Annotated in this window: 216 protein-coding genes and 10 pseudogenes (2 of these 226 cut by a window edge); 102 read left to right on the forward strand and 124 right to left on the reverse strand. The window is 59.1% G+C overall.

The features are described from left to right. Window positions 1-46, forward strand: partial view of a cysteine--tRNA ligase gene (gene cysS, locus QMK51_RS10300; protein ID WP_320393959.1) — the end only. It extends 1,337 nt beyond the left edge of the window; the window shows 46 of its 1,383 coding nt (coding positions 1,338-1,383); the start codon falls outside the window, past its left edge; the stop codon is at window positions 44-46. Between the two features lie 177 nt (window positions 47-223). On the opposite strand, the gene QMK51_RS10305 is transcribed toward cysS, so the two are convergent. Beyond that, window positions 224-2,074: a sigma-54-dependent Fis family transcriptional regulator gene (locus QMK51_RS10305; protein WP_320393960.1), complete on the reverse strand. Its 1,851-nt coding sequence runs from the start codon at window positions 2,072-2,074 to the stop codon at window positions 224-226. Window positions 2,075-2,412: 338 nt separating this feature from the next. On the opposite strand from QMK51_RS10305, the gene QMK51_RS10310 reads away from it, so the two are divergent. From QMK51_RS10310 to QMK51_RS10335, 6 genes are read left to right on the forward strand one after another with little or no spacing between them, the layout of a single operon-like run. Continuing rightward, window positions 2,413-3,507, forward strand: coding sequence for an ABC transporter ATP-binding protein (locus tag QMK51_RS10310; RefSeq protein WP_018925486.1), 1,095 nt, complete (start codon window positions 2,413-2,415; stop codon window positions 3,505-3,507). Next, the gene (locus QMK51_RS10315) at window positions 3,507-4,604 is read left to right on the forward strand and encodes an ABC transporter ATP-binding protein (RefSeq protein ID WP_320393961.1); all 1,098 of its coding nucleotides are present in this window, start codon (window positions 3,507-3,509) and stop codon (window positions 4,602-4,604) included. The genes QMK51_RS10310 and QMK51_RS10315 overlap by 1 nt, the downstream gene beginning before the upstream one ends. Then, window positions 4,601-5,467 (forward strand): sugar ABC transporter permease, encoded by an 867-nt coding sequence (locus QMK51_RS10320; RefSeq protein ID WP_320393962.1) that lies wholly within the window; start codon window positions 4,601-4,603, stop codon window positions 5,465-5,467. Before QMK51_RS10315 ends, QMK51_RS10320 begins: the two co-directional genes overlap by 4 nt. Window positions 5,468-5,475: 8 nt before the next feature. Next, entirely contained in the window at window positions 5,476-6,276 is an 801-nt protein-coding gene (locus QMK51_RS10325) for a carbohydrate ABC transporter permease (protein WP_018925489.1), read from the forward strand. A 10-nt stretch (window positions 6,277-6,286) separates the two neighbouring features. Continuing rightward, window positions 6,287-6,559, forward strand: a complete 273-nt coding sequence (locus tag QMK51_RS10330; protein ID WP_052967033.1) for a DUF2160 domain-containing protein — start codon at window positions 6,287-6,289, stop codon at window positions 6,557-6,559. A 47-nt stretch (window positions 6,560-6,606) separates the two neighbouring features. Then, entirely contained in the window at window positions 6,607-8,349 is a 1,743-nt protein-coding gene (locus tag QMK51_RS10335) for an extracellular solute-binding protein (RefSeq protein WP_007940906.1), read from the forward strand. A gap of 330 nt (window positions 8,350-8,679) precedes the next feature. Here QMK51_RS10335 and QMK51_RS10340 read toward each other — a convergent pair whose 3' ends face one another. Beyond that, window positions 8,680-10,089, reverse strand: coding sequence for a heavy metal sensor histidine kinase (locus tag QMK51_RS10340; RefSeq protein ID WP_320393963.1), 1,410 nt, complete (start codon window positions 10,087-10,089; stop codon window positions 8,680-8,682). Then, on the reverse strand, window positions 10,086-10,760 hold the full coding sequence (locus QMK51_RS10345; protein ID WP_320393964.1) for a heavy metal response regulator transcription factor: 675 nt from the start codon (window positions 10,758-10,760) through the stop codon (window positions 10,086-10,088). The genes QMK51_RS10340 and QMK51_RS10345 overlap by 4 nt, the downstream gene beginning before the upstream one ends. Before the next feature lie 480 nt (window positions 10,761-11,240). On the opposite strand from QMK51_RS10345, the gene QMK51_RS10350 reads away from it, so the two are divergent. The 8 genes from QMK51_RS10350 to QMK51_RS10385 all read left to right on the forward strand — a co-directional run bounded on the left by QMK51_RS10350 (window position 11,241) and on the right by QMK51_RS10385 (window position 19,715). Next, window positions 11,241-12,521, forward strand: a complete 1,281-nt coding sequence (locus tag QMK51_RS10350) for a TolC family protein (protein WP_320393965.1) — start codon at window positions 11,241-11,243, stop codon at window positions 12,519-12,521. A gap of 49 nt (window positions 12,522-12,570) precedes the next feature. Beyond that, the gene (locus tag QMK51_RS10355; protein ID WP_320393966.1) at window positions 12,571-13,776 is read left to right on the forward strand and encodes an efflux RND transporter periplasmic adaptor subunit; all 1,206 of its coding nucleotides are present in this window, start codon (window positions 12,571-12,573) and stop codon (window positions 13,774-13,776) included. A gap of 52 nt (window positions 13,777-13,828) precedes the next feature. Then, window positions 13,829-16,981, forward strand: coding sequence for a CusA/CzcA family heavy metal efflux RND transporter (locus tag QMK51_RS10360; protein WP_320393967.1), 3,153 nt, complete (start codon window positions 13,829-13,831; stop codon window positions 16,979-16,981). Window positions 16,982-17,181: 200 nt separating this feature from the next. Then, entirely contained in the window at window positions 17,182-17,382 is a 201-nt protein-coding gene (locus QMK51_RS10365) for a co-regulatory protein PtrA N-terminal domain-containing protein (protein WP_320393968.1), read from the forward strand. A 79-nt stretch (window positions 17,383-17,461) separates the two neighbouring features. Continuing rightward, a complete protein-coding gene (locus tag QMK51_RS10370; RefSeq protein WP_320393969.1) occupies window positions 17,462-17,794 on the forward strand; it encodes a DUF2790 domain-containing protein in 333 nt (110 codons plus the stop codon). Window positions 17,795-18,266: 472 nt separating this feature from the next. Beyond that, window positions 18,267-18,647, forward strand: a complete 381-nt coding sequence (locus tag QMK51_RS10375) for a DUF6124 family protein (RefSeq protein ID WP_320393970.1) — start codon at window positions 18,267-18,269, stop codon at window positions 18,645-18,647. A gap of 295 nt (window positions 18,648-18,942) precedes the next feature. Next, window positions 18,943-19,236, forward strand: coding sequence for a DUF1778 domain-containing protein (locus QMK51_RS10380; protein WP_223489909.1), 294 nt, complete (start codon window positions 18,943-18,945; stop codon window positions 19,234-19,236). Continuing rightward, complete coding sequence (locus QMK51_RS10385; RefSeq protein WP_320393971.1) at window positions 19,194-19,715, forward strand: hypothetical protein; 522 nt, start codon at window positions 19,194-19,196, stop codon at window positions 19,713-19,715. The genes QMK51_RS10380 and QMK51_RS10385 overlap by 43 nt, the downstream gene beginning before the upstream one ends. Before the next feature lie 195 nt (window positions 19,716-19,910). On the opposite strand, the gene QMK51_RS10390 is transcribed toward QMK51_RS10385, so the two are convergent. The 3 genes from QMK51_RS10390 to QMK51_RS10400 form a co-directional block, all read right to left on the reverse strand. Then, a complete protein-coding gene (locus QMK51_RS10390; RefSeq protein WP_320393972.1) occupies window positions 19,911-21,236 on the reverse strand; it encodes an OprD family porin in 1,326 nt (441 codons plus the stop codon). 177 nt (window positions 21,237-21,413) lie between these two features. After that, window positions 21,414-21,728: a helix-turn-helix domain-containing protein gene (locus tag QMK51_RS10395; RefSeq protein ID WP_223489915.1), complete on the reverse strand. Its 315-nt coding sequence runs from the start codon at window positions 21,726-21,728 to the stop codon at window positions 21,414-21,416. After that, window positions 21,718-22,068, reverse strand: coding sequence for a type II toxin-antitoxin system RelE/ParE family toxin (locus QMK51_RS10400; RefSeq protein WP_223490197.1), 351 nt, complete (start codon window positions 22,066-22,068; stop codon window positions 21,718-21,720). The genes QMK51_RS10395 and QMK51_RS10400 overlap by 11 nt, the downstream gene beginning before the upstream one ends. A 374-nt stretch (window positions 22,069-22,442) precedes the next feature. On the opposite strand from QMK51_RS10400, the gene QMK51_RS10405 reads away from it, so the two are divergent. Then, entirely contained in the window at window positions 22,443-22,907 is a 465-nt protein-coding gene (locus QMK51_RS10405; protein ID WP_223489917.1) for a GNAT family N-acetyltransferase, read from the forward strand. 317 nt (window positions 22,908-23,224) lie between these two features. On the opposite strand, the gene QMK51_RS10410 is transcribed toward QMK51_RS10405, so the two are convergent. The 23 genes from QMK51_RS10410 to QMK51_RS10520 form a co-directional block, all read right to left on the reverse strand. Then, window positions 23,225-23,512: a type II toxin-antitoxin system prevent-host-death family antitoxin gene (locus tag QMK51_RS10410; RefSeq protein ID WP_320393973.1), complete on the reverse strand. Its 288-nt coding sequence runs from the start codon at window positions 23,510-23,512 to the stop codon at window positions 23,225-23,227. A gap of 170 nt (window positions 23,513-23,682) precedes the next feature. After that, window positions 23,683-25,146: an NADH-quinone oxidoreductase subunit NuoN gene (gene nuoN, locus QMK51_RS10415; protein WP_223489919.1), complete on the reverse strand. Its 1,464-nt coding sequence runs from the start codon at window positions 25,144-25,146 to the stop codon at window positions 23,683-23,685. A gap of 7 nt (window positions 25,147-25,153) precedes the next feature. Next, window positions 25,154-26,686, reverse strand: coding sequence for an NADH-quinone oxidoreductase subunit M (gene nuoM / locus QMK51_RS10420; RefSeq protein ID WP_320393974.1), 1,533 nt, complete (start codon window positions 26,684-26,686; stop codon window positions 25,154-25,156). A gap of 39 nt (window positions 26,687-26,725) precedes the next feature. After that, a complete protein-coding gene (gene nuoL / locus QMK51_RS10425; protein WP_320393975.1) occupies window positions 26,726-28,579 on the reverse strand; it encodes an NADH-quinone oxidoreductase subunit L in 1,854 nt (617 codons plus the stop codon). Beyond that, complete coding sequence (gene nuoK, locus QMK51_RS10430; RefSeq protein WP_007940879.1) at window positions 28,576-28,884, reverse strand: NADH-quinone oxidoreductase subunit NuoK; 309 nt, start codon at window positions 28,882-28,884, stop codon at window positions 28,576-28,578. Before nuoK ends, nuoL begins: the two co-directional genes overlap by 4 nt. 2 nt (window positions 28,885-28,886) lie before the next feature. Further along, window positions 28,887-29,390 (reverse strand): NADH-quinone oxidoreductase subunit J, encoded by a 504-nt coding sequence (gene nuoJ / locus QMK51_RS10435; protein WP_258700030.1) that lies wholly within the window; start codon window positions 29,388-29,390, stop codon window positions 28,887-28,889. Window positions 29,391-29,399: 9 nt separating this feature from the next. Continuing rightward, window positions 29,400-29,945, reverse strand: a complete 546-nt coding sequence (gene nuoI / locus QMK51_RS10440) for an NADH-quinone oxidoreductase subunit NuoI (protein ID WP_218570730.1) — start codon at window positions 29,943-29,945, stop codon at window positions 29,400-29,402. Between the two features lie 12 nt (window positions 29,946-29,957). Next, entirely contained in the window at window positions 29,958-30,965 is a 1,008-nt protein-coding gene (gene nuoH / locus QMK51_RS10445; protein ID WP_008146046.1) for an NADH-quinone oxidoreductase subunit NuoH, read from the reverse strand. Next, window positions 30,962-33,676, reverse strand: a complete 2,715-nt coding sequence (gene nuoG, locus QMK51_RS10450; protein ID WP_320393976.1) for an NADH-quinone oxidoreductase subunit NuoG — start codon at window positions 33,674-33,676, stop codon at window positions 30,962-30,964. Before nuoG ends, nuoH begins: the two co-directional genes overlap by 4 nt. Window positions 33,677-33,814: 138 nt before the next feature. Further along, window positions 33,815-35,170: an NADH-quinone oxidoreductase subunit NuoF gene (nuoF, locus tag QMK51_RS10455; RefSeq protein ID WP_320393977.1), complete on the reverse strand. Its 1,356-nt coding sequence runs from the start codon at window positions 35,168-35,170 to the stop codon at window positions 33,815-33,817. Beyond that, window positions 35,167-35,664: an NADH-quinone oxidoreductase subunit NuoE gene (nuoE, locus tag QMK51_RS10460; RefSeq protein WP_007970445.1), complete on the reverse strand. Its 498-nt coding sequence runs from the start codon at window positions 35,662-35,664 to the stop codon at window positions 35,167-35,169. The genes nuoF and nuoE overlap by 4 nt, the downstream gene beginning before the upstream one ends. Before the next feature lie 2 nt (window positions 35,665-35,666). Beyond that, window positions 35,667-37,451, reverse strand: coding sequence for an NADH-quinone oxidoreductase subunit C/D (gene nuoC / locus QMK51_RS10465; protein WP_320393978.1), 1,785 nt, complete (start codon window positions 37,449-37,451; stop codon window positions 35,667-35,669). A gap of 72 nt (window positions 37,452-37,523) precedes the next feature. After that, a complete protein-coding gene (locus QMK51_RS10470) occupies window positions 37,524-38,198 on the reverse strand; it encodes a NuoB/complex I 20 kDa subunit family protein (RefSeq protein ID WP_008014893.1) in 675 nt (224 codons plus the stop codon). Between the two features lie 10 nt (window positions 38,199-38,208). Further along, entirely contained in the window at window positions 38,209-38,622 is a 414-nt protein-coding gene (locus QMK51_RS10475; RefSeq protein WP_007905050.1) for an NADH-quinone oxidoreductase subunit A, read from the reverse strand. A 546-nt stretch (window positions 38,623-39,168) separates the two neighbouring features. After that, window positions 39,169-40,494: an isocitrate lyase gene (aceA, locus tag QMK51_RS10480; RefSeq protein ID WP_258700034.1), complete on the reverse strand. Its 1,326-nt coding sequence runs from the start codon at window positions 40,492-40,494 to the stop codon at window positions 39,169-39,171. 511 nt (window positions 40,495-41,005) lie between these two features. Further along, the gene (locus tag QMK51_RS10485) at window positions 41,006-41,767 is read right to left on the reverse strand and encodes a secretin N-terminal domain-containing protein (protein ID WP_320393979.1); all 762 of its coding nucleotides are present in this window, start codon (window positions 41,765-41,767) and stop codon (window positions 41,006-41,008) included. A 234-nt stretch (window positions 41,768-42,001) separates the two neighbouring features. Continuing rightward, a complete protein-coding gene (locus tag QMK51_RS10490; RefSeq protein ID WP_258700036.1) occupies window positions 42,002-42,427 on the reverse strand; it encodes a GNAT family N-acetyltransferase in 426 nt (141 codons plus the stop codon). Further along, window positions 42,420-43,589, reverse strand: coding sequence for a cupin domain-containing protein (locus QMK51_RS10495; protein ID WP_320393980.1), 1,170 nt, complete (start codon window positions 43,587-43,589; stop codon window positions 42,420-42,422). Before QMK51_RS10495 ends, QMK51_RS10490 begins: the two co-directional genes overlap by 8 nt. A gap of 86 nt (window positions 43,590-43,675) precedes the next feature. Further along, entirely contained in the window at window positions 43,676-45,046 is a 1,371-nt protein-coding gene (gene purB / locus QMK51_RS10500; protein WP_007940861.1) for an adenylosuccinate lyase, read from the reverse strand. A 127-nt stretch (window positions 45,047-45,173) separates the two neighbouring features. Continuing rightward, window positions 45,174-45,797: a high frequency lysogenization protein HflD gene (hflD, locus tag QMK51_RS10505; RefSeq protein WP_258700038.1), complete on the reverse strand. Its 624-nt coding sequence runs from the start codon at window positions 45,795-45,797 to the stop codon at window positions 45,174-45,176. After that, window positions 45,794-46,927 carry a tRNA 2-thiouridine(34) synthase MnmA gene (gene mnmA, locus QMK51_RS10510; RefSeq protein WP_008014884.1) on the reverse strand — a complete coding sequence of 378 codons (1,134 nt, stop codon included), beginning with the start codon at window positions 46,925-46,927 and terminating at the stop codon, window positions 45,794-45,796. The genes hflD and mnmA overlap by 4 nt, the downstream gene beginning before the upstream one ends. Before the next feature lie 59 nt (window positions 46,928-46,986). Beyond that, window positions 46,987-47,433 (reverse strand): NUDIX hydrolase, encoded by a 447-nt coding sequence (locus tag QMK51_RS10515; RefSeq protein ID WP_258700039.1) that lies wholly within the window; start codon window positions 47,431-47,433, stop codon window positions 46,987-46,989. A gap of 217 nt (window positions 47,434-47,650) precedes the next feature. Next, window positions 47,651-49,876, reverse strand: a complete 2,226-nt coding sequence (locus QMK51_RS10520; RefSeq protein ID WP_320393981.1) for an NADP-dependent isocitrate dehydrogenase — start codon at window positions 49,874-49,876, stop codon at window positions 47,651-47,653. 494 nt (window positions 49,877-50,370) lie between these two features. Here QMK51_RS10520 and icd point away from each other — a divergent pair, with 494 nt between their 5' ends. After that, window positions 50,371-51,627: an NADP-dependent isocitrate dehydrogenase gene (gene icd / locus QMK51_RS10525; protein WP_007905029.1), complete on the forward strand. Its 1,257-nt coding sequence runs from the start codon at window positions 50,371-50,373 to the stop codon at window positions 51,625-51,627. Window positions 51,628-51,720: 93 nt separating this feature from the next. Here the strand turns inward: icd and cspD are convergent, their stop codons facing one another. Continuing rightward, entirely contained in the window at window positions 51,721-52,011 is a 291-nt protein-coding gene (cspD, locus tag QMK51_RS10530; protein ID WP_258700041.1) for a cold shock domain-containing protein CspD, read from the reverse strand. Between the two features lie 225 nt (window positions 52,012-52,236). On the opposite strand from cspD, the gene clpS reads away from it, so the two are divergent. Together clpS and clpA are read left to right on the forward strand one after the other, a co-directional pair. Then, the gene (gene clpS, locus QMK51_RS10535; protein ID WP_015094394.1) at window positions 52,237-52,599 is read left to right on the forward strand and encodes an ATP-dependent Clp protease adapter ClpS; all 363 of its coding nucleotides are present in this window, start codon (window positions 52,237-52,239) and stop codon (window positions 52,597-52,599) included. Between the two features lie 30 nt (window positions 52,600-52,629). Then, entirely contained in the window at window positions 52,630-54,900 is a 2,271-nt protein-coding gene (clpA, locus tag QMK51_RS10540; protein WP_258700042.1) for an ATP-dependent Clp protease ATP-binding subunit ClpA, read from the forward strand. 256 nt (window positions 54,901-55,156) lie between these two features. Here the strand turns inward: clpA and infA are convergent, their stop codons facing one another. The 4 genes from infA to trxB form a co-directional block, all read right to left on the reverse strand. Further along, the gene (infA, locus tag QMK51_RS10545; protein ID WP_002553999.1) at window positions 55,157-55,375 is read right to left on the reverse strand and encodes a translation initiation factor IF-1; all 219 of its coding nucleotides are present in this window, start codon (window positions 55,373-55,375) and stop codon (window positions 55,157-55,159) included. A gap of 100 nt (window positions 55,376-55,475) precedes the next feature. Then, a complete protein-coding gene (locus tag QMK51_RS10550) occupies window positions 55,476-56,183 on the reverse strand; it encodes an arginyltransferase (protein WP_258700043.1) in 708 nt (235 codons plus the stop codon). 88 nt (window positions 56,184-56,271) lie between these two features. After that, window positions 56,272-56,952 carry a leucyl/phenylalanyl-tRNA--protein transferase gene (aat, locus tag QMK51_RS10555; protein ID WP_320393982.1) on the reverse strand — a complete coding sequence of 227 codons (681 nt, stop codon included), beginning with the start codon at window positions 56,950-56,952 and terminating at the stop codon, window positions 56,272-56,274. Window positions 56,953-57,020: 68 nt separating this feature from the next. After that, the gene (gene trxB / locus QMK51_RS10560; protein ID WP_258700045.1) at window positions 57,021-57,980 is read right to left on the reverse strand and encodes a thioredoxin-disulfide reductase; all 960 of its coding nucleotides are present in this window, start codon (window positions 57,978-57,980) and stop codon (window positions 57,021-57,023) included. A gap of 306 nt (window positions 57,981-58,286) precedes the next feature. On the opposite strand from trxB, the gene QMK51_RS10565 reads away from it, so the two are divergent. The 6 genes from QMK51_RS10565 to cysG all read left to right on the forward strand — a co-directional run bounded on the left by QMK51_RS10565 (window position 58,287) and on the right by cysG (window position 65,947). After that, window positions 58,287-60,692, forward strand: a complete 2,406-nt coding sequence (locus tag QMK51_RS10565; protein ID WP_026345733.1) for a DNA translocase FtsK — start codon at window positions 58,287-58,289, stop codon at window positions 60,690-60,692. Window positions 60,693-60,759: 67 nt separating this feature from the next. After that, a complete protein-coding gene (gene lolA, locus QMK51_RS10570; protein ID WP_007904916.1) occupies window positions 60,760-61,383 on the forward strand; it encodes an outer membrane lipoprotein chaperone LolA in 624 nt (207 codons plus the stop codon). Between the two features lie 176 nt (window positions 61,384-61,559). Further along, on the forward strand, window positions 61,560-62,882 hold the full coding sequence (locus QMK51_RS10575; RefSeq protein ID WP_258700700.1) for a replication-associated recombination protein A: 1,323 nt from the start codon (window positions 61,560-61,562) through the stop codon (window positions 62,880-62,882). Beyond that, window positions 62,882-63,256, forward strand: a complete 375-nt coding sequence (gene crcB, locus QMK51_RS10580; protein ID WP_007941127.1) for a fluoride efflux transporter CrcB — start codon at window positions 62,882-62,884, stop codon at window positions 63,254-63,256. Before QMK51_RS10575 ends, crcB begins: the two co-directional genes overlap by 1 nt. Window positions 63,257-63,271: 15 nt before the next feature. Next, the gene (gene serS / locus QMK51_RS10585) at window positions 63,272-64,552 is read left to right on the forward strand and encodes a serine--tRNA ligase (protein ID WP_320393983.1); all 1,281 of its coding nucleotides are present in this window, start codon (window positions 63,272-63,274) and stop codon (window positions 64,550-64,552) included. After that, window positions 64,553-65,947 carry a siroheme synthase CysG gene (gene cysG / locus QMK51_RS10590; protein ID WP_320393984.1) on the forward strand — a complete coding sequence of 465 codons (1,395 nt, stop codon included), beginning with the start codon at window positions 64,553-64,555 and terminating at the stop codon, window positions 65,945-65,947. A gap of 134 nt (window positions 65,948-66,081) precedes the next feature. Here cysG and QMK51_RS10595 read toward each other — a convergent pair whose 3' ends face one another. The 9 genes and pseudogenes from QMK51_RS10595 to QMK51_RS10635 all read right to left on the reverse strand — a co-directional run bounded on the left by QMK51_RS10595 (window position 66,082) and on the right by QMK51_RS10635 (window position 70,506). Continuing rightward, complete coding sequence (locus tag QMK51_RS10595; protein ID WP_320393985.1) at window positions 66,082-67,080, reverse strand: glutathione S-transferase family protein; 999 nt, start codon at window positions 67,078-67,080, stop codon at window positions 66,082-66,084. 90 nt (window positions 67,081-67,170) lie between these two features. Further along, entirely contained in the window at window positions 67,171-68,172 is a 1,002-nt protein-coding gene (locus tag QMK51_RS10600; protein ID WP_320393986.1) for a glycosyl transferase family protein, read from the reverse strand. Continuing rightward, on the reverse strand, window positions 68,169-68,504 hold the full coding sequence (locus tag QMK51_RS10605) for a TusE/DsrC/DsvC family sulfur relay protein (RefSeq protein ID WP_320393987.1): 336 nt from the start codon (window positions 68,502-68,504) through the stop codon (window positions 68,169-68,171). The genes QMK51_RS10600 and QMK51_RS10605 overlap by 4 nt, the downstream gene beginning before the upstream one ends. Next, window positions 68,501-68,794, reverse strand: coding sequence for a sulfurtransferase complex subunit TusB (gene tusB, locus QMK51_RS10610; RefSeq protein ID WP_258700051.1), 294 nt, complete (start codon window positions 68,792-68,794; stop codon window positions 68,501-68,503). The genes QMK51_RS10605 and tusB overlap by 4 nt, the downstream gene beginning before the upstream one ends. Further along, a complete protein-coding gene (gene tusC, locus QMK51_RS10615) occupies window positions 68,794-69,156 on the reverse strand; it encodes a sulfurtransferase complex subunit TusC (RefSeq protein WP_320393988.1) in 363 nt (120 codons plus the stop codon). The genes tusB and tusC overlap by 1 nt, the downstream gene beginning before the upstream one ends. 1 nt (window position 69,157) lies before the next feature. Next, window positions 69,158-69,550 (reverse strand): sulfurtransferase complex subunit TusD, encoded by a 393-nt coding sequence (tusD, locus tag QMK51_RS10620; RefSeq protein WP_026286366.1) that lies wholly within the window; start codon window positions 69,548-69,550, stop codon window positions 69,158-69,160. A gap of 222 nt (window positions 69,551-69,772) precedes the next feature. After that, window positions 69,773-69,886, reverse strand: a pseudogene (locus QMK51_RS10625) (DUF1275 domain-containing protein); the annotation flags it as partial. Between the two features lie 22 nt (window positions 69,887-69,908). After that, complete coding sequence (locus QMK51_RS10630; RefSeq protein WP_258700053.1) at window positions 69,909-70,238, reverse strand: DUF6388 family protein; 330 nt, start codon at window positions 70,236-70,238, stop codon at window positions 69,909-69,911. Window positions 70,239-70,257: 19 nt separating this feature from the next. Further along, window positions 70,258-70,506: a hypothetical protein gene (locus QMK51_RS10635; protein ID WP_320393989.1), complete on the reverse strand. Its 249-nt coding sequence runs from the start codon at window positions 70,504-70,506 to the stop codon at window positions 70,258-70,260. 162 nt (window positions 70,507-70,668) lie between these two features. On the opposite strand from QMK51_RS10635, the gene QMK51_RS10640 reads away from it, so the two are divergent. Continuing rightward, window positions 70,669-71,019: a hypothetical protein gene (locus tag QMK51_RS10640; protein ID WP_007941140.1), complete on the forward strand. Its 351-nt coding sequence runs from the start codon at window positions 70,669-70,671 to the stop codon at window positions 71,017-71,019. 36 nt (window positions 71,020-71,055) lie between these two features. Here the strand turns inward: QMK51_RS10640 and QMK51_RS10645 are convergent, their stop codons facing one another. Further along, window positions 71,056-71,484: a GNAT family N-acetyltransferase gene (locus QMK51_RS10645; RefSeq protein WP_258700056.1), complete on the reverse strand. Its 429-nt coding sequence runs from the start codon at window positions 71,482-71,484 to the stop codon at window positions 71,056-71,058. A gap of 129 nt (window positions 71,485-71,613) precedes the next feature. Here QMK51_RS10645 and QMK51_RS10650 point away from each other — a divergent pair, with 129 nt between their 5' ends. The 3 genes from QMK51_RS10650 to QMK51_RS10660 all read left to right on the forward strand — a co-directional run bounded on the left by QMK51_RS10650 (window position 71,614) and on the right by QMK51_RS10660 (window position 73,693). After that, a complete protein-coding gene (locus tag QMK51_RS10650) occupies window positions 71,614-72,207 on the forward strand; it encodes an NUDIX domain-containing protein (protein WP_320393990.1) in 594 nt (197 codons plus the stop codon). 122 nt (window positions 72,208-72,329) lie between these two features. Then, on the forward strand, window positions 72,330-72,869 hold the full coding sequence (locus QMK51_RS10655; protein ID WP_258700058.1) for a kinase inhibitor: 540 nt from the start codon (window positions 72,330-72,332) through the stop codon (window positions 72,867-72,869). Between the two features lie 5 nt (window positions 72,870-72,874). Further along, window positions 72,875-73,693: a helix-turn-helix transcriptional regulator gene (locus tag QMK51_RS10660; protein WP_320393991.1), complete on the forward strand. Its 819-nt coding sequence runs from the start codon at window positions 72,875-72,877 to the stop codon at window positions 73,691-73,693. 201 nt (window positions 73,694-73,894) lie between these two features. Here the strand turns inward: QMK51_RS10660 and QMK51_RS10665 are convergent, their stop codons facing one another. Beyond that, entirely contained in the window at window positions 73,895-74,617 is a 723-nt protein-coding gene (locus tag QMK51_RS10665) for a pirin family protein (RefSeq protein WP_320393992.1), read from the reverse strand. A gap of 323 nt (window positions 74,618-74,940) precedes the next feature. On the opposite strand from QMK51_RS10665, the gene QMK51_RS10670 reads away from it, so the two are divergent. Both QMK51_RS10670 and QMK51_RS10675 read left to right on the forward strand, forming a co-directional pair. Further along, on the forward strand, window positions 74,941-75,891 hold the full coding sequence (locus QMK51_RS10670; protein ID WP_258700061.1) for a GlxA family transcriptional regulator: 951 nt from the start codon (window positions 74,941-74,943) through the stop codon (window positions 75,889-75,891). A 186-nt stretch (window positions 75,892-76,077) separates the two neighbouring features. Then, the gene (locus tag QMK51_RS10675; protein WP_320393993.1) at window positions 76,078-77,556 is read left to right on the forward strand and encodes an ATP-binding protein; all 1,479 of its coding nucleotides are present in this window, start codon (window positions 76,078-76,080) and stop codon (window positions 77,554-77,556) included. On the opposite strand, the gene QMK51_RS10680 is transcribed toward QMK51_RS10675, so the two are convergent. Continuing rightward, entirely contained in the window at window positions 77,521-80,325 is a 2,805-nt protein-coding gene (locus tag QMK51_RS10680; RefSeq protein ID WP_258700063.1) for an ATP-binding protein, read from the reverse strand. The two genes, QMK51_RS10675 and QMK51_RS10680, sit on opposite strands and share 36 nt — an antisense overlap. Window positions 80,326-80,668: 343 nt before the next feature. Between QMK51_RS10680 and QMK51_RS10685 the strand changes: the two genes are divergently transcribed. Next, window positions 80,669-81,244: a flavodoxin family protein gene (locus QMK51_RS10685; RefSeq protein WP_258700064.1), complete on the forward strand. Its 576-nt coding sequence runs from the start codon at window positions 80,669-80,671 to the stop codon at window positions 81,242-81,244. A gap of 33 nt (window positions 81,245-81,277) precedes the next feature. Then, the gene (locus tag QMK51_RS10690) at window positions 81,278-82,102 is read left to right on the forward strand and encodes an alpha/beta hydrolase (protein WP_320393994.1); all 825 of its coding nucleotides are present in this window, start codon (window positions 81,278-81,280) and stop codon (window positions 82,100-82,102) included. Window positions 82,103-82,135: 33 nt separating this feature from the next. On the opposite strand, the gene QMK51_RS10695 is transcribed toward QMK51_RS10690, so the two are convergent. Beyond that, window positions 82,136-82,600, reverse strand: coding sequence for an AraC family transcriptional regulator (locus QMK51_RS10695; protein WP_320393995.1), 465 nt, complete (start codon window positions 82,598-82,600; stop codon window positions 82,136-82,138). A gap of 237 nt (window positions 82,601-82,837) precedes the next feature. Between QMK51_RS10695 and QMK51_RS10700 the strand changes: the two genes are divergently transcribed. The 6 genes from QMK51_RS10700 (at window position 82,838) to ycaC (ending at window position 88,556) form a co-directional block, all read left to right on the forward strand. Continuing rightward, a complete protein-coding gene (locus tag QMK51_RS10700; protein ID WP_320393996.1) occupies window positions 82,838-83,761 on the forward strand; it encodes a LysR family transcriptional regulator in 924 nt (307 codons plus the stop codon). Window positions 83,762-84,298: 537 nt separating this feature from the next. After that, a complete protein-coding gene (locus QMK51_RS10705; RefSeq protein ID WP_320393997.1) occupies window positions 84,299-84,667 on the forward strand; it encodes a DUF6124 family protein in 369 nt (122 codons plus the stop codon). A gap of 273 nt (window positions 84,668-84,940) precedes the next feature. Next, the gene (locus QMK51_RS10710; protein WP_320393998.1) at window positions 84,941-85,357 is read left to right on the forward strand and encodes a DoxX family protein; all 417 of its coding nucleotides are present in this window, start codon (window positions 84,941-84,943) and stop codon (window positions 85,355-85,357) included. Then, window positions 85,350-85,976, forward strand: coding sequence for an antibiotic biosynthesis monooxygenase (locus tag QMK51_RS10715; protein ID WP_258700070.1), 627 nt, complete (start codon window positions 85,350-85,352; stop codon window positions 85,974-85,976). The genes QMK51_RS10710 and QMK51_RS10715 overlap by 8 nt, the downstream gene beginning before the upstream one ends. Window positions 85,977-86,021: 45 nt before the next feature. Further along, window positions 86,022-87,860, forward strand: a complete 1,839-nt coding sequence (locus tag QMK51_RS10720) for an amidohydrolase (protein ID WP_320393999.1) — start codon at window positions 86,022-86,024, stop codon at window positions 87,858-87,860. Window positions 87,861-87,929: 69 nt separating this feature from the next. After that, entirely contained in the window at window positions 87,930-88,556 is a 627-nt protein-coding gene (ycaC, locus tag QMK51_RS10725; RefSeq protein WP_008073343.1) for an isochorismate family cysteine hydrolase YcaC, read from the forward strand. 342 nt (window positions 88,557-88,898) lie between these two features. Here the strand turns inward: ycaC and QMK51_RS10730 are convergent, their stop codons facing one another. Continuing rightward, complete coding sequence (locus tag QMK51_RS10730) at window positions 88,899-89,915, reverse strand: alpha/beta hydrolase (protein ID WP_320394000.1); 1,017 nt, start codon at window positions 89,913-89,915, stop codon at window positions 88,899-88,901. 162 nt (window positions 89,916-90,077) lie between these two features. Between QMK51_RS10730 and QMK51_RS10735 the strand changes: the two genes are divergently transcribed. Further along, window positions 90,078-90,962, forward strand: coding sequence for a LysR family transcriptional regulator (locus tag QMK51_RS10735; protein WP_320394001.1), 885 nt, complete (start codon window positions 90,078-90,080; stop codon window positions 90,960-90,962). Between the two features lie 114 nt (window positions 90,963-91,076). Beyond that, window positions 91,077-91,895 carry a class I SAM-dependent methyltransferase gene (locus QMK51_RS10740; protein WP_320394002.1) on the forward strand — a complete coding sequence of 273 codons (819 nt, stop codon included), beginning with the start codon at window positions 91,077-91,079 and terminating at the stop codon, window positions 91,893-91,895. 13 nt (window positions 91,896-91,908) lie between these two features. On the opposite strand, the gene QMK51_RS10745 is transcribed toward QMK51_RS10740, so the two are convergent. Genes QMK51_RS10745 through QMK51_RS10820 form a run of 16 tightly spaced genes read right to left on the reverse strand, consistent with a single transcriptional unit; the run spans window position 91,909 to window position 109,926 of the window. Further along, the gene (locus QMK51_RS10745) at window positions 91,909-92,598 is read right to left on the reverse strand and encodes an N-acetyltransferase (RefSeq protein ID WP_258700075.1); all 690 of its coding nucleotides are present in this window, start codon (window positions 92,596-92,598) and stop codon (window positions 91,909-91,911) included. Between the two features lie 57 nt (window positions 92,599-92,655). After that, entirely contained in the window at window positions 92,656-93,468 is an 813-nt protein-coding gene (locus tag QMK51_RS10750) for a ChbG/HpnK family deacetylase (RefSeq protein WP_320394003.1), read from the reverse strand. Continuing rightward, a complete protein-coding gene (locus QMK51_RS10755; protein WP_320394004.1) occupies window positions 93,440-94,663 on the reverse strand; it encodes a GNAT family N-acetyltransferase in 1,224 nt (407 codons plus the stop codon). The genes QMK51_RS10750 and QMK51_RS10755 overlap by 29 nt, the downstream gene beginning before the upstream one ends. Window positions 94,664-94,694: 31 nt before the next feature. After that, a complete protein-coding gene (locus tag QMK51_RS10760; protein ID WP_320394005.1) occupies window positions 94,695-96,614 on the reverse strand; it encodes a hypothetical protein in 1,920 nt (639 codons plus the stop codon). After that, window positions 96,611-97,915, reverse strand: coding sequence for an oligosaccharide flippase family protein (locus QMK51_RS10765; RefSeq protein ID WP_320394006.1), 1,305 nt, complete (start codon window positions 97,913-97,915; stop codon window positions 96,611-96,613). Before QMK51_RS10765 ends, QMK51_RS10760 begins: the two co-directional genes overlap by 4 nt. Continuing rightward, window positions 97,912-98,913: a polysaccharide deacetylase family protein gene (locus QMK51_RS10770; protein WP_320394007.1), complete on the reverse strand. Its 1,002-nt coding sequence runs from the start codon at window positions 98,911-98,913 to the stop codon at window positions 97,912-97,914. Before QMK51_RS10770 ends, QMK51_RS10765 begins: the two co-directional genes overlap by 4 nt. Before the next feature lie 12 nt (window positions 98,914-98,925). Then, the gene (locus QMK51_RS10775; RefSeq protein ID WP_320394008.1) at window positions 98,926-100,062 is read right to left on the reverse strand and encodes a glycosyltransferase; all 1,137 of its coding nucleotides are present in this window, start codon (window positions 100,060-100,062) and stop codon (window positions 98,926-98,928) included. Next, window positions 100,055-101,023, reverse strand: a complete 969-nt coding sequence (locus tag QMK51_RS10780; protein WP_320394009.1) for a glycosyltransferase — start codon at window positions 101,021-101,023, stop codon at window positions 100,055-100,057. The genes QMK51_RS10775 and QMK51_RS10780 overlap by 8 nt, the downstream gene beginning before the upstream one ends. Beyond that, entirely contained in the window at window positions 101,020-102,387 is a 1,368-nt protein-coding gene (locus tag QMK51_RS10785; protein WP_320394010.1) for an O-antigen ligase family protein, read from the reverse strand. Before QMK51_RS10785 ends, QMK51_RS10780 begins: the two co-directional genes overlap by 4 nt. Further along, a complete protein-coding gene (locus QMK51_RS10790) occupies window positions 102,384-103,439 on the reverse strand; it encodes a glycosyltransferase family 4 protein (RefSeq protein WP_320394499.1) in 1,056 nt (351 codons plus the stop codon). Before QMK51_RS10790 ends, QMK51_RS10785 begins: the two co-directional genes overlap by 4 nt. Before the next feature lie 32 nt (window positions 103,440-103,471). Next, complete coding sequence (locus QMK51_RS10795; RefSeq protein ID WP_320394011.1) at window positions 103,472-105,067, reverse strand: GumC family protein; 1,596 nt, start codon at window positions 105,065-105,067, stop codon at window positions 103,472-103,474. Between the two features lie 17 nt (window positions 105,068-105,084). Continuing rightward, the gene (locus QMK51_RS10800) at window positions 105,085-106,107 is read right to left on the reverse strand and encodes a polysaccharide biosynthesis/export family protein (RefSeq protein ID WP_320394012.1); all 1,023 of its coding nucleotides are present in this window, start codon (window positions 106,105-106,107) and stop codon (window positions 105,085-105,087) included. A 23-nt stretch (window positions 106,108-106,130) separates the two neighbouring features. Beyond that, window positions 106,131-106,775, reverse strand: coding sequence for a CpsD/CapB family tyrosine-protein kinase (locus QMK51_RS10805; protein WP_320394013.1), 645 nt, complete (start codon window positions 106,773-106,775; stop codon window positions 106,131-106,133). Next, window positions 106,776-107,522, reverse strand: coding sequence for a sugar transferase (locus QMK51_RS10810; protein WP_320394014.1), 747 nt, complete (start codon window positions 107,520-107,522; stop codon window positions 106,776-106,778). Next, on the reverse strand, window positions 107,519-108,577 hold the full coding sequence (locus tag QMK51_RS10815) for an NAD-dependent epimerase (protein ID WP_320394015.1): 1,059 nt from the start codon (window positions 108,575-108,577) through the stop codon (window positions 107,519-107,521). The genes QMK51_RS10810 and QMK51_RS10815 overlap by 4 nt, the downstream gene beginning before the upstream one ends. Further along, window positions 108,574-109,926: a UDP-glucose/GDP-mannose dehydrogenase family protein gene (locus tag QMK51_RS10820; protein WP_320394016.1), complete on the reverse strand. Its 1,353-nt coding sequence runs from the start codon at window positions 109,924-109,926 to the stop codon at window positions 108,574-108,576. The genes QMK51_RS10815 and QMK51_RS10820 overlap by 4 nt, the downstream gene beginning before the upstream one ends. 397 nt (window positions 109,927-110,323) lie before the next feature. Between QMK51_RS10820 and QMK51_RS10825 the strand changes: the two genes are divergently transcribed. The 4 genes from QMK51_RS10825 to QMK51_RS10840 all read left to right on the forward strand — a co-directional run bounded on the left by QMK51_RS10825 (window position 110,324) and on the right by QMK51_RS10840 (window position 116,404). Beyond that, complete coding sequence (locus tag QMK51_RS10825) at window positions 110,324-112,021, forward strand: sulfatase-like hydrolase/transferase (RefSeq protein ID WP_320394017.1); 1,698 nt, start codon at window positions 110,324-110,326, stop codon at window positions 112,019-112,021. Between the two features lie 181 nt (window positions 112,022-112,202). Then, window positions 112,203-112,871 (forward strand): ABC transporter ATP-binding protein, encoded by a 669-nt coding sequence (locus tag QMK51_RS10830; protein ID WP_258700091.1) that lies wholly within the window; start codon window positions 112,203-112,205, stop codon window positions 112,869-112,871. 1 nt (window position 112,872) lies between these two features. Then, a complete protein-coding gene (locus QMK51_RS10835) occupies window positions 112,873-115,344 on the forward strand; it encodes an ABC transporter permease (RefSeq protein WP_320394500.1) in 2,472 nt (823 codons plus the stop codon). Continuing rightward, complete coding sequence (locus tag QMK51_RS10840) at window positions 115,334-116,404, forward strand: lipocalin-like domain-containing protein (protein WP_320394018.1); 1,071 nt, start codon at window positions 115,334-115,336, stop codon at window positions 116,402-116,404. The genes QMK51_RS10835 and QMK51_RS10840 overlap by 11 nt, the downstream gene beginning before the upstream one ends. Before the next feature lie 532 nt (window positions 116,405-116,936). On the opposite strand, the gene QMK51_RS10845 is transcribed toward QMK51_RS10840, so the two are convergent. From QMK51_RS10845 to QMK51_RS10885, 9 genes and pseudogenes are all read right to left on the reverse strand, one after another. Continuing rightward, the gene (locus tag QMK51_RS10845) at window positions 116,937-118,805 is read right to left on the reverse strand and encodes an ATP-binding protein (protein ID WP_320394019.1); all 1,869 of its coding nucleotides are present in this window, start codon (window positions 118,803-118,805) and stop codon (window positions 116,937-116,939) included. A 299-nt stretch (window positions 118,806-119,104) separates the two neighbouring features. After that, window positions 119,105-119,359, reverse strand: coding sequence for a hypothetical protein (locus tag QMK51_RS10850; RefSeq protein WP_320394501.1), 255 nt, complete (start codon window positions 119,357-119,359; stop codon window positions 119,105-119,107). Window positions 119,360-119,544: 185 nt separating this feature from the next. Next, a complete protein-coding gene (locus QMK51_RS10855; protein WP_320394020.1) occupies window positions 119,545-119,847 on the reverse strand; it encodes a hypothetical protein in 303 nt (100 codons plus the stop codon). A gap of 52 nt (window positions 119,848-119,899) precedes the next feature. Further along, on the reverse strand, window positions 119,900-120,898 hold the full coding sequence (locus tag QMK51_RS10860; RefSeq protein WP_413817533.1) for a hypothetical protein: 999 nt from the start codon (window positions 120,896-120,898) through the stop codon (window positions 119,900-119,902). Window positions 120,899-121,031: 133 nt separating this feature from the next. Then, window positions 121,032-121,637, reverse strand: coding sequence for a hypothetical protein (locus tag QMK51_RS10865; protein ID WP_320394022.1), 606 nt, complete (start codon window positions 121,635-121,637; stop codon window positions 121,032-121,034). Window positions 121,638-121,941: 304 nt separating this feature from the next. After that, complete coding sequence (locus tag QMK51_RS10870; RefSeq protein ID WP_320394023.1) at window positions 121,942-122,310, reverse strand: hypothetical protein; 369 nt, start codon at window positions 122,308-122,310, stop codon at window positions 121,942-121,944. Between the two features lie 2 nt (window positions 122,311-122,312). Then, window positions 122,313-122,702, reverse strand: coding sequence for a hypothetical protein (locus tag QMK51_RS10875; protein WP_320394024.1), 390 nt, complete (start codon window positions 122,700-122,702; stop codon window positions 122,313-122,315). Window positions 122,703-122,776: 74 nt separating this feature from the next. Continuing rightward, window positions 122,777-122,962: pseudogene (locus tag QMK51_RS10880) on the reverse strand (hypothetical protein); the annotation flags it as partial. 196 nt (window positions 122,963-123,158) lie between these two features. Then, window positions 123,159-123,950, reverse strand: a complete 792-nt coding sequence (locus QMK51_RS10885) for a hypothetical protein (RefSeq protein WP_320394026.1) — start codon at window positions 123,948-123,950, stop codon at window positions 123,159-123,161. Between the two features lie 213 nt (window positions 123,951-124,163). Between QMK51_RS10885 and QMK51_RS10890 the strand changes: the two are divergent. Then, window positions 124,164-125,342, forward strand: a pseudogene (locus QMK51_RS10890) (IS4 family transposase); the annotation flags it as partial. Window positions 125,343-125,366: 24 nt separating this feature from the next. Here QMK51_RS10890 and QMK51_RS10895 read toward each other — a convergent pair. The 3 genes and pseudogenes from QMK51_RS10895 to tssI (QMK51_RS10905) form a co-directional block, all read right to left on the reverse strand. After that, window positions 125,367-125,687, reverse strand: a complete 321-nt coding sequence (locus QMK51_RS10895) for a toxin VasX (protein ID WP_320394027.1) — start codon at window positions 125,685-125,687, stop codon at window positions 125,367-125,369. After that, window positions 125,684-126,583, reverse strand: a complete 900-nt coding sequence (locus tag QMK51_RS10900) for a DUF4123 domain-containing protein (RefSeq protein WP_320394028.1) — start codon at window positions 126,581-126,583, stop codon at window positions 125,684-125,686. The genes QMK51_RS10895 and QMK51_RS10900 overlap by 4 nt, the downstream gene beginning before the upstream one ends. Further along, window positions 126,576-127,823, reverse strand: a pseudogene (tssI, locus tag QMK51_RS10905) (type VI secretion system tip protein TssI/VgrG); the annotation flags it as partial. The pseudogene tssI (QMK51_RS10905) and the gene QMK51_RS10900, both read right to left, overlap by 8 nt. A gap of 98 nt (window positions 127,824-127,921) precedes the next feature. Here tssI (QMK51_RS10905) and QMK51_RS10910 point away from each other — a divergent pair. Continuing rightward, a complete protein-coding gene (locus QMK51_RS10910; protein ID WP_320394029.1) occupies window positions 127,922-128,914 on the forward strand; it encodes a formylglycine-generating enzyme family protein in 993 nt (330 codons plus the stop codon). Window positions 128,915-128,955: 41 nt separating this feature from the next. On the opposite strand, the gene QMK51_RS10915 is transcribed toward QMK51_RS10910, so the two are convergent. From QMK51_RS10915 to QMK51_RS10955, 9 genes are all read right to left on the reverse strand, one after another. Then, a complete protein-coding gene (locus QMK51_RS10915; protein ID WP_320394030.1) occupies window positions 128,956-131,463 on the reverse strand; it encodes a LysM domain-containing protein in 2,508 nt (835 codons plus the stop codon). A gap of 19 nt (window positions 131,464-131,482) precedes the next feature. Continuing rightward, complete coding sequence (locus tag QMK51_RS10920; RefSeq protein ID WP_320394031.1) at window positions 131,483-132,316, reverse strand: DUF4123 domain-containing protein; 834 nt, start codon at window positions 132,314-132,316, stop codon at window positions 131,483-131,485. Next, the gene (gene tssI, locus QMK51_RS10925; RefSeq protein WP_320394032.1) at window positions 132,313-134,388 is read right to left on the reverse strand and encodes a type VI secretion system tip protein TssI/VgrG; all 2,076 of its coding nucleotides are present in this window, start codon (window positions 134,386-134,388) and stop codon (window positions 132,313-132,315) included. Before tssI (QMK51_RS10925) ends, QMK51_RS10920 begins: the two co-directional genes overlap by 4 nt. A 131-nt stretch (window positions 134,389-134,519) precedes the next feature. Continuing rightward, the gene (locus QMK51_RS10930; protein ID WP_007900657.1) at window positions 134,520-135,035 is read right to left on the reverse strand and encodes an Hcp family type VI secretion system effector; all 516 of its coding nucleotides are present in this window, start codon (window positions 135,033-135,035) and stop codon (window positions 134,520-134,522) included. Window positions 135,036-135,588: 553 nt separating this feature from the next. Further along, on the reverse strand, window positions 135,589-136,980 hold the full coding sequence (locus tag QMK51_RS10935; protein ID WP_320394033.1) for a VOC family protein: 1,392 nt from the start codon (window positions 136,978-136,980) through the stop codon (window positions 135,589-135,591). Between the two features lie 128 nt (window positions 136,981-137,108). Next, on the reverse strand, window positions 137,109-138,326 hold the full coding sequence (gene glcF / locus QMK51_RS10940; protein ID WP_320394034.1) for a glycolate oxidase subunit GlcF: 1,218 nt from the start codon (window positions 138,324-138,326) through the stop codon (window positions 137,109-137,111). Window positions 138,327-138,339: 13 nt separating this feature from the next. After that, window positions 138,340-139,389, reverse strand: a complete 1,050-nt coding sequence (gene glcE / locus QMK51_RS10945) for a glycolate oxidase subunit GlcE (protein ID WP_320394035.1) — start codon at window positions 139,387-139,389, stop codon at window positions 138,340-138,342. Continuing rightward, a complete protein-coding gene (gene glcD / locus QMK51_RS10950) occupies window positions 139,389-140,888 on the reverse strand; it encodes a glycolate oxidase subunit GlcD (RefSeq protein WP_320394036.1) in 1,500 nt (499 codons plus the stop codon). The genes glcE and glcD overlap by 1 nt, the downstream gene beginning before the upstream one ends. Before the next feature lie 203 nt (window positions 140,889-141,091). Beyond that, a complete protein-coding gene (locus tag QMK51_RS10955; protein WP_320394037.1) occupies window positions 141,092-142,018 on the reverse strand; it encodes an alpha/beta fold hydrolase in 927 nt (308 codons plus the stop codon). A gap of 244 nt (window positions 142,019-142,262) precedes the next feature. Between QMK51_RS10955 and QMK51_RS10960 the strand changes: the two are divergent. Both QMK51_RS10960 and QMK51_RS10965 read left to right on the forward strand, forming a co-directional pair. Beyond that, window positions 142,263-143,086 (forward strand): annotated as a pseudogene (locus QMK51_RS10960) (MASE2 domain-containing protein). A gap of 206 nt (window positions 143,087-143,292) precedes the next feature. Beyond that, the gene (locus QMK51_RS10965; RefSeq protein ID WP_320394038.1) at window positions 143,293-144,531 is read left to right on the forward strand and encodes a M20/M25/M40 family metallo-hydrolase; all 1,239 of its coding nucleotides are present in this window, start codon (window positions 143,293-143,295) and stop codon (window positions 144,529-144,531) included. 167 nt (window positions 144,532-144,698) lie between these two features. On the opposite strand, the pseudogene QMK51_RS10970 reads toward QMK51_RS10965, so the two are convergent. Next, window positions 144,699-144,833 (reverse strand): annotated as a pseudogene (locus QMK51_RS10970) (glutathione S-transferase); the annotation flags it as partial. A gap of 141 nt (window positions 144,834-144,974) precedes the next feature. Next, window positions 144,975-145,895: a MurR/RpiR family transcriptional regulator gene (locus QMK51_RS10975; RefSeq protein ID WP_258700117.1), complete on the reverse strand. Its 921-nt coding sequence runs from the start codon at window positions 145,893-145,895 to the stop codon at window positions 144,975-144,977. A 311-nt stretch (window positions 145,896-146,206) separates the two neighbouring features. Here QMK51_RS10975 and QMK51_RS10980 point away from each other — a divergent pair, with 311 nt between their 5' ends. The 14 genes from QMK51_RS10980 (at window position 146,207) to QMK51_RS11045 (ending at window position 164,432) form a co-directional block, all read left to right on the forward strand. Further along, a complete protein-coding gene (locus QMK51_RS10980) occupies window positions 146,207-148,144 on the forward strand; it encodes a bifunctional 5-dehydro-2-deoxygluconokinase/5-dehydro-2-deoxyphosphogluconate aldolase (RefSeq protein ID WP_320394039.1) in 1,938 nt (645 codons plus the stop codon). A 168-nt stretch (window positions 148,145-148,312) separates the two neighbouring features. Beyond that, window positions 148,313-149,206 (forward strand): myo-inosose-2 dehydratase, encoded by an 894-nt coding sequence (iolE, locus tag QMK51_RS10985; protein ID WP_320394040.1) that lies wholly within the window; start codon window positions 148,313-148,315, stop codon window positions 149,204-149,206. After that, window positions 149,203-150,012, forward strand: a complete 810-nt coding sequence (gene iolB / locus QMK51_RS10990; protein WP_320394041.1) for a 5-deoxy-glucuronate isomerase — start codon at window positions 149,203-149,205, stop codon at window positions 150,010-150,012. The genes iolE and iolB overlap by 4 nt, the downstream gene beginning before the upstream one ends. Window positions 150,013-150,056: 44 nt before the next feature. Continuing rightward, the gene (locus QMK51_RS10995) at window positions 150,057-151,559 is read left to right on the forward strand and encodes a CoA-acylating methylmalonate-semialdehyde dehydrogenase (protein WP_320394042.1); all 1,503 of its coding nucleotides are present in this window, start codon (window positions 150,057-150,059) and stop codon (window positions 151,557-151,559) included. 25 nt (window positions 151,560-151,584) lie between these two features. Continuing rightward, the gene (locus QMK51_RS11000; RefSeq protein ID WP_320394043.1) at window positions 151,585-152,406 is read left to right on the forward strand and encodes a TIM barrel protein; all 822 of its coding nucleotides are present in this window, start codon (window positions 151,585-151,587) and stop codon (window positions 152,404-152,406) included. A 147-nt stretch (window positions 152,407-152,553) separates the two neighbouring features. After that, window positions 152,554-154,485 carry a 3D-(3,5/4)-trihydroxycyclohexane-1,2-dione acylhydrolase (decyclizing) gene (gene iolD, locus QMK51_RS11005; RefSeq protein ID WP_320394044.1) on the forward strand — a complete coding sequence of 644 codons (1,932 nt, stop codon included), beginning with the start codon at window positions 152,554-152,556 and terminating at the stop codon, window positions 154,483-154,485. Between the two features lie 31 nt (window positions 154,486-154,516). Then, window positions 154,517-155,542, forward strand: a complete 1,026-nt coding sequence (locus QMK51_RS11010; protein ID WP_320394045.1) for a Gfo/Idh/MocA family oxidoreductase — start codon at window positions 154,517-154,519, stop codon at window positions 155,540-155,542. 153 nt (window positions 155,543-155,695) lie between these two features. Beyond that, window positions 155,696-156,556 (forward strand): sugar phosphate isomerase/epimerase, encoded by an 861-nt coding sequence (locus tag QMK51_RS11015; protein WP_320394046.1) that lies wholly within the window; start codon window positions 155,696-155,698, stop codon window positions 156,554-156,556. A 137-nt stretch (window positions 156,557-156,693) separates the two neighbouring features. Next, on the forward strand, window positions 156,694-157,746 hold the full coding sequence (locus QMK51_RS11020; RefSeq protein WP_320394047.1) for a Gfo/Idh/MocA family oxidoreductase: 1,053 nt from the start codon (window positions 156,694-156,696) through the stop codon (window positions 157,744-157,746). A gap of 367 nt (window positions 157,747-158,113) precedes the next feature. Beyond that, window positions 158,114-159,040 (forward strand): sugar ABC transporter substrate-binding protein, encoded by a 927-nt coding sequence (locus QMK51_RS11025; RefSeq protein ID WP_320394048.1) that lies wholly within the window; start codon window positions 158,114-158,116, stop codon window positions 159,038-159,040. A 70-nt stretch (window positions 159,041-159,110) separates the two neighbouring features. Next, window positions 159,111-160,676, forward strand: a complete 1,566-nt coding sequence (locus QMK51_RS11030) for a sugar ABC transporter ATP-binding protein (protein ID WP_258700128.1) — start codon at window positions 159,111-159,113, stop codon at window positions 160,674-160,676. 178 nt (window positions 160,677-160,854) lie between these two features. Then, window positions 160,855-161,877 (forward strand): ABC transporter permease, encoded by a 1,023-nt coding sequence (locus tag QMK51_RS11035; protein WP_320394050.1) that lies wholly within the window; start codon window positions 160,855-160,857, stop codon window positions 161,875-161,877. A 327-nt stretch (window positions 161,878-162,204) separates the two neighbouring features. After that, window positions 162,205-162,609, forward strand: coding sequence for a TraR/DksA family transcriptional regulator (locus QMK51_RS11040; protein WP_007907888.1), 405 nt, complete (start codon window positions 162,205-162,207; stop codon window positions 162,607-162,609). A 599-nt stretch (window positions 162,610-163,208) separates the two neighbouring features. After that, the gene (locus QMK51_RS11045; RefSeq protein ID WP_413817534.1) at window positions 163,209-164,432 is read left to right on the forward strand and encodes a methyl-accepting chemotaxis protein; all 1,224 of its coding nucleotides are present in this window, start codon (window positions 163,209-163,211) and stop codon (window positions 164,430-164,432) included. An 8-nt stretch (window positions 164,433-164,440) separates the two neighbouring features. Here QMK51_RS11045 and QMK51_RS11050 read toward each other — a convergent pair whose 3' ends face one another. Next, window positions 164,441-164,680 carry a DUF2789 domain-containing protein gene (locus QMK51_RS11050; protein ID WP_258700130.1) on the reverse strand — a complete coding sequence of 80 codons (240 nt, stop codon included), beginning with the start codon at window positions 164,678-164,680 and terminating at the stop codon, window positions 164,441-164,443. A 331-nt stretch (window positions 164,681-165,011) separates the two neighbouring features. Between QMK51_RS11050 and QMK51_RS11055 the strand changes: the two genes are divergently transcribed. Continuing rightward, window positions 165,012-165,644, forward strand: coding sequence for a hypothetical protein (locus tag QMK51_RS11055; protein ID WP_320394052.1), 633 nt, complete (start codon window positions 165,012-165,014; stop codon window positions 165,642-165,644). Next, on the forward strand, window positions 165,637-166,215 hold the full coding sequence (locus QMK51_RS11060; RefSeq protein ID WP_258700132.1) for a hypothetical protein: 579 nt from the start codon (window positions 165,637-165,639) through the stop codon (window positions 166,213-166,215). The genes QMK51_RS11055 and QMK51_RS11060 overlap by 8 nt, the downstream gene beginning before the upstream one ends. A 91-nt stretch (window positions 166,216-166,306) precedes the next feature. Here QMK51_RS11060 and QMK51_RS11065 read toward each other — a convergent pair whose 3' ends face one another. Beyond that, window positions 166,307-166,537 (reverse strand): hypothetical protein, encoded by a 231-nt coding sequence (locus QMK51_RS11065; RefSeq protein ID WP_320394053.1) that lies wholly within the window; start codon window positions 166,535-166,537, stop codon window positions 166,307-166,309. 159 nt (window positions 166,538-166,696) lie between these two features. Beyond that, window positions 166,697-166,945, reverse strand: coding sequence for a hypothetical protein (locus QMK51_RS11070; protein ID WP_258700134.1), 249 nt, complete (start codon window positions 166,943-166,945; stop codon window positions 166,697-166,699). A gap of 409 nt (window positions 166,946-167,354) precedes the next feature. Here QMK51_RS11070 and QMK51_RS11075 point away from each other — a divergent pair, with 409 nt between their 5' ends. The 4 genes from QMK51_RS11075 (at window position 167,355) to QMK51_RS11090 (ending at window position 169,751) form a co-directional block, all read left to right on the forward strand. After that, window positions 167,355-167,825, forward strand: a complete 471-nt coding sequence (locus tag QMK51_RS11075; protein WP_008035847.1) for a hypothetical protein — start codon at window positions 167,355-167,357, stop codon at window positions 167,823-167,825. After that, a complete protein-coding gene (locus QMK51_RS11080) occupies window positions 167,825-168,028 on the forward strand; it encodes a hypothetical protein (RefSeq protein ID WP_258700135.1) in 204 nt (67 codons plus the stop codon). Before QMK51_RS11075 ends, QMK51_RS11080 begins: the two co-directional genes overlap by 1 nt. A 119-nt stretch (window positions 168,029-168,147) precedes the next feature. Further along, a complete protein-coding gene (locus tag QMK51_RS11085; protein WP_320394055.1) occupies window positions 168,148-169,164 on the forward strand; it encodes an ABC transporter substrate-binding protein in 1,017 nt (338 codons plus the stop codon). Between the two features lie 149 nt (window positions 169,165-169,313). Beyond that, entirely contained in the window at window positions 169,314-169,751 is a 438-nt protein-coding gene (locus QMK51_RS11090; RefSeq protein ID WP_320394056.1) for a DUF3995 domain-containing protein, read from the forward strand. Window positions 169,752-169,876: 125 nt separating this feature from the next. On the opposite strand, the gene QMK51_RS11095 is transcribed toward QMK51_RS11090, so the two are convergent. The 7 genes from QMK51_RS11095 to QMK51_RS11125 all read right to left on the reverse strand — a co-directional run bounded on the left by QMK51_RS11095 (window position 169,877) and on the right by QMK51_RS11125 (window position 177,224). Next, a complete protein-coding gene (locus tag QMK51_RS11095; RefSeq protein ID WP_258700138.1) occupies window positions 169,877-170,239 on the reverse strand; it encodes a Na+/H+ antiporter subunit G in 363 nt (120 codons plus the stop codon). Further along, on the reverse strand, window positions 170,236-170,514 hold the full coding sequence (locus QMK51_RS11100; RefSeq protein WP_237881723.1) for a K+/H+ antiporter subunit F: 279 nt from the start codon (window positions 170,512-170,514) through the stop codon (window positions 170,236-170,238). The genes QMK51_RS11095 and QMK51_RS11100 overlap by 4 nt, the downstream gene beginning before the upstream one ends. Beyond that, window positions 170,511-170,999, reverse strand: a complete 489-nt coding sequence (locus QMK51_RS11105; RefSeq protein ID WP_258700139.1) for a Na+/H+ antiporter subunit E — start codon at window positions 170,997-170,999, stop codon at window positions 170,511-170,513. The genes QMK51_RS11100 and QMK51_RS11105 overlap by 4 nt, the downstream gene beginning before the upstream one ends. Then, a complete protein-coding gene (locus QMK51_RS11110) occupies window positions 170,996-172,681 on the reverse strand; it encodes a monovalent cation/H+ antiporter subunit D (protein ID WP_320394057.1) in 1,686 nt (561 codons plus the stop codon). The genes QMK51_RS11105 and QMK51_RS11110 overlap by 4 nt, the downstream gene beginning before the upstream one ends. Continuing rightward, window positions 172,678-173,022, reverse strand: coding sequence for a Na+/H+ antiporter subunit C (locus QMK51_RS11115; protein WP_007935994.1), 345 nt, complete (start codon window positions 173,020-173,022; stop codon window positions 172,678-172,680). The genes QMK51_RS11110 and QMK51_RS11115 overlap by 4 nt, the downstream gene beginning before the upstream one ends. Then, complete coding sequence (locus tag QMK51_RS11120; RefSeq protein ID WP_320394058.1) at window positions 173,022-175,952, reverse strand: monovalent cation/H+ antiporter subunit A; 2,931 nt, start codon at window positions 175,950-175,952, stop codon at window positions 173,022-173,024. Before QMK51_RS11120 ends, QMK51_RS11115 begins: the two co-directional genes overlap by 1 nt. Window positions 175,953-176,198: 246 nt before the next feature. Beyond that, window positions 176,199-177,224 carry a DMT family transporter gene (locus QMK51_RS11125; protein ID WP_320394059.1) on the reverse strand — a complete coding sequence of 342 codons (1,026 nt, stop codon included), beginning with the start codon at window positions 177,222-177,224 and terminating at the stop codon, window positions 176,199-176,201. Between QMK51_RS11125 and QMK51_RS11130 the strand changes: the two genes are divergently transcribed. From QMK51_RS11130 to QMK51_RS11140, 3 genes are all read left to right on the forward strand, one after another. After that, on the forward strand, window positions 177,219-177,782 hold the full coding sequence (locus QMK51_RS11130; protein ID WP_258700143.1) for a helix-turn-helix domain-containing protein: 564 nt from the start codon (window positions 177,219-177,221) through the stop codon (window positions 177,780-177,782). The genes QMK51_RS11125 and QMK51_RS11130 overlap by 6 nt on opposite strands. A 155-nt stretch (window positions 177,783-177,937) precedes the next feature. Beyond that, on the forward strand, window positions 177,938-179,140 hold the full coding sequence (locus QMK51_RS11135; RefSeq protein ID WP_320394060.1) for an SfnB family sulfur acquisition oxidoreductase: 1,203 nt from the start codon (window positions 177,938-177,940) through the stop codon (window positions 179,138-179,140). 10 nt (window positions 179,141-179,150) lie between these two features. After that, window positions 179,151-179,612: an acyl-CoA dehydrogenase gene (locus QMK51_RS11140; protein WP_320394061.1), complete on the forward strand. Its 462-nt coding sequence runs from the start codon at window positions 179,151-179,153 to the stop codon at window positions 179,610-179,612. On the opposite strand, the pseudogene QMK51_RS11145 reads toward QMK51_RS11140, so the two are convergent. After that, window positions 179,581-179,787: pseudogene (locus QMK51_RS11145) on the reverse strand (hypothetical protein); the annotation flags it as partial. The gene QMK51_RS11140 and the pseudogene QMK51_RS11145 overlap by 32 nt on opposite strands. A 51-nt stretch (window positions 179,788-179,838) precedes the next feature. On the opposite strand from QMK51_RS11145, the pseudogene QMK51_RS11150 reads away from it, so the two are divergent. From QMK51_RS11150 to QMK51_RS11160, 3 genes and pseudogenes are all read left to right on the forward strand, one after another. Next, a pseudogene (locus QMK51_RS11150) lies at window positions 179,839-180,147 on the forward strand (acyl-CoA synthetase); the annotation flags it as partial. 132 nt (window positions 180,148-180,279) lie between these two features. Then, window positions 180,280-181,707 carry an FAD/NAD(P)-binding protein gene (locus QMK51_RS11155; protein WP_320394062.1) on the forward strand — a complete coding sequence of 476 codons (1,428 nt, stop codon included), beginning with the start codon at window positions 180,280-180,282 and terminating at the stop codon, window positions 181,705-181,707. A gap of 429 nt (window positions 181,708-182,136) precedes the next feature. After that, on the forward strand, window positions 182,137-182,496 hold the full coding sequence (locus QMK51_RS11160) for a DUF6124 family protein (RefSeq protein WP_320394063.1): 360 nt from the start codon (window positions 182,137-182,139) through the stop codon (window positions 182,494-182,496). Window positions 182,497-182,732: 236 nt separating this feature from the next. On the opposite strand, the gene ppnN is transcribed toward QMK51_RS11160, so the two are convergent. Then, window positions 182,733-184,106, reverse strand: a complete 1,374-nt coding sequence (gene ppnN, locus QMK51_RS11165) for a nucleotide 5'-monophosphate nucleosidase PpnN (protein ID WP_258700148.1) — start codon at window positions 184,104-184,106, stop codon at window positions 182,733-182,735. A gap of 227 nt (window positions 184,107-184,333) precedes the next feature. Here ppnN and QMK51_RS11170 point away from each other — a divergent pair, with 227 nt between their 5' ends. Both QMK51_RS11170 and QMK51_RS11175 read left to right on the forward strand, forming a co-directional pair. Beyond that, on the forward strand, window positions 184,334-184,861 hold the full coding sequence (locus tag QMK51_RS11170; RefSeq protein WP_320394064.1) for a DUF3087 family protein: 528 nt from the start codon (window positions 184,334-184,336) through the stop codon (window positions 184,859-184,861). 150 nt (window positions 184,862-185,011) lie between these two features. Beyond that, window positions 185,012-186,589 (forward strand): sensor domain-containing diguanylate cyclase, encoded by a 1,578-nt coding sequence (locus QMK51_RS11175; protein ID WP_320394065.1) that lies wholly within the window; start codon window positions 185,012-185,014, stop codon window positions 186,587-186,589. A gap of 15 nt (window positions 186,590-186,604) precedes the next feature. On the opposite strand, the gene QMK51_RS11180 is transcribed toward QMK51_RS11175, so the two are convergent. Continuing rightward, window positions 186,605-186,991, reverse strand: a complete 387-nt coding sequence (locus QMK51_RS11180; protein WP_258700151.1) for a DUF2784 domain-containing protein — start codon at window positions 186,989-186,991, stop codon at window positions 186,605-186,607. A 60-nt stretch (window positions 186,992-187,051) separates the two neighbouring features. Next, entirely contained in the window at window positions 187,052-187,927 is an 876-nt protein-coding gene (dapA, locus tag QMK51_RS11185) for a 4-hydroxy-tetrahydrodipicolinate synthase (protein WP_320394066.1), read from the reverse strand. Between the two features lie 417 nt (window positions 187,928-188,344). Here dapA and QMK51_RS11190 point away from each other — a divergent pair, with 417 nt between their 5' ends. From QMK51_RS11190 to QMK51_RS11210, 5 genes are all read left to right on the forward strand, one after another. After that, window positions 188,345-189,043, forward strand: coding sequence for an AzlC family ABC transporter permease (locus tag QMK51_RS11190; RefSeq protein ID WP_258700153.1), 699 nt, complete (start codon window positions 188,345-188,347; stop codon window positions 189,041-189,043). Next, complete coding sequence (locus QMK51_RS11195; protein ID WP_162830927.1) at window positions 189,043-189,354, forward strand: AzlD domain-containing protein; 312 nt, start codon at window positions 189,043-189,045, stop codon at window positions 189,352-189,354. Before QMK51_RS11190 ends, QMK51_RS11195 begins: the two co-directional genes overlap by 1 nt. 67 nt (window positions 189,355-189,421) lie before the next feature. After that, on the forward strand, window positions 189,422-189,580 hold the full coding sequence (locus QMK51_RS11200; RefSeq protein ID WP_258700154.1) for a hypothetical protein: 159 nt from the start codon (window positions 189,422-189,424) through the stop codon (window positions 189,578-189,580). A gap of 344 nt (window positions 189,581-189,924) precedes the next feature. Continuing rightward, complete coding sequence (locus QMK51_RS11205) at window positions 189,925-190,824, forward strand: polysaccharide deacetylase family protein (protein ID WP_320394067.1); 900 nt, start codon at window positions 189,925-189,927, stop codon at window positions 190,822-190,824. Between the two features lie 128 nt (window positions 190,825-190,952). Further along, window positions 190,953-191,204 (forward strand): DUF1652 domain-containing protein, encoded by a 252-nt coding sequence (locus tag QMK51_RS11210; protein ID WP_320394068.1) that lies wholly within the window; start codon window positions 190,953-190,955, stop codon window positions 191,202-191,204. On the opposite strand, the gene QMK51_RS11215 is transcribed toward QMK51_RS11210, so the two are convergent. After that, on the reverse strand, window positions 191,201-192,097 hold the full coding sequence (locus tag QMK51_RS11215) for a LysR family transcriptional regulator (protein ID WP_320394069.1): 897 nt from the start codon (window positions 192,095-192,097) through the stop codon (window positions 191,201-191,203). The genes QMK51_RS11210 and QMK51_RS11215 overlap by 4 nt on opposite strands. A 127-nt stretch (window positions 192,098-192,224) precedes the next feature. Here QMK51_RS11215 and QMK51_RS11220 point away from each other — a divergent pair, with 127 nt between their 5' ends. The 9 genes from QMK51_RS11220 (at window position 192,225) to QMK51_RS11260 (ending at window position 200,109) form a co-directional block, all read left to right on the forward strand. Continuing rightward, window positions 192,225-193,373, forward strand: coding sequence for a muconate cycloisomerase family protein (locus tag QMK51_RS11220; RefSeq protein WP_320394502.1), 1,149 nt, complete (start codon window positions 192,225-192,227; stop codon window positions 193,371-193,373). Window positions 193,374-193,383: 10 nt separating this feature from the next. Beyond that, on the forward strand, window positions 193,384-193,674 hold the full coding sequence (gene catC, locus QMK51_RS11225) for a muconolactone Delta-isomerase (RefSeq protein ID WP_258700158.1): 291 nt from the start codon (window positions 193,384-193,386) through the stop codon (window positions 193,672-193,674). A gap of 51 nt (window positions 193,675-193,725) precedes the next feature. Beyond that, on the forward strand, window positions 193,726-194,655 hold the full coding sequence (gene catA / locus QMK51_RS11230) for a catechol 1,2-dioxygenase (RefSeq protein WP_258700159.1): 930 nt from the start codon (window positions 193,726-193,728) through the stop codon (window positions 194,653-194,655). Between the two features lie 192 nt (window positions 194,656-194,847). Beyond that, window positions 194,848-195,807, forward strand: coding sequence for an AraC family transcriptional regulator (locus QMK51_RS11235; protein ID WP_320394070.1), 960 nt, complete (start codon window positions 194,848-194,850; stop codon window positions 195,805-195,807). 255 nt (window positions 195,808-196,062) lie between these two features. Next, complete coding sequence (gene benA, locus QMK51_RS11240; protein WP_320394071.1) at window positions 196,063-197,427, forward strand: benzoate 1,2-dioxygenase large subunit; 1,365 nt, start codon at window positions 196,063-196,065, stop codon at window positions 197,425-197,427. Then, the gene (benB, locus tag QMK51_RS11245; RefSeq protein ID WP_320394072.1) at window positions 197,424-197,912 is read left to right on the forward strand and encodes a benzoate 1,2-dioxygenase small subunit; all 489 of its coding nucleotides are present in this window, start codon (window positions 197,424-197,426) and stop codon (window positions 197,910-197,912) included. Before benA ends, benB begins: the two co-directional genes overlap by 4 nt. A 10-nt stretch (window positions 197,913-197,922) precedes the next feature. Then, a complete protein-coding gene (gene benC, locus QMK51_RS11250; RefSeq protein ID WP_320394073.1) occupies window positions 197,923-198,936 on the forward strand; it encodes a benzoate 1,2-dioxygenase electron transfer component BenC in 1,014 nt (337 codons plus the stop codon). 206 nt (window positions 198,937-199,142) lie between these two features. Next, on the forward strand, window positions 199,143-199,916 hold the full coding sequence (locus QMK51_RS11255) for a 1,6-dihydroxycyclohexa-2,4-diene-1-carboxylate dehydrogenase (RefSeq protein ID WP_320394074.1): 774 nt from the start codon (window positions 199,143-199,145) through the stop codon (window positions 199,914-199,916). A gap of 43 nt (window positions 199,917-199,959) precedes the next feature. After that, on the forward strand, window positions 199,960-200,109 hold the full coding sequence (locus QMK51_RS11260) for a hypothetical protein (RefSeq protein WP_320394593.1): 150 nt from the start codon (window positions 199,960-199,962) through the stop codon (window positions 200,107-200,109). Here QMK51_RS11260 and QMK51_RS11265 read toward each other — a convergent pair. Then, window positions 200,094-200,456 carry an NUDIX hydrolase gene (locus QMK51_RS11265; protein ID WP_258700163.1) on the reverse strand — a complete coding sequence of 121 codons (363 nt, stop codon included), beginning with the start codon at window positions 200,454-200,456 and terminating at the stop codon, window positions 200,094-200,096. The two genes, QMK51_RS11260 and QMK51_RS11265, sit on opposite strands and share 16 nt — an antisense overlap. Window positions 200,457-200,677: 221 nt before the next feature. On the opposite strand from QMK51_RS11265, the gene QMK51_RS11270 reads away from it, so the two are divergent. After that, the gene (locus QMK51_RS11270; protein ID WP_258700164.1) at window positions 200,678-200,881 is read left to right on the forward strand and encodes a DUF2188 domain-containing protein; all 204 of its coding nucleotides are present in this window, start codon (window positions 200,678-200,680) and stop codon (window positions 200,879-200,881) included. Window positions 200,882-200,958: 77 nt separating this feature from the next. Here QMK51_RS11270 and osmE read toward each other — a convergent pair whose 3' ends face one another. Together osmE and QMK51_RS11280 are read right to left on the reverse strand one after the other, a co-directional pair. After that, the gene (osmE, locus tag QMK51_RS11275; protein WP_320394075.1) at window positions 200,959-201,318 is read right to left on the reverse strand and encodes an osmotically-inducible lipoprotein OsmE; all 360 of its coding nucleotides are present in this window, start codon (window positions 201,316-201,318) and stop codon (window positions 200,959-200,961) included. A gap of 11 nt (window positions 201,319-201,329) precedes the next feature. After that, the gene (locus QMK51_RS11280) at window positions 201,330-201,569 is read right to left on the reverse strand and encodes a hypothetical protein (protein WP_320394076.1); all 240 of its coding nucleotides are present in this window, start codon (window positions 201,567-201,569) and stop codon (window positions 201,330-201,332) included. Between the two features lie 91 nt (window positions 201,570-201,660). Between QMK51_RS11280 and QMK51_RS11285 the strand changes: the two genes are divergently transcribed. The 3 genes from QMK51_RS11285 (at window position 201,661) to QMK51_RS11295 (ending at window position 203,821) form a co-directional block, all read left to right on the forward strand. Then, a complete protein-coding gene (locus QMK51_RS11285; protein ID WP_320394077.1) occupies window positions 201,661-202,887 on the forward strand; it encodes an RtcB family protein in 1,227 nt (408 codons plus the stop codon). A 100-nt stretch (window positions 202,888-202,987) separates the two neighbouring features. Continuing rightward, a complete protein-coding gene (locus QMK51_RS11290) occupies window positions 202,988-203,224 on the forward strand; it encodes a hypothetical protein (protein ID WP_320394078.1) in 237 nt (78 codons plus the stop codon). Between the two features lie 261 nt (window positions 203,225-203,485). Continuing rightward, window positions 203,486-203,821, forward strand: a complete 336-nt coding sequence (locus QMK51_RS11295) for a hypothetical protein (RefSeq protein WP_258700710.1) — start codon at window positions 203,486-203,488, stop codon at window positions 203,819-203,821. Between the two features lie 236 nt (window positions 203,822-204,057). On the opposite strand, the gene QMK51_RS11300 is transcribed toward QMK51_RS11295, so the two are convergent. Continuing rightward, entirely contained in the window at window positions 204,058-204,252 is a 195-nt protein-coding gene (locus tag QMK51_RS11300; RefSeq protein WP_258700168.1) for a hypothetical protein, read from the reverse strand. 188 nt (window positions 204,253-204,440) lie between these two features. Here QMK51_RS11300 and QMK51_RS11305 point away from each other — a divergent pair, with 188 nt between their 5' ends. The 3 genes from QMK51_RS11305 to QMK51_RS11315 all read left to right on the forward strand — a co-directional run bounded on the left by QMK51_RS11305 (window position 204,441) and on the right by QMK51_RS11315 (window position 205,663). Continuing rightward, the gene (locus tag QMK51_RS11305; protein ID WP_258700169.1) at window positions 204,441-204,635 is read left to right on the forward strand and encodes a hypothetical protein; all 195 of its coding nucleotides are present in this window, start codon (window positions 204,441-204,443) and stop codon (window positions 204,633-204,635) included. Between the two features lie 154 nt (window positions 204,636-204,789). Next, window positions 204,790-205,095, forward strand: a complete 306-nt coding sequence (locus tag QMK51_RS11310; protein ID WP_258700170.1) for a hypothetical protein — start codon at window positions 204,790-204,792, stop codon at window positions 205,093-205,095. A 313-nt stretch (window positions 205,096-205,408) separates the two neighbouring features. After that, window positions 205,409-205,663 carry a hypothetical protein gene (locus QMK51_RS11315; RefSeq protein WP_320394079.1) on the forward strand — a complete coding sequence of 85 codons (255 nt, stop codon included), beginning with the start codon at window positions 205,409-205,411 and terminating at the stop codon, window positions 205,661-205,663. A gap of 207 nt (window positions 205,664-205,870) precedes the next feature. On the opposite strand, the gene QMK51_RS11320 is transcribed toward QMK51_RS11315, so the two are convergent. Beyond that, complete coding sequence (locus tag QMK51_RS11320; protein ID WP_320394080.1) at window positions 205,871-206,284, reverse strand: CBS domain-containing protein; 414 nt, start codon at window positions 206,282-206,284, stop codon at window positions 205,871-205,873. 173 nt (window positions 206,285-206,457) lie between these two features. On the opposite strand from QMK51_RS11320, the pseudogene QMK51_RS11325 reads away from it, so the two are divergent. Next, window positions 206,458-206,604, forward strand: a pseudogene (locus QMK51_RS11325) (hypothetical protein); the annotation flags it as partial. 106 nt (window positions 206,605-206,710) lie between these two features. Here the strand turns inward: QMK51_RS11325 and QMK51_RS11330 are convergent. Further along, a complete protein-coding gene (locus QMK51_RS11330; protein ID WP_320394081.1) occupies window positions 206,711-206,974 on the reverse strand; it encodes a hypothetical protein in 264 nt (87 codons plus the stop codon). A gap of 168 nt (window positions 206,975-207,142) precedes the next feature. On the opposite strand from QMK51_RS11330, the gene QMK51_RS11335 reads away from it, so the two are divergent. Further along, entirely contained in the window at window positions 207,143-207,484 is a 342-nt protein-coding gene (locus QMK51_RS11335) for a hypothetical protein (protein WP_320394082.1), read from the forward strand. 86 nt (window positions 207,485-207,570) lie between these two features. On the opposite strand, the gene QMK51_RS11340 is transcribed toward QMK51_RS11335, so the two are convergent. The 12 genes and pseudogenes from QMK51_RS11340 to QMK51_RS11395 form a co-directional block, all read right to left on the reverse strand. Further along, window positions 207,571-207,771, reverse strand: a complete 201-nt coding sequence (locus QMK51_RS11340; protein ID WP_320394083.1) for a hypothetical protein — start codon at window positions 207,769-207,771, stop codon at window positions 207,571-207,573. A gap of 210 nt (window positions 207,772-207,981) precedes the next feature. Continuing rightward, on the reverse strand, window positions 207,982-208,164 hold the full coding sequence (locus tag QMK51_RS11345) for a hypothetical protein (protein ID WP_320394084.1): 183 nt from the start codon (window positions 208,162-208,164) through the stop codon (window positions 207,982-207,984). Window positions 208,165-208,432: 268 nt separating this feature from the next. Continuing rightward, window positions 208,433-208,813, reverse strand: a complete 381-nt coding sequence (locus QMK51_RS11350; RefSeq protein ID WP_258700177.1) for a hypothetical protein — start codon at window positions 208,811-208,813, stop codon at window positions 208,433-208,435. A 521-nt stretch (window positions 208,814-209,334) separates the two neighbouring features. Further along, a pseudogene (locus QMK51_RS11355) lies at window positions 209,335-209,700 on the reverse strand (polysaccharide lyase family 7 protein); the annotation flags it as partial. Window positions 209,701-209,853: 153 nt separating this feature from the next. Then, window positions 209,854-210,537: an SOS response-associated peptidase family protein gene (locus QMK51_RS11360; protein ID WP_320394086.1), complete on the reverse strand. Its 684-nt coding sequence runs from the start codon at window positions 210,535-210,537 to the stop codon at window positions 209,854-209,856. A gap of 109 nt (window positions 210,538-210,646) precedes the next feature. After that, window positions 210,647-213,667 carry an EAL domain-containing protein gene (locus QMK51_RS11365; protein WP_320394087.1) on the reverse strand — a complete coding sequence of 1,007 codons (3,021 nt, stop codon included), beginning with the start codon at window positions 213,665-213,667 and terminating at the stop codon, window positions 210,647-210,649. Further along, complete coding sequence (locus QMK51_RS11370; protein WP_320394503.1) at window positions 213,655-214,674, reverse strand: substrate-binding domain-containing protein; 1,020 nt, start codon at window positions 214,672-214,674, stop codon at window positions 213,655-213,657. The genes QMK51_RS11365 and QMK51_RS11370 overlap by 13 nt, the downstream gene beginning before the upstream one ends. 552 nt (window positions 214,675-215,226) lie before the next feature. Then, window positions 215,227-215,403: a hypothetical protein gene (locus QMK51_RS11375; RefSeq protein WP_320394088.1), complete on the reverse strand. Its 177-nt coding sequence runs from the start codon at window positions 215,401-215,403 to the stop codon at window positions 215,227-215,229. Continuing rightward, entirely contained in the window at window positions 215,400-216,398 is a 999-nt protein-coding gene (locus QMK51_RS11380; protein ID WP_320394089.1) for an NADP-dependent oxidoreductase, read from the reverse strand. The genes QMK51_RS11375 and QMK51_RS11380 overlap by 4 nt, the downstream gene beginning before the upstream one ends. A gap of 68 nt (window positions 216,399-216,466) precedes the next feature. Beyond that, a complete protein-coding gene (locus tag QMK51_RS11385) occupies window positions 216,467-217,336 on the reverse strand; it encodes an alpha/beta hydrolase (RefSeq protein ID WP_320394090.1) in 870 nt (289 codons plus the stop codon). Between the two features lie 84 nt (window positions 217,337-217,420). Then, the gene (locus QMK51_RS11390) at window positions 217,421-218,209 is read right to left on the reverse strand and encodes an SDR family oxidoreductase (RefSeq protein WP_320394091.1); all 789 of its coding nucleotides are present in this window, start codon (window positions 218,207-218,209) and stop codon (window positions 217,421-217,423) included. Between the two features lie 54 nt (window positions 218,210-218,263). After that, window positions 218,264-219,364 (reverse strand): alkene reductase, encoded by a 1,101-nt coding sequence (locus tag QMK51_RS11395; RefSeq protein WP_320394092.1) that lies wholly within the window; start codon window positions 219,362-219,364, stop codon window positions 218,264-218,266. A 149-nt stretch (window positions 219,365-219,513) separates the two neighbouring features. Between QMK51_RS11395 and QMK51_RS11400 the strand changes: the two genes are divergently transcribed. After that, on the forward strand, window positions 219,514-220,101 hold the full coding sequence (locus tag QMK51_RS11400; RefSeq protein WP_258700185.1) for a TetR/AcrR family transcriptional regulator: 588 nt from the start codon (window positions 219,514-219,516) through the stop codon (window positions 220,099-220,101). A gap of 187 nt (window positions 220,102-220,288) precedes the next feature. Here the strand turns inward: QMK51_RS11400 and QMK51_RS11405 are convergent, their stop codons facing one another. The 4 genes from QMK51_RS11405 to QMK51_RS11420 all read right to left on the reverse strand — a co-directional run bounded on the left by QMK51_RS11405 (window position 220,289) and on the right by QMK51_RS11420 (window position 225,675). Next, window positions 220,289-222,244 carry a RiPP maturation radical SAM C-methyltransferase gene (locus QMK51_RS11405; RefSeq protein WP_320394093.1) on the reverse strand — a complete coding sequence of 652 codons (1,956 nt, stop codon included), beginning with the start codon at window positions 222,242-222,244 and terminating at the stop codon, window positions 220,289-220,291. A 79-nt stretch (window positions 222,245-222,323) separates the two neighbouring features. Beyond that, entirely contained in the window at window positions 222,324-222,959 is a 636-nt protein-coding gene (locus QMK51_RS11410) for a hypothetical protein (RefSeq protein ID WP_320394094.1), read from the reverse strand. 237 nt (window positions 222,960-223,196) lie between these two features. Then, complete coding sequence (locus QMK51_RS11415; RefSeq protein ID WP_320394095.1) at window positions 223,197-223,850, reverse strand: hypothetical protein; 654 nt, start codon at window positions 223,848-223,850, stop codon at window positions 223,197-223,199. 34 nt (window positions 223,851-223,884) lie between these two features. Next, entirely contained in the window at window positions 223,885-225,675 is a 1,791-nt protein-coding gene (locus QMK51_RS11420; protein ID WP_320394096.1) for an ABC transporter ATP-binding protein, read from the reverse strand. A 68-nt stretch (window positions 225,676-225,743) separates the two neighbouring features. On the opposite strand from QMK51_RS11420, the gene QMK51_RS11425 reads away from it, so the two are divergent. Continuing rightward, window positions 225,744-226,169, forward strand: the start of a protein-coding gene (locus QMK51_RS11425) for a pentapeptide repeat-containing protein (protein WP_320394097.1). Its footprint extends 525 nt past the window's final position; the window shows 426 of its 951 coding nt (coding positions 1-426); its start codon is at window positions 225,744-225,746; its stop codon lies beyond the right edge, outside the window.

Here is a 226,169-nt window from a genome sequence, read left to right on the forward strand (position 1 = left end):
GCTGGAAGACGGCAAGGGCGGCACGACCTGGCGATTGGCTGACTGATTGCTGCGTTCGCTACGCCTTTCACAAAAACGAAAACCCGCCTTGTGCGGGTTTTTGTTTGCCCCACTGATCGTTCCCATGCTCTGCGTGGGAATGCAGCCTGGGACGCTCCGCGTCCCTTCCAGAGCCGAACGCGGAGCGTCCGTTGAGGCATTCCCACGCGGAGCGTGGGAACGATCAGTCGCCTGACTGGCGCAATCGCTTGTAAAGGGTGTTGCGACTAACCCCGAGCCTGCGCGCCAAATGGGAAATATTGCCTCCCGCCGCCTGCAACTGCCGATTCAATTCCTCGGCATCATTGAGGTCGACGGTTATCGGCTCTGGCGAATCCACCGGCTCCATCTCCAGATCGACAAAAAAATCATCCGGTAAATGCTCCGGCCGCACGGGTTGTTCCTCGGCCATGGCCAGTGCCACCTGCATCACACTGCTCACCTGACGTAAATTCCCCGGCCATGGATGACGACTGAACAGCTCCATCACTTCGGGGCTCAACCCAGCCCACTGCGATGGTTCACGATGCTGTTCCCACAAGCGCTTGAACAGCGCCTGCTTGTCGCTGCGCTCCCTGAGTGGCGGCAGCTCCAGGGTCAAGCCACCGATGCGGTAATAAAGATCTTCACGAAACCGCCCCAGCTGAACCTGCTCGCGCAACGAGCGGTTGGTCGCTGAAATGATCCGAATGTCCACCGGGAACAACTCGCTGCTGCCCACCGGTTGCACGCAGCGCTCCTGTAATACCCGCAGCAACCGGGCCTGGGTCGGCAGCGGCATGTCGCCGATTTCATCGAGGAACAGCGTGCCCTTGTCGGCCTTGCGGATCAGCCCGATGCTGCCTTTCTGGTTGGCGCCGGTGAACGCGCCTTTCTCGTAGCCAAACAGCTCGGATTCTACCAATTCGGCGGGGATCGCTGCACAATTGACGGCAATGAACGGCTGTTTGCTGCGCGAACTGGCCTGGTGCAGGGCTTTGACGAAGACTTCCTTGCCGACCCCGGTTTCACCGTGGATCAGCAGGGGGATGTCTTTCTCCAGCAAGCGTTCGGCCTGACGCACGGCCTTTTCTACGCGGCTGTCGCCGAAGTGCAGGGTGTTGAGGCTAATCGCGTTCGATGCGGCGACGTTCGGCTCGGTACTTTTGGGCTCAGCAAACACCCTGGGCTGAATCGATGCCTGCTTCGGTCGCTTCAACAAACACTGAAAACGATTACGCCCGGATGTCTGCAAGGCGAACGGCAATCCATCGGGTTGATTGATCAATTCCAGCAGTGACACCTTGAACAGACTCTCGACACTCACCCGCGACAGGCTGATGCCCAACAGATTGTCGGCCCGACGGTTGGCCGACAGCACCTGACCGGTCTCGTCGAAGATCAGCAACCCGGCCCATTGGCTGTCGAGGTTGTTCAGCCCGGTGTTGAAGGTCAGCTGGAAATGCTGGCCGTGGAACAGGTTGAGGATCAGCCGGTTTTCCACGGTCTGGCTCATCATCTTGACCATGCCCAAGGTGTGGGAGGGCGGCAGATAGCTGTCACTGGATACGTCCAGTACCGCGATCACCTTGCGCTCGGCATCGAAAATCGGCGCGGCGGAACCGGTCATGAAGCGGTTGGCCTTGAGAAAATGTTCATCGTGCTCAATGTGCACTGCCTGTTCGCAGGCCAGTGCGGTGCCGATCGCATTGGTACCGCTGCAATGTTCCATCCAGCTGGCGCCCGCGCTGAAACCACGGGTCAGGCTCGGCTCGATAAACCGCTGGGTGCCCCACGACGTCAGGACCTGGCCCTGATTGTCGGCGAGCATGATCAGGCAGTTGGAGTTGCTGAGGATGTTCTCGTAATACGGCAGGACTTCCTGATGAGTGGTCTGCACCAGTGAGTGCTGGCTTTCCAGTAACTGGGCGATGCCATCGGCCGGCAGCTGATCGAACGCCGGCGCGCTCTGATGATTGAGCCCGAACGCGCGGCAACGGGACCAGGAGTCCTGGATGAGGGTGTCGTGGGAGAGCGGCAGGGCAGGTGCGGCCATGGCATTCAGCCTCTGAAACAGCATTTTTATTGTTGTTATGAGATTCCATGTGGGAGCGGGCTTGCTCGCGAATGCGGACTGTCAAACACCAATAATGTGTCTGACAGCCCGCATTCGCGAGCAAGCCCGCTCCCACAGAGTGTTGTTCACTATTGTTCATTGTCAACCGGTGGATTGTTCAATTGTTCAGTCACGGTTGTTCATTTCTGTTCAGCAACGAAAGCGGTTTTACCACTGTTTTTAAGATTTTCGAGCTGCATCAAAGGCTTGCAGTTTCTGGCACGAAAGTCGCTCTATAGCTTCGGTCGCTTGACTCCAAATAATAAAAAGGCCGAGCCATGTCACTAATCCTGGAGCACGTCAGCCGCACCATCGAGGGCCAGACCTGGATCGACGATGCGTGCCTTAATTTCGAACCCGGATCCTTCAACGTTTTGTTGGGTCGCACGCTGTCCGGCAAAACCAGCCTCATGCGCCTGATGGCAGGTCTGGACAAGCCTGACAGCGGCCGCATCCTGATGAACGGTGTCGACGTTACCCAACGCCCAGTGCGTTTGCGCAACGTGTCGATGGTGTATCAGCAGTTCATCAATTACCCGACCATGACGGTGTTCGAGAACATCGCCTCGCCGCTGCGTCAGGGCGGCGTTGCCAATGAACTGATCCAGAGCAAAGTGCTGGAAACCGCGAAGATGCTGCGCATCGAGAAGTTCCTCCAGCGCCATCCTTTGGAACTCTCCGGCGGCCAGCAACAACGCACGGCGATGGCCCGGGCGCTGGTCAAGGACGCTGAGCTGATTCTGTTCGACGAGCCGCTGGTCAACCTCGACTACAAGCTGCGCGAAGAGTTGCGTCAGGAAATGCGCGAGCTGTTCAAGGCCCGCAACACCATCGCGATTTACGCCACCACTGAACCCAACGAAGCCCTGGCGCTGGGTGGCACCACCACGATTCTTCACGAAGGTCGGGTGATTCAGAGCGGCAAGTCCTCCGAGGTCTATCACCAGCCGCAAACCGTGCTGGCGGCGGAGCTGTTCTCCGAGCCGCCGATCAACCTGATGCCGGGGCGCATCGCCGGCAATGAAGTGAGCTTCGCCAATTTCGTGCACTTCCCGTTGAACGTCGATCTACGTCCGGTGGGCGAGGGCGAGTTCCGTTTTGGCGTGCGCCCCAGCCATATCTCGCTGGTGCCGAGCAACGATGACGATCTGGAACTGGCGGTGACCGTCGAGGTGGCCGAGATCAGCGGCTCGGAAACCTTCCTGCACGTGCGCAACGAGTATTTCCTGCTGGTGCTGCATTTGCCGGGTGTTCATGAGTACGACGTCGACGCGCCGATTCGCATCTATATCCCGACCCATAAACTGTTTGTGTTCGATATGCAGGGGCGGCTGGTTCAGGCGCCCGGTCGCCGCATTGCGAGGGTTGCCTGATGGCCGAAATCCGTTTGCAGAGCCTTGCCCACAGCTATACCCCTACGCCGACCGGCCCTGAGGATTACGCGATTCGCGAAATGGACCACGTCTGGGAGCAGGGCGGCGCTTATGCGCTGCTCGGCCCCTCGGGGTGCGGCAAGTCGACCTTGCTCAACATCATTTCCGGGTTGCTCAGCCCGTCCCAGGGCCAAGTGCTGTTCGACAGCAAAGTGGTCAACGAACTGACCCCGGAAAAGCGCAATATCGCCCAGGTTTTCCAGTTTCCGGTGGTCTACGACACCATGACGGTGTTCGATAACCTGGCCTTCCCGTTGCGCAATCAGGGCATGGCGGAAGCGAAAATCTTCAGCAAGGTGCATGAAATCGCCGAAGTCCTCGACCTTCAGGCGTTGTTGCACAAGAAGGCGCGCAACCTCACCGCCGATGAAAAACAGAAAGTCTCCATGGGCCGTGGGCTGGTGCGCGATGACGTGTCGGCGATCCTCTTCGATGAACCGCTGACGGTGATCGACCCGCATCTGAAATGGAAGCTGCGACGCAAGCTCAAGCAGATCCACGAGCAGTTCAACATCACCATGGTCTACGTCACCCACGATCAGCTCGAAGCTTCGACCTTCGCTGACAAGATCGCGGTGATGTATGGCGGGCAAATCGTGCAGTTCGGTACACCACGGGAATTGTTCGAGCGGCCGAGCCACACCTTTGTCGGCTACTTCATCGGCAGCCCGGGGATGAACCTTATCGAGGTCCAGCCGCAAGCCGGCGGTGTCGGTTTCGCCGGGACCCACTTGCCGTTGTCCGATGCGATGCAGAAACGAATCGCCGACACCGAATGGAAATCTCTGAAGGTTGGCATCCGTCCGGAGTTCGTCCATGTGTGGGAAGAGGCCTTTGATGACGCGATGCAGGCCCAGGTCGTACACGTCGAAGACCTGGGCACCTACAAAATCATGACACTTAACCTTGATGGCGCGCCGCTGAAAGTACGCTTGGCCGAAGACAAACCGGTGCCCGAAGGCACGGCGTACATCAGTTTTCCGGCCCAGTGGCTGATGGTCTATGCCGATGATTACTTGCTGGAGGTGCTGCCATGAACAAGGTGCAGAACAACAAGGCCTGGTGGCTGGTGCTGCCGGTGTTCCTGCTGGTGGCATTCAGTGCGGTGATCCCGATGATGACCGTGGTCAACTATTCGGTACAGGACATCTTCGACCAGTCCAGCCGCTACTTCGTCGGCGCCGATTGGTACAAGCAGGTGCTACTCGATCCACGGTTGCATGACTCATTGCTGCGCCAGTTCATCTACTCCGGCTGCGTGTTGCTGATCGAAATCCCGCTGGGCATCGCCATCGCCCTGACCATGCCGATCAAGGGCCGATGGTCGTCGCTGGTGTTGATCGTTCTGGCGATTCCGCTGCTGATCCCGTGGAACGTGGTCGGCACCATCTGGCAGATCTTCGGCCGCGCGGACATTGGTCTGCTCGGCGCCAGCCTCAAGGCCATGGGCCTGAACTATAACTATGCATCCAACACCATGGACGCCTGGGTCACGGTGTTGGTGATGGATGTCTGGCACTGGACCTCGCTGGTGGCGCTGTTGTGTTTCTCCGGGCTGCGGGCGATTCCGGACGTGTACTACCAGGCCGCACGGATCGATCGGGCGTCGGCCTGGGCGGTGTTCCGACACATCCAGTTGCCCAAGCTCAAGAGCGTGTTGCTGATCGCCGTGATGCTGCGGTTCATGGACAGTTTCATGATCTACACCGAGCCGTTCGTGCTGACCGGTGGCGGTCCGGGCAATGCCACGACTTTCTTGAGTCAGACCTTGACCCAAATGGCCGTAGGGCAATTCGACCTTGGCCCGGCGGCGGCTTTCTCGCTGGTGTACTTCCTGATCATCCTGTTGGTGTCGTGGCTGTTCTACACCGCCATGACTCACTCTGACGCCAATCGGTGAGGCCCGCCATGAGCAAGAGAAAGCTTATTCCACTGCTGGTCTACATCCTGTTCCTGCTGGTGCCGATCTACTGGCTGTTGAACATGTCCTTCAAGAGCAACACCGAAATCCTCGGCGGCCTGACACTGTTTCCCCAGGATTTCACCTTCGCCAACTACAAGGTGATCTTCACCGACCCGAGCTGGTACACCGGTTACCTCAACTCGGCGTACTACGTCAGCATGAACACGATCATTTCCCTGACCGTGGCGTTGCCGGCGGCCTATGCGTTTTCGCGTTACCGCTTTCTCGGCGACAAGCACCTGTTCTTCTGGTTGCTGACCAACCGCATGGCACCGCCGGCGGTGTTCCTGCTGCCGTTCTTCCAGCTGTACTCCTCGATCGGGCTGTTCGACACGCACATCGCGGTGGCATTGGCTCATTGCCTGTTCAACGTTCCGTTGGCGGTGTGGATTCTCGAAGGTTTCATGTCCGGGGTGCCGAAGGAAATCGACGAAACCGCCTACATCGATGGCTACAGCTTTCCCAAGTTCTTCGTGAAGATTTTTGTCCCCTTGATCGGCTCCGGGATCGGTGTCACGGCGTTTTTCTGCTTCATGTTTTCCTGGGTCGAACTGTTGCTGGCGCGAACCCTGACTTCGGTGAACGCCAAACCCATCGCCGCGGTGATGACCCGCACGGTCTCGGCGTCCGGCATCGACTGGGGCGTGCTGGCGGCTGCGGGGGTATTGACCATCCTGCCGGGCATGCTGGTGATCTGGTTCGTTCGCAACCACGTGGCCAAGGGCTTTGCCCTGGGCCGGGTATGAGGAACTGATGATGGAATGGATGAGTTGGACTGGCCCCACGGCGGCGTTCTTCAGCGTCATTGCCTTGATCCTCGCGGGTATGACGACCTGGGAGTTGCGTTCGCCGAGTGTTCCTCGGCGTGGTTTTCTGCCGATTGCCACCACCCGTGGCGATCGGCTGTTTATCGGTCTTCTCGGCAGCGCCTACCTGCATTTGCTGGTAATCGGCGTCACCGACTGGAGCATCTGGGTAGCGTTCGCGTTGTCCCTGGTGTGGCTGTTGGCTGTGATGCGTTGGGGCTAGTCGAATCGCTCGGCAATGTTGCTCCGAAAATCAAACAGGAGGTCTCTATGTTCGACAAAAACAATAAGCTGCGACATAGCATTTCATTGGCAGCCATGCTGGCACTCAGCGGTTTGAGCGCATCGGCCTGGGCTGATGCCTACGAAGACGCTGCGAAAAAGTGGATCGGCGGCGAATTCAAACCGTCCACCTTGACGGCCGATCAGCAACTCGCGGAATTGAAATGGTTCATCAAGGCGGCCGAGCCGTTTCGCGGGATGGACATCAAGGTTGTCTCGGAAACCCTGACCACCCATGAATACGAGTCCAAGGTGCTGGCCAAGGCCTTCACCGAGATCACCGGGATCAAAGTCACCCACGACCTGCTGCAAGAAGGCGATGTGGTGGAAAAACTGCAGACCGTGATGCAGTCGGACAAGAGCATCTATGACGGCTGGGTCAACGACTCGGACCTGATCGGTACGCATTTCCGTTACGGCAAGACCGAAGCCATTACCGACCTGATGGCCAATGAAGGTAAAAACTTCACCTCGCCAACCCTCGACATCAAGGACTTCATCGGCACCTCCTTCACCACCGCGCCCGATGGCAAGCTCTATCAATTGCCTGATCAACAGTTCGCCAACCTCTACTGGTTCCGCGCCGACTGGTTCGAGCGCCCGGAGCTGAAAGCCAAGTTCAAGGAAAAGTATGGCTATGAACTGGGCGTGCCGGTGAACTGGTCTGCCTATGAAGACATCGCCAAATTCTTCAGCGAAGACGTCAAGGAAATCGACGGCAAGCGGGTCTACGGGCACATGGACTACGGCAAGAAAGACCCGTCTCTGGGCTGGCGCTTTACCGATGCCTGGTTCTCCATGGCCGGCGGCGGTGACAAGGGCTTGCCCAACGGTTTGCCGGTGGATGAGTGGGGCATTCGTGTCGAAGACTGCCATCCGGTCGGCTCCAGCGTGACCCGCGGAGGCGATACCAACGGCCCGGCAGCGGTTTTTGCCACCACCAAATACGTCGACTGGCTGAAGAAGTACGCGCCACCGGAAGCGGCGGGCATGACCTTCTCCGAATCTGGCCCGGTGCCGTCCCAAGGCAACATCGCCCAGCAAATTTTCTGGTACACCGCGTTCACCGCCGACATGACCAAACCGGGCCTGCCGGTGGTGAACGCCGACGGTACGCCGAAGTGGCGCATGGCGCCGTCGCCGAGAGGGCCGTACTGGGAAGAGGGGATGAAGCTGGGGTATCAGGACGTGGGTTCCTGGACTTTCATGAAATCCACACCTGAGAAACAGAAGCTCGCAGCCTGGCTGTACGCGCAGTTCGTGACCTCGAAAACCGTGTCGCTGAAGAAAACCATCGTCGGCCTGACGCCGATCCGCGAGTCGGACATCAACTCTCAAGCCATGACCGACCTGGCGCCGAAGCTGGGTGGCCTGGTCGAGTTCTATCGCAGCCCGGCGCGGGTGCAATGGACACCGACCGGCACCAACGTGCCGGACTATCCGCGTCTGGCGCAGTTGTGGTGGAGCCACATCGCTGAAGCCGCCAGCGGCGAGAAAACCCCGCAACAAGCGCTCGATGGTCTGGCCAAGGATCAGGACGCGATCATGACCCGTCTGGAACGCTCCAAGGCCCAGGCCACTTGCGCGCCGAAAATGAACCCGGAGCGCGACGCGCAATACTGGTTCGACCAACCGGGCGCACCGAAGCCGAAACTGGCCAACGAGAAGCCCAAGGGTGAAACCGTGAGCTACAACGAACTGCTGAAATCGTGGGCGGATGCGCGTAAGTAAAAGCTGAACCGTGAAAGGCGAACGGCACCGCGAGGTGCCGTTTTCTTTGGTGTTTTTTTGCCGCCAATCGCGAGCAGGCTCGCTCCCACAAGGGGCTCGGTTGTTCGCAATATATGTGAACACCAGTGAAACCTGTGGGAGCGAGCCTGCTCGCGATGGCGGACTGACATTCAAAACAATGTCGACTGACCCGACGCCTTCGCGGGCAAGCCACGCTCCCACAAGGGGCTCGGTTGTTCGCAAGGTTTGTGAACACCGGTGAAACCTGTGGGAGCTGGGCTTGCCCGCGAAGAGGCCGGCCCTGACGGTGCAGATCTGAAGCCTGACACCTCAGCGCGCCACCCCTTCAACCGCAGGAAACCCCAACCTGAACACCGTCATCGTACCCGGCAAGCTCTTCACCTCAGCCACCCCCTGATGCAGGCTCATGATCGAGCGCACGATGGCCAGGCCCAGTCCGGTGCTGCCTTGCGAGCGGGACCGGCTGCTGTCGACCCGGTAAAAGCGGTCGAACAGGTGCGGCAGATGCTGCGCTTCGATCCCCATGCCGGGGTTGCTGACCAGCAGCGAGACCTGTGTCGCCCCTTGTTCAATCAGCAGTGAAACCGTTTGCCCGGCCGGGCAGTGGCGCAGGGCGTTGGACAGCAGGTTGGAGATCGCCCGTTGAATCATCAAGCGGTCGCCCAGCACCCGAGCGCTACCGACCACGATCAGATCGATCTGCTTATCCTGAGCCGACAGGGAAAACAGATCGGCGACTTTCAGCGCTTCATCCTCCAGTGCAATCGACTCGAAAGGCGTAAGCGCCGACGGGTGACTGACCTGGGCCAGAAACAGCATGTCCGAGACAATTCGCGCGACGCGCTCCAGCTCTTCAGTGCAGGACACCAACACGTTTTTGTATTCCTCGGCCGTGCGCTCCCGGGACAGTATCACCTGCGCCTTGCCCATCAAGTTGTTGATCGGCGTGCGCAGTTCGTGGGCCAGATCGTCGGAGAACTGCGACAGCTGCTGCACGCCGCTGTCGAGGCGGTGCAGCATGAAGTTGATGCCTTGTGCCAGTTCACTGAGTTCCTGAGGCATGTTCACCACCGACAGCCGATGGTCGAGGTCTTGCGTCGAAACCATCGCCGCCACCTTGCGAAACTCGCGCATCGGCGCCAGACCGCGCTGCACCGCCGCCCAGGCACTGAGACCGATGAAGATCAGCAGCAACGGTAGCGCAATCAATGTCGAGCGCAGATAAGCATTGAGCAGCGCCTGATCGTGGGCATTGTCCATCGATAGCAGCACCGGGACGCTGGTGCCGTCCTTGATGCGGATCAGTCGGGAGGCGGTGAGGAATTTTGCGTCCTGAGCGTCGGTGCTGACGGAGTAGGCCAACTGATCGGTCACCGACCGGACCGCTTTGATTTGTTGGCGCGGATCGGCCATGCCTGAGCCGGATTTGAGCAGCGGCGTGCGCCAGTTGGTCCGGTCGTAAATGGTCAGGGTGAGGTTGTCGTGCCCCATGACTTGATCGAGCAAGATATGCGGTTTCGCACTGATTTCGCCGGTATCGGTGTACAGCGACAGGCTGTGTTCAACCTGCTCCATTTTCCTTTGCAGACTGTCTCTGGATAACGCGTTCAGCTCATGGGTCAGGGCGAAATACGCGAGAATCGCCAAGAACACCACCAGCAGCGCCCCGAGAATACTGACCGTCAGACCTAGCCGCAGCGACAGGCTGGCAGGCTTCATTCCCGTGCCTCCAGCACATAGCCGACACCGCGCAGGGTATGGATCAATTTATTGTCGAACGGGTCGTCGATTTTTGCCCGCAGACGGCGGATCGAGACTTCGACCACGTTGGTGTCGCAATCGAAGTTCATGTCCCACACCAGCGAGATGATCTGGGTGCGGGTCAGCACTTCGCCAGACTGGCGCATCAGCAGGTGCAGCAGGGCGAACTCCTTGGTGGTCAGGTCGATGCGCTGTTCGCCACGGAACGCGCGATGGCGTCCGGGATCGAGTTCCAGATCGGCGACTTTGAGCACCTGCGGCACCGGAGTGTTCTCGCTGCGACGCATCAGGGTGCGCACCCGCGCCAGCAATTCCGGAAACTCGAACGGCTTGACCAGATAATCGTCGGCACCCAGGTCAAGGCCACGGATCTTGTCCGCCAAACGACCCCGTGCAGTCAGCATCATCACCCGGGTGGAGTGGGTGCGACGCAGTTGTTCCAGCACGCCCCAGCCGTCCAGCTCCGGCAGATTGACGTCCAGTATCACCAGGTCATACACCTGCTGTCGGGCCAGGTGCAGTCCATCGGCGCCGGTGGCCGCGTGGTCAACGATATAACCACTTTCCGTCAATCCCTGATGTAAGTATTCGGCAGTTTTAAACTCGTCCTCGACGACAAGAATTCGCATGATCAGTCACCCTGTTTATTCAATGGGTATTTAATTAAGGTGGCCGGGAAAGTTGTTGTTTTTGTAGGGGCTTCCGGACGTGTTTCAGTAACAGCTAATTGTTTGATTTTCTGTTTTTCTACAGAAAGATCTCTATCTGAAGGCGTGCACGATAAAGTCTGTAGTGGCTACAGAGTCAACTGAAGAGCTTGATTTTTAGCCTTTAAATTCGTTCTCTGCGACGGCATGTCGCACCGGATGAAGCGGAAAGTTCATCTGCCTCATGGGAATTGAATTCAGACAAGTGCTGTTCGACGGATAACGATAGGGCATTTGTTTCTATGTATTGCTATATCGGATTTTGCACTTTTCATGCTAAAGCAAAACAACTTGTCGTGACCGTGGATAACGAATTTGTAATGTTCCAGTCACCTTGTCGATAAGTTCAAAACCCTACCGTGGCGGCATCGAATTTTCTTGATTTAGAAAGGAAGTATCCAATTGCCCGGTTTAAGAGAACTGACGGCGCGATCACGCCTGAAAAAAACAGGAGCGGTGGTCACGGCCGGCTGCCTTTTGTTGCTGGCCGGCCCCGGTTTGGCGGCGGTTTCGTCCGGCTCGACGCTGACGCTGGATCAGGCCCTGCAAACGGCGTTTGCTGGCAACCCTGACTTGGCAGCCGCCCAGTGGGAAATCGGCATTGCCCAAGGGGATCGGCAGCAAGCCGGTTTGATCCCCAACCCCGAACTGTCGTGGGAGGCCGAAGACACCCGGCGCGATTCGCGAACCACAACGGTGCTGATCAGCCAGCCAATTGAGCTGGGCGGCAAACGCGGCGCACGTATCGACGTCGCGAGCCGCGCGCAGGATGCGGCCGGGATCGAACTGGAGCGCAAGCGCAACGCTCTGCGCGCTGATGTGATTCAAGCGTTCTCCGGCGCACAGACCGCGCAGCAGCGGTTGCAGTTGTCGCGTCAGTCGCTGCAACTGGCCGAGCACGGTTTGCGGGTGGCGCAGGGGCGTATCGAGGCGGGCAAATCGTCGCCGGTCGAAGGCACGCGGGCGCAGGTGCAATTGTCGCAAGTGCGTCTGGAACTGAGCCGCGCCGAGCGCGACCAGGCCAATGCCTACCAGCAACTGGCGCAGGTCATGGGCGCCCCGTTGCCGATGTCGGTCAATGTGCAGACGGCCGCGCAAGGCATGTCCAGCGTGCCGCCAGCGACCCGGTTGCTTGAGCGTCTGAATGAGACCGCCGAGTTGCGACTGGCCAAATTGCAGATCGATCAGCGCGAAGCCTCATTGGGTCTGGAGAAGGCCCAGCGGATTCCCGATCTGACCGTGAGTGTCGGCAGCCAGTACAGCGAACTGGAGCGCGAGGGGGTGAACGTGGTCGGGTTGTCGATGCCGATTCCGCTGTTCAACCGCAATCAGGGCAACGTGCTGGCGGCAGCGCGGCGCGCCGATCAGACGCGTGATCTGCGCAACGCCACCGAGCTGCGTTTGCGCACGGACATCCAGACCACCCTTGAGCAATGGCAGACCGCCAACGGCGAAGTCAACGCGTTCAACCAGACCATTCTGCCCGCCGCGCAGAGTGCGGTCGACACTGCCACGCGCGGTTTCGAAATGGGCAAGTTCGGCTTCCTCGACGTGCTCGACGCCCAGCGCACCCTGATCAGCGCCCGCACGCAGTACATCCAGGCCGTTTCTGAAGCAACGGACGCGCGGGTGCGCATCGAACGCATTTTTGGCGATCTCGGTGCGTTTGCAGTCAGCCCCTGAATTTCATCTTTTAGATCACTGCGCGATGGCCTGACGCAGAGGAGTTTCCATGGATAAAAAACTGATCGTTGTCGCGGTGGCGACGTTGGCACTGGGCATGGGTATCGGTTCGACGTGGACGGGCAACTCACCCATTGACGTCCACGCCGATGAAGCGGCGGAGCATGCCGATCATGCCGAAGAGGGCGCCGCAGCCGACGGTGAGCACGCCGAAGGTGAGGGCGAAGAGGGACACCTGACACTGAGCGTCGAGCAAATCGCCTCGGCAGGCATTCAACTGGCCGAAGCGCGGTCGCAAAGCATCAGCCTCGGCCTGCCGTTCCCCGGCGAAGTGCGTTTCGACGAAGACCACACCGCCCACGTCGTGCCGCGAGTGCCAGGGGTGGTCGAGTCGGTGTCGGTCAATCTCGGGCAGACGGTGAAGAAGGGCCAATTGCTGGCGGTGATTGCCAGTCAGCAGATTTCTGATCAGCGCAGCGAGCAGGCTGCCGCGCTACGGCGTCTGGCATTGGCGCGCACCACGTATGAGCGCGAGAAGCAGTTATGGCAGGACAAGATTTCCGCCGAACAGGATTTCCTCCAGGCCCGACAGGCGTTGGAAGAAGCCGAAATCGCCCTGAACAATGCCCGGCAAAAAATCAGCGTACTCAGCGGCAGCATGGTCGCCAGCGGCGGCAATCGTTATGAGCTGCGCGCACCGTTCGACGGCGTGGTGGTGGAAAAACACCTGACGCCGGGGGAAGTGGTCGACGAAGCCACGAGTGCTTTCACGCTCTCGGATCTGTCCCGGGTCTGGGTGACTTTCGGCGTTTCGCCCAAGGATCTGACCAAGGTGCAGGTGGGCAAACCAGTCACCGTCAGCGCCCCGGAATTGAATGCCGAAGTCGCCGGCACCGTGGCCTACGTCGGCAGTTTGCTCGGTGAACAGACGCGCACCGCCACCGTTCGCGTCACCCTGGACAACCCGCAAGGCTCGTGGCGCCCCGGACTGTTCGTCACCGCGCTGGTGGCGACCGACAGCCGCCAGGCCAAAGTCGCCGTGCCCGAAGCCGCCATCCAGACCGTCGAGGACAAACCCACGGTGTTCGTGCGCACCGACGACGGCTTCAAGGCGCAAGTGGTGGAGCTGGGCAGTCGCGCGGCCGGTCAGGTGGAAGTCACTCAGGGCCTGGAACCCGGCGTACAAGTCGCCGCGGCCGGCAGCTTCGTTCTCAAATCGGAACTGGGTAAAGCCTCGGCTGAACACTCTCATTAAAGACGCTCACTGAAGACTCCCACTGATCCGCCCCCTCGACGAGAAGGTTCTCATGTTCGAACGCCTGATCCAGTTTGCCATCGAGCAGCGCATCATTGTGCTGCTCGCCGTTTTGCTCATGGCCGGCCTCGGCATCGCCAGTTATCAAAAACTGCCGATCGACGCCGTGCCCGACATCACCAACGTCCAGGTGCAAATCAACACCGGTGCCGCCGGGTTTTCGCCGCTGGAAACCGAGCAACGCATCACCTTCCCGATTGAAACCGCCATGGCCGGTTTGCCGGCGCTGGAGCAGACCCGTTCGCTGTCGCGTTCGGGGCTGTCGCAGGTCACGGTGATCTTCAAGGACGGCACCGATCTGTTCTTCGCCCGGCAACTGGTCAACGAGCGCTTGCAGATTGCCAAGGAGCAATTGCCCGAAGGCACCGAAGCGGTGATGGGGCCGATTTCCACGGGGCTTGGCGAGATTTTCCTGTGGACGGTGGAAGCCAGGGAAGGGGCGCTCAAGGACGACGGCTCGGCCTACACACCGACCGATTTGCGGGTGATTCAGGACTGGATCATCAAGCCGCAATTGCGCAACGTCCCCGGTGTGGCCGAGATCAACACCATCGGCGGTTTCGCCAAGGAATACCAGATCGCCCCCGACCCGAAACGGCTGGCGGCTTACAAACTGACCCTCACCGATCTGGTCACGGCGCTGGAACGCAACAACGCCAACGTCGGCGCCGGTTACCTGGAGCGCAACGGCGAGCAGCTGCTGATTCGTGCGCCCGGGCAGGTGGCGAGTACCGAGGACATCGCCAATATCGTGATGGCCAACGTCGACGGCACGCCGATCCGGGTCAAGAACGTCGCGACCGTGGACATCGGCCGCGAACTGCGTACCGGTGCCGCTACCGAAAACGGTCGCGAAGTGGTGCTCGGCACCGTGTTCATGCTGATCGGTGAAAACAGTCGCACTGTCTCTCAGGCAGTGGCCAGCAAGCTTGAGCAGATCAATCGCTCGCTGCCTGAAGGCGTGATCGCCGTCCCGGTGTATGACCGCACGCACCTGGTGGACAAAGCCATCGCCACGGTGAAAAAGAACCTGGTGGAAGGCGCGATTCTGGTGATCGCGATTCTGTTCCTGTTCTTAGGCAACATCCGCGCCGCGCTGATCACCGCGATGGTCATCCCGTTGTCGATGCTGTTCACCTTCACCGGCATGTTCAGTAACAAGGTCAGCGCCAACCTGATGAGCCTCGGTGCCCTCGACTTCGGGATCATCGTCGACGGCGCCGTGGTGATCGTCGAAAACACCCTGCGGCGGCTGGCCCATGCGCAGCACCATCACGGGCGTTTGCTGAGCCGCTCCGAGCGTTTCCACGAAGTGTTTGCAGCGGCCAAAGAGGCACGCCGACCGCTGATCTTTGGCCAGTTGATCATCATGGTCGTGTACCTGCCGATCTTCGCCCTGAACGGTGTCGAAGGGAAAATGTTCCACCCGATGGCTTTCACCGTCGTGATCGCGCTGCTGGGCGCCATGCTCTTGTCCGTCACCTTTGTCCCGGCAGCCATCGCGCTGTTCGTCACCGGCAAAGTCAAAGAAGAGGAAGGGGTGGTCATGCGCGGCGCGCGGCGGGCCTATGCGCCGGCGCTGGCCTGGGTGATGTCTCATCGCGCCGTGGCGGTGGGCGCGGCGCTGGGCGTGATTGTGCTCAGCGGCGTACTGACCAGCCGCATGGGCAGCGAGTTTGTGCCGAGCCTCAGCGAAGGTGATTTTGCCCTGCAAGCCTTGCGCGTGCCGGGCACCAGCCTCACGCAATCGGTCGATATGCAGCAGCGTCTGGAAACCCTGATCCTGGGCAAAGTGCCGGAAGTCGAGCGCGTGTTCGCCCGCACCGGCACCGCCGAAATCGCCTCCGACCCGATGCCGCCGAACATCTCCGACAGCTACGTGATGCTCAAGCCGAAAGAGCAGTGGCCGGACCCGGGCAAGTCTCGCCAGACCCTGATGGCCGAACTGCAACAAGCCGCTGCGACGCTGCCGGGCAGCAACTATGAATTGTCCCAGCCGATCCAGTTGCGCTTCAACGAGCTGATCTCCGGCGTGCGCAGCGACGTGGCGGTCAAGGTGTTCGGCGATGACATGGACGTGCTCAACGCTACGGCTGCGAAAATTGCCGCTGCCATGCAAAAGGTCAATGGCGCGTCCGAGGTCAAAGTCGAACAAACCACCGGCCTGCCGGTGCTGACCATCAACATCGACCGCGACAAGGCTGCGCGATACGGGCTCAACGTCGGCGATGTGCAAGACACCATTGCGGTGGCGGTCGGCGGGCGCAAAGCCGGGACGCTGTATGAAGGAGACCGGCGTTTCGACATGGTGGTGCGTTTGTCCGATGTCATGCGCAAGGACATCGAAGGTCTGTCGGTGTTGCTGATTCCGGTGCCGGCACCGCTCAATGGGGCTGCCGATCAGATTGGTTTCATCGCCCTCAAGGAAGTCGCCAGCCTCGATCTGGTGCTGGGCCCGAATCAGGTCAGCCGTGAAAACGGCAAGCGCCTGGTGATTGTCAGCGCCAACGTTCGCGGTCGTGACATCGGTTCGTTCGTTAAAGAAGCGGGCGAGGTGATCGAGCGCGATGTTCAGGTTCCAGCCGGTTACTGGACCCGTTGGGGCGGGCAGTTCGAGCAGTTGCAATCGGCGGCCAAACGCTTGCAGATTGTGGTGCCGGTCGCGTTGCTGTTGGTGTTTGGGCTGCTGTTCATGATGTTCAACAACCTTAAGGACGGTTTGCTGGTGTTCACCGGGATTCCGTTTGCGTTGACGGGTGGCGTCATGGCGTTGTGGTTGCGGGACATTCCGTTGTCGATTTCGGCGGGTGTCGGATTTATTGCGCTGTCGGGGGTGGCGGTGCTCAACGGTCTGGTGATGATTGCGTTCATCCGCAACCTGCGGGAGGAGGGGCGCTCCCTTGGCGACGCGATCAATGAAGGCGCGCTGACGCGGCTACGACCGGTGTTGATGACGGCGCTGGTGGCGTCCCTGGGCTTCATTCCCATGGCGTTGGCGACGGGCACTGGCGCCGAGGTGCAACGTCCGCTGGCGACGGTGGTGATTGGCGGGATTCTGTCATCGACCATTCTGACGCTGCTGATATTGCCGGTGCTGTATCAGTTGGCGCATTGGCGTGATGAGGACGCAACGTCCGCTAACTAGTTGTTCCCTGTGGGAGCGAGCCTGCTCGCGATGGCGCAAGTCCATTCAACATCAATGTTGACTGACCCACCGCTATCGCGAGCAGGCTCGCTCCCACAGGTTTTTGTGCCAGATAACGGATATGTAATTTGCGCGCCACCGTCACGAAAGGTTCGGATTGTTACCTTGATCCCGTTAGTTAATTAAACGAGGAATCAAACATGAAATTTGCACAACTGAGTGCCTTTGCAGTGGCGTTGGTGATGTCTTCTCTGGTCATGGCTGAAGGCGGCGGCGACAGAACTTTCGAGAAAATGATGGCGGCCAATGACCGCTCCGTGGAGCTGTTTGTTGCCAAGGAACAGGCACGTGATCCCGTCGTCGTGAATGAAAAGAAAAACGACAAGACCAAAGACTTGTAAACGTGTCGCACTTGAACGAGCCCGTCATCGATTGCCGATGCTGGGCTTTTTTTTGAGCCCGGATTTGTAGGTATTGGATATGAAAGTTGTTAAGTGGATGGCGTTCGTCGGCGTGATGGCGATGTCGTTGAATGCGCTGGCAGAAGGCGGCGGTGACAGGACGTTTGAGAGGGCGTTCAGTGCCAACGCCAAAGCCATGGAGCAGTACGCTGCCAGCCAGGGTAAACCCGCGCCGGTGGTGAAAGACTACGCATACGGAATGAAGCTGGACGTGGTCAAAGTGGTGAGCGTTGTGCGGCCGCAAGATGCTTGCACCGCAGTACCCACCGCCATGACCTACGAAGATTCTCAGGGCCAACTCAACACCATCAAATACACAGTGGCAGGCGATTGCCGCAAACGCGGCGGCTGACACTGCTTTCCTTTCTGCCAATGGGCAACTGATGTCGGATCCCCTGTAGGAGCTGCCGAAGGCTGCGATCTTTTGATCTTGATCTTGAAAAGCAAAATCAAAAGATCGCAGCCTTCGGCAGCTCCTACGCGTGTGTATTTCAATTCGGGATGTTTAACGGATATGGCGCAAGTGCAGAAGCTTCCCACAATGTTTTCAGGTTGTCCGTCGGACGTCCGGTCTCTAGCCTGTGTTCGTCGCTGCCAATTCAGCGACCGGGATTGGAAACCCCGAGTAGAACTGAGCGCACAAGCGCCTTTCATAACGTATCCTTGCGCACTTCCAATGTGTGCACTCCGTTATGGCGGCTGTGCGCGGGAGACCTTCGGGTCAACCGGGTTCTCCGTTCCCCGGGTTTCCAACCTGCGTACAGCTGCCACCCCTTCGTTCGGAAACCGAATGGGTCAGCTCCACCGTTAGACGGAGATACAGCATGAAAAAACCAACACCAAATCCTCCCGAAACAGAAGCCGCTGCGGACGCCGACTCAACGTCCCCCGACACCACCATCAACTCCAAAAAACTCGACGAAGCTGCCGAGCGTGCGCTCGATTACTACCTGAACCCTACCGCCCACGTCATGGCCACGCCCTACACCCCCAACCAGATGTATTTCGCCAATCCCAAAGCCGACACCGAATCCCTGCTGGCTAATGCCAGCGAGTCATTGTCCTCGGCCACGGTCATGCTCGGTGACGTCGCCGCGCTGCTGGAAGGCACCCACCGCAAGACTTTGCTGGGTATTGCACAAGTGGTGATGTTGGGCGAACTGGCGGTGAATCAGGCGTTGGATAACGTTGAGGTGACTGCCTAGGTGTTGAGCAATGTGGCGAGAGTTTTGTTTCTCGCCACATTTAGATGAGCGTCGACCGTATATCAGAAAGCTACACGCGTATATGCATTAGCTATACGGTCGGTATAGAATCGATTCCGACGCCGCCTTCATGGCTTCACACCTAAAACGTTAGATCTCACGTTTAGCAGCATGGCCCAAGTCTCTCCGGGCCACTCAAGGAGTCAAAAAAATGAAAAGCAAATACATGCTGATGTGCTAATGCCATAAGGAGGCTCCGGCTCCAACATCACCTACCCAGATGGGAAACAGAACAATGTCCACCACAGCTGAAAGCGTTGAAAAATCCAAACCCGTTCCAATCAACATGAGAGCGGACGAAAAGAAACGTAACCTGATCGATCTGGCAGCTGCCATGTCCGGTCGTGATCGCACAAGCTTTATCCTGGAAGCAGCGTGTCAAAAAGCTGAAGAAGTGATTCTGGATAAACGATTGTTCCTTCTCGACGACGTTGCATTTGACGCATTCGAACAGGCTATTGAAGCCAACCCGGCCCGAGGTAACGAATGCCTGCACCAACTGCTCGCACGTCCAAAGCGGTGGAGCTGACCACACCCGAAAGACTTAACGATCATCACGAGCTTGATGACTTCGATTCGGGTGAAGTGTCCATCGATCAATACCTGCAAAAGAAGGCACGAAAGGCGCAAGCCGCTAAACAGGCGGTTGTTTATGTCAGCTGCCGCAAAGCCACGTCGATCGTGATGGCTTATTACACTCTGTCGAGCGGTTCAGTCGCTCGTGCCAACGTCATGCCGAAAAGTCATCAACGCAATTCACCAAGCGTCCATCCAGTGACGCTACTAGGGCGTATGGGAGTAACACGCGAAGCTCAGGGTGAGGGTTTCGCCATCGACTTGCTGCAGGATGCGATTGAGCGAGCCATCAACGCATCCCAATCTATCGGCTCGAGCGCAATCATCGTCCACCCACTTAACGACCGCCTGTCAAATTTCTACATTAAGTACGCGGGATTTATTCCGTGCCCAGGCATTTCCCCTATTACCCTGATGCTGCCGCTGCGCTAGCACTCGATGTTGTCGCAATAGCGGGTTGATTATGCCGAGAGTGCAGCATGGGTACTGAGTCAGGTCGCGATCTACGGTAGCTTGCAGCTGGCAATCCTAGGGCATAAAAAAGGCGCCCCGAAGGACGCCAAAAGAATTCACCTCTTACCAAAGGAGCAAGGAGCTTCTAAAGGTGAATTTGCATTAACCGTGAAGTCAGAGAATCGCCAGCGGATACTCGACAATTACCCGCACTTCTTCCAGATCCGACTCAAATGCCGTGGCGCGGGTTGTGGCTTGGCGCAGGCGCAGAGACATGTCTTTCAGCGAGCCGCTCTGCACCACGTATTTGACTTCGATGTCGCGCTCCCAGCGCTTTTGGTCAGTCAGCGGGTTGCCGTCGGCATCGCGACGCATGTACACGGCATTGGCATTGGAATAGTCGGCGTCGGTGCCCCGGGCGTAACGGGTCATGAACGACAACCCCGGAACGCCATAGGTCGTCATGTCGAGGTCGTAGCGCACCATCCACGAACGTTCCTTGGGCGAGTTGAAGTCGCTGTACTGGATGGAGTTGTCGAGGAAGATCGAATCGGACTGGCGCAGGTAATCGAAGTCATCGTTGCCGTTGTTGCGCTGGTGCGACAGGGCGACGGAATGGGCACCGAGTTTCACGCCGACGCGGCCGCTCCAGATGTTGTTGTCGAATTCGCCGAGCAACTTTTTGCCTTCGTCGACAGCCTTGTAATAGCTAAGGCCGCCAAACAGTGACAGGTCATCCGACAGTGGGTAAGTCCACGCGGTGCCAGCGTAGTACTGATTCCAGGCATCCTTGAGACGGCTGGAATACAGGCTGAAACTGAGGTTCTTGTTCAGCGAGTAGTCACCGCCCAAATAACCGATCCACGGCGAATTGACCGGGCCGGCATAGAAGGTCGCGAAGTTTTCGCGCATGTCGCTGGACACCGGTTGGCTCATCGCATGCAGTCGACCGCCCTGGACCGACAGACCCTCGATGCTGGTGTTGGTCGCCGTGACGCCACGGAAGCTTTCCGGCAACAAACGGGAGTCACCCGCCGCCACGACCGGGTTGGCGGGGAACACATCGCCAACCTTGATCACCGTATCAAAGGCGCGCACCTTGGCGGCGCCACCGACCTTGGTGTATTCGTCCCGAGCCTCGCCGTCACTGTTAACCGGCAGCACATCAAACGAACTACGGCCACCGTTGCGACCGTCACCGGTGTCGAGCTTCAAGCCGATCATCGCAAATGCATCGACACCAACCCCGACGGTGCCTTGGGTGAAACCGGATTCGAACTTGCTGATGACCGCGTGGGCCCAGGTTTCGGAATAACCGTTGCCGGTGGGACTGGACTGGCCGTTGCGGTGATCACGATTGAAGTAGAAGTTGCGGTTGAGCACCGTCAGGCTACTGCCCTCGATAAACCCCTCGGCTTTATCTTCCGCCAACACCATGGACGGCCCGGAGCCGACAACCACCGCTAAAGCGGCCATCGACATTTTTGTATTGTTAACCATCAATCACTCCTTGGGTTCGGCAGAACGGGAACGTGCTTCGGCGTAGGGTTTTATTGTTCGGCGGGCAAGGGCCCGCCGGCATGGTCGCCGGGTGACATCGTTGCAAGCTGCGGATAACGCCAAGGTGATGGGGGAATTACAATTTCGTCATGTGGGTGGAATGACAACCCTGCACGTTCAGGTCAGCGCTGCGAGTTGTTCGATTGTTTGCGGAAAGCGTTCAACCAAGCGGATCAGTGTCGTGGCTTGGGCATTTGGTGTTGCCCGTCCCTGTTCCCAGTTTTCGAGGGTTCGGGTGTTGGTGCGTAGATACATGGCGAACACCGACCGGGAAAGATTGAGCTGTTGACGGATGGCTACCACTTCCTCGGCAGTGATGGGTACCAGTTCCGGCAGCTTGACCTTGTGGGTCCGCAGCGTGACCTTGCCTTGGCGCTCGTCAGCCAAGGCTTCGAGGCCTTCCATCAGTTCGGAAAAAATGTCACGTTTCATAGTGGGTTCTCGTGTTGATTTCTCTATCCAGCGTTTGTCTGAAAAGTTTTTTCTGGTCAGGCGACAGGTCTTCTTGCTCGTTTTTGCTATACACGGTGAACAGCCAGAATTGATCGAAACCTGACCACCAGTAATAAATCACCCTAAGCCCGCTACGCTTGCCTTTACCGCGACGTTGATCGAAAAAGCGGATTTTTCGCAGCCCGCCCGTGCCTTCAATGAGATCGCCCGCTTCGGGGTTTTTTAGCAGCTCCAACTGAAAGCTGCGAAACAGATCGTCATCCAGATAGTCATCGCGGTGTTTCTGAAACGCAGGTAATTCGATAAAAAGAGCATCCATGTTCTGTACGTCACCTGCGTATAGTGTTGTCTTGATAATCGAATAGGTCAAGGCATCGAAGCCATCCTTTTCGTCCCCCGTTTTCAAGGTAGACCCCGATCGTAAAAACGCCTGTAGGACGAAGCGACCAGTCTGGTGAGAATTTTCGAGTAATGCTGGGGGAGGGGGACTTCGCAATTGACTCATCGGTTCATCCACAGCACTATCTGTCGATGAATGATCTACGCCGAATGAACATGATGTGTTCCTCTATGACCGCTTCCGGCGGGCCATAAGGTCATACGTGCTTGGCATTTGACGTGTTACCCAAAGCCCCGCCAGAGATGGACGGGGCTTTTTGATTCTCCGTCTGCACATGGCTGATGGAGAGTGAAATGTTCGAAATTAGAAAAGCTACCCAAAGCGACGCACAGACTGCATTCGACATACGGTTGCTAGCCATCCGACATCAATGCATCGGTGCCTATACCGAGAAGCAAATGCTGACTTGGACATCGGGGTCAGCTGAGGACGGTTACTGCGCGCTCATGGAAAAGTATTTCTATCTGGGGTGCGTTCAGAGTGAGCCAGTGGCGACAGGCATGCTGGATCTGGAGAACCGCGAAATCGGTGCAATCTTTATACATCCTGACTTTATGCAACGAGGTTTGGGCAAGCGCGTCGTGGGCTTTCTCGAAGATCTGGCGCGGGATCTTGGCTTGGCGGAAGTCCGCCTGGATGCGACTTTGAATGCCGCCGACTTTTATCGACGCTGTGGTTACATTGGGGAGGAACCTGCGGTTTACCATTCCCCCTCCGGTCTTCAACTGGCCTGCGTTCCTATGGTGAAGAAACTGTGAAGGTTTCGGAAGCGGCCTGAGAAACACCGCATAATTCGGCGCCTGAAAGCTCCGATCTCAAAACGCAAAACGGCACCCGAAACGTGCCGTTCTCATTTGTGCCTGTTCCATTGCTATCGCGAGCAGGCTCGCTCCCACAGTTGATTTCCGTCTATCGCATAGTGTGTGTCCGCAGCTGATTCGATGTGGGAGATTCTATGTTGCAGGGCAACCCTGCGACTTCAGGCTGGTTGGTATTCACTCTGATTTTTCATCAGGGCAATGCCACACGGCAGTGTTCCGGGCAAGGGTCACCAATGTCTGAGCTTCGAAACGCCTCATTCTTGAGTGCCTTCAAAAGCATTGAGCAAGTCGTCCGGTAGTGAGGCGTCATAGTCTTCGGGAAGCACCAGTTTGCCTTTCATCGCACCGATACGCTGGCCGCAGGGTTTTCCCGCCGGAACCAGACGCGCAAGAGCCCGACCATGTTTGGCAATCGTGATGATCTGCCCGGCGGCTGCGTCGTCGACGAGTTTGGACAGATTTTTTTTTGCTTCGGCCAACGGAACGACGATGCCACGGTTCATTGTTCTTTCTCGCGTTGATTTATCTATCCAGCCAGTCATTCAAGATAGAGCCAAGTGCGCAGTGCTGGATGTAGGACGGAACGGACATTCCCGCGCGAACTTTCGGGGATTGCAGAAGGGAGGGAAGGGCAGCAGTAACAAATCCCACAAACGCAAAAACGGCACCCGAAGGTGCCGTTTCTGTTTTCTACCGAGTGTCGCTTAAGCGATCAACCCGCCAACCCCGATTGCTGAACCAGGTTCAGCAGCGGCTGTGGATACAGGCCAAGGAAGAACGCCAGTACGGCAATCGCCAGCAGCATCACACCGCCTGCACGTTGTTCCCAGTGCAGTTGCGCATCGTGGCGACGCAGGTTCGGTTCGATCAGGTACAGGGTGACCATCACGCGCAGGTAGTAGAAGACGCCGATGGCGCTACCCAGCACCAGGGAACCGACCAGCCACCATTGGTGCGACTCGACGCCGGTGGCGATGATGTAGAACTTGCCGATGAATCCCGCGGTCAGCGGGATACCGGCCAGGGACAGCATCATCACGGTCAGGACGGCGGTCAGGTACGGACGGCGCCAGAACAGGCCGCGGTATTCGTACAGGGCATCCGCGTCACGGCCGTTGTATGGCGAGGACATCAGGGTGATCACACCGAACGCGCCGAGGCTGGTGATCACGTAGGTGACCAGGTACACGCCGATGGCTTCCACGGCCAGGCCTTTGCTCGCCACCAGGGCGATCAGCAGGTAGCCGAAGTGAGCGATGGACGAGTAACCCAGCAGACGCTTGAGGTTGCTTTGGGTCAGTGCCAGCAGGTTACCGAACAGGATCGACGCGATGGCGATGATGGTCAGCACGTCGCTCAGCACGCCGCTGCTCGCCGCTGGCGAGATCTGGAACAGACGCACCATCACCGCGAACACAGCGACTTTCGATGCGGTGGCCAGGAACGCCGCCACCGGAGCCGGAGCCCCTTCATAAACGTCCGGGGTCCAGAGGTGGAACGGCACCAGCGACAGTTTGAACGCCAGGCCGATCAGCATCATGCCCAGGCCCATTTGAGCCAGCGAACTTGGCAGGCCGGTAGCCGCCAGGGCCTGGCCGATACCGACGAAGCTCAGGCTGCCGGAGTCGGCGTAGAGCAGGGCCATGCCGAACAACAGGAACGCGGAACCGGCGGCCGACAGCACCATGTACTTGATACCGGCTTCCAGCGAACGCTTGTTGAAGAAGGCATACGCCACCAGACCGTAGACCGGTACCGAGAGCAGTTCCAGACCGACGAACAACCCGGCCAGGTGCTGCGCGCTGACCAGTACCAGGCCACCGGCGGCGGCCATCAGGATCAGCAGGTAAAGTTCTTCACGGTTGCCCGGGTAACCCGAACCGCCGTCGCCGAGGTAGGCGTGGGCGAGGGTGACACAAGCGAGGGTGGCGACCAGGATCAGCGCCATGTACAAGCAAGCGAACGTGTCGATCTGCAGCAGTGGAGTCACGGCCAGCGGCGCGACTTTCAGGGCTGGCAGGATCGACAGCAACGCCAGGTTCAGACCCGCCACGGAAATCAGGAAGGTCTGCGAGTGGTTGCGGCGCCAGGCGATTGCCAGCATCACCACGATGATCGTGGCGCTGGTGATCAACAACGGCGCAAGCGCGATAAAGTGTTGAGTCGTGAATTCCATAGCGCTCTTACCGGGCCGAAGCGAGTTGAGTGAAGGCGGTGCCGAGCCACTGCTGCACGCCATGCATCGTCGCGGCAGAGGTATCGAGGAACGGTTGCGGGTACACGCCGATGTAGAGCAGCAGCGCCGCAAGCCCAACCACCATGATCAGTTCGCGACCGTCCATGCCATGCAACACCGCGTCCGATTTGGACGGGCCGAAGTAGGCACGGTGGATCATGATCAGCGAGTAGACCGAACCGAACACCAGGCCGGACGTGGCGATCACGGTGACCCATGGCGCGCTGGCGAAGGTGCCGATCAGGATCAGGAATTCACCGACAAAGTTACCGGTCGCCGGCAAGCCCAGCGACGCCGCCGCGAAGAACAGGCTGAGGGCCGGCAGGTAGGCAATCTTCGACCACAGGCCACCCATTTCACGCATATCGCGGGTGTGGGTGCGCTCGTACAGCTGACCGGAGAGGATAAAGAGTGCCGCGGCCGACAGACCGTGAGCCAGCATCTGCATGACCGCGCCCTGCAGCGCCAGTTGGCTGCCGGAGTAAATGCCGATCAGCACGAAGCCCATGTGGGAAACGGACGAGAAGGCAATCAGACGCTTGATGTCGGTTTGCGCGAAGGCCAGGAACGCACCGTAGAAGATCCCGATCAGACCCAGGGTCATGGCGAACGGCGCGAACTCGGCCGAGGCATTCGGGAACAGCGGCAGGGCGAAACGCAGCAGGCCATACGCGGCGGTCTTCAGCAAGATACCGGCCAGGTCCACGGAACCCGCGGTCGGTGCCTGGGCGTGAGCGTCAGGCAACCAGGAGTGGAACGGCACCACCGGCAGCTTGACCGCGAAGGCGATGAAGAAGCCGAGCATCAGGATGTACTCGGTGGTCATCGACATCTTGGTTTTCAACAGGTCGGCGTAGTTGAACGTGATCACGCCAGTGCTGTTGAAGTTGACCAGGACCAGACCCAGGATCGCCACCAACATGATCAGGCCGGAAGCCTGAGTGAAGATGAAGAACTTGGTCGCCGCGTAGATCCGGGTTTTCTTGCCGTCCGAAGAACTGTGACCCCAGAGCGCGATGAGGAAGTACATCGGCACCAGCATCATTTCCCAGAAGAAGAAGAACATGAACAGGTCGAGGGCGAGGAACACGCCGACGACACCGCCCAGGATCCACATCAGGTTCAAGTGGAAGAAGCCCACGTGACGCTGGATCTCTTTCCACGAGCAGAGTACCGAGAGGACACCCAGCAGACCGGTCAGCATGATCATCAACAGCGACAGGCCGTCGAGGGCCAGGTGCACGTTGATGCCGAAGCGCTGGATCCAGACGTGCTTGAACTCAAGCGCCCAGGTCGGGTCGGCGCCAGGCGCCGGAGCAAATGAATAATTACCGTTGGCCCACAGCCAGAGGCCGAGGGAGAGCAACAGGGACATGGTGATCAGCGCAATCCAGCGGGGGAGGGTGGCGCCGAAGCGCTCACCCATCCAGCACAGCAGGCCGCCGATGAAGGGGATCAGGATTAGCCAGGGCAAAATCATGACGGGCTCGTTTCCTTTCGCAAGTTCGCAAGGTTCATATCAGACCGCTACCAGCACGACGGCGCCGATTACCAGCACGGCACCAGCAGCCATCGAGGCGGCATACCAACGCAGTTGACCGGTCTCGGTGCGGCTCAGGGCGGTGTGACCGCCTTTGGCCATACGCGGGATCAGACCGATGGTCTGGTCGAGCGGGTCTTTGCGCAGAATGTGGCTGATCGCAAGGTATGGCTTGACGAACAGTTTGTCGTAGATCCAGTCGAAGCCCCAAGCAGCGAACCACCAGGCCGAAAGGAAGCGGCCGACGCCGCTGTTGGCGATGGCCGTGACGAAGCGACGCTTGCCGAGGAACAGCAGCGCGGCCAGCAGGATACCGGACAGGGCGATGGCGCCCGACGCGATTTCCAGACTGTGCTTGGCTTCACCGCCGGCATGGCCGACGCTTTCCGGCAGTACACCGTGCAGCGGCGGAACGATCATCGCGCCGACGAACGTCGACAGTACGATCAGCACCGACAGTGGCAACCAGTGAGCGATACCGTGACCGGCGTGTGCTTCGGTCTTCGCTTCACCGTGGAACGTGATGAAGATCAGGCGGAAGGTGTACAGCGAGGTCATGAACGCGCCGACCAGACCTGCATAAAGCAGACCCTGGTTGCCGCTGGCGAACGCTTCCCAGAGGATTTCATCCTTGGAGTAGAAGCCCGCGGTCACCAGAGGCAAGGCCGCCAGGGCCGCGCCGCCGACGATGAAGCTGGCATACGCCAGTGGCAGTTTCTTCCACAGACCGCCCATCTTGAAGATGTTCTGCTCGTGATGGCAGGCAACGATCACCGCGCCGGACGCAAGGAACAGCAGTGCCTTGAAGAAGGCGTGGGTCATCAGGTGGAAGATCGCGCCATCCCAGGCACCTACGCCCAGCGCCAGGAACATGTAGCCGATCTGGCTCATGGTCGAATAGGCGAGGATACGTTTGATGTCGGTCTGCACCAGTGCGGCAAAACCTGCCAGCACCAGCGTCACGCCGCCCACAACACCCACCAGGTGCAGGATATCCGGCGCCAACGCAAACAGGCCGTGGGTACGGGCGATCAGGTAGACACCGGCGGTCACCATGGTCGCGGCGTGGATCAGTGCCGAAACCGGAGTCGGGCCGGCCATCGCATCCGCCAGCCAGGTTTGCAGCGGCAGTTGCGCGGATTTACCGACAGCGCCGCCCAGCAGCATCAGGGTCGCCAGAACGATCCAGAAGTCGCCGGCCTTGAAGTGCTCAGGCGCCTTGATCAGCAGTTCCTGAATGTTCAGCGTGCCCAACTGTTGGAACAGGATGAACAGGCCGATGGCCATGAACACGTCGCCGACGCGGGTCACGATGAAGGCTTTGAGTGCCGCGTTACCGTTGTTGCGGTTGCTGTAGTAGAAACCGATCAACAGGTATGAACACAGGCCCACGCCTTCCCAGCCGAAGTACACGAACAGCAGGTTATCGGCCAGGACCAGGAACAGCATGCTGGCGATAAACAGGTTGGTGTAGGCGAAGAAGCGCGAGTAACCGGCTTCACCGCGCATGTACCAGGACGCGAACAGGTGGATCAGGAAGCCCACGCCCACGACCACGCCGAGCATGGTCACGGACAGGCCGTCCAGGTAGAGGGTGAAGGTCGGCGTAAAGCCTTCCACCGCCATCCATTGCCACAGCATCTGGGTGTAGTGACCACCCTCGGGTGGCGCAACGTTGAACTGCCAGATCACATAGGCCGCGACGATCGCCGACAGGCCAATGGAACCGACGCCGATCAGCGCCGAGAGGTTTTCCGAGAGGCGTCCCCGGGAGAACGCCAGCAGCACAAAACCGATCAGGGGGAACAGGAAAGTCAGATAGAGAAGGTTCATCCGCGCATCTCGCTGGCAGCGTCGATATCGAGAGTGTGGAAGCGGCGATACAGCTGCAACAGAATCGCCAGGCCGATACTGGCCTCGGCGGCTGCCAGGCTGATCACCAGGATGAACATGATCTGTCCATCCGGCTGCGCCCAGCGGCTACCGGCAACGATGAACGCCAGTGCGGAGGCATTCATCATGACCTCCAGGCTCATCAGCACGAAGAGAATGTTGCGCCGGACCATCAGGCCGACCAGACCGAGGCAGAACAGGATGCCGGCGACCGCCAGACCATGCTCCAAAGGGATAGCAGGCATCGTCATTGCTCCTTGGCTTCGTTGCGGCCCAAGTGGAATGCCGTGACGGCTGCGGCGAGCAGCAGCATCGAGGCGAGTTCGACCACCAGCAGGTAAGGACCGAACAGGCTGATGCCCACGGCCTTGGCGTCTACGGTGGTGTGGCCGAGGGCCTGACCGCTGGAGTGGTTGAACAGCACATACAGCAGTTCAGCCAGCAGCAGGGCGCCGAGTGCGACCGGGCCCAGCCAGATACCGGGCTTGAGCCAGACGCGCTCTTGCTGAACCGAGGCCGGGCCCAGGTTCAGCATCATCACCACGAACACGAACAGCACCATGATGGCGCCAGCGTAGGCGATCACTTCCAGTACACCGGCAAACGGTGCGCCAAGGGCGAAGAACGTCATGGCCACGGCGATCAGCGAAATGATCAGGTAGAGCAGGGCGTGCACGGGGTTGGTGTTGGTGATCACGCGAAGCGTGGACACAACAGCGATACCCGATGCGAAATAGAAAGCGAATTCCATCTTTCTTCCTTAAGGCAGCAAGCTCTTCACGTTGATCGGTTCGGCTTCATTCTGCGCGGAGCCTTTCGGCTTCCCGGCAATCGCCATACCTGCAACACGATAGAAGTTGTAATCAGGGTTTTTGCCGGGGCCGGAGATCAGCAGATCTTCTTTCTCGTAAACCAGGTCCTGACGTTTGAACTCGGCCATTTCGAAATCCGGTGTCAGCTGGATCGCGGTGGTCGGGCAGGCTTCCTCGCAGAGGCCACAGAAAATGCAGCGCGAGAAGTTGATGCGGAAAAATTCCGGGTACCAGCGACCGTCTTCTGTTTCGGCTTTCTGCAGCGAGATGCAACCCACCGGGCACGCCACGGCGCACAGGTTGCAGGCTACACAACGCTCTTCGCCGTCGGGGTCGCGGGTCAGGACGATACGGCCACGGAAGCGCGGCGGCAGGTACACGGCTTCTTCCGGGTACTGCAGCGTGTCGCGCTTGCGGAAGGCGTGGCCGAAAATCATCACCAGGCTGCGAAGCTGGGTGAAGAAGCCATGCACGATGTCAAAAATGTACTTCATGATTCTCTATCCTCACTGAGCCGCGACGGCGGGCGTGTTGAGCAACACGATCGCAGCGGTCACCAGCATGTTGACGAGGGTCAGCGGCAGGCAGAACTTCCAGCTGAAGTCCATCACTTGGTCATACCGTGGGCGCGGAATCGAGGCGCGCAGCAGGATGAAGAACATGATGAAGAACGCGGTTTTCAGTGCGAACCAGATGAACGGGATCTGCGGCAGAATGCCGAACGGACCGTGCCAGCCACCGAAGAACAAGGTCACCAGCAGCGCCGAAATCAACACGATGCCGATGTACTCGCCGACGAAGAACATGCCCCATTTCATACCGGCGTATTCAATGTGGTAACCGTCGGCCAGTTCCTGTTCCGCTTCCGGCTGGTCGAACGGGTGACGGTGAGTCACGGCAACGCCAGCGATGAAGAAGGTCAGGAAGCCGAAGATCTGCGGAATGACGAACCACAGGTTCTGCGCCTGGTACTCAACGATGTCGCGCATGTTGAATGAGCCGACCTGGATCACGATGCCCATCAGCGACAGGCCCATGAACACTTCGTACGACACGGTTTGTGCCGAGGCCCGCAAGCTGCCCAACAGGGCGAACTTGTTGTTACTCGACCAGCCGGCGAACAGCACCGCGTAGACCGACAGGCCGGCCATGGCGAAGAAGAACAGGATGCCGATGTTGATATCCGCCACACCCCAGGTCGGGGTGATCGGGATGATTGCGAAGGCAATCAGCAAGGCGCTCATGGCCACGACCGGCGCCAACGTGAAGATCACTTTGTCGGCGAACGGCGGGGTCCAGTCTTCCTTGAAGAACATCTTGATCATGTCGGCCGCAATCTGGAACGCGCCGAACGGGCCGACGCGGTTCGGACCGTAACGGTCCTGCCAGAGGGCGAGCAGACGACGCTCGACCCAGCTCAGCAGCGCGCCGCAGACCACTACGGCGAGCAGAATCACGATGGCCTTGAGGACCGCGATGATCACGTCAATCACTTCAGGCGTGAACCAGGTCATTGAGCTGCCTCCTGCAGACCGTCAACGGATTTGCCAAAGATCGCCGGCGGAATGCCGGCGATACCGGCCGGCAATGCGACCAGACCGGCACCCAGCTCTTCGTTGATGCGCAGCGGCAGACGCAGGGTCTGGCCGGCCACGTTCAGGCTCAGCAGGGCACCGTCATTGACGCCCAGGCGATCGGCTTCGGACTTGGCCAGCGACACGTAGGCGGCTGGAATGCGTTCTTGAACCGGTGCGGCTTTGGAAGAGTTCTCTTCGCTGCCGAACAGGTGGAAGAACGGCACGACCTGCCAGGTGCCCGGAGCCGGGTTGAACGCACGCGGAACACTGGCGAACCAGTTCAGCGAATCACCGGTGCTTTCGATCAGGCGAGTGCCCGGGTCGCCCGCGCGGATGTGACCACCGACTTCGTCCTGGAACTTGTTCCAGGCTTGCGGCGAGTTCCAGCCCGGAGACCAGGCGAATGGCACTTGCTGACGCGGTTCGACCGAGCCCGAGTAACCTTCCATGGAGAACGAGAACGCGGTGTCGTTGTCTTGGGAAGTACGCGGTTCATGCACGCTGATGTCGGCGCGCATGGCGGTACGACCGGAGTAACGCAGCGGTTCACGCGCCAGTTTCAGGCCTTTGATGCGGAACGCGGCGGACGGTGCGGCATCGACGATACGCGCCAGTTGCGGTTTGCTCGCAGCAACGGCAGCGGTGACGTGGTCCAGTTGGGTCCAGTCGATCGGCTGGTTCAGCAAGGTCGAACGCAGGGCATGCAGCCAACGCCAGCCTTCGTGAACCAGGATGCTTGCGTCGAGGTAAGTCGGGTCGAAGACCTGGAAGAAGCGCTGGGCGCGGCCTTCCTGGCTGACCAGCGTACCGTCGCCTTCAGCGAAGCTGGCCGCTGGCAACACCAGGTGCGCGCGATCGCTGGTGGCGGTTTTCTGATGGTCCGCCACGATCACCACTTTGGCGGCGTTCAGGGCCGCATCGACACGGGCTTTGTCGGTGCGGGTGTACAGATCGTTTTCCAGCACGACGATGGCGTCAGCTTTACCGTCGATCACCGCTTGCAGCGCAGCGTCTACCGACTCGCCACCGAGCATGGCCAGGCCGAGGCTGTTGGCCTCTGGTACGATCAGGCTGATGGAGCCGTTCTTCTCGCGCAGCTTCAGGGCTTTTGCAATGTTTGCAGCAGCCTCAATCAATGCCTTGGAACCCAGCGAGGTGCCGGCAATGATCAGCGGACGCTTGGCAGCGAGCAGGGCGTCGGCAATGCGCTTGGCCAGTTCGAGGGCTTCGGCATCCAGGCCTTCAACCGCAGGAGCGCTGGCGTCGAGGGCGTGAGCCACGGCGAAACCGATGCGGGCCAGGTCGTCTGGCGCTGCGTGAACGCATTCTTCAGCGATGTCGTCGAGCTTGGTTTCAGCCAGGCTGGCGATGAACAGCGGGTTCAGTTCGTGCTGGCCGATGTTCTTCACCGCAGCATCGAGCCACGGCTGAACGCGCATGGCGTCGGCCATGTCTTCGGCCTTGCCCTTGACCGATTGACGCAGGGCCAGGGCCATGCGCGCAGCGGTCTGGGTCAGGTCTTCGCCGAGGACGAAAATCGCATCGTGGTCTTCGATGTCGCGCATGTTCGGGATCGGCAGCGGGCTGTCTTTGAGCACCTGCACCACCAGACGAATGCGCTCAAGTTCAGCGGCTTCGATGCCGGAGTAGAAGTGCTCGGCGCCGACCAGTTCCAGCAACGCGTAGTTGCTTTCGAGGCTGGCGCGCGGCGAACCGATACCGACGATGTTGCGACCGCGCAGCAGGTCAGCGGCTTTATCCAGTGCTTCGTCGAGGCCCAGCTTGGCGCCGCCCGCCAGCAGTGGCTGACGCGGGCGGTCTTCGCGGTTGACATAGCCATAGCCGAAACGGCCACGGTCGCACAGGAAGTACTGGTTCACCGAACCGTTGAAACGGTTTTCGATGCGACGCAGTTCGCCGTAACGCTCGCCCGGGGAAATGTTGCAACCGCTGGAGCAGCCATGGCAGATGCTCGGCGAGAACTGCATGTCCCACTTGCGGTTGTAGCGCTCGGAGTGAGTCTTGTCGGTGAACACACCGGTCGGGCAGACCTCGGTGAGGTTGCCGGAGAACTCGCTTTCGAGGGTGCCGTCTTCAACGCGACCGAAGTACACGTTGTCGTGGGCGCCGAATACGCCGAGGTCGGTGCCTCCGGCGTAATCTTTATAGAAGCGCACGCAACGATAGCAGGCGATGCAGCGGTTCATTTCGTGGGAAATGAACGGGCCCAGTTGCTGGTTCTGGTGAGTACGCTTGGTGAAGCGATAACGGCGCTCGTTGTGGCCGGTCATCACGGTCATGTCTTGCAGGTGGCAGTGACCGCCTTCCTCACAGACCGGGCAGTCGTGCGGGTGGTTGGTCATCAGCCATTCAACAACACTGGCGCGGAAGGCCTTGGATTCTTCATCTTCGATGGAGATCCAGGTGCCATCGGTTGCAGGGGTCATGCAGGACATGACGATGCGACCACGGGTGTCGTTTTCGTCGGTGTACTGCTTGACCGCGCACTGGCGGCAAGCGCCAACGCTGCCAAGGGCTGGGTGCCAGCAGAAATAAGGGATATCGAGGCCTAGCGACAGACATGCCTGTAACAGGTTGTCTGCCCCATCGACTTCGAGCTCTTTGCCGTCTACGTGGATAGTGGCCATGGTTCAAAGTTCTTCGTTGGCCCGGTGTCAGCGGGCGTGGCTAATGGAATCTTGTTATCCGTCCGAATCCAAACAGCCTCGAAAGGCGTCATCGGACGAAAAGGCGAAGGGCACGGACCCTTCGCCTTTTTTAAGCGTTTACGCGCCGACTACGATCGGCTTTGCCAGAGGCGGGACGACGGCGCTGGTGGGCGCGATGCCGGCTTCGAACTCTGGACGGAAGTATTTGATGGCGCTGCCCAACGGCTCCACGGCACCCGGTGCGTGAGCACAGAAGGTCTTGCCCGGGCCGAGGAAGCCGACCAGACCCAGCAGGGTCTCGATATCGCCGGCTTGCCCGTCACCGTTCTCGATGGCGCGCAGCAGCTTGACGCTCCACGGCAGACCGTCACGGCACGGGGTGCAGAAACCGCACGACTCACGGGCGAAGAACTCTTCCATGTTGCGCAGCAAGGACACCATGTTGACGCTGTCGTCCACCGCCATGGCCAGGCCGGTACCCATACGGGTGCCTACTTTGGCGATGCCGCCGGCATACATTTGTGCGTCCAGGTGTTCCGGCAGCAGGAAACCGGTACCGGCGCCGCCTGGCTGCCAGCACTTGAGCTTGTAACCGTCGCGCATGCCGCCAGCGTAGTCTTCGAACAACTCACGACCGGTGACGCCGAACGGCAGTTCCCACAGGCCCGGGTTCTTGACCTTGCCGGAGAAGCCCATGAGCTTGGTGCCCATGTCTTCACTGCCTTCACGGGCCAACGATTTGTACCAGTCCACGCCGTCGGCAATGATTGCCGGCACGTTGCACAGGGTTTCAACGTTGTTCACGCAGGTCGGCTTGCCCCACACGCCAACAGCGGCAGGGAAGGGCGGCTTGGAGCGCGGGTTGGCGCGGCGGCCTTCGAGGGAGTTGATCAGTGCGGTTTCTTCACCGCAGATGTAACGCCCGGCGCCAGTGTGGACGAACAGCTCGAAATCGAAACCGCTGCCCAGGATGTTCTTGCCCAAAAGGCCTGCTGCCTTGGCTTCTTCCACGGCACGGTTGAGGTGCTTGGCGGCGGTGGTGTACTCGCCACGCAGGAAGATGTAGCCACGGTAGGTTTTCAGCGCGCGAGCACTGATCAGCATGCCTTCGATCAGCAGATGGGGCAGTTGCTCCATCAGCATGCGGTCTTTCCAGGTGTTCGGTTCCATCTCGTCCGCATTGCACAGCAGGTAGCGGATGTTGATGGATTCGTCCTTGGGCATCAGGCCCCACTTCACGCCCGTGGGGAAGCCTGCACCGCCACGGCCCTTGAGGCCGGAGTCTTTCACGGTCTGGACGATGTCGTCCTGAGCCATGTCGGCGAAGGCCTTGCGCGCAGCGGCGTAACCGTTCTTGGCCTGGTACTCGTCGAGCCATACGGCTTCGCCGTCGTCACGCAGACGCCAGGTGAGCGGGTGAGTCTCGGCCGAACGCTTGATGCGGTTGGCAGGGCCGAAGGAAGTCAGGGTCATACGTAGCCCTCGAGCAATTTGGCAACGCCGGCAGGCTGCACATCACCGAACGTGTCGTCGTCGATCATCAGCGCCGGCGCCTTGTCGCAGTTGCCGAGGCAGCAGACCGGCAGCAGGGTGAAACGACCGTCGGCGGTGGTCTGACCCAGGCCGATGCCCAGCTTGCTCTGGATTTCGCTGACCACGGATTCGTGACCACCGATGTAGCAGACCATGCTGTCGCAAACGCGAATGATGTGACGGCCCACTGGCTGACGGAAGATCTGGCTATAGAACGTCGCCACCCCTTCAACGTCGCTGGCCGGGATGCCGAGGATTTCGCCGATGGCGTAGAGCGCGCCGTCAGGCACCCAGCCACGTTCCTTCTGGACGATCTTCAGGGCTTCGATCGACGCCGCGCGCGGGTCTTCGTAGTGATGCAGCTCGTGCTCGATGGCCGAGCGCTCGGTTTCGCTCAGGGCGAAACGGTCTGTCTGGATAAGCGTGCTGTTCATGCTTAGCGGTCCACGTCGGCCATAACGAAATCGATACTACCCAGGTACGCGATCAAGTCCGCGACCATGCTGCCTTTGATCACCGAAGGGATCTGCTGCAGGTGCGGGAAGCTTGGGGTGCGAATCCGGGTGCGGTAGCTCATGGTGCCGCCATCGCTCGTCAGGTAATAACTGTTGATGCCCTTGGTCGCTTCGATCATCTGGAAGGATTCGTTGGCCGGCATGACCGGGCCCCACGAAACTTGCAGGAAGTGTGTGATCAGGGTCTCGATGTGTTGCAGGGTGCGCTCTTTCGGCGGCGGCGTGGTCAGCGGGTGATCCGCCTTGTACGGGCCTTCCGGCATGTTGCGCATGCACTGCTCGATGATCTTGATGCTCTGGCGCATTTCTTCGACGCGCACGATGCAACGGTCGTAGGCATCGCCATTGGCCGCCAGCGGGACTTCGAATTCGAAGTTCTCGTAGCCGGAGTAGGGGCGAGCTTTACGCAGGTCGAAATCGCAACCGGTCGAACGCAGACCGGCACCGGTAACGCCCCATTCCAGGGCTTCCTTGGTGTTGTAGGCGGCGACGCCGATGGTGCGACCACGCAGGATGCTGTTGTCCAGTGCGGCTTTCTGGTATTCGTCCAGACGCTTTGGCATCCACTCGACGAAATCCTTGACCAGTTTTTCCCAGCCGCGTGGCAGGTCGTGGGCGACGCCACCGATGCGGTACCAGGCCGGGTGCAGACGGAAACCGGTGATGGCTTCGATCACCGTGTACGCCTTCTGACGGTCGGTGAAGGTGAAGAATACCGGGGTCATGGCGCCGACGTCCTGGATATAAGTCCCCAGGAACAGCAGGTGGCTGGTGATCCGGAAGAACTCGGCCATCATGATGCGGATGACGTCGACCTTTTCGGGCACCTTGATGCCGGCCAGCTTCTCGACCGAGAGCACGTACGGCAGGTTGTTCATCACGCCGCCGAGGTAGTCGATACGGTCGGTGTACGGAATGAAGCTGTGCCAGGACTGACGCTCGGCCATCTTCTCGGCACCACGGTGGTGGTAACCGACGTCCGGCACGCAGTCGACGATTTCTTCGCCGTCCAGCTGCAGAATGATACGGAACGCACCGTGGGCCGAAGGGTGGTTCGGACCCAGGTTGAGGAACATGTAGTCCTCGTTCGGCCCGGAACGTTTCATGCCCCAGTCTTCAGGCTTGAAGCGCGCGGCTTCCTCCTCAAGCTGTTGCTTGGCCAGGGTCAGGCTGAACGGGTCGAACTCGGTGGCGCGGGCCGGGAAGTCCTTGCGCAACGGGTGACCTTCCCAGGTCGGCGGCATCATGATGCGGGTCAGGTGCGGGTGACCGGCAAAGTGGATGCCGTACATGTCCCACACTTCACGCTCGTACCAGTTGGCGTTCGGCCAGATGCTGGTGACGCTCGGCAGGTTGAGGTCGCTCTCGGACAAGGCGACCTTGATCATTACGTCACTATTACGTTCGATCGACATCAAGTGATAGAACACAGTGAAGTCGGCGCCGCTTGGCAGCCCTTGACGCTTGGTGCGCAGACGCTCGTCCACGCCGTGCAGGTCATAGAGCATGACGTACGGCTTGGGCAGGTTGCGCAGGAAGGTCAGGACTTCGACGAGTTTGGCGCGGGCAACCCAAAGCACCGGCATGCCGGTGCGGGTCGGCTGGGCGGTGAACGCCTCGGGGCCAAAACGGTTGTTCAGTTCGACGACCACATCCTGGTCGTCTGCCTTATAAGGCGGGATGTACAGAGCACTGCCTGTAGTCATGGTTATTTATCGCTTTCGGTCAACGTAAAGAATGAAGCCAGTTTCTCGTTTCTTTGTAAGAACAGATCTGGATCAGACTTCGTCGGGGCTGCGCAGGTTGGTTACCTGAATACGCTGTTCGCGGCGCTGTTCCTTTTGCGAAGGCATCTCGGCGCGGTAAACGCCTTGATCGCCAACGACCCAGGAAAGTGGGCGACGCTCCTGGCCAATCGACTCCTGCAACAGCATCAAGCCTTGCAGAAAAGCTTCAGGGCGGGGTGGGCAGCCAGGCACGTAGACGTCCACGGGCAGGAACTTGTCCACCCCTTGAACGACGGAGTAGATGTCGTACATGCCACCGGAGTTGGCGCACGAACCCATGGAGATGACCCATTTAGGCTCGAGCATTTGCTCGTAGAGACGCTGAATGATCGGCGCCATCTTGATGAAGCAGGTACCGGCGATAACCATGAAATCCGCCTGACGCGGCGATGCCCGGATCACCTCGGCGCCAAAGCGCGCGATGTCGTGGGGCGCCGTGAAGGCGGTGGTCATTTCCACGTAGCAGCACGAAAGACCGAAGTTATACGGCCACAGGGAGTTCTTGCGCCCCCAGTTGATCGTGCCGTTGAGCACGTCTTCGAGCTTGCCCATGAAAATGTTTTTGTGGACTTGATCTTCTAACGGATCGGAAACGGTTTCCCGTTTGCCAATCGGATACTGCTCGTTAGGAGCATCGGGGTCGATCCTGGTGAGATTGTATTGCATTGCCAAAGCCTCATTGTTTCAGCTTCGCTTGCCGCTTACGACGAGCTTCCGGAGCCCAGTCAAGGGCGCCCACTCGGAATAGGTAGACAAGACCTGCCAACAGAATTGCTATGAAAACGAGAGCTTCGACGAATCCGGTCCAGCCGCTTTCGCGGACGGACACAGACCAGGCAAAGAGAAAGAGGGCTTCGATATCGAAGATCACGAAGAGCATCGCGACCAGATAGAATTTGGCTGAGAGCCGCAAGCGGGCGCCACCGGTAGGTAGCATGCCGGACTCGAACGGTTCGTTTTTGCTGCGGCCCCAGGCTTTTGACCCGAGGAGGCTGGAGACGCCGAGCATGAAGGCGCAAAGGCCGCCGACACCCAGAAGGAAAATGGCAAAGCCCCAGTTGTGGGCCATGAGTCCGGTCGCTTCGGGCATGCTGGTAATCCTTAACAGAGAGCAAAGGTCTCTGAGCTTGATAAAGAAATAAGGCAGTGACGATATGTCGCAGCAATCAATCCCGCTGATTTTATGGCTAAACACCCTGCAAGTAAAATTCCTATAGCGAAATTATTTATTGGAATAAGGACATGGCGCACCTCCAAAGCCCTGTAGCCCATGCGGTTCGGGCATTAGCGGGGGTTTTGTCAAATATGTTCTGTAGGGAATGTAACGAACATAGTTGCCTCTAAATGATAATCAATATTATCTGATGTGATTTTCAAACTGTTTAGCGGGTAGCGGTTCGGGAAGTTGTCTTATATGCGCGTTACTGCAAGTAGCGCACGGGGTGGTTTTACCCTCTTTTCCTGATCGCGAAACTGCTCTGGATCAGCGTTTTTCCTTGGCTCGCCACCGAACCCTGTGGTTTTTTGTGATATTGCAGGCAAAAAAACGCCCCGAACCAGTCGGGGCGTCAGATGGGCGGCTTTGCGGTTAGCTTTTTATTCGGTCCGCAAGGGCCGTTTGCTCATGTACAGCCAATCAGTGGAACTGTTCTTCTTCGGTCGAACCGGTCAGCGCGGTCACCGAGGACGAGCCACCTTGAATCACGGTGGTCATGTCGTCGAAGTAGCCGGTGCCCACTTCCTGCTGGTGAGCCACGAAGGTGTAACCCTTGGCAGCGTCAGCGAACTCTTGCTCTTGCAGCTTCACGTAGGCCGTCATGTCGTTGCGGGCATAGTCGTGCGCCAGGTTGAACATGCTGTGCCACATGTTGTGAATGCCGGCCAGGGTGATGAACTGATGCTTGTAGCCCATGGCGGACAGTTCGCGCTGGAACTTGGCGATGGTCGCGTCGTCCAGGTTTTTCTTCCAGTTGAAGGAAGGCGAGCAGTTGTACGACAGCAGTTGGTCCGGGTATTCCTTTTTGATCGCTTCCGCGAAGCGACGTGCTTCATCCAGATCCGGCTTGGCGGTTTCGCACCAGATCAGGTCGGCGTACGGCGCGTAAGCCAGGCCGCGAGCGATGGCTTGGTCGAGGCCGGCGCGCACTTTGTAGAAGCCTTCCTGGGTACGTTCGCCAGTCACGAACGGCTGGTCGTACGGGTCGCAATCGGAAGTCAGCAAATCAGCCGCGTTAGCGTCGGTACGAGCCAGGATGATGGTCGGCGTACCGGCGACGTCAGCTGCCAGACGGGCAGCGGTCAGCTTCTGTACGGCTTCCTGGGTCGGAACCAGTACTTTGCCGCCCATGTGGCCGCATTTTTTCACGGAGGCCAGTTGGTCTTCGAAGTGAACGCCGGCGGCGCCTGCTTCGATCATGCTCTTCATCAGCTCGTAAGCGTTCAGTACGCCACCGAAACCGGCTTCAGCGTCAGCCACGATCGGTGCGAAGTAGTCGATGTAACCTTCGTCGCCCGGGTTCTTGCCGGCTTTCCACTGGATCTGGTCGGCACGACGGAACGAGTTGTTGATGCGCTTGACCACGGTTGGAACCGAATCCACCGGGTACAGCGACTGGTCCGGGTACATCGACTCGGCGGAGTTGTTGTCCGCAGCCACTTGCCAGCCCGACAGGTAGATCGCCTGGATGCCGGCCTTGACTTGTTGCACAGCCTGGCCGCCGGTCAGGGCGCCCATGCAGTTGACGAAATCTTTCTCAGGGCGGAAGGACGGTTTGGCACCCTGGGTGACCAGGTTCCAAAGCTTCTCGGCGCCCATTTTTGCAAAGGTGTGCTCAGGTTGAACCGAGCCACGCAGACGGACGACGTCAGCAGCGGAGTAATTGCGTGTCACGCCTTTCCAGCGCGGGTTTTCAGCCCAATCTTTTTCGAGGGCTGCAATTTGCTGTTCGCGTGTCAGTGCCATGGAGATAAACCTCGTCGCGTCTTTAATCGAAAGTGGTTCTGGGTGGACAACTCCTGCGTGCCAAGTACGCAATTCAAAGGGCGTACAAGGCTGCTCGCTGACCAGAAGCTTAGGTGGTCAAGCCGGGTTCGGCGGGGAAGACGACGGGATGAACGATGGGCTCGAGGGGAAAGTGAGCAGGTAAGGGCGAACTGGCGAGCGCATTCGGGCGTCGTGGGCCTTGGTGCGAACTTCAGTGTGGTGCCGGGTTACCTAATTACGCTTCCGTCCCTCGGGACAACTTCGTTCCAGTCGGCAACCTCGTCAAACACACCTTGTGGGCGGTACAGACACGAATCGGCTCGCGGGGTAGGGTGCGAACGGCGATTCGAAAGCCCTTGCCAGGGCCTCTGATTAGCGGGAGCGAGGCCATCATGCCTTTGCTTTTTTGGCTCGTCAAACGTTTTGTAGTGCTTTTTTTAAGGCACTACATCTTTGGTCTAATACGACTAATCAGTCAGTTTCTGGTGCTTTAGTCCAACGTATCGACTTTCACCCGCAGAGTCATGTCATCCCGGCCCTGAGTCGAGTAGCTGCGGGTCAGGCCCTGTTTGTCGGCCTGAGTCTGGCGATTCACGCCGGCCAGGGTGATCCATTCGCCCAGTCGGCCGCTGACTGTTGTGTCGGTACTTTGCACGTTCACTACATCGGGACGTTCCTGGCTCATCCGGTCATGGTTAGTACTGATCGCCAGATGAACGATGTTTCCGGTGACGCTGGCGGTGACGTAGAAGCCTTGGGTGACATTGCGGTATTCGGTCTGGCTGCGCAGGTCGCCATAACTGTCGGTCTGGGTGCTGGTGAGCGGCACGCTTTGGCCGACCTGGATCAGCGCCGGTGCGCCTTCGCTGGCCTGAACCTGCTGGATGCCGCCGTCGCGGCTGTCGGTGCTGCGGTTGATGATGCGAGTCTGACTCGGTGCGGTGCCGTTCACCGAGTAGCCCTGATCGCCCTGAAAGTTGTTTTCGTTGGTATCTACGGTGATTAACAGGCGTTTGGGCGCGGTGTCCAGTTGTGCGAGGAAGGCCTTGAGTTCGTCGATCTTGCCGGGTTCGGCATTGACGATCAGTTGGTTGCCATAGGCGCTGACTTTGCCGTCCTTGCCGATGAAGTTTTGCGCCACCGGCAGCAGGTCGGCGCTGGTGCGGTAGTTCAGGGGCACGATCTCGGTGGCGGCCATGACCGTAAAACTGCAGGTCAACAGCAGCGTGGTGAGCAGGGTGCGTAGGGACATATCCGTTATCTCCGCAATCAAAGGTTTGATATTGCCAGTTTGTCGGCCCGGCGTGGTGCGAGTTGAATCACAGACAGCAAAACGCCCCGGCATCCGAGAATGCCGGGGCGTGATCATTCCCACGCTCCGCGTGGGAATGCAGCCTGTGACGCTCCGCGTCACTGCCGCGAGGGGACGCGGAGCGTCCCAAGAGGCATTCCCACGCGGAGCGTGGGAACGATCAGTTACAGGGTCTCAGGCCGAGTGACGCACCATGTCCACATGCGGAATCCCGGCTTCCAGGAATTCCTCACTGACCATGCTAAAGCCCAATCGCTCATAGAACGCCGTGGCCTGCACTTGCGCACTCAGCATCTGCTGCTTCAGCCCGCGCTTCTCGGCTTCACCGATCACCGCTTGCATCAGCGCATCGCCAACCTTCAAACCGCGCCAGTCTTTCAGCACCGACACCCGGCCGATGTGACCATCGGGCAGCAGGCGGGCGGTGCCGATCGGAAAGTCGCCTTCGAGTGCGAGGAAATGCACCGCGCCCTCGTCATCGGCATCCCATTCCAGTTCGGGCGGAACGGATTGCTCGGCGACGAATACCGCTTCACGAATGCGCCGGATCTCGGCGTTATCCTTTTGCCAGTCTGCGACACGAACGTGAATTTTATTCATCAGCGAACCCCAGGCTTCCCTGTTTGATCAGTTCACACAGCAGGCCGCGACCGTCTTCATCGCTCAGCCAGTCGCCGAGATTGTCGACGTGCAGCGCATCGGCGGCGCAGATCATTTTCAGCAGCTCGCGCAACTTGCCCGGCAGATAACGGCTCTGGCCGCTGGCGAACAGCAACAGGTCGTCGTCGACCTCCGACCAGGCCAGACGCGCGCTCGGGTTGCGGATCAGCACCGCGCCTTGCTCGAGGCTGGCGAGCAGGTCGTCTTCTTCGATCTCTTCCGGGCCAACCACCAGTTCCGGGTAGCGCGGCTCGGTCATGAACTGGCCGAACCAGGTCAGCAGCAGGCGCTCGTCGCTCATGTGCTCGGCCAGCAGGCTTTTCAGGCGATCGAGGGCGTCGTGCTGGATCTGATGAGGATCAACCGCCGGCAGGGTGTCGGCGTCGGTGTAACGCTCTTCGTCCGACAGGAACTGGCTGAGGAAGTCGGTGAAGTGGGTCAGCACTTCAGCGGCGCTCGGGGCGCGGAAGCCGACCGAGTAGGTCATGCAATCATCGACAGCCACACCGCAGTGAGCCAGGCGCGGCGGCAGGTAGAGCATGTCGCCCGGTTCCAGCACCCACTCATCGGTGGCTTCGAAATCGGCGAGGATGCGCAGATCGGCGTGTTGCAGCAGCGGGCTCTCGGAGTCGCACATCTGGCCGATTTTCCAGTTGCGCTTGCCGTGGCCTTGCAGCAGGAACACGTCGTAGTTATCGAAGTGCGGACCGACGCTGCCACCCGGGGCGGCAAAGCTGATCATCACGTCGTCGACGCGCCAGCTCGGCAGGAAACGGAAGTTTTCCAGCAGTTCGGCAACTTCCGGCACGAATTGGTCGACGGCTTGCACCAGCAAGGTCCATTCGCGTTCTGGCAGTTTGCTGAATTCGTCTTCGGCGAACGGGCCACGGCGCAATTCCCAAGGGCGCTCGCCGTGTTCGATCACCAGGCGCGATTCGACTTCTTCTTCCAGCGCCAGGCCGGCCAGCTCGTCGGCGTCGATCGGGCTTTCGAAATCAGGAATCGCCTGACGGATCAGCAGTGGTTTTTTCTGCCAGTAGTCGCGCAGGAATTCCCGTGCCGTGATGCCGCCCAGAAGTTGAAGAGGAGTATCAGGATTCATGTGTAACCTATTGAAAATAAGCACTTTTCAGACGGGAATAAAAACGCCCGGCGCTGCCGGGCGTCTCAAACGGGTAAAGCGGTCGATCAGATGCGTTTGGCTTGCGCCACAGCGTTGCCGATGTAGTTGGCCGGGGTGAGCAGTTTCAGCTCGGCCTTGGCGGCAGCTGGCATGTCCAGGCCGTCGATGAAGGTTTGCAACGCTTCAGGGCTGATGCCCTTGCCGCGAGTCAACTCTTTCAATTTCTCGTACGGGTTTTCGATGTTGTAGCGACGCATCACGGTCTGGATCGGCTCGGCCAATACTTCCCAGCATGCGTCCAGGTCAGCAGCAATCTTTTGCTCGTTGAGCTCCAGTTTGCTGATGCCCTTGAGGCTGGCTTCGTACGCGATCACGCTGTGGGCGAAGCCGACACCGAGGTTGCGCAGTACGGTGGAGTCGGTCAGGTCACGCTGCCAGCGGGAGATTGGCAGTTTGCTCGCCAGGTGCTGGAACAGTGCGTTGGCGATGCCCAAGTTGCCTTCGGAGTTTTCGAAGTCGATCGGGTTGACCTTGTGCGGCATGGTCGAGGAACCGATTTCGCCAGCGATGGTGCGCTGTTTGAAATAGCCCAGGGAGATGTAGCCCCAGATGTCGCGGTCGAAGTCGATCAGGATGGTGTTGAAGCGCGCGATCGCGTCGAACAGCTCGGCGATGTAGTCGTGCGGTTCGATCTGCGTGGTGTATGGGTTGAAGCCCAGGCCCAGCTCGTCTTCGATGAAGGCGCGGGCGTTGGCTTCCCAATCGATCTCAGGGTAGGCCGACAGGTGAGCGTTGTAGTTGCCGACGGCGCCGTTGATCTTGCCCAGCAGCGGAACGGCGGCGACTTGAGCGATCTGACGCTCCAGGCGGTAAACCACGTTCGCCAGCTCTTTGCCCAGGGTGGTGGGCGATGCCGGTTGACCGTGGGTGCGCGACAGCATCGGCACGTCAGCGAAGCGGATGGCCAGTTCGCGGATGGCGTTGGCGGTCTGGCGCATCAGCGGCAGCATCACATCATCACGGCCTTCACGCAGCATCAGAGCGTGGGACAGGTTGTTGATGTCCTCGCTGGTGCAGGCAAAGTGGATGAACTCGCTGACCTTGGCCAGTTCCGGCAGCTTGGCCGCCTGCTCTTTGAGCAGGTACTCAATGGCTTTGACGTCATGGTTGGTGGTGCGCTCGATCTCTTTGACGCGCTCGGCGTGCTCCAGAGAGAAGTTTTCCGCCAGGGTGTTCAACACCGCGTTGGCTTCGGCGGAGAACGCCGGCACTTCGCTGATGGCGGGGTGAGCGGCCAGGCGCTGAAGCCAGCGCACTTCAACCAGAACGCGAGCACGGATCAGACCGTATTCGCTGAAAATTGGGCGCAGGGCCTGGGTTTTGCCGGCGTAGCGGCCGTCAACAGGGGAAACCGCAGTGAGCGAAGAGAGCTGCATGGGGTGTTCTCGGACAGTCGGGCAACGAAATGGGGCGCGTATCATACATGAAAAAATCCGCCGGTCCGTTGCCAACTGACCGGCGTATTACGCGTTACTGACTACAAAGCGGTATTGCGGGCGCGGTTCAGCTGCTGCGCATCAGCGGGTAAAGCTCTTTAAGCAGTTTGCGACGGCTGATCACCAACTGCCAGCGATGACCGCCCAACTGCCGCCACAGGCGGGCTGAACGGATGCCGGCCAGCAGCAGCGCGCGAATCTTCGAAGCGTTGCTCGGTTGCTGCAGGTTGCGCATGTCGCCATGCACTTGAATCCGTTGGCGCAGGGTGCTCAGGGTGTCCTGGTACAGCGCGCCACAAGCGGCGATCACGTTTTCGTGAGCCGGGCCGAAGTGTTCGACCTGGGACTGAATCTGCGGCAGGCGCTTGCCGATCACGTCCAGCATGTCATTGCGCTTGGCCAGTTGACGCTCCAGCCCCAGCATCGCGAGGGCATAGCGCAGCGGTTCGCGCTGAAGGGTGCTGGGGTCGCGCTCCAGGGCGCCGATCAGGGCGCGGTAACCGTCACGCAGGTTGATGTCGTCACCGCCATAGACTTCCAGCGTGTCCTTGGGGTCGCGAATCAATAGGCTGCCGAGCATGCAGGTCAGGCCGGCTTCGTTGGTCTGGCCGGTTTTGGCGATCTTGTCGACCAGCACGGCGGCGAGAAACACACCGCCCAGGGCTGTCAGTTGCTCCTGAGTCGGGCTCATGAGCGCTGACCCTTGCTGGTCCAGGGTTCGGCCACTTCGATCACGCCGCCGCCGAGGCAGATTTCGCCGTCGTAGAACACTACGGATTGGCCTGGGGTGACCGCGCGTTGCGGGTCATCGAAGGTCGCGCGGTAGCCGGTGGCGGTCTTTTCCAGCGTGCAAGGCTGGTCGCTCTGGCGATAACGCACCTTGGCGGTCAGTTTGCGCGGCTCGGTCAGGTCGATCGGGTTGACCCAATAGATGTCCGAGGCGAGCAGGGCGCGGGAGAACAAATAAGGGTGATCATTGCCTTGGCCAACGATCAGTTCGTTGTGTTCCAGGTCTTTGATCAGCACGTACCACGGCTCGTCGCTGGCGTCTTTCAAGCCGCCGATTCCCAGGCCCTGACGCTGGCCAATGGTGTGATACATCAAGCCATGGTGACGGCCGATGACTTCGCCTTCGGTGGTCTTGATCTCGCCGGGCTGGGCCGGCAGGTATTGCTTGAGGAAGTCGCTGAAGCGGCGTTCGCCGATAAAGCAGATTCCTGTGGAATCCTTTTTCTTTGCGGTGGCCAGGTCGTGTTTCTCGGCAATCGCGCGCACTTCGGGTTTTTCCAGCTCGCCGACCGGGAACAGGGTCTTGGCGATCTGTTCACCGCCGACGGCGTGCAGGAAGTAGCTCTGGTCCTTGTTCGGGTCCAGGCCCTTGAGCAACTCGGTGCGACCATCGATGTCGCGGCGGCGCACGTAGTGGCCGGTGGCGATCAGGTCGGCGCCGAGCATCATGGCGTAATCGAGGAACGCCTTGAACTTGATTTCGCGGTTGCACAGGATGTCCGGGTTCGGCGTGCGACCGGCCTTGTATTCGGCCAGGAAATGCTCGAACACGTTATCCCAGTACTCGGCGGCGAAGTTGGCGGTGTGCAGCTTGATGCCAATCTTGTCGCACACGGCCTGAGCGTCCGCCAGGTCATCCATGGCGGTGCAGTACTCCGTTCCATCGTCTTCTTCCCAGTTCTTCATGAACAGGCCTTCCACCTCATAGCCCTGCTCGATCAGCAGGAGAGCGGAAACGGAAGAGTCCACGCCGCCGGACATACCGACAATGACGCGCTTCTTTTGTGTGTCAGAAGGGGCTGGATCACGCATAGGGATTCAATGAGTGTCTTGAAAAAGGACGCGATTCTAGCAGGCCGAAGCCCGCAAGGCTAAAGAGAAGGGCGGATCAGTTCGAGACCGAAGTGTTTGCCGTCCAGATAATCATCGATACAGCGGATGATCAGCTCACTGCGCCAGTTTGCGCGCTGTTGCAGCAGTTCGTCACGCGTCAGCCATTTTGCGCCGACGATGCCGTCGTCCAGCTGATAGTTCGGGCGGTGTTTGAGCGGCTTTGCGGTGAAGCAGACCCGCTGGTAGGTCACGCCGTTGCTCGGGGCGGTGTAGAGATAAATCCCCACCACGCCTGTCGGCTCGACGTCCCAGCCGGTTTCCTCGAGGGTTTCGCGCACGGCGGCTTCGATTAGGGTTTCGTCCGGGTCCAGATGGCCGGCCGGTTGGTTGAGCACCGTTTGTCCGTGCTTGAGCTCTTCGACCATCAGGAAGCGACCATTGTCTTCGACGATGGTGGCGACGGTGATGTGGGGTAGCCAATCCATGAAGCTTCCTCGTTTTGAATGTTGAAGTCCGATCCTGTGGGAGCTGGCTTGCCTGCGATGGCGGTGGGTCAGTCGAAAGCAATGTTGAATGATAAACCGCCATCGCAGGCAAGCCAGCTCCCACAGGGTTTTGTTTCGGCAGATAGAATAGATATGTGTGAACGCCAGAAACAGAAACCCCGGCACTGGGCCGGGGCTTCCTTGCATCCTTACAACCTTAAACCAGCGCAGCGATCGCGGCGTTGAAGGTGTTGCTCGGGCGCATGGCCTTGCTGATCAGCTCGGCATTGGCGTGGTAGTAACCGCCGATGTCCACTGGCTTGCCCTGAACGGCGTTGAGCTCGGCAACGATAGTTGCTTCGTTCTCGGTCAGGGTCTTGGCCAGTTCGCCGAACTGCGCTTGCAGCGCAGTGTCTTCGGTCTGGGCGGCCAGGGCTTGGGCCCAGTACAGCGCCAGGTAGAAGTGGCTGCCGCGGTTGTCAATGTTGCCGACTTTGCGCGATGGCGACTTGTTGTTGTCCAGGAACTGGCCAGTGGCCTGATCCAGGGTCTTGGCCAACACCAGCGCTTTAGGGTTGTTGTAGGTAACACCCAAGTGCTCAAGGGAAGCGGCCAGGGCCAGGAACTCGCCCAGGGAATCCCAGCGCAGGAAGTTTTCTTCCAGCAGCTGCTGAACGTGCTTCGGCGCCGAACCGCCAGCGCCGGTTTCGAACAGGCCACCGCCGTTCATCAGTGGCACGATCGACAGCATCTTGGCGCTGGTGCCCAGTTCCATGATCGGGAACAGGTCAGTCAGGTAGTCGCGCAGTACGTTGCCGGTCACCGAAATGGTGTCCTTGCCTTCGCGGGTGCGCTCCAGGGTGAACTTCATCGCGTCGACAGGCGACATGATGCGGATGTCCAGGCCGGAGGTGTCGTGATCCTTCAGGTAAGCCTGAACTTTCTCGATCACTACGCCGTCGTGGGCGCGCATTGGGTCCAGCCAGAAAATCGCTGGAGTTGCGCTTGCGCGAGCACGGTTGACGGCCAGTTTGACCCAGTCCTGGATCGGCGCGTCTTTGGTCTGGCACATGCGGAAGATGTCGCCGGCTTCAACCGACTGTTCCAGCAGAGTGCGGCCAGCGCCGTCGGAAACCCGAACGATGCCGTTTGCCTTGATCTGGAAGGTCTTGTCGTGGGAGCCGTACTCTTCGGCTTTCTTCGCCATCAGGCCAACGTTTGGCACGCTGCCCATGGTGGTTGGATCGAAGGCGCCGTGCAGCTTGCAGTCTTCGATCACCGCCTGGTAGATGGTGGCGTAGCAGCGATCCGGGATCACTGCCTTGGTGTCGTGCAGCTGGCCGTCGGTGCCCCACATCTTGCCGGAGTCACGGATCATCGCCGGCATCGAGGCGTCGACGATGACGTCGCTCGGTACGTGCAGGTTGGTGATGCCTTTGTCGGAGTTGACCATGGCCAACGACGGACGAACGGCGTAGACCGCCTGGATGTCCGCTTCGATCTGCGCTTGTTGCTCGGCAGGCAAAGCCTTGATGCGAGCGTACAGGTCGCCGATACCGTTGTTCAGGTTGAAGCCGATCTGTGCCAGCACGTCAGCGTGCTTGGCCAAGGCATCTTTATAGAACTCGGCAACGATCTGGCCGAACATGATCGGGTCGGAGACCTTCATCATGGTGGCTTTCAGGTGAACCGACAGCAGCACGCCTTTGGCTTTGGCGTCTTCGATCTCGGCGGCGATGAAGCTGCGCAGCGCGTTTTTGCTCAGAACGGCGCAATCGAGGATCTCACCGGCTTGTACGGTGGTTTTTTCCTTCAGGACGGTGGTGGTGCCGTCTTGAGCGATCAGTTCGATTTTGACAGCGTCAGCGGCGTCGATCAGGGCGGCTTTTTCGCTGCCGTAGAAATCGCCGGTGCTCATGTGGGCCACGTGGGACTTGGAGTCTTTGGCCCAGGCGCCCATTTTGTGCGGGTGCTTGCGCGCATAGTTCTTGACCGACAGCGGTGCGCGACGATCGGAGTTGCCTTCGCGCAGAACCGGGTTCACGGCGCTGCCCTTGATCTTGTCGTAGCGTGCCTTGGCTTCTTTGTCGGCGTCGCTGGTCACGGTTTCCGGGTAGTCCGGCAGCGCGTAGCCCTGGGCTTGCAGCTCTTTGATCGCGGCCTGCAGTTGCGGAACCGAAGCGCTGATGTTCGGCAGCTTGATGATGTTGGCTTCAGGCGTAACGGCCAGGTCGCCCAGTTCGGCGAGGTGGTCGGCTACGGCTTTGTCACCCAATTGCTCGGGGAAGCTGGCCAGAATGCGCCCTGCAAGAGAGATATCGCGGGTTTCCACGGCGATATCAGCGGAGGCGGTGAAGGCCTCTACGATAGGCAACAGTGAATAGGTGGCGAGGGCTGGGGCTTCGTCGGTGAAGGTATAGATGATCTTCGAGCGGGTGGGCATATTCGGATTAACTCTCTCTTCTTTGCTAAAGCGTGCACAGAAACTCGAGGGGCGCCGGGTAAGCGCGTTCGTTCAAAGTCATCCATGAGCCGAATGTCGAGGTTTCTTTGCGGTGATGTTGGGTGCATCGGTCGAGCGTCAAGCGGGTGGGCTGCGATAACAGTCCGGCTTTCTCGGGCCCAAAGTCCTCGTAATAGAGAGGTCGGCCGTCGTGACCCTGCGGTCAGCGGCGGCATTATACATAGGTAGCTGGCAATCTGCCGATGGTTCATATGCAACGATTTTCGTCCATTGGTCTAAAGGTCGCAGGCCGGTGTGGGGCGTAGAGTCGTCCATCGTGCTTGAGTTTGGCGCTTTTCCCTTTGCTTTCAGGCTTGTACGTCGCGAACTGTGCAGCTTTGCGGCAGATGGGCGGAACATAGGGTTTGCGTGCCGATTTAACTGGGGTACGCTCGGACGAAGCCAGATGTTCAATCCAAACAATGGAGTTCAGCATGGGATACAAGAAGATTCAGGTTCCAGCCGTCGGCGACAAAATCACCGTCAACGCGGACCATTCTCTCAATGTTCCTAACAACCCGATCATTCCCTTCATCGAAGGCGATGGTATTGGCGTTGATATCAGCCCGGTCATGATCAAGGTTGTCGATGCTGCTGTTAAGAAGGCTTACGGTGGCGAGCGCAAAATTTCCTGGATGGAAGTCTACGCCGGGGAGAAAGCGACTCAGGTTTACGATCAGGACACCTGGCTGCCTCAGGAAACTCTGGACGCGGTCAAGGATTACGTGGTTTCCATCAAGGGCCCTCTGACCACCCCGGTTGGCGGTGGCATCCGTTCCCTGAACGTGGCCCTGCGTCAGCAGCTCGACCTGTATGTCTGCCTGCGCCCGGTGCGCTGGTTCGAAGGCGTACCTAGCCCGGTCAAAAAGCCAGGCGACGTCGACATGACCATCTTCCGCGAAAACTCGGAAGACATTTATGCCGGTATCGAATGGAAAGCCGGTTCGCCGGAAGCGACCAAGGTCATCAAGTTCCTAAAAGAAGAAATGGGCGTCACCAAGATCCGTTTCGACGAAAACTGCGGTATCGGCGTCAAGCCAGTCTCCCTGGAAGGCACCAAGCGTCTGGCGCGCAAGGCCCTGCAGTATGTGGTCGACAACGATCGCGACTCGCTGACCATCGTGCACAAAGGCAACATCATGAAGTTCACCGAAGGTGCCTTCAAGGAATGGGCCTACGAAGTGGCCGCTGAAGAATTCGGCGCGACCCTGCTCGACGGCGGTCCATGGATGCAGTTCAAGAACCCGAAAACCGGCAAGAATGTCATCGTCAAGGATGCCATTGCCGACGCCATGCTCCAGCAGATCCTGCTGCGCCCGGCAGAATACGATGTGATCGCGACCCTGAACCTCAACGGCGACTACCTCTCCGACGCCCTGGCGGCCGAAGTGGGCGGTATCGGTATTGCGCCGGGTGCGAACCTGTCCGACACCGTGGCCATGTTCGAAGCGACCCACGGCACCGCGCCGAAGTACGCCGGCAAGGACCAGGTCAACCCGGGTTCGTTGATCCTGTCCGCTGAAATGATGTTGCGTCACATGGGCTGGACCGAAGCGGCCGATCTGATTATCAAGGGCACCAATGGTGCAATTTCGGCCAAAACCGTGACCTATGACTTCGAACGTCTGATGGAGGGCGCGAAACTGCTGTCGTCTTCTGCGTTTGGTGATGCGCTCATCTCGCATATGTAAGTCGCACATGTAAGCAGATTCATGCAACAAAAAACCGCCCGACTCAAGTGATTGAATCGGGCGGTTTTTTATGACTGGATGGCAGGTGCGAACTTATGCCGTAACGGTCTGTTGTCCGGCGGGGGCGACGACGCTGTGAATGTCCTGAGCTGCGCCGATATTGACCGCGTGAAGGCCCTTGGGGCCCTGAGTGATGTCAAAGACGACGGGTTGGCCGGCTTTCAGGGTTTTATAACCGTCCATCTGGATGGCCGAATAATGGGCGAACAGATCGTCGTTCTTGCCATCCTCAATGATGAAGCCGTAACCCTTGGCATTATTGAACCATTTGACCTTGCCTTTGTACGTGCCCTTGACCGTCTCGTTGTCCTTGACGCCTGACATACCCATATCCCTCTGCAACAGACTCCATCACTGGAGTATCATCCAGTTCATCCGCAGTCTAATCTTGCAAACAGGATTGACTCCGCGGACCTTTTTTACCCACTGTGGGCTCTATTGTTTGTAACACCGTTTTCCCGATAGTCAAGGTGACCGGGTAGTCGGAGTTGAAATCGTCGATGGGCGCCCCCACCACTGTATTCGCACAACTGACGAACCTTTCTTTCCATGCATGCAATTAGCCAGATTCGACTAACATTCAATCAGGATCGCCCTGATTTACACGACGACGATTCCGCAGGCATTGCTGTTCAGGAGGCTAAGCCTGCTTTACAGGCGCCACCGATGTACAAGGTGGTTTTGTTCAACGATGACTACACACCGATGGATTTCGTCGTCGAAGTGCTCGAGGTGTTTTTTAACCTGAATCGCGAGCTGGCGACCAAGGTCATGCTGGCCGTCCACACAGAAGGACGGGCAGTATGTGGAGTGTTTACCCGCGACATCGCGGAGACCAAGGCCATGCAGGTCAACCAGTACGCCAGGGAAAGCCAGCATCCGCTACTCTGTGAAATCGAGAAGGACGGTTAATCGCCGACCACTTGGGTATGAGGTGAAGCTATGTTAAACCGCGAGCTCGAAGTCACCCTCAATCTAGCCTTCAAGGAGGCTCGTTCGAAGCGTCATGAATTCATGACCGTCGAACACCTGCTGCTGGCCCTATTGGACAATGAGGCTGCCGCCACCGTTTTGCGTGCCTGCGGCGCAAACCTCGACAAACTCAAGCATGATCTGCAGGAGTTCATCGACTCCACCACGCCATTGATCCCTCTTCATGACGAGGATCGTGAAACCCAGCCAACCCTGGGCTTTCAGCGTGTACTGCAACGTGCTGTCTTCCATGTACAGAGCTCGGGCAAACGCGAAGTGACTGGCGCCAACGTGCTGGTCGCGATCTTCAGTGAGCAAGAGAGTCAGGCAGTGTTTCTGCTGAAACAGCAGAGCGTTGCGCGCATCGATGTCGTCAACTACATCGCCCATGGCATTTCCAAAGTGCCGGGGCATGGCGATCACTCTGAAGGTGAACAAGATATGCAGGACGACGAGGGCGGTGAGTCTTCTTCCTCAGGCAATCCTCTGGATGCTTATGCCAGCAACCTCAACGAACTCGCGCGCCAGGGTCGTATCGATCCGTTGGTAGGCCGTGAGCTGGAAGTCGAGCGCGTCGCGCAGATCCTGGCGCGTCGTCGCAAAAACAATCCGCTGCTGGTGGGCGAGGCGGGCGTGGGTAAAACCGCGATTGCCGAAGGCCTGGCCAAACGCATTGTCGACAACCAGGTGCCGGACCTGCTGGCCAACAGCGTGGTGTATTCCCTCGATCTGGGGGCCTTGCTGGCCGGGACCAAATACCGCGGCGATTTCGAGAAGCGCTTCAAGGCGCTGCTCAATGAGCTGAAAAAGCGTCCGCAGGCGATCCTGTTCATCGACGAGATCCACACCATCATCGGTGCGGGCGCTGCGTCGGGTGGCGTCATGGATGCCTCGAACCTGCTCAAGCCATTGCTGTCGTCCGGCGATATTCGCTGCATCGGTTCGACCACGTTCCAGGAGTTCCGCGGAATCTTCGAGAAGGACCGTGCTCTGGCCCGGCGCTTCCAGAAGGTCGATGTGTCGGAGCCTTCGGTGGAAGACACCATTGGCATCCTGCGCGGCCTGAAAGGGCGTTTCGAAGCGCACCACAACATCGAATACAGCGATGAAGCCCTGCGCGCCGCTGCTGAACTGGCCTCGCGTTACATCAATGACCGGCACATGCCGGACAAGGCCATCGACGTCATCGACGAGGCGGGCGCCTATCAGCGTCTGCAACCGATCGAGAAGCGCGTGAAACGCATCGAAGTGCCTCAGGTCGAGGACATCGTCGCGAAGATCGCGCGAATTCCGCCAAAACACGTCACCAGTTCCGACAAAGAACTGCTGCGTAACCTTGAGCGTGACCTGAAACTCACGGTATTTGGCCAGGATGCCGCGATCGACTCGCTGTCGACCGCGATCAAACTGTCCCGTGCCGGCCTCAAGTCACCTGACAAGCCCGTCGGTTCGTTCCTGTTCGCAGGGCCGACCGGTGTCGGTAAAACCGAGGCTGCGCGGCAACTGGCCAAGGCGTTGGGAGTCGAACTGGTTCGCTTCGACATGTCCGAGTACATGGAGCGCCACACCGTATCGCGTCTGATCGGTGCGCCTCCAGGCTATGTCGGGTTCGATCAGGGCGGTCTGCTGACCGAGGCCATCACCAAGCAGCCTCACTGCGTGCTGTTGCTCGATGAAATCGAGAAGGCGCATCCGGAAGTCTTCAACCTGCTGTTGCAGGTCATGGACCACGGTACGCTGACCGATAACAACGGGCGCAAGGCGGACTTCCGTAACGTGATCGTCATCATGACGACCAACGCCGGTGCCGAGACGGCAGCGCGTGCTTCGATCGGTTTCACCTATCAGGATCACTCGTCCGATGCGATGGAAGTGATCAAGAAGAGCTTCACGCCGGAGTTCCGTAACCGTCTGGACACCATTATCCAGTTTGGTCGCCTCAGTCATGAGGTCATCAAAAGCGTGGTGGACAAGTTCCTTACCGAACTGCAGGCGCAACTGGAAGACAAGCGTGTGCAGCTGGAAGTGACCGATGCGGCGCGTAGTTGGCTGGCTGCGGGTGGCTACGATACGGCGATGGGTGCTCGACCAATGGCGCGTTTGATCCAGGACAAAATCAAGCGTCCGCTGGCGGAAGAGATCCTCTTTGGCGAACTGGCCGACCATGGCGGTGTAGTACACATCGACATCAAGGACGGCGAGCTGACCTTCGAGTTCGAGACCACGGCTGAAATGGCCTGACGTTAACCGCAACAAAGCAAAAGGCGCCGAAAGGCGCCTTTTGCTGTCTGGTCGATTTCAAGCGATAAACACCAAACCTTGTGGGAGCGGGCTTGCCCGCGAAGGCGGCGGCACATTCAGTATCCAGGCAAGCAGATCCACCGCTATCGCGGGCAAGCCCGCTCCCACAGGATCGGTGCAGCGGCTCGAAATGTGGCAGCTAATTCACGCGCAAACAAAAACGCCCGGCATAGCCGGGCGTTTTGTATTGACTTGATTAGCGAGCGCGGTAGGTGATGCGCCCTTTGCTCAAGTCATAGGGCGTCAGCTCGACGCGCACTTTGTCGCCGGTAAGAATACGAATGTAGTTCTTGCGCATCTTGCCGGAGATATGCGCGGTTACGACGTGCCCATTTTCCAACTCCACACGAAACATGGTGTTGGGCAGGGTGTCGACGACAGTGCCTTCCATTTCGAAGCTGTCTTCTTTCGACATGCAGTAAAGCCCTCGGTGTCCAATGAATGGCCCGGTGCAACTGCGCCAGGCAAAAGCGGCGTGCATTGTGCCCGAAAAATGGGGTTTAAGCCAAGGGGTTCTAGCTCAGGATGACCCAACGTTGATTAATCAGCAGTTCGATTGGGCGATATTGGGTCTTGTAGCTCATTTTTTTGCAGTTTTTGATCCAGTAGCCGAGGTAGACCGCTTCCAGTCCCAGGCGCCGGGCTTCGGCGATCTGCCAGAGGATCGCGTAACGCCCCAGGCTGCGGCGTTCTTCGCAGGGTTCGTAGAAGGTGTAGACCGCCGACAGGCCATTGGGCAGCAAATCGGTGACAGCCACTGCCAGCAGTCGGCCTTCGAGACGAAATTCGTAGAAGCGGGAGAACGGCAGGTCACGCACCAGGAAGGTTGAAAACTGGTCGCGGCTCGGCGGATACATGTCGCCATCGGCATGACGTTGTTCGATGTAGCGCTGATAGAGGTCGAAGTACTCTTCGCTGAATTTTGGCCTGGCCGGACGCACCTGCAAGTCGGCATTGCGTTTGAGAATGCGTTTTTGCTGACGGTTGGGGATAAATTGCGCCACAGGGATGCGCGCCGGTACGCACGCATTGCAGTGCTGGCAATGGGGTCGATAGAGATGATCGCCACTGCGACGAAAACCCATTTCCGACAGATCTGCATAGACATGCACATCCATGGGCTGACTAGGGTCGAGGAACAGCGTCGTGGCCTGCTCCTCGGGCAGATAACTGCAAGAGTGAGGCTGAGTGGCATAGAACTTCAAGCGCGCCAACTCGGTCATGATCAACCCTCGGGATAAGCTTTTGGTTAGGGGGCGTTCTCAATTCGTTTCCCCCGCATTAAGTGTAAGCCACGCGCGCAAAAGTCGCTCAGCAAACCCAGGTGGCGTGACCGGGTTGATCCAGGTGCCGCGCAAGGTAGCCGGCAAACTCGCTGCGGGGAATCGCTCGGGCGCCCAGGCTGTGCAGATGGTCGGTGGGCATCTGGCAATCGATCAGCACAAAGCCTGAGTCTTTCAGATGTCGCACCAGTGTGGCAAAGCCATATTTGGAGGCGTTGTCGGCGCGACTGAACATCGACTCACCGAAAAACAGTTGCCCCATGGCCAGGCCGTAGAGCCCGCCGACCAGCACGCCATCGTCCCAGACCTCCACTGAATGGGCGTAACCGCGCTTGTGCAGTTCCACGTAGGCGTCCTGCATCGCTTGGGTGATCCAGGTGCCGTCAGCGTACTCGCGCGGCTCGGCGCAGGCGCGGATGACCGAGGCAAAATCCCGATCGAAGGTCACTTGATAGCGTTGTTGGCGCAGCAATTTATTCAGGCTGCGAGAGACATGCAGTTCGTCGGGAAACAGTACCGTGCGCGGATCCGGCGACCACCAGAGAATCGGCTGACCCTCCGAAAACCACGGAAAGCAGCCGTGGCGATAGGCCTGAATCAGGCGGTCGGCGGACAGATCGCCGCCCGCGGCCAGCAACCCGTTGGGGTCGCGCATGGCTTTTTCCAGCGGCGGGAAGGTCAGGGTGTTGCGTTGTAACCAAGTCAGCATGGCATCCGGGCTTGCAGAAGGGGAGGGCGGTGGCGGGCCGGTGAGCCCGCCTTGAAGGAGGTTAACCGTCAGACGGTGGGTATGTCATCGAGATACTTCTCGGCGTCCAGCGCGGCCATGCAGCCGGCTCCGGCGGACGTCACGGCCTGGCGGTAAACGTGGTCGGCCACGTCGCCAGCGGCGAACACGCCTTCGATGTCGGTGGCAGTGGCGTCGCCTTCACTGCCGCCCTTGACCAGCAGGTAGCCGTTGCGCATCTGCAGCTGGCCCTGGAACAGGTCGGTGTTGGGCTTGTGGCCGATGGCAATGAACACGCCGGCCAGCGACAGTTCACTGGTTTCGTCAGTGTGGCTGTGACGCAGGCGGGCGCCGGTCACGCCGCTGGCATCTCCCAGCACTTCATCCAGATTCTGGTTCCAGTGCAGGCGGATATTGCCGTTGACGGATTTTTCGAAGAGCTTGTCCTGGAGGATCTTCTCCGAGCGCAGTTTGTCACGACGGTGAATCAGATGAACCTCCTTGGCGATGTTCGACAGGTACAGCGCTTCTTCCACCGCGGTGTTGCCGCCGCCGACCACCGCGACCACCTGGTTGCGGTAGAAGAAGCCATCGCAGGTGGCGCAGGCCGAAACCCCTTTGCCGGCAAAGGCTTCTTCCGATGGCAGCCCCAGGTATTGTGCCGAAGCGCCGGTGGCAATTATCAGTGCATCACAGGTGTAGGTGCCGCTGTCGCCGATGAGTTCGAACGGGCGCTGTTGCAACTTGGCCGTATGGATGTGGTCGTAAACGATCTCTGTGTCGAAGCGTTCGGCGTGTTTCTGCATGCGCTCCATCAGTACCGGGCCGGTCAGGCCTTCGACGTCGCCGGGCCAGTTATCGACTTCGACGGTGGTGGTCAGCTGGCCACCTGCCTGTATGCCGGTAATGACAACGGGTTTGAGGTTGGCGCGAGCGGCATAAACGGCTGCGCTGTAACCGGCAGGGCCGGAACCCAGAATGATCAGGCGGGAATGCTGCGCTTCACTCATAAAAACACCTCATAAGCCTTTGTCACAAAAGAGAATGCATGCTCAAATTGGACTGCGCGTACTGTGCTCTTGGCTATGCCGGAGCCAAGGGGGTCAAGCATGGCATTGGGCGAACAAACCCGTACAATGCCTGCTTGTAACAGTGTTTGTATCAAAAAAGCGGTGTGTGCCGTATTTCGAAAACCCGGGGCACAGTGTTAAAAGTAGTCCCGGTTGGGGCTGTTAACTTTTTTACCTGCCTGGATTGGGCAGTTTTTATAGTCATTCAACAGATGGACGCGCCATGGGCGCAGGAAAAGAAGCGTTTTGAAGAAATCCACCGCAGCACCTAAAACAGTCGTTCCGCTCTGGCGCCAGCAATTGCACTACCGGCTCAAGGAAGGTGCATTGATCGCCATCGGTGCCTTGTGCCTGTTCCTGATGATGGCCTTGTTGACCTATGGCAAGGACGATCCGGGCTGGAGTCATAACAGCAAGATCGACGATGTGCAGAACTTCGGCGGGCCTGCGGGCTCTTACAGCGCCGACATCCTGTTCATGGTCCTGGGTTACTTCGCCTACATTTTCCCGCTGTTGCTGGCGATCAAGGCCTATCAGATTTTCCGCCAGCGCCACGAGCCGTGGCAGTGGAGCGGCTGGCTGTTCTCCTGGCGCCTGATCGGCCTGGTATTTCTGGTGCTGTCGGGCGCGGCGCTGGCCCACATCCACTTCCATGCGGCGACCGGTCTGCCGGCCGGCGCGGGCGGCGCCTTGGGTGAAAGCCTTGGCGATCTGGCGAAAAATGCGCTGAACATCCAGGGCAGCACGTTGTTGTTTATTGCACTGTTCCTGTTCGGCCTGACGGTGTTCACTGACCTGTCGTGGTTCAAGGTGATGGACGTCACCGGCAAGATCACCCTCGATCTGTTCGAACTGTTTCAGGGCGCGGCCAATCGCTGGTGGGCAGCCCGTACCGAACGCAAGCAACTGGTCGCCCAATTGCGTGAAGTCGACGATCGCGTGCATGACGTGGTGGCGCCGACAGTTACCGATAAGCGTGAGCAAGCCAAGGTCAAGGAGCGCCTGATCGAACGTGAGCAGGCCCTGAGCAAGCACATGTCCGAGCGCGAAAAGCAGGTGCCGCCGGTGATTGCTCCCGCGCCGCCCAAACCGGCTGCTCCGAGCAAACGCGTGGAAAAAGAGAAACAGGCGCCGTTGTTCGTCGACAGCGCCGTGGAAGGCACCTTGCCGCCGATCTCGATTCTCGACCCGGCGGAAAAGAAACAACTCAATTATTCGCCCGAATCCCTGGCGGCCGTCGGCCACTTGCTGGAAATCAAGCTCAAGGAATTCGGCGTCGAAGTCTCGGTGGATTCGATTCACCCGGGCCCGGTCATTACCCGTTACGAAATCCAGCCAGCAGCCGGCGTCAAAGTCAGCCGCATCTCCAACCTGGCGAAAGACCTGGCCCGTTCCCTGGCCGTGACCAGTGTGCGTGTCGTGGAAGTGATTCCGGGCAAAACCACGGTGGGTATCGAGATCCCTAACGAAGACCGGCAGATCGTGCGCTTCTCCGAGGTCTTGTCGACTCCCGAGTACGATAACTTCAAGTCCCCGGTCACCCTGGCCCTGGGTCATGATATCGGCGGCAAACCGGTCATCACCGACCTGGCGAAAATGCCCCACTTGCTGGTGGCCGGTACGACCGGTTCCGGTAAGTCGGTGGGTGTGAACGCGATGATCCTGTCGATTCTGTTCAAGTCTGGCCCGGAAGACGCCAAGCTGATCATGATCGACCCGAAAATGCTTGAGCTGTCGATCTACGAAGGCATTCCGCACCTGCTGTGCCCGGTGGTCACCGACATGAAGGACGCCGCCAACGCCTTGCGCTGGAGCGTCGCCGAAATGGAGCGGCGCTACAAGCTGATGGCGAAGATGGGCGTGCGTAACCTGTCGGGCTTCAACGCCAAGGTCAAGGAAGCCCAGGACGCCGGTGAGCCATTGAGCGATCCGCTGTACAAGCGCGAAAGCATCCACGACGAAGCACCGCTGCTGCAAAAGCTGCCGACCATCGTCGTGGTCGTCGACGAATTCGCCGACATGATGATGATCGTCGGCAAGAAGGTTGAAGAGCTGATCGCCCGTATCGCCCAGAAGGCCCGTGCGGCCGGTATCCACTTGATTCTCGCGACCCAGCGGCCGTCGGTGGATGTGATCACCGGTCTGATCAAGGCGAACATTCCGACCCGTATGGCGTTCCAGGTGTCGAGCAAGATCGATTCGCGGACCATCATCGACCAGGGCGGTGCCGAACAGTTGCTGGGCCACGGTGACATGCTCTACATGCCGCCCGGCACCAGTCTGCCGATTCGTGTTCACGGCGCGTTCGTGTCCGATGACGAGGTACACCGGGTGGTTGAAGCCTGGAAACTGCGCGGCGCGCCGGAATACAACGATGACATCCTCGCCGGTGTCGAAGAGGCCGGTAGCGGCTTTGAAAACGGCGGCGGTGGCGGTGAAGATGATGCCGAAACCGACGCGCTCTACGATGAAGCGGTGCAGTTCGTCCTGGAAAGCCGGCGCGCGTCCATCTCCGCGGTTCAGCGTAAGCTGAAAATTGGCTACAACCGCGCGGCGCGCATGATCGAAGCCATGGAAATGGCCGGGGTCGTGACGTCCATGAACACCAACGGCTCGCGTGAAGTCCTGGCCCCTGGCCCGGTGCGCGACTGATCCGGTTTTGAAAGGGGTGGCGTCTGAGGCGCCGCCCGCACTCCCACGAATGTTTATGAGGACTCCCATGCGTCTTATCCGCATGCTGTTGCTGCCGGTACTGGCTTTGACCACGCTCTCGGCCCACGCCGATGACAAGGACGTGGCGCGTCTGACCCAACTGCTGGAAAAATCCCAGACCCTGACCGCGCGCTTCTCCCAGCTGACCCTCGATGGCAGCGGCACCCAGTTGCAGGAAACCGCCGGTCAGATGTCCTTGCAGCGCCCGGGCCTGTTCTACTGGCACACCGATGCGCCGCAGGAGCAACTGATGGTGTCCGACGGCAAGAAAGTTTCCCTGTGGGACCCGGACCTGGAGCAGGTCACTATCAAGACCCTCGACCAGCGCCTGACCCAGACGCCGGCACTGTTGCTGTCCGGTGACGTGTCCAAGATCAGCCAGAGCTTCGACATCAGCGCCAAGGAAGCCGGTGGCGTGATCGACTTCACCCTGAAGCCGAAAACCAAAGACACCCTGTTCGACAGCCTGCGTCTGTCGTTCCGTAACGGTCTGGTCAATGACATGCAACTGATCGACAGTGTCGGCCAGCGCACCAATATCCTGTTCACCGGGGTGAAGGCCAACGAGCCGATTCCGGCATCCAAGTTCAAGTTCGACATCCCGAAGGGTGCGGACGTGATCCAGGAATAGAGAGCAGAACATAGAACCTGTGGGAGCGGGCTTGCCCGCGATGGCGGCATTGCATTCAATATCAATGTTGACTGACCTGACGCTATCGCGGGCAAGCCCGCTCCCACAGGAACTGCGGTGTTCAATGCCTTAACTGATCGGCATCAGATCCAGCAAAGAGGTTTCAAACGTACGTGATGGACCTGTTTCGCAGTGCCCCGATTGCTCAGCCCTTGGCCGCCCGCCTGCGCGCGGCCAATCTGGACGAGTACGTCGGTCAGGAACACGTGCTCGCTCGCGGCAAGCCTTTGCGCGAAGCCCTGGAGCAGGGGGCCCTGCATTCGATGATTTTCTGGGGCCCGCCGGGAGTGGGTAAAACCACCCTGGCGCGGCTGCTGGCGGAAGTCTCGGATGCGCACTTCGAAACGGTTTCGGCGGTACTGGCCGGGGTCAAAGAGATTCGTCAGGCGGTGGAAGTCGCCAAGCAGCAGGCCGGGCAGTACGGTAAACGCACCATCCTGTTCGTCGACGAAGTGCACCGCTTCAACAAGTCGCAGCAGGATGCGTTCCTGCCGTACGTTGAAGACGGCACGCTGATTTTCATCGGCGCGACCACGGAAAACCCCTCGTTCGAACTCAATAACGCGCTCCTGTCCCGGGCCCGCGTCTATGTGCTCAAAAGCCTCGACGAAGCGGCCCTGCGCAAGCTGGTGCATCGTGCGTTGACCGAAGAGCGCGGGTTGGGCAAGCGGCAACTGACCCTCAACGACGAAGGCTTCCAGATGCTGCTGTCCGCCGCCGATGGCGATGGCCGGCGTTTGCTCAACCTGTTGGAAAACGCCTCGGACCTGGCCGAAGACAACAGCGAAATCGGCGTCGACCTGCTGCAAAGCCTGCTGGGCGATACCCGTCGGCGCTTCGACAAGGGCGGCGAAGCTTTCTACGACCAGATTTCCGCGCTGCATAAATCGGTGCGCGGTTCCAACCCCGATGGCGCGTTGTATTGGTTCGCGCGGATGATCGACGGCGGTTGCGATCCGCTGTACCTGGCCCGGCGCGTGGTGCGCATGGCCAGCGAAGACATCGGCAACGCTGACCCCCGCGCCCTCAGCCTGTGCCTGGCGGCGTGGGAAGTGCAGGAGCGCCTCGGCAGCCCCGAAGGTGAATTGGCGGTGGCCCAGGCCATTACGTATCTGGCTTGTGCGCCGAAAAGCAATGCGGTGTACATGGGCTTCAAGGCCGCGATGCGCAGCGCCACCGAACACGGTTCGCTGGAAGTGCCGCTGCACCTGCGCAACGCACCGACCAAGTTGATGAAGCAATTGGGTTATGGTGACGAATACCGCTATGCCCACGATGAACCGGACGCCTATGCCGCCGGCGAAGACTACTTCCCGGAAGAGCTTGAGCCGCAACCGTTCTATCAGCCCGTGCCACGTGGCCTGGAGCTGAAGATCGGCGAAAAGCTCAACCACCTCGCGCAACTTGACCGTTTAAGCCCCCGACAGCGGAGAAAATAGTGATTCCCTTGATTGTTGCGGTCTCTGTCGGCGGTGTCGCCGGTACGCTGTTGCGCTTCGCCACCGGTAACTGGATCAACGCGAATTGGCCGCGGCACTTCTATACCGCGACGCTGGCCGTTAATATCGTGGGCTGCTTGCTGATCGGCGTTCTATACGGCCTGTTTTTGATTCGCCCGGAGGTATCGTTTGCGGTGCGCGCCGGGTTGATCGTCGGCTTCCTCGGGGGGCTGACGACTTTTTCATCCTTTTCACTGGATACGGTGCGCCTGCTGGAAACCGGGCAGGTGCCGCTGGCCCTGGGCTATGCGGCCATCAGCGTATTCGGCGGGCTGCTCGCCACCTGGGCTGGCCTGTCCTTGACCAAACTTTGATAACGAGAAACCGACATGCTCGATTCCAAACTGTTACGTAGCAACCTTCAGGACGTAGCGGACCGCCTGGCATCCCGTGGCTTTGCTCTGGATGTCGTGCGCATCGAAGCGCTGGAAGAACAGCGCAAGACCGTCCAGACCCGCACCGAAGCTCTGCAGGCTGAACGTAATGCGCGCTCCAAATCCATCGGTCAGGCCAAGCAGCGCGGCGAAGACATCGCGCCGCTGATGGCGGACGTCGAGCGCATGGCGGGCGAGTTGAGCGCCGGTAAAGTCGAGCTGGACACGATCCAGACCGAGCTGGATTCGATCCTGCTGGGCATTCCGAACCTGCCGCATGAATCGGTGCCGGTCGGCGATGACGAAGAAGGCAACGTTGAAGTGCGCCGTTGGGGCACGCCGAAGGCTTTCGACTTCCCGGTTCAGGACCACGTGGCCCTGGGCGAGAAGTTCGGCTGGCTGGACTTCGAAACCGCCGCCAAGCTGTCCGGCGCCCGTTTCGCCCTGCTGCGCGGCCCGATTGCGCGTCTGCACCGTGCGCTGGCACAGTTCATGATCAACCTGCACATCAACGAACACGGTTACGAAGAGGCTTACACCCCGTACCTGGTGCAGGCCCCTGCGTTGCAGGGCACCGGTCAGTTGCCGAAGTTCGAAGAAGACCTGTTCAAGATCAGTCGCGAAGGCGAAGCCGATCTGTACTTGATCCCGACCGCTGAAGTGTCGCTGACCAACATCGTGGCTGGCGAGATCGTCGATTCGAAACTGCTGCCGATCAAATTCGTGGCACACACGCCGTGCTTCCGCAGCGAGGCCGGTGCATCGGGTCGCGACACTCGCGGCATGATCCGTCAGCACCAGTTCGACAAGGTCGAGATGGTCCAGATCGTTGAACCGTCGACCTCGATGCAAGCGCTGGAAAACCTGACCGCCAACGCCGAAAAGGTCCTGCAACTGCTGGAGCTGCCATACCGTACCCTGGCGCTGTGCACTGGCGACATGGGCTTCAGCGCGATCAAGACCTACGACCTGGAAGTGTGGATTCCGAGCCAGGACAAGTACCGCGAGATTTCGTCGTGCTCCAACTGTGGCGATTTCCAGGCCCGCCGCATGCAAGCGCGTTTCCGTAACCCGGAAACCGGCAAGCCTGAATTGGTTCACACCCTCAACGGTTCCGGCCTGGCGGTCGGTCGTACCCTGGTGGCGGTGCTGGAAAACTACCAGCAGGCCGACGGTTCGATCCGTGTGCCAGACGTACTGAAACCGTACATGGGTGGCCTTGAGGTCATCGGCTAAATGGACTATCTGCCGCTGTTTCATAACCTTCGCGGCAGTCGTGTGTTGGTCGTCGGTGGAGGGGAGATTGCCTTGCGCAAATCCCGCCTGCTGGCCGAGGCCGGTGCGCTGCTGCGAGTGGTCGCGCCCGAAATCGAACCGCAATTGCGTGAGCTGGTGGCCGGCAGCGGCGGCGAGTGCCTGTTGCGGGGCTACGTCGAGGCGGATCTGGACGGTTGCGGGCTGATCATCGCCGCCACCGACGACGAGCCGCTGAACGCGCAAGTCTCCGTCGATGCCCATCGGCGTTGCGTGCCGGTCAACGTGGTAGACGCGCCGGCCCTGTGCAGCGTGATCTTCCCGGCGATCGTCGACCGTTCGCCGCTGATCATCGCCGTGTCCAGTGGCGGCGATGCACCGGTGCTGGCGCGGTTGATTCGCGCCAAGCTGGAAACCTGGATTCCTTCCACCTACGGTCAGCTGGCCGGTCTGGCGGCGCGTTTCCGCAACCAGGTCAAAGGCCTGTTCCCGGATGTGCAGCAGCGCCGGGCGTTCTGGGAGGATGTATTCCAGGGCCCGATTGCCGACCGGCAACTGGCCGGGCAGGGCGCCGAGGCCGAGCGCTTGATGCTGGCGAAAATCAATGGCGAAGCCCCTGTAGCCACCGGCGAAGTTTATCTGGTGGGCGCCGGGCCGGGTGATCCCGACCTGTTGACCTTCCGTGCCTTGCGCCTGATGCAGCAAGCTGACGTGGTGTTGTATGACCGTCTGGTGGCGCCGGCGATTCTGGATTTGTGCCGTCGCGATGCCGAGCGGGTTTACGTCGGCAAGCGCCGCGCCGATCACGCCGTGCCTCAGGAACAGATCAACCAGCATCTGGTGGATCTGGCCAAGGCCGGCAAGCGCGTGGTGCGCTTGAAGGGCGGTGATCCGTTCATTTTCGGGCGTGGCGGTGAAGAGATCGAAGAACTGGCGGCCCATGGCATCCCGTTCCAGGTCGTACCGGGCATCACCGCCGCCAGCGGTTGCGCGGCGTATGCCGGGATTCCGCTGACTCACCGCGATTACGCGCAGTCGGTGCGGTTCGTCACCGGGCACCTCAAGGACGGTTCCACCGATTTGCCGTGGGCCGACCTGGTCGCGCCGGCGCAAACCCTGGTGTTTTACATGGGGCTGGTGGGCTTGCCGATCATCTGCGAGCAGTTGATCAAGCACGGTCGCGCGGCCGATACCCCGGCGGCGTTGATCCAGCAGGGCACTACGGTCAATCAGCGGGTGTTTACCGGCACCCTGGCCGACCTTCCACGGCTGGTGGCGGAACATGAAGTGCATGCGCCGACGCTGGTGATTGTTGGGGAAGTGGTGCAACTGCGCGAGAAACTGGCGTGGTTTGAAGGGGCTCAGGCGCAGGTCTGAGGACCGCATCGCTGCCATCGCGAGCAGGCTCGCTCCCACAGGGGACCGTGTTTAGCCACAGATTCATGGCCGGACACAGATCAAATGTGGGAGCGAGCCTGCTCGCGATGAGGCCCTTGAAACCTGCATGAACCTCAGGCCTTACGCCAAACCCCTTTCCCCTTCAACCGCGCCCGATCATGAGCCGCGGTGAAATCCTGCGCCGGCCCTTTAGGCACGATCCCGGTCGGGTTGATGGTCTTGTGGCTGCCGTAGTAGTGATTCTTGATGTGCTCAAAACTCACCGTTTCGGCTATCCCCGGCCACTGATAAATCTCCCGTAGCCAGTTCGACAGATTCGGATAATCGGCAATTCGCCGCAGGTTGCACTTGAAGTGCCCGAAGTACACCGCATCAAAGCGAATCATCGTAGTGAACAACCGAATATCCGCTTCCGTCAGGTATTCACCCGTGAGGTAACGATTGGCGCCCAGCAGCTGCTCCAGCCGATCCAGCTCACCAAACAACTCATCGAACGCCTCTTCATAAGCCTGCTGCGACGTAGCAAACCCGGCGCGATAGACGCCGTTGTTCACCGCTGGATAAATCCGCTCGTTCAGTGCATCGATCTCGGCCCGCAATGGCGCCGGGTAGAAATCCAGGTCGTTGCCGGTCAATTCATCAAAAGCGCTGTTGAACATGCGGATGATCTCCGCCGACTCATTGTTAACGATACGTCCAAGATGTTTGTCCCAGAGCACCGGCACAGTGACGCGGCCGGTGTAGTCGGCGGTATCGGCGGTATAGCGTTGGTGCATGAAACTGAAGTGATCGAGTTTGTCGCCGGTTGATCCGAGGTTTTTATCGAAGGTCCAGCCGTTTTCCAGCATCAACCAACTGACCACCGACACGTCGATCAGACTTTCGAGGCCTTTGAGTTTGCGCAGGATCAACGTGCGATGAGCCCACGGGCAGGCGAGGGATACGTAGAGATGATAGCGACCGGCCTCGGCGGCAAAACCACCGACGCCGGTCGGGCCTGGCTTGCCGTCGGCGGTCAGCCAGTTACGACGCTGTGCCTGTTCACGCTGGAACGTGCCGTCCTTGCTTTCGTACCACTGATCCTGCCAGCGGCCTTCGACTAACAAACCCATGTTCAAAACTCCTCAACCGATAAGCGTTGGAGAGGAGTCTATGCGCATAGGTTCGAACAAAAAGCGCAAAGGTTGGGCGGTTATGATCGGTTAAATCGATCTGTCCCGGGCATCCCAGTACTGCTGGGCGGTTTCGAAGGCTTGCTCGCGGGGCTGGCCGAGGCCGCGCAAGGCCAGGGCCATGGTCGAGATCAACGCCATTTGCGGGTAGCTGTCGACCACGTCGCCACGCCACACCGCTTTCAAATGCTCGGGATCCAGGCTCGCCGGTTTGACGTGGCGCTGGGTCGACAGCTGCGGCCATTCTTCATCCCAACTTTCGCCGCCGGTGGTGCCATACAGGTGACTGTCGGCATCCGGGTTGATCTCGATTTCACCACCATCGCCCTTGATGACGATGGCGGTGTCGCCCAGCAAGCCGCTGGCATCGCGATGCACGGCCTGATAGCCGGGGTGGAAAATGCTTTGCAGGCCGCAACGGGCGCCCAGCGGGTTGAGAATCCGCGCCAGGGAATGGATCGGCGAGCGCAGGCCCAGGGTGTTGCGCAGGTCGATCATCCGCTGAAGTTGCGGGGCCCAATCCACCAATGGCATGAACGCCAGACCGACCTGATCGAGCGCCACACCGGTCTGCTGCCAGTTGCGGCACAGCGGAATATTCAGCGTCTCGAGCAGTTGTTCGCTGTACAGCCGGCCCGCCGTGTGCGCGCCGCCGCCGTGCATGAAGATGCGCACGCCGTTCTGCGCCAGGCACTTGGCCGCCAGCAGATACCATGGCAGGTGACGCTTTTTGCCGGCGTAAGTCGGCCAGTCCAGATCGACCGCCAGCGCCGGTGGATTCAGGCGTTCACGCAAGGCTTCGGTGAACCCCGCCATTTCCTCGGCGCTTTCTTCCTTGTGCCGCAACAGCATCAGGAACGCGCCGAGCTGGGTGTCCTCGACCTTGTCGTCGAGCAACAGGCCCATGGCCTCGCGGGCTTCTTCACGGGTCAGGTTGCGGGCGCCGCGTTTGCCTTTGCCAAGGATCCGCACGAACTGGGCGAACGGGTGCTCGGCGGGCGTTTCGAGGGTCAGTGCTGGAGAGTCGGTCATAAGCAATTCGTCGGTTTGGGCAGGCCCGCCAGTTTCGCGGCGAGTTTGGCAGGGGTGCCTTTGAACAGTCGGTTCAGGTGCAGGCTGTTGCCCTTGTCGGGGCCGAGTTTCAATGCGGTGTACTTGATCAGCGGGCGAGTCGCCGGGGACAGCTGGAATTCGTCGTAGAAACTGCGCAGCAGTTCAAGGATCTCCCAGTGTTCCGGGCTCAACTCGATGTCTTCGGCGGCGGCCAGGGCGGTGGCCACCTCGGCAGACCAGTCGCTCAGTTCGACCAGGAAACCGTCCTTGTCCAGTTCAATGGCGCGGGTGCCCACCGTCAGGGATTTCATAGCCAACTGTTGACCTTGTCGTAGTGAATCGACAGCTCGACGAAGGCCGGGTAATCGATGGCCTTGGCCCAGTCCGGGACTTGCAGAGCCCGCGCCTGAGCATCTTCGGCCAGTATGAACAGTTTCAGGTTGCGGGCGTGCAGCACGCTGAACGGTGCGGTGCCTGGCTGCAAGGCATAGGCCGCGTCGCCACTCAGCAACAGCGCATCATCGGCGCCAATCACGCGCAGGCAACTGCTCAGGCGGTCGTCGCCGAAAGGGGAATGAGACAACACATGCAAAGTCGACATCAGAGGGTGATCACCTGGTCGTAACGGTCTATAAGGGCGGTGATTTCCCGGGCGGCCAGCACCTGGGCTTCTTCAAGCGACAGACCTTTAGGGTCCAGACCACGGGCAGCAGCGCTTTCACCGCACACGAACAGGTCTTCGACACCAAACATCGGCAAGGCTTGCAGGTTGGCGCTCAGGTCTTTCTGTTGCAATGCCTTGGCGTCCTGTTTCGCGGCGAGCTGGAACACGCCGTCATCGAGGAACAGCAGGCCGATCGGCAGATCGAAGGCGCCACCGGCCAACACGATATCCAGCGCTTCCCGCGCGCTCGGCCCGGACCACGGCGCCTGACGACTGATAATCAGCAAGGATTTAGCCATCTCACGCGCCTCCGAAACAGATCAGGCGGTCCGCGTCCTGCACCGCGTCATGCAACTGGCCGAGGCCGGACAATTCCCACGGTGCACCCACCGCGACCGCTTCACGCTGATAACGCTGGGCTTCTTCCTCGTTCAACACTCCACGGCGCAAGGCGGCGGCGATGCAGACCACGCCATCGAGTTGATGCTCGGTGACAAAGGTGCGCCATTGCTTGGGCAAGTCCTGCTCATCCTGAGGCGTGACCACGCTGCCAGACGCGTTGTAGACGCCATCCTGATAGAAAAACAGCCGGACAATCTCATGCCCGCCGGCCAGCGCGGCCTGGGCGAACAGCAAGGCACGGCGCGAGGAGGGCGCATGGGCGGCGGAAAACAGCGCAATGGCGAATTTCATGACGGACTCGATCAGCAAAACTGCGGCCATGATAAAGCTTTATCGTCGGGGCGGCGAAGGGCGTTTACTCGTAGACCGAGTCGCTGCTATCGCGAGCAGGCTCGCTCCCACAAGGGATTTGTGTCGTACATAACATTGAAATCCACCACAGACCCCTGTGGGAGCGAGCCTGCTCGCGATAGCGGAGTGTCAGGCAACACAATGCTGAATGTGATAACCCGATCAGCGCGGCATATACCTCAACTGCCAACGCCGCGGAATCTTCAGCGACAGCCCCCCCAGCGCCCCGGCCAGCAGCCCGCTGACAAACAGCGCCTTGAGCCCCAGATGATGTTCCGGCTTCCTTGAGTAGCGACGGTTACTTGGTCAACCCATATAACTCGCAATACTCCAGCCAGTCCATGCCGGCCATTTCCGCGACCTCCTTGTGCACCTCCATGCGTTGGGCCTGGTAGTCCTCAGGTGTGGCGGCGGTCAGTTGCAGCGTCAGCTCCCAGGCAAACAAACCCAGGCGCTCCGCCTCGGCTTCGAACGCTTCATGCAAGCGCTCGTCGCGGTACTGCGTTACTGTCTGGCCCTTGGCCTGGGCCAACAGTGGATTCAGGTTGTCCAGTTCGACGCGCAGCTCAGGCCGCTCATCGAGAAATTTTCTCAGTGCCTGCTCGTGTTGCTGTTCGGTTGCCGCCATGGTCACTCCTTGAGGGGGATTACGAAGACTGCTTTTTGCTTGCCTTGGCAGCCGCGGCCAGACACTCGAGAGCAAATTGCTCGGGGTAGGTCATCTGGATCGGTGTGGTTTCGCCTTTGACGGTTCTTTCACCGTCGAGAATGTAACGAATCCGCTTGTCGGTGACGCCAATTCGCTTGGCGATCCAGGCCGGCGTCTGACCGATCTGGCTGATCAGTTTGTCGGCGTAGTCGGTGGAGGGTTTGTAGAGTTCGGCGTTGGGTGTCATGGCCTTTCCAGAAAAATGGGCCCGGAAAAACGGGCAATGCGGCGAGAGAAACGCGACAGGGTGCGCGAATCGATGCGCGGTGTCGCGTTATAAATGAAGTAAAGCAGAACGATACGCCGCACCACGGTGATACAGTCCGCTTTTTCCTGATGAGCGAACGCAATGCGAATTCTGATGGTGGCGCTGGCCGCAACCTTGCTGGCGGGCTGCGCCGGATCGGCGATGAACGACGCCCGCACCAAAACCCCGTACAAAACCCTGACCTCGGACAAACCGGAAAAAGTCGTCGCCCAGTGCGTGCAGTTTGCCTGGCAGGACGAGGCGGTGTTCGGCGTCGATGCGGGCGCGTATTTGCAGCCGGGCAAGAAGGGCGGTTCGACGGTCTACACCCGTTCGGCCGAGTCTTTCGTGGACGTGACCAGCGATGCCTCGGGCACCGCGTTGAGCTACTACGCGCAGCATGATGATTTTGTCGCCAAGCGCCGATTGGCGGCGTTGGCTACCTGTTTGTAAGCAAGATCTTTTGGTGGCACCCCCGAAAATCGAAGGTTACAAATCCACCAAACGCTTCTGAAAAAAGAAGCGTTTGTGGCCCGGCGGGTAATCGGCAATGTGCCCTAGCTCGCTGTAGCCGTGCTTTTTGTAGAACTCCGGCGCCTGGAAGTCGAAGGTGTCCAGCCAGATCCCGATGCACTCCTTCTCCCGCGCCAGGTCTTCGGCCATCAGCATCAGCTTCGAGCCCAGGCCTTGTCCCCGTGCCTGGTCCGGCACTGACAACAACTCAATGAAAAACCACTGGTAAAACACTCGGCCATAAAGCCCGCCGAGAATCTCGTCGTTGTCATCGCGTACCAACAAGGCAATCTGCTCTGAAACCGTGGGCCCAGCCTTTGAGGCGTTGTAGGCGCGCAAAGGGGTAAGGATCGCTTCGCGCTCTTCCTGAGTGGCGTTTGTCGACAGTTCAATTCGCAGGGTCATGGGCTACATCCTTATGGCGGTGAATGCGGAGCCTATCCCGGTCGCCACGATTGTTCTATCCCTCCAAACCATAGAAATCTGTTTTCGCCTAACATGTACGCCTTCCGACGAAAATAGGGATGGATTGTCATGCCGAACACAGCCGAGCGGGTCAACATCATCGAGTCCGAGGTGTTGTCCCACGACTGGTACCTGCTGAAGAAAATCACGTTCGATTACCTGCGCAACAACGGCGACTGGCAGCGTCAGACCCGCGAGGTGTATGACCGTGGCAACGGCGCGGCGATTCTGCTGTTCAACCGCGAGAAGAAAACCGTCGTGCTGACCCGCCAGTTTCGCTTGCCGGTGTTCGTCAATGGCCATGATGGTTTGCTGATTGAAGTAGCGGCGGGCCTGCTGGAAGGCGCTGCGCCTGAAGAGCGCATTCGCGCTGAAGCCGAAGAAGAAACCGGCTATCGCGTCCACCATGTGCAGAAGGTGTTCGAGGCGTACATGAGCCCCGGGTCGGTCACGGAGAAACTGCATTTCTTTATTGCCGAGTACGACGCGTCTTCGAAAGTCAGCGAGGGCGGTGGGCTGGAAGCAGAAACCGAAGAACTGGAAGTGCTGGAGTGGACGTTCGACGACGCCCTTGCGGCGTTTTATCGCGGGGAGATTTGCGATGCCAAGACCATCATGCTGCTGCAGCATGCGGCGATGAAGGATATTTTCGGACCGGTTTGAGCCGGCGGGGCTTGCCTGGATCGAGAGAGCGTTCAGGCACAATGGTCGAGCATTTCGGCACAGTAATCAGCCTTTGCTCTCTCTAGACTCGTGCTTCATGCCAAGACACCGATGAGGTCACGATGAACATCCGAATTATCCTATCCGCATTGTCCATGGGGGTTGTCCTCACTGGGCACGCTGCCGACTTCTCGCTGAGCAGCCAGGATATTGCTGAAAATCGCCCGCTCACCAGTCGAGAGGTGTTCCAGGGCTTCGGTTGCGAAGGCGGTAATACGTCTCCAGAATTGTCCTGGTCCAACGCCCCGGCCGGCACTAAAAGTTACGCGATCACGGTCTACGATCCTGATGCGCCGACCGGCAGCGGCTGGTGGCATTGGACCGTGGTCAACTTACCGGCTTCCACCCGCAGTTTGCCAAGCGGAGTCGGTTCGAACCTGCCTGCCGGCGCAGTACAAGGGCGAACCGATTATGGCCAACCGGGATTTGGCGGCGCTTGCCCTCCTGTAGGGGATAAGCCCCATCGCTATCAATTCACCGTATGGGCGTTGAAAGTCGATAAGCTACCACTCGACAACCAGGCCAGCGGCGCCTTGGTGGGCTACATGCTCAATGCCAACGCCTTGGCCAAAGCGACCATCACTTCAACTTACGGACGTTAAGAGCAATGCGCCCTTGTGACGGCATCCAGCACCGGGAAAACATTATCGATGCGTGTGTCATACGGGCGCGGCAGCCTCACACCTTGCAACGGGTGCCGATATTCGCAACCACCCTGTGTCGAGTGAGACAGGGGGAAAAGCTGCTGCAATGGGATGACCGGGAGATGCGCGCCGGGCCGCAACATCTGATTCTGATGCCGGCCGGGCGCGAGCTTGGCCTCTCGAACTTCCCCGGCCTTCATGGTCACTATATCGCTGATGTCGTGACCTTTCCCGGTTCGACACTGCGCAACTTCAGCAGCCGATATGGCCGGCAGATCTTGAGTGGTCACCGTGCCCCGACCACAGATCTGTGTGTGCCTCTGGACAGGCACACGACGCAGGCATGGGATCAGTTATTGGCCGCCATCAATGCGAACGCTCCGGATGCATTACGCACCCACTATGGGGAAGCGGTTCTGCTCAGCCTGGGCCTCAACGGCCAGGCCGGACCGCTGCTGATGGGGCGCAATGATCCACTGTGCGAACGTGTGGAGCAATTGCTGATGGGCAGCCCTGAGAGCGACTGGACCGTTGCGAGCGTCGCACAACACCTGAACCTGGGTGAATCGACGTTGCGTCGCCAACTGGCCAATGAGGGGAGCAGTTTCAGGACTATTCTGGAAAGTGTTCGACTGGCGACGGCGCTGCAATGGTTGCAAACCACTTCCCGGCCCATCGGTGAAATTGCCGGTGCCAGCGGCTACGCCTCGGCCTCACGTTTTGCCGTGCGCTTTCGCTCACACTATGGCCTGTCTCCACGGGAATTGCGGGCGGCGATTTAGGCGCCCTAATATCGGCAAGTTAAGGTGCGCAAACTTGTGGGAGCGAGCCTGCTCGCGATGACGACAGTACATTCAGCATCAATATTGGCTGACCCACCGCTATCGCGAGCAGGCTCGCTCCCACAGGGTGGGCGCTCGATCAGAACCCACAAAAAAACGGCCTTAGTCAGGCCGTTTTTTTTGCGAGTTGGAACAATGGGCTCACGGCATTTCCGGCAACTCCTGCGGCCGCAAATCAAACACCAGCACCTCGGCGTCCACGCCATTGCTCAAGGTCAGCACCTGTTCTTCGCGAACCCGTACGCCATCGCCTTCCTGCAACTGCATGCCGTTCAGCTCGACACTGCCCCGCGCCACATGCACATAAGCGTAGCGATCGGCAGCCAGTTCCAGCGTGGCGCTTTCCTTGCCGTCGATCAGCCCGGCATACACTCGCGCATCCTGCCGGACGTTCAGCGAACCGTTGGCCCCGTCAGGGGAAATGATCAGCTGCAAGCGGCCGCGTTTTTTCTGGGTGCTGAAATGCTCTTGCTGATAACGCGGTTTGGCGCCGCTGACGTCAGGCACGATCCAGATTTGCAGGAAGTGCACCGGGCGTGTCGATGAGTGATTGTATTCGCTGTGCGCCACGCCACTGCCGGCGCTCATCAGTTGTACGTCACCGGGGCGGATCACCGAACCGGTGCCTAAAGTGTCCTTGTGTTCCAGCGCGCCTTCGAGCACGTAGGAGAAAATCTCCATGTCGCGGTGCGGGTGCTGGCCAAAGCCTTTGCCGGCGGCCACACGGTCGTCGTTGATCACCAACAGGTCGGAAAACCCCTGTTCCCGTGGGTTGCGGTAGTTGGCAAAGGAAAAGGTATGGAGCGACTTCAACCAACCGTGATTGGCCGCGCCGCGATCCGAAGCTTTGCGAAGGGTCAGCATGATGAAATCTCCTGTCAGGACGTGAATTCGTCCGAGTGAGGAGAAGGTTAATGTTTACCTTGATGCGCAATAAGTAGCTGAGAATTGAAATACTGTCTCGTGCAGGTTGACAGTTGTGTGAGCAGGTTCACGTATCCTTGTTGTTACACTCGGCCATAATGTCGGGGGGGATACCTGTGGGAGCGAGCCTGCTCGCGATGGCGGTTTTTCATTCAACATCGATATCGACCGGCCCGCCGCTATCGCGAGCAGGCTCGCTCCCACAAGGGTTTGGTGTTTGGCGCAGTGATATTAATCCGTACTCTTTTAGTGACCTTGAACCCATGAAAACCGTGGCAATGGTGTTGTTCCCAGACTTTCTCCTGCTCGACATGGCCGGCCCCATGGAGGTGTTTTCCATCGCCAATCGTTATCTGCAACCGGCAGACCGATACGAGCTGTTGACCATCGGCACCGAGCAGGGCGCATTGCGGGCCTCCAACGGCGTCAGTGTCCAGGCCGATCTGCACATCGATCAGGCGAGCGCGCACTACGATGTGTTGCTGGTGCCGGGCGGGCCGGGGGCCTACAACGAAAAGCATCCGCCGCTGCTCAACTGGCTTCAGGCTGCGGTCAGCCGTGCGAACCGATACGGGTCGATCTGCACCGGCGCGTTCGTGCTCGGGCATGCCGGGTTGCTGGACGGCTTTCGCGCGACCACTCACTGGCATTACACCGAACGGCTGATCAAAGGCTTTCCCAAGGCCATCGTCGAGACTGATCAGATTTTCGTGCAGGACCGCAACCTCATCACTTCCGGTGGTGTCACTGCCGGTATCGACTTGGCGCTGGCGGTGGTTGCCCAGGACCACGGCAAGAAAGTCGCCCAGGATGTCGCCAAAGTGTTGTTGGTGGTGATGAAACGCCAGGGCGGGCAGGCGCAGTTCAGTCCGTTGATGGCGGCGGTGGCGCCACAGGAAACGCCGATTACCCGGGTGCAGAACCATGTGCTCGAACACCTCGACGAAGCGTTCGGCATCGAACGTATGGCCAGTCTGGTGAACATGAGTGCGCGGCACTTCGCCAGGGTTTTCGCCCGGGAAGTGAACATGACACCGATGGAGTTCCTGCAAAGCGCGCGCATCGATCACGCCCGTAATCTGCTGGAAACCAGCGACCTGCCGCTCAAGACCGTGGCCTATAAAAGTGGCTTCGGCAGCGTGCGCCATATGCGCTTTCTGTTTAGTGAAAAGCTCGGCCTGACCCCCACCCAGTACCGCGAGCAGTTCAGTTAGCGCGTTGTTGTCCGTCGTGCGCACCGCGTTGGCGGTGATGCTCCTCCCGTGGCCGTTGTACGGTCATCCATGCCTGCCAAGATACCCGTGAACTCTTTTTCAAGGAGGTGCGGGAGCCTGGATAGGCGGGGGCGAGGGACCTTGCAGTTCCTTGAACCGGGCCAGGTTTTCAGCGCATGAACGTGCATGAACAGCCTCAGAAATATAAACAGCGACACGGTGCTGCGGTTCGGGCCTTACGCGTTCCACCTGCATCAGCGGCTGATCCTGGACGGTGATCGGCCGCTGCGCATGGGGGGGCGAGCCCTGGAAATTTTGCAGGTGCTGGTCGAGCACGCCGGTGCGGTGGTCAGCAAAGAGGCGCTGATTGCTCACGTCTGGCCGACCTCGGTGGTCGAGGAAATCAACCTGCGCGTACACATTGCCGCCCTGCGTCGAGCGCTCGGCGATGGGCCGAACGGGCAGCCCTACATCGTTAATATTCCCCAACGCGGTTATAGCTTCATCGCCCCGGTGCAGCACGACCGGACGGGCACTCCTGTGCTGGTCGAAACCTTGCACAAGCCTCAACACAACTTGCCTGCGCGGCTGACAGCGGTGACTGGTCGCGACTCTATCGTCGGCAGCGTGGTCAGGCAGTTACCGGTTCGACGCTTCATGACCCTGGTCGGCCCTGCTGGCATTGGCAAGACCACCGTGGCATTGCGCGTGGCCGAGTTGCTGTTGCAGCACTATCGGGATGGTGTCTGGATGGTTGATCTGGCAGCCCTCGATGACCCGTCTCAGCTGGTCGATCATCTGTCACGCACTCTGGAACTGGACGTCGGCGCAAAGGCGTTGGCGCAACGGCATGCCTTGGTGGTGCTCGACAATTGTGAACATCTGCTCGAACGTTGTCGGACAGTGGTGGACGATCTGCTGGCTTCGGCGCCTCGGTTGTCGATCCTCGCCACCAGTCGCGAACCGCTGCGAGCGGCAGGGGAAACGCTGCTGCGGTTACCACCCCTGACGGTGCCTCCAGCGTCGGCGATTTATAGCGTGGCCGAGGCCATGGGGTATTCAGCGGTGCAGCTGTTGGTCAGCCGCGCCCGAGCCCGTCAGCAAGGGTTTGCCCTGCGCCAACAGGATCTCAAGGCCGTGTGCAAAATTTGTCGGCGGCTGGATGGCTTGCCCCTGGCCATTGAGCTGGCGGCGGCGCAGATCGATGCACTGGCGCTGGTGGGGTTACAAGCGCAATTGGGCAACTGTTTTCAGCTGTTGAGCCAAGGTCGACGCACCGCCGTGCTACGGCATCAGAATCTCAAAGCCGCACTGGACTGGAGCTATGAACGGCTGAGCCCGTTGGAGCAGATGGTGTTGCAGCGGCTGGCGGTGTTCAAGATGGCGTTCACCCTGGACGCGGCGATTGGCGTGATCAGTGGCGCGATGTTGCTGCCCGCGAGTCTGGTCAACGTGGTGGAGAGTCTGGCGAATAAATCGCTGCTCTCGGTGGAGCAGGGTAACGGTGTGACCCGCTACCGTTTCCTCAATACCACGCGCACCTACGCCCTGGAGAAGCTCGAACACAGCGGATATTTACGCGCCTTCGAACTGCGTTATGAACGCTACACCAGTCCGGCTCACCGGACTTCAGGCAGGCAGGTCGCGCTGCAGCTCGTCGAGTAGCCGCCGGACTTTGATCAGGTCCGGTGTGGCGAAGCCTTCGGTGAAACGCTGGTAAATCGGCGCCAGCAGCTCATGGGCTTGTCGCAAGTGGCCCTGACGTTGCCACAGCTGAGCCAGTGATGTGGCGCTGCGCAGTTCCCAGGCCAGCGCTCCCTGGGTTTTCGCCACGGCTAAAGCCTTGAGCAGCACCGCCTCGGCCGCGTCGACGCTGTTCGGGCAATTCTCTGCCAGTAACGCGTCGGCCCGGGCCCGCAGAATCTCCGCCGTGCTCCAGCCCGCCGCGCCGTTTTCGGCCCGTTCCAGCAACGCATCATCGATGAAACGGCTGTCCAGCGTGACCATGATTTCCTTGACCAACCCGGTGTCTGGTCGCGGGGACGAGGGCGTATCGGCAACGTCGATCACCTGCGCGTAATGTTTGGCCCAGGTGTAGAACAGCAACACCGAGTGTTTCTTCGCCTGCTCAAGCAGCAAGGCCAGGAGTTCGCGGGCGACCGGCGCGTTGCCGTTGTAATGGGCCATCAGGCAACCGGACAGCGCCAGGGTGTAGCAGATGGACGTGCCATGATTGATCTGCATCGCGATGTCGAGCGCCTGTCGTGCGGTGTGCCAGGCTTTCTCCGGGAGCCCTTGCAACCAGAGAATGCGCGCCAGAATCGTCAGGGCCGCCACGCTCTGGTCGTACTGCACGCCAAAGCCATGGGTGAAGCGGTTGAGGTGGCCGCTCTGGGCCAGGCGTTGAATGACCTGCTCGGCACTCTCCCGCGCCAGTGCCTGATCCCCGGCAAAATGCAGGGCCAAGACCCGCAAGCGGTGAGTGCTCAGGGATAACACCGCGTCGCCGTGCAGTCCCAAACAGTCAAATTGTCGGCTCTGCTCCAGGGCCATTTGGTACTGGCCACAACTGAGGTTGACCGCCATGTGCCCCGAGATTGCCCTGAGCTGACCGGCCATATCGTTACAGTGTTCGGCCAGTCGTTTGGCACTGACGAACGCTTCGATGGTTTCAGCGGTACCGCCCTGGGTGTGGTAGCAGGAGCTGCCGAGGGCGAGCTTCAAGGTCATTTTCAAACGCGGGCAGGGATGGTCTGTTGCCTTGAGCAACGCCAAGGCCTTGCGCACATACACACCGTGCTCCTTGAGCAGCGACAGTTCCTGCCAGAGCGGTGTTGAGGTCGCGGCAAGGCGGATGGCCAACGCTTGCGACCCTTGAGTATTCAAGGCCCAATCGAGCGCCGCACGAATGTCTTCCAGGTTGCGGGCGTAACGCTCGGTCCAGCGCTCGCTCGGGGTGTGTTCCCAATCGCTCTGCGCCTGCTGCATCAAGGCCAGGCAGCATTCGGCATGGCGCTCCCGGATGTCCGCCAGCTCTTGGGCCTGGTCGAGTTTTTCCAGCGCATAGCCACGTGTGGTGTCGAGCAGGCGGTAGAACACTTCTTCTTCGCCGACTTCCACGTTCAGCAATGACTTGGCCACCAATTGGGTAATCGAGCCAAATACCACGTCGGGCTCGATGTACTGGCCGACAATCACGGCGGCCGCCGATTCCAGGGTAAAACCGCCCCGGAATATCCCCAATCGGCGCAGGCAGGTTTGCTCGCAGGCATTGAGCAGTTCGAAGCTCCAGTCCAGTGTGGCGCGCAGGGTTTGATGGCGGCCCATGGTCGTCGGGCAGCCTTGGGCGAGCAGACGAAAACTGCCTTGCAGTTGTGACAGCAAGCCACTCAAGCCCAGGTTGCCGACTTGCGCCGCCGCCAGTTCGATCGCCAGCGGTATACCGTCCAGGCGACGGCAGATTTCAATTGCCAGCGGCAGCTCGGCTTCGCTCAGTTCGAAGCTGTCGTGGCTGGCCATCGCCCGCTCGACAAACAATTGCAGCGCTGAAAACGTCAGGGCCTGAGCGCGGTCGAGGACCGCGATGGGCGGTGGGCAGTCCAGCGATTCCAGGCGCTGCACGCATTCCCCTTCGGCCCGCAGGCTTTCGCGACTGGTGGCCAGAATATGCACTTGGGGCGCTGTGCGCAGGATACTTTCGCTGAGCAACGCAATGGCATCGATCAAGTGTTCGCAGTTATCGATGACCAGCAGCATCTGCCGGTCGCGCAAGCACGTGGCGAGCCCGTTCATGGGTTCGGCGTCATGCAACGACAGGCCTAGCGCTGTCGCCAGGTGTGCGCCGATCATCAAGGGGTCGTTGATCGGTGCCAGGTCCAGCAGGCGAATGCCGTCTCGATAGCGACCGATCAGTTGCTCGGCGACGCGCAGCGCCACGGTCGTCTTGCCGATCCCGCCGGGGCCCACGAGGGTAATGAAACGCTGCCGCGAGAGTTGCGCCAACAGGCTGTCGACCAGGGCCTGACGGCCGATCATGCGGGTCCGGCGGATCGGCAGGTTATGGCCGCCTGGTTCATTGGCGTCGTTTTGCGGGCGTTGTTCGATGGGCTCCAGGGAAAACGGTGCGACAAAACTGTAGCCGCGCTGGGCGACGGTGACGATGTAACGCTGGCCGGCCTGACCGTCACCGAGGGCTTTGCGCAGTGCCGCCATGTGTACGCGCAGGTTGATGTCTTCCACCACGCTTTTCGGCCAGACCCGGGCGATCAGGTGCTGCTTGCTCACCACCTGGCCTGCGTGCTCCAGCAGGATCAACAGAATGTCCATGGCCCGCCGGCCCAGGCGCAGGGGCTGGTCGGCCTCCATCACCAGGCGTTGTCCGGGGTAGATCCGGTAGGGGCCGAAATGGATGGCCTGTTCGGGGGAAAGGGTCAACGGGTCACTCCTGCTTGCATCCGTCTATCACGCGCTATCCAGGCATATTCCTCAGGTTTTTTCGGCAACGCAACGCAGCGTCAGGCGCGTTCTCGGCGTGTGCATCGGTTGTTGCCTTGCCGTCAGTGCGTGGTGGTCCCGTATTTATTGGCCGCAGTGCGGGTAGAGGGCGCGCCGGGGTCATGGGTGTACGGTGGAAAATTAACAACGTTTAACTCGTACCAAGTCCGGTCTACGCTCAAAAATCCATTTCTTCAAGTAGCCGAAGGTATCGGCCTTTTTGCAACAGAAAGTGCAACAAAAAGCGTGCCGCAAAAGGACGAACACTTCTGGAGGAGCCGGAATGAGCAACGTGGTGGTGGTCTATCACAGTGGTTACGGGCACACCCGGGTCATGGCCGAAGCGGTGGGCCTGGGAGTGGAACGGCACTTGGGCAGCACCAGTCGGCTGATTCCGGTGGAGGAAGTGGACGAGCACTGGGAACGCTTGCACCGTGCCGATGCAATCATCTTCGGCGCCCCGACCTACATGGGCAGCGCCTCGGCGGCGTTCAAGGGCTTCATGGAAGCCACCGCGTCGTTCTACCTGGCGCAACCCTGGCGCGACAAACTCGCTGCCGGGTTTACCAACTCCGGTTGCCTGTGCGGCGACAAGCTCAACACCTTGCTGCAGATGGCGGTGTTCGCCGCCCAGCACTCGATGATCTGGGTCGGCCTCGACCTGTTGCCGGCGCGCAGCAGCATCGGCGTGTTCGACGGGCAGTTGAATCGACTCGGCAGTTCGCTGGGGGCGATGGCCCAATCGAACGTCGAGCAATCCCCAGAATTTGCACCCCCCCAGGAAGACCGCCGTACCGCCGCACATTTGGGCGAGCGGGTGGCGCGCCTGGCCGAGCGAATGGCCCATACCTCTGATTAACCGTCGTAAACCCCATGCATCAGGAGAATCATGATGAGCACCTTTACCACCCGAGACGGCACCGAGATTTACTACAAGGACTGGGGCACCGGTCAGCCGATCGTCTTCAGCCACGGTTGGCCGTTGAATGCCGACAGTTGGGAGTCGCAGATGATCTTCCTGGCCTCCAAAGGCTACCGGGTCATCGCCCATGACCGTCGTGGTCACGGTCGTTCGAGCCAGCCATGGTTCGGCAACGAAATGGACACCTACGCCGATGACCTCGCGCAGCTGATCGAGCATCTGGATCTGCAAAACGCCGTGCTGTTCGGCTTCTCCACCGGCGGTGGCGAAGTGGCGCGCTACATCGGTCGCTACGGCACTGGTCGCGTGGCCAAGGCCGGGCTGATTTCATCGGTGCCGCCGCTGATGCTCAAGACCGAGGCCAACCCGGGTGGCCTGCCGTTGGAAGTGTTCGACGGTATTCGCCAGGCATCGTTGGTCGACCGTTCGCAACTGTACAAGGATCTGGCCAGCGGTCCGTTCTTCGGTTTCAACCGGCCGGGCGCCAAACCCTCGCAAGGCATGATCGACTGGTTCTGGTTGCAGGGCATGGCCTCCGGCCACAAAAACGCGTACGACTGCATCAAGGCGTTCTCTGAAACCGACTTCACCGAAGACCTGAAGAAGTTCGACGTGCCAACCCTCGTGGTGCATGGCGACGATGATCAGGTGGTGCCGATTGAAGCCTCGGGCATCGCCTCGGCAAAACTGGTCAAGGGCTCCACATTGAAGGTCTACCCTGGAGCCCCGCACGGCCTGACCGATACCCACAAGGATCAACTCAACGGAGATCTGCTGGCGTTTATCAAAGGCTGATCAAAATCAAAAGATCGCAGGCTGCGCCAGCTCCTACAGGGTTATGTGAACGCCCGTGGGGGCTGGCGAAGGCTGCGATCTTTTGATCTTGAGAGAGGGAAGAGCACGAACGGTCCGGCAGCGCCAGGCAAACGGTGTGATGCCTTCGCTGCGAGTAAAGATATGAGAGAAATGTGCCTGATCGCAGAAGCCACATTCCAGGCTGATTTGCGTCAGGGTCAGGTCCGTGTCCTGGATCAACTGCTTGGCCCGTGCGATGCGTTGCTGACGTATCCACTCTTGCGGCGAGAGGCCGGTACTGCACTTGAACGCACGGGAAAAATGACTGCGCGACAGGGCACAGGCCCGTGCCAGTTCGGTCACTTCCAGGGTTTCACCGAGGTGGTCGAGGATCAGTTGTTTGACCCGTGTTTCGCGCCAGGGGCTAAGGCCGCCCGTGGGTTTTTTTTGCGTTTCAATGGCACACGCCTTGATCGCGTTTTGCTGAATGTGAGCCATGGCCAATGTCCGTGTCGGTGGGCGCGCGCGGGTGCACTGCACGGTGGGTCAGCACGTTTCTTTTTCTAAAAATTCTAAAAAAAGAGGCCTGCGCAGAAGGCTTCATTCTTGGTCGCGAGGGCTTTGGCTTGCGAGTTAAACGTTGTTAATTCCTCGAACGGGACGGGCGTCTCGAGTAAAGTCAGACGACGCTCGTCTGCCCTCGTGCCTGGCCCAAAACACAATGGGATTGTGCTTATGAACCGTAATGATCTGCGCCGCGTCGACATGAACCTGCTGGTGATTTTCGAAGCGCTGATGTTCGAAAAGAACCTGACCCGGGTCGCCGAAAAACTGTTCATGGGTCAACCGGCGGTGAGCGCCGCGCTTGGGCGGTTGCGTGATTTGTTCGACGATCCGTTGTTGCTGCGTAACGGTCGTGGAATGGAGCCGACGGCGCGGGCGTTGGCGATTCTCACGGAACTGCAACCGGCGATGGACACCATCTCGGGGGCGGTCAGCCGCGCCAAGGAGTTCGACCCGGCCAGCAGCTGCGATGTGTTCCGCATCGGGCTATCGGACGATGCCGAGTTCGGGCTGTTTCCGCCGTTGCTGCGGCAATTGCAGGAAGAGGCACCGGGGATCGTGGTCGTGGTGCGCCGCGCCAACTATCTGTTGATGCCGGCGTTGCTGGCGTCGGGGGAAATCTCGGTGGGGGTGAGCTACACCACGGATTTGCCGGCCAATGCCAAGCGCAAGAAGCTGCGGGACATTCCCTGCAAAGTCCTGCGCGGCGATGAGCGCCCGGGGCCGTTGACGCTGGACGAATACTGCGCCCGTCCGCATGCGATGGTGTCGTTCTCCGGCGACCTGAGCGGCAACATCGACCTCGACCTGGCCAAGGTCGGCCGCACCCGCCGCGTGGTGCTCGGCGTGCCGCAATTCAGTGGTTTGCGCGCGTTGCTCGCTGGCACGGAAATGATCGCCACTGTCCCGGACTATGCCGCGTGCGCGTTGGTCGAAGGCTGTGCGTTGCGCGCCGAAGATCCGCCGTTCCCCATTGATGCCGCGCAACTGTCGATGGCCTGGAGCGGGGTGCATGACAACGATCCTGCGGAGCGCTGGTTGAGGTCGCGGATCAGCCAGTTCATGTCCGAACCCCTGAAAATACCGGCACCGTAGGAGCTGCCGAAGGCTGCGATCTTTTGATCCTGACGGCCGACCCGATTTTGCGGATATACCCGAAATCCCCTGTGGGAGCGAGCCTGCTCGCGATAATGGAGTGTCAGACAACATCATTGTTGACTGGAAGGCCGCCATCGCGAGCAGGCTCGCTCTCACAGGGGAATGTGTGTTGATTCGAAGGCTGTGTTTAATAGTGTTTAGCGTTACTTCCTGAAAGCTACAGATCCTTGCGCCGTTGCCTACGACTGCGCCAGAATCCGCCGGCTTGTGCGCTTTGGGCCTGGTCTTTATCGTTTCCGCATCGCTGCCAATCAGCGATCGGGTTTAGCGACTTGAACAGGTATAAGCGCAACAACGCTCCGTCATATTGCAGGCATTCCATGTCTGCAGTTTCGATATGGTGGCTGTGCGCGGGAGGCCCTCGGGTCTGCCGGGTCTTATACCTCTCGGTTCGCTAACCTGCGTACAGCCGCCACCCTTACTTGTTTAGCGACAGGTACTGGTGGTTCCATCAGGTATAACGGAGACATCACCATGTTCAAAGCCACACCTAACCCGCCAGAAACCGACGACGTTTCCCCCTACGATCCCCTCGATCCCAAAAAACTCAACGAAGCCGCCGAGCGCGCTCTCGATCACTACCTCAAACCGTCCGACCCCAATACCCCGCGCAAACCGAGCACGATTTACACCGTCGCCCCGGACATCAACATCGAAGAACTACTGGCCAATGCCTGCGAATCCTTTGCCTCGGCCAAGGTGATCGCCAGTGACTGCGCCGGGTTTCTGGAGGGGCCGCAGCGCAATACGATACTGGGCGTCGCGCAGCTCATCATGTTCGGTGAGCTGGCGGTGAATCGGGCGCTGGATAGTCTGGAATTGAAGGCAGCCCCGGCCGTCTGACCGGATTCAATACGAAACGGCCTGCGGGCCGTTTTTTGTGCCTGAGCAGTAGTGAGCACACACAAAACCCTGTGGAGCGAGCCTGCTCGCGATGACGGAGTGTCAGGCAACATCATTGTTGACCGGAAGGCCGCCATCGCGAGCAGGCTCGCTCCCACAGGGGATGTGTTGTTTGGGCGACCAGTGTGTTGGGGCAAAGAGAGCACGTACATCCAATTTTTCCCTACCCCTTGGCGGCACTATTCAGTGCCAGTGATTGAACAAGGGTGAGCCATGAACGCTTCGCAACGGGATGAACAGGCGCGGGATGTCGGGCTGCTGTTTCTGTGGGTCAGCGGTGGTCTGTTTCTGCTGTGGGTGCACGGTTTGCCCAAGCTGCTGGACTTCAGTGCGCAACTGCAACTGATTGAAGACCCGTTCCACCTCGGTGCCCACCTCACCCTGAGCCTGGCGATTTTCGCCGAAGTGCTGTGCCCGTTGCTGATTGTCGCCGGGGTGCTGGTGCGCCTGGCGTGCTTGCCTATTCTGTTTGTGCTGCTGGTGGCGCTGCTGGTCGTGCACCCGCAATGGAGTGTGGCCGAAGGGCAGTTCGGCTGGCTGCTGTTGATCCTCTTTACCAGTGTGTTTATCGCCGGGCCGGGACGGCTGGCGCTCAATGTCCGTTTGCCCGGAGTGCTCCGTTATGCCTGAAGCCCGAACTCAAAAAGCGCCGGGGTCCGATGAGATCGTGACGCTGATCGTCAAGCACCGGGTCAAGGCCGGTTTCGAAGCAGCCTATGAAGCCTGGCTGCGCAACATCGTCAGCGTAGCGGGGCGCACGGAAGGACATCTGGGCGTGGACGTGATCCGCGGCAAGAACGGTGGCCTGGACATGTTCACCTGCGTGTTGCGCTTTTGCTCCACCGAGGCCATGCAGCACTGGCTCGATTCGCCGCAACGTCAGTCGTTGATCGATGAAGCCGCGTCGATGCTGGCCGACGGCGACCAGACCGAGGTCAACCCGGTCAACGAATTCTGGTTCGCGCCGCTGGCCGATGCCGCGTCGCCGCCACCGCGCTGGAAGCAGGCCGTGGTGTCGTTGCTGGTGATTCTGCCGCACACCTTGCTGGTGCCGCTGCTCTGGGGGCCGCTGCTCAAATTCAACGCTTTTCTCTCCAACTACGTGGTCGCCACGTTCCTGATCACCCTGACCATCGTGGTGTCGGTGGTGTACGTGTGCATGCCGGCCGCGACTCGCTTGTTTGCGCCGTGGCTGACGGCCAGTCAGCCACGGGAGCACCTCGAATCCAACGCAAATTCGCCGCGCTGAGCTGGCGCTTTTTTGCTTCATTTCACTGATGACGAAGGAACTGCGATGAACGCCGATCTGATTCTGTTCAATGGCCAATTTCATACCGTAGACCGGGAGAAACCGCTGGCCAGTGCCGTTGCGATCAAGGACGGGCGCTTTGTCGCTGTCGGCAACGATGCAGAGGCGATGGCCCTGCGCGGCTCGGGCACCCAGGTCATCGACCTCAAGGGCCGTTGCGTCATCCCCGGCCTCAACGACTCGCACCTGCACCTGATCCGTGGCGGTTTGAACTACAACCTCGAACTGCGCTGGGAAGGCGTGCCGTCCCTGGCCGATGCGTTGCGCATGCTCAAGGAGCAAGCCGACCGCACACCGACACCGCAATGGGTACGGGTGGTGGGTGGCTGGAACGAATTCCAGTTTGCCGAGAAGCGCATGCCGACTCTGGAAGAGCTCAATCAGGCGGCGCCGGATACGCCGGTGTTTGTCCTGCATTTATACGACCGCGCGCTGCTTAACCGTGCCGCACTGCGAGTGGCCGGTTACACCCGCGACACGCCGAACCCGCCGGGCGGTGAAATCGTGCGTGATGCCAACGGCAACCCGACCGGCATGCTGGTCGCGCGGCCCAACGCGATGATCCTGTATTCGACCCTGGCCAAGGGGCCGAAGCTGCCGCTGGAATATCAGGTCAACTCGACCCGCCAGTTCATGCGCGAACTCAACCGCCTCGGGCTGACCAGTGCGATCGATGCCGGCGGTGGTTTCCAGAATTACCCGGACGATTATCAGGTGATCGAGCAGCTGGCCAAGGACCAGCAACTGACCATCCGCATTGCCTACAACCTGTTCACCCAGAAGCCCAAAGAAGAGCTGAGCGATTTCCAGAACTGGACCGGCAGCGTCAAGTTGCATCAGGGCGACGACTTCCTGCGGCACAACGGTGCTGGGGAAATGCTGGTGTTCTCGGCGGCGGACTTCGAGGACTTCCTCGAGCCGCGTCCGGACCTGCCGCAGACCATGGAGCAGGAGCTGGAGCCGGTGGTTCGCCACCTGGTCGAGCAGCGCTGGCCGTTCCGTTTGCACGCCACTTACAACGAATCCATCAGCCGCATGCTCGACGTGTTCGAGAAGGTCAACCGCGATATTCCGTTCAACGGTTTGCCATGGTTCTTCGACCACGCTGAAACCATCACCCCACAAAACATTGAGCGGGTGAGGGCGCTGGGTGGCGGCATTGCGATCCAGGACCGGATGGCGTTCCAGGGCGAATATTTCGTCGAACGTTATGGCAGCAAGGCGGCTGAAAGCACGCCGCCGATCAAGCGCATGTTGGCCGAGGGTGTGCCGGTCGGTGCCGGCACCGATGCCACGCGGGTTTCCAGCTACAACCCATGGACGTCGCTGTACTGGATGGTCAGCGGCCGCACTGTCGGTGGCCTGGCGCTGTATGAAGAAGGCCTGACGCGGCAGACCGCACTGGAACTGTTCACCCACGGCAGTGCCTGGTTCTCGTCGGAGCAAGGCAAGAAAGGCCAGATCAAGGTCGGACAACTGGCGGATCTGGCGACGCTGAGCGCGGACTTTTTCAGCGTCGAGGAAGAAGCCATCAAGTGGATCGAATCGGTGTTGACCGTAGTCGGCGGCAAGGTGGTGTACGCCGCCGGCGATTTCGAAAAACTCGGACCTGCCGGCGTGCCGGTGCTGCCGGACTGGTCGCCGGTGGTCAAGGTGCCAGGGCACTGGCGTCCGGCTTCACCGATGCAGGCGCAGGTTCACCATTGCAGCGGACCGTGCGCGGTGCATTCCCACAGCCATGAACGAGCGCGTCTGTCGAATGCGCCGGTCAGCGATTTCCAGGGGTTCTGGGGCGCATTTGGCTGTTCATGTTTTGCTTTTTAGTGATTACAAAAAAGCGCTGGCCTGTCGTGTCGGCGCCCTGAGCAACGTCCATCCTCCGAGGAGTTTCACATGAGCAATGTTCCATACAAACGCCTGAACAAAGACGACGCCGTTGTGTTGCTGGTCGATCACCAGACCGGCCTGATCTCGCTGGTGCAGGATTTCTCGCCCAACGAATTCAAGAACAACGTGCTGGCCTTGGGCGACATCGCCAAGTTCTTCAACCTGCCGACCATCCTCACCACCAGTTTCGACAGCGGCCCGAATGGCCCGATCGTGCCGGAGCTCAAAGAGCAGTTCCCGGACGCGCCGTTCATTGCGCGCCCAGGCCAGATCAACGCCTGGGACAACGAGGATTTCGTCAAGGCGATCAAGGCTACCGGCCGCAAGCAACTGATCATCGCTGGCGTGGTGACCGACGTCTGCGTGGCGTTCCCGACCCTGTCGGCCATTGCTGAAGGCTTTGAAGTGTTTGTGGTGACCGATGCTTCCGGCACCTTCAACACCACCGTGCAGCAAGCGGCGTGGGCGCGGATGTCGGCGGCGGGTGCACACCTGCTGAACTGGTTCTCCGTGGCCTGCGAGCTGCAAGGCGACTGGCGCAACGACATGGAAGGCCTGGCTAACCTGCTGTCCCAGCGTCTGCCGAACTACCGCAACCTGATCAATAGCTACACGAAATTTACCGCCAAATAAGTGCAAAACCTGTGGGAGCGAGCCTGCTCGCGAAAGCGGTGTGTCAGATGACATCAATGTCACTGATATTCCCTCTTCGCGAGCAGGCTCGCTCCCACAAGGTCGGTACCTGACAGTTGTTTAACGACTCTGCAACCATCCCCAAAATCCACCTTTCCTGATCGGCGCCGGTTTGGCCATCAACGCCAGCCCACTGTTCTGCTGCCGCACGGCCTGCAACTTGTTCAACGCCCATGACTTCGCTCGGCCCCATGCGACCGGCCTCGGTGAAAGGCTCATGGATTGCACCCCGACGGGCACAAAAAAACTCGCCACACCTTGGGGTGTGGCGAGCGGTTGGACTTAGTTCAGATGCGTCTTGAGCTCGGCCGCGGCCTGACGTACCGCCGCTTTGACTTCCGGAATCCGATTCAACGGATTGAGCAGGCCAAAGTCATGAATCATCCCGTTGTAGCGCACCGAGGTCACCGGCACACCGGCCGCATCGAGGTGGCGGGCGTAGCCTTCGCCTTCGTCACGCAGCACGTCGAATTCGGCGGTCTGCACCAGTGCGGCAGGCAGGCCCTTGAGTTGTTCGGCGCTGGCGTTGAGCGGCGAGGCATGAATCTGCGCACGCTCGGCCGGGTTGGTGGTGTAGTTGTCCCAGAACCACTGCATCATCCCTTTGGTGAGGAAGTGCCCCTCGGCGAATTGCTGGTACGAGCCGTCGTCGAACTGCGCGTTGGTCACCGGCCACATCAACAGCTGGAAGCGCAGGGCAGGGGTATTCTGCTCCTTGGCCATCAGCGCCACGACCGCCGCCATGTTGCCGCCGACACTGTTGCCGGCCACCGCCAGACGCTTGCCGTCGACACCGATCTCTTTGCCATGCTCGGCCACCCATTTCGTCGCGGTGTAGGCCTGGTTGATGGCGGTCGGGTAGTGCGCTTCCGGCGATGGCGAGTAGTCGACGTATACCGCGACTGCGCCGGAGCCCACTACCAGGTCACGGATCAGGCGCTGGTGAGTCGGGAAGTCGCCCAATACCCAGCCGCCACCGTGGAAGAACATGAACACTGGCAACTCGCCCTTGACCTTGGCCGGACGCACCACTTTCAGGTTGATGGTCTGGCCATCGACCTTGATCGCCTTGTCGCTGATTTCAACACCCGACAGATCAACCTTCACCGAAGCCTGGGCGCCGGTCAGCACCGCGCGGGCGTCTTTCGGGCTCAGCTGTTCCAGCGGTTTGCCACCGCCGGCGGCGAGGGCATCGAGGAAGGCCTGGGTGCTGTGTTCGACACCGGGGCTGCCGGCGGCGAATGCGTTGCCGATGGACAGGGCGAAGACGGAAGTGGCGAGGGTTTTCTTGATGTTCATGTGCAATTCCTTTTTAGATCGTTTGAGTTTTTGTATGCCTTGGGATCGGGCTGCTGTGGCGCTGGGGTTCAGGCCTCAGCAACACCGTGAGCACAGATTAATGAGGTGCCGGAAAGTGAAAAAGCGGCTATAAAGCGATTAACTGTCAATCAGGGAGTGACAATGAACCCGTTCGAAGACATGCGTATTTTTTGTCAGGTCATGGACTCCGGCAGCTTCACGGCGGCGGCCGATCAGTTGGGCCTGTCCAAGCAATTCGTCAGCCGCCGCCTGATGCAACTCGAAGAGCGCCTCGGCGTGCGCCTGCTCAATCGCTCCACCCGGCGGCTGGACGTCACCCCGTTGGGGCAGAGTTATTACGAATCGGCCCTGCGCCTGCTCAGTGAAGTCGAGCAAGTGGAGCAGGGCATCGCCGGCCAGACCATCGAGCCTCGCGGCACCATTCGCCTGAGTGCGCCGTTGTCGTTTGCCGTGGCACATTTGGGCTGTTTGCTGCCGGTATTTTTGCAGCGTTATCGCGACGTCGTCGTCGAGGTCGACCTGAGCGATCGTCCCGTGGACTTGCTCGGTGAGGGATACGATTTGGCATTGCGCATCGGCGTGCTGGAAGATTCGAGCCTGATAGCGCGCCGCATCGCTGTCATCGAGCGGGTGTACTGCGCCAGCCCGGCGTATCTGGCCGAGCGTGGCACGCCGCTTAAACCCGAAGACTTGCACACCCACGATTGCCTGCCCTACGGCCATGGTCGCCAGGTGCAATGGCGGTTCGAAGGGCGGGGCAAACCGCTGACGGTCAACGTCACCGGGCGCATGCGGGTCAACAACGGTGAACTGCTCAAGGATGCGGCCATCGCCGGCATGGGGATTACATACTTGCCGACCTTCATCGTCGGCTCGGCTCTGGAGGACGGTCGGCTGGTGTCGGTACTGGACGAATTTCGCCCCGAGCCGCTGACCTTATCAGCGGTCTACCCGCAGCACCGTCAGGCCTCGCGACCGGTGCAGGCGCTGATCGAGTTCTTGCGTGAGCGGCTGAATCAACAATAAGAGGGCTCGCGTCATCGCTGATTACAAGATCGCAACAAACCCCTGATGTGGTTTTTCCTGACTCTGATCTAGACTCGTGCCGGTTAATCGAAGACCCGGAATCTGGAGCGTGCAATGGAAGTGCCGACAAAAGAAAAAGCCATCGCCAGCAATCGCGATGCGTGGAATGACTCCGCCCAACACCACAAAGACACACCCGAATGGCGGGCGCGCCTGGATGCCGTGAGCCATGGCGATTTTTCCTGCCTGGATGACACCCTCACCGGGTTGCTCCAGCAGGTCGGTGTCGATGGTAAGGATGTGGTGCAACTGGGCTGCAACAATGGCCGGGAAAGCCTTTCGCTGTTTGCGCTGGGTGCCCGCAGTGTAGTGGGCGTCGACCAGTCCGGGGCCTTTCTTGATCAGGCCCGGGAGCTGGCATCCCGTTCGTCTCATCAGCCCGAATTCATCGAGGCTGACATCCATCACCTGCCGACGGAGCTTCACCAGCGCTTCGACGTGGCGCTGATCACCATCGGCGTATTGAACTGGATGCCGGACATCGGCGAGTTCTTGCGCCATGTCGCGCAAACCCTCAAGCCCGGCGGCAGCCTGGTGATTTACGAAACCCACCCGTTCCTGGAGATGTTCGACCCCGAGTCAGCCGATCCCTATCGCCCGGACAGCTCGTATTTTCGCCGTGAGCCTTTCGTCCAGGACCAACCGATCGTCTACGAAGGCAAAGTCGAACAGCAGGCCTCGGCGTCCTACTGGTTCGTCCATACCTTGGGCGCGATCTTCACCGGTGCCGTGGAGGCGGGGTTGCAGATCAGCCACTTCAAGGAATACCCGCATTCCAATCGCGAAGAACTCTACGACAAGTATCAGCAGCAAAAAGCGCAGTTGCCGCTGTGCTACACGTTGGTGGCGGCGACACGGTCCTCAGTCAAGTAACGCCATCGGCCACTCACGCCTGCGCCGCGGTCGCTGGCTGCGGCTCCGGTTTACGCAGCGCGGTCAGCCGCGAGCCGGTGTAGTAGGTTTCGCGGAAGAAGCGCCAGCGGCCGAACAGGTCGTAGACATGGGTGATGTGCCCTTGCTCCTGGTAGTCCATGCGGATGTGCATTTTCATGGCCTGGATGTTGCGGGTATCGCAGACGTCCACGATCTTGTTGCACCCTTTGGCCCGCATCGCATCCCAGAGTTTGAACTGGGCGTCCACCGACAGGCTGGTGCCAAAGTAGAGCGGGATCATTTCACCGCCGAACTCGAAAAATTCACCGGGATTGACCCGGAACCAGCAGCCGTAATAGTGCCGGTCAAAGTAGTCCCTGGCGCTACCCCAGATAAATCCGATGGCATCACCTTCTTCGTTCACGTACATGTGCCCGGTGTGACCTTCGGCGGCGATTTCGGCCATGGCCTTGACGCGGTTACCGTAATACTTGGTGAAAGCCGTGGCGTTTTCCGGGGTGATGGTCACCAGACGCAAGCCCGTATAGGGCCGCAGATTGTGCGGCGCCACCGGGGTCACCAGATCGCGCCCCAGCCATAGCAGCTCCCGATGGAAGTACACATAGCGTTTCCAGAGCGTCTGGAGTGTTTGGAGCAGGCCTTTTTGTTTGATGCGTTCGCGAAGCTTGTCGATGACGCTCATGAAGTCCTCCGAGGCCGAAGCCAGGGTGTGGTGGGTAAGGTTTTCGATGGCAATGAATCAGGATTTCAACGGGTGCAGTTCGGTCGGGTATTGCGGCTCCTCTTTGGACGCCCTCGGCACCACGGCATAGGACACCCTCGGAACACCCGCAAGACGCTGCTCCAGCACATGGCTCAGCGACTCGCCCGGGTCCAGATAGGCATCGCCAAAATCGGCGCCGATATGGATCGGATGGACGACGATTTCCAGCAGGCCGTCGATTGGCATCGTCACGGTGCGCAGGTCTACCGGGGTGCAGACGTTCTGGGCGGTCGCTCCGGACAGGCTGTTCAGGCGATGGTTGAGCAACGTCTTGAACACTCGCTTGGGCACACTCAAATTACTGCCCAGATCACGCGCCAGTCGCACGGGCACCCCTTGGCGGGCGGCAAACCGCGCGACGATTTCGCCGATGGGCCAGATGTTGTGTACGTGCTGATGGGAATCGAGGTGGCTGGGGTACAGGCCGTTGTCCAGGCAGCGTTGCCATTGGGCTTCGAGTTCCTCCAGCACTGCATCGCGATCCAGGCGATTGAGCCAGAGGCTGTGGCGGGGCAGGCTGAGGTCGAACTCACCCTGGCTGTCGCAAAATGTCGAGCGCGCGCGAATCGACAGGCTCAACGGCCGGCCGTATGTGAGGTTGAAGTGCAGCCCGATCCGCCCCTTGAGCATTGGCTGCCGGGCCAGGACGCAGGCCGCTTCGAAGGCCGGCATGTTGGCCATGGCGGTCGCGGAGCTGATGACCCCGGCGTGGAAGGCACCCAGTATCACCGCGTTTTCGCTCGGGCTGAGGCCGAAATCGTCAGCGTTGACTATGACTTGGCGAGGCATGGCTGCCCTCTCTTTCTTGTTCGGTGGGTGCAGCGTCTTTGGCGACAATAGGAGCCTGTATAGGTGTAAGCGTAGGAGCAACCAGCGTTGCTGCACGCCTGGCCTGCCACTTTTTTAACCCGGGTTTGATTCGGTGCCAGAGTCGCAGGGCCAGCCCGAGGGCGAGGCCGCTGGGGCGCCAGGAGTAGAAACTCCAGCGCCAGTGCTCCAGTTGCCCGGTCATGCGTTCCAGGAGTTGATGGCTGGAGTTTTCCAGGCTGATCCGCGAGGCGTCGACCCAATGCCAGTTGTCATCCAGCCCCCAGCGGATCCACTCTTCGAGCAGCACGCGACCGCTGCCCAGGTCTGCGTGTTGCGGCAGGAACGCCAGGTTGTAGTCGTACAACCGGCCCTGTTCCAGCAAGCCGATGCGGTAGCTGATGCAGCGCCCGTCCAGTTCCAGCACCACCACCCGCACCAGTCCCTGTTCGGCGAGGGCGCTGAAGGCCCGCTCGATCCATTGTCGGCTGCGGTCGCTGGTGAAAATCCCCACACCTTGAAGGCCTTTCCAGCTCTGTGCTTCGACTTCGCCGAGGGCCTGCAACAGCGGCCCGATGGTGGAAGCGTCGGGGGTTATCCGTCGGACCTCGGCACCGCAAGCCGCGATGCGTTTACGCGCCCGGCGCAGTTTGTAGCGCGGGTCGCCGGACACTTCCTGGCGGTCGGCATCGCTGATCAGGTGCACCGGCACCCGACAACTGAGGCGGCGCTCGCCGGTCGAGCTGTGGGCCATCCAGGTGGTCAGCGCACTTTCTTCGCCGATGGGTTCGGACAATTCATTGAGTTGCAGCATCGCATGGGGCACGCGACGGCGGATGATCACCAGTGCCTTGCGCATGCTGTCGGCATCCAGGCAGCTGAGTAGGGCCAGGCGATCGGTGAAGGGATAACCGAGGTGATGCAGCACCCGAAACGGTAGCCCGCCAAAGCGCTCCACGGATACCACCAGTGGCAGGCACAAGGCCAATTCATCGCCTTGCCAGCCCAGCAGAACGTGCAAGCGTTCCCCAGCGGTCAGTGCCTGTTCCGATGCACGCAGCCAGGCGAGGGTGTTGAACGGCGTGTGGTCCGTCACGCGCCAGCGCAACCCCTCATAGGCGGCTGTTGGAAAGTCTGGAGCGCACAGCGACGTGCGCCATTCGAATCGAGCCATCATAGGTTCAGGCCGCCGCATAACTCATGGACGTTCATGAGGCGCTCCAGCTCAGGGCAAACAGGGTTTGCCCAGGCAGATTGAAGCTGACGCGACCGTCCTGACAGTTGAATGTGCCTTCGCGACTGCGACTGTCGGCACCGAAATACACCAGCGCTCCCTTGGCCAGCGGGCAGGTCGCCCCGGCCAGATCGACGCGTTGCGCGCGGGTGCCCTTATTGACGCCCAACAGGCTGCGTTGGCGCTCGGTGGCCATGGCCAGCACGTCGACTTCGAAGGCGTCATTGTCCAGGCGCATGACGTTTTTCAGCCAATGCTGCTGGATGAATTGCTGGGCCAGGCCCACCGGTTTGAGTTCGAAACGATCGCCACCCAGCACCCGCACCATGCCTTTGGGGTAGTTCGGTTCGTCGGCGGCCTGGAACCAGTTGAGCATGTCCAGCAACCCGTCCTGCGCCGAGCTGATGACCACCGAGGCCCACCACAGCGAAGCGAAATGGGTTTCCTGATCGTAGGGGCTCAGGCTTGAGCCGCTGGACAGGTTGGTCTGGTCCAGCAGCAAGGCCTTGCGTGGCCGGCCTTGGGCATCGAGGCCCACCAGTTCGGCGGCGCGGCGCACGCTGTCGCGGTAGACGCGGGTTGCCAGCAGGTCGCGAACCATCCATTCGTGCCAGGCGAGGGCGTCGATCTGCCCGCCGGATTCGGCCAGCAGGCGCCGTGCCCAGTCGATACCGCGCTTGTCGGCGGCATCGTCGGCGAACGGGCCATTGACGAAGCGCGAACTGGCGGGCATGGCAATGCGTATGCCGGCCCTGGCGTTGGCCGGGTCGCTGCGCACCTGCCGGGCCATGCTGTTGAAGATCGCCTGATAGTTGGCGTAGCTCGGGTAATTGAGGTTCGGCTCGTCGGCGAACGCGATGTAGTGGACGCCCTTGCCGCCGAGGGCGCGGGTCGCGGCGAGCCAGGCGTCGAGGCCGGCGTTGCTCTGGGGGTCGGCTCGCAGATCGGCCTGGCGCTGGCTGCCGGCCAACAGCGTGATGTCTTGCGTGATACCGAAGCGGTTCTGATAAAGCTGGCGGAACGCATCTTCGTGGTGCGGATTCTGCGCGGTGACGTCGACGAAACTGTAATAGGAGCCCGCCTGGGGTTTGAGGGCGTCGAGCGCCGCGAAACTGGATTGCGGCGGCAGTACGTAGGGCAAGTAAATGCCCAGATTCGGGGTCGGGCCGAGCGTCTCTTTATGCAAGGTCAGCCGGGTCTGGCCATCGTCCTCGCGCAGCGGTTTGAGTTGTTGCGGGTTCTGGGCGAACAGGTTTGCCGTGCCATCGAGCCAGAACGCGACCTTGCCGCTGCCTTGCAGGCGCAGGCGCCAGACTTGTTCGTCCTGAGTGACGGGCAGTTCAAGCTGATCGAATTGCCAATAGGCGCGATAGGGTTTCAGCGCCAGCCTCACTTGTTTGTTATCGCCCACACGCTGGGCCAGCAGGGCACCGACACCACCATGAAACTTGCCGGCCAGCACCGCGTGTTCCCCCGGTGCGACTTTGAAATACAGTTCATCGCCGCCACGGGTTTCGGCGCTGAAATGCACCTTGGCCGGGGCGAACAACGCCACGGTGCGTTCGTCGTGTTCGACCGTGTAGCGGCGGAAGCTGTAGCCCGGAATTTCCAGTCGATAACTGGCGGCACCGGGCGCCAACGGCCAGCTCTGTTTGCCTTGGGTTTCACTGGCGGCGATCAGGCGATCACCTTTCAGGTTGCCGTTGCCGTCGAGCAGGTACAGGTGTTCTTCGTTGGCGTCGGCCTGCCACGCCGGGACCCAGCGAATGGTCAGCGTGTCGGGGCGGTCCGCTTGCAGGTACAGGCTGCCGTCGCGAATGTCGGCCCAGCGCATCGGCGCCGCCTGGGCGCTCAAACCGAGGCCCAGGCTCAACAGCAGCACGAGGCGTTTCATGCCGATTTCCGTTGCAGCATCTGAAGCATCGGTGCCACATCGCTGGGCAGGATGATCAGGGTTTGCCAGACCGGTACGCCGCTCAACCGGCAGTACATCACCAGCAGCGCGACGGTCACGGCCAGGTAGGCGATGGACGATGCCGCTGCGGCGCCGACGATGCCATACATCGGGATCAGCAGCAGGTTCAGGGCCAGGTTCAGCAGTGCGCCGAAGCCCACCAACAGCGAAACCGTGCCGGGGCGATTTTTACCCAGCAAGTCCAGGCGCAGGATGCTCGCATAGCAAAGGCCGAGCAGCCCCGGCAGCAGCGCCAGTAACGCCGGGTAGGCGGGCTGATAGGCAATGCCGAACAGTGTGACGATCAGCCATTCACCGATCACGGCCATGGTCAGGCAGGCACCGAGCATCACCGTGGCGGTCAGGCGCAGGGCCAACGGCGTCAGGCGATCCATGCCTTCGTCCTGTTGCAGCAGGCGTTTCATCAGCGGCGTGGTCACCGCTTCCGGGACGATCAGCAGCAACTCGGCGGCAGCGCTGGCCATGGCGTAATGACCCAACGCCGTGCTGCCGAGCAGAGCACCGATGAACAGGTAATCGGAGCGCAGAATCACTTGCTGGAACAACAGGTCCGGATGGCTACGGGCGCTGTAGCGCAACAGTTCTTTCTGGCTGGCGCGATCCCATTGCAACGTCAAGGGTTGCGCACGTTTGAGCCAGACCCAACCGGCCAGCACCACCAGGCTGATGCCGGCCAGCCAACTGATCAACGCCGCTTCCAGCGCGGCGTCTTTCCACATCCAGAACAAGGCGATAAACAGCAACAGGGGCGCCAGGGATTCCACCAGCCGCAAGGCATTGAACGCCACCACACCGCCCGACGCGTTGTGCAAGGTCAGCAGGCCGCTCTTGAGTACAGTCAGCGGCACCGCCAGCAGCAACAACCAGGCGAGCAGTCCCAGTTGCGTGGTGATGTCGAGTTCGCTGCCGAACTCCCGCACCAGCGCCACCACCAGCAACGTCAGCAAGCCCGCCAGCAGGCAACCGAACACCAGCACCTGGCTCAGCAGCAAGCCCATGGGCCGTTGCTTGGCCGCCTGATACCCCACCGCCGAATTCAGCCCGCCGCTGGTGGCGGCACTGATCAAATCGGGCAGGGTACTGAGTAGCGCAAACAGGCCGCGTTCGCTGGGGCCCAGAATCCGCGCCAGCAAAACGTTGCGCAGCAGCCGCAGGCCGATCATCGCCAGTTTGGTGCCCATGCTCAGGGCCAGGTGTTTGAGGTAGTGGCTGCGACTCATGGCCGGGCTCCGCGGTAGATGCGCCACGACAGCAATTCCGGATTGCGCGCCGTGCGCTGGCTGATGCCGATCCGTGGCAAGGCCAATGGGTCGTCGACGCCACGATAAATCCCGGTGGCGGTGCCCAGGGCGAACGGGAAGTCGTGCTCGGCCACGTGTTCGCGCACCCGCGCATCATGGTCGCCGTTGGGGTAGCAGTAGACCGGCAGCGGTCGATTGCAGCCGTTCAAAAGTGCATTGCGGCTGCGGCTCAACTCTTCATCCAGGTGTTGATCGTCAAGGCCGGTGAGGATCGCGTGGCTGGCGCCGTGAGGGCCGAAGCGAATCAACCCGCTGGCTTCCAGCGCGCGCACTTGATGCCAGTCCAGCGCCTGGGGCAACGACTCTTCAGGGCATTGATCGGTGAGCCGGTTCAGCTCACCCGGCGGCAGGCTTTTCAGGCTTTGCAGAAAATTCAAAAGCGCCAGGCTACGGCGCTGCACGTCCAGATCATCGAGCAGCACCGGTAGCGGTCGCCCGACCCGTCGCAGGCATTCGATCAAGTGTGTCCGGGCTTTTTCGCCGTGGCTGTGCCACAGGGTTTCCCCCAGGCTTTCCCACCAGAAGCGTTGCCGGCTGCCGATGAAATCGGTGGAGAGAAAAATGCTCGCTGGCATCTGATATTTCTTCAGCAACGGGAAGGCATTCAGTGCGTTGTCGCGCCAGCCATCGTCGAAGGTCAGCGCGACTTTGGGCCGCTCCGACCTGAAGGTGTCGGGTTGCAAGATCTCCATCAGTGGCACGCAATCGAAGTGTTTCTTCAACCAGAGCAGCAGATGGGCAAAGGCCTTCGGCCCGACGCACAGTTCATTGCGATGGGGCAGGTCGGCGGCGCGGTCATTGGCCAGCACCCGGTGCAGCATCAGGATCACCCCGGCACCTTGCAGTTGGTGACGGCCTACCGGCGAGTTGAGATAAAGCCAGCCACTGGTGCGTTTTAATAATTGTCTGATCGCCATGGCGCGGTCCTGTCAACGATTTTGCTCGGGGTTCCACTGCGCGTACCGCTGGCCACGCAGGAACTGCCATAGACCGATACTCATCCCGGCAAGGGTCACCAGAAAGAACGCGGCGAGGCGAAAGGGTTTGGGCAAACGGTGTTGCACATCCAGCAGGCCGGCAATGGCCACCATATAACCGAGCAGTTGCGCGATCAGGCTCAGGCGATAGAAGCCATGGACATTCCACAGCCAGCAATTGCTCAGCAACAATGGCAGCAACAGGACCGGTGCCAGGCGTCGAATCAGTTTGTGGCTGATCAGCGCAATCGCATACAAGCCATGGCGCCAGGGGTTCAACAGTTCCCGGCGCTGTGCCAGGCTCTGCAGACCGCCGACGGTGACGCGCAGGCGACGACGCCATTGTTTGTCGATCTCATCGACGCCCTGGTCGATCACCCGGGCTGTGGGCACATAGACAATGCGTTTGAGCGCCACCGGCGCGCAGGTACTGATAAAGAAATCATCGTTGACCTCCGCCGGCACGTTCTGGAACAACTCGCGGCGCAGGGCGAGCAGGGCGCCGTCGGCGGAGACCATGCAGCCCGTGCGATTTTCCACCATGCGCAGCCAGCCTTCGTAGTGCCGATAAAGGCTGTCGCCCAGGCTCAGGCCCTGGCCCGCCACCGGGATCAACATGTGCCCGGCGCAGGCCCCGACCGCTGGATCGGCCAGGGGCGCGAGCAACTGGCCGAGGGTGTCGGTCGACCATTGGTTGTCGGCGTCGGTGAACACCAGAATTTCGCCCGTGCTCAGGGCGACGGCGGCATTCAAGGTAGCCGCCTTGCCCTGACGGGGCAGGTCGAGCACGCTGATGCGCGGGTCGATGACTTTGCGGGCGCAGACCACGGTGTCGTCGGTGGAGCCGTCGCTGGCCAGAATGATCTGTAGCGAGTGCGCCTGATAATCCTGGGCGAGCAAGACGCGCAGCTTCTCTTCGATGTACTGGGCCTCGTTGTGCGCGGCGATGACGATGCTCACGTTCATCGGTTGTGCGGGCTGATGACGGCGCGCCGCAAACCACGGCGCGAGCAACGTCAGCAGCAGCGGGTAGCCGAGCCAGGCATACACCGGCAATAACAGGCACCACCAGAACACGAATTCAGCCACGGGCGGGCCTCCTGGCATTCCAATGACAAAGGCTCAGGATGAGCGCGGCGCCAGCCAGGTGCAGACGCACCCAATGCAGGCCCCAGAGTTGCAGCGTCAGGCGCAGGTCGTGGTGTTTCAGGCTTTGCCGCAGGCTCTGGGCGAGCGCTGGCAGGCTGGTGACGAACAGCATGAATAGCGCCAGTGGGGGGGAACCGTTGAGCAGGGCGGATAGCGCCATGAAATCCAACACCCAGGCGATGATCGACAGCATCGGGAAACGCAGTAAACGCAGATTCATGCCGTGGCTGCGCAGTAGTTGCAGGTGACTGCCCTGACGCCAGAACTCCTTGCCCATCCATTCGCGCCAACTGCTCTCGTAACCCCAATGCAGGGCAACGCTCTGGTTGACGGACAGCAGGCGTGCGCCAGAGTGGGAAAGGCGCATGGTGAAATCTTTGTCTTCGCCGGTGCGCAGGTTTTCGTTGAAGCCGCCGACCTTGTCGAACCATGGACGACGCATCAACAGGTTGGAGCTGGGCAGCCATCGCACTGTTTTCAGCGTTTCATCGTTCGGGCGCAACGTGCGGCGTTGCCAGGCATTGGCATACCACGGGGCTTCGGCCGGGGTGTGCAGGTCCAGTCCCAGGACGTCGACCTGAGCCGCGGGTTGGATGCTCAACAACAGCGTGAGCCAGTCCTCGGGCATCTCGATATCGGCATCGATGAAGCCCAGCCATTCGCCTGTCGCCATCGCCGCCCCGCGATTGCGCAGGGCGCCGATCAGCAGCCCGGGCAGCACCAGCACCTGCGCCCCGAGCTGGCGAGCGATGTGCGGGCCCTGATCGTCGGAGCCGTTATCGGCCACGATCAGCTCGCATTCCAGCCTGGCGGCTTCGGCGGCTTTTTTCGCGGCGAGCAAGGTGCGGCCGATGTGTCGGGCTTCGTTGTACATCGGGATGACGAGGCTGATGCGGCTCATGCCCTGGCCTCCGTCAGCGGACGTTCTTGCGCCTTGAGGCGCAACACCCAGGACAGGGCGAGCATGATCCACAGGTACTTGTGATTCGGTGCGCTGAGGAACATCAAAAATAGTGTCAACGACAGATAACTGATGCCCAGGTGCGTGATCAGGTCGGCCTGTTCCCAATCCCGTCGCAGCATCCAGGCGTGACGGGCACGGACCAGGTTGTACATCCCAAGGCCAAGCATGCCGACGAACAACAGCCCGGCGGGAATCCCCAGTTCACTGAAGATTTCCATGTAAGTGTTGTGAGCGCGACGGTACAAGTCGCCGGGCTTGCGGTTGGCGGAAAACACCTTGGCGTAACCGGAGGTGGCGTAGTGCAGCGGGAAGGTGCCAGGGCCGGAACCGAGCAACGGGTGCTCACGAATGATCTGGCCGCCGACCACAAGGTATGACGCGCGGCGGCCGAGGGATTCGTCCTGGCTTTTGGCGCCTTCTTTCAAGACGCTCAAGGACTGGATGCGCTTGAGGTAACCGGCCGGCATCGAATAAATCCCCACCGGGATCACGATCGCAAGGCTGAGCATGGCAAAACCCAAGTGGCGCGGCCGGATGCGTGGCAACTGCGCGCGGTAGTGCCAGGCGCCGATCATCAAACTCAGGAACAGTACCACCAGCCCTGAGCGGGAATCGGTTTTGGTCATGCCGCCCAGCAGCAAAATGCAGCAGCCGCCCCAGAACAATCGGTGCAGCAGGTTCGGGCCGCGGATCACCAGCAGCAGGGCCAACGGCACGGCGAAGGCGATCAGCAGGGCAAACGAGTTTGCGTCATCCAGCAGCCCGGCCGCGCGGCCCTGGTCCTGATACTTGGTGGAGAACATGGCCAGGGCGCTGGTCGCGCTGACGCTAAGGGTCACCAGCCGGGCGAACAGATCGAGGTTCAACTCGCGGCCGATCAGCAAGGTGATCACAAACAGCACCAGGCCGACGCTCATGTCCCGCAGGTGACTCTGGGACATGTCCAGGTTGTCGGTATTGATCATGCTCAACCCGTACAACACCATGAAGCCGATCAGCAAGCGCCAGATGTTGCTGCGCAGGCGTTCGGACGGAATCTGGTGAATGGCCAGTTGCAACATCAGGATCAGTGCCAGTGATGCACCGATGAATTTGGTGCCCGACAGCGTGTTGCCCTTGAAGAAACCTTCGAACGGCACCAGCGCCGCGATGCCCAATAACCCCCAGGCAGGTTTTCGGTACAGCGCCGCGACCGCGACCAGGCCCAGCACCGCGCCGGGCGCCAGATAGGGGTAAGGGCTGGCCAGCAAACCGAGGCAGACCAGGGCGAGCAGACTGACGATCGAGAGCGGAAAGATCACGTGCGTGCCTCCCGTGCAGTACGGATATAAAGCTGCGACCAGCGTTCGGCCAAAGCCTTCAGGTCGTAACGGTCCTGTTGCGTACGTTTTGCGTTGTCGATCAGTTCGTGAGCCAGTGCCGGTTGACTCAGCAGCGTGTCGAGCTGCCGGGCGAGGGCGGCGCTGTCGGTGGGTGGCGCCAGCAGGCCGTTGTGCCGGTCCTCCAGCACATCGGGAATTCCGCCGACGCTGAATGCCACCACGGGCACTCCGGCCTGCATCGCTTCGAGCAAAATCATCGGCGTGCCCTCGGTGCGCGAACTGATCACCAGCGCATCGAGCTGCGGCCACCACCGGTTCATGTCGGTCTGGTACCCCGGCAAGGTGATGCGATTGTGCAAGCCGGCATCGGCAATCCGCGCCAGCAGGGTTTCCCGTTCCGTGCCGTCGCCGAGCATCACGGCGTCCAGTTGCGGGTGTTGCTGACACAGCGGAATCAGCGCATCGAGAAACAGGTCCGGGCCTTTTTCATGGGTCAGCCGACCGACATAACCCGCCAGCCAGCGCGGGTGTCTGGCGTTGTGGGGCAGCAGGCCGCTGGCCTTTGGCAGACCATTGGGAATCACTTGCAGCTTCTCCATCCGAACTCTGGCCTTGCGGTGCATCAGCGCGATGCTTTCGGCCACGCAAACCACCCGACTCACCGACGCCGTGCGGCACAGTTGCAGGCTCAGCCAACCGTAGAAGCGTTGCTTGCGACTGCGCGGCGTGAAGCCATGCTGGGTAATCACCAACGGTAAATCCAACAACGTCGCGCCGACCCAGCCAAACAGCAGACCCTTGAAATTGTGCGTATTGATCAGCGGCTGTTCAGCCCGCCGATAACGTAAATGACCCAGCAATTGCCCAATTCCCGCGAAAGCGCGGCAGTCGATCCCGGCCTCGCGGAACCGGTCGATCAGCGCCGGCGGCGCATCCAGAAACAGCACTTGATGTTGCCCCGGCGTCGCCAGGCAATGGTCCAGCAACATCCGCTCAGCGCCATAAAAGCCGCCGCTGCTGATCAAATGCATGATCGGCAGCGCGCTGGCGTTGAGCGGCCCGTTCAATGGCGCACCCAATACATGAAGCTAGGCACGGTCCAGTTCTTGTGCGGGTTGTTCGGCAGGGTGTTCTGATCGTTGATCACCAACAGCACCGGCAGGCCCAGTTCATGGGTGATTTGCGCTGGATGTTTGAAGCGGTGATCGAAGAACTCACGCACGTAGACGAAGGCAATCGCCAGCAGCAGACCGGTCAGCATCCCGAACGGAATGATCAGCAGCGGTTTGGGAAACGCTGCCTCGGTCGGTTCGTACGGTGGGCTGAGCACCTTGGCGTTGGAAATATTGTTGTCCAGCGAACGGGCGGTGCTGCTTTCGGCAAAACGCTGCGCGTAGGTGGAGAACGCCGCGTGCAAGGCAGTGATCTCGGTGTCCATCTGCTGCAACTTGCTCTGAGCCACTTGCAATTGATGAATGCGGTTCTTGAACGCGGCGATGCGCGCGGTTTTCTGGTTGATCACCGCGGTGACGATCGCCAGGTCGTTGGTACGCTCCTGAATCCGGTTGCTGACGATCTTCAGGAACTGCTGACGGGTGCGGGAAATCTGCTCACGGGTCAACAGCATCGGTTCACTGCCTGGCTGGAATACCGCTAGGTCGTTCATGTAACGGGCGACCTGAGTTGTCAGTTGTTCACCCAGTTGCCGGATCTCCCGGTCTTCGAAGGCAATGTTGTCCACCGTGGTGGTGAACGTGAAGGGGAAAGTGTAATCGCTGAGCCGCGACGTACTGGTGGCGGCTGTCAGGGCGGTTTTCAGGTAGTCGAGCCAGCGCTGGCTTTGCAACAGGCGATCCTGATACTGGTTCAGGGCCTCTTCCTCGGTGTTGATGGCGTTGAGGCGGAAGGTGATTTCTTCCTTCGGATCGGACGAGCCTACCCCTTCGAGCAACGCCAGTCGTGTGCCTTCCAGGCCATCGAGGCGCACCTGATATTGCTTCTTCTTGGTTTCGTAGAAACTCTGCGGCAATTCGATCGATTGCAGCTCCTGGCGGTTGGTCAGGTAGTTTTGCAGCAACTGCGCGACAAATCGCGTGCCCTGGGCAGGATCGCCATAGCTGTAGACAATCGAGATCACGTTGGATCCCGGCAGGGTATCGATCTTCAGGTTCTCGATGGCCTGTTGGGTGAAGACATCCAGGTCGGTATCGCGCTCAGGATCGGTCTCAAGCCCGAACGCGTCGCGCACCGGATTGATCACGTATTCACGCAAGGGGGTGGCCACGAAACGTTTGATCGGTTCGGTCACCAGTGTGCTGAAGGCCCCGGGGTTGGGCGTGTACTCGCCTTTGGCCTGCAGGTCGCTGATGGTCTGACGGATCAGGGCCGGTGAGCGCAGGATGTTGCTCTCGGTTTCCATGTCTGCCAGTGACGGCGGAATGAAAGAGGCATCGCCTTGGGTCAGGGACGTGGTGGCGTCTCCCTGAGAGAGTTTTTTGGACTGCACGAGCACCTGCGCGGTGATATCGAAGCTCTGTTTGAGCATCAGCGGCAGGAGCAGGGCAATCACTGCAAAGCTCAGGAAGACTCGCTTCACCAACCGTTTGTTGGCGAAGAAGATCCTGAAGAACTCATGCAGGTAGTTTTCCTTTGGGTTCATGGTCGGTCACCTGAGCGTTAGTTGCTGCTGCCTTTGTTGTCGACGCGGTAGCCGAAGGTGAAGCCCACCCCCTGAAACAGCACCACGTCCGCCAGTTGCCGCGCGAGTTCACCGGCGCTGGCCAGTTTGGTCTTGGGCACGTAGAGCATGTCGTCCGGTTGCAGGTAAGCAATCTGCGACGCGTCACCGGACAAGGCTTTCTCCACGTCGTAGTGCACGGCCTGCACCTGGTTGCCGTTGCGGCGCATGATCACCACCGAATCAAGTCGTGCCTTGACGTTGGTGCCACGGGCCAGGGTCAGCGCTTCGAGCACTGAAACCGGACGGCGAATCGGGTAGGAGCCCGGTTGCGCGACTTCACCCAGCACATAGATTTCGTTGCCCGACGTGGATTTGAGCATGACGTCGACTGTCATCCGCCCCGGCAATTGCGCGTAACGTTGATTGAGGAACGTTTCGAGCTGGTTGACGGTCATGCCTTGCAGCGGCACGGAGCCAATTTCCGGGAAACTCGCATAGCCGTCGTTGCCCACGGTAATCTCCCGGCTCATGCCGGTAGCGGGGTGGCTCAGGGCGCTCTTGAGGTTCTGCTCGTTGCTCAGCGGGCTGGTGACCAGCACGGTCAACTGGTTGCGATTGGGTTGGAACAGGGCTTTGCGGTTATAGGCACGCTGGATTTCCTCCCGGGCTTCGACCGACGTCATCCCGCCGATTTTCACCGCGGTGTTGGCCCCCGGCAGTTCGATGGTGCCATCGGGCAGCACCAGTTGCGTGCCGTTGAGCTGGCTGGCGGCGGTGAAGTTCAGGGCGACCTGGTCACCGGGCTGAATGCGATAAGCCTGCGTACCGCTGGTGCTGATGTGAAAAATCACATCCAGTACGTCCTTGGGTCGCAGTGTCTGTTCGACCCTGGGCATGTCGCTGGCCTGGGCATTGGCAGGCTCAGCCGTGAGGATATTCACCGGCATATTCTGGGTTTCACTGGTGCTGGAGCAACCGGCAAGCGGCAGCAACAGCAGGACAAGCATTTTGGCGTTCATGGCGTCATCCTTTCTGCGGTTGCTTACAGGTTTTTGTAGAGCCATTTGGGCATGTAGTACTTGCGTCGATTGAAGACGCTGCCCACCAGTTTCGCGCCGGCCTGGGTCAGGCGCTGGACCGCGGCCTGGGCCACTTCCCAACGGGTGTCTTCGGCGCGAACCACCATGATCACGCCGTCCACCAGGGTGCTGATGACCAAGGTATCGACGGCTGCATAGACCGCGTCGCCGTCGATCACCACGAAGCGATACAGACTGCCCAGTTGTTTGAGCAACGGGCTCAGCTGTTCGGTCGTCAGGTGTTCGGCGCCGCGGATGTGCCGCCCGTTCGGCAAGATGTGGAAGGGCAGGCTGGAGACATTCACCAGGCAATCCTGCAGCAGCGGCGGGGAGTCGTTGAACAACAGGTCGCGAAAGCCGCGCTCTTTGCTCAGCCCCAGCTGTTGCGTGAGGTTGCTCTCCGACTGGCTGGCGTCCACCAGCAGCACTTGGCCGCTGCTCATTGACGCCAGTTGGCTGGCCAGCGCCACGGCGCTGGTGGTGGTGCCGGCGCCTGTGTTGGCGGCGGTCAGAAAGAGGATACGCAGATCCAGGTCGAGCACGGTCGAGGTCAGGTTGGACTCGCTCGGGCTGGCGATGGTCAGGCTTTTGTTCGATGAACCGTCCATTTAACTCGCTCCGTGGCCGTTGAATACGATGAAGGGGGTTTTCAACAGAATCTTCAGATCAAGCAACAGGCTCTGCTCGGCGATGTAGGTGAGGTCCAACTCAACGCGCTGGTCGAAGTCGATATTGCTGCGCCCGGAGATCTGCCACAGGCCGGTCATACCGGGGTAGATGCTCAGGCGTGCAAGGTGGCTGTCCTTGTAACGACGGGCGTTGAACGAGGTTGGCCGCGGGCCCACCAAACGCATGTCGCCGCTCACCACATTGATCAGGTTCGGTAACTCATCGAGGCTGCTGCGCCGCAGGAAGCCGCCGATGGGGGTAATCCGCGGGTCGTCGTCGATCTTGAAGTCGATGGCGTCGGCGCCGTGCTTGTTCAGATGTCGCAGGGACTCCTTGAGCTCCTCGGCGTTGGCCACCATGGTGCGGAACTTGTACATGCCGAACATGCGGCCGCGATAGCCGGTGCGTCGTTGCACGAACATCACCGGCCCCGGGCTGCTGAATTTGATCACCAGCGCCAGAACCAGCAGCACTGGGGAGATCAGCAGCAAAATCACCAGTGCACCGAGGCATGCGAACACTCGGTTGGTTCGTGACAGGGTCCAGGGGCGACCGCCGTTGCGGCCGGTCACCCAGCCGCGACCCTGCATGTGGATCGCCTTGTCGAGGCGCATTCGGTGCTCGGGGTCCAGGCGGTTGTCACGCTGCATGTGATCGAGCAACACGCCTTTTTCATGTCCAGTCATAGAGTCCTCCGCTGAAGCCCGGCCATGAGTGGCGAGTGGGCGCTGCGCAGTGGGTAGTAGTCACGGAACCAGGCGATGAATCGTCCGAGTCCTTCATCCAGCTCGATCCGTGGCTGGAAACCGGTGGCTTGCGCCAGATCGCTGGCATCGGCGCAGGTGTTGAGCACATCACCCGGTTGCAGGGGCAGCAACTCGACGAGGGCTTTTTGTCCGAGGTGTTTTTCCAGCAGCGCCAGGTAGTCCTTGAGCGCTATTGGCTGCTGTCCGCCAATGTTGTAAATGCGCCACGGCGCCATGCTGCTGGCCGGGTCCGGTTGCTCGCGGTTCCAGTCCGGTGCCGCTTGGGGGGCACGTTCGAGCAGGCGGGCGATGCTCTCGATGATGTCGTCGATGTAGGTGAAGTCCCGCTGGTGCTGGCCGTAGTTGAACAGCTTCAGCGGCTGCCCTTCGGCAATCGCCCGGGCGAACTGGATCGGCGACATGTCGGGCCGGCCCCAAGGCCCGTACACAGTGAAAAAACGCAAACCGGTGCAGGGAATGCCGAACAGATGGCTGTAGCTGTGGGCCATCGACTCGTTGGCTTTTTTGGTCGCGGCGTACAGCGACAACGGGTGGTCGACGTTGTCCTTGACCGAGTAAGGCGTGTGCTGGTTGGCGCCGTACACCGAACTGGACGAGGCATAGATCAAGTGCTTGACCGGGTGGTGACGGCAGCTTTCGAGGATATTCAGGAACCCGCTCAAATTGCTGTCGAGGTAGGCCCGGGGATTTTCCAGGGAGTGCCGCACCCCGGCCTGGGCCGCGAGGTGAATCACCACTTCCGGTTGTTCACACACAAACAGTGCGTCGAGGGCCTGGGCATCGGCCAGGTCGATTTTCGCGAGGGGGAAGTCGCCGACCTGCTCGCGCACCCAATCCACGCGATCGTGTTTGAGTTGCGGGTCGTAGTAATCATTGAAGTTGTCCAGCCCGCACACCTGATGCCCGTCACGCAACAGCCGCAACACACAATGGGCACCAATGAATCCGGCCGCTCCAGTGACGAGTATCTTCATGATCGTGGTGCCTCGGGAGCGATGTGCCGAAGCCCGATGCCGCTGTAGTGCAAACCAGCCGCCGCCGCGTGTTCCGGGTTGTAAAGGTTGCGGCCGTCGACGATCACCCGCGCGCGCAGTTTGCTCGCCAGCAGGTCGAAGTCCACCACACGGAAGTTTTTCCATTCGGTGCAGATCACCAGCGCGTCGGCATCTTCCAGGGTGTCGTCGCGGGTGGCGCACAGGTGAAGGTCATTGCGGTAGCCGTAAATGCGCCGGCACTCGGACATGGCTTCCGGATCGTAAGCCTGCACGCTCGCGCCTTCGGCCCACAGCGCCTCCATCAGGTAACGGCTGGGGGCTTCGCGCATGTCATCGGTATTGGGTTTGAAAGCCAGGCCCCAGATCGCGATGGACTGGCCGGCCAGCCCGTTGGGGAATTGCGCCTTCAGTTTGCTGATCAGAATGTGCCGTTGGCTGTCGTTCACGTCGGTGACGCTGCGCAACAGACGCAATGGCATGCCGTTGTGTTCGGCGGTGTGCAGCAGGGCGCGCAAGTCCTTGGGGAAGCATGAGCCGCCGAAGCCGCAGCCGGGGTAGATAAAGTGGTAACCGATGCGTGGGTCCGAGCCGATGCCTTTACGCACCGCTTCGATGTCAGCCCCCAACAGCTCGGTGAGGTTGGCCAGTTCGTTCATGAAACTGATGCGCGTGGCGAGCATCGCATTGGCCGCGTACTTGGTCAGCTCGGCACTGCGGTTGTCCATGAACATGAGCTTTTCCCGGTTGCGGCAGAACGGCGCATAGAGTTCGCTCAACTGGTTGCGTGCTTCATCGTCATTGGTGCCGACGATGATCCGGTCCGGACGCATGCAATCGGCCAGGGCGCTGCCTTCCTTGAGAAACTCCGGGTTGGACACCACCCGCACGTTCAACGCACCTTTGCCTCGGCGTTGCAGTGCTTCGTTGGCGGCGCTCGCGACTTGATCCGCAGTGCCCACCGGCACGGTGGACTTGATGATCAGGGTGCGATCGGACTCCATGAGACAGGCGATCTGCCGGGCTACATTCAGTACATGGCTGAGGTCGGCGGAACCGTCTTCATCGGCGGGGGTACCTACCGCGATGAAAATCAGCTCGGCATGCTCGACCGCGTCGCTGGCCTGAGTGGTGAAGAGCAGACGACCGGCTTTGATGTTGTCTTCCAGGGTGCTGGACAGTCCCGGTTCGCTGATCGGAGGCACGGCTTGCTGCAGTTGTCTGATCTTGTTGGAGTCAATATCCACGCACAGGACGCGATGTCCGACATCAGCCAATGCTGCGGCTTGTATAAGGCCGACGTAGCCGGTACCAAATACGCTCACGTCCATATTGGCGTGCCTCGTAAGACGGTGGATGTAACTGAAATGAGACTGTCAAAAGGGGTATAGCCCAGCCGTGGGAAAGCGTGTCAGCAAAATGACGGGTAGCGCGGGTCGGAAACCCTGATTTCACGGGCTATTTGCTATCAAGTGCTTGCCGTTGCTGGATTTGTCGCGGTTTTGAGGGCTCGCTGAGGGTTTCAAGAAAACGATAAGCGGTCGCAAGGCTTGTATTACAAGGGTTACAGGCACTTCAGCGTGTCAGATTTGAGGCAGCATTTTTTTGACGCTTTTGGCAAAAAACCGGCATTTCTTGCGCTTCGATGGCTTAGTGCTAGTGTCAGAAAATGGCTGACAATCATTGGTTTCCATTGGCTAATGGCAGCCATGGAGGTACTGCACCACCATGATCCGATACCTCAAGGAACTGTTGCTGGTTCTGTATCTACTCAAGAGTTACGACTATTACCTCGATCGTCTCGATGCACTGGGCATCGGAATCCCGATGCTGCTGTATGGCGGGATGTTCGTGGTGCTGACGATCGCGCTGTTCATGACCGCGTACATCCGCCAGACGCTGATCCGTCATTTGTTCGCGTTGGCGATGTTTGGCTCGGCGGTTTTCTTTGACGTCTACACGCACGTGACCGCCAGTTACCTGACTTACAGCAGTTTTGTGTCGCTGGTGTATTCCGGCGGGTTCATCCAGGAAGCGGCTTACCAGTACCGCGATGCGATCATCAGCGCGATGGTCAGTGGCTTGTTGTTGCTGTTGGGGATCGGGCTCAAGCCGCGTCGACGGTTGCCGTTGCCAGGGGCGCTGTTGGTGGCGGCGCCGGTGCTCGGGGTGTTGTTGCTCAGCGCGGTGCTGTTCGTGCGGGCCGGCGAGGGCGCCCGTGGCTTGCCGATCATGTACACGCCGTTGGCCTATCTGAATCTGTTTACCTATGAAGCGCTGCACAACACCGTCGGCCCGCGTGAACCGGTGAACCTGGCGCGCATCGATCAGCCCGTGGGCTACGACATCGTGCTGATCATCGACGAGAGCATTTCCGGCAATTACCTGGACATCAACACGCCGTTCGGTGTGCACAGCAACCTCAAGGAGCCGCACCCGGGTGTGGACATCTTCAATTATGGCTACGCCGCGTCCATCGCCAATTGCAGTGCCGACACCAACGTCACCCTGCGCTATGGCGGCACTCGCACCGATTACATGCGGATCAACACCACGCTGCCGTCGATCTGGCAGTACGCGAAAAAGGCCGGGCTGCGCACGGTTTACATCGACGCCCAGCGCACTGGCGGCAACTTGCAGAACCTGATGAACAATGCCGAGAAGCAGGACATCGACGAGTTCGTGCAATTCGACCAGACCGGCGTGCGCGACCGCGACATGGCAGCGGCCGCCAAGCTGATCGACCTGCTCAACGACGGCAAACCGGAACTGGTGGTGATCAACAAGGTCGGCGCGCATTTTCCAGTGCACGACAAGTACCCGGATGCCTTTATGGCCTACCAGCCGGCGTTGCCCCGTGGGCAGTTTGTCGAGGTGGCGGACACGGGCAAACGCGATGGCTTCAACGGCCAGCCGGATGATTGGGTGCTGTACCGCAATGCCTACAAAAATACCGTGCTGTGGAATGTCGGCGAGTTCTTCGCACGGGTTTTCGCGCAGACGGATTTGCGCAATGCGCTGCTGATCTACACCTCGGACCATGGACAGGACCTGCATGAGCGCGGTAACCCCGGGCTCAACACTCACTGCGGCAGTGAACCGGTGGAGGAGGAGGGGGTGGTGCCGTTGGTGGTGATTTCGGGCAGCGATTTGAAGACCCTGGACTGGCAGGCGCAGTTGCCGGCCAACAAGGATCGCTCCAGTCACTACAACATCTTCCCGACGTTGCTGCAGTTGATGGGCTATGACCTGGCGGGGATCGAGGCGGTGTATGGCAAACCGTTGAGTGTGCCGACGGTGGACGATTTCACGTTTAACTATCGGTTCAATGCGCGGCTCGGCGCTGTGCCTGCGTGGAAGTACATTGATTTGAACAGCATTGTGACGCCGGGGCAGGTGGTGCCGAGTGTGGCGGTGGGGCAGTGAGATTTTGAGCGATTGAGTGGCCTCTTCGCGAGCAAGCCCGCTCCCACAGGTGATTGAGGTGCACGCAAATCTTTCGTACACCATCGCCCCCTGTGGGAGCGGGCTTGCCCGCGAAGAACGATAACGCGGTGCCGCTGCCGTCCGCTATCCTAGGCCCATTGCCTCCAACGAGCCTTCCCTCATGCTTTCGGTCCAGGGCGTCTTCAAAAGCTACGCCACCCCCCAAGGCCCATTACCGGTACTGCAAGGTGTCGACCTCACCTTGAAACCCGGCAGCAGCCTGGCGCTGATGGGCGAGTCGGGCAGTGGCAAGAGCACCTTGCTGCACCTGATCGCCGGCCTGGACAAGGTCGATCGCGGCAGCATTCGCAGTGGCGAGCATCGGCTGGAGCAGATGAACGAAGGCCAATTGGCCAACTGGCGCCGGACCGAAATCGGCCTGGTGTTCCAGCAGTTCAACCTGATCGGCAGTTTGCGGGTCGAGGATAATCTGGCGTTTCAGGCGCGTTTGGCCGGGCGCCACGATCCGCGTTGGCAGGCGCATCTAGTGCAACGTCTCGGGTTGGCGGACCTGCTACTGCGCTATCCGGAGCAGTTGTCCGGCGGGCAACAGCAACGGGTCGCGTTGGGCCGTGCGCTGGCCTCGCAACCCAAACTGCTGCTTGCCGACGAGCCCACCGGCAGCCTCGATGAAGCCACCAGCGATGAGGTGTTGAAGCTGTTGCTGGAGCTGCTCGACGACAGCCCCACGACCTTGTTGATGGTCACTCACAGCCCACGGGTTGCCGCGCGGCTGGCGGACAAAGTGGTGCTGCACGGTGGCCGCCTGGCTGGCGCGGACGAGCGCTGAGGTGCGGGTTTTTCGCGAGACGCTACGGGCGCTGCTCAGCCATTGGCGGCAGCACCCGGTGCAATTTTTCAGTGTGCTGACCGGGCTCTGGCTCGCCACCAGCCTGTTGACCGGCGTACAGGCGCTGAACAGCCAGGCGCGAGAAAGCTATGCACGGGCCAGTCAATTGATCGGTGGCGAACCCCAGGCCAGCCTCAGTGCGCCCGGCGGCGGAGTGTTTTCTCAGCAAGTGTTTGTCGACCTGCGTCGTGCGGGTTGGCCGGTATCGCCAGTATTGCAAGGCCGGGTGACGCTCAAGGGCCATGAAGACCAGCGCTTGCAGTTGATGGGCATTGAGCCGGTGTCGTTGCCCAGCGGTTCCGCAGTGGCCGGGCGGTCATTGCCGATCGAGCAGATCGTCGAGTTTTTCACCCCACCGGGCAGCACCTGGATATCGCCGCAAACTTTGCAGGCGTTGGGCTTGCACGAAGGCGAAACACCGATGGCCCAGAGCGCAATCACCTTGCCGCCACTGCGTGCCCAGCCTGACATGGCGCCCGGTGTGTTGCTGGTGGACATCGGCTTCGCCCAGCAGATTCTGCAGCTGCCCGATCAACTGTCGCGCCTGCTGCTACCCAAGGATTTCACCGCGACCCTGCCTGATGAATTCAAGGGCCAACTCCAGCTCAAAACCAGTGACCAGGAAAACAACCTCGCGCGCCTGACCGAGAGCTTCCACCTGAACCTCGATGCCTTGGGCTTTCTATCGTTCGTGGTCGGCCTGTTCATCGTTCACGCGGCAATCGGTCTGGCGCTGGAGCAGCGCCGAGGCTTGCTCAGAACCCTGCGCGCCTGTGGCGTCAGTGCACGCATGTTGATGACCTGTCTCACCGTCGAGCTGGGTGGCCTGGCGCTGATCGGTGGTATCGCCGGCGTCGTCAGCGGCTACCTGCTGGCCAGCGTGTTGTTGCCGGACGTCGCCGCCAGTTTGCGCGGTTTGTACGGCGCCGAAGTACCGGGCCAGTTGAGCCTCAGTCCGTTGTGGTGGTTCAGCGGTATCGGCCTGAGCCTGTTCGGCGCGTTGCTGGCCGGTGCCAACAGTTTGCTGCGAGCGGCGCGTTTGCCGTTGCTGGCGCTGGCCAATCCGCAAGCCTGGCATCAGGCCCACGCGCGCTGGTTGCGGCGCCAGGGTTGGGTCGCCGCAATAGCTGCGGTAATCGCGTTGTGGGCGTTGATCCTGGGCGACAGCCTGAGCAGCGGCTTCGTGTTGATGGCCGCGTTGTTGATCGGCGCCGCACTGGCCTTGCCGGTGGTGTTGAATAGCGTGCTTGACCGGGTGCTTCGGTACAGTCGTTCCGTGCTGGGCCAATGGTTTCTCGCCGATTGCCGCCAGCAACTGCCGGCCCTGAGTCTGGCCTTGATGGCGCTGTTGTTGGCGCTGGCGGCGAACATCGGCGCCGGCAGCATGACCGCCGGTTTCCGTCAGACGTTCAACAACTGGCTCGAACAGCGCCTGACTGCCGAGCTGTACCTCAATCCGCAAAATCCCGCCCAGGCCCGAGAACTGCACACCTGGCTCAAACAACAACCCCAAATCACCGCGGTGCTACCGAACTGGCAAGTGTCGATCCAGTTGCAGGGCTGGCCGGCGGACGTCTTTGGCGTGATCGATCACCCGACCTATCGCCAGCACTGGCCGCTGCTGGAAGCCTTGGGTGACAACCCTTGGGAGCGACTGGCCAAGGACGACGCGCTGATGCTCAGCGAGCAACTGGCGCGGCGGTTGAAGGTGCGGCTCGGTGAGCACCTGACGATTGCCACGCCCAATGGCCCATGGTCGCCACGGATCGTCGGGATCTACGCCGACTACGGCAATCCCAAGGGCCACCTGCTGGTCAACATCAATCATCTGCTGCGCGGCTGGCCGCAACTGACACCCAGCCGTTTCAACCTGCGCATCGACCCTGCGTCGATCCCAGGGTTTCTGAGCGCACTGCAAGCGCGCTTCGCCCTGGATGACAGCCGCATCGTCGATCAGGCCCGGCTCAAGGGCTGGTCCACGCAAGTGTTCGAGCGCACCTTTGCCGCCACCGCCGCGCTCAACAGCCTGACCCTTTGCGTTGCGGGCGTGGCGCTGTTCATCAGCTTGCTGACCCAGAGCCAGAGCCGCCTCGGACAACTCGCGCCGCTGTGGGCGCTGGGCGTGACGCGGCGGCAGTTGATGCTGCTCAACCTTGGGCAAACCTGGTTGCTGGCGGTGCTGACGCTGGTGCTGGCATTGCCGTTAGGCATCGCGTTGGCGTGGTGCCTGGACACGGTGATCAACGTTCAGGCCTTCGGCTGGCGCTTGCCGTTGCGGGTGTTTCCGTTGCAACTGTTGCAGTTGATGGGCCTGGCGTTACTCGCCACATTGCTCGCCTCGGCGTGGCCGTTGTACTCGCTGTATCGCACGCAACCGGCGGATCTGCTGAGGACGTTTGCTCATGAAGATTAAACTCGGCGTGTTGTTGCTGGCGCTGCTGAGCGGATGCGACAACACGCCTGCGCCGGAAAAAGGCTTCGCCGGCCTCGGCCATCAGGCCGCCGCATTTACCCCGGTGGTGCCCGGGCGGGCGTTCAGCTTTCCGGCGGACCATGGCTCCCACGATGGCTTTCGCATCGAATGGTGGTACATCACCGCCAATCTCAAGGACGCTCAGGGCCATGAGTTCGGCGTGCAATGGACGCTGTTCCGCAGTGCCCTGAAAGCAGTTCCCGAGCAACCCGGCTGGGGCAATCAGACTATTTGGCTGGGCCATTCGGCTGTGACTTCCACCACGGTGCACCATGCCGCCGAACGCTACGCCCGAGGTGGCGTCGGCCAGGCCGGCGTGAGCCTGGCACCCTTCAATGCATGGATCGACGATTGGCGTTTCAGCAGCCAGGCTACCGATGAAAACCCGTTGGCGGACCTGCAACTCAGCGCCCGCGACAAGGCGTTCAGCTACCAGCTTAGACTGACCACAACTCGGCCACTGGTGCTGCAAGGAGACAAAGGCTTCAGCCAGAAATCCGAACAGGGCCAGGCGTCGTACTACTACAGCCAGCCATTTTTCCAGGCCCGCGGCACCCTGGAAATCGACGGCAAAACCTACACGGTCAGTGGCCCGGCCTGGCTCGACCGTGAGTGGAGCAGCCAACCCCTGACCGGCAACCAGACCGGTTGGGACTGGTTTTCCCTGCACCTGGACAGCGGCGAGCAGGTCATGCTCTACCGCATGCGGCAAAAGGAAGGCGCGCCATACCTCACCGGCACCTGGATCGACGCCCAAGGGCAGACGCAGTTATTGCACGCCGACGACATCAGCCTCATACCCCAAGACACCGCCGACGTGGCCGGTCGTTCGATGCCCGTGAGCTGGTCGATCAAAATCCCCGACAAACACCTCGATATCACCATCGACGCCCTCAACCCCAAGGCCTGGATGAACTTGCGCATTCCCTATTGGGAAGGGCCGGTGCGACTGACTGGCAGTCATGGGGGGCAGGGCTATCTGGAGATGACCGGGTATTGACCCGGAACTCTCGGCGCCACGCTGTTTTCGTTCGTAATGAAGCCTATTCACGGGAGCCCGACGAAATTGAAAGATTTGAAAGCAGGGCGCAGTGTTGTGTTGACCTGTATAGATAAGTTGAAAGTGACCAGCTAGCATCCAAACTGATCATTACTTGTACGGATTGATTGTTCTCGTGCAGATGGTTGTATAAGAATAATCAGTTTTAATGGTCGAACTGGTCAGCTTAAGAAGTTTGTAGGCGTTGTGTTAGAAAATTCTTACGAAGTATTACGTGCATAAATTTCATGTTTATACATGAGGACATATCTGCCAAATTCTATTAAAATCCTTCCCGTTCGCCCGGTGTCAGGGCTCTTTACCGGTGCATGGATTGCCAGGCCATTACACTGGGCGAACACCTTCTTTGGGGGGATTGTTTAAAAGTTTCGGATATAAGAATGGGCGACCCTGGAGTCGCCCATTTTTATTGGATGATGGAGCCGATCCGGGTCAGGATACGGTTTACGCCACCAACAGCCAGATTCTGGCGTTAACTTGGAATTGCATCCACTGCCCGAGTGCTGGTCTGGTGCTGCTGCCGGTAGTTGGATGCTCGCTGAAGCACTCGGGTCAAGGCCTGAAAGTTTGCCGGCTTGGTTAAAATGTCATTGGCACCGGCGGCCCTGAAGCGCTCTATCTCGCTTGAAAAAGCGCTCGCGGTGAACGCAACGATGTAGCAAGTATCGCCCAATGGTAGCTTGCGGATTTTACGGATGGCCGCCAACCCATCCATAACAGGCATGTTGATATCCATAAAAATGAGATCTGGAGTCGACGTCATACACTGATTGACCGCCTCCTGGCCATCTGACGCAAGATCGGGTGCATAACCCAACTCTTGTAACATCGCCATGGCAACTTTCTGACTCACGGGATGGTTTTCCACCAGCAGGATATCGAACGGGCAGTCCTCGGCAAAAGATGAGTCGAAACCCACCGCGGCATGATCGTCCCCGATGGGTATCTCCGAGACTGAAAAAAGCTCCATGGGGAGTGAGAAGGAGAACGTCGATCCAACGCCAGGCTGACTGGTAAAGGATAAAGTCCCCTGCTGCGCCTCGACCAGATTCTTGCAGATTGAAAGACCGAGCCCACTCCCGGTGAAGCGTTGAGTGGCCGGCCCTTTAAACTGAACAAAGGGCTTGAACAGGCTGTCTTGCCGCGCCAAGGGGATACCGATGCCGGTATCGCGTATGGAGAAGTCGAGTCGGGCTTGAGGGCCGTAACCGCTCGTCGTGACTATGAGCGATACTTTTCCGGTTTCGGTGAATTTGACCGCATTGCCCAACAAATTGAGCAATATCTGGCGAAGGCAATCGGTATCGGTTTTGACCAAGGGCGGTACGTCCGGTGAGACCTTGACCTCAAGCACTATTGGCTTGTCCTGAACGTTTTGCCGGATCATTTCAATACTGGAAGAAACCAGTGCTCTCACTTCGAAAACACGAGGTTTCAACTCAAGTTTTCCCGCTTCGATTTTTGCAAGATCGAGAATGTTGTCGATAAGAGACAGCAGGGTTCGTCCGCTGGTATGAATCGTTTTTAGCAGACGGCTTTGCTCGGAGTTCAGGGTGGACCGGGCCAGCAATTCGGTCGCGCCGATGACACCGTACATGGGGGTGCGGATTTCATGACTCATGGTGGCCAAAAATCTGGTTTTTGAACGATCAGCGTCCTCGGCGGCATTTTTTGCCTGATTCAATACCTGTTCGTTTATTTGCAATTGCTGGAGATGAGCACGCATGCGTAAAAGGCTGAGGGCGAGAAAGACCAGAATGGCAAGGATGATATGGTGCAGGGAGTCCTGATTAAGTTGGTGGTAGTAGTCCGCCAACGTAATCTCCGCGCCAGTCACATAAACCGTACCGTCCTGCGATTTCATTGGGATGAAGACGGCGCGAAAATCTCCCCAATGATCCGAGTAATCGATCCAGGTGGGCTCGGTGCGCCCAAAACTGTCGAGCAAAGCCTGACTGGCATCCGGATAAGGATCGAAAAAACGTACGAAATTCTTCTCCTGAATTTCTTTTTTCGATGCGCTGGAGCTGACCAGATAAGCTTCTCCAGCACGTTTGACCACACTGTAGACAAAGGCGGTGCCCATGGACTCGTTGAACCTGGAGAGCCGCTGAATGGAATTCCAGTCTTCCGCTTCCGATTTGGACTGCTTGTCGATCAGATTGTCATGGTAGCGGTCGCCGAGGATGGCCGAAGTGCCCAGCGCGGCGTGCAGCAATGTGTTATTGATTTTTTCAGTGAGGACTTCTTGAGTCTCGACGTAGAGGTAGTAGATGTAGCCACTGACACCTACGATGTAGACCAAGAGTAAAGCCCATGTTTTACGTTTGAATTTGAACATGTGTTACAGCCTCCATACTGCAAGCCCAAGAATAGATTGAAGGCTGGCTGAAAACCATTGTTTTGTTCTTCACTGTTTTCAAGTGATGACGGTGAGGAAGTTACTTGACCAAAGAGCCAGTTTTCTGGCCTTTCTGTGATCACGATGTTGAGTCAGTGTTTTGGATTGATCAGAAGTTTACAGACGGTGTTTTAGCAGATTCTTGCGAAATGCTGCGTGCATAAATGTGGGAGCCGGTGCTTAAAAGTTTCAGATATAAAAATGGGCGACCCCGGAGTCGCCCATTTTTATTGGCTGGGTTAAATCTGCGCCCGCAACCGCCGACCCACCACATCCAGCAAATCGCAGCCGTCCCGCAACGGGATGGCCATCACCCGCGCAAACGCTTGCAACAGCGCAGCATCACCACCAGACGACTCGCCCAGGGACAGCGCTTCCAACAGTTGAGTCACGCTGCGAGTGCGATACGCGGCCGTGTCGTGCAACACGTCGACAGGTGCTTCGGTGTCGATCAGCAGGGAAGGGATCGTGCAGTCGATGCTGGTAATCGGCATGTATCGAGTCGGGCTGATGGGGTCAGGATTTTTGGGGTTGCGGAGGCGGGCGCTGACGGCGCGTTGGGTGGCTTGGCTGAGTTCAATGGGATCGAGGGAGTCGGGTGGAAATTTTTTCATCGTGAAGCTCCTGAATCAACGGAGCCGCAAAGCGGCATTTGCATGCCTTGATCGTGTTCGGTCTGTCAAAACCGGTCGCTACCGGGCTTGATCATGAGCAAGTGGTCCATTCGTTGATTTCGACATTGCTCGACGAACTCCAATGCGCTATCTGGTTTTTCCAGATACCGGTCGAAGCACGCTTTTGGGATTTCGTTGTGCTCCTCGTAGTCGACGAGGCGGTTGCTGACCGGGATTGACAGGTAGAACTTGCCGGACGTTTCTTCGAGTCCGATGCTGAAGTATTCCGTTTCGTTTGTGAAAATACTTTTGAGTTTCATTTGGATACCGAACCCTGTTTCAGGGGCAAAGGGCAGATTACCAATCACGAAGATTTGAATGAATCTGCCGCATTGCGTTCGATCATCTAGTTAAAGGAGTTCAGACCTCTTTTCTCCACGCGGAAAAAGTGATGGCTGTTCCTTCTTCCTCGTTATCCTTTATCTCGATCTTGTAGGTGGCACCACCTGCAACGCCTTCAATCAATGCCTTTTCATCGTTCGCACTTAACTCGGCTCCCTTGGCATTCTGTTTGTAAAACTCGACGACGTCGGAGAACTCGGTATAGGTTTTCAGCATGACCTCGAAATCATGTCGTGGCCGGCCTGCCAATTCGTCGAAGTCACCGTAAATCGGTGCGCCTTTCATGCCTGGTGTGGTGTACACGCCGTCGACGCCAGCGCCCGCCAGATGGGCATTCTTTGGAAGCAACGGGAGCATCGCCTTCGGGAAGTCGGAAGGCAATTGCGAGGCGTTCCAGGAGTCTTTTTGCGGGTCAGTGGTGATGTATTCGACCGTGGCAATTTTTTGCGCTCGAGCACGTGTTTCGGGATCTTCACTTTCGGCCCAATACGCAATCAATGGCGGCAACTGTTTGCTCCAGACAATGATTGGGTCAGCATCGCTCTTCTTGGCGCCTTTCGCCTGGAAGATAGTCAGCACAGTTTCTGGGCCAGGACTGCAGGACAACGACTCTGTGCGTGATTTGACGGTACAGTGCCCATTGACCAGCCCAACAGCGATCAACTGCCCCTTGTCGTCCAACAACAGTGCGGCGCGCTCGTCGCCGTGGTTACCATCATCCATGGCCGTCAGCATTTTGCGTCCGGCAGGTACACCTTCCTCAAACGTCGAGAACTCTGAATCAAGGGCATCTAGCACTTGCGTCACGATCAACGAGTCATCGTTGGTGTAGCTGCCTGTCGCATAACCAATGAAGTCAATCAAGGCGGCGCGTATCGCCGGGTCTTCGTTGAGCTGTGGCGGTCGTGCAGGGGCGGGGTCATTGGTGAGCAGCAACACAGTTGTACCGTCTGCGCGCTTTTCTGATCGAAGTGACAGCGCGGCAGCGTCAAGAGAAAGGGTCAATGCCAAAAGCATGGCGAATGGTCGTGCGATGGTAAACAAGGGTTCATTCCTTTGTTGAGTGGTGATCCAGTTTCTTTGGGGGTGACTTTTTGATGGCAATGCATCAGAAGCAAAAGGGAAGCAAAAAGAGGACACACATTAGTTTTTAATATCGACGAACTCTGAGCGAGCCCACCTTCTCGATCAACGCTAAGGTAAATGCCTCCTCCGACGTGAACTTCAGTGTTTCCAGCCAGCTCATAAACCACTCGACGTCCAGTGCCGCGAATATCGTAAGCCACTCAGCTTTTTTGCATTCACAGGCGGGTACTGCGCTCCCATTCAGCCCATGACCCTTGCCTTCAAAAAACAAAAAATAGTCATCGTCGTAGCAGTAGCCGATCAATTTTGGCCAGTCAGAGCTGTGGGGGTGCTCCGGTACAAGATCCCTTTCGGCAATCACATAATAACTTCGGACTTTGTGGGGCTGTAGGGGGAGACAGCAGCCAGAAAGCCAGATCAGGCATTGAGTTGCTCTATCGGCGGCGTCCATCCAAGTCGATACTTTCTTGTCCAGCTCAGTAAGTGTCCCTGCGGTGCCCTCGCGATAAAACATTAACCAACCTTCTCGTCCTTCATTGATTATTTGGTAGGTATGTCCATGACCTTCGACGGTCAGCGACCAGCAGCCGAAATATGCTCGCTGGTCCGAGAACTCGGTGACGGTGAATCCTGCACGTTGAACAGCATTTTGCAAATCGGGATAAGGCAATTGGCATACTCCTAGCAAAAGTCCAAGTTCGCACTTTGAGTTTTGCGTCACCTCCGTGAGATGGGGAGGCTGGCTAGATGATTCTCAGATCTATTTTTATGAGCGCTTAGAAAATAAATCTGTCCACTTTTCTTTCTGTGCGTAATAAATATGTCGTTTTTAATGTTTGGTTATGGTTTTTTGGCTGGGTTCGTTTTTTGGAGCTATGGATGACGACTTCACTTTCAAGTTGGTGTCCGGAAATAAAGTCAGGTAGTTCTGCTGCTCTGTGAGCGAAAGATGAATGTTCCATTTTTTACTGTGTTTACTTGGCTTGTTGTTGGCTTGGAATGTTGTTTTCGTATTTTGTTAGGCGCTCTAGAAGTACTTTCATGAAGTCTCGATGATCTTCGATTTCATCATTGAAATATGTGCTTAGTTTGTCGAAGGCTGAGTCGAAGTTTTCGTCTTTTTCCAAATAGAACTCAAATGTTCTTATGAGGCGGTCGCGTGCGCTCTTGGGGTGGGCGGTGAACTCTGGCTGTAATACCTGATCAAATAACTCTGACAGCTCATCCCTGTTGTTCACGTTTTTTGAAACTATTATTTCCTCGCGTTCGTCATTATCTGTGTAGTCAATGTCGAAGATGAAAAGTAAGTTTCGCAAGCTTGATAGTTCAGGGGTGGGCTTCATTTTTAGTAATCCGGGTACGATGTAATTAACTTTCCGTTGGCGTCTAAATGTGTCACTGTTTTAGTTTGTGTTCCAATTTTTAGTGTTCCTTTTTTGTACCCTTCACCAATTTTTCGGCCCGTGTCGATTGGTTTGCCCGCCAAATCGGCTTCGCCAGTTCTGCTGAAGATTTGTAGCGCTCGATTTATCGCGTTCAGCTGATCACGATGGCTTGTGTAGCGTGTTGCAGCACTAGGTAATTTTGCTTGCCCTGCTTTTTTACCTTTATTGTAGGTTTCTATCACACCTGTCGTTGGGTTTCTGCCAGTGCTTGCTCTTTCGTATTGAGATTGTAGAGTCGTCTGCGCACCATGCTTTTCAAGGAAGTGGGCTCCAAGTGTAGCAGCTTCCATTTTTTGCAGTTATTTGTGGGCATTCGCTTGCGCGAGCTCATTGATTCGAGCTTGCCTCTCTGCTCGCGTCATCTGCCTTGTTGGCGCTGCTGTTCGCGGCCGGCGTTGAACTGGTGCCTGGTCAGGCGCGAGCCGTTGAGGTCGATGCTGCTCAGCTGACCGCCGCGTTGGTGGTGGTAATCAAGCTTGCTGCCGTCGGGAAGACGGCAGTAGCTCAGTTGGCCGAGGTTGTCGTACTCATAACGCAAGGTGCCCCAGCCTTAGCGGCGTAGATGTCTGGACGTTCTTCTTCCAGCCATTGCATCAGGTTGCCAATCAGGGTCGAGGGGTTTTGTTTCGTGAGGCTGTCGTGATGATCAGGTAGAGGCGTTCACCCGGCAGTAGCGGGGTTTCGGATAACCAGACCTGTGGATTGGTGTTTTCAGATTTCACAACAGCCGTCCTTGATGAGTGAATCTAAAAACTCATATCCGCCTCAATATTTTCTTCGTAAGTCGAGAGCAACTTCTTAACGCTTTCGTTTCCAGAGTATTTTTCTTTCAACTGCTTCAGTTTTTGATCTGTGCCCTTGCAGTATTTATTGACATTGCTGATGACACGGCTGAGGTTGTCCGGGTCGGCGGGGTCCCGTTCAGGAATATCTCCGCGCAAAGAATCACAGTTGTCTCTGTTTTTGATGTAGCCGGAGACGTCGGTCGGAACGGACTCAGCATTTTCCGTTTCGCAAGAATTTGACGTTGGCTCTGCATCGTAACCTAGGCTCAAATACAAGTGACCGTTCAAACTCCCATTTTTTCTCGAGAAGAGATGAACGCCTTCTTGACTCAAACAGGTGCTGATAGTTGTAGCTTGGTCCTTGACCTCAACGGCTGAGACGCCGCTTTCAGTTGCATTTTTACCAACTACAGCTATGCCGATGAAAGGCGCTGTGTATTGAACGTCAAGCCCATAGGTGTGCATGTCGGATTCGTTGAACAGGTCCATTGCATCGTTCTGCTGCTGTTTTTCCCCAGTTGTCTTTGTTAACTTGCAGCAAGCGACGGTTCCATTCTGAGGGTATTGGACCGAAATGACTTCGTTGCTTGAAATATTCTGGGTTGTATATAAATAAGTTTGCCCGTCTGGATTGTTTTTAACGAATCCAAATCCAGTGTGTTGGGCAAGTGCTGACGCTGAAAAAACAGTCAGAATGATGAGGAGCGTATGTTTAATGTTCATCGGTTGACCAATGTGGAGGGTCGAAAACAAGCTTTTTAACTCCATATGTAGTATCTGCTGGGTTCAAGTCGCTTATAGCCACAAGGGGACAGATTTATTTTCCTATTTTCCACGCCATGAAAATAAATCTGTCCTTGAGAAATCCCCGACTTTTCTTACGATAAATCAAGAAGTTAGGAATTGAAGAGGCCTGCATGGGTCGGCAGCTTGTATTGCACCACACAAAAACAAGACCCCGATCCTATGCAGGCCATCCGATTCTTACACAGCGCGCTCGCCCAAGCACTTCCCACTGTCCATTCTCGTCGTCTGAAAACGTTGATGTGTTGTGTCAGCGCATTACTCCAAGGGCGTCGGCTCACTCTGACGGGGCTTGGCCGATTCATGTCAGGCAAGGCCTACCCCAAACACGCCATCAAACGAGTCGATCGGTTACTGGGTAATCGATATCTGCAAACTGAGCGCTCGCTGTTTTACTGGGTCATGTTGCGAGCCTTGCTGGGGTCGCTGAGACATCCATTGATCCAGGTCGATTGGTCACCGATCGATGCGGCTGGAGAGTTCTTTTTGTTGCGCGCGGTCATTCCTTTGGCAGGACGTTCGTTCCCCATTTATGAGAGCGTTCATGAGCGCGAGGGTTGTCCGAAATATCAAAAACGGTTGCTGCAAACGCTGGCCGAAATGCCCCCCAAAGACTGTGTTCCGATCCTTGTAGCTGATGCAGGCTTTCGCCGGCCATGGATCAACGCCGTCGAGGCGCAAGGCTGGTATAACGTGGGGCGAGTGCGTAACCGGGACCTCTACCGCAACGACGCACACACTTGGCTACCGGTTAAAAACCTCTATGCCCTGGCATCGTCCTCACCGAAATCACTAGGTCGGACCGAGATGACCCAAAGCGCTCCGCACTTCATCCACTTGTACTGCATCAGGCATTCGGCAGAGGGTCGCAAACATCAGCGTGTCACCGGTTCAATCGCCAAAAACAAACTCAGCAGGCAATCGGCCAATCGTGAACGAGAGCCTTGGTTATTGGCCAGCAACCGACCGGAGGATCAATGGAATCCATCGAAAATCGTGGCCATTTACAAGCAGCGTATGCAGATAGAAGAAGGCTTCAGGGATGTAAAAAGCGAGCACTTTGGCGTCGGTGTGACTCGCCATCGGAGTCACTGTCCGTGCCGGACCGAAGTGCTTTTACTGATCTCCGCTTTGGCCAACTACATCTTTTGTTTAACGGGGTTGCAGGCCCGCGAAGCAGGCCATGAACATCGTTTTCAAAGCAACAGCCTTAAACGCCGGCGGGTGTTGTCCCTATGGCGACTGGGCTTGGAATACTGGCGCAGCGGACGCGGCTCAAACTCTCGAAAAACCTTAGAGAGACTTGAGCGCGCGTTGCGGGCCGAGGTACATCACCAGGCGCAGGCGCAGATTTGTGGGGATCCCTCAGAATCCGTCCCCCTTTTCCTTTATAGGTCGCTGCTTTTGTATATCGAACTCGTCGTACTGCGGAGATTGGGGTTTTTTGTCGACGATGACGTAGAGCCAGCCGTCGCGGATCAAGCGAATGCCCAGTGGGCGTGAGGTGGTTTTGTAAGGCATCGCTAGTGCGCTGGATGGGTCGAGTCGTTCGACCAGACCATAGCGTAAAGGGATGAGCTGAATCTTGGCCTTCATCAGGGAGCAACCGCCCATGGCGCACTTACCGTCGTCCCGGCTTTTTGCAACGTTGTTCGGGCTTTTGCCGGTCGATGTGGGCGTCGTCATCCTTGGCTCCTTGGCAGGGTTTCAGCCCGTTCCTGGGCAATCTCAGCGACCCGTTCGAGTCGCAGAGCGGGCGTTTGTTCCGATGGCGTTTTGAGTATCGCATCCAGGTCTGGATGTTCTTCCAGCGCTCGCTCACCGAGAAACCTGTGAATGTTGGCGTAGAGGGTGATGTCGAGCTCGGTGTTGAAGCCTCGATCGTATGAAGTCGAAGCCAATGCATGCAGGTGTTCCCAGCGTTGCTGAGGCGTCGCTTGTGCCTGATAGGACGGAAAGTATTCGTGCATGTGTTCGTCGAGGCGCAGGGCGATGCTGCGAAAATTCACTTCATCCAGTTGTCTGAGTTGCTCGTTGCTCAAGCGGTAGCGTTTGCTGTGGTTCGGCTCAATGGCTTTGCCGGGGCGCTGGTTGATATGCCAGCAGCCCAGTGCCCCGTCGGCGCCGACGACCTGCGAGCAAGGGCCGAACAGGGTAGGGTCCTTGATGCTCTCGCCGTAGTCGAGCAGCGCATGGGCCACGGCCGGATCAGCGACGCGCAGCAGCACTTCCTCACCCTGTGGGTGCATGACGCTGGTCAGCCAGCGAAAATGGTCGACCATGTGTTCCCAGGGTTGATCGCTGAACGCAAGGTAGCCCCATTCCTGGCGAGGCTCAGCCAGAAACTTTGCCAGGATGGGATTGTTCTGCGCTTTTATCTGAACCAGACACGGCGAAACGTCACCCAACTCAGCCCACGGGGTACCGAGGTAGAGTGGCTCGAAAACCGGATTATCCGACCATTGATAAAGGTGTTGAGGCAGTTTCTCGACGCTGACACCATCCAGCAGCAAACCGACGGTGCCATTCCACGGCAGGCCTTGGGGCAACTCATTTTCCAGCGGCCACTCGGACTTAAGCATTTTGCGCCTCCAGTTTGGCCTTCTCGCAAATCGCGCAGATTGGCTTCTTCTGCATCAACGCTTGCCGCTGTGCGGGCACCAACAATTGCCCAGCCTTATCCGCATCCGTCTGCTTCAACGGCCCCGGCAACAATGGCGCCGCCCCCGTCCCACTACCCGGCCCGCCGCCGGAGTTCATGTTGATTACCGGCCCACTCATGGTCACGCCGCTGGCGTCGATCTTGATGAAGCTGCCGCCGCCCTTGAGGGTGAGTTCGCTGCCGGCTTCGAGCACGACTTTCATGCCGCTGCTCAGGTGGATTTCCTGGCCGGCTTCGATGAATTGCCCAGTGCCGACCTTGATGTGCTGGTTGACGCCCACAGTCAGGTGGTCGTTGGCGCGGGTTTCGACTTTGCGGTCTTTGTGGACGGTGTGGTGTTCTTCGGCCTTGAATTCGCTGTAGCTGGTTTGCTCGACGGTGTCGTGACGTTCGTTGCCGACGCGGATTTTCTGGTCGTGTTCGACGTTTTCATCCCAGTCGCGCTGGGCGTGCAGGAAGATCTGTTCCTGGCCTTTTTTGTCTTCGATGCGCAGTTCGTTGTAACCGCCGCCACCGGGGGAACTCATGGTTTTGAAGGTGCTGCGGGTCTTGTTCGCTGGCAGGGCGTAGGGGACGACGTTTTCCTTGTGGTACAGGCAGCCGCTGATCAGCGGTTGGTCGGGGTCGCCTTCCAGGAAACTGACCAGCACTTCCATGCCGATGCGCGGAATGGCGATGCCGCCGTAGTGGGCGCCGGCCCAGGCGGAGGAGACGCGCAGCCAGCAGCTGGTCTTGTCGTCGGCCTGGCCTTCGCGGTCCCAATGGAATTGCACTTTGACGCGGCTGTATTGGGCGCAGTGGATCTCTTCACCCTTGGGCCCGGTGACCACGGCGCTCTGGCTGCCGAGGATCCGTGGCCTGGGGGGGGGCAGCGGCGGGCGGTTGCGGTAGCCCTGATGGAAATCGTCCTTGAGCTGGCTCGTGTCGCTGGCGACCGACTCTTCCAGCACTTGCGGTTGTTTGCCTTCGTGGAGGATTTCGGTCAGCAGCCACAGGTCGTTCCACTTGGCCTTGGGGTGTTGGGTCAGGGCCAGGAAATGGCCGCTGACCAGCAACGGCTGATCGCTTCGGCCTTCGGCCAACTGGAAATCGCTGCGGTGACGCTCGAGGGCGCGTTTGGCCAGGTGCTTTCCGCGTTCGCGGTCGATGAAGCGACCTGGTAATTACAGACGTATTCAAAGGTTTTGTGCGGGACTTTGTTGTGCGGGCAGGGGATGTTAATGTTCGGCCTTTGTCGCATTTTATAAGGATATTTCCAGTGCTACGTCAGCTCGTACTTTCCCTGCCAGCCATGATGTTTTTGGTTGGTTGCGAGGCGGAATCCGGCCCTTTACCAAGCAGCAAGAGCCTTGCCCCAGAGAAAGTCGGGTCCATCGCCACCACTATCGCGAAGAAGTACCCTGATCTTTCCAGCGAACTGCGTGGCAAGGTGCTCAACACCGTCGTGCAGTCCATCGACAATATGGTGTTTGTCGAGGGTGGTCAGTTTGATATGGGGGACTTCGGCTGGATTTGTGAGTATGACGAAAAGGATGTGTGTACCTGGCCTTGCGGGCAAGATCCTGAGCAGCTCTGCAATATCAGCAGGGATGGGAATGATGATTTTGTACATCCAGTAAAACTGAGTAGCTACTATCTCTCAAAGTTTCAGACAACGTTGGGTGATTTTGATTTGTTTTTTATTGCGAATGAAAAGCCGCTATTTGATGAGAAGTACCGCAGCCGGACAGATTTGCAGTTCCGTTATCAACCAAACTTACCTGCCCCGACTCAAGGCTGGCAAGAGGCCAAAGACTATTGCGAATGGATAGGTCTGCTGAGTGGTTACGCTGTGGACTTACCTACTGAAGCTCAATGGGAATATGCGGCTCGTAGTCGTGGTCAACATTTACTATTTCCTACAGACAATGGCAGTCTGAACTACGGAAAAAACTTCCCTGTAGAAGATGAAGGAAATAATTTCCCTGTCAATCGGTTTGCCCCTAATTCATTAGGCATATATGGTCTTTCGGGAAATTCGACGGATTGGGTAAATGATTGGTATGGTGAAGATTACTATAAGAACTCACCTCTTGAAAATCCGCAGGGGCCAGATTTCGGTAAGGAAAAAATCAGAAGGGGTTCTACCATATTAGAAAGCTCTTTGTCAGCGGCTCCTATAGTTCGACGCTGGGCAGTAGAGCCTCTCCATAGTCGCCATTCCGGCGGTACTAGTTTTCGCTGTGCTATTCAGTCGGATAAAAAGTTGTAACTAATAAAAGGCGCCTTAGCGCCTTTTATTTTGATCCCTTCTTAAGCTAAACCGTCAAACAGGTTGCTGCGTCGAGCCGCGACCAAGACACTCTCTTTGCGCCAGGGTAACCCTGGAGTCCAGGCCAACATACCGTCGGACATTAAAGTTGACTCGCCATTAATTGCTAAAGTCCCGATAAAATTATTGAGCTCTCGTTGCTCGTTTCCATCAAGTAATGCGTTTATACGATTTAAACTCTCCATCGCTTTAACTTTGTTGCCTTTCTCCGAGCAATGCTCCAATACCTCTATGAAGTGTCGCCAGCTGCGTAAATGAGACAGCAAAAGAACGACTGCTTTTTCCTGCTCTTCTGCCCAGCTTTCAACAAAGCTCTCAGTTAGCAGATACAGCATCGGTCCAATAGTTTCTGGAGGTAGCATCTTCAATGGGATTTTTTTGCCATTCACGTCGACTGATTGCCTGCTGAGCAAATATTTCGCCAACTTTTGGGCTTCTTGTTTGGTCGCTTCCCGCTCTTGCCACCAGGCCCTCATATCTTCTGCCCCTTTCGCAAATGCCTTGCTTGCTACTTCTCCAGGGTGTGTTGCTATTTTAAATAGCCCGGTGGCCATGTAGGCAAATGCTTCCTTCGATACTGCGAGTTGGTAACGGAAGTCCGCTTTAGATAGGGCGTTGCAAAAAATAAATGCGAGATTCCCAATCTGTTCCAAATCCACTGTTGTACCAAAACCGCCTCCAGCCCCCGGGCCAAATACCAGACTTGCCTTGCAGTTGATCGCCAAGCGATCCGCGTTGATTTCAATGCCGAAATCAAAACTTGCTCCAATGCCAAGCGCCACATTGCCTTCAGTCTTGATCTCAACCAGACTCGCCCAATCCGTACTCCCACTGTCATTCGCCTGACCCGCTACAATCTTGCCGCCACCTTGCTTAGCCGGATCAAGCCACTTCAGCGTCCCGGTGACAATACCGCCACCTTGCACGCCGGCAAAGGCGTTGCCCTTCAAACCTACGGCACCGCCACGCTTTTTATCCACCGCCATACTGGGCGTACTGAGCAACGCCGTCGCGCCCGAGGCTTCAACTTCCTTGGGTTTGTACTGTGCTTTGACGCCGGCCTGACCTTGTGCCGTCGCACCGACGAAACAGGATAGTTCTACCTTGCCGTCAAGACGGAAGATGCCGATGTCGCTCACCACTTCCTTGCCTTCGGCGTTGCGGTAAGGCATTCGCACGACATAGCCGCCCTGATCGGGAAAGAAGCTCTTGAGGGCGGCCGAGCCTTCGGCCAACGAAATCGCAGCACTGCCCTTGACGCCCACTTCGATGTTGCCCTTGCGAGGTTCCCAGCTGTTGATACCGGCGCTGGCTGTGGCGGCGAAACGGAAGGCGTGGGCTTCGGCGGAGACTGCGTATTTAGCTGAGTCTGCCTGGTTGGAAGTCCACGAACATTCTTTATGCAGCGCATTAAGCAAATTGTCGTCCTTGCTCGTCCAGCTCGTAAATTTGGCTTCCAGACCGCCTAGGGGGCTGGTCTTACGGCTTTCATTGACGGCGGACTTGATGTCCTTGAACAGCTCTTTAGCCAGGTTTTTATCGAGCGGCTTGCCCTGCATTACCTTCGTGCTGACCTTCACTTTCCAGTCAAGCTGTTCCCGGTAACTCATCGGTATGTAGTGCCGGCGGCTTGGGTCGCTGAACGAGATGACTTCGATGACGGTAATGCCCGTTTTTACTTGCCGACCCTTTTGGCTTTCGGTGGTTTTCCCTTTGCCATGCTTGATGTCCGGCGCAGCGTTGTTGGCGCTGGTGGAACTGTCGCCGGCTTCGGCCTTTCCTTGCGCTGCGATTTTGGTTCGCAGGGATTCAATCTCGGCGTTCAATTCGAGTACTTTTTTGGCTTGCAGCTGTTTCCAGTTGCTCTCCAGGTAGTTGCCTCCAAGCGAAACCTTCGGCGTATAACGCTGATACCAGTCACGTGCCTTCTGCACCGTTGCCAACTGACCTTGCAAGTCTTCTTTGCGCGTAACCGCCTTAGCGGTCGCTTTTTCCGGCGGTGGCTCAGATCGCTGTACCAGGCCGGCATCTTCGGCCTTGGCGTTCCAGGCGTCTTTGACACAGCGCGAGCAGGCGCAACTGGTCTGAGGATTTGATGCCTTGGTGCATTTGCTAGCTTCGGTGGCTTTGGCCAGGTTCTGGTGCAGCTCGTCCATGAGTTTTTTGACGAGGTCAGTCTGCGTTTTGAGTGTTTTTGACTCTTTTTCCGTCAGAACGTAAAAGGTGTCTTCACCGGTGATATGCACCACGTCCACCAGTTCGTCCTTGCATTGGGCTTCGCCCTTGACGCTGGTGGTGCTCTGGTTGTCCGCATGCTTGGGCGGCGGCAACACTTTAGCGGCTGGTAACTGCAACACCCAACCGGCTTTGATGTGGTTGGGGTCAGTGATATTAGGGTTAAGTGCCCGTAGATCCGCCACTGTACATTTGTTAACGCTGGCAATATTGCTGAGGGTATCGCCGCTTTTGACGGTATAGGTGTTACTCATTGCTCATCGTCCTTGTGATTCAGAGGCTTTCCAGCTGAGTCAATTTTTCACCCAGCGCCACGTCGTTACGAGCCAGAAGTTCGGCATCCGGGGCGTTTGCCCAAAAGGAGTCTCCACGGCTTATGGCGAGGCGTAGCCAGCGCTCCTGATCTGCCATCTGTTGGTAGCCTGCTTGTTGTCCGGCCAGCAATTGACGATGTACAAACTCGACGGTGTCTTCGGCAGGCAACACTTCGCGATAGTCCTCGGCAAAGCGTGCTGCAATGACCTTCAATCGACCTTGCTCAATCGATTCTTCGCGCTCTGGACTCAGGTACAGCCAAGCGGGCGGTTGCAGTTCGGCCGCTGGACTCTGGGGCGCCCTGGCGTAATACCGCCAGCCCATTTCGTTACGCCAGGCCATGCCGGTGAATGGCCCGATAAACTGGGCACGCTCAGTTTCATTGAGGCAGCGCAGCAGGGGCTCCAACCAACGTGGATCGAAAAACCGCATCATTTGTTGCGGCGCGTCGTCGGTGCGCACAGTGAGCAGGCTTCGCCAGTGTTCAACCCCGTTATCCAAGGCTTGCTCATTGCTCAGCCAAGCCACGCAGCCGGCGTCGGACTGCTCCAGCAAGGCACTGGCATATGCCGTCGAGTCGCCTTTTGCAGGGCACACGACAACGTAGGGTCCAGCAGGTTGAAGTTCGGCATATGGCGTATTGAGGAACAGTGGAATACACCGAGGGCGAGATTGTTCGTCACCTTGAAACAGACGTGTCAGCAAATCCTCATCAAAGCTACCATCCAGAATCAGGCACATGGTGCCCGGTGACGCAGGTCGTTCGAACGGCGAAGTAATCGAGTCCATCATGCTGTTTTACCCGGCTGGTGAATGGGGCAATGGCCGGAAGCATCGAGGTGGCACGAAGGGGTAGGTAGTAGCACCCCCGTTTTTGCTTGCGCTTTATACGACGCAAGGGAAGGCGCAACGACCTGCCCGGCCTTATCCGCATCCGCCTGCTTCAACGGCCCCGGCAACAATGGCGCCGCCCCCGTCCCGTTCCCCGCACTCCCCCCGGAGTTCATGTTGATCACCGGCCCACTCATGGTCACGCCGCTTGCATCAATCTTGATGAAGCTTCCACCACCAATCAGGGTCAGTTCACTGCCGGCTTCGAGCACGACTTTCATGCCGCTGCTCAGGTGGATTTCCTGGCCGGCTTCGATGAACTGGCCGGTGCCGACCTTGATGTGCTGGTTGACGCCCACGGTCAGGTGGTCGTTGGCGCGGGTTTCGACTTTGCGGTCTTTGTGGACGGTGTGGTGTTCTTCGGCCTTGAATTCGCTGTAGCTGTTTTGCTCGACGGTGTCGTGGCGTTCGTTGCCGACGCGGATTTTCTGGTCGTGCTCGACGTTCTCGTCCCAGTCGCGCTGGGCGTGCAGGAAGATCTGTTCCTGGCCCTTTTTGTCTTCGATGCGCAGTTCGTTGTAACCGCCGCCACCCGGAGAGCTTAGGGTTTTGAAGGTGCTGCGGGTCTTGTTCGCTGGCAGGGCGTACGGGACGACGTTTTCCTTGTGGTACAGGCAGCCGCTGATCAGCGGTTGGTCGGGGTCGCCCTCCAGGAAACTGACCAGCACTTCCATGCCGATGCGCGGGATGGCGATGCCGCCGTAGTGGGCACCGGCCCAGGCGGAGGAGACGCGCAGCCAGCAGCTGGTCTTGTCGTCGGCCTGGCCTTCGCGGTCCCAATGGAATTGCACTTTGACGCGGCCGTATTGGTCGCAGTGGATTTCTTCGCCCTTGGGCCCGGTGACCACGGCGCTCTGGCTGCCGAGGATGCGTGGTTTGGGGTGGTTCAGCGGCGGGCGGTTCGGCACGTCCCAGGGGGTGGCCTGGAAGCGGTTGCGGTAGCCCTGGTGGAAATCGTCCTTGAGGTTAGTCGTGTTGCTGGTGACCGACTCTTCCAGCACTTGCGGCTGTTTGCCTTCGTGGAGGATTTCGGTCAGCAGCCAGAGGTCGTTCCACTTGGCCTTGGGGTGTTGGGTCAGGGCCAGGAAGTGGCCGCTGACCAGCAACGGCTGATCGCTTCGGCCTTCGGCCAACTGGAAGTCGCTGCGGTGACGCTCGAGGGCGCGTTTGGCCAGGTGCTTGCCGCGTTCGCGGTCGATGAAGCGGCCGGGGTAGTCGTAGTCTTCGAGGTCGGGCAGGGCGTCGCCACGGTTTTCGCTTTCCAGTTTCAGGCGCGGTTTTTCGAAGTCGTAGTCGCGGCGGGTGGTGCGGCTGGTGCGGGTTTCCAGGCGCAGGTCGAAGCGCTTGATCACCGGGTCGTTGGCGACCATGCCGGAGTCTTGCTGGTAGGCCACGGGCGCGAGTTTCGGGAACACCGTCTGGTCATCGCCGAACACCAGCTTGTGGGCCGTGGCGCTGTGCTGGAAGTGGTAGTGGATACCTTCTTCCTCGCACAGGCGCTGGATGAATTGCAGGTCCGATTCATCGTACTGAACGCAGTAAATGCGCTCGGGATAGATCGCCCCGACTTTGAATGCGTAGGCGTTGCTCTGGATGCCATGCTCTTCGAGGACCATGCCGACGATTTTCGGCACGGTGAGGTTCTGGAAGATGCGTTGGTTGATGCGGTGCGCCAGGTAAGACAGCTGCGGACGCAGGGTCACGGCGTAGCGGGTCAGGCGTTTGCCTGAATCGCCCTGGGCGGCGCGATAGATCTGGCCATGAATGCCGCTACCATCAGGCGAGAGCTGCAAGAAGGCCGGTTTGTGCAATAGCGTTTCGAGGTCCAGGGACGGCTGCTCACTGACCAGCTCCACCTCAAACACAAAAGGTTGGCTGATGGCTTCCCGACCTTGCAGGGCAAGGACCTGGAGATCGTTTTCCAGACCTTCGACGGTCAGGGCAAAGTGGGTTTGATTGGCCGGCGCGAACATCCCTTGTTCCTCGTGCAGTGCTGCGGCGCACGCCTGCCCCCAAACGGGCGCTTGCGGACGCGAAAATTCCTGGAAGGCGCAAATGACATCGACCAGCAGAGCTGGCCGATGTTTGGAACCGTCAGCCGCGATTAAGCGACTGGAACACGCCAGTCATCGGAACCCGAAGTACCGGATACTTCGTGGGTCCAGGTGATTTTGCGGTAGGTGAATTGCACTTCTTCCAGGTGCGTGAAGTGCGAGTTCGACGGATCCTGGCAGTTGTGCATTTTGTTGTTGATGGCGACGATGATCGCGTCTTCCAGTTTGGTGGTGTAGTAGTGCTCTTGGGTACCTTGAGCCGAAGTGCGGTACCACTGGATAACGATTTCGCTCATGCGCTCGCCGGAGGTCAGCGCCGCTTGCAGCAGTGGCGAGGACTTGTCGTAGACCTTGGTGATCACGACTGGCTTGTGTACACGCTGACCGGTCGGTTGGCCGGACTGTGGGTCACGCGGGATGATCACGTCGTGGCTGAAAGCCTGAACCATGACCTGGTCTTCGTGACCTTCCTGATAGGTGTTGCCAACGGAGTCGGCGGTGAACGCGCCGGCAGTGATCAGGCCTTGTTTTTCGCCGGTAACCGACATGTACGCTGGTGTTGCCATGGGGTGCTCTCCTTGCGGATAAATTTAAGGTGCCCGGGAGGCGGTATCGCCCGGTGGGTGCCTGACAGTTATCAAGGATCGTGCCAGAAATGATTAAGTCTATATAAATCAGATGGTTGCGGATGTTTTTAGAGCGCTGAAAGGATTTTCGGCAAGGATCACCTGAAAAAGTGCGCAAGAAGTTGCGCAGTGGTGCGCAACTTCTTGCGCACTTGGCTGGAGGGCTTTGTTTACAAGGCCTGTAGCGCTTTTAGAGGGCGTTTTTGAGAAACGACTGCGCAACTTCTTGCGCATCAAGGCTATGAGCCATCACTCGGACAATGGGCGCAACGAACAGCGCTGCCCTTTACTCCAAGGCGCTGTTGGCGAAGCTGGGGTAAGCCCAGATAGCCAGCGGGTCGAATTTTATGTGGCGAGCGAGCGAGCTTGCTCGCGCTGGGTTGCGTAGCGGCCCCAAAATTCTGCGTACGAGCGGAGACTTTGTGAGTGCTACGCACTCAAGCGGGAGCAAGCTCCCTCGCCACAAAGTGTGTTTGACTGAGAACTCTTTGGGTCAATTCAGATTCGGCAATCCCAACGCCGCAAAACATTCCTCAATCGACCGTCGCTGCGTCTGCGCATACAGCCCCAGCTCATCAATCGTCGCACGCCCCAAGGCCTTCTCGAACGCTTGCTGGTTGGAATGCACGCCATAGTGGGCTTGCGCCGCATCCCCCAGGTTCGACTGAAAAATCCCCGCCGCACTGACCGGTAAAAAGTCTTCGTACACCAGCGGCTCAACCCGCACATACCCGTCACGGAGCAAATCCTCCAGCGACGCGCCTTTCAGCCCATCCGCCGCCAGGCTTTTTTCCGTCACGAAGTAGCGAAAGTACGCCAGTTCCTGTTGGCGCATCTCCTCGACGGTGTCAGGAAACTCACCAAAGTGCTGCGTCATTAGCGCGTTGTAGCGTGCGGCATTGGCCTCGTTGGGGAACTCCTTGAGTTCATCCCGGGCAGCGTTGAGCAAACGGTCGTAAAGCGCCCGGCCTTTGGGGGTGAGCGCCGCGCCGCGTTGCTCGATTTCACCGAAACGGGCGCTATGGCTGCCACGAGTTTCGGCCTGATCGGTAAAAGCAATCGGCTCGTCCAGCGCCTTGAAGCTGGTTTGACGCAGCAGGATCGGGCATTGGCGGCGGGGCGGGCCTTCGATCACCGCTTTGGGGGTGATGCCGTGGGCGGGCATTTGCGCCTGGACGATGTCGATGTCCAGGGTGCGTGGTGTCAGGTGGTTGATGTGCGGGCCTTTGAACGCCACCACGTCGGCGATCAGTCGATGCTGGGCGCTGAGTCGTTTGTATTGCTCGGCGGTGACGGTGGCGCTGTGGTGCCAGCGGAAGGTTTCCAGCGCCTGCGCGACGAAATCCTGCGCCTCGTATTCGCTCAGGCCGCCCTGGGTTTCAGCGCGTTCGATGAGGGTCAATGCCGCCGGGGTGAAGATCGAACGCGAGTCCAGCACCGACTGGGCAAAGGCCCGCAGTTCGGCGTCTTCGATCAGTTCCAGGCGCAGCAGCGAGGTGAACACCCGGAACGGACTGACCTGCAATGCCGCCTCATGCACGGCACGGAACGCGGTGGAATGCACCGGCACGCCGGCCGGGGTCAGGTCGTAATAGCCCACCGGTTGCATGCCCATCACCGCGAACAGGCGGGCGAGGGTCGCCAGTTCGGCGGCGGTGCCGACGCGGATCGCACCGTGGCGCTCCAGGTCCAGCCGCTGGATTTCACCGGTGCTGTGCAGCTGTCGGGCGATTTGCGGGTCGCTGTCCAGCACGTGGCGGTTGGTCTGCTCCACCAGTTCCATCAGCGCGCCGTACAGCGGCACTTCTTCGCGGTACATGTCGGACATCGCTTTGGAGAAGCGTTGGCGGATCAGGTCGGGGCTGACGAAGTTCGGGAGGCTCATGAAAAAATTCCTGGCGCAGTGACATAACGGATGCCGGAAAAGATCGCAGCCTTCGGCGGCGCCGACAAACGAAGTTTCTGACGAACTTCATTCTGCCAAGGACTGTTCTTGCCACTTGGGCTGTTCGGTCAACGCAGCACTTGATCCACCAATTCGATCCAGTGCCTGACTGGCGTTCGTCCGGCGCTGTTGAGGTGGCTCTGGCAGCCGATGTTGGCGGTGGCGATGATTTCGGGGTGGCCGCTTTCCAGAGCGTTGAGTTTGTTGTCGCGCAGTTGCCGGGCCAGTTCCGGTTGGGTGATCGAATAGGTTCCCGCCGAGCCGCAACACAAATGACTGTCGGGCACTGCCGTGAGATTGAAGCCCAGCCGGGTCAGAACCGCCTCGATTGCGCCACCGAGTTTCTGTGCATGCTGCAAGGTGCAGGGGCAGTGGAAGGCGATCCGTCGGTCGGTGGCGGCGCAGACCTGTTCCAAAGGCTCATCGGCCAGCACTTGCACCAGATCCAGCGCCTGTTCACTGACCCGCCGGGCCTTGGCCGCATAGACCGGATCGCGCTCCAGCAAATGCCCGTAATCCTTGATGAATGCGCCACAGCCGCTGGCGGTTTGCACGATGGCTTCGGCACCGTTTTCCAGGTGCGGCCACCAGGCGTCGATGTTGCGTCGGGCGCGGTCCAGGCCCATGGCTTGGGCGTCGAGGTGATAGTCCAGCGCGCCGCAGCACCCCGCTTCAGGTGCCGGAATCACGCTGATCCCCAACCGATCCAGCACTCGCGCCGTCGCAGCATTGGTGTTCGGCGAGAGGCCGGGTTGCACGCAGCCTTCGAGCATCAACACCCGGCGAGCGTGCCGAGGGGCAGGGCGCTCGCCGGTGTCGGGGAGGTCGTGGGGTAACTTCGCCTCGACGCCCCGTGGCAGCAACGGCCGGAATGTGGCGCCGATTTGCAGCAAGGTCCTGAACAGATTTGGATTCGGCGCCAGTGCCCGCAGCCCCTGACGCAGCAGCCGCTGACCGGCCGGGCGCGGCACCGCTTGATCGATCACGGCGCGGCCAATGTCCAGCAGGTTGTGATAGTCCACTCCGGACGGGCAGGTGGTTTCGCAGTTGCGGCACGACAGGCAGCGATCCAGGTGCAACTGGGCTTTGGCCGTGGCGGGAGCGCCTTCGAGCACTTGTTTGATCAGGTAGATGCGCCCGCGCGGCCCGTCCAGTTCGTCGCCCAGCAGTTGATAGGTCGGGCAGGTCGCGTTGCAGAACCCGCAATGCACGCAGGTGCGCAGAATCTTGTCCGCTTCTTCGGCGCGGGGCAGTTGCCGGGACTGTTCGCTGAGGTTGGTTTGCATTGAGAACGCCCCCCTAGAACTCCGCGTACATCCGGCCGGGATTGAACAGCCCTTGCGGGTCCAGTTGCGCCTTGAGTTGCCGGTGATAGCGCAGCAGCGCCGGGGCCAGCGGCTGGAAAGGCGTGTCGCTGACGCCATGGCTGAAACAGGTGGCGTGGCCGCCGAGTTCATGGGCCAGTGATTGAATATTGTCGGCCGCGGATTTCAACCAGCGTTGCGCGCCGCCCCAGTCGATCAGTTGCTCACTGGGCATGTCCAGAGGCCCGAGGTTATTGGGCAACGACAAGCGCCACAGCGGCAGGCCCTCATTGAAAAAGTCTAGCCGTTGTTCGTTCAGGTCGGCCCAATAACCGGAATCCAGCGGTTCGCCGCCGAGCCGTTGATGGGCAGCCGCCACCGACCCTTCGCCGCCTTCCAGGCGCAGGTACAAACGCTGGCCGTCATGGCTGGCGGCGCTGATGGGCAGCGGTTGCTGGCCCCATTGCGCCAGATTGGCCAAGGCGCGGGCGCAGTCGATGCCCAGGCTGATGCTCAGGCATTGCCGGGGTTTGGGCAGTACCTTGAGCGAGACTTCGGTCAGCACGCCGAGGCAGCCATAACTGCCGACCATCAGGCGCGAAAGGTCGTAGCCGGCGACGTTTTTCATCACTTCGCCGCCAAAGCGCAGGTGGGTGCCGAGGCCGCTGATCATCCGTGTACCGAGGACAAAATCCCGCACCGAGCCGGACCACGGCCGCCGTGGCCCGGACAACCCCGCCGCGATCATCCCGCCGACGGTGGCGCCTTCGCCGAACGACGGTGGCTCGCAGGGCAGCATTTGCCCCGCCGCATCCAGTGCTGCAAACAGCTCGCGGAGCGGCGTGCCGGCGCGAACGCTGATCACCAGTTCCGTCGGGTCATAGCTGACGATGCCACGATGGGCGCGGGTATCGAGCACTTCGCCGGCGACCTCGCGACCGAGAAACGCCTTGGTATTGCCGCCCTGAATGCGCAGCGGCGTGGCGTTTTCCCGCGCCTGTTTGACCTGCTCCAGCAGGGCTTCACTGGCATCGAAGTCCGGCATCAGAAACGCTCCAGCTCAGGGAACGGCAGTTCTCCTGCGTGGATGTGCATCGCGCCAAATTCCGCGCAGCGGTGCAGGGTCGGGATGTTCTTGCCGGGGTTGAGCAGACCCTTTGGGTCGAACGCGGCTTTCACGGCGTGAAACAGGGTCAACTCGTCACTGTTGAACTGCGCGCACATCTGGTTGATTTTCTCCCGGCCGACGCCGTGCTCGCCGGTGATGCTGCCGCCGACTTTCACGCACAGTTCGAGGATCTTGCCGCCAAGGGCTTCGGCCCGTTCCAGCTCGCCGGGCTGGTTGGCGTCGAACAGGATCAGCGGGTGCATATTGCCGTCCCCGGCGTGGAACACGTTGGCCACCCGTAAGCCATATTCTTGCGCCAGATTGGCGATGCCCTGAAGCACGCCGGGCAGTTCGCGGCGGGGGATGGTGCCGTCCATGCAGTAGTAATCGGGCGAGAGGCGGCCGATGGCCGGGAAGGCGTTCTTGCGCCCGGCCCAGAACCGCACGCGCTCGGCCTCGTCCCGGGCCTGGCGCACCTCGCTGGCGCCGGCCTGTTGCAGCACCTCGCGGACTCGTTCGCAGTCGTCGTGGACATCGGCTTCGACACCGTCCAGTTCGCACAGCAGGATCGCCTCGGCGTCCACCGGGTAACCGGCGTGGATGAAGTCTTCAGCGGCACGGATCGCCAGGTTGTCCATCATCTCCAGGCCTCCCGGGATGATCCCGGCGGCGATGATCTCGGCCACCGCGCGGCCGGCCTTTTCCACCGAATCGAAACTGGCCAGCAGGACTTTGGCGACCTGGGGTTTGGGCAGCAGTTTGACCGTGACTTCGGTGATGATCCCCAGCAAGCCTTCGGAGCCGGTGAACAGCGCCAGCAGGTCGAACCCCGGCGCGTCCAGCGAATCCGCGCCGAGGGTCAGGTGTTCGCCTTCAAGGGTCAATATTTCGAGTTTGAGCAGGTTGTGCACGGTCAGGCCGTACTTGAGGCAATGCACGCCGCCGGCGTTTTCCGCGACGTTGCCACCGATGGAGCAGGCGATTTGCGAGGACGGATCAGGCGCGTAATACAAACCGAACGGTGCCGCTGCCTGGGATATCGCCAGGTTGCGCACCCCCGGCTGGACTCGTGCGGTGCGGGCGGCAGGGTCGATGTGCAGGATGTTGTTGAACCGCACCATCACCAGCAGCACGCCTTTGTCCAGCGGCAGCGCACCACCGGACAACCCGGTGCCGGCCCCACGCGCCACCACCGGCACATTCCGGGCATGGCAGAGCTTGAGCAGCGCCTGCACCTGTTGCAGATGCCGGGGCAGGGCCACCAGCATCGGCGTGGTGCGATAGGCCGAGAGACCGTCGCATTCGTAGGGTTTGAGCTCTTCTTCGCGCCAGAGGATGTCCAGGTCTGGCACCTCCTGTTGCAAGGCCTTGAGCAGCGCGGCCTTGTCGACATTGGGCAGAACACCGTCGATGCGTTCGTCGTAAAGAATGTTCATCGTCGCGATCCGTTCATTTCGCGAACCTCTGTGGCGAGGGGGCAACCTTCAATGCCGGTGGGTTAAAGTGCGAAACCTGTGGGAGCGGGCTTGCTCGCGAAGGCGGTGCGTCAGTCGACATCAAGGCTGGATGTGCCGCCGTCTTCGCGAGCAAGCCCGCTCCCACATGAGTTGCGCAAGCCCTCTGGCCACAGGGGATCTCATCAGTTTTTCCTTTCCAAAAACTCCCGGTACAACCGCGCCGTGTTGGCCGGCTGTTCAACCATCGGCATATGGCCGACACCGTCCCAGATTTCCACCTGCAGATCGGCGATGCCCTTGCTCCAGACCGGCACGCTGCTGACGTCGATCAAGCGGTCCTTGCGCCCCCACAGGAGCAGCGCCGGGCATTTGATGTCGGGCAGTTTCGGCTCCATCGGCGGGCTGGCGTGGAAGTCCCTGAAGATTTCTTCCAGTTCGTCGCGCTGTTGTTCATAGCGCTGGGCGACGGCGTCCAGCACGATCCCTGGCACCCATGGCGGGGAGGCCATGGTCATGGCGTAGAAGCTCTGGAACTCTTCACGGGAATGAATCAAGAACGGGTTGTGGCCGCGAGCCAGGTGTCGCTCCATGTCGCTGGGCTCCGGGGCGGTGACGCCGGCCGGGTCGAGCAACGCCAGCGAGACAATGCGCTCGGGATAATTGGCCGCCAGCCAGGCCGCGATGTAACCGCCCATGGAGTTGCCGATCACATGCACCTTCTCGACCCCGCAGACATCGAGCAACTGGATCAGCCGCTTGGCCTGAACCGGAATGTCATAACCGCCGCCGGCCTTGAAGCCGGTTTCGCCATGGCCGGCGAGGTCGGGAATGATCACCCGGTAGTCGTCGACAAAATGCCGGGCAAAGCGCAGCCAGACGTTCTTGTCGGCGCTGTAGCCATGCAGCATCAGCACACTGCTGGAGGCTTCGTAAGGCCCGCCTTGCCAGGTCGAGACGGTCATTTCGGTGATCGGCACGACGATCTTGTGCAACCGATACAGCCGGGCCTCCAGCGCCATGTTCAAGTCATAGAGCCAGTAACCGATGGCCGGGTAACTCAACCAGCTCCAGGCCACGAAGACTGCGATAACGACAACCAACAAAAGCATCAGGCGATTCCTTGCAGTGATCAGGACAGAATGTGGTCGGCAGGACTTTGCATGGACCTCCTCATCGTTGTTTATCGATCCCTCCCTTCATGTATAGACCAAACAGTGGGCACTCAGCTCATGGCGAGCCCACGCTATTCAGACCGCCAGCCGGTGATGGCTATTTGCCGGTGCCCTGATAGACTTCAAACACACTTTCAATCCCGTGTGTTGCCAGGCTCCGTTCAGTGGTACAGAGGCCTCTATGGAAAAAAAGGGAGGAAAGGGACTTTCACTGGCCAGGAGGCTTTATGGATCGCGAATCCTGGGTCTGGCCCTTGGATTATTGTGCGTCGGCGCAGGGATGTATCCACTCGACCCGGCGCCATGGGTCTGGGTGGTGATGCTGCTCAACGGGCTGCTCTGGCCGCATGTGGCTTATCAATGGGCGCGTCGGGCGAACGTTCCTCTCCACGTCGAACATCGCAACATCTTGGTGGACGCGTTTCTCGGCGGTTTCTGGGTGGCGGCCATGCAGTTCAATCCGCTGCCCAGCGCGGCAACGCTGTCGATGATGGCGATGCACAACGTGGCCATCGGCGGTTTGCGTTTTCTGTTGGTGGGCGCCGTCGCGCAAATGCTCGGGATAGGCCTCGGGTTGCTGGTGTTCATGCCGGCTTTTGTCCCGCAGACGAGTCCGTTTCAGCTGTACGCCTGTTTGCCTTTGCTGTCGATTTATCCGATGACCCTAGGCTGGATCTGTTTCCGTCAGGCCCATACCCTCGGCCGACACAAGCGCGAGTTGTTGGCCCTGAGCCGCACCGACAGCCTGACCTGCCGCTGGACCGCGCCGCGGTGGCGATGGATGCACTTCGTGATCGTTTTTCCACGTTGGGTTACGAGCAGAACCCGGCGCTGAAAGTCAGTCTGAGCATCGGCCTGGCGGCCTTCAACCCGGCCCACGACGATGCGACCCTATGGCTCAACGACGCCGACCAGGCGCTCTACGAAGCCAAGTCCACCGGCCGCAACCGCGTCATTTGCCATGGCGACGGCAAGCCGCGTAAGGCGTTGCTCGATTCGGTGTAGCCCAATCACCACACATCCCCTGTGCGGGCTTGCTCGCGAAAGCGGTGTGTCAGTCACATCCGTATTGAATGTGCCGCCGCCTTCGCGAGCAAGCCCACACATTGGAACTGTGACTAATCAGGTTTGTGTGTGTCGTATTGTGTATGGAGCCTTGCGGCGCAGTCAGGCAGGGTTTCAGGAAACCGACACGAAACAAGGATCGATTCATGACGTTCAAGCTCCCTCGTTCCCTCCTGGCCACCAGCCTCGGCCTGACCCTCGCCCTCGGCGCCTTCTCCCCCGCAGCCTTCGCCGAACCCCACAAACAAGTCCTCGCCGATGCCGAACAGTACAAGGGTGAAGCCCTGAAACTGCTGGAGCAGTTGGTGAACATCGACTCCGGCTCCAGTTATGAACCGGGTTTGACCCAGGTGAGTGACATCGTCATCGACGAGTTGAAGAAGCTTGGCGCCAGCATTGAACTCGTGCCCAACACCCCGGACGAGAGCAACCATGTGCTCGCCACCCTCAAAGGCACCGGCAAGGCGAAAATTCTGCTGATGGCGCACATGGACACCGTGTTCAAGGAAGGCTCGGCCGCTGAGCGCCCGTTCCACATCAAGGACGGCCGCGCCTATGGGTCGGGTGTGATGGACGACAAGGGCGGTATCGTCGCCGGGATCTACGCGCTGAAAGTCCTCAAGAACCTCGACTTCAAGGATTACGCGCAGATCACCTTCCTGCTCGACGCCAGCGAAGAAACCGGCTCGGGCGTCGCCACCGACCTGATCAAGAACACCACCAAGGCCCACGACGTGACCCTCAACCTCGAACCGGGGCGCCCGGCCGATGGCCTGGTGGTATGGCGCAAAGGCCGCGCCACCGCGGTGGTCGAGGTCAAAGGCAAGGCGGCTCACGCAGGGGTTGCGCCGCAATTGGGGCGCAACGCCGCGATGGAGGCCGCGCACCAGATACTGCAACTCGGCAAACTGGGGGACGCGCAGAAGAAAACCACCATCAACTTCACCGTGCTCAAGGCTGGCGACCGCACTAACGTGATTCCGGACCAAGCCACGGCCAAGGCTGATGTGCGAGCAGTGGTACCGGAAGAATTCGACCGGATCGAAAAGGACCTGGCGCGGGTTTCGAAGGACAAACTGATTGCCGATACGGAAGTCACCACCACCCTCAAGCGCGGATTGCCGCCGATGCCGCACACCGCAGAGTCGGATCGCTTGATGGCCATGGCCCAGGGGATTTACGGCGAAATTGGCCGTAAATTGACGGAGGAAGGCAGTGGTGGGGCAGCGGATGCCAGCCTCTCGGCCGGTGTAGGCACGCCGACGCTGGACGGGTTCGGGATTGTCGGCGGGAATATCCATACGTCTGAGGAATATGCCGAGGTCGAGAGCGTGGCGCCGCGGATTTATCTGTTGTCGCGGATGATTATGGAGTTGGCCAAGTAGTAATCGGCCAGACTCCAATATCAGACAGTTAAGGTGCGCAACCTGTGGGAGCGAGCCTGCTCGCGATGGCGGCGGTACATTCAGCATCAATGTTGGCTGACCCATCGCTATCGCGAGCAGGCTCGCTCCCACAGGGATCTGCAGTGTTTCGGCTTACTGCGTACTGCCTAGTCGATCGGCGTACCGACAAACACCTCAAGCCCCTCGGCATACGCCGTGAACGCATCGATCAGCGGAAACTGCGTGGCCTCCACCTGATCCGGCACCACCAGGTTGGTAAAGCTCCAGGCTACCGCCAGGGGTAGGGCGAATCCAGCATGCCGATCAGTTTCATTGAGCCTCTCCTTACAGACGGTCCTTGGGGATGGACAACCTTAGCCGAGGTTCAGTGACCTGCAAACGGTTTCGCGCTCATCCTCAGGCCTATTGTTCATCCTCGAAGGCTAATCCTCAAAGCCTGCCTGCTCATGAATCTCATCGACCTTCAATTCCAGTCGATAAGCCACGGCAATGAACAGCGCCTGGCACAGGCACAAGGTCGCGCTCAACGAGCGGAAGGCGAACGAGCTGCCTTCGTTGACCAGCAGCACGGTGTTGGCGCGTTTGGCCAGCGGCGAGAGGTTGCTGTCGGTGATGATCAGGGTTTTCGCCTGATGGTGCTGGGCAATGCGCAGGCAGTGCTGGGTTTCCTTGCCGTAGGGCGTGAAGCTGATGGCGATTACCAGGTCATTGGCGCGCACGCTGCGCATCTGCTCGCGGTAACTGCCACCGAGGCCCGACACCAGGTGGATGCGCTTGTTGGTGTGTTGCAGGTTGTAAACCAGGTAATCGGCCACCGCGAACGAGCGGCGCACCCCGACCACGTAGATGTTGTCGGCATTCACCACCAGGTCAACGGCCTTGTCGAAGGCCTGGTCATCGAGTTCCAGCCCCAACCGTTCGATACCCGACAGGGTGGCGTTGATGCATTCGCGTGCCAGGTCGCCGCCACTGGCCTTCTGGGACTTGTTGGCGATCATGCTGCGGATGCGTTGCTGGTAGTTCTGCACCGGCGTGGTTTTGTGGGTGTAGGCCTCGCGGAACAGCGCCTGCATTTCGCTGAACCCGCTGAACCCGAAGCGCTGGGAAAACCGCACGATGGCCGACGGGTGCACTTCGCATTCGCGGGCGATGTCGCTGATGCGGTCGACCATGATCCGGTCGCTCTGCTGGCTCATGTAGCTGGCGATGCGTTTGAGCTGGCGCGGCAGGCTTTCGTATTCGTTGGTGATCAGCTGCAACAGACGCTCGGCATTGATCGGGGGGCTGGCGAGATCGCTGTCGGGCGTGCTCTCGGTCGGAGCCGGCTGATCGGTGCGGGACATAAGAAATCCTTCTGGCTTGTTCTTATAGAGATGACGGATAGCGTCATCCCCTGACAATAGGTTGGCTGTGCGCAGTCTACAGGGTAGGCCGGAATAAAATCTTGAGCTTGCGCCCGGCGTGGGGTCTGCTGAAACGATGCACGGTGTCTGGAACGCTTGTGCAGAAGTTTATTGGAAAAAATATTCCACGTAAAAAATATTTAGAATAATTATTGATTGTTCGGTCCCGGTCGTTTTAGTCTGCATCCACCAAGAGTGTTCGGCGCCTGCATCGCCCCGAACGCAGGCTGATAAAAATAACAGGAGCCAGCATGGGCCAGACTCGTTTTGCCAGTGGGCGTCAATTGGATCTGATTTGCCTGGGGCGCCTTGGCGTCGACCTCTATGCGCAGCAAGTCGGAGCGCGGCTGGAGGATGTGAGCAGCTTCGCCAAATACCTCGGCGGTTCGTCCGCCAACATCGCCTTCGGCACCGCTCGGCTGGGTTTGAAGTCGGCGATGCTGAGCCGGGTAGGGGACGACCACATGGGCCGCTTCCTGGTTGAATCCCTGACCCGCGAAGGCTGCGACGTCAGCGGCATCAAGGTCGATCCGGAACGCCTGACCGCCATGGTCCTGCTGGGTCTCAAGGACCGTGAAACCTTTCCCCTGGTGTTCTACCGCGAAAACTGCGCCGACATGGCGTTGCGCGCCGAAGACGTCAGCGAAGCCTTCATCGCTTCCAGCAAAGCCTTGCTGATCACCGGCACCCATTTCTCCACCGACGGCGTCTACAAGGCGAGCATTCAGGCGCTGGACTACGCCGAGAAGCACAACGTCAAACGGGTGCTGGACATCGATTATCGCCCGGTACTCTGGGGCCTGGCCGGCAAGGCGGACGGTGAAACCCGCTTCGTCGCCGACCAGAACGTCAGCCAGCACGTGCAGAAAATCCTCCCGCGTTTCGACCTGATCGTCGGCACTGAAGAAGAATTCCTGATCGCCGGCGGCTCCGAGGATTTGCTCACCGCGCTGCGTAATGTCCGGCGCCTGAGCGCGGCAACGTTGGTGGTCAAGCTCGGCCCGCAAGGTTGCACGGTGATCCACGGGGTGATCCCGGCGCGTCTCGAAGACGGCGCGATCTATCCCGGCGTGCGCGTCGTAGTGCTGAATGTGCTGGGGGCCGGCGATGCCTTCATGTCGGGTTTCCTCAGCGGTTGGCTGGAGGACGCCAGCGACGAGCGCTGCTGCCAGTTGGCCAATGCCTGCGGCGGTCTGGTGGTATCGCGCCATGCCTGCGCCCCGGCGATGCCGACCCGCGCCGAACTCGATTACCTGTTCAACAGCCCGGTGCCGATCACCCGGCCGGATCAGGACGCGGTGTTGCAGCGTCTGCATCAGGTCAGTGTGCCGCGCAAACAGTGGAAGCAACTGTTCATCTTCGCCTTCGATCATCGCGGGCAACTGGTGGAGCTGGCCCACAAGGGCGGGCGCGACCTGAGCGCTATCGGCGAACTCAAACAACTCTTTATCAAAGCGGTGGAGCGGGTCGAAGCGGATTTGTGTGAGCAGGGTGTCGACGCCGATGTCGGCTTGCTGGCCGATCAACGTTTCGGCCAGGACTCGCTGAACGCCGCCACCGGTCGCGGCTGGTGGGTGGCACGACCGGTGGAGGTACAGGGCTCGCGGCCATTGGCGTTCGAGCACGGGCGCTCGATCGGTAGCAACCTGATCGCCTGGCCGCAAGAACAGATCATCAAATGCCTGGTGCAATTCCATCCCGACGATGAGCCGTTGCTGCGTCTGGAACAGGAAGCGCAGATCAAGGGTTTGTATCAGGCGTCGCAAGTCAGCGGGCATGAATTGCTGCTGGAGATCATTCCGCCCAAGGATCACCCGTCGACGCATCCGGACGTGCTGTATCGCGCCCTCAAACGCCTCTACAACCTGGGCATTTACCCGGCGTGGTGGAAGATCGAAGCGCAAAGCGCTGAGGAATGGAAACAACTCGACGAACTGATTCAGGAACGTGATCCGTATTGCCGTGGTGTCGTGCTGTTGGGTTTGAATGCGCCGGCGGCGGCGTTGGCCGAAGGGTTTCAGCAAGCCAGCCAGAGCCAGACTTGCCGAGGTTTTGCCGTAGGCCGGACGATTTTCCAGGAACCGAGCCGCGCGTGGATGGCCGGTGAAATCGACGACGAAACGCTGATCCGCCAGGTGCAGGGCACGTTCGTCGAACTGATCGAAGCCTGGCGCAAAGCCCGGAGTTGAACATTTTCAATGTGTGAACACTGAATCTGTGGGAGCGAGCCTGCTCGCGATTGCGGACTGACAGTCAATATTAACGTCGCCTGACACACCGCTATCGCGAGCAGGCTCGCTCCCACAGGGTCCAGCGTCGTTCTTACTGATTTGTGTAAAACAATAAAAGGTGCAGCCATGCCCGCTATCCGAATTGGCATCAACCCGATTTCTTGGAGCAACGACGACCTGCCGTCCCTTGGCGGCGAGACGCCGTTGAGCACCGCCCTCAGCGAGGGCAAGGACATCGGCTACGAAGGTTTCGAACTCAACGGCAAATTCCCCAAGGATGCCAAAGGCGTCGGCGACGTGCTGCGGCCCTACGATCTGGCGCTGGTCTCCGGTTGGTATTCCAGCCGTCTGGCCCGCCGCTCCGTGGCCGAGGAAATCGACGCCATCGGCAGCCATGTCGAGCTGCTGGCGAAGAACGGCGCCAAGGTGCTGGTCTATGGCGAAGTCGCCGACTCCATTCAAGGCCAGCGCATTCCATTGGTCGAGCGCCCGCGTTTTCACACCGAGCAGGCATGGCAGGAGTACGCCGACAAACTTACCGAACTGGCGCGCTTCACCCTGTCCCAAGGCGTGCGCCTGGCGTATCACCACCACATGGGGGCCTACGTCGAATCCCCGGCGGACATCGACAAACTGATGGCATTGACCGGCAGCGAAGTCGGCCTGCTGTTCGATTCGGGCCACTGCTACATGGGCGGCGGCGAGCCGTTGCAGGTGCTGCGCAAACACATCGAACGCATCTGCCACGTGCATTTCAAGGACGTGCGCAAACCGGTGGTGCAACTGGCGCGCAATAACCTGTGGAGCTTCCCGGACTGCATCATCAACGGCACGTTCGCCGTGCCCGGTGATGGCGACATCGACTTCGGCGCCTTGCTTGATGTGCTGCTGACTGCCGATTACCACGGCTGGCTGGTGGTCGAGGCCGAGCAGGATCCGGCGGTGGCACCGAGTTACGTTTACGCCAAAAAAGGCTACGACACCTTACGTGCGCTGCTCAATGAGAGGACCGCGCGATGAGCCTGTTGGTCAAAAGCAATGCGCGCGGCCGGACCATGGTCGAGCTGGGGCCGGGTGAGCTGGAATACGTCGGCTTCGCCGCTTACCGCCTGAGCCTCGGTGAAACCCTGCCGGTCAGCGCCGGCGACAAGGAGCTGTGCCTGGTGTTGCTCAGTGGTCGGGTCAGCGTCAAAGGCGAAGCGCCGGGGCAGGGTGCGTTCGATTGGGACAACATCGGTGATCGCCAATCGGTCTTCGAAGACAAATCCCCGTTCGCGGTGTACTTGCCGCCCGGCAGCCAGGCGCAAGTGGTCGCGCTCAGCGACGTGCAAATCGCCGTCTGCGCCGCCCCCGGTTCGACCACCGAAAACCTCGGCCCACGGCTGATCAAACCCGACAGCATGAAGCGCAGCGTGCGCGGCAAGGGCGCCAACACCCGTTACGTCTGCGACATCCTGCCAGACACCGAGCCGGCCCATTCGCTGCTGGTGGTGGAAGTGCGCACGCCGTCCGGGCACTCGTCGAGCTATCCGCCGCACAAGCACGACACCGATGATCTGCCGCACCAGAGCTTTCTCGAAGAAACCTATTACCACCAGATCAACCCGCCCCAGGGCTTCGTGTTCCAGCGGGTCTACACCGACGATCGCAGCATCGATCAGGCCATGGCCGTGGAAAACAGCGACCTGGTCGTCGTACCCAAGGGCTATCACCCGGTCAGCGTGCCCTACGGCTATGAGTCGTATTACCTGAACGTGATGGCCGGCCCGAAACGCGTCTGGCAGTTCCATAACGATCCGCAGCACAGCTGGCTGCTCGATCTCTGAATTACAACGCCTGAATTTGAACATTCGAACGGAGAACAAGCGCAATGAGCGACGCCCAGGTAATAGGCCATTACATCGACGGTCAAGTGCAGGATAGCGGCAGCGAGCGGTTCAGCAATGTCTTCAACCCGGCCACCGGCAGCGTTCAGGCGCGGGTCGGGCTGGCCAGCCAGAAGACCGTGGATGACGCCGTCGCCTCGGCCCTGAAGGCGTTCCCGGCGTGGTCCGAGCAATCGTCCCTGCGCCGTTCGCGGGTAATGTTCAAGTTCAAGGAATTGCTCGACCGCCATCACAACGAACTGGCCGAAATCATCAGCCGCGAACACGGCAAGGTTCTTTCGGACGCCAAGGGCGAAGTGACCCGTGGCATCGAAATCGTCGAGTACGCCTGTGGCGCGCCGAACCTGCTGAAAACCGATTTCAGCGACAACATCGGCGGTGGCATCGACAACTGGAACCTGCGTCAGCCGTTGGGTGTTTGTGCCGGCGTTACCCCATTCAACTTCCCGGTGATGGTGCCGCTGTGGATGATTCCGCTGGCGCTGGTCACCGGTAACTGCTTCATCCTCAAACCCTCCGAGCGAGATCCATCGGCCAGTTTGCTGATGGCCCGTTTGCTCACCGAGGCCGGATTGCCGGACGGTGTGTTCAACGTGGTCCAGGGCGACAAGAGCGCGGTCGATGCCTTGCTGCAACATCCGGACATCGAGGCGATTTCCTTTGTCGGCTCGACACCGATTGCCGAATACATCCACCAGCAAGCGACCTCACGCGGCAAACGCGTACAGGCGCTGGGCGGGGCGAAGAACCACATGATCGTCATGCCCGACGCCGATCTGGATCAAGCGGCAGATGCGTTGATCGGCGCGGCGTACGGTTCGGCCGGCGAGCGCTGCATGGCGATTTCGATTGCCGTGGCGGTGGGCGATGTCGGCGACCAGTTGATTGCCAAACTGCTGCCGCGCATCGATCAACTGAAAGTCGGCAACGGCTTGCAGGGCGACAGCGACATGGGGCCGCTGGTGACCGCCGAGCACAAGGCCAAGGTCGAAGGTTTTATCGGCGAAGGCGTGGCCCAGGGCGCGCAGCTGATTGTCGACGGGCGCAACTTCAAGGTGCCGGGCGCCGAGAACGGCTTCTTCGTCGGCGCGACGCTGTTCGATAACGTCACGACCGAGATGAGCATCTACCAGCAAGAGATCTTCGGGCCGGTGCTGGGCATCGTGCGCGTGCCGGACTTCGCCAGCGCCGTGGCGTTGATCAACGCCCATGAGTTCGGCAACGGTGTGTCGTGTTTCACCAGCGACGGCGGCATCGCCCGGTCGTTTGCCCGCAGCATCAAGGTCGGCATGGTCGGCATCAACGTACCGATTCCGGTGCCCATGGCCTGGCACTCGTTCGGCGGCTGGAAGCGCTCGCTGTTCGGTGATCACCACGCGTATGGCGAAGAAGGCATTCGCTTCTACAGCCGCTACAAAAGCGTGATGCAGCGCTGGCCCGACAGCATCGTCAAGGGCCCTGAATTCAGCATGCCGACAGCCAAATAATTCACTTGTGCGGAGAACAACAATAATGAGCAAACCCCTGCGTTTCGCCCTGAACCGTATGGTCGCCCCACGTTTGTCCCTGCCGGCGTTCATCGAGTTGGCGGTGACCCTCAAGGCCGACGCCATCGAGATCCGCAACGACCTCAAGGGTGTCGAGATCGAAGACGGCACCGCACCCGAGCACGTCCGTGAGTTGTGCGCAGCCAAAGGCATCACCGTGTTGTCGATCAATGCGCTGTATCCGTTCGATCTCTGGAATGACGAGCGCCGTGCACACGCGCTCAAGCTCGCCGCTTATGCCCGTGATTGCGGCGCGCAGGGTTTGGTCATGTGCCCGTTGAACGACCGCGCCGATCCACGAACCGAAGCGCAGCGTGCTTCTGGGTTGCGCACGGCGCTGAGCGAACTGGCGCCGATCCTGCGCGATCACGGCATCCTCGGCTTCATCGAACCGCTGGGTTTCGAAGAATGCTCGCTGCGGCGCAAACGCACGGCGGTCGATGCGATCAAGGCGATTGGCGGGCTGGACGTGTTCCGTCTGGTGCATGACACCTTTCACCATCACCTGGCCAGCGAACATGAATTCTTCCCCGAGCTGACCGGCCTGGTGCACATCTCCGGTGTCGAAGATGCCGAGGCGCCGCTGGCGACCATCCGCGACGGCCATCGGGTGCTGGTGGGCGAGGGCGACATCCTTGGCAACGCGGCACAGATCGACACCTTGCTCAGTACCGGCTACAGCGGCTACCTGTCGTTCGAACCGTTCGCCGACAGCGTCCATGGCCTGGCGGATATCCAGACGGCGATCGGCGCGAGCATGGATCACCTGCAGAAATCCCTGGCCTGACAACGCTTTCGGGCTGATGGAGATCAACTGTGGGAGCGAGCCTGCTCGCGATGAGGGCGGCACATTCAACATTTATATTGCCTGACACACCGCAATCGCGAGCAGGCTCGCTCCCACAGGGTTTCTTCACGTATTGAAGGATCGGATATGACCACAACAAGACTGACCATGGCCCAGGCCCTGGTGAAATTCCTCGATAACCAGTACATCGAGGTCGATGGCGTTCAGAGCAAATTCGTCGCCGGGATCTTTACCATTTTCGGCCACGGTAATGTGCTGGGTCTGGGGCAAGCCTTGGAACAGGACAGCGGCGACCTGATCGTCCATCAGGGGCGCAACGAACAAGGCATGGCCCACGCCGCCATCGGTTTCGCCAAGCAACACCTTCGGCGCAAGATCTACGCCTGTTCTTCATCGGTGGGCCCGGGGGCAGCGAACATGCTGACCGCTGCCGCGACGGCCACCGCCAACCGTATTCCCTTGCTGCTGTTGCCCGGCGACGTTTATGCCTGCCGCCAACCGGACCCGGTGCTGCAACAGATCGAGCAGTTCCACGACCTGAGCATCAGCACCAACGATGCGTTCAAGGCCGTGAGCAAATACTGGGACCGCATCAACCGTCCCGAGCAATTGATGACGGCGGCGATCCACGCCATGCGCGTGCTTACCGACCCCGCCGAAACCGGCGCCGTGACCCTGGCCTTGCCGCAAGACGTGCAGGCCGAGGCTTACGACTATCCCGATTACTTCCTGCAAAAACGCGTGCACCGCATCGAGCGCCGTCCGGCCACCGAAGCGATGCTCGGTGATGCGTTGGCGCTGTTCAAAGGCAAACGCAAGCCACTGATCATCTGCGGCGGCGGGGTCAAATACTCCGGCGCCAATGCAGCGTTGCAGGCATTCGCCGAGCGTTTCGATATCCCCTTCGCCGAAACCCAGGCCGGCAAGAGCGCGGTGGTGTCCAGCCATCCGCTGAACGTCGGCGGGATCGGCGAAACCGGTTGCCTGGCGGCGAACCTGTTGGCCAAGGACGCTGATTTGATCATCGGTGTCGGCACCCGCTACAGCGATTTCACCACCGCGTCGAAATCCTTGTTCAAACACCCGGACGTGCAATTCCTCAACCTCAATATCAGCCCCTGCGACGCCCTGAAACTCGATGGCGTGCAACTGCTGGCGGACGCCAAAACCAGCTTGAACGCCTTGGCCGCTGTGTTGGGCGACTATCGCTCCGGCTGGGGCGATCAACCCCGGCAGGCCCGGGCGCAGTTGGACGAGGAAGTGGACCGCATCTATCAGGTCGAGTACCAGACCCAGGACTTCGTTCCGGAAATCAACGACCACCTGGACCCGGCGGTGCTGCGCGAATTCATCGAGCTGACCGGTTCCTGCCTGACCCAAAGCCGGGTACTCGGCGTGCTCAATGAAATCCTGGCCGATGACGCCGTAATCGTCGCCGCCGCCGGCAGTTTGCCCGGTGACCTGCAGCGCAGCTGGCGCAGCAAGGGCGTGAACACTTACCACGTCGAGTACGGTTATTCGTGCATGGGTTACGAGGTGAATGCCGCACTGGGCGTGAAGCTCGCCGAGCCTGAGCGCGAGGTCTATGCGCTGGTGGGCGACGGCTCCTACATGATGCTGCACTCGGAACTGGCGACCTCGATCCAGGAGCGGCGCAAGATCAACGTGGTGCTGCTGGACAACATGACCTTCGGCTGCATCAACAACTTGCAAATGGAACACGGCATGGACAGCTTCGGCACCGAGTTCCGTTTCCGTAATCCGGAAACCGGCAAGCTCGATGGCGGCTTCATGCCGGTGGATTTCGCCATGAGCGCTGCGGCTTACGGCTGCAAGACCTACAAAGTGAACACCGTTGAAGAGTTGCAAGCCGCGTTGGCGGATGCTCGGTTGCAGACGGTGTCGACGCTGATCGACATCAAGGTCCTGCCCAAAACCATGATTCACAAATACCTGTCGTGGTGGCGGGTCGGCGTGGCGCAGGTCTCGACCAGCGCCCGCACCGACGCGGTGGCCAAGACCCTCAACGAGCGACTGGCCAAGGCCCGTCAATACTGATTGCCCTGAACGAACCCACAGGAGTGTTTACATGTCTTTGCTTTCCAATTCATTGCGCATTGGCGTCATCGGCACCGGGGCCATCGGCCAGGATCACATCCGTCGTTGCAGCCAGACCTTGCTCAATAGCCAGGTCGTTGCGGTCACCGACATCAATTTGCAGCAAGCGGCCAAGGTCGTCTCCGACCTGAAACTGACCGCCGAGGTCTATCCCGACGGCCACGCGCTGATCAAGGCGCCGGAAGTCGAGGCGATCCTCGTCACCTCCTGGGGCCCGAGCCACGAAGAATTTGTACTGGCTGCGATTGCGGCGGGCAAACCGGTGTTCTGCGAGAAGCCATTGGCCGTCACCGCCGAAGGCTGTCGCAAGATCGTTGAGGCCGAAGTGGCCCATGGCAAACGGCTGGTGCAGGTCGGTTTCATGCGCCCGTACGATGAAGGGTATCGGGCGTTGAAAGCCGTGATCGACAGCGGCCAGATCGGCGAACCGTTGATGCTGCATTGCGCTCACCGTAACCCGACCGTGGGTGAGAACTACAAGACCGACATGGCGATCACCGACACACTGATCCATGAGCTGGACGTATTGCGCTGGTTGCTCGACGACGATTACGTGTCGGTGCAAGTGGTGTTCCCGCGCAAGACCAGCAAGGCTCACGCCCATTTGAAAGACCCGCAGATCGTGCTGCTGGAAACCGCCAAGGGCACGCGCATCGATGTGGAAGTGTTCGTCAACTGCCAGTACGGCTACGACATTCAGTGCGAAGTGGTGGGGGAGACGGGCATCGCCAAACTGCCGGAACCGTCGCAGGTTCAATTGCGCAGCGGGGCGAAGCTGTCCAATGCGATTCTGATGGACTGGAAGGACCGGTTCATCGCCGCGTATGACGTCGAGTTGCAGGCGTTCATCGATGGCGTGCGGGCCGGGCAGGTGGGCGGACCGTCGGCGTGGGACGGTTTCGCTGCCGCAGTCGCTGCGGATGCATGCATCGAAGCGCAGAACAGCGGCCAGATTGTAAATGTCGGCCTGCCAGACCGCCCACACTTCTACGACTAACCGATCGTTCCCACGCAGAGCGCCGATCGTTCCCACGCTCCGCGTGGGAATGCATCCCGTGACGCTCCGCGTCACAAAGCGGACGCGGAGCGTCCATGGCGGCGTTCCCACGCAGAGCGTGGGAACGATCAACGTCAAGTGATGGAGAACAACATGCGCATCGCACTAGACCCCTACATGTACCGCAACCTGTCCCTGGGCAAGATGGTCGACAAGGTCGCCGAGCTCGGTTACGAACACATCGAGCTGTCGCCCCGGGAAGATTTCCTGCCGTTCTATAAAGCCCCGCGGGTCGACAAGGCGCGAATCAAGGAATTTCGCAAAGCCCTGAGCGACACCGGGGTCAAACTCTCTTCTTTATTACCGATGTACCACTGGGCCGCCGCCGACGAAGGCTTGCGCGTGGCCGCGGTGCGCAACTGGAAGAGGGCGATCCAGATTGCCGTGGAGATGGACTGCGAACTGGTCAACACCGAGTTCACCGGCCAGTCGGACAACCCGCTGGTGTGCGAGAACCAGTTCATGCGTTCCATGGACGAACTGATCCCCGAGTTCGAACGCGAAGGCATCAAGCTCGATATCCAGGCCCATCCTTATGATTTCTGCGAGCGCAACAACGAGTCGGTGGACATCATTCGTGGTCTGGACCGTGACTGGATCAACTACCTCTACGCCGCGCCACACACGTTTTTCTACGACGATGGCCAGGGTGACATCGCCTCGATGCTCAAGTACGCCGGGTCGAAACTGAGCCACCTGATCATTGCCGACACCTACAACCACAAGGCGTCCTCGGGCTTGCGCTACATCGTCAACCCGCCGGGCGTCACCGCCACCGTGCACCAGCATCTGGACATCGGCCAGGGCGAGGTCGATTGGGAAGCGTTTTTCGGCACCTTGCGCGAGATCAAGTTCGATGGCATCGCCACCGTCTCGGTGTTCGCCTGGGAAGACCGGCCGGATGAGTCCAACCGGATGATGCTCGAGCGCGTCAAAAGCGAACTCTGTCGCTGACGGACCTTACACAAAACCTGTGGGAGCGGGCTTGCCCGCGATGACGGCGACACATTCAACATCTCAGTGATTGTCAGACCGCTATCGCGGGCAAGCCCGCTCCCACAGGGGGTGTGTTCTATAAGGAGAATACTTTCATGCGTATCGGACTTGTCGGTTACGGCCATGGCGGCCGGTTTTTCCATGCGCCGCTGATCAGCAGTTTGCCGGCGGCGACCTTCGTGGGCGTGGTCACCCGATCCGCCGAGCGCCGGCAATGGCTGGCCACGGAACACCCCGGCGTGCCGGCCTTCGACAGCATCGGCCAACTGGTCGAAGCGGGGGTCGATGTGCTGGTGGTGTCCACGCCGCTCAAAGGTCGCCCGGCGCTGGTGCTCGACGCCATCGAACACGGGGTGGCGGTGGTCAGCGACAAACCGTTCGCCGCCGACACGCAACAGGCGCAAACCCTGATCACCATGGCCGAGCGTCAGGGGGTGCAACTGAGCGTCTACCAGAACCGGCGCTGGGACTCGGACTTTCTCACCGTGCGCAAACTCATCGAGTCCGGTGCGCTGGGGCAGGTCATCCGTTTCGAATCGCGGATCGAGCGCTACTCGCCACAGTCGGTGAACAACGGCAGCGGCGGTGGTTTTCTGCGCGATCTGGGCAGCCATCTGGTGGATCAGGCGCTGCTGTTGTTCGGTCCCGTCGCCCGGGTTTATGCCGAACTGGATTACCTCGAAAAAGATCAGCCCTTCGACAACGGCTTCTTTATGTCCCTGACCCATGCCAATGGGGTGATCTCGCACCTGGGTGGCAGTTGTCTGCAAAGCACTCCTGGCCCGCGTTTTCGCGTGACCGGCACCCAGGGCTGCTACAGCGTCGACGGTCTGGACGGGCAAGAGGCGTCGACCCTGGCCGGGCTCACGCCCAAATCCGAGGGCGAGCGCTGGGGCGTCGAAGAGCATCGTCGCTGGGGCTGGTTCGAACAAGGCGAGGTGCGCGAGCGGGTGCCGTCCGAGCGAGGCTGCTGGAACCAGTTCTATTTGCAGCTACAAACCGCGTTACAGAGCGGTGGCCCACTGCCGGTCGAGGCCCGTGATGCACTGGCGACCACCCGCGTGCTAGACGCTGCGCGGCTCAGTTTCGAGGGGCATCAAGTGGTGGCGTTGAGCCCGTTCGAGAGCCATGGAATAAAACCAGAATAAAATTCTAAAATGAGTTGATATAGAAATTATTTTCCAATAAAGTCGTTTCCAGGTTGCCGACTATCAACGTCCGATCACGCTCAAGCAGGCCTTGAACGAGTGAAGGACGCACCAAAAACAAGAAACAAAAGCCAGGTACCGTCGATGAAAACCTTCAACTCTGCTCTGCATGCTTTACGTTGCGCGCTGCACCTCTCTCGCGACCTGCCTCGCGTCTCGTTTCATTCCATCTCTCGCTTGCTTTGCGTCGAACGCAAGGGCGCCCTGGTCTGCTGTATTCCGGGTGCACCGATTGTCCGCTTGCCCACTTACTGAAATCGTCACGCCTTATCCATAAAACCAACAAGAATGTGGAGAAAGACCTTTCATGAAGACCAAGATCCGTTTCGCCTCACTGGCCTTGTCCCTGATGCTCGCCAGCGGCGCCGCCCTCGCTGACATGAAGATCGGCGTCAGCATGGCGCAGTTCGATGACACCTGGCTGACCTACCTGCGCGAGTCCATGGACACAAAAGCCAAGTCCTATCCCGATGGCGTCAAGCTGCAGTTCGAAGACGCCCGCAGCGACGTGGTCAGGCAGTTGAGCCAGGTAGAAAGCTTCATCAGCCAGAAGGTCGACGCCATTGTGGTCAACCCGGTGGATACCGCCGCTACCAGGAAAATCACTGAAGCAGCGGTCAAGGCCGGCATTCCGCTGGTGTACGTCAATCGTCGTCCCGATGACCTGAACCTGCCCAAAGGCGTGGTCACTGTCGCCTCCAACGATCTGGAGGCCGGCCAGATGCAGATGCAGTACCTGGCCGACAAGATGGGCGGCAAGGGCGACATCGTGATTCTGCTGGGTGATTTGGCCAACAACTCCACCACTAACCGCACCAAGGGCGTAAAGGAGGTGCTGGCCAAGTACCCGAACATCAAGATCGAGCAAGAGCAGAGCGGCATCTGGTCGCGAGACAAGGGCATGACCCTGGTCAACGACTGGCTGACCCAGGGCCGCAAGTTCGACGCGGTCGTCTCCAACAACGACGAGATGGCGATTGGCGCGGCCATGGCCTTGCAACAGGCGGGTGTCGCCAAAGGTAGCGTGCTGATCGCCGGTGTCGACGGTACGCCCGACGGTTTGAACGCGGTGAAGAAGGGCTCTCTGGTGGTTTCGGTGTTCCAGGACGCCAAGGGTCAGGCCGATGGTTCGGTCGACACGGCGGTGAAAATGGCCAAAAACGAACCGGTCGAGCAGGCCGTGTGGGTGCCGTATCGCTTGATCACCCTGCAAAACGTTGACCAGTTCAAATAATCCGTCCGTTCGATAACAACAATAAACACGCAAGGTGGCGATCGCGACCTTGCTGATGGAGTACCTGATCATGTTCGCTTCAGCGACTGCTTCGAGCACCCCGTTGGTGGGTATCCAGCCAACCGCGACACCGGTCGATGAACCGTACCTGCTGGAGATCATCAACGTCAGCAAGGGGTTTCCCGGTGTGGTGGCCTTGTCCGATGTGCAGCTTCGGGTCCGCCCCGGTTCCGTGCTGGCCCTGATGGGTGAGAACGGCGCCGGCAAATCCACCCTGATGAAAATCATTGCCGGCATCTACCAGCCGGACGCCGGCGAGTTGCGTCTGCGGGGCAAACCGGTGGTCTTCGAAACACCACTGGCGGCGCTTCAGGCCGGGATCGCGATGATCCACCAGGAACTCAACCTGATGCCGCACATGAGCATCGCCGAGAACATCTGGATCGGCCGCGAACAACTCAACGGCCTGCACATGATCGATCACCGCGAAATGCACCGTTGCACCGCCAAGCTGCTGGCGCGTCTGCGGATCAACCTCGACCCGGAAGAGCAGGTGGGCAACTTGAGCATCGCCGAGCGGCAGATGGTCGAGATCGCCAAGGCGGTGTCCTACGACTCCGACATCCTGATCATGGACGAACCGACCTCGGCCATCACCGACAAGGAAGTCGCCCATCTGTTCTCGATCATTGCCGACCTCAAGAGCCAGGGCAAAGGCATCATCTACATCACTCACAAAATGAACGAAGTGTTCAGCATTGCCGATGAAGTGGCGGTGTTCCGTGACGGCGCCTACATCGGCCTGCAACGGGCCGACAGCATGGACGGCGACAGCCTGATTTCGATGATGGTCGGCCGCGAATTGAGCCAGTTGTTCCCGGTGCGGGAGAAGCCGATCGGCGATCTGCTGCTGTCGGTGCGCGACCTCAAGCTGGACGGCATTTTCAAAGACGTCTCCTTCGACCTGCATGCCGGGGAGATCCTTGGCATCGCCGGGTTGATGGGCTCGGGGCGGACCAATGTCGCCGAGGCGATTTTCGGCATCACCCCAAGCGACGGTGGCGAAATCCGGCTCGACGGTGAGGTGGTGCGCATCAGCGATCCGCACATGGCGATCGAGAAGGGCTTCGCGCTGTTGACCGAAGATCGCAAGCTCAGCGGCCTGTTCCCGTGCCTGTCGGTGCTCGAGAACATGGAAATGGCGGTGTTGCCCCATTACGTCGGCAACGGCTTCATCCAGCAGAAAGCCTTGCGCGCCTTGTGTGAAGACATGTGCAAGAAGCTGCGGGTGAAAACCCCGTCGCTGGAGCAATGCATCGACACGCTGTCCGGCGGTAATCAGCAGAAGGCCTTGCTGGCGCGCTGGCTGATGACCAATCCGCGCATCCTGATTCTCGACGAGCCGACCCGGGGCATCGATGTCGGCGCCAAGGCCGAGATCTACCGGCTTATCTCCTACCTCGCCAGCGAAGGCATGGCGGTGATCATGATTTCCTCGGAACTGCCGGAAGTGCTGGGCATGAGCGACCGGGTCATGGTCATGCACGAGGGCGACCTGATGGGCACCCTCGACCGCAGCGAAGCGACCCAGGAACGGGTGATGCAACTGGCCTCGGGTATGTCCGCGGTTCACTAATGAGAAGATGAACACAGTCCAAGGGTGAAAGGGGATTGTGTGGCGAGGGAGCTTGCTCCCGCTGGGTTGCGAAGCGGCCCTAAAAGAATGGGACTGCTGCGCAGTCCAACGGGAGCAAGCTCCCTCGCCACAAGCAAGCTCCCTTGCCACACGGATTTCATTTGAAGGATGAGTGGTTATGAACGCGATACTGGAAAACAAGCCAGCAGTGGCACCGGTCAAGAGTCGCCGGCGCTTTCCGACCGAGTTGAGTATCTTCCTGGTACTGATCGGCATCGGCCTGGTCTTCGAACTGTTCGGCTGGATCGTGCGAGATCAGAGCTTCCTGATGAACTCCCAGCGTCTGGTGCTGATGATCCTGCAAGTGTCGATCATCGGCCTGTTGGCGATCGGGGTGACCCAGGTCATCATCACCACCGGCATCGACCTGTCCTCCGGTTCGGTGCTGGCGCTGTCGGCGATGATTGCCGCCAGCCTGGCCCAGACCTCCGACTTTGCCCGGGCGGTGTTTCCGTCCCTGACGGACTTGCCGGTGTGGATTCCGGTGATCGCCGGGCTTGGGGTGGGATTGCTGGCGGGGGCGATCAACGGCAGTATCATTGCGATCACCGGGATTCCGCCGTTCATTGCCACCCTCGGCATGATGGTCTCGGCTCGCGGCCTGGCGCGCTACTACACCGAAGGTCAGCCGGTGAGCATGCTCTCGGATTCCTACACGGCCATCGGACACGGCGCGATGCCGGTGATCATTTTTCTGGTGGTGGCGGTGATCTTTCACATCGCCCTGCGTTACACCAAGTACGGCAAGTACACCTACGCCATCGGCGGCAACATGCAGGCGGCACGCACCTCCGGGATCAACGTCAAGCGGCATCTGGTGATCGTCTACAGCATCGCCGGGTTGCTTGCAGGCCTGGCCGGGGTGGTGGCGTCGGCGCGGGCCGCGACCGGGCAGGCCGGGATGGGCATGTCTTATGAACTGGACGCGATTGCCGCGGCGGTCATCGGTGGCACCAGCCTGGCCGGTGGCGTAGGGCGCATCACTGGCACCGTGATCGGCGCGTTGATCCTCGGGGTCATGGCCAGCGGCTTTACCTTTGTCGGTGTTGACGCTTATATTCAAGACATCATCAAGGGGCTGATCATTGTGGTGGCGGTGGTCATCGACCAGTACCGCAACAAGCGCAAACTCAAGCGCTGAAGCCGGACGAAAGACGAAAATGCGCCACGCCTGACCCGCGTGGCGTAGCCGTTTGTCTTCTATATACAGCTGCTCGACTGAATTTCTTGATATAAACGCACTCCGATAAGCACCTCAAAGCCTGCCATAGAGCACTTTCAGGACCTTGTCGGACAGATTTGCTGTCTTTTCAGTTGCTGAGGCCTCGAGTCGGCCTTAGACTGCCGCCCCTCGTAAATTGAGTGCCGGGTGGCGCTTGGAATAAACGGCGCCGTTCCAATGACAGCCACAGGCTCAACGGAACGCTCCCTAATTCGCCTTAATGCACGTTTTTTTATAGAGATATCAATGACAAAGGACAAGTTGCTGGCCATGCCGGCGGATGACTACATGAATGCCGAGCAACATGCTTTTTTCTCTGAGCTGTTGCAGAACATGAAAGTCGAAACCCATGAGCGCATCGAACAGAATCGCATCGCCATCGAGAGCCTGGACACCCCGGCCGATCCGGCTGACGCGGCTTCCGTCGAAGAAGAGCGCACCTGGCTGGTGAACGCGATCGATCGCGACCAGCGCATGCTGCCTCAGTTGGAACAGGCCCTGGAACGCATCAAGGAAGACAGCTTCGGCTGGTGCGATGACAGCGGCGAGGCCATTGGCCTGAAACGCCTGCTGATCAGCCCGACCACCAAATACTGCATCGAAGCTCAAGAGCGTCACGAGCAGATCGACAAGCACCAGCGTCAGGCCTGATTCAGTAGCGCCCCCATCGCGGGCAAGCCCGCTCCCACAAGTTCAACACGGACCTTGTGGGAGCGGGCTTGCCCGCGATGCTTTTCGACGTCTGCGAAAAAGCCGACGCACTTCTATTGATCTGCTGCACCCCCTACTACTAACGGACCATAGATAATGGCCTTGTAGTGGCGTTTAATGCGGATACAACAATTAGAAGATGCCTGGGGTGACAATCGATGACGCGAGACGGGTCTCTGGCTGGGGCAGTGCCTGCAGCCGTACTTTTGCCGAAAAACCTGTGGCTCACGCCGACCTTGCAAAGCATCGCCCTGACGCTGTTGCTATGCGGCATGGCATTGGCGGGCTGGTCGCTTTACCTTGGCCTGCCATTGGCCGTGCTGATTATTTGGCTGCCGCGCCTGCGCTCGCGCACCCTCCCTTCGGCAGCCCCCGCAGACAGCACCAGCGCCATCACCGGGTTGACTCGCGATCTTTCCTATACCACCAGTCATAACGCTTTGTCGGCTGCCAGCGTGGCCTTTTCGGTCAAGCAACTGGCCGACAAACTGCAATCGCAACTCGGCGCCGCGGCGCAGATTGTCAGCAACGCCGAAGTGATGATCGCCACCGAACACGCGACATCGAAACTTAGCCGGGAAGCCTTGAGCGCGGCCAGCGAAGCCCATCAGAGCAGCGCGGCAGGGCGCACGGAACTGGTTGAGTCCATCGCGCGCATGCATCAACTCAGTCAGCGCGCCAGCAGCAGCCGTGAGCTGATCGAAGCCCTGAGCCTGCGCAGCGACGATATCCAGCGGGTAACGCTGGTGATCCAGTCCATCGCCAGCCAGACCAACTTGTTGGCGCTGAACGCGGCCATCGAGGCGGCACGGGCCGGCGAGCACGGTCGCGGTTTTGCGGTGGTGGCCGATGAGGTGCGGGGGCTGGCCGCGCGCACGGCGACAGCAACCGGTGAAGTCGGGGAGATGGTCGCCGATATTCAACAACGCACGGCGCAAGTGGTGGAGCAGATCCGTCAACTGGCCAGCGATCTGAATACCGGCGTCGCGCAGGTCGAGCACACGGGGCAGCACCTGGAAAACATCGCGCGTCTGACCGACGGCGTCGAAAGGCAGGTCGGGGAAATCGCCCAAGGCGCGGACACCAACCGAGAACAGCTCGACAGTCTGTTCCACGCCATCGAGCAGATGCGCAGCGATCTGGCGATCAGCGACCAGCAAACCCAGCGTCTGGCCCTGGCGGCGGTGCAGATGGAAGGGCAGGCTGAAACCATCAGCGAACGCCTCGCCGAAGTTGGACTGGATGATTACCATCAGCGGATTTACGACTTGGCCCGCGAAGGGGCGAGCCAGATTGCGGCGCGTTTTGAAGCGGATGTCGATCAGGGCCGGATCAGCCTCGATGATCTGTTTGATCGCAATTACCAGGTGATCCCCAACACCAGCCCGGCCAAATACCAGACCCGTTTCGACCGCTACACCGATCAGGTATTGCCGGCGATTCAGGAACCGTTGCTGCCGCGTCATGAAGGCCTGGTGTTCGCCATCGCCTGCACGCAGCAGGGTTATGTGCCGACCCACAACACCGTGTTCAGCCAGCCGCTGACCGGTGATGTACAGGTCGATACCCTGCAAAACCGCACCAAGCGCAAGTTTGCCGACCGCACCGGGGTTCGCTGTGGCAGCCATCAGCAGGCCGTGCTGTTGCAGACCTACACCCGCGACACCGGTGAACTGATGCACGATCTCTCGGTGCCGATCATGCTCAAGGGCCGGCATTGGGGTGGTTTGCGCCTGGGTTACAAACCGGAACGTCCTCGCTGAACCCGTGGCTAGTGGATCTGGTGCATGCGCAGGTTCAGGTCGTCGACCACATGGGCCCAATCGGCGTCTTCACGCAGTTGTTCCTTGAGGAAGCCGGCTTGTTGCGGGGTCCAGAACTCGGCATCGATGAGTTTCTTGTCATCGGGCATGGGTGAATGACTTGCAATGAAATCGTCGATGGCCTTTTCGCTGGAGTCCAGACCGAGCTGGTCGAACAAGCCTTTCAAGTCATGTGTGGGTGAATCCATCTTCATCTCCTTGCAGATAATCAGTCGCCTCGGGTGCGAGATCCGAGGTGCGGCTTCATTGCATCTGAGGGAGCCGCACGCCAAGTGTTCGATAGGGTTTTAGCAGCTTTCTGCGGACTCGCCACCAATGATGGCAATGAGCTATTGCTTGTCGTTGTTTCAGCGATTACGATGCCGTCGCATTTTTGGCGTCATCAAGCCGCCACTCAAAGAGTCCGCACATGGATGTTGTCGTCTCGGGTTTAGCGCCTTGCGCTGCTGATTTGCCCATCCCTTGCGTGATTTCTTTCGAGTCGACCCACCCCCGATCCCGCAGAAAAGGATGTAAGCAGTGAAGCGTCTTGTTTATCTGATGGCCATCGCACTTGGCCTGTCGTTGACTGGCTGTGTGTCTTTCACACCGCTGGGGCCCATTGGCGAACCCTTGAACCCTGCGCCGTCCACCCTCGATCGCAGTGCCGAGATCAGCGACGTGGTGATTTCCGCTCCCGACCTGGACGACAAGGTGCGCGTCGCCGGCAGCCGACAACTGACCGAGCAGGTCAGCGCCTATGTCGATAAAAGCGACTACTTCAAGCGAATCGTGGTGTTCCCGGCCAAGGCGGGCGAAGACGACGTGGTGCTCAAGTTCAACCTGACCTCACTGGCAGGCAAACGTACCATGCACCCGGCTTACATCCCCGGCGCGCTGGTGACGTTGACTATCTGGATCTGGGTCGACGGGCCGATTTACGTCGACAAATACGACCTCGCCGGCGAACTGATCATCGAAGACCGTCAGGGCAAGCAACTGGCCAGGTCGGTCGAGCAGGTCAAGCTCGACAAGAATGTCGGTATGTGGAACGCCGACTACCTCAATCCACGCCTGGGCGGTGCCCAGTTGCGCGACCTGATCGCTCAACTGCTGGCCAGTGCCACCCCTCAATTGCGTACACCGTCAAAGGAACTGGCTGCTCATGAGTAAATATCTTCTGGTTTTGCTGCTTTTGGTCAGCAGCACCCTGACCGGCTGCATTTCCTATTCCCAACATGAATTGGCGCCGGTGGACCAGTGGCCGCCAGCGCAGGCCCGGCAGGACAAGCCCAGTGCTTATCTGCACGTGACCACCCAGCAGCAGTTCAACGGCGAACTGTCGGGTGGTGTCGGCAATGCGGCGCTGGTGGAACAGAATATGCTGGAAACCTTCAAGGCGTCCGGGCAGTTCAAGAACGTGACCACGGACAAGGTCGACTCGAACCTGTACGTGACGAGTACGTTGACCAATAACGAGCAGGGAAATATCGCGAGCGCCTGGCTGACAGGCTTCACGTTCTTCGTGATCCCGACAACGTTCAGCAACACCTTCACGCTGGAAACGGTGTTCAAGGATCGGGAAGGCAACCTGCTGGGCAAAATCGTCAAACAGGAAAGCACGCGTACCTGGATGCAGATTTTGCTGATTGTCGGCTTGCCGTTCAATGAGCGTGGGGACGCGGTGCTCAAACACCTGACCCAAAGCACGCTGGATGAAGCGGTCAAGCGCAAGCTGATCTGACCGGTTGTCGAGATTAAGGCGTGCTATCTGCACAAGGCTGGCACGCCGCAGACATTCTCAGGCTTGACCTGCTGCGTTATCCACTCCCATCTCAGGCGTTCAACGCCCCCTCATCGACGGCAAGCTTCAGGGCTTTCGCGGCATCCTGGGCGGCAATGGCCGCGACATCCGCGGTCTTGAACCAGCGATCCTTCTCGACCTGGTGATACGTCACAGTGGTCAACGGTGGTTTGGTGCGCATGATAATGACTGCCTGGAATTCGCCGTCGACCTCTCTGGCTTCGCCCCGGATAAAAAATTCACCGATATCAAATTCCGTCACGTAGCAGTCTTCCCTTGGAAATATTCTGTTGTGTTGAACGCCGTCCGCCCTGGGGACGGGTTTCATTGGTCGGGCAGTATGGCAGTAGTTGCCTGCCGGCGGCTGAGTTAAGTCACCGGCGTGACGAAACGTCTATAGAAATGCGGGCTGCAAGGCGCGTCAGCTGTATGACTCGAGTGAACGGGCAAGGGCGCAGGCATCATTATGGTTGCCGCGGAAACCTCTGACACGGCCGGTGGATATTTCCCTGATGTGAAAAAAGGCATTGCCGGCCAGTACCACCTGAAAACGCGGGAACAGACACTCTTCAGGGAGGAAATCCTGTTGCCGGAGCACCCTCGAATGCAGAGGTGACGAGTCGTTTTTGTTCCGTGCCTGAGGCAGGACGAAGTGAGTCAGTGTGCACATATGAAGTCCTTTTCGTGGTTTTACCGACGTGTGTACGTTGTTTTGGGTAGTCTCGGTGAGCGTCGCTGCTCTAGAATTGCCGTCACTGGTTGGCGATTGATGCCCATCTAAAGCAATTTTTTACTGGCGATATGTCGGAAAAGTGCTTCTTTTAAAGAGGTTTTTCCCTAAAGTTGGTAGTCCGGTTTTCTCTGGCCGTCAGAAAGGCGTTTTCCTTCAACCTCTGACGACTGCCAGGCAAGACGACGTGAGGGATGTTCCAGTAATCTTCTCAAACCTCGCGATGAATGGGCCCTCTGCTCATTCCAGGATTCGACCCGGGTCATTTGGCTACACCTCGGCATTGCCGCTTTTTTCTGCTGTGCGCGTTTCCTGCGTACGGCATCATTTCAGATGTGGGGATGTTTCCTTGGCAGTAAGTAATCTCGATATGCATGCTTTGTTCGTACTGGGTGATTTGCGCGCAAAGCTGGTTAAGCAGTTTCAGTCACGTTTCGTCTACATCACCGAACAGAACGCTGAAGGCATTTACATTGCCGAGATCGACACCGAATCAGCGCTGGTGGTGGATGACAAGCCTGGGCTTAAACTCAAGGTCGGCGATCATTTCAGCGCCTCGGTGTTGCCCAGTCGCGAAGGTGGCAAACTGGACATCAAGTTCCGCGAAATCAAGCTCACGGTGTACGGACTGGGGGATTACGCGTTCGTGACCACCGCAGACGGCCATGGCATTGTGTTCAAGGAAGGTCATAGCGTGGTGATGGTGTTCGCGGCCCACCAACAGTTGCAGGAAGGCCTGACCAAAACCCTGAAGGCCGTGACCGCCAAAGCCGCCAAGTGGCGCAAGGGCGAACTGGTGACCTTCAAGGCCAGCGAGTAATGACCCTGACCCGCGCCGATTTCCACGAACAGAACCAGGCCAGCGCCCGAGCCGAGGCTCAGCGGCTGTTTGACCAGAAGGTTGTTTTGCAGGGAACCTGGCTGAGTTGGGTGGCATCACAGATCTACCTGCTGCGTCCGGCGGCGTACGCCAGCATGGTCAGAAGAGAGCTCGCGCGCTTGCAGGAACCTTCTGAAAAATAATCCTCGCCCCTCGAAAGCAGAAACCTCTACTACAGTCAGTTGACTGAGTATTCAGAGGCTTGCGGTCTTCTTTGTCAGGCCATCCTGCTATTGCTGTGAACAGCGCGAGGTGCAAGAGCATGAAGGGATTTCGACGGTTACTGGCCGCTACCCTGGCCACGTTCGGCGTGTTGGCTTCACCCGTTTCGGTGTTCGCTGCCCAGGCGCCGATCCACTTCGCCGACCTGAACTGGGAAAGCGGCAGCCTGATCACCGAGACTTTGCGGATCATCGTCGAGAAGGGCTACGGCTTGCCGACCGACACCTTGCCGGGAACGACCATTACCCTGGAAACCGCACTGGCCAACAATGACATTCAGGTCATTGGCGAAGAGTGGGCGGGCCGCAGTCCGGTCTGGGTCAAGGCTGAGGCCGAGGGCAAAGTCGCGAGCCTGGGCGATACGGTCAAGGGCGCCACCGAGGGCTGGTGGGTGCCGGAGTATGTGATCAAGGGCGACCCGGCCAAGGGCATCAAGCCGCTGGCGCCGGGCCTGCGCAGTGTCAGCGATCTGCCGCGCTACAAGGACGTGTTCAAAGACCCGGAAACCCCGAGCAAGGGGCGCTTCCTCAACAGCCCGATCGGCTGGACCTCGGAAGTGGTCAACAAACAGAAGCTCAAGGCGTATGGGCTGGACGACAGCTACGTGAACTTTCGCAGTGGTTCGGGGGCGGCGCTGGATGCGGAGATCAGTTCGTCGATTCGTCGCGGCAAGCCGGTCCTGTTCTATTACTGGTCTCCGACGCCGTTGCTCGGCCGCTTCAAATTGATTCAGCTGCAAGAGCCGCCGTTCGACGCCGAAGCCTGGAAAACCCTGACCGAAGCCGATAACCCCAACCCGAAACCGACTCGCTCGCTGCCCTCGAAGCTGTCCATCGGCGTGTCCGCGCCTTTTCAGAAACAGTACCCGCAGATAGTCGAGTTCTTCAGCAAGGTCGATTTGCCGATCGAGGCGTTGAACAAGGCCCTGGCGGACATGAGCGAAAAACACACCCCGCCACGCCAGGCGGCGCAGGCGTTCATGAAGGCGTACCCGCAGGTGTGGCAAGCCTGGGTGCCCAAGGAAGTGGCGGACAAAGTCTCTGCCGAGTTGAAATGAACCGATTTATGTACACGCGGGAATTCCCGGATGTACATAAAGCCCGTAGGCGCGCGCGTGCAGCCGAGCTACCGTCGATAACGAATGCCCTTACAAAAACACCCAATGAAGTTCATCCTGCTGCAACATTTCACACCGGATGTCTGAATATGAGCCTATTGGTCGCGCAATGGATTGCTGCAATTTTTTTATTCATCAGCCTGGTCCACCTGTATTGGGCCGCAGGTGGCAAGTGGGGCAGCGAGGCAGCGGTGCCGCGCGTACCCGGGGAGGGCGGGGAGGCATCCAGGCCCGCATTCAAGCCGTCGGGTTTTGCCACGTTGCTGGTGGCGGTGGGTTTGCTGCTGATCGCGATGCTGGTGTGCCTGCGGGTCGGGCTGTACCTGCCCACGGTGCATCACTGGTCGTTGCAATGGGTGATCAGCGCGATCGCCATGCTGATGTTCGCCCGGGCGATCGGCGATTCGAATTTGATGGGGTTCTTCAAGCAGGTCAAGGACTCCAAGTTTGCCCGGCTGGATACTTGGGCCTATTCGCCATTGTGTGTGGTGTTGGGAGCCGGATTGTTGGCAGTGGCCTGGATTTGAGCCGACCTGACTATCGCCATCGCGAGCAGGCTCGCTCCCACATTGGATCTTCAGTGTTCACAAAATCCCTGTGGGAGCGAGCCTGCTCGCGATGAGGCCCGCCCAATCAACAAAAACTTCTGAACTTAACTCCCACTTTCCGTACGCCGACTACTCACCTCCGCCGGCACATCATCCCCGGCCATGCGCTTGCGAAACAGCGCCGCCCGGGCCAGCAGCAGCGTGGTCACCGGCACGGTGATCGACAACAGAATCGGAATCAGCCAGGCATGCAGCACCGGCCCTGACTTGAGCGCCGAAAAATAAATGATCGACGCCAGTGCCACGCACCACGCGCCCAAGGTCGAAGCCAGTGCCGGTGGGTGCATGCGTTGGAAGTAATCCTTCATTCGCAGCAACCCGACCGCGCCGATCAGCGCAAACAGGCTGCTGAGCACCAGCAGAATCGCCACCGCAATTTCCACCCACAAAGACAGTTCAGTGCTCATTCGATCACCTCGCCGCGCAGCAGGAATTTGGCCAGGGCAAACGAGCCGACGAAGCCGAACAGGGCAATCAGCAGCGCCGCCTCGAAGTAAGTGTCGCTGGCATAACGGATGCCTAGCGCGAGCATCATCAGCATGGCGACGATGTACAGGTAATCCAGGGCCAGAACCCGGTCTTGGGCCGACGGGCCCTTGAACAGGCGGATCAGGGTCAGAATCATCGCCACCGAAAAGAGGAACAGACTCAGCAGGATCGCGTTTGACAGCAATGCGCTCATTCGAAGATCTCCATCAAGGGGCGCTCGTAGGTCGCCTTGAAGTGCTGGATGAATTGGCTTTCGTCATCCAGATCGAAAACGTGCAGCAACAGAATGCTGCGATCCAGTGCCAGCTCCGACCAGACCGTGCCGGGAATCACCGTGCAGATGATCGACAGCGCTGCCAGGCCGTTGGCATCGCGCAAGTCCAGCGGCACCTTGATGAACCGCGAGCGAGGTGCGCGCCGCCCGGCATTGAGCACGCCCCAGGCCACGGCGAGGTTGGACACCAGCACATCGCGTCCGACCAGCAAGAACAAACGCAGGATCACCCCGGGGCGACGTATGCGAATCGGCAGCGGCCGCAGTTTGCGCATCATCAGCGGCGCACAGATACCAAGTACCGCGCCCAACAGCACATTGCCGGGGCTCATCGACAGGTTCAACACCAGCCACAACAGCCACAGCGCCAACGACAACCACGGTGCAGGAAACAGACGCTTCATGGTTGCTCCTCCACCCGTGCTGCGCTGGCTTGCGGGCTCGCAATTGCACGGGTGCCAAGCACCGCCATCACGTATGGCTGAGGATTATTCAGCGCCTGCGCAGCCGCTTGGGTGTAACGCAGCAGCGGTTCAGCCTTGAACGTCAGCGCAATGCTCAGCCCCAGCAGAACGACGACCGGCACGCATTCCAGGCGGCGCAGCAAGGGTGACGGACGCTCTTGCGGGGCCCAGAAACGCTGGATGCCCAAACGCGAGAAAGCGATCAACGAGGCCAGGCCGGACAGGATCAACAACGTCAGCAAACCCCACGCACCGTTCGAAACCGGTTCGTCGCCGCCATTACCCAGGCCCAGCGGATTGAGCAGGGCGCTGAGCAGGCTGAGTTTGCCGATAAACCCGGACAGTGGCGGCATGCCGATGATCAGCAAGGCGCAGGCGATGAAGCTCAGACCGAGGAAGGCCATGGTCCAGGGAATCACTTGGCCGACCACGACTTTCTGGTCGTCATCGAGGTTGATGCCTTTGGGTGGCTGCAAGGACTCCAGAGGCCGTGGCAGCAGCTCGCCGTCATCGAACAGAGGCATTTCGTTGGCCGAACGCGAACGCTCGATCAACTCGGCCAGCAAGAACAGTGCACTCAAGGCCAGGGTCGAGCTGACCAGATAGAACAACGCCGCGCCGATCAGGTTCGGCTGGGCGAAACCGATGGTCGATAACAGGATGCCGGCCGACACCAGAATGCTCAGGCTGGCCATGCGTTCCAGGCGTTGCGCGGCGAGGATCGCCACGGCGGCGCAGACGATGGTCGCCATGCCGCCGTAGATCAGCCAGTCGCCACCGAAGTACGCGGATGCCCCGGCCTGGCCGGAGAACAGCAGCGTCCACAGGCGCAGCAAGGTGTAGACGCCAACCTTGGTCATGATCGCGAACATCGCCGCCACTGGCGCGCTGGCCGCGGAATAGGCCGGCACCAGCCAGAAGTTCAGCGGCCACATCCCGGCCTTGGCCAGGAACGCCACCGCCAGAATTGCCGCACCGGCATGCAGCAAGCCGCGATCGGCCTCCGGCACCAGCGGGATCTTCAGCGCCAGGTCGGCCATGTTCAGCGTGCCGGTGACGCCGTAGATCAGCGCCGCGCCAATCAGAAACAGCGACGAGGCCAGCAGGTTGATCGAGATGTAATGCAGCCCCGACGACACCCGCGCCCGGCCCGAACCGTGCAGCATCAGCCCGTAAGAGGCGGCGAGCAGCACTTCGAAAAACACGAACAGGTTGAACAGGTCTGCCGTGAGGAAGGCGCCGTACAGGCCCATCAACTGAATCTGGAACAGCGCGTGGAAGCTTGAACCGGCCCCGTCCCAACGGGCCATGGCGAATAGCAGCGCGCTGACGCCGATGATCCCGGTCAGCACCAGCATCAACGCCGACAGGCGATCGACCACCAGCACGATGCCGAATGGCGCCTGCCAGTTGCCCGGCAGGTACACGCCGATGGAGCCGGGCACGCCGGTGGTTTGCGTCCATTGCAGCAACATCACGGCAATGCCCAGCCCCAGCAGGCTGGAGAAAAGGTTGATTTTGGCCTTTAACGGGCGGTGTTTCTCGCCCAGCATCAGCATCACGGCGGCGGTCAGCAGCGGCAGCAGAATCGGTGCGACGATCAGGTGGGTCATCGCCATCATTCTTTAGGCTCCCGGCCATCCACATGGTCGGTACCGGTCAGGCCCCGGGAGGCGAGCAGCACCACCAGGAACAGCGCGGTCATGGCGAAGCTGATGACGATCGCGGTCAGCACCAGTGCTTGCGGCAGCGGGTCGGTGTAGTGCAGCAAATCCTGAGGCACGCCGTCCTTGATGTTCGGCTCCTTGCCGATGAACAGGCTGCCCATGCTGAAGATGAACAGGTTGACGCCGTAGGACAGCAGGCACAGGCCCATGACGACCTGGAACGTCCGTGGCCGCAGTATCAGCCACACGCCGGACGCGGCCAGCACACCGATGGCGATTGCGATGACTTCTTCCATCAAATGGCTCCTTGCGTGACGACGGCTTTGGCCACGGGCCTGGTTTGCGCGTTGGTTTTATGACCGCGTACCGATTGGTGAGCGAGGGCGGTCAGGATCAACAGGGTCGAACCGACCACCACGGCGTACACGCCAATGTCGAAGAACAGCGCACTGGCGATGTGAATGTCGCCCAGCAGCGGCAGTTCGAAATGCCAGGTGTGGGTAGTCAGGAACGGATACCCGGCCGCCATCGCCCCAAGCCCGGTGACGGTGGCGAACAGCAGCCCGGTGCCCATCCAGCGCAGCGGGCGCAGGCTCATTTGCGCTTCGACCCATTGGGTGCCGGCGACCATGTATTGCAGGATGAACGCCACCGACATCACCAGACCGGCGACGAAACCGCCACCCGGTTGGTTGTGCCCGCGCAGGAACAGGTAGACCGACACCACAAACGCAATCGGCAGCAGCAGACGGACCAGCACCGCTGGCACCATCATGAAACCGAGCGCGGTGTCGCTGGCGTGACGCGGGTTGACCAGATCGGTGACCACATCGGGCGCCAGCAGGCGCTGTTGGGCTGGCAGTTGCAGGCTTTCTTTCGGTGGGCGGAAGCGTCGCAGCAGGGCGAACACGGCCAGGGCCACCGCCACCAGCACGGTGATTTCGCCGAGGGTGTCGAAGCCACGGAAGTCCACCAGCATCACGTTGACCACGTTGCTGCCGCCGCCTTCGGGCAGGGCGCGACTGAGGTAGAACGAGGAAATATCGTTGGGCGTCTGACGGGTCAGCATCGCGTAGGACAGCAGCGCCATGCCGCCACCGACCGCGATCGACAGCAGCAAGTCGCGAACCCGCCGCACCCGCGCCTTGCGCAGGCTGCTCGGCAACGGTGATACCTCTTCGATCCGTCGCGGCAACCAGCGCAGACCGAGGAGGATCAGCACCATGGTCACCACCTCGACCGCCAGTTGCGTCAGGGCCAGATCCGGCGCCGAGAACCAGACGAAGGTCACGCAGGTCATCAGGCCGCAGACGCTGACCATGGTCAGGGCCGCGAGACGGTGATATTTGGCTTGCCAGGCTGCGCCGAGGGCGCAGGCAATCGCCAGCAGCCAGAGGATCACGAACACGATCGAGCCCGGAATTTTCGCCCGGTCGCCCCAGCTCAGGCTGCTGTGCAGCATCGGGATCAACCCGGCCAGCACCGCGGCGAGCACCACCACAAACAGTTGGGTTTGCAGGCGATTGGTGCTGATCCGCCGCTCCAGTCGCCGGGCCAGACGCATCATGATCACCAGGCTGCGCTCGAACAGGCGCTTGCCGTTGAAGTGGTGGATCACCGGCGGGTGCATGAAGCGCCCGCGCTTGAGCTGATTGCGCAGCAGCAGATAGAGCACGATGCCGCCGGACATGGCGATCAGGCTCATGATCATCGGTGCGTTCCAGCCGTGCCAGATCGCCAGGCTGTACTCGGGCAGCGTGCCGCCCACCACCGGCAATGCCGCCGCCGCGAGCAACGGGCCGACCACTTGAGCGGGGAACATCCCCACCACCAGGCAGGTGAACACCAGCAACTCCACTGGCGCGCGCATCCAGCGCGGCGGCTCGTGCGGGGTGTGCGGCAGGTCGGTGGCGGTCGGGCCGAAGAACACGTCGACGGTGAAGCGCAGGGAATAGGCCACGCTGAACGTCCCGGCGATGGTCGCGACGATGGGCAGGGTCATCTCGATCCAGGCCGTGGCGTTGATGAACACGGTTTCGGCGAAGAACATCTCTTTGGACAGGAAGCCGTTGAGCAGTGGCACGCCGGCCATGGAGGCGCTGGCGACCATGGCCAGGGTGGCGGTGAACGGGATCAGTTTGACCAAGCCGCTGAGTTTGCGGATGTCCCGAGTGCCGCTTTCGTGGTCGATGATTCCGGCGGCCATGAACAACGAGGCCTTGAACGTGGCGTGGTTGAGAATGTGGAACACCGCGGCCACCGCGGCCAGCGGGCTGTTCAGGCCCAGCAGCAGGGTGATCAGGCCCAGATGGCTGATGGTCGAGTAGGCCAGCAGGCCCTTGAGGTCGTTCTGGAACATCGCGCAGTAAGCGCCGAGCAACAGGGTGCAAGCCCCGGCCCCGCTGACGATGTAGAACCATTCTTCACTGCCGGACAGCGACGGCCACAGGCGTGCGAGCAGGAACACCCCGGCCTTGACCATCGTCGCCGAGTGCAGATACGCCGAGACCGGTGTCGGCGCCGCCATGGCATGGGGCAGCCAGAAGTGGAAGGGGAATTGCGCGCTTTTGCTCAGGGCGCCGATCAGGATCAGGGGCAGCAGAATAGGGTAGAGGGCATGTGCGCGAATCAGATCGCCGGCGGCCAGGACCTTGTCCAGGTCATAGCTGCCGACCACATGGTCGAGCAGCATGACCCCTGCCAGCAGGCACAAACCGCCCGCGCCGGTGACCATCAACGCCATGTAGGCGCCACGTCGCGCGTCGGCGCGGTGGTGCCAGTAGCCGATCAACAGGAATGAGAAGAGGCTGGTCAGCTCCCAGAAAAACACGATCTGGATCAGGTTGCCGGAGATCACCAGCCCCAGCATGGCGCCCATGAACGCCAGGAAAAACGCGAAGAAACGCGGCACCGGATCGTCCGGTGACATGTAATAACGGGCGTACAGCGAAACCAGCGTGCCGATGCCCAGCACCAGCATCGAGAACAGCCAGGCGAAACCGTCCATGCGCAGCACGAAGTTCAGGCCCAGGCTGGGTAACCAGAAGAATTCTTCGCGGATCACGCCGCCATGGGCGATTTGCGGGTACAAGAGGGCGACCTGGACGGTGCCGATCAAGGCCACCAGGCCAGCCAACAGTGATTCGGTGTTACGCGCGTTGTGCGGCAGCAAGGCTGCCAGACAGCTGCCGATAAAAGGCAGAAGCAGTAGAACTATCAGGGACATAGGCTTCTAATCTGCGGAAGTTTGTGAGGCATCATACGTGCCAGCTCCCCGATAACCAAACGCCAAGCTGTCGCAGAATCCTACAAGGTAAACGGAAAATTCCTGATTCACATTGTTTCAATGTACGGAGGTCAACCCGTCGGACGCCATCGCGAGCAGGCTCGCTCCCACAGGGGTAATGCGTTCCAAATGTGGGAGCGAGCCTGCTCGCGATGGCTTTCTATCAAGCAACGCAGATATTACGGCTTAACCCTGCGCTTCCTGCTCCAACTCTTCTTCAGGCGCAGCAACCTTACCCTTGGTCTTCAACTCACTGACGATCACCGCCGCCACAATCAACCCCGCTCCCACCAAGGCAATCGCTGGCAGCCGCTCCCCGGCAATCCGCCCGGCAATCCCGGCCCACACCGGCTCACCGGCATAAATCAGCGTCGCCCGAGTCGGCGAAACACTTTTCTGCGCCCAGTTCATCGCCACTTGAATCGCCGCACTCGCTGCACCCAACCCCAACGCGCTGCCGAACAAGAACCATGAAAAGTCCGGAATCACTTCCTGAGTCGGCACCACCGTCAGAAACGCCAGCACCGAAGTCACCGCCAGTTGCACCACCGTCACCCGCCGCACATCGACCTGGCCGGCATAGGTGCTGATCAGAATGATCTCCGCCGCAATCGCCACGGCGCTGATCAGTGTGGCGATTTCACCGGCGCTGAAATTGAACGAAGCGCCGGACGGCCCCGACAACAACATTAACCCGGTAAAGGCCAGCATGATCCCGATGCTTGGCATCAACCCCGGACGACGCCCCAGCACCAGCCATTGCAGCAACGGCACGAACGGCACATACAGCGCGGTGATAAACGCCGACTGACTGCTGGGGATGCTCTGCAAGCCCACGGTCTGCAAGCCGTAACCGAGCATGATCGCCACGCCGATGAACGCCCCGGCCTTGAGTTCGAACAGGGTCAGTTCGCGCAGATGACGCCAGGAGAACAGGGCGACGATGCTCGCCGCCGCGGCAAAACGCAGGCCGACGAAGAACATCGGCCCGCTGACGGTCATCGCGTGCTGCACCAGCAAAAAGGTCCCGCCCCAGACTACGGTGATCAGCACCAGCACGCACTCAGCCTTGCTGAGCCGCGAGAAACGGGAGGAAGTGTGAGAAGCGTTCACCGACGTCATGACCTTGCGCACCACCTGAGGGAGACGCACAATGCGCCAGAAGTTGGGCAGTATACTGCGCAACACCACCCAGTGAGCAATATAGTGCACAGAGATTCCACCCAACGGGCTTCGGTCCTCCAGCACGTCAGCCAGAACGTCCGCCGTCTGCGCCACGCCGCCGACATGAGCCAGACGGCCCTGGCGGAAAAGTCCGGGGTCAGCCGCCGGATGCTGGTGGCCATCGAGGCCGGCGAGAAGAACGTCAGCCTGACCACCCTCGACCGCGTGGCCGAAGCGCTGGACGTGGCGTTCAGCGACCTGATCCAGGCACCGGATGCTCGCGACCCAAGTCGCATCAATGAGTTGGCCTGGGCCGGGAAAATTCCTGGCAGCAAAGCCGTTTTATTGTCCAAAGCCACCGCCACCCGCGAGGTGGAACAATGGGAATGGTGCCTGCAACCCGGCGAAATTTACCCCTCGCAACCGGATGCCGAAGGCTACAGCGAACAGCTTTATGTATTCGAAGGTTGCCTGACCCTGATGCTCGGCGATCAGCCGCAGAAGATCGCTGCCGGCGAGTTCTTCATGTTTGCCAGCAACCAGCCGTATTCCTATCGCAACGATGGGGAAGTGGCGGCGCGGTTTGTGCGCAATGTGGTGATCTGACTGTTTGCAGACCAACACTGGATAAACACTTTGCTGATTTAAAGCTGCAAGTGTTTCTATAAAAATTTCACAACGTATTGAAATAGAACAAATTTAATTTCAGGCACGACTCCTGCAAAAGCTCTGGGCATTCACCAGAGTTCCGGAGTCGGCCCATGACAGCCTCAGCCCAACCCCCTCACACTGCCCATGTGATCCACTCGGACGCCGAGGCCATCGCCGTCGCTCACAAGCTCGCCGCCCGCTTCGCCGTCGAGTCCAGTGTTCGCGACCGCGAGCGACGTCTGCCGGTGGCCGAGCTCGACGAGTTTTCGGCCAGTGGTTTATGGGGCATCACCATTCCCAAGGAATACGGCGGCGCGGGCGTGTCTTACGTGACGGTCAGCGACGTGATCAAGATCATTTCCGCCGCCGACCCGTCCCTCGGCCAGATCCCGCAGAATCATCTCAGCGTGCTCGACATCCTGCTGCAAACCGCCACCGAAGAGCAGAAGCGCTACTACTTTGGCAAAGTCCTGCAGGGTTATCGTTTCGGCAACGCCTTCTCCGAATCCAAAAGCAAAAACGCCGGGGCTTTCGAAACCCGTATCCGTTTCGAGAAAGACACCGCGCAAATCGACGGCGAGAAGTTCTACTGCACCGGGGCCTTGTTCGCGCATATCGTGCCGGCGGTGGCGGTCGATGAACAGAACAAGGCGTTCATCGCCTTCATCGAGCGTGACAATCCCGGCCTGACCGTGATCGACAGCTGGGACGGTTTCGGCCAGCGCACCACCGCCAGCGGCGGCGTGACCCTGAGCGCGGTGAACGTGCCGTTGAGCGCGGTGATCCCGGCCCACAAGGCATTCGACGAGCCCACCGCTGACGGCCCGATCTCGCAAATCATCCAGGCCGCCGTAGACACCGGCATTGCCGTCGGTGCCCTGGAAGAAACCAAGCGCTACGCCCGCGAAGCCCGGCCGTGGATCGACAGCCAGCAGGATCACGGCTGGCAGGACCCGTTCAGCATCGCCGCCATCGGCGATCTGGAATGGCGGGTCCACGGTACCGAAGCGATCCTGAAAAAGGCCGGCCAGGCCATCGACGCTGCATTGCTCAAACCCAATGAAGACAACGTTGCCCGCGCCTCGGTCGTGGTTGCCCAGGCCAAAGTCCTGTCTGCCGAAATCGCTTTGCTTGCCAGCAGCAAACTCTTTGAACTCGCCGGTACCCGCTCGGTGCTCGGCAAGTACAACCTCGACCGTCACTGGCGCAACGCCCGGACGCACACCCTGCACGACCCGGCGCGCTGGAAATACCACCTGATCGGCAACTACCTGCTCAATGGCGTGAAACCCGCGCGCCACGCCTGGAACTGAGGAGCGACCCATGAACGCCTTGACCCAACCGATTGCCGCCGGGCAGCCCCTGGCCAAGAGTCAGCACGACCTGCACAACGCTCGCACCTTGCTCGACGCGACCCTGCGCTTCGTTCGTCAGCAGGCTCAACCCTGGGCCGGCAGTGGCCTCGCCAAGGCCACCGACGACCCTTACGTGATCAGCCGTTTCGGCGACTTGCAGATTCGCATTGAAGTGGCCGCCGCGTTGCTCGAGCGTGCCGAAGTGTTTCTGAATGGTGCTCAGGAGGATACAGAAATCACGATTGCCATTGCCGAGTCGCACCTGGCCAGCGCCGATGCGTTAAACACCGTGAGCAACGCTGAATTCGAACTCACCGGCCAGCGCACGCCATTGCCGGGCTCCCTGAACGATCCGCTGCGCTGGAAACTTCACTTGATCGGCAATTTCCGCCTCAACGACCGCTCAAGGCCAGGCGCGAATTTTCGGTAAAACCCTGCTGGCGCAAGCCATCGGCCAACCGTTCGACATCGCGCAAGGCATCGATCCAGCGCCAGACGAACCACTGGCCGTGGCGCTTGTGTCGCAGGGCCGGTTGCAACGGACTGACCTGAGCCCAGTCGTTCGAACCGAATCTGTTGCTGCTCGCGCTGGCCGCCCGGCACATCGGCGCCGAACTGCTGACATTGCCGGACAACCTCGATCCCGAAGCCCTGCACAAAGCCCCGGCGGCGCCAGCCGTGATCGCCGTGAAGTGGCGCCGTCCGGGCTGCTGCTGTCCGCCGAACGCCTGCACCTGCTCGCCGCCGAAATCGACAGCCGCCTCGCACCCCAAGGCACTTGGCGCCGATGCCTCTGTGACTGGGCCATTGCCCATCCGGAGAAAGGCTTGCAGCGGTTGATCAAAAACCGCGTTCGCCGTTTGTTGGGTTTCCACAATCTGCATTTCATCTGGCAAGCCACCCGCACCCCCGGCGCCCAGCCGGAGCCGACCTGGCTCGCCGAATTCAAACGGGACATCGCATGAGCTCAATCGCCTATTATCGTCAAGGAGATGTCGGGATCGGTCGAGTGGTACTGCCCGGCACCGCCGATGAGTGACTGGCACGGGCGATATGCACGACTTCTATCTAAGTGAACATTGATCAGTGAGAACGCCATGACTGACACCCCAAACGGGCAGGCGACCGACGCCATCCGTCACGCGGACATCCTGATCATCGGCGGCGGCCTGAGCGGCACGATGCTGGCGGCGCAGTTGTTGCGTTTACCGGGCAAGCGCCAGGTGCTGGTGATCGAACCCCGCGCCGAACTCGGTCGGGGCGAGGCGTACAGCGCGGTCGAACTGGGCCATACGCTCAACGGCAACGCGGCGCGGATGAGCGTCGATCCGGACAACGCCGACGACCTGACCCAATGGCTGACCGAATACATCGCTGGCGGCGGTTGGCCTGAATCCGATGAGCAGCATGTGCCGGTCAGTGAACTGTTTCCGCCGCGCGGTCTGTTTGGTGTTTATGTGCAGCAGCGTCTGGCCGAGGCGCAAACGGTGGGGGCGGTGAATGGCTCAACCGTCGAGCATGTACGGGCCGAGGTGGTTGCGCTGGAAACGTCGAACGATTCGGTACGGCTGAGCCTGAGTGACGGGCAGCAATTGCAGGGCGCTTACGCGGTGTTGGCGACCGGGATGTTTCCCGCCGCGCGTACGCCGCAGACTGAGTCCAGCGGCTTGAATGCGGCTGCGCTCGATCCTTGGGATGTCGCCGCCATGCGGCAGCTCGATCCGCAGTCGACGGTGCTGATCATTGGCTCCGGCCTGACCATGGTCGATGCGGTGGTGTCGCTGGAACAGGCCGGGCATCGCGGGCCGATCGACGTGTTTTCCCGCCATGGTTTGCTGCCCCATGTGCGGCGGCAGCCACCGGCCTGGAGCGATTTTCTGGCCGAGGACCACAGCGTTCGCACGCCGCGTCAGCTGGTACGCGAACTGCGTCGGCACTGTCGCGACGCCATCGCTCAGGGCATCGACTGGCAAGCGCCGCTGGACACCGTGCGGGCGCACATCGGGCGGTTGTGGAGTCAGGCGACAGATGTGCAGCGGCGGCAGTTTGTGCGGCATGTGCGGCCGTGGTGGGAAAGCCATCACCATCGCTCGCCGCCGTTGAGTGCCGAGTTGGTGGCGCGGCTGTATGGGGAAGGGCGGTTGCGGATTCATGCCGCGTCGTACAAAGGGCTGGAGCCTGCTTCAGAGGGTTTGGTGAGTATTCGCATCCGTCGCCGTGGCGAGGCCGAAACCTGCGTGGTGCACGGCGCGGCGCTGATCAACTCCAGCGGCATCGAATACGACTGGCGCCGGGTGGCGCGGCCGTTGCCCCAGCAGTTGCTCGCTCGCGGGCTGGTGCGTCCGGGGCCATTGGCGTTGGGCATTGCCGCGGCGGTGGATGGCGCGGTACTCAGCGCTGACGGGCAGGTCGCCAGCCGTTTGTTCGCCATGGGCCCACCGTTGCGCGGGATGTGGTGGGAGAGCACGGCAGTGACCGACGTGGCGAGCCAGGCCAAGTCTCTTGCGGCGCGATTGGTGGATTGACCGAACGTTGGAGGGTGTTCTTTCGGGCCTCTTCGCGAGCAAGCCCATCCACTACAAAACCCGAAGTGAGACCGATAAACAGGCGATGTTTAATCGACATCTCCAGATACTCACTCAGGCTACACAGCCTTGCGCCATTGCCTACGACTACGCCAGAATCCGCCGGCTTGTGCGCCTTGAGGTCGGGCTCTATCGTTTCCGGGTCGCTGACAAATCAGCGATCGGGTCTCGCAGCCCGTGTATCTCTAGACGCACAACATCCCCCGTTCGTGAACAGGTACGCCTGTTCGTTCATGTTATGGCGGCTGTACGTGGGAGACCTTCGGGTCTGCCGGTTCTAGAGTCCCGGTCTGCGACCTGCGTATAGCTGCCACCTCCTTTCGTCTCGCAGCGAACCGTGGCAGCTCCATGACTCTAGGAGCTTCATCTATGATCAAACCCACACCCAACCCGCCGGAAACCGATCCGACATCCCCCTACGAATCCCTCGATTCCAAAAAACTCCACGAAGCCGCCGACCGCGCCCTCGACCATTACCTCAAACCGCCCATCCCCAAAGACACCCAGCGCAAACCCAGCACCATTTACCATGTGGGTGCACAGGTCGATAACGAAACCCTGCTGGTCAACGCCTGCGAATCCCTGGCGTCAGCGAGCGTGATGCTCAGTGAGTTCGCCGGGTTGATGGACATGCCACATCGCAACATGATGTTGGGGATTCAACAGGTGGTCATGCTTGGTGAATTGGCCGTCAACCGGGTGCTGGATAACCTCGATCCGCCTGCCTGACACTGGATCTGAAGTTATTAGGCATCTGTGGCGAGGGAGCTTGCTCCCGCTCGGCTGCGCAGCAGTCGCATAACCGGTATATGCGGTGTGCCAGAAAAAAGCGGTTGCAGGTTTTGGGGTCGCTTCGCAACCCAGCGGGAGCAAGCTCCCTCGCCACAATGAGGCCCACTGACTCAGTCTCCAAAAACACGAAACCCCGCATCACGCGGGGTTTCTTGCCAACGTGTGGGAGCGTATTAAGCCACTACTTGGTAGCACGGCACATACGCCGCACCGCCCGGCAGTTTCATCCGGTGCTGGGCGACGAAGGCTTTGAGCAATTTGTCCAGTGGCTGCATGACCGCGGCATCGCCACGGATCTGGTACGGCCCGTGTTCTTCGATCAGGCGGATGCCCTTGTCCTTGACGTTACCGGCGACGATGCCGGAAAACGCGCGGCGCAGGTTGGCGGCCAGTTCGTGGGACGGCAGGTCGCGGCTCAGTTGCAGGTTGGCCATGTTGGCGTGGGTCGGGTCGAACGGGCGCTGGAAGCCTTCGTCGATCTTCAGCAGCCAGTTGAAATGGAACGCATCGTTGCGCTCGCGGCGGAACTGTTTGACCGCTTTGAGGCCCTGAGTCATCTGCCGCGCCACTTCTGCCGGGTCGTCGATGATGATCTCGTAGTGCTGCTGCGCGGCTTCACCGAGGGTGGCACCGACGAAGGCGTGCAACTGCTCCAGATACGGCGCGGCGCTTTTCGGCCCGGTGAGGACCACGGGGAAGGGCAGGCCTTCGTTGTCCGGGTGCATCAAAATGCCAAGCAGGTACAGGAATTCTTCCGCCGTGCCCGCGCCGCCCGGGAAAATGATGATGCCATGGCCGACCCGCACGAAGGCTTCCAGGCGTTTCTCGATGTCTGGCAGGATCACCAGTTCGTTGACGATCGGGTTCGGCGCTTCGGCGGCGATGATCCCGGGTTCGGTCAGGCCAAGGTAACGGCCGCCGTGGATGCGCTGCTTGGCGTGGGCGATGGTCGCGCCTTTCATCGGGCCTTTCATCACGCCCGGGCCGCAACCGGTGCAGATGTCCAGGCTGCGCAGGCCGAGTTCGTGGCCGACTTTCTTGGTGTATTTGTATTCTTCGGTGTTGATCGAGTGGCCGCCCCAGCACACCACGATTTTCGGCTCGACGCCGGGGCGCAAGGTGCGGGCGTTGCGCAGCAGGTGGAAGACGTAGTCGCTGATGCCCTGGGAGGTGCTCAGGTCGATGCTCAAGGCATCGAGTTCGTTTTCGGTGTAGACGATGTCGCGCAGGGCGCTGAAGAGCATTTCCCGGGTGCTGGCGATCATTTCGCCATCGACGAAAGCGTCGGCCGGGGCGTTCAGCAGTTCCAGGCGTACGCCACGGTCTTGCTGGTGAATGCGGATTTCGAAGTCTTTGTAGGCTTCCAGAATGGTCTTGGCGTTATCGACGTGGGCGCCGGTATTGAGAATGGCCAGGGCGCACTGGCGGAACAGGGTGTAGGTGAGGCCGGATGAGGCTTCGCTCAGTTGCTGTACTTCACGTTGGGAGAGTGTTTCGAGGCTGCCTTTAGGGCTGACCGAGGCGTTGATTACGTGTCGTTGGGTCATTCAATGATCCTTAAAACGATGTCACCCGCCAGCAACGGCGCATGGCATCCGAATAGTGTGTATCCATGATGAAGATGGCACGAACTGCGCTGTATCGCCATGCTCCCGTTTGACGATGAAAAGACGAAAAGGCGCTCCAGCATAGCTAAATCTTTCGGGGAGGCGATAATGCCCCGCAGTCTTTTTGCCACATGGCCTTTACCATTGATGCAAGGAACCCCGTCGCGATGTTCGAAATCCAGCCAATGAATGCCGAAACCTATCGACGTCAGACGCGGCGCAGCACGGTGATCATCGCCCTGATGTTCCTGGCGCTGGCGATGGTGTTGTCCACGGCGGCGGTGGTGCTGTTCGGTGAACCCGGCGGCGACAATCTGCGTTTTAATGTTGGCGGGGTGTTTGCCGCCTTGTTGCTGACGGCGGCACTGATACGCGGCAAGTTCCGGACCCAGGAATGGATGGCGCCAGCGGTCTACGGTTGGCAGCTCAAGCGCAGCCTGATGAGCGTCACCAACGTCATGCACCAGGTGACGGCGGCGGTGGAGAAGGGTGATCCGGGCGCCATGAAGCTGTTGCGTTTTTATCATCTGGGGCTGAGCCAGATGCACCAGCTGGACGGCAACTCCAGCGACCATGGCCAGTTGACCCGCGAGATGGATCAGCACAAGGCGCGGATGCAAGCGCTAGGCATCGATACCGAACAGATGCAATTGAATCCGGCCTGGCTTGAGGCGATCAAACAGGCGCCGATGTAGCACTGCAATTGCTGGCGATGAGCGTTTTCGCGCAAATCGCCTATCGTATTCGTTGATGAGTCATAGTGGTCTGAGCGCCGGACACGGCTGGCTGGCGCGAAAAGGGCGAACGGCAAAATTCGCCACGTCATAAGGGATAAAGGGAGCGTCATGGGGCATCCGTCCGTCAAAGACCGTATTGAAAACACCCGGCTCACCACACCTTGGGTGCCAGAGAAAGTCGAGTCGAGACTCAAGGTTCGATACGCGGTCTTTCTGCTCGTTGCGGTGTGCCTGTCCATGATGGCCATCGTGATCGGTGAAAGCTGGAACTCGCGTCAGTACCATCTGCGTGACAGCGAAGTGGTGATGTCCAACCTGGCGCAAACTCTGGCCTCGCAGGCGCAGGCATCGATCAAACAGGCCGATACGTTGCTGTTTTCCCTGGTGGACCGCCTCGAAATCGACGGCATGCAACCGGAAAAACTTCCCAGGCTGCAACGTTTGCTTCAAGCCCAGCGCAGTGAACTGGCGCAGATCCATGGGTTGTTTGTGTTCGACGAAGAAGGACGCTGGCTCGCCAACGCCATTAACGTCATACCGCCCAACGCCAATAATGCCGACCGTGAATACTTCATCTACCACCGTGATCATCCCGACCGCGGTCCTCATATCGGTCCGTCGATAAAAAGTCGCTCGACCGGCGAGTGGATCATGACCGTGTCACGCCGGATCAATCACGCCGATGGCCGGTTTGCCGGTGTGGTGGTGGCCTCGATTTACCTCAAGCATTTCCTGGACCTGTACAACAGCATCGACATGGGCAAAAACGGGGTGATCAACCTGATTGCCGACGACGCCACCATCGTCGTTCGCCGCCCGTTCAACGAAGCCGATATCGGCGCCAGCGTCGCCAAGGGGCCGCTGTTTACTCAACTATTGCCCAAGGGCGATTCCGGTACGGAAACGGTCAAGTCCTACGTGGACGGGGTGGTGCGGGTCGTGGGGTTTCGACGGGTCGAGGGTTATCCGCTTGTCGTCTTCACCGCGCTCGACAAGGATGAAGTACTGGCCAGCTGGCGGCAGGAGTCAATATTCAGTGCGGGCATCGTCTCATTGCTGCTGGGGTTTCTGGGCGTTATCGGTTATCGCCTGATCCGCCTCATGAAGCAGCAGAATCATATTCAGAACGAACTGCTGCAGGCTCAGGACAAACTCATTGAGGTCAACCACAGCCTTAAGTTGCTGGCGCTGGAGGATGCACTGACCGGGCTTTCCAACCGGCGTCAATTCGACCTGTTCATCCTGGCGGAAATGGGGCGCGCCAGGCGTAGCCAGACCAGCCTTGCGCTGCTGATGATCGATGTCGACCACTTCAAGAGCTTCAATGACCACTACGGTCATTTGGCGGGCGATGAGTGTTTGCGCAAGATCAGCGCGATCATCACCGACAATATCAAGCGCCCCGGCGATCTCGCGGCCCGCTTCGGTGGTGAGGAGTTCACGGTGGTGCTGCCCGCCACCGATTATGTGGGGGCGTTTCTGGTGGCGGAAAAGATCCGCCGCGCGGTTCAGCAGGCCGACATCAAACACGTTGGGGGCGTGGAAGGCGTGGTCACGGTCAGCCTGGGTGTCTGCGCCTACGACCCGGCCTCGCAAGCCCAGCCCGATGATGTGGTCGGCGCCGCGGACAAGGCACTGTATGTGGCCAAGGCCAGTGGCCGGAACATGAGCGTCATTGCCAACTGAACTCAACCAGGCCCGTCACTGCCTTGAACGAGTCGGGTGACGCAACTTCCACGACCGGAACAGCCGCAGGTAGATCAGCACGTTGAGCGCCAGCACCACGCTGCCCAGCCCCAGCTGAATCGTGGGTGTCAGCCCGGCCGGGTAAATGATCGGCCACACGTAATGTTCGATAAAACCGCCGCCGTAACCGGTTTGCCCGGCCGCGTGGCGCAGGCGGTTTTCCCATTCGGTCAGTGGGCACGTCAGGTGGAAAACTTCCACGATCACGCCCCATGCGGCGGCAGGCAGGTGCCACCAGATCAGGTGGCGCCATTTGAGCACCAGCAGCCCGCCGAACAGCACGAATAGAATGAACAGCAAGTGAGACAGCACCAGCCCGTCGGCGGCGATTCGGTAAAGCATGTCGATTCCCTGACGCGTTATGTGAATCGCTCCATGGTACTCGGGCTGGGTGCGTGTGTTCTATTGATTGCTGTTTTCAAGCACTGCCAGTACGTCTTTCAAGCGCATCGCCGTGGTTTCGCTGCTGCGTTGCATCGGCGCACGCAGTTCGTCGCGGATCAGCCCTTCAAGGGCCAGGGCGGTTTTCACCGGGGCGGGATTGGGCTCGATGAACAGGCTGTGAATCAGCGGCAGCAACTGGAAGAAGGTCGCTCGGCCGGCCGCTAACTGGCCATCGCGGATCTGTTGATACAGCGTCACGAACAGCTCGGGATGAACATGGGCCGAGGCGGCAATCGCGCCTTTGGCACCCAGGCACAAAGCGCCGAAGATCTGGTGGTCTTCGCCGCACAGCACGTCGACTTTGCCGCTGGAGAGCAGCGCGAAGGTGGTGGCTGGATTGCCGCCGCAGTCCTTGATCGCGACGATCCGCTCGTGGGCGACGATCCGGAGCAGAGTCGCCTGCTCGAAAGCTATGCCGGTGCGATAGGGGATGTCGTAGAGAATCACCGGGATGCTGGACGCATCGGCGACGGTGTTGAAAAAGGCTTCGAGGCCGGCCTGGGAAGGGCGGATGTAGTACGGCGGCGGAACCAGCAGGCCCGCCAGGGGACGTTTCAGGATTTCGCTTTGAAATTGCAGCAATTCGGCGAGGTTGTTGCCGGCCAGGCCCATGACCACACGTTCTGGCGGAACCTGTTCCAGCACCGCATCGAGCACCGCCAGTTGCTCATGTTTGCCCAGCGCCGCGGCTTCCCCGGTGGTGCCGCAGACTACAATGCCGTCGACGCCTTTTTCCAGCAGATGACTGACCAGCCGCCGCAGCCCGGCGAAGTCGATGGCCCCATTGTGAAACGGCGTAACGATGGGAACCCAGATACCTTGAAACGATGACATGCACTTTCTCCTGAAGGTTGACCGATTTCGTCACCGTCAGAAGCGTAGAAGGAAGTCAGCAAGAGGAGGGGTGTCCGTCGCGCTCAATGTCCTGTCAGCTCATCTGACGGGACAGCGCGCCCCGGTCACATGAGCGACTGTTTCTTCGATTTAGGGGCGTGCGCAACGCAACCTTGCGCCTTGGCATTCAAGCCAATGACGACAGTGTTGAGGTTGGAGGTTGCAGACATGCTTGCTTACACCCTGAATGAGGTGCCCAGTTTTAAAAGTCGGTGGGGTATTTGTCAATCGTGAAATCAGCGAACCCGATGCGTAACAGCAAAACAAGGCGTGCTCGTCGCAAGTGCGCAAAATTGTTCAAGCCATCGGCCGCGACTGCTGGCACAGTCTGGGGCCTTTCCCTGGTTGTAGAGCGTTATGTCCAACTCACTCATGCCGCGCAGCGCATTCCTTCGCGGCGCCGCGGCCATCATGCCGTTGTCCCTGGCGACCGCGCCCTGGGGGCTGTTGGCCGGTTCCATGGCCATCGAGGCCAACCTCACGCCCCTGCAAGGCCAGGGTCTGTCGAGCATCGTATTTGCCGGCGCGGCGCAATTGGTCGCCATCGGCATGCTCAAGGGCGGTGCCGGGGTTTTTTCGATTCTGTTGACCACATTGTTGCTGACCTCCCAGCATTTGCTTTACGGGATGAGCATGCGTTCGGTGATTTCCCCGTTGCCGGGCCGCTGGCGTGTGGGGCTGGGCTTTTTGCTCACCGATGAGTTGTTCGCCCTGACCAGCCAGCATGACAAACAGCAGTTCAATCGCTGGTATGCCTTGGGTGTGGGCCTGACGTTTTACATCGCCTGGAACCTCTTCACCCTGGCGGGCATTGTGCTGGGCAGCAGCATTCCGGGCCTTGAACACTTGGGGCTGGACTTCTCCATCGCGGCGACTTTTATCGCTTTGATCACACCGGTGGTGCGCAACGTTCCGACGGTGGTCTGCGTGGCGGTTTCACTGTTCTGTTCGGTGCTGTTCAGCTATTGGCAATGGGGCTCGGCGCTGGTGCTGTCGGGGTTAGCGGGCATGACCGCGGGCTTTATCTGCAACAAACTCTACATGGGGCGCACATGATGGTCTGGGCTGTGATTATCGGGATGGGCCTGCTGGTGTTCCTGAACCGCTACGTATTTCTCGAACCTCGGCTGCCGGTGCGCTTGAGCAGCAATGCCCGGCAGTTCCTCGGTTTCGCGGTGCCGGGCATGCTCACCGCGATCTGCGGGCCGATCGTGTTCATGCCCGACAAACAGTTGAACCTGCAGTGGGACAACCCCTACCTGATCAGTTCGCTGGTGGCCGTGGGCCTGGTGCTTTACACCCGCAACACCTTGCTCAGCATGCTGTTGAGCATGGGGTTTTTCTTTTTGTTGCGGTGGTGGCTCTGAGTCGTTCGGTGCGAAACTGTTCTACGCTTAAAACGGATGATTGATTCCTTGAGGGCGGGAGGTGGACATGGCCACTGAACCAAAGCATCCAGACCCGAATGAAGACACCGATGAACCGACGGAGGAAGAACTCGAGCGGCAGAAGCGTTCGACGCCGGACTGGAAGCACCCCGACGACGGTAAAGAGCTGTCGGACCGCGACCAGGAGCGCCCGCTGAAGCCTTGATCGGCTTGCACATACCCAAAAGCCCCGCCATTGATGGCGGGGCTTTTTAGTTCCTGCGGCCTGAAATGCAATCACCTGTGGGAGCGGGCTTGAAGGGAGGAGGATGTCGGGGGGAACGGCATGCACCGAGGAAAACAGTCTGTTGAGTCGCTGTTGCTGGGTAAACAACTAATAACCGAAAATCGAAGGCATAACGCGAGCCTGGGAGCGGGCGCTGGAACCAAACACTGTGTACCCTTATCCAACCTCGGCTCGCAGCGATTGGCGGGCCGATAAAGGGATGAATGGGCGAGGGGTTTTTGCCATTAAACATGACGTCCGCAAGGTCTGGCCCAAGGCAAAACATGAAGCAGTTGTTCAAGGTTCTATCCGCGTTCGCCATTGCAGCTGGCCTGTTTGGCTGCATCGCCGCGCCCATCGAAATGACGCCGCAGACGCAACAGCGCCTGCGCGCACAAGCGCCGATCCGCTTTCTGCTGACTTTCGACGACGGGCCCAGCGCGTCCGGTTTTTACAACCCGACCGTCACCGTGCTCGACAGCCTGGCGCGTAATCCGCTGCAACCCGACATTAAAGCCGTGTTCTTCGTGCAAACCCGTGCCTCAGGCGCCGGCGGCAGTGACGTGGGCCGTCAGATCATGGGGCGTGAACACGCCGAGGGACACCTGTTGGGCTTCCACACGGCCACTCCCCACCACACCAACCATCGCTCCCTGAATGCGGAAGAACTGGAACAGTCGCTGACCCATGGCAGCGCAGACATTGCTGCGATCACTGGCGTCTCGCCGATCCTGGTGCGTCCGCCATTCTGGAACTACGACAAGCGCACCTTTGCCGCCTACCAACAGCATGGCATGCACGTACTGCTGACCGACCTGAGTGCCAATGACGGCAAGATCTGGGGCTTCAACGCCAGCCCTCGGCGGCGGGCCAATATGCTGCGGCAGCTGTCCGAAGTCCGCGAGCGCATCGCCCTCGGCGAGTTGCCGACGGTGGACGGGGTGATTCCGGTGGTGGTGACCTTTCACGATCTCAATCGCTACACCGCCCGGCATACCCGGGAATACCTGCAAATCCTCCTCGACAGTGCCAGCGCCACAGGTCTGGCCACGGCGCAGAAGCCGTTTTACGACGACACGGCAGCGCTGCAGCGGGCGGCCATGGCGCGTACTGTCCGTGACAGTTCAGAGGCGGTTGAGTTGCCAGGGATCTGGAACTGGTTGTGGGACGGGGATTCTCACTGAACGACGTCAGGGAGATTGACTGTGTAGGCGCAGGCTTCGCCAGCGCCTACAAAACTCGCTGGCGCGTTGCGCTAGTTGATCTGCGCTGAGTGGATCCAATCGCAAAACCGTCCACGAGGGCGTTCGCCATGGCTCCACTTGCGCAGCTTTGCCAAATTGTTGAGTCCGGTTTCAAGCCGCTGTCCTGCGAATGCACTGTGAACGGCAATGAAACGTTGCGGATCAAGGTCTTCGAGCGCACCACCGGGCGGATTGAACTGTTGATCACCGGCGTATCCCCCGACGAGCTGACCAGTGTTCGCGATATTTCCAACCTGATCGGCGAACTTCGCACTGAAATGCGCGCCGGTCGTCGAGCCTTCGCGGGTGTCATGGCCTAGTTCACGAGCCTGTCACCCGCAAGCAGTTCATCGATCATCTGCAAACAATGATTCAACCCCGGCGATACGTCGCCCACGCGCCTGCTGAGAATGATCGGCGAGGTCGCGTTGTCTTCCAGCACCGGGGTGAAGCCAATGTCGTCGCGGTGCAGCAACTGCACCGAGGCCGGCACCAGTGTCACACCGATTCCCGCCCCCACCAGACCGATCGCTGTTTGCAGCTCGTTGGTCCATTGCGCCACTTTGATGTGCACGCCACTGGCTTCGAACAACGCGATCACGTGGTCGGCGTAACTGGGGCGCGGGTTGCCGGGGTAGAGCACAAAGGGTTCCTTCGCCAGCTCGCGAAGGCTGATGGGCCTGGCGAGGAGCGGATGGCCGGCGGGCAGGGCGGCGACCAGTCGATCTTCGGTGAGCACGGTCTGCAGGATGGCCGGGTCGTCGATGCGGATACGCCCGAAGCCGACATCGATGCGCCCGGCCTTGAGCGCTTGCACCTGTTGCAGCGTGGTCATTTCCGAGAGCCCCAACTCCAGCGCCAGAGGCTCGCCGCTGCGCAGTCGGCGAATCAGTTCCGGCAGCACGCCATACAGTGTCGATGGCGCAAAGCCGATGCCCAGCCAGGTCTTTTCACCCAGCCCGATCCGCCGCGTGTTGTCGCAAACCTTGCCCAATTGTTCAAGCAGAGCGGTGGAGTGTTCATGGAAAAAACGCCCGGCGTCGGTCAGCTTCAGCGGTCGGCCGCGTTCCAGCAGTAGAACCCCGAGTTCGTCTTCCAGCTGCTGGATCTGCCGGCTCAGTGGCGGTTGGGCGATGTGCAGCAGTTCGGCGGCGCGGGTGAAGTTGAGGGTTTGAGCCAACACCTGAAAATACCGCAGGTGACGCAGTTCCATGGGGCCTCCGGATGTCGGTCTGTTGAATACCTTTAAGGTATCGAGCCAGACCAATTCTATATTGGCCGCCCGGAAAAAACCGTACGAGAATCCGTTTCAGAACTTCAAGAACCTGACGGGTATCGACATGCGTGCAACTGCCATTGAATCGATCGAGACGATCATTGTCGATCTGCCGACCATCCGCCCGCACAAGCTGGCGATGCACACCATGCAGAACCAGACCCTGGTGATCATCCGTGTGCGCTGTGCCGATGGCATTGAAGGGATCGGTGAATCGACCACCATCGGCGGTCTGGCCTATGGCAACGAAAGCCCGGACAGCATCAAGACCAACATCGACAAACACTTCGCGCCACTGCTGATTGGCCAGGACGGCGGTAATGTGAATGCCGCGATGTTGCGCCTGGAGCGCAGCATTCGTGGCAACACCTTCGCCAAATCGGGTATCGAAAGTGCTTTGCTCGACGCCCAAGGCAAGCGTCTTGGCCTGCCGGTCAGCGAACTGCTGGGCGGCCGGGTTCGCGATGCCTTGCCGGTGGCCTGGACCCTGGCCAGCGGCGACACCGCCAAGGACATCGCCGAAGCGGAAAAAATGCTCGACCTGCGTCGCCACCGGATCTTCAAACTGAAAATCGGTGCTGGCGAGGTCAACCGCGACCTGGCCCACGTCATTGCGATCAAAAAGGCCTTGGGCGACCGCGCCAGTGTGCGGGTCGATGTCAATCAGGCCTGGGATGAAGCGGTGGCCCTGCGGGCCTGCCGGATCCTCGGCACCAACGGCATCGACCTGATCGAACAACCGATCTCGCGCAATAACCGCGCCGGCATGGTGCGCCTGAATGCCGTGAGTCCGGCGCCGATCATGGCCGATGAGTCCATCGAATGCGTAGAGGACGCCTTCAACCTGGCACGGGAGGGCGCGGCTTCAGTATTCGCCCTGAAAATCGCCAAGAACGGCGGCCCACGCGCCGTGCTGCGAACCGCCGCCATTGCCGAGGCGGCCGGTATCGGTCTGTACGGCGGCACCATGCTCGAAGGCGGGATTGGCACGCTGGCCTCGGCCCATGCCTTCGTCACGCTCAACGCACTGAGCTGGGATACCGAGTTGTTCGGCCCGCTGCTGCTGACCGAAGACGTCCTCAGCGAGCCATTGGTCTACCGCGATTTCCAACTGCATGTCCCGCAAACACCGGGGCTGGGCCTGAGCCTGGATGAAGAACGCCTGGCGTTTTTCCGTAGGGACAAGACATCCACTGCCGTTCATCAAGCCTGAGGAGGGCATCATGCTGTTTCACGTAAAAATGACTGTGAATTTACCGGTCGACATGAACCCGGAACGCGCCGCCAAGCTCAAGGCCGACGAAAAAGCCCTGGCCCAGCGTCTGCAAGAGCAAGGCAAGTGGCGTCATCTGTGGCGCATCGCCGGGCTCTATGCCAATTACAGCGTGTTCGATGTCGACAGCGTTCAGGAACTGCACGACCTGCTGATGCAGTTGCCGCTGTACCCGTACATGGCCATCGAGGTCAACGCACTGTGCCGGCATCCTTCTTCCATTCGCGAGGATGACCGCTGAACCCAGTCTGTTCAGTTCGCTACGCTAATAATTACAAGATGAGGATCCACCATGAACGTCAAGATTTCCAACACCGCCAGTGTCCAGAAGTTTCTCGAAGAGGCCAGCGGCCTGCTCAACGACGCCGGCGATCCGCGGGTCAAAGCGCTGGTTTACCGCATCCTGCGGGACTCGGTGAACATCATCGAAGACCTGGCCGTGACCCCGGAAGAATTCTGGAAAGCCGTCAACTACCTCAACGTGCTGGGCGCGCGTCAGGAGGCGGGTCTGTTGGTGGCCGGGCTGGGTCTTGAGCATTACCTGGACCTGTTGATGGACGCCGAAGACGAGCAGGCCGGTAAATCCGGCGGCACCCCGCGGACCATCGAAGGGCCGCTTTACGTGGCCGGTGCGCCGCTGTCGAACGTCGAAGCGCGACTGGACGATGGCGTCGATCCGGGTGTGGTGCTGTTCATGCAAGGCCAGGTGCGCAACACCGCTGGCGAACCGCTGGCCGGGGCGGTGGTGGATGTCTGGCACGCCAATACCGGTGGCACCTATTCGTACTTCGATACCACCCAGTCCGAGTTCAACCTGCGTCGGCGCATCGTCACCGATGCCGAGGGCCGTTACCGTTTTCGCAGCATCGTGCCGTCGGGCTATGGCTGCCCGCCGGACGGTCCGACCCAGCAACTGCTCGATCAACTGGGCCGTCATGGCCAGCGGCCGGCGCACATTCACTTCTTCATTTCGGCACCGGATCATCGCCACCTGACCACCCAGATCAACCTCGACGGCGATCAGTACCTGCATGACGATTTCGCTTATGCCACCCGTGACGAACTGATCGCCAAAATCACCTTCAGCGATGATCCGCAGCGTGCGGCGGCCCACGGCGTAAGCGGGCGCTTTGCCGAAATCGACTTCGACTTCACCCTGCAGTCGTCCGCCCAGCCTGAGGAGCAGCAACGCCACGAACGGGTGCGTGCGCTCGAGGACTGATACCCTCGACCAGCCGAACCTTTGTGGGAGCGAGCCTGCTCGCGAAAGCGGAGTGTCAGTCAACGTTGATGTTGAAGCTGATGACCCTTTCGCGAGCAGGCTCGCTCCCACAGGTCGGTCAACTGACACATCGATGCGAGCACTGCTCTAGAATCGCCCGACGCACCCTATAACAACAATGAGAGCGAACCGATGATGCAAGCGCAATGGTTGAGTCATCGCAGCAGAGTCTTCGACCATGCCGACCCGTACGCGGTATCTGGCTACGTCAATCAGCACGTCGGCAATCATTGCCTCCAGATGCCCAGGGCCGGTCGTCCACTGGCCAGCCTCGATCATCGAAAATTCGCCAGCCTCGACCTGTGCCGCATCAGTTACGGCGCCAGCGTGCGGGTCATGTCCGGCGCGCTGGACAGCATCTATCACTTGCAAGTGCTGCTGCGCGGCAACTGCCTGTGGCGTGGCCATGGCCAGGAACATTACTTCGCGCCCGGTGAGTTGCTGCTGATCAACCCGGACGATCCGGTGGATCTGACCTATTCCAGTGATTGCGAAAAATTCATCCTGAAAGTTCCCACGCGGCTACTGGAGTCAGTGTGCGAAGAGCAGCGCTGGCGGTATCCGGGGCAGGGCGTGCGATTTCTGGAGAACCGTTATCAGCTCAATCAACTGGAAGGTTTCGTCGGTCTGCTGGCGATGATTTGCCAGGAGGCAGAAGCCGCCGAGCCGATTCCCCGTGTGCAGGAGCACTATGCGCAAATCGTCGTCAGCAAGATGCTCGGCCTGATGAAGACCAACGTCATGCGCACCGACCCTGGCTCAGCCTCGGCGACGTTCGAGGCGCTGGTCGATTACATCGCCTGCAACCTCAAGCAAGACATCGACAGCGAGGAACTGGCGCGCCAGGCGCGGATGAGCCTGCGTTCGCTGTATGGGTTGTTCGAACGTAACGCGGGGGACACGCCAAAAAACTACATCCGGCAGAAGAAGCTCGAACGCATCCACGCCAACCTGAGCGACCCGACCTGCAACGTGCGCAACGTCACGGAAGTGGCCATGGATTACGGCTTTCTGCACCTGGGCCGGTTCTCCGACAGCTACCGCAAACAGTTCGGCGAATTGCCCTCCGACACCCTCAAACGCCGCCACTGACCTCGCAAACGCCGCCCACCGTTTGATCGTTCCCACGCTCTGCGTGGGAATGCAGCCCGGGACGCTCCGCGTCCCTTCCAGAGCCGAACGCAGAGCGTCCGTTGAGGCATTCCCACGCGGGAGCGTGGGAACGATCATCAACCACCGACCGCTCGTTGCACAAAATGGATACAGGTCTGCACCCGGCGGATAGTCCGCCCCATCCCCACGTCCTAGCATGGCCCTACCTGAATAAAAACAATGGAGGCGGCGGCCATGTCCCTGCGACCCGAATACCTTCACTCCCTGCTTGAAGAAAACCCTGAACAGGGTATCTACCGCTGCAAGCGCGAGATGTTCACTGACCCGCGGCTGTTCGACCTCGAGATGCAGCACATCTTCGAAGGCAACTGGCTGTACCTGGCCCATGAAAGCCAGATCCCCAACAACAACGATTTCTACACCACCACCATGGGGCGCCAGTCGATCTTCATCGCGCGCAACAAGGACGGTGTGTTGAACGCCTTTATCAATGCGTGCAGCCACCGTGGGGCGATGCTCTGCCGGCACAAGACCGGCAACAAGAGTTCGTACACCTGCCCATTCCACGGCTGGACGTTCAACAACTCCGGCAAGCTGCTCAAGGTTAAAGACCCGGCGGCGGCCGGCTACCCGGCGAGCTTCAATTGCGATGGCTCCCACGACCTGACCAAAGTCGCGCGTTTCGAATCCTATCGCGGCTTCCTGTTCGGCAGCCTCAAGGCCGATGTCGTGCCGCTGGTTGAGCACCTGGGTGAGTCGGCCAAGATCATCGACATGATCGTCGACCAGTCCGCCGATGGCCTGGAAGTGCTGCGCGGTTCCTCCAGTTACATCTACGAAGGCAACTGGAAACTCACCGCCGAAAACGGTGCCGACGGCTATCACGTCAGCTCGGTGCACTGGAACTACGCCGCCACCCAGAACCAGCGCAAGCAGCGTGAAGCCGGCGATTGCAATCCAACGATGAGCGCCGGCACCTGGGCCAAGCAGGGTGGGGGGTTCTATTCCTTCGACAAGGGCCACATGCTGCTCTGGACCCGTTGGTCCAACCCCGAGGACCGTCCGCTGTACGAGCGTCGCGACGAGTTGGCCCGGGACTTCGGCCAGGCCCGCGCCAACTGGATGATCGAGAACTCGCGCAACCTGTGCCTGTACCCGAACGTGTACCTGATGGACCAGTTCAGTTCGCAGATTCGCATCGCCCGGCCGATCTCGGTCAACCGCACCGAAATCACCATTTACTGCATCGCCCCCAAAGGTGAAAGCGACCACGCCCGTTCGAGCCGCATTCGTCAGTACGAGGACTTTTTCAACGTCAGCGGCATGGCCACCCCAGACGATCTGGAAGAGTTTCGCTCCTGCCAGACGGGTTACCAGGGCAGTGTCACCGCCTGGAATGACATGTCCCGTGGCGCCGAGCATTGGGTCGAAGGCGCCGATGATGCGGCCAGAGAAATCGACCTGCATCCGCTGCTCAGCGGCGTGCGCACCGAAGACGAAGGCCTGTTCGTGCTGCAACACAAATATTGGCAGCAGACCATGCTCAAGGCCCTGGCCGCCGAACAGTCCGAACTGATTGCAGTGGAGGCCGTGCAATGACCATGACCTATGACGCGGTGCGCGATTTTCTCTACCGCGAAGCACGCTACCTCGACGACAAGCAATGGGACGACTGGCTGGAGTTGTACGCGCCGGACGCAACCTTCTGGATGCCGTCCTGGGACGATAACGACGAGCTGACTGAAGACCCGCAGCGGGAAATCTCGCTGATCTGGTACGGCAACCGCACCGGCCTGGAAGACCGCGTTTTCCGCATCAAGACCGAGCGTTCCAGTGCCAGCGTGCCGGACACCCGCACCTCGCACAACCTCAGCAACATCGAGCTGCTCGAACAGGCCGACGGCCTGTGCAAGGTGCGCTTCAACTGGCACACCCTGAGCTTTCGCTACAAGACCGTCGACAGCTATTTCGGCAGCAGTTTCTACACCCTGGATGTGCGCGGTGAAAACCCGTTGATCAAGGCCAAGAAAGTGATCCTGAAGAACGACTACGTTCGCCAGGTCATCGATGTTTACCACCTCTGAGGCGGCCGTCATGACTCATTCCATTGCGTTCAATTTCGAAGACGGCGTCACCCGGTTCATCGACGCCAATGCTGGGGAAACCGTGGCCGATGCCGCGTACCGCCAGGGCATCAACATTCCGCTGGACTGCCGCGACGGCGCTTGCGGCACTTGCAAATGCTTCGCCGAGGCCGGCCGCTACGACTTGGGCGAGGACTACATCGAAGACGCCCTCAGCGCCGACGAGGCGCAGCAGGGTTTTGTCCTGACCTGCCAGATGCGTGCGCAGAGCGATTGCGTGGTGCGGGTGCCGGTTTCATCGGATGTCTGTCGCACTCGTCAGGCCAGCTATGACGCGACCATCAGCGCCGTGCGTCAGTTGTCCGACAGCACCATTGCGCTGTCGATCAAAGGCGAGGCCCTGAGCAAACTGGCGTTTCTGCCGGGGCAGTATGTGAACCTCGGGGTGCCCGGCAGCGAGCAGACCCGCGCCTATTCGTTCAGCTCGTTGCAGCGCGACGGCGAGGTCAGTTTTCTGATTCGCAACGTGCCCGGCGGCTTGATGAGCAGCTTCCTGACCAGCATGGCCAAGGCCGGCGACAGCATGAGCCTGGCCGGACCGTTGGGCAGTTTCTATCTGCGCGATATCCGCCGTCCGTTGTTGTTGCTGGCCGGTGGCACTGGCCTGGCGCCGTTTACCGCGATGCTGGAAAAAATCGCCGAGCAGGGCAGCGAGCATCCGCTGCATTTGATCTACGGCGTGACCAACGATTTCGACCTGGTGGAGATGGATCGACTGGAAGCCTTCGCCGCGCGAATCCCGAACTTCAGCTTCAGCGCCTGCGTGGCCAACCCCGACAGTCGGCACCCGCTCAAGGGCTACGTGACCCAACACATCGAGCCACGGCATTTGAACGATGGCGACGTCGATGTCTATCTGTGCGGCCCGCCGCCGATGGTCGAGGCGGTCAGCCAGTTCATTCGCGAGCAAGGCATTGCGCCTGCGAACTTCTACTACGAGAAATTTGCCGCCAGCGCGGCTTGATTCGTGCTGTTGTGGGAGCGAAGTCGTACACAAATACCGTGCTCGGCAAAGGTCCCAATGTGGGAGCGAGCCTGCTCGCGAAGAGGCCGGAACATTCACCCAGGATGTCGCCAGTGAGACAGCTATCGCGAGCAGGCTCGCTCCCACAGGACAGTGTTTCGTCCGGTACGTCTTGACGGACCGGTATCCTTCGTCACGAGGTACACATGAACAGATTCCACAAAAAAGTCGCGCTGATTACCGGTGCCGCCCAAGGCATCGGCCGGTGCGTGGCAGAACGCATGGCCGCCGAAGGGGCGCGGTTGATTCTGGTCGATCGCTCCGATCTGGTGTTCGAACTCCAGAAGCAATTGGGGCAGAGCAGCCAAGTGCTCGCCCTGACCGCCGACCTTGAGCAATACAGCGAATGCAGCCGCGTGATGCGCACCGCTGTCGAACGTTTCGATCGCCTTGATGTGCTGGTCAACAACGTCGGCGGTACGATCTGGACCAAGCCTTTCGAACACTATGAAGAGCAGCAAATCGAGGCCGAGGTTCGCCGTTCACTATTCCCGACACTGTGGTGTTGCCATGCCGCGCTGCCGTTCATGCTCGAACAAGGCAGCGGCGCCATCGTCAACGTTTCATCCATCGCGACCCGTAGCGTCAATCGCGTGCCCTACGGTGCGGCGAAGGGCGGGGTCAATGCGCTGACCGCGTGCCTGGCGTTCGAAACCGCCGGTCGTGGCGTGCGGGTCAACGCGACCGCCCCCGGTGGCACCGAAGCGCCGCCGCGGCTGATCCCGCGCAACACCGCGGAACAAAGCGCTCAGGAAAAACTGTGGTACCAGCAGATCGTCGACCAGACCCTCGACAGCAGTTTGATGAAGCGTTATGGCACGCTGGATGAACAGGCAGGCGCTATTCTGTTTCTGGCCAGCGACGAAGCCTCTTACATCACCGGCATGGTCATGCCGGTCGGTGGCGGCGATCTGGGCTGACAGGTTTGCAATACACCCTCCCGCGCCGCAAAACCGGCAATGGATGGCGGTGCGACTGAACGCCAGGGAGATTCTGACCCTGAACGCCAGCCATGCATCGCTGGTCTCGATGCCGGCCGAGATTGCCGGGTTCATCGACAAGGCCGTGATGGCATTGGCCAAAGCCCGGGGGGCGATCTACAAGCGACGCTGAAACGCTTTGACGATTCTGAGCGTGGCGTCGCTTGTGCTCAGGTTGTGCACGGCGTCCAGCGGATACCAGAGGCAGTCGAAGATTTCATTCTGTGGCCGAGCCTCTGCCAGGTTGACGACCGACGCCTCGTAGACATGGTGCCGGGTGCTGGCCGTTTCCAGCTCCATCAGGTACAGAAGGCCGTCGACCCCAAGCCCTGTTTCTTCGTAGAGTTCTCTTGTGGCCGCGCCCGCAGCGGTTTCGCCAGGCTCGACTTTTCCGCCGGGCAAGGTCCAGCGCCCCCTGGGTTTGCGCACCAGGAGAATATGCCGGTCCTGCTCGCAAATGACGGTTGCGCGTACTTTCATGGATTACCTGACTGCCGGTTGTCATAAAACAGTCATAAAAATGCAATATTCAGACCGCAATCCGCAGAAGTGTCTGCTTCAAGGGTTAGAGCCGACAGGGCCGTTGAAAGTGCAATGGAATGGCGGAATCCTGACGCGACGTCTAGTTGGCACTTCACTGAAAGTCGGGTGTAAGGTAGTTGGGTTGACCCTGGACTATCACTGCCGAAATGGAGGTGACTATGAGCGTTCCGATGCTGACCAAAATGCACATGAACGGTTATGACGTACTCAGCGTGAACAGCGGCCCCTGGCGGGTGTGCACCAAAGGTGACCGGCTTGGATCCTTTGGCAGCCGAGAAGAAGCACTGGCCTATGCGGCTGCGCTTCCCGCCTACAGGGCCCGGTCGGGTAGATCATCGCGTAGCCAAAAATCAGACAAATAGTGCGCCTGAAGCCCCGGTTTGCCGGGGCTTTGTACTATTTGTAGCAGCTGCCGAGCTCGCGAGGCTGCTTTTACAGGTCAATAACCGCCACCCATCCCGCCCGTGGAGGGGGAATACTCTCTGGCTTTTTCTTGGGCATGACTCCATTGCGCGCACGTCATGAAACTTTTATGGTCGACCTGGCCCCTGCCGTCGAAGCTGACGTTGTATGGCTGCTGATGGCCGGCCTGGGTCAGCTTGTAATCAAAGCAGGTGCCAGGCTCTACCGTGCGAGCCGTGATCGATAGCGGTTTGCCGCCAATCCGCTCGACCTGATCCTTGGTCATGCCGGTTTCGACCTTGGCGACCAACGGTTGGTCTCGATAGAGATGTGATTCGGTGTTGCAGCCACCTGACGCCGCCAGCACGGCAATCAGCGCGCATAGAGGCTTGTTCATGACGGCGCTCTCTAGTGAGCTTTCGTTCGAGTGATGCTCTTTGCTTTCACTTCTTCAGCATAGCCCGCCAGGCGTTCTTCATCGCCCTGGAACAACGCGCACAGCCTTAGCGTTGCCTCTGCATCCACATCATTGCCGGCCTGGCGCAACTGCTCTGCGATGCGCAAAAGCTCTACCGCCGACCACCTCAGATCCGACGCCACGCCTTGCAGGTCGCGCCGTAGTTGCTGTTCATATTCGTTAAGCCACATGATGACCTCCTGCAATTCCCCGCTACGAAATAGTAATCCCATTTCCCTCGATGGAGCGTTATGTTCGTCTGATCCGAAGAGAGTCGATATCATGCAACAACCTGCCTACCAACTGCTGGAAGTCGCCAACGGCAAGCCGATCAAACTCTGGACCGAAGGCGTGCCGGTTGAAAGCGAAGCCCGGCAGCAATTGATCAATACCGCGAAGATGCCGTTCATCTTCAAGCACCTGGCGGTGATGCCGGATGTGCACCTGGGCAAAGGGTCCACCATCGGCAGCGTGATCCCGACCGTGGGTGCGATCATTCCGGCGGCCGTGGGCGTGGACATCGGCTGCGGCATGATTGCCGCGCGCACGTCGCTGACCGCCGCCGACTTGCCGGACAACCTGCACGGTCTGCGCACGGCCATTGAAAAGGCCGTGCCCCATGGCCGCACGTTGAGCCGTGGCCGGCGCGACGAGGGCGCCTGGGAGCGCGTTCCACAGCAGGCCGATCAGGCCTGGGCGGCGTTGAACCCACGGTTCAAGGCGATCACCGACAAGTACCCGAAACTGGCCAGCACCAACAACCGTCAGCACCTGGGTACCCTCGGTACCGGTAATCACTTCATCGAGGTCTGCCTGGACGAGGCCAACCGTGTCTGGTTCATGTTGCACAGCGGTTCTCGGGGGGTTGGCAACGCCATCGGCACCCTGTTCATTCAACTGGCCCAGGCGGACATGCGCCAGCACATCGCCAATCTGCCGGACCGCGATCTGGCCTACTTCAAAGAGGGCAGCCGACACTTCGATGACTACGTCGAAGCGGTGGGCTGGGCTCAGGACTTCGCCCGGCAGAACCGTGCCTTGATGATGCAAGCGGTGATTCACGCGGCGCGACAAGAGATCCGCAAACCCTTCGAGGTCGCGCTGGAGGCCGTGAACTGCCACCACAATTACGTGCAGAAAGAGCGGCACTTCGGCGAGGACGTCCTGGTCACCCGCAAGGGGGCGGTGTCGGCGAAGAAGGGCGAGTTGGGGATCATTCCCGGTTCCATGGGCGCCAAAAGCTTCATCGTGCGTGGCCTGGGCAACGAGCAATCGTTTTGTTCCTGCAGCCACGGCGCCGGTCGAACCATGAGCCGTACCAAAGCCAAAAACACCTTCACCGTCGCAGACCAGATCCGCGCGACTGCTCATGTGGAGTGTCGTAAGGATGCGGCAGTCATCGATGAGATTCCGATGGCCTATAAGGACATCGACAAAGTCATGTACGCCCAGCGTGATCTGGTGGCAGTGCTGCACACCTTGCGGCAGGTGGTGTGCGTGAAGGGGTAGGGATGGAAGGTGGTTCCATTGGTCGGGAAAATCAACGCGAGTGAACAGCTCTGCTGTCGTATTGAGGTAATGCTTTATTCGCTGGGGCGAGGTATCTCAAATGACGGCTACCGATGATTTCAGACACCATGCACATGGGCTGATCGTTGATCTGGATGCGGCAACCACGGAGATGATGAAGCTGATCTCGGCTCATCAGATGAGCGGCCCGGAATGGGAGCGCGTCACGGCATGGCAGCATGAAGCGTACGAGCGATGGATGGTGTACCTGAACGCAAGGGCATATCCCGATTCCGGTTCGGGAGCCGATCCGGGGCAGGGCGAAGCTTCTGTATAAAAGCTCCCCTATAAGAGTAATGCCGGTCAGTTAAGCGCAATCCATGTGGGGGCGGGCTTGCTCGCGAAGACGGCGGCACAGTCAATATTGATGTCGCCTGATACACCGCTTTCGCGAGCAAGCCCGCTCCCACAGATTCCGCACCTTAACTGACTGGCATTGCCCTATAAGAATTCCTTCATAGAGGCATTGCCCCAGCGTCCACTGGATGTCTGCGCAGGTAAAGGCTACATTTCCCGTTTTTCAGGATGGGGAAGCGTTATGCGGATGTTGATAGCGGGAGTAGCGGTGGCTTTGTTGGCGGGTTGTTCGTTACCCGCATCCCTGGTGCCCGGCGAGCCCAATGTCAGCAAATACAGCGATAAAGCGCCCAAGGAATATGCCGCGTGTGTACTGCCCTTGTGGCGTCAGGACATCCCTGGATCGACGCAATCGACGATTTCCAACGGCTACCGAATCACCGCGCCGAGCGTCATCACGGCTGACGAAATTCTGGATATCGTGAAATCGAAGGATGGCAGCCGGGTATCACTTTACCAAGGGCCGCCATGGGCCAAATCAGCGGCGTTGCGCAAGGCTGTCCGGGATTGTTTGTAGATAGCTTAAAAATAGTGTGGTTATTTAATGGGTTAGATAACTTAGTAACTGGATAGTGAGTCAAAATATCTTGTTACAGATCACGCTATTGGGTAATATCGCCCCGCGTTCACCACCACGGTTTATGCATTTTTAAAGCCCAGGCGTCCATCAGCTGCCTGGGCTTTTTTTTGTCTGGAATTTGGTGATTGCTGATGAGCACGCTGCTGGCAGGGTGCTAGCAGCGTTGGTGAAAGCTATTTGGCCGGATCAGCTTTGCGTCGATCACTGCCAGAAGGGTTTCCGGTGTTTAGAAGTCTCCTCTCTACCAGGACATTTTGCAGGGCCTGGCGTTCCGAAGGGTCTAGCTGATGTTCTCTCTCTTTGAGTTCAAGCAAGATGGGGCTGGACCAGCCACGATAGGTTTGCTCGCAAATACGAGTAGGTGTCATCTATCTCTCCCTGGTGAGTCGCCCGACAACACAGTGGGCGAAGTCCTGTACGCTAAAATCCTAGTCGAGGAAATGACTTGTCGCCAGTGCGCGGCATTGCAATGAGGCACCGACTATCCTGACCGACGCCGGTTGTTCGCGATTCGGGCGTAAAATAGCGGAGCTACCTCATCAGAAAGGAGCCGCATATGATCGCCGACCAAATGAACAAACCGGTGTCGGAGCAAAGCGCTGTCTGGGATCAATACTTCTGTGCTGCGTTAATTGCCGAAAGCCATCTGACGGCGCCGGTGGTTGGAGAAGCCACCCATGAAGACAGGCAAAACCTGCTGATCCAAAGGGCCAAAGCGCTCGCCGACAAAATGCTGGAAAACAGAAGATAACCGGAGCCCAGCCATCGCGCTGGGCTCTTCACTTATCGCTTCTTTGACTGTTCATCTGGCGAGGTGACCGGTTGACTTGGTTTTCTGCCGGGAGACAGAGCTCCCTGGTCGTGGATCGTCTACAGTTGATAATTCATGGATAAGGAGATCGAACATGAAGTGCTTAATCTGTCACGCTGTCTCTAACACTGTTCATGTGGCTGAAGACTGGTCAGAGGTTGCATGCTCGGCCGGATGTGGACGCTTCAGGGTCTCGACGAACCTGATAAAAAAAATGAAGGGCAGGAACGAGTCCTTTGACATCGAGCGCACAAGACAATGGCTCAAGATGTCCCGCAATGACGAGCCGGTGCCGTTGATATCCCGCTATGACTACAACGTTTCCTTATTGCATCGCGACACCGAGGAGAAGTCGTTCATCGCACCAAGTCGCTCCAGACAGCCGCTGACTTCGGATTAGATTCCACCCGGCTGTAATACCACCCTCCGTAGGAGCTGCCGAAGGCTGCGATCTTTTGATCTTCAGCGGCTCCTGTCAGGATCAAAAGAAGATCGCAGCTTTCGGCAGTTCCTATGGGGCTCAGCGAGGCAGAGCGAAAAATTCCTAAAGAGCGCACCCGGTCTGGTTGGCGGCGCGAGTAAAGAATAAGCAACCTACCTGGATAACCCCTGTCGATATCAACATGCCCCCGCTATTCATTTACCACGTCATTCAGATTGTCAGAGTCTAGGGCGGCCTAAAGCGGTTGTGGCTGAACGATCAGGAGGTGGCTATGAACTGTCCGCTGTGTGGAAATACTAATGCACTGGAAGATCTTTCGTTCGGGGGCGGATTACGTGTTTATTGCGAGCCGTGTGGTGGTTTCTATCGGGTTTCATCAACTCTGATTACCTTGGCAGAAGGAAAGACCTGCGACACCGAGCGCGCTCGAGCCCGGCTGAAAAAGAAGCGTGAAACCGACAGCCTGGAGGATCAAGAGCCGGTGCTAGGCCCGGATGATAAAGACCTGTTCATCGAGTCGGACTGACATGTCGCGCAATGCGCAAGCGATCCAGCGAGAGACGCGCTGGGTGGAGAAGGGGCTATCCGGCGAGCCATTGGCAGCAGATGTTTACGGAAGGACTCGCCTGACCCTGAAGCCGTGTTCCCAACAGGATTCCAGGCCAGGCGAGTGTGCCAGATCCATGGGTGCTTTAATCCTGATGAACACTTGAACGTCCTCTTATCCAACTGGTTAGTGAGCCTGCGCTACACCGCGCAAAACAGTAGCGGCGGCGGACTGAGAGTGAGTGCTGGCAATGTTTCCCAGCGACACGACGCCCACCAGACGCTTGTCTCGGCTGAGCACGGGGAGGCGACGGAGTTGAACGTCCGCCATGTTTTTTGCCACATGCTCTATATCATCATCCTCAAAGCAATAACGGATGCCGCCAGTCATTACCTCGCTGATAGGGGTTGTGCCGGTGAGTCCTTCGGCTACGGCTCTGATGGCTATATCCCGGTCCGTGATCATGCCAACCAGGCGCTCTTGCTCCTCAACCATAATGGCACCGCTATCGATCCTGGCCATCATGCTTGCTGCTTCCTGGATCGTCTGGTTTGGCTTGGCTGTTAAAACATCTTTCGTCATAACTTGCGAAATCTTCATGAAAAGACCCCTTTTAAAGTGATGCTTGAGTGATTAATGGCTACCAATTTTTTCGACTTTGGGGGGGAGGTACAGGTTCAGATTGTTTTATCTCCACTCGTCATGATGGCGGACTGATAGGGGCGTGTCCGGTCATGCGTATCCGGAGGCCAAACTGCCGGAGGGTTACGACCCTCGCCAACCTGGCCGGCGAGCGCTTGAATAGCGTGACCCTGCGCATCGGTGGCGTGGAAAACCTCCAGTCGACCTTGCAGGCCTGTTCCGATCTGGAGCAGCAGGCGGCTCGCTTGAAGCAGCTGGTGGGCAGTTTTCGGATCTGATCGAATAGGCTGAGCTTGCGCGGGATTTTATTGACGTGTCTGGTTGTAGCTTCGGGGGACTTCAGCTCATCCGCATGGAGAGCTGAAGCGGTAGGGCAATCTTCAATCAGTGATCTGGAAGGATATTCTTCGCCAAGGCTTCCATCGATAACGATTGACGGAAAGCCTGAAAATAATTAATCGCAGCCTGCCGATGCATAATTGATAGGTTGAGGCACCTTTTGTAAGGCGCATGAAGTTTTTCACAGTCGAAATTTCCCTTTTGACTTGATCCATGTTGAACAGCGAATCCGCGCTGTTTTTTTGTACGAGACAGCTGACCAGAGGGACGCTCCAAAGTTTCTGGTCGAGCAGCAGAATAGCTGGCCATTAGCGATCGTGCCTCCTGCTGGTGGCAGGTATGGGGCGCGCCTTCGTTACCGTCAATGGTCAACGCAAATAGGGGGGCGGAGGAGAGGGGGAAGGAGCTGTCAGCCAAAACTGATAACTATTAACCGACTGATGAATTAGTATTTTCTGCCCCTCCCACCCTAGGAACATGGAAGTGAGAAACAAATACGCAACGGGTATGTTCTTTTTACTGACGATTGTGACTGCTCAATGTGCGTACTCCGGCACTACTGACGAGTCCGTCGAGAACGCCTCATTACTCTGCAAAATCCTGGATGGCAACGACGCCTTGACCCAGGCCTCCGAGTTCTCAAGCGAGGATCGTTCGGTTTACATCTCTGTTGATGGCTCTCCAGAGGAAGCCAGAAAGCTTTGCCCCGTCATCAGCGCCATCGTGGAGGATCACGACATGACTTTTGCGCAAGGGTGGACTGTGCAAATAACCTCTGCAGGCAGTGGCTATGAAGTTGTCGCTATCTGCCCGCTGTAAACGACTCGCTGGCAGCGTGAGCCATTGTGATGTCCGCTTTTCCAACAGGCGTCGACTGGGTCGACGCTCAGTGTGTACCGTCAGAGTCAATAGCCAGTGGCCTGTGCGAGATGGTTGTCCTGCACTCCAGTGATGAGGTGCAGTGGAATGTGCTGTTGCTCATCAATGGATGAGATTTCGAAACTTCCCACTATTTGAAGGTGTCGCTCACTCAGCCCGGTCGACTCTTCTTCCTTTGCCTTAGCCATTCTCGCGTGGTTCGCTGCGATTTCATTGAGAGTTGACACGGTACATCTCCCGGTGACTGACCAAGCGTATCGCTGGAGTCCTTAAGCGTTAATTTGAATGCCGCCGCGTCAGAATTACGTCGTTCTGGGGCCGCTACGACCGATCTGTGCAATCCCTAAGCCAGACATGGTCGCCAATTCCCCGTCAGGTTTTCATAGGCGACGAATGGTGGTGTGACACCAGAGAGTGAGATCGCGGTACTGGATTGATCAAGAGGTTGAATACTCAAGATACAGTCTCTCGAGAGCCGCTTGGTACTTGTCTCCCTTCAACGTTTTTTTCAGCACTGCCAAGGCTTCGAGCGCTGAAGCCGCAGCCAACGCCTCGTTTTCTCCTCGGTAGGCGGCACGCAGCCTTGCCGCTGCAATGATTGATTCTTCAGTCGTTGGCATGTCACGGCCCTCGAAGGATTGAGTCTCACTGATAGTCTCAACCCTGAATGATTTCAAGTCCGGGGTGAGAGCGTGAGCCGACCGTTTCCAACGAAAGACCTTGGCCTGTTCAATGAGGGTGACGATTACCCGATCAGCTTTGCCCCGACTCCAGATGTTGCTGGCTGGTTGTTTTCTACGAGGTGTCAGGTCAATCCCCTCCAACATAACAGCGATTGTCGGAGGGGAAGCGCTCTTGGGTCTTTGAGTAAGACGTATTTGAAAACTATTAAGCAGGAGCGGTTGCGTTATAGATTACTTCCTCAAATGCGCCTGTTTGGAAGCTGCCAATGTTGCTGGAGTTGAAGGAGGTGGCGCCGTTGATATCACCAATAGTTCCTGTGAGCAGGACGTTGTAGCTGTTGCCTAAGTACTGTAAGTTGACCCTGAGACCTCCGTATAGTGTGACAGGGCCTGAGGTGATTGTGCCTGGTAATGATTGTACGGGTGAAACAGGTGTTAGGACGGCTGTCCATAGAATGATGCGGCCATAATTAAATGTCACATAGAATGTTGGGTTGTCCTTGTTGTAGTTAAATGTAACTACTGAGTGGCAGTTGATGGTCAAGTACGTTTGGTCGCTTTTTGACGGGACGAAATTAATAGTCATGCTGAATTCCTTTTCAAGTGATTTTGTGGTGCGGATGTTTATTGCAGCCAAGTCGCAGTTTTGCTTATTTAGCAGATTGAATATAGATCTGAAGAATAGACTGTCAAACAGATATTTTTAGTCCTGGAAGGAAAGCGATGAGCGGTAGACAAGTCCTTTAATGTTAATTTTGTTCAGCATTGTGTTCGGGACACTTGAAGCTGATCTGGGTAAAATCAGCACCGCTTGCCCGGCCAGATGTGTTTCAGAAGGATTACTGAATGGCCAGCAGTTGGTCAGGGTGGGCACCCATTCAGATTCGTTTCATGTCGATCAGGTCATCAGGGTAGAACCACCCACTGTCTGCATCGCGATGGAACGGAAGCGAATCAATCACACTTTCTTCAGCCATGAACACCTCCATGTATTGAACTGAAAGCGTAGCAATGGATGCCAGGGTGGCCCTCCCTCTGCTGACGACTGGTACTGTATTGTCAGGCTGACGTGGCACCGCTTGCCTTGCTCGCACAAAATTCCCGATATCAGGCGTGGGTGATGGAAAGGTCGCTGATGATGCACACTGAACCGTCTTCCGGGTCAGTGGTGTCGGAGTAATCGATCTGGTTGTACACGCCGCCGTGGAAGGCGAGAGCTTTCGTGTCCCAGGTGTTGTCGAGACGCATGATTGCGGAAGTGGATTTGACGCCGTTACAGCTCGCCGAGACGGACACGGCGTCGCTCGAATTGGCGTGGATGTTGATTTTGAAAAGTGCACCGAGTGGCACGTTTTCCAGAACCGTTGTGTTCACCGGGTCTTCCTGGAGAGAGCTCGACCGGAATCCCATAGTGATTCGGCCTTTGTTCCAGAACACCTTTAGCGGCGGCCGTTCTGAACCCTGTACATGTAGTAAACCGCTTTGAGCCGGTTGCTTTCGGCGACTTCTTCAGGGGTAAGGGGGCGGCGTATTTTCATGCCGGCAAGAGTATTAGCAGCGCTGTTGTTCTAGCAAGTAGCGCTGATAGTAATTTTCTGTCGACTTGCCAGGCATATGCCAGGGAGGTCAATCGCTGATCGGTCTGATCAGGTCCGGACCTTGGTTGTGCACGTTGCCAATAGCCTGGTCGACCTTGAACCACTCGAACGCCTCGGTTGGTTCCCCCTGCAACAACACAATCTGCTCGGCGCGATCCTTGGGCGTAGCCGGGTCCAGCCATTCCCGGGCCAATTCGGGATTCAGTGTCACCGGCTGCCGATCGTGAATATCCACCATTCCGCCCTTGCTGTCGGCGGTGATGATCACGAAGCCGTCGTGCTCGTCCGGTTCATGTTCGTACCTTGGATACTGGCCAATCGCAGCACACAGGATCGGCGTGCGATCCTTCCGGCGGATGAGATAGGGCTGTTTCTTCGGGCCACCTTCGTAAACCCATTCAAACCAGTTGTCGATTGCAATAATTGCGCGGTGCGGCCATATGGCTTTGAAGTATGGGCCGTGGGCGACTTTCTCGACACGGGCATTGATCGGTGTGGCGTGGTCCCTGGCCCCGTGTGGCTGCCAGCCCCAACGCACCCTGTCGGCGTGCAGCACGCTGCTTTCCTGGTGGAATAGAGCGAGCTGAGTCGACGGCGCGGCGTTGTAGAGCTCGAACGGCTGATCGCCGGCATTGTTGACCAGGGCATTGGGCATGCTTAGCGCGGCCACGAAGTCGTGAATGCCTCGGTACTGGGAAAGTCGACCACACATGATCAAATCCTCCGACCCTGCTTTCAGCGTAGACCAACCCCTGCGGAGGAGTCCGAAGAGATCCACCGGGGCATACCGTATTCACTGTGATTGGCGTCGGGATGGCGCATTAACGCCCGGGCATTGGACTGCCTGGGCGTTTTACATTGCGTTTTCGCCTTACCGAGCCAGGGCTCGCAATACGGTTCGGTTGAGGCAACCGGGGCGTACGCAGTAACAGACTGATTTCCTCTGCGCTGACCGCTCTGCTGAAAAAGTGGCCCTGAATTTCATCGCAGCCGTTTTCCCGCAGGAAGGTTTGCTGCTCTTCGGTTTCGACACCTTCGGCAATGACCTTGAGGTTCAGTTTGTGCCCCAACGAAATCACCGCGGTGGCGATGGCTTTGTCGTTTTCGTTGTCGGGCAGATCGCGCACGAAAGACTGGTCGATCTTGAGTCTCGCGATCGGGAAGCTCTTCAATGCTGCGAGGCTGGAGTAGCCGGTGCCGAAGTCGTCGATCGAGAGACTGATCCCCATTGATTGCAGTTCTTTCATTTTGCTGATGGCTTGCTGAAGGTCTTGCATGATCAGACTTTCGGTAAGCTCCAGCTCAAGGTACATCGGGTTCAGTCCGGTTTCTTGCAAGGCATGCCTCACCCGGTCGATCAGGTCCCTTTCGATGAACTGGCGTGCTGAAATATTCACCGACATGGTGATCGGCGGCCAACCCGCATCCTGCCAGTCCTTGTTCTGTCTGCACGCGGCATGAATCACCCAGTCGCCGATGGGCACGATCAACCCGGTCTCTTCGGCCTGCGGAATGAATTTGATTGGAGACACGATGCCGAGCTCGGGGTGCTGCCAGCGGATCAGTGCCTCTACGCCGATAATCTGACCTGACTGCAAGTCCACCTGTGGCTGGTACAGCAGCAGGAACTCGTCATGGTTGAGTGCGTTTCGAAGCCCGTCTTGCATGGCGAGCTTGCCCTGAACCTTGTTTTTCATCTCGCTCGTATAGAACTGGTAACTGTTGCGACCCAGCTCCTTGGCTCGGTACATGGCGGCATCCGCATTGCTGAGCAACGTGTCGGTATCGCTGCCGTCGGCAGGGTAAGTGGCCAACCCCATGCTGCAGGTGACGTGGAGTGTATGCCCGCTGAGCTGAATCGGCCGCAGGATGGCTTCCTGGATTTTGTGCAGGGCTGGAGTCACGCCATCGTGGTCTGAGGGCTGGTCGAACAGGATGATCACAAACTCGTCGCCACCCAGTCGCACGACGGTGTCGGTGCGGCGTACACACTCCAGCATGCGCTGGGCGACGGTTTTCAGCAGTTCGTCTCCAGCACTGTGCCCAAGGCTGTCATTCACCAGTTTGAATTTGTCCAGATCGAGAAACACCACCGTCACCAGCCGGCTGTAGCGCTGAGCATAAAGTATTGCCTGCTTGAGACGGTCTTCGAGCAGTGCGCGATTCGGCAGACCGGTCAGTGCGTCATGGTCGCCCATATAGCGAATGCGCTTTTCGGTAAGTTGGCGTTCTATCGCAATGCCGGCAAGAGGTGTCGCCATGTTGATCAGTCGCGTCTCCTTCGAGCTGGGGCTGCGTACGGTGTTGGAGTACAAGGCAAACGTGCCCAATACCTTTCGCTCATGGGACAGAATCGGCGTCGACCAGCAGGCGCGAAATCCATAGGGCGCAGCGACTGAACGGTACTCCTCCCACAGCGGATCCAGCTCGATATCCGTGACGATGACCGGTTCTCGCCGATACACCGCGGTGCCGCATGAACCGACGTTCGGACCGATTGCAATCCCGTCAATGAGCTGGTTATAGGCTTTCGGCAAACTGGGCGCAGCACCGTGCAGCAGGTGCTTGCCATCCTCATCCAGCACCAGGATGGACACCATCATCCCCTCCAGTTGGGACTCGACCAGGTGAGCCAGGCTGTCGAGGACTTCTGCAAGCTCGGTGCTCCTGGCGATCAGCTCCAGGACATGACCTTGTCCGGCACGGATGACGGCTTCTTGCTCTAATCGGTTGTTTTGCAAGGCGAGCCGCTCTGTGGCGATACTCAATTGGACCGTTCTTTTTTCCAGCTGAAGTCGGTCTTTGAGGAATTGATTCACCGCGCGAGCCATGTTGCCGATCTCGTCCTTCCCATGTTCCGCCATCATCAAATGCGTGTTGTCAGTGCGTTCCTGACGCAATTGCCGGCTTATTTCATTCAGGCGTACGAGCACATGACGGCCCATGAAGACCCGGGTCACAAACCAGGCGAACATCAGGCTGGCGCCCAACATGATCAGCACCCATTGCTGGCTACGATTTGAGGCCACGACCAGGTGCTGCACGGCTTCGCGATAGTCTTCGGTGTAAGCACTGGATTGCGCACGGGCGACCGCGACCAGAACCCCGGCCTCATTCTTCAGTTCCTCATTGAAGCGCTGTATGACGTTGTGCTGATTGATGAGCCTCAGGCGCAGCGAGAAGAGATCTGGCGTCTGCACATCAGCGGCGGGTAACTTGCCTGCGGTGCGTGAAAGGCGCTCATATCGGATCTGCAGCCGTTGCACCGCATCACTGTCAACAGCCTGCGGCAGACCGAAAAGTAACACCGCCAGTTCCAGGCTGGCCCGGGTCTGGGCCGCGGTTAACCGGGTGGTGTAATCTCCCAGGGTTTGCTCGAAGGTGACCTCGGTTTGCAGCAGGCTTTCTCGCAGCTGCGCAACAATGTTGGCGGTATTGCGGAACATCTGACTCGACTGATGCATGTCGAGTATCGCCACGCCACTGTTCGCGGCAGTCAGCTGCTGCACCAGTTGATCAAGGGCTTCAAGCTGTTCGACGGTCGCCGCATAGCTTGAACGCAGGGTATCGGGGGAGCGGGTTGTCAGAAGCTGATCGGTCTGGCGTTCGATCAGCAAGGTACGCTGCAGCATGTCTTGCCCGTCTTGCATGCGGACCAGTCGTTCATCCGTCAGATGGCGGGTGGCGCCGTTTGACGTGCGCAACGCGTAGACCGCAGTTGCACCACCCGCCAGGATCAGCAGCGCCAGCGTCAGAAACGCCAGGGTGAACTGTGCGCGCAGCGATTGCGGCAATAGGTGGCGTCCGAGCCGGGAAGTAACGTCCAATGTCAGGGATTCCATTGGTGGCGATAGATGTCTCGATAGCCATTGTCAGGGTCGTACTGGAAATTCTTCCCGCCGTCGAAGGCGATATTGTCGGCATTGACCAAGTGAATCGGCGCTACGAAGCCGCTCACCGGCTGACCTGCAAACAGCCGGTTCAATTCGTCCATCACTTGCCAGCCATGCAGGTTGAGCGGCTCGGCCACGGTAACGGTCTGGTAGGTTTTTGCCTGTATGCGCAAGAAAGCCGAAGCGCTGCCATCACCGGCAGACAACAGACTGATGCCGTCACTGGGTATTGCGGCGTTGGTCAATGAGGCAATCGAGTAGTCGAAATAGATATCGTTGATGGCCAGCGTGTGGGTCCAACGCTTGCCATAGCGCTGAAGCAGCTCCTTGGTGATCGCAGGCATCTTCTCGCCACTTTCGGAGATCGCGACATCGCGCACTTCCAGCAACGTACATTCCCGACAGGCCCGAATGACGTTTTCCATGGCCTTGGCTTTCGCCATGGCGATGCTGTACTTGGAGTCGGTCAGGATGACCACGCCGGCGTGTCCGTTTGATTGTGCCACTGCCGCCATGGCCGTGAGGCGAGCCACTTCGAGCGGGTCGGTCGTGACGTTCATGGCCACCGGCGTACCGTCAATCGGCCCGGGGCGTGCCCCGGCGTGCCAGCCAACCACCGGCACATCCCTGTTGGCAAAGAGGATCAGCGCCGCATTGTTCTCAAGGGCATCGGAGCCGCACAGAATGAGGCCGTCGGGTTTCGCTGCAAGGGCATCGGAAAAGGCCTTTGCGCGCCCGGCCGATGATCCAGCGCCATCGAATATCTTCAGCGTCCAGCCCATCGCCTTGGCTGCCTCGCGAGCGCCCTGCGCGACACCGACAATTCCTCCGTTACGCAAATCTTCTGCGACAAGGGCGATGCTCTTGCCCCGCAGGGCTTGCGGGCCGGATTCAGGGCCGCTCCAGCGAACCGCTTCGAGGGTGGCCCTGGAAACGATTTCCTGCGCTTGAATCACCGTAACCGTGGCGTTTTCGACTCCCGCTGCGGTTGGCAGGTTCTGGCCGTATCCGGAAGTTGCCGCGCAAAGACAGAAAACCGAAATTGAAGCCATCCAGAGTAACCGGAGCCTGATCAGACAGGTTCGATCACCGCATGTGATGCCAGGTATGGAGCTGATGGCGCGATCATAGTTTGGCATGGCGTCCCTTTTTGCCAAGAGTGCAGCAGCGTTCACTATTCGAAAGGATAGTCGGTTCTGCCGTCATCGGGTCTTTTGGGTGAAGTACGCGAACTTTAATCCTGAACATTCAGGAAATGGGACAGGGGCCATGGCGCAAAACAAGGGACGAAGGCCAATCGCATCGTTGACTACATCGAGTGGTTTTACAAGGCTTCGACTGTGCATGAACACCAGGCAAAAAAACGGCACCCGGTGTTTTTGTTTGTGTGTGATTTGTTGGGCTGTGGCGAGGAAAAGATCGCAATCTCTACATTCGTTCCGCCGCTTTCTGCGAAAACTATCCTCAGGAATGTTGCTCGCACCCTCATCCATGCAACCCGTTTAGTCCTACTGCTCAAGCATCAAACTGCGCCAAACGATCACTGGCGGTTCAACAGACATAACGTCCGGTTGCAGCTCTTCCTGTTTCTGCAACTTTGGCGAAGTTACCCCGGATGTTGACTGCTGAATCGGCAGACGCTGCGCAGCCTCTGCGGTCGACTCATCGATAGGCGGCGTAGTCATTTTATCGTCACAACGACCTTGCCCTTGGCTCGTCCCTGCTCGACGTACTTCAATGCCTCTGCCGTTGATTCAAAGGTGAAGGAGCGGTCAACCACAGGTTTGATGATTCCGGCCTCAATGAGCGGGGTGATTTGTTGCAGTTGGGCGCCATTGGCCCGCATGAACACGAACGCGTAGCTGACGTCCTGCTTGCGTGCCTTGCGCCGAATACCGAAGCTCAGCAGGCGCATGACTTGCTTCAATGGCCAGGACAACCCTTGCTCCTGCGCGAACTGTGCAGTGGGTGGCCCTGAGATGGAAATGAGTTGGCCACCGGGCTTGAGGACCTTGAGTGACTTCTCCAGCACGTCCGCGCCGAGGCTGTTCAACACCACGTCGTAGTCGTGCAAGACACTTTCGAAGTTCTGCTGTGTGTAGTCGATCACCAGATCGGCCCCCAGCGCCTTCACCCATTCGACGTTCGTGGTGCTGGTGGTGGTTGCGACAAAGGCGCCGAGGTGTTTGGCAAGTTGGATGGCGAGGGTGCCGACACCGCCGGAGCCTGCGTGGATCAGCACTTTCTGGCCCTTTTTCAGTTGGGCGGTTTCGACCAGCACTTGCCAGGCGGTCAGTGCGACCAAGGGGATGGACGCGGCGTGTGCCATGTTGGTATTGGCAGGTTTCAGGGCGATCGCGTCTTCGTTCACGGCGATCAATTGAGCGAACGTCCCGATCCGCGCTTCGGGCGGGCGAGCGTAAACTTCGTCTCCCGGTTTAAAGCGTTTCACTTGCGAGCCAACCTCAACCACCACGCCCGCCAGGTCATTGCCCAGTACCAGCGGAAATGAATAGGGCAGGATCAGTTTGAATTCGCCTTTGCGGATCTTCGAGTCCAGCAGGTTGACGCTGCTGGCGTGTACCTCAATCAAGACGTCATGAGCACCCACCGCGGGGGCGGGGACTTCGCCAATGCGCCCGGTGTTCTTGCCATAGCGATCAATTAAAAATGCCTTCATCGTTGTACGGCTCTTGTCAGGTTGGAATGAGGGGGGCGGAGCGTTTGCGGCGTTAATGTGCCGTGTTGTCAGGCATCAAGGAACGCCAGTGCCTTGGTCACAAAGTCAACGTAGTGCTGGAAAATGCCGCCGTGCCCGGCATCCTCATAAATCACAAGCTGTGCGTTGGGGATGCGGTTGGCCAGCGCAATCGAGTTAACACAGGGCACCATGATGTCGTTGTCGCCGTTGACGATCAGCGTCGGTATCCGCAAGCGCCCGAGGTTTTGGGGTGCCTGTTTGCCCCACGCGGTGATGGCTTTCAACTGCCGCAGGAAAGCACTGGGCGTCGGGCCTTTGTCGCGATTTTTTTTGCGCTCTTTCAAGCGTTGCAAATACTGCGATGCGGTTCGACGGCCATTGGGCGTCGAAGTAAAGAACAGGTAGAACTTGGGATCTCGCAAGGTCAGCAAGCCTTTGATCATCAATGGCCACGTCACCGAACCGACCTTGTCGATACCGGTGCCGCCGGCAGGCCCGGTGCCGGTGAGAATCAAGCGGCGCACCAATTCGGGCGCCTTCAGGGCGATGTCCTGAGCGACGAAGCCGCCGAGTGAAAAACCGAGTACATCGACTGTCTCGAAACCCAGCGCGCGTATCAGTTGGATGGCATCGTCAGCCATTTCGCCGACCGTCAGTGGCGCGGTTCCACCAGAGCCGCCGATCCCTCGATAGTCGGTGGCAATGATGCGTCGCGTTTGCGCCAGGCCATCGATGATCGCGGGGTCGAAGTTGTCCAGCACCGCGCCCCAATGGTTGAACAGTACGAGGGGAACGCCGGTCTTGGGGCCGATGTCGCGATAGGCGAAGGGAATGCCTTTGACCGTGATCGACTGGTTCGTCGCGTTGATGAACGACGTCTGCGAGCCCGCGGGGTTATTTGTTTTCGTGGGGGTCATGTCTACTCCGAACAGAGGCCCGTAGTCGATGCAGTGCCTTGGGCGCCTGCATCGAAACCTGCACGGGTGTTCGCTACAAAATGATCACTGTTGGGTCTGGTAGCGCTGGGCAACCGCAGACTGGCGGATTTGCTGCAGCAGGCCCTGACGTGCGGTCTGCAGGCTATCCCAGCGTTCAGCTTCGTGCAGCGGCGGGATAGTCACCGGCTCACGCCGATCGAAACCGACCAGTGCGGCATCCACCAGATCGCCCACTTCCATGATTTCGTTCAAGGTGTTGATGTCGACGCCGGAGCGATCCCATATTTCCGTGCGGGTGGCGGCCGGCAGCACGGCCTGCACGTAAACGCCCAGGGGCGAAAGCTCCAGGCTCAGGCCTTGGGAAAGGAACAGCACAAACGCCTTGGTCGCACCGTAGACCGACATGCCGAACTCCGGCGCCAGACCCACCACCGAACCGATGTTGATGATCGCGCCTTCGCCTGCTTTGGCCAGGCGTGGGGCGATGGCGCTGGCGAGCCGCACCAGCGCCGTGGTGTTGAGGGCGACCAGTTGCGCAACGCTGTCGGTGCTTTGGTCGATGAAGTTGCCCGACAGAGCGGCGCCGGCGTTATTGACGAGGATGCCGATACGGGCGTCGTCGCGCAGGCGGGACTCAACGGTTGTCAGATCGCCGAGTTGGGTCAGATCCGCCGGAATCACATCGACGGTGACGCCGTGTTCGCTGCGCAATCGGGCTGCTAGAGCGTCCAAGCGTGCCTGGTCGCGGGCGACCATGACCAGATCGTGACCGCGTTGGGCGAAGCGTTCGGCGTAGACGGCGCCGATGCCAGTGGAGGCGCCAGTGATGAGAACAGTAGGGCGAGTGCTCATGGGGTCATCTCTCTTTCAGGATGTGTGAAAACAGAAAGCGCGATCACTGATTGCTCAGCTTGCGGTGGCGCTCGATTCAGCCAGCGTCGGGTAGTCGATGTAGCCTGCCGAGCCGCCGCCATAGAGGGTGGCGGGATTGAAGGGGGACAACGGCGCGCCGCTCTTGAGGCGCTCCACCAGATCCGGGTTGCCAATGAATGGGCGACCGAACGCAATCAGATCGGCCTGGTCTTCGGCGAGCCGCGAAGTCGCGAGGTCCAGGTCATAGCTGTTGTTGGCGATGTAGGTGTTTTTGAAGCGCTGGCGCAGGGCGTTGAAATCAAAGGGTGCCACGTCACGCGGGCCACCGGTCGCGCCTTCGACCACGTGCAGATAAACCACGCCGAAGGCGTCGAGTTGATCGACGACGTAATCGAATTGCGCCTGCGGATCACTGCTGGAAACGCCATTGGCCGGCGACACCGGCGACAGGCGCACACCGGTGCGATCCGCGCCGATTTCATTGACGACGGCCGCCGTCACTTCGAGCAACAGACGCGCACGATTTGCAATCGAACCGCCGTAAGCATCAGTGCGCAAGTTGGCGCTGTCCTTGAGGAATTGATCCAGCAAATAGCCGTTCGCGCCGTGAATCTCCACGCCATCGAACCCGGCGGCGACAGCGCTTGCCGCGGCCTGGCGGAAATCGGAGACGATCCCCGGCAGTTCGCTGATGTCCAGTGCGCGCGGCTCGGAGACATCTTCAAAGCGGTTGTTGACGAACACTTTGGTGGCGGCGCGCAGCGCGGAAGGGGCCACGGGAGCGGCGCCGTTTTCTTGCAGATCAACGTGCGACACACGGCCGACATGCCAAAGTTGCAGGAAGATTTTTCCGCCCTTGGTGTGGACGGCATCGGTCACTTTGCGCCAGCCATCTATCTGCGCCTGCGTGTAGATCCCGGGGGTGTCCTGATAGCCCTGGCCCTGTTGGGAAATCTGAGTGGCTTCGCTGATCAGCAACCCTGCGCTTGCGCGTTGGCTGTAATAGGTGGCCGCGAACTCGCTTGGCACAAAGCCTTCGCCTGCTCGGTTGCGTGTCAGTGGCGCGAGGACGACACGGTTCGACAGCGTGAGGGCGCCAAGCGTGTAAGGGGAGAACAGATTTTGGTCGGTCATTTGGTAATTCTTCCGTGCCCGTTGATGGAGATCGGTTGTGCGTGCAATTAGGATGATGATCGAAATCTAAGCTGTCAACAATTTTGATTATGACCAACATCTATGTATCATTGGGCGCATGATTTCCCAGTGGACATGAGGTATTGCACGTGAGAGTGACCAAAGCCCAGGCGCAGGCCAATCGGGAGCACATCGTTGAGACGGCCTCTGAGCTGTTCCGTGAGCGCGGCTTCGACGGCGTCGGTGTGTCGGATCTCATGGCGGCTGCCGGTTTCACCCACGGAGGTTTCTACAAGCATTTCGGTTCGAAGGCCGACCTGATGGCCGAAGCCTCGGCCAGCAGCCTTTCCAAATCGCTGGAAGTTGCTGAATCGCTCGATGTACCGGGCTTTATCGATGTCTATGTGACGAGGGAACATCGGGACGGACGTGGCAGCGGTTGCACCATGGCCGCGTTGTGTAGCGACGCGGCGCGTCAATCGGATGATTTGAAAGCGACGTTTGCCGAAGGGGTCGAGCACACCCTGCAAACCCTGGGGGACAAATATCCGACTAGCCCGGATGCTGTCCCGGGTGAGGGGAGAAAGAAAATGATCGACCTGCTGTCTCGTGCTGTCGGTGCGATCATTTTGTCGCGTGCCTGCCCGGATGATTCTGCGCTGGCGGATGAGATCCTTGAGGTGTGCCGCGCTGAAATGTTTGCTTCGTTGCCGGTCAATGAAGAGGACGCGGTGTAGAAGGGCAGGTCATTCAAAGCGTGGTTTTCGGTAGAGCTTCGATTTTTATGATCTGGTCAGAAAGTCAACTTTTGGTCAAATGCTGCGATTCATGAACGGCTACTTTTGGCTGTGGATTCAATCGGTCAGCCAACTACTTCAGTGTCCATAACGCAGCGCATCAACCACCAGTAAACCGGTCACCATATCAGTGCAACTTGGCTTCTTGCCGTTTGAGCGTGGCTATCATCTCAGGCTCACTGGTTTCCTTCTTTAGCACCAGGCTGATGCCTCTATCGTCATCGACGAATAATAAGCCAAGCTTAAGCATTTTACCTACTACAGCCTCGAATCGCTCAGACGAACTCAAGGACTTTGCAACCGTTTTCAGCTTCTGCGGCGCAGAGAATCGCTCTAGCAGGTCTCGCTCGAACTCATCAAGTCGGTGCAATCTTACAAGGCTCGTCCGTGAGTCATACACATAGGCACCTTCTGCGTCCGTCATGAAATGAAGCTGCGGCAGTCTGTTCCCCTGAAACCAGGCATTACGCCATATGGCAACCCGAAAAGATAATTCGTCGGCGTACTTTTCCAAGTTTAGTTTGTAAGTTGCTTGGTCATGAGTATCCTCAAAATAATATGCCAAGTCGTTAAGTTCGCTTTCCGGAACATTATATATATAACGATAGACCTGCGCGGGGCGAAGGGCTAAATCGAATTTTTCCGGATACCAGGTGTACGGGCTGTTTCGATGAAAACCTACAGGGCTTATTCCCATCGGAGGAGGTAGATGAGTGAGATGCGGGATCCACCGACGATACTGTTCGTAATACTCGGCTGTTTCACCGGGAAGCCCAATCAGAAATGTCCACATCGGCGTCAGACCATAATGAGCACATTGTTTGAGGTGAGCGATGTTGTGGCTTGAGCTGGTGCCCTTGTCCATTAACTTTAACAGGCTTGAAGATAAGGCCTCAACGCCAGGCTGGATCGCCTTCACCCCAGCTAAACCCAAGGCCTGGAGATCATTCTCGGCCATGGTAGTTCGCACCTCATAGAACAGCGTGTTCTTTGTTCCAAGTTTCAAGTGGGGCATTACCTGCTGTGGGTAGCTCTTTGGCAGCAACTGATCACAACACTCAAAGAAACTGGCTCGCTCCTCATGAGTTGCGACCACTGAATTAATATATACTACCGCCTTTTCAACGGACATTGACTTGTAGCTGATATCCCAGCCGCACGAACCACAGAACGTACAGTGAGACTTCTCTCCCCACCAGCAGCCGCGGGAAGTTTCTAGAACTAAACGTGGGCTAAAATTGGGTTGCAACGGCTGAATAATGCGTTCGAAACTGTCCAGAAAATCATGATAATTTATCGTTACTACATGGTCTATACTCCTTTCTGGCCCATGCAAAGCAATCGTCGGAAAGCCATCTCCAAAGATATAGTTCTGTTTAATTACAGCGTTCGTAGGTGTTTCTGAAGCGATGGCATTGGTATCCCAATCAATGTCGCATTTGTTGAACCGAGAGAAAAAGCCTGGGATTACATGGCAGCGCTCCATCTGCTGATTTAGTAGATGTCTTATAAATAATGGAAAACTAATCAGTCCCGAGCCAGAGCAAACGAAATCCAGGCAATTGAAATTCCGAATCAAAGCCTTTCCCATCTTTCCTTCGCAGTTGCCTCCTCCCATGATGACAACTCGCTTTCCTGGATACTGACGCAACTTTTCCGCCAATGCCAACGAAGGCACTGTTTGCTGGTATAAGGAAGTCAAGCCGATGACATCATAGCTGTCGAGATTATACTTCCTGATAAGGTCATCCAGAAAGCCATCAATTCGCGATCTGATGTCAAGGAGTTGCTGTTTCTTTGTCGGGTAGTATCGGTCAACATATTCATGGGCTACTACATCACCGTCCGGAAAAAATACACTGCTAAACAACCATTCTCCCAGTAGCAATGTTTCCGAATCGGCTATTTTCTGATAGGTGTCAAGCCCTGTCCATATCGCAAAATCATGTTGAAAATAGTGAACTTCGATACTTGTGCGATTGGCTATATCTGGGTCTTCCTGAAGGACCGATTTCAATTGGGAAAGTGCCAGTGAAGGGCTTTCCAAATAACAAAACGGCATGTTTATCAAAGCAATATCCATGTATGCCTTCCCTCAATGGAGGGTTTGATGTGATTAAATTGATATACGAATTTCGCAGCCAAAAAAACCTCACGGTGACTTACTCTCCCAGTAAGTCATTGATTGCCTGATTTATGATGGCTGACTTCTCAGTGTGACTAACTTTCCTGCAGGGGTTTCCGGTACTGGCGAAGGAATTTGAAATCATATATTCAAATTCAATACTCTCCAGCATCTGCAACGTTTCCGCAAACTTTCTTCTGTTTGGTGACGAAACCCAATATTGCCAACCATCATCTACCGGAACCAAGGTGTCGCCAATGAATAAAATTTTGCATCCTTCATTATCCCAAACATAGGCGAATGCACCCGGGGTATGCCCTGGTACCGGGATGATTTGAATATCCTCGGAAAAAAATTGATTAGAGAATGACAAAGGATTAGAGACATGCAGGTCTTTGGAGTTTAAAGTTTTTGCCTCAATATCACTACAAGTCAGCGGCACGTTGAAATGTCTTGCCAGGTCTACGGTATGGCTGCTCGCATGGTGTCGATCACCTAATAAGATAGCTGATACACCACCTTGATTCTCGATCTCACCGAAAAAGCCAGTTATATTCGCTTTCGTGGCAAAAATAATATTTCCCCTCGGTCTTATTGCAAAAAATGTATAAGGGGTGGGCTCGCCGGCAGGGGTATTCCTGAGTAGGTACAAGTTAGGTAATATCAATTCCATCTTAATTCCTGTCATCATGACAATATGAAATATTAACCAGTTCGTTGCCGAAATGGTGCGCGGCAATGAGCATGGCGCTAAGTCCAACTATGTATAGCAGAGCGTTTAGAATTGACGTCAGATAAGTATCGCATACATTATTGCTCCATTCGGCTACGTAAGCAGTGAGTGGTAATCATTGAGTCTTCGGTCGCGCCTTCATTATTCGTAACCCGGGTCGGTATTGGTAGTGGTTGTCTATAGCGGGGCAGTCACACCACTGCTTACCAACTGTTTGATCGTGTCATTCAAGATTTTTTCTTTTTCAGTACTGCTGATTTTTCGGCAGGGGCCGCCCTGGCAAGCAAAAGAATTAGAAATTATATAATCGAATTGAAGGTCTTTGAACTGAACCAGCGTTTCCGCAAGTTTTTTCCGACTCGGCGGGGATACCCAATACTGCCATGCGTGCTCTACAGGTACTAAGGTATCACCAATGAACAATATCTTATTGATTCCGTTATCCCAAAGGTATGAAAATGCGCCCTTTGTGTGGCCTGGAGTCGGAATAATCTCAATATCGCTTCCCAGGGTGCGTTTTAAAAAGGGTAAGGCGGCAGCTATTTCAAAACCCTTTGCACTTAATACTTTCGCCTCTATAGTGCTACACATCAGCGGCGCGCCGAAGTACGCCGACGCCTTGATAGTATCCTGGCTAACATGATGCCTGTCGCCAATAAGTATCGCAGAAACACTGCCCAGTTTTTCAATGTCGGCATAGTGGGGGCTGATATCAGCCTTGGTGCCAAATATGACATTGCCTTCAGGCCTTAATGCCAGAAATGTAAAGGGGGCAGGCGATGCGTTAGCATCATCTTTAATCAAAAAAAGATTGGGTAATATCTCTTTCATCTGATTCTCCGTTCAGTTAATCACAGCCCTGGGGTCAAGCCTCGATACGCATGGAATAGCGACCTTGTTTGTCCCAAATCTTTCCGTACTGACCTCGTTTGGCAATCAGTTGCAGGTGCGTTCCTTGTTCAAGGATGCGTCCTCCCTCCAAATAAACGATCACATCCATATTTTTTATGGTCGAGATACGATGCGCGATCGCAATGACCATTCGATCACTCATGGCTTTAGCGATTGCAGTTTGAATTTCTTGCTCGGCGGCGGTGTCCAGAGCGCTTGTAGCTTCGTCGAGGATAAGCGTCGGGCAACCGGGTTTCAGCAGCGCACGGGCCAAGCTCAAGCGTTGGCGTTCCCCGCCGGAGAATTCACTACCGTTCTCGCCGGCAAAGGTGTCGAAACCTGAGGTCCGACGATTGATAAAACTCTCAGCTGAGGCCATCCGCGCCGCCGACAATACTGCATCGTCGTCAGCATCAGGAGCACCGTAGGCAATATTGTCCCGCACAGTACGGTTAAATATTCCAACATGCTGACTGACCACTGCGAACTTTTCGCTCAAAGAGTCACGGTCAAATGCTTGCAGCTCAATCCCGTCAAATAATATTTGACCGCTGCAAGGGGTCAGTTGACCAAGAATCAATCGAATGAGTGTTGTTTTACCCGCACCAGACGGACCCACCAGGCCAATTTTCTGTCCAGCTTCGAGGGTGAGATCCAGGTCTTTGAATAACGGTCCTTCACCCGGATAGCCGAAGCAGACTTTCTTGAACTCGATTTTGCCAGTCTGCTTGGCTGTTTTGCACACTGGACTCTGAACGGTTGGCAAAGACGCGACGGTCAGGTCGTCCTGAAGAATGAATTCCAACGCGCCATCCAACGAGCCCAGATTTTCATAGAAGCCAATCAGGTTTTTTGAGAGATCGAAGACCGTCATCACCAAAATATTAGTGGCGGTAAATACCAGTGCAAACGCTCCCACATTGCGCTCGCCAGACAGAACGTCCTGTAATGCCAGAGTAGTCATGACTGCGAACAGGCTGAAAACGGCCACACTGGAAAAAACGCGCATGAGTAATACGTATCGGCGCAGCTGGAAAGTCCGCCGTTTTTCTTCGTCCAGCCCTTCAGCTAGAAACATATTTTCGCGTTGGGATGCTCCATAAGAGAAAACGGTTTCGAAATTACGTAACACGTCACTTATTTGGCCGGCGGACCGTCCTGAAGCAAGAAACTGTTGGCGGCCCAGTCTTAGGCAACGAAATGCGAAGAACGTTGTTCCAGATAAGTAGATAACAAGCCAGCCGATAATCATGAGTGCGTAGTTACTGTCGGCGATATAGAGGATTACACTGATATTTAAAATGACAATAATCATGTTGACGGCGTCGAACGTGAGCAGTTGCACCAATGCAACGCAATTGTAACTTGAGCGTTTTATTGACTCAACCAGTGCCCCGCCGTGTCGGTGCTGAAGTGATGCAGGTGAGCGACTCAACAGGTGGGCAATCTGACGTTTCTGGATATGGGCTCGTAAATCGGCACTCGTGCTGACATCGATCCATTGGTAAAGTCTGAAGAGCACCATTGCGCCTGCGCTTAACCCGATGAGTCCGATAAACCAGCGTATGGCTGACATGCGCTCGACTTCACCAATGTTTGTCAGACCGTTGATGACGCGTTCGAACGCTATTGGCGTCGAGCTTTCCAAAAGAGTGCCCAAGGCCGTAAATATGACCATCAAACCTATACGAAATAGCACGCTTTCACTCAGCATCTGGCGTAAATAGACGAGTGGTGTTCGAGCCAGTGGCGGGTATGAACTCATAGTGCTATTACTCCTTGGGCAAATACATTTCGTGTAACCATATTTGGTATCAACTGGCAGGAAGAACTATGAATAGCAACCTCCCGGACCCGGCAATTTTGAAGCAGTCGGTAGTTTTTGATCTGTCATGGGCCGTCGATTTCGCAACAGAATTGCATTCGGCGAATAAAACAGGCCAATTTCGATTTGAACTTGGCGACATGTCGATGGCAGACCTTGATCTTTCCAATACCCGAGTCACATATTCCAATATTCGAGACAGCAATTTGTCTGGCGTTTCGTTGAAAGGGGCACGCTGGGACGGCTGCTTTTTTGACTCTGCAAATCTTTCACGGGCCGATTTAACCGACGGGATATTCACCTCGTCCAGTTTCGTCGACTCGGGTTTGACCAACACGGTGCTTACCGGCGCAGATCTGAGCGGTATCAATGCCTCTAGTGCATTGCTGGAACATTGCGCCGCCGATAATTCAAATCTGACCAAGGCCACCCTC

The organism is Pseudomonas sp. P9_31, from assembly GCF_034008235.1.
Classification (GTDB): Bacteria; Pseudomonadota; Gammaproteobacteria; order Pseudomonadales; family Pseudomonadaceae; genus Aquipseudomonas.

Excerpts from the sequence above, each read along its gene's own strand:
- QMK51_RS10305 (WP_320393960.1), bottom strand. The coding sequence starts at position 2,074 with ATGGCCGCACCTGCCCTGCCGCTCTCCCACGACACCCTCATCCAGGAC.
- QMK51_RS10310 (WP_018925486.1), top strand. The coding sequence starts at position 2,413 with ATGTCACTAATCCTGGAGCACGTCAGCCGCACCATCGAGGGCCAGACC.
- QMK51_RS10315 (WP_320393961.1), top strand. The coding sequence starts at position 3,507 with ATGGCCGAAATCCGTTTGCAGAGCCTTGCCCACAGCTATACCCCTACG.
- QMK51_RS10320 (WP_320393962.1), top strand. The coding sequence starts at position 4,601 with ATGAACAAGGTGCAGAACAACAAGGCCTGGTGGCTGGTGCTGCCGGTG.
- QMK51_RS10325 (WP_018925489.1), top strand. The coding sequence starts at position 5,476 with ATGAGCAAGAGAAAGCTTATTCCACTGCTGGTCTACATCCTGTTCCTG.
- QMK51_RS10330 (WP_052967033.1), top strand. The coding sequence starts at position 6,287 with ATGGAATGGATGAGTTGGACTGGCCCCACGGCGGCGTTCTTCAGCGTC.
- QMK51_RS10335 (WP_007940906.1), top strand. The coding sequence starts at position 6,607 with ATGTTCGACAAAAACAATAAGCTGCGACATAGCATTTCATTGGCAGCC.
- QMK51_RS10340 (WP_320393963.1), bottom strand. The coding sequence starts at position 10,089 with ATGAAGCCTGCCAGCCTGTCGCTGCGGCTAGGTCTGACGGTCAGTATT.
- QMK51_RS10345 (WP_320393964.1), bottom strand. The coding sequence starts at position 10,760 with ATGCGAATTCTTGTCGTCGAGGACGAGTTTAAAACTGCCGAATACTTA.
- QMK51_RS10355 (WP_320393966.1), top strand. The coding sequence starts at position 12,571 with ATGGATAAAAAACTGATCGTTGTCGCGGTGGCGACGTTGGCACTGGGC.
- QMK51_RS10360 (WP_320393967.1), top strand. The coding sequence starts at position 13,829 with ATGTTCGAACGCCTGATCCAGTTTGCCATCGAGCAGCGCATCATTGTG.
- QMK51_RS10365 (WP_320393968.1), top strand. The coding sequence starts at position 17,182 with ATGAAATTTGCACAACTGAGTGCCTTTGCAGTGGCGTTGGTGATGTCT.
- QMK51_RS10370 (WP_320393969.1), top strand. The coding sequence starts at position 17,462 with ATGAAAGTTGTTAAGTGGATGGCGTTCGTCGGCGTGATGGCGATGTCG.
- QMK51_RS10375 (WP_320393970.1), top strand. The coding sequence starts at position 18,267 with ATGAAAAAACCAACACCAAATCCTCCCGAAACAGAAGCCGCTGCGGAC.
- QMK51_RS10380 (WP_223489909.1), top strand. The coding sequence starts at position 18,943 with ATGTCCACCACAGCTGAAAGCGTTGAAAAATCCAAACCCGTTCCAATC.
- QMK51_RS10385 (WP_320393971.1), top strand. The coding sequence starts at position 19,194 with ATGCCTGCACCAACTGCTCGCACGTCCAAAGCGGTGGAGCTGACCACA.
- QMK51_RS10390 (WP_320393972.1), bottom strand. The coding sequence starts at position 21,236 with ATGGTTAACAATACAAAAATGTCGATGGCCGCTTTAGCGGTGGTTGTC.
- QMK51_RS10395 (WP_223489915.1), bottom strand. The coding sequence starts at position 21,728 with ATGAAACGTGACATTTTTTCCGAACTGATGGAAGGCCTCGAAGCCTTG.
- QMK51_RS10400 (WP_223490197.1), bottom strand. The coding sequence starts at position 22,068 with ATGGATGCTCTTTTTATCGAATTACCTGCGTTTCAGAAACACCGCGAT.
- QMK51_RS10405 (WP_223489917.1), top strand. The coding sequence starts at position 22,443 with ATGTTCGAAATTAGAAAAGCTACCCAAAGCGACGCACAGACTGCATTC.
- QMK51_RS10410 (WP_320393973.1), bottom strand. The coding sequence starts at position 23,512 with ATGACTGGCTGGATAGATAAATCAACGCGAGAAAGAACAATGAACCGT.
- nuoN (WP_223489919.1), bottom strand. The coding sequence starts at position 25,146 with ATGGAATTCACGACTCAACACTTTATCGCGCTTGCGCCGTTGTTGATC.
- nuoM (WP_320393974.1), bottom strand. The coding sequence starts at position 26,686 with ATGATTTTGCCCTGGCTAATCCTGATCCCCTTCATCGGCGGCCTGCTG.
- nuoL (WP_320393975.1), bottom strand. The coding sequence starts at position 28,579 with ATGAACCTTCTCTATCTGACTTTCCTGTTCCCCCTGATCGGTTTTGTG.
- nuoK (WP_007940879.1), bottom strand. The coding sequence starts at position 28,884 with ATGCCTGCTATCCCTTTGGAGCATGGTCTGGCGGTCGCCGGCATCCTG.
- nuoJ (WP_258700030.1), bottom strand. The coding sequence starts at position 29,390 with ATGGAATTCGCTTTCTATTTCGCATCGGGTATCGCTGTTGTGTCCACG.
- nuoI (WP_218570730.1), bottom strand. The coding sequence starts at position 29,945 with ATGAAGTACATTTTTGACATCGTGCATGGCTTCTTCACCCAGCTTCGC.
- nuoH (WP_008146046.1), bottom strand. The coding sequence starts at position 30,965 with ATGACCTGGTTCACGCCTGAAGTGATTGACGTGATCATCGCGGTCCTC.
- nuoG (WP_320393976.1), bottom strand. The coding sequence starts at position 33,676 with ATGGCCACTATCCACGTAGACGGCAAAGAGCTCGAAGTCGATGGGGCA.
- nuoF (WP_320393977.1), bottom strand. The coding sequence starts at position 35,170 with ATGACCCTGACTTCCTTCGGCCCTGCCAACCGCATCAAGCGTTCGGCC.
- nuoE (WP_007970445.1), bottom strand. The coding sequence starts at position 35,664 with ATGAACAGCACGCTTATCCAGACAGACCGTTTCGCCCTGAGCGAAACC.
- nuoC (WP_320393978.1), bottom strand. The coding sequence starts at position 37,451 with ATGACTACAGGCAGTGCTCTGTACATCCCGCCTTATAAGGCAGACGAC.
- QMK51_RS10470 (WP_008014893.1), bottom strand. The coding sequence starts at position 38,198 with ATGCAATACAATCTCACCAGGATCGACCCCGATGCTCCTAACGAGCAG.
- QMK51_RS10475 (WP_007905050.1), bottom strand. The coding sequence starts at position 38,622 with ATGCCCGAAGCGACCGGACTCATGGCCCACAACTGGGGCTTTGCCATT.
- aceA (WP_258700034.1), bottom strand. The coding sequence starts at position 40,494 with ATGGCACTGACACGCGAACAGCAAATTGCAGCCCTCGAAAAAGATTGG.
- QMK51_RS10485 (WP_320393979.1), bottom strand. The coding sequence starts at position 41,767 with ATGTCCCTACGCACCCTGCTCACCACGCTGCTGTTGACCTGCAGTTTT.
- QMK51_RS10490 (WP_258700036.1), bottom strand. The coding sequence starts at position 42,427 with ATGAATAAAATTCACGTTCGTGTCGCAGACTGGCAAAAGGATAACGCC.
- QMK51_RS10495 (WP_320393980.1), bottom strand. The coding sequence starts at position 43,589 with ATGAATCCTGATACTCCTCTTCAACTTCTGGGCGGCATCACGGCACGG.
- purB (WP_007940861.1), bottom strand. The coding sequence starts at position 45,046 with ATGCAGCTCTCTTCGCTCACTGCGGTTTCCCCTGTTGACGGCCGCTAC.
- hflD (WP_258700038.1), bottom strand. The coding sequence starts at position 45,797 with ATGAGCCCGACTCAGGAGCAACTGACAGCCCTGGGCGGTGTGTTTCTC.
- mnmA (WP_008014884.1), bottom strand. The coding sequence starts at position 46,927 with ATGCGTGATCCAGCCCCTTCTGACACACAAAAGAAGCGCGTCATTGTC.
- QMK51_RS10515 (WP_258700039.1), bottom strand. The coding sequence starts at position 47,433 with ATGGATTGGCTACCCCACATCACCGTCGCCACCATCGTCGAAGACAAT.
- QMK51_RS10520 (WP_320393981.1), bottom strand. The coding sequence starts at position 49,876 with ATGCCCACCCGCTCGAAGATCATCTATACCTTCACCGACGAAGCCCCA.
- icd (WP_007905029.1), top strand. The coding sequence starts at position 50,371 with ATGGGATACAAGAAGATTCAGGTTCCAGCCGTCGGCGACAAAATCACC.
- cspD (WP_258700041.1), bottom strand. The coding sequence starts at position 52,011 with ATGTCAGGCGTCAAGGACAACGAGACGGTCAAGGGCACGTACAAAGGC.
- clpS (WP_015094394.1), top strand. The coding sequence starts at position 52,237 with ATGCATGCAATTAGCCAGATTCGACTAACATTCAATCAGGATCGCCCT.
- clpA (WP_258700042.1), top strand. The coding sequence starts at position 52,630 with ATGTTAAACCGCGAGCTCGAAGTCACCCTCAATCTAGCCTTCAAGGAG.
- infA (WP_002553999.1), bottom strand. The coding sequence starts at position 55,375 with ATGTCGAAAGAAGACAGCTTCGAAATGGAAGGCACTGTCGTCGACACC.
- QMK51_RS10550 (WP_258700043.1), bottom strand. The coding sequence starts at position 56,183 with ATGACCGAGTTGGCGCGCTTGAAGTTCTATGCCACTCAGCCTCACTCT.
- aat (WP_320393982.1), bottom strand. The coding sequence starts at position 56,952 with ATGCTGACTTGGTTACAACGCAACACCCTGACCTTCCCGCCGCTGGAA.
- trxB (WP_258700045.1), bottom strand. The coding sequence starts at position 57,980 with ATGAGTGAAGCGCAGCATTCCCGCCTGATCATTCTGGGTTCCGGCCCT.
- lolA (WP_007904916.1), top strand. The coding sequence starts at position 60,760 with ATGCGTCTTATCCGCATGCTGTTGCTGCCGGTACTGGCTTTGACCACG.
- QMK51_RS10575 (WP_258700700.1), top strand. The coding sequence starts at position 61,560 with ATGGACCTGTTTCGCAGTGCCCCGATTGCTCAGCCCTTGGCCGCCCGC.
- serS (WP_320393983.1), top strand. The coding sequence starts at position 63,272 with ATGCTCGATTCCAAACTGTTACGTAGCAACCTTCAGGACGTAGCGGAC.
- cysG (WP_320393984.1), top strand. The coding sequence starts at position 64,553 with ATGGACTATCTGCCGCTGTTTCATAACCTTCGCGGCAGTCGTGTGTTG.
- QMK51_RS10595 (WP_320393985.1), bottom strand. The coding sequence starts at position 67,080 with ATGGGTTTGTTAGTCGAAGGCCGCTGGCAGGATCAGTGGTACGAAAGC.
- QMK51_RS10600 (WP_320393986.1), bottom strand. The coding sequence starts at position 68,172 with ATGACCGACTCTCCAGCACTGACCCTCGAAACGCCCGCCGAGCACCCG.
- QMK51_RS10605 (WP_320393987.1), bottom strand. The coding sequence starts at position 68,504 with ATGAAATCCCTGACGGTGGGCACCCGCGCCATTGAACTGGACAAGGAC.
- tusB (WP_258700051.1), bottom strand. The coding sequence starts at position 68,794 with ATGTCGACTTTGCATGTGTTGTCTCATTCCCCTTTCGGCGACGACCGC.
- tusC (WP_320393988.1), bottom strand. The coding sequence starts at position 69,156 with ATGGCTAAATCCTTGCTGATTATCAGTCGTCAGGCGCCGTGGTCCGGG.
- tusD (WP_026286366.1), bottom strand. The coding sequence starts at position 69,550 with ATGAAATTCGCCATTGCGCTGTTTTCCGCCGCCCATGCGCCCTCCTCG.
- QMK51_RS10630 (WP_258700053.1), bottom strand. The coding sequence starts at position 70,238 with ATGGCGGCAACCGAACAGCAACACGAGCAGGCACTGAGAAAATTTCTC.
- QMK51_RS10635 (WP_320393989.1), bottom strand. The coding sequence starts at position 70,506 with ATGACACCCAACGCCGAACTCTACAAACCCTCCACCGACTACGCCGAC.
- QMK51_RS10640 (WP_007941140.1), top strand. The coding sequence starts at position 70,669 with ATGCGAATTCTGATGGTGGCGCTGGCCGCAACCTTGCTGGCGGGCTGC.
- QMK51_RS10645 (WP_258700056.1), bottom strand. The coding sequence starts at position 71,484 with ATGACCCTGCGAATTGAACTGTCGACAAACGCCACTCAGGAAGAGCGC.
- QMK51_RS10650 (WP_320393990.1), top strand. The coding sequence starts at position 71,614 with ATGCCGAACACAGCCGAGCGGGTCAACATCATCGAGTCCGAGGTGTTG.
- QMK51_RS10655 (WP_258700058.1), top strand. The coding sequence starts at position 72,330 with ATGAACATCCGAATTATCCTATCCGCATTGTCCATGGGGGTTGTCCTC.
- QMK51_RS10660 (WP_320393991.1), top strand. The coding sequence starts at position 72,875 with ATGCGCCCTTGTGACGGCATCCAGCACCGGGAAAACATTATCGATGCG.
- QMK51_RS10665 (WP_320393992.1), bottom strand. The coding sequence starts at position 74,617 with ATGCTGACCCTTCGCAAAGCTTCGGATCGCGGCGCGGCCAATCACGGT.
- QMK51_RS10670 (WP_258700061.1), top strand. The coding sequence starts at position 74,941 with ATGAAAACCGTGGCAATGGTGTTGTTCCCAGACTTTCTCCTGCTCGAC.
- QMK51_RS10675 (WP_320393993.1), top strand. The coding sequence starts at position 76,078 with ATGAACAGCCTCAGAAATATAAACAGCGACACGGTGCTGCGGTTCGGG.
- QMK51_RS10685 (WP_258700064.1), top strand. The coding sequence starts at position 80,669 with ATGAGCAACGTGGTGGTGGTCTATCACAGTGGTTACGGGCACACCCGG.
- QMK51_RS10690 (WP_320393994.1), top strand. The coding sequence starts at position 81,278 with ATGAGCACCTTTACCACCCGAGACGGCACCGAGATTTACTACAAGGAC.
- QMK51_RS10695 (WP_320393995.1), bottom strand. The coding sequence starts at position 82,600 with ATGGCTCACATTCAGCAAAACGCGATCAAGGCGTGTGCCATTGAAACG.
- QMK51_RS10700 (WP_320393996.1), top strand. The coding sequence starts at position 82,838 with ATGAACCGTAATGATCTGCGCCGCGTCGACATGAACCTGCTGGTGATT.
- QMK51_RS10705 (WP_320393997.1), top strand. The coding sequence starts at position 84,299 with ATGTTCAAAGCCACACCTAACCCGCCAGAAACCGACGACGTTTCCCCC.
- QMK51_RS10710 (WP_320393998.1), top strand. The coding sequence starts at position 84,941 with ATGAACGCTTCGCAACGGGATGAACAGGCGCGGGATGTCGGGCTGCTG.
- QMK51_RS10715 (WP_258700070.1), top strand. The coding sequence starts at position 85,350 with ATGCCTGAAGCCCGAACTCAAAAAGCGCCGGGGTCCGATGAGATCGTG.
- QMK51_RS10720 (WP_320393999.1), top strand. The coding sequence starts at position 86,022 with ATGAACGCCGATCTGATTCTGTTCAATGGCCAATTTCATACCGTAGAC.
- ycaC (WP_008073343.1), top strand. The coding sequence starts at position 87,930 with ATGAGCAATGTTCCATACAAACGCCTGAACAAAGACGACGCCGTTGTG.
- QMK51_RS10730 (WP_320394000.1), bottom strand. The coding sequence starts at position 89,915 with ATGAACATCAAGAAAACCCTCGCCACTTCCGTCTTCGCCCTGTCCATC.
- QMK51_RS10735 (WP_320394001.1), top strand. The coding sequence starts at position 90,078 with ATGAACCCGTTCGAAGACATGCGTATTTTTTGTCAGGTCATGGACTCC.
- QMK51_RS10740 (WP_320394002.1), top strand. The coding sequence starts at position 91,077 with ATGGAAGTGCCGACAAAAGAAAAAGCCATCGCCAGCAATCGCGATGCG.
- QMK51_RS10745 (WP_258700075.1), bottom strand. The coding sequence starts at position 92,598 with ATGAGCGTCATCGACAAGCTTCGCGAACGCATCAAACAAAAAGGCCTG.
- QMK51_RS10750 (WP_320394003.1), bottom strand. The coding sequence starts at position 93,468 with ATGCCTCGCCAAGTCATAGTCAACGCTGACGATTTCGGCCTCAGCCCG.
- QMK51_RS10755 (WP_320394004.1), bottom strand. The coding sequence starts at position 94,663 with ATGATGGCTCGATTCGAATGGCGCACGTCGCTGTGCGCTCCAGACTTT.
- QMK51_RS10760 (WP_320394005.1), bottom strand. The coding sequence starts at position 96,614 with ATGAAACGCCTCGTGCTGCTGTTGAGCCTGGGCCTCGGTTTGAGCGCC.
- QMK51_RS10765 (WP_320394006.1), bottom strand. The coding sequence starts at position 97,915 with ATGAGTCGCAGCCACTACCTCAAACACCTGGCCCTGAGCATGGGCACC.
- QMK51_RS10770 (WP_320394007.1), bottom strand. The coding sequence starts at position 98,913 with ATGGCGATCAGACAATTATTAAAACGCACCAGTGGCTGGCTTTATCTC.
- QMK51_RS10780 (WP_320394009.1), bottom strand. The coding sequence starts at position 101,023 with ATGAGCCGCATCAGCCTCGTCATCCCGATGTACAACGAAGCCCGACAC.
- QMK51_RS10790 (WP_320394499.1), bottom strand. The coding sequence starts at position 103,439 with ATGCATTTGATCAGCAGCGGCGGCTTTTATGGCGCTGAGCGGATGTTG.
- QMK51_RS10795 (WP_320394011.1), bottom strand. The coding sequence starts at position 105,067 with ATGAACCCAAAGGAAAACTACCTGCATGAGTTCTTCAGGATCTTCTTC.
- QMK51_RS10800 (WP_320394012.1), bottom strand. The coding sequence starts at position 106,107 with ATGAACGCCAAAATGCTTGTCCTGCTGTTGCTGCCGCTTGCCGGTTGC.
- QMK51_RS10805 (WP_320394013.1), bottom strand. The coding sequence starts at position 106,775 with ATGGACGGTTCATCGAACAAAAGCCTGACCATCGCCAGCCCGAGCGAG.
- QMK51_RS10810 (WP_320394014.1), bottom strand. The coding sequence starts at position 107,522 with ATGACTGGACATGAAAAAGGCGTGTTGCTCGATCACATGCAGCGTGAC.
- QMK51_RS10815 (WP_320394015.1), bottom strand. The coding sequence starts at position 108,577 with ATGAAGATACTCGTCACTGGAGCGGCCGGATTCATTGGTGCCCATTGT.
- QMK51_RS10820 (WP_320394016.1), bottom strand. The coding sequence starts at position 109,926 with ATGGACGTGAGCGTATTTGGTACCGGCTACGTCGGCCTTATACAAGCC.
- QMK51_RS10825 (WP_320394017.1), top strand. The coding sequence starts at position 110,324 with ATGATCCGATACCTCAAGGAACTGTTGCTGGTTCTGTATCTACTCAAG.
- QMK51_RS10830 (WP_258700091.1), top strand. The coding sequence starts at position 112,203 with ATGCTTTCGGTCCAGGGCGTCTTCAAAAGCTACGCCACCCCCCAAGGC.
- QMK51_RS10840 (WP_320394018.1), top strand. The coding sequence starts at position 115,334 with ATGAAGATTAAACTCGGCGTGTTGTTGCTGGCGCTGCTGAGCGGATGC.
- QMK51_RS10845 (WP_320394019.1), bottom strand. The coding sequence starts at position 118,805 with ATGTTCAAATTCAAACGTAAAACATGGGCTTTACTCTTGGTCTACATC.
- QMK51_RS10850 (WP_320394501.1), bottom strand. The coding sequence starts at position 119,359 with ATGCCGATTACCAGCATCGACTGCACGATCCCTTCCCTGCTGATCGAC.
- QMK51_RS10860 (WP_413817533.1), bottom strand. The coding sequence starts at position 120,898 with ATGCTTTTGGCATTGACCCTTTCTCTTGACGCTGCCGCGCTGTCACTT.
- QMK51_RS10870 (WP_320394023.1), bottom strand. The coding sequence starts at position 122,310 with ATGAAGCCCACCCCTGAACTATCAAGCTTGCGAAACTTACTTTTCATC.
- QMK51_RS10875 (WP_320394024.1), bottom strand. The coding sequence starts at position 122,702 with ATGGAAGCTGCTACACTTGGAGCCCACTTCCTTGAAAAGCATGGTGCG.
- QMK51_RS10895 (WP_320394027.1), bottom strand. The coding sequence starts at position 125,687 with ATGACGACGCCCACATCGACCGGCAAAAGCCCGAACAACGTTGCAAAA.
- QMK51_RS10900 (WP_320394028.1), bottom strand. The coding sequence starts at position 126,583 with ATGCTTAAGTCCGAGTGGCCGCTGGAAAATGAGTTGCCCCAAGGCCTG.
- QMK51_RS10915 (WP_320394030.1), bottom strand. The coding sequence starts at position 131,463 with ATGAGTAACACCTATACCGTCAAAAGCGGCGATACCCTCAGCAATATT.
- QMK51_RS10920 (WP_320394031.1), bottom strand. The coding sequence starts at position 132,316 with ATGATGGACTCGATTACTTCGCCGTTCGAACGACCTGCGTCACCGGGC.
- tssI (WP_320394032.1), bottom strand. The coding sequence starts at position 134,388 with ATGTTCGCGCCGGCCAATCAAACCCACTTTGCCCTGACCGTCGAAGGT.
- QMK51_RS10930 (WP_007900657.1), bottom strand. The coding sequence starts at position 135,035 with ATGGCAACACCAGCGTACATGTCGGTTACCGGCGAAAAACAAGGCCTG.
- QMK51_RS10935 (WP_320394033.1), bottom strand. The coding sequence starts at position 136,980 with ATGAGCCTCCCGAACTTCGTCAGCCCCGACCTGATCCGCCAACGCTTC.
- glcF (WP_320394034.1), bottom strand. The coding sequence starts at position 138,326 with ATGCAAACCAACCTCAGCGAACAGTCCCGGCAACTGCCCCGCGCCGAA.
- glcE (WP_320394035.1), bottom strand. The coding sequence starts at position 139,389 with ATGCCGGACTTCGATGCCAGTGAAGCCCTGCTGGAGCAGGTCAAACAG.
- glcD (WP_320394036.1), bottom strand. The coding sequence starts at position 140,888 with ATGAACATTCTTTACGACGAACGCATCGACGGTGTTCTGCCCAATGTC.
- QMK51_RS10955 (WP_320394037.1), bottom strand. The coding sequence starts at position 142,018 with ATGCTTTTGTTGGTTGTCGTTATCGCAGTCTTCGTGGCCTGGAGCTGG.
- QMK51_RS10965 (WP_320394038.1), top strand. The coding sequence starts at position 143,293 with ATGACGTTCAAGCTCCCTCGTTCCCTCCTGGCCACCAGCCTCGGCCTG.
- QMK51_RS10975 (WP_258700117.1), bottom strand. The coding sequence starts at position 145,895 with ATGTCCCGCACCGATCAGCCGGCTCCGACCGAGAGCACGCCCGACAGC.
- QMK51_RS10980 (WP_320394039.1), top strand. The coding sequence starts at position 146,207 with ATGGGCCAGACTCGTTTTGCCAGTGGGCGTCAATTGGATCTGATTTGC.
- iolE (WP_320394040.1), top strand. The coding sequence starts at position 148,313 with ATGCCCGCTATCCGAATTGGCATCAACCCGATTTCTTGGAGCAACGAC.
- iolB (WP_320394041.1), top strand. The coding sequence starts at position 149,203 with ATGAGCCTGTTGGTCAAAAGCAATGCGCGCGGCCGGACCATGGTCGAG.
- QMK51_RS10995 (WP_320394042.1), top strand. The coding sequence starts at position 150,057 with ATGAGCGACGCCCAGGTAATAGGCCATTACATCGACGGTCAAGTGCAG.
- QMK51_RS11000 (WP_320394043.1), top strand. The coding sequence starts at position 151,585 with ATGAGCAAACCCCTGCGTTTCGCCCTGAACCGTATGGTCGCCCCACGT.
- iolD (WP_320394044.1), top strand. The coding sequence starts at position 152,554 with ATGACCACAACAAGACTGACCATGGCCCAGGCCCTGGTGAAATTCCTC.
- QMK51_RS11010 (WP_320394045.1), top strand. The coding sequence starts at position 154,517 with ATGTCTTTGCTTTCCAATTCATTGCGCATTGGCGTCATCGGCACCGGG.
- QMK51_RS11015 (WP_320394046.1), top strand. The coding sequence starts at position 155,696 with ATGCGCATCGCACTAGACCCCTACATGTACCGCAACCTGTCCCTGGGC.
- QMK51_RS11020 (WP_320394047.1), top strand. The coding sequence starts at position 156,694 with ATGCGTATCGGACTTGTCGGTTACGGCCATGGCGGCCGGTTTTTCCAT.
- QMK51_RS11025 (WP_320394048.1), top strand. The coding sequence starts at position 158,114 with ATGAAGACCAAGATCCGTTTCGCCTCACTGGCCTTGTCCCTGATGCTC.
- QMK51_RS11030 (WP_258700128.1), top strand. The coding sequence starts at position 159,111 with ATGTTCGCTTCAGCGACTGCTTCGAGCACCCCGTTGGTGGGTATCCAG.
- QMK51_RS11035 (WP_320394050.1), top strand. The coding sequence starts at position 160,855 with ATGAACGCGATACTGGAAAACAAGCCAGCAGTGGCACCGGTCAAGAGT.
- QMK51_RS11040 (WP_007907888.1), top strand. The coding sequence starts at position 162,205 with ATGACAAAGGACAAGTTGCTGGCCATGCCGGCGGATGACTACATGAAT.
- QMK51_RS11045 (WP_413817534.1), top strand. The coding sequence starts at position 163,209 with ATGATCGCCACCGAACACGCGACATCGAAACTTAGCCGGGAAGCCTTG.
- QMK51_RS11050 (WP_258700130.1), bottom strand. The coding sequence starts at position 164,680 with ATGGATTCACCCACACATGACTTGAAAGGCTTGTTCGACCAGCTCGGT.
- QMK51_RS11060 (WP_258700132.1), top strand. The coding sequence starts at position 165,637 with ATGAGTAAATATCTTCTGGTTTTGCTGCTTTTGGTCAGCAGCACCCTG.
- QMK51_RS11070 (WP_258700134.1), bottom strand. The coding sequence starts at position 166,945 with ATGTGCACACTGACTCACTTCGTCCTGCCTCAGGCACGGAACAAAAAC.
- QMK51_RS11080 (WP_258700135.1), top strand. The coding sequence starts at position 167,825 with ATGACCCTGACCCGCGCCGATTTCCACGAACAGAACCAGGCCAGCGCC.
- QMK51_RS11085 (WP_320394055.1), top strand. The coding sequence starts at position 168,148 with ATGAAGGGATTTCGACGGTTACTGGCCGCTACCCTGGCCACGTTCGGC.
- QMK51_RS11090 (WP_320394056.1), top strand. The coding sequence starts at position 169,314 with ATGAGCCTATTGGTCGCGCAATGGATTGCTGCAATTTTTTTATTCATC.
- QMK51_RS11095 (WP_258700138.1), bottom strand. The coding sequence starts at position 170,239 with ATGAGCACTGAACTGTCTTTGTGGGTGGAAATTGCGGTGGCGATTCTG.
- QMK51_RS11100 (WP_237881723.1), bottom strand. The coding sequence starts at position 170,514 with ATGAGCGCATTGCTGTCAAACGCGATCCTGCTGAGTCTGTTCCTCTTT.
- QMK51_RS11105 (WP_258700139.1), bottom strand. The coding sequence starts at position 170,999 with ATGAAGCGTCTGTTTCCTGCACCGTGGTTGTCGTTGGCGCTGTGGCTG.
- QMK51_RS11110 (WP_320394057.1), bottom strand. The coding sequence starts at position 172,681 with ATGATGGCGATGACCCACCTGATCGTCGCACCGATTCTGCTGCCGCTG.
- QMK51_RS11115 (WP_007935994.1), bottom strand. The coding sequence starts at position 173,022 with ATGGAAGAAGTCATCGCAATCGCCATCGGTGTGCTGGCCGCGTCCGGC.
- QMK51_RS11120 (WP_320394058.1), bottom strand. The coding sequence starts at position 175,952 with ATGTCCCTGATAGTTCTACTGCTTCTGCCTTTTATCGGCAGCTGTCTG.
- QMK51_RS11135 (WP_320394060.1), top strand. The coding sequence starts at position 177,938 with ATGACAGCCTCAGCCCAACCCCCTCACACTGCCCATGTGATCCACTCG.
- QMK51_RS11140 (WP_320394061.1), top strand. The coding sequence starts at position 179,151 with ATGAACGCCTTGACCCAACCGATTGCCGCCGGGCAGCCCCTGGCCAAG.
- QMK51_RS11155 (WP_320394062.1), top strand. The coding sequence starts at position 180,280 with ATGACTGACACCCCAAACGGGCAGGCGACCGACGCCATCCGTCACGCG.
- QMK51_RS11160 (WP_320394063.1), top strand. The coding sequence starts at position 182,137 with ATGATCAAACCCACACCCAACCCGCCGGAAACCGATCCGACATCCCCC.
- ppnN (WP_258700148.1), bottom strand. The coding sequence starts at position 184,106 with ATGACCCAACGACACGTAATCAACGCCTCGGTCAGCCCTAAAGGCAGC.
- QMK51_RS11170 (WP_320394064.1), top strand. The coding sequence starts at position 184,334 with ATGTTCGAAATCCAGCCAATGAATGCCGAAACCTATCGACGTCAGACG.
- QMK51_RS11175 (WP_320394065.1), top strand. The coding sequence starts at position 185,012 with ATGGGGCATCCGTCCGTCAAAGACCGTATTGAAAACACCCGGCTCACC.
- QMK51_RS11180 (WP_258700151.1), bottom strand. The coding sequence starts at position 186,991 with ATGCTTTACCGAATCGCCGCCGACGGGCTGGTGCTGTCTCACTTGCTG.
- dapA (WP_320394066.1), bottom strand. The coding sequence starts at position 187,927 with ATGTCATCGTTTCAAGGTATCTGGGTTCCCATCGTTACGCCGTTTCAC.
- QMK51_RS11190 (WP_258700153.1), top strand. The coding sequence starts at position 188,345 with ATGTCCAACTCACTCATGCCGCGCAGCGCATTCCTTCGCGGCGCCGCG.
- QMK51_RS11195 (WP_162830927.1), top strand. The coding sequence starts at position 189,043 with ATGGTCTGGGCTGTGATTATCGGGATGGGCCTGCTGGTGTTCCTGAAC.
- QMK51_RS11200 (WP_258700154.1), top strand. The coding sequence starts at position 189,422 with ATGGCCACTGAACCAAAGCATCCAGACCCGAATGAAGACACCGATGAA.
- QMK51_RS11205 (WP_320394067.1), top strand. The coding sequence starts at position 189,925 with ATGAAGCAGTTGTTCAAGGTTCTATCCGCGTTCGCCATTGCAGCTGGC.
- QMK51_RS11210 (WP_320394068.1), top strand. The coding sequence starts at position 190,953 with ATGGCTCCACTTGCGCAGCTTTGCCAAATTGTTGAGTCCGGTTTCAAG.
- QMK51_RS11215 (WP_320394069.1), bottom strand. The coding sequence starts at position 192,097 with ATGGAACTGCGTCACCTGCGGTATTTTCAGGTGTTGGCTCAAACCCTC.
- QMK51_RS11220 (WP_320394502.1), top strand. The coding sequence starts at position 192,225 with ATGCGTGCAACTGCCATTGAATCGATCGAGACGATCATTGTCGATCTG.
- catC (WP_258700158.1), top strand. The coding sequence starts at position 193,384 with ATGCTGTTTCACGTAAAAATGACTGTGAATTTACCGGTCGACATGAAC.
- catA (WP_258700159.1), top strand. The coding sequence starts at position 193,726 with ATGAACGTCAAGATTTCCAACACCGCCAGTGTCCAGAAGTTTCTCGAA.
- QMK51_RS11235 (WP_320394070.1), top strand. The coding sequence starts at position 194,848 with ATGATGCAAGCGCAATGGTTGAGTCATCGCAGCAGAGTCTTCGACCAT.
- benA (WP_320394071.1), top strand. The coding sequence starts at position 196,063 with ATGTCCCTGCGACCCGAATACCTTCACTCCCTGCTTGAAGAAAACCCT.
- benB (WP_320394072.1), top strand. The coding sequence starts at position 197,424 with ATGACCATGACCTATGACGCGGTGCGCGATTTTCTCTACCGCGAAGCA.
- benC (WP_320394073.1), top strand. The coding sequence starts at position 197,923 with ATGACTCATTCCATTGCGTTCAATTTCGAAGACGGCGTCACCCGGTTC.
- QMK51_RS11255 (WP_320394074.1), top strand. The coding sequence starts at position 199,143 with ATGAACAGATTCCACAAAAAAGTCGCGCTGATTACCGGTGCCGCCCAA.
- QMK51_RS11260 (WP_320394593.1), top strand. The coding sequence starts at position 199,960 with ATGGCGGTGCGACTGAACGCCAGGGAGATTCTGACCCTGAACGCCAGC.
- QMK51_RS11265 (WP_258700163.1), bottom strand. The coding sequence starts at position 200,456 with ATGAAAGTACGCGCAACCGTCATTTGCGAGCAGGACCGGCATATTCTC.
- QMK51_RS11270 (WP_258700164.1), top strand. The coding sequence starts at position 200,678 with ATGAGCGTTCCGATGCTGACCAAAATGCACATGAACGGTTATGACGTA.
- osmE (WP_320394075.1), bottom strand. The coding sequence starts at position 201,318 with ATGAACAAGCCTCTATGCGCGCTGATTGCCGTGCTGGCGGCGTCAGGT.
- QMK51_RS11280 (WP_320394076.1), bottom strand. The coding sequence starts at position 201,569 with ATGTGGCTTAACGAATATGAACAGCAACTACGGCGCGACCTGCAAGGC.
- QMK51_RS11285 (WP_320394077.1), top strand. The coding sequence starts at position 201,661 with ATGCAACAACCTGCCTACCAACTGCTGGAAGTCGCCAACGGCAAGCCG.
- QMK51_RS11290 (WP_320394078.1), top strand. The coding sequence starts at position 202,988 with ATGACGGCTACCGATGATTTCAGACACCATGCACATGGGCTGATCGTT.
- QMK51_RS11295 (WP_258700710.1), top strand. The coding sequence starts at position 203,486 with ATGCGGATGTTGATAGCGGGAGTAGCGGTGGCTTTGTTGGCGGGTTGT.
- QMK51_RS11300 (WP_258700168.1), bottom strand. The coding sequence starts at position 204,252 with ATGACACCTACTCGTATTTGCGAGCAAACCTATCGTGGCTGGTCCAGC.
- QMK51_RS11305 (WP_258700169.1), top strand. The coding sequence starts at position 204,441 with ATGATCGCCGACCAAATGAACAAACCGGTGTCGGAGCAAAGCGCTGTC.
- QMK51_RS11310 (WP_258700170.1), top strand. The coding sequence starts at position 204,790 with ATGAAGTGCTTAATCTGTCACGCTGTCTCTAACACTGTTCATGTGGCT.
- QMK51_RS11315 (WP_320394079.1), top strand. The coding sequence starts at position 205,409 with ATGAACTGTCCGCTGTGTGGAAATACTAATGCACTGGAAGATCTTTCG.
- QMK51_RS11320 (WP_320394080.1), bottom strand. The coding sequence starts at position 206,284 with ATGAAGATTTCGCAAGTTATGACGAAAGATGTTTTAACAGCCAAGCCA.
- QMK51_RS11330 (WP_320394081.1), bottom strand. The coding sequence starts at position 206,974 with ATGGCCAGCTATTCTGCTGCTCGACCAGAAACTTTGGAGCGTCCCTCT.
- QMK51_RS11335 (WP_320394082.1), top strand. The coding sequence starts at position 207,143 with ATGGAAGTGAGAAACAAATACGCAACGGGTATGTTCTTTTTACTGACG.
- QMK51_RS11345 (WP_320394084.1), bottom strand. The coding sequence starts at position 208,164 with ATGCCAACGACTGAAGAATCAATCATTGCAGCGGCAAGGCTGCGTGCC.
- QMK51_RS11350 (WP_258700177.1), bottom strand. The coding sequence starts at position 208,813 with ATGACTATTAATTTCGTCCCGTCAAAAAGCGACCAAACGTACTTGACC.
- QMK51_RS11360 (WP_320394086.1), bottom strand. The coding sequence starts at position 210,537 with ATGTGTGGTCGACTTTCCCAGTACCGAGGCATTCACGACTTCGTGGCC.
- QMK51_RS11365 (WP_320394087.1), bottom strand. The coding sequence starts at position 213,667 with ATGGAATCCCTGACATTGGACGTTACTTCCCGGCTCGGACGCCACCTA.
- QMK51_RS11375 (WP_320394088.1), bottom strand. The coding sequence starts at position 215,403 with ATGACTACGCCGCCTATCGATGAGTCGACCGCAGAGGCTGCGCAGCGT.
- QMK51_RS11380 (WP_320394089.1), bottom strand. The coding sequence starts at position 216,398 with ATGAAGGCATTTTTAATTGATCGCTATGGCAAGAACACCGGGCGCATT.
- QMK51_RS11385 (WP_320394090.1), bottom strand. The coding sequence starts at position 217,336 with ATGACCCCCACGAAAACAAATAACCCCGCGGGCTCGCAGACGTCGTTC.
- QMK51_RS11390 (WP_320394091.1), bottom strand. The coding sequence starts at position 218,209 with ATGAGCACTCGCCCTACTGTTCTCATCACTGGCGCCTCCACTGGCATC.
- QMK51_RS11395 (WP_320394092.1), bottom strand. The coding sequence starts at position 219,364 with ATGACCGACCAAAATCTGTTCTCCCCTTACACGCTTGGCGCCCTCACG.
- QMK51_RS11405 (WP_320394093.1), bottom strand. The coding sequence starts at position 222,244 with ATGGATATTGCTTTGATAAACATGCCGTTTTGTTATTTGGAAAGCCCT.
- QMK51_RS11410 (WP_320394094.1), bottom strand. The coding sequence starts at position 222,959 with ATGGAATTGATATTACCTAACTTGTACCTACTCAGGAATACCCCTGCC.
- QMK51_RS11415 (WP_320394095.1), bottom strand. The coding sequence starts at position 223,850 with ATGAAAGAGATATTACCCAATCTTTTTTTGATTAAAGATGATGCTAAC.
- QMK51_RS11420 (WP_320394096.1), bottom strand. The coding sequence starts at position 225,675 with ATGAGTTCATACCCGCCACTGGCTCGAACACCACTCGTCTATTTACGC.